Below are 230,686 nucleotides of genomic sequence, written 5' to 3' on the forward strand. Positions count from 1 at the left end.
ACGAAAATAATATCTAATGGAAATGTTCTTGGAACATGTGAAGAATTGGATAGAGTAAAAATTCAAGAACTCTTAGAAATAGGATACCACAATATTGAAGTAGAGCTTGATAAATTTATCGAAAATACTCTTGATTATGCAAAAAAAGAAAAGGGATTAGTTTTAGGGAAAATACCAATCCCTAAAATAAAAACTAAAATGCATAATAGACATGTATTAGTTGTTGTTAGAGGTAAAGACTATAAGAAAGACCTTATAGCTATACAAAACTATATAAGCGAAATGAATCCTATATTAATCGGTGTAGATGGAGGAGGAGATGCACTCCTTGAATTTGGATATGTTCCTGATATAGTAATAGGAGATATGGATAGTGTTAGTGATAAATGTTTAGGACTATCAAAAGAAATAATTGTACATGCATACACTAATGGTAAGGCACCTGGATTAGATAGAGTAAAAGAATTAGGGCTAGAAGCAAAAATATTTCCTTCACCAGGAACAAGCGAAGATATTGCATTACTGTTAGCTTATTCAAACAATGCAGATCTAATAGTAGCAGTTGGTACACACAATAGTATGATAGATTTCTTGGAAAAAGGTAGAAGTGGAATGGCTAGTACATTCCTAGTAAGATTAAAAGTAGGATCAAAATTAATTGATGCCAAAGGTGTAAATAAGCTTTATAGAAGTAGTTTGAAAGCTAGATATGTAATAGGTTTAGGTATAGCTGCTTTAATACCTATTGTTGTAGTAAGTTTAATGTTTCCACCAACGAAAGAGCTTATACAGTTGATTGGAATTAGGTTGAGAATTCTTTTTGGATTCTAGGGAGGTGAAGATGTGGTAACTAATTTAAAATATTACGTGTTAACAGTTGTATCAATATTTCTTGCTCTAGCAATCGGAATTTATATTGGATTTATGTTTGATGCACAAGATATACTTTTATCACAAAAAGAAGATATTGTGGCTCAACTTGAAGAAAGATTTAACTATTTGAAAGAAGAAAATGAGAAAATAAAAAGTGACATTACTGATATTTCTGAGGAAAATAAAAGATTGTATGAGTTTAATAGAACTATATATGGAGAAATTATTAAAGATAGATTAAATGGGGTTAAAATTTCTATCATAGAAACTAACGATGATTATATCTATACAGGTATAAAACAAACCCTTGAAGCTTCAGGTGCAGAAGTTACTTCTATTACTACAATAAAAGACAATCTTTTATCTGATAAAGATGCAATTGAGGCAGTATATAAAAAGATAAACAACGTTGAAGATATAGAAGGAGACGTAGTTAAATTAACTGTTGACCAGATAATGCAAGCAATTATATCAGGAGAGAATAGCGATATAGTACAATCATTAAACGATGATGGAATTATTGATGCTTCAGGTTCATATATTCAACCGAGTGACTATATTATAATTGCTGGTGGAAGTAAAAATAAAGTAGAAGATAAAATTAATCTAATTGATAATAGAATTATTGATCTTAGCAAAAAAACTAATGTACCTATAATAGGAATTGAAAAACAAAATGTTAAATTTAGTTATATTGAAAAATATAAAGATAATAGGATATCAACTGTCGACAATGTAGATACGATAATTGGGAAAGTTGCTTTGATACTAGCTATGGATGGAAGACCTGGTAATTACGGTGTAAAGCCAAGTGCTGAAAGCTTGGTTCCAGATCCTAGTACTGCAATTTTTGATTAACGGGGAGAGTTTTCAATGAAAAAGAAAGGTAAGGTAGTTGCTGTTGTACCAGCATATAATGAAGAAAAATTTATTGAAGCTACAATTAATAATATTTCTAAAATAGATATAATTGATGAAATTGTGGTTGTAGATGATGGATCAACTGATCAAACATCAAAACTAGTTCATAATATGGGCATAAAACTTATTAGTTTAAAAGAAAATCGCGGTAAAGGCTATGCAATCAAAGTGGCAATTTCACAAATTAACTTTGATTATTTGGTATTGATTGATGGAGATTTAGGAAAGACTAGTGATGAAGTATATAAACTAATTTATCCTGTTATAAATGATGAAGCAGATGCCACAATAGCTAAGTTCAAAAAGGCCAAAAGAAAAGGTGGTTTTGGCCTTGTAAAAGGTTTAGCTAAGTACGGCGTTTACTTTTTTACTGGTAAGAAAATAGACACGACTTTATCAGGACAAAGAGTGTATAAGAAGGAAGTAATTGATAAAATATCGTTTATACCAGATAGGTTTGGGATTGAATTAGCTATGACTGTAAATACATTTCGAAATGGATTTAGCATAAAAGAAGTAGATGTAGATATGACCCACAGAGAAACAGGTCGGGATATTAGTGGCTTTATTCACAGAGGAAAGCAATTTTTTGACGTATTAAAAACTTTCATACAACTTTTATTTAGAAGGTGAAATCATGTTTACTAATCTCTTAGTTGCTATTATAAGTGTTTTGATTACTAAAATAACTATACCTTTTGTTTATAATATGTTGTTAACAAACAAATGTACTGCTTTGAATTATAATAAAATAGAGATACCTTTAGGGATGGGTATTGTGTTTATTCTTATTCAGACTATTGTTGTATATTTGTTATCATTATATTTAAAGATTAATGCTGTTCATTCTTTTTCTTACATTGTTTCAATGCTTTTAATTGGTGTAATTGGTCTTATAGACGATTTAATTGGAGAAAAAGATGTAAAAGGATTTAAAGGACATATAAAATCGTTAATAAAAGGTAAACTTACTACAGGGGGACTAAAGGCTGTTATTGGATTTGGAGCAGCTTTTCTTGTATCGATAGTTCTGTCTGATGGATACTTAAATATTGTTCTAAACACATTCATCATTGCTTTTTTTACTAACTTAGTGAATCTTTTTGATTTAAGACCAGGTAGGGCAAATAAAGCATTTTTATTTTTTTCCATAGTATTATTATTTACTGGACATGTAGAATCTTATAATTTTATAATTTTTTCTGCAATAGGAATAATTATAATATATATGCCTTATGATTTAAAATCAAAAGCAATGATGGGTGATGTTGGGTCTAATGCTCTTGGTATAACTCTGGGAGTTTATTGTATATTATCACAGTCTTTTATGTTTAGGTTAGTATATTTTATTTTATTAATAATACTACATATAATTGCTGAGTTTTACTCTTTTTCAAAAATTATAAGTAAAATTAAGTTTTTAAAATATATAGACGAATTTGGAAGAGATACTATGTAATTGGAGGTTTTTAAACTGATTGGTTTTAAAGAAGGTATAATAACAAAAATTTTAGAAATCAACGATGATGTTTCATGGGTAGAAGTAATGATTGAGAGTAATGTTTGCAAGGCAGTAAACTATAATGGCCTTACGGGGTGCCCTAAAACTGGTGATAGTGTTGTATTAAATACTACTGCTGTTGATCTAAGCCTTGGCACTGGAGGATATCATTTCATTATACACAATAATAGGATAAAAAGAAATGAAACCTCAGGTAAAGGGCACATAATGAAATTACGGTATACACCATTACAGATGAAATGCTTAGCTGCAGAAGAAGAAGATAGTCTATATCACGATAGTATTAAATCTTTTAATAACTTAAATAAATCGATTTATATAGTTGGTACATTACACAGTATGCTAGCTCCCATTGCAGCTATTATTAAATGGATGGCCCCCAAGCTAAAAGTTAATTACATAATGACAGATGCTGGTGCATTACCAATACACTTCAGCAAGACTGTAAAGCAACTAAAGGAGAAAAAAATAATTAATAATACTATTACAGTAGGACACGCTTTTGGAGGAGACTTAGAATGTGTAAATATATATACTGGATTAATTGCTTCTGATGTTGTTTTAAATAGTGATGTAACGATAATTACTATGGGGCCGGGTATTGTAGGTACTGGTACTAAATATGGGTTTAGTGGAATTGAACAAGGATATATAATTGATGCTGTAAATGTACTAAATGGAACTAGCTTTGCAGTGCCTCGAGTGAGTTTTGCTGATAAAAGAGATAGACATAAGGGTATAAGTCATCACACTATTACGACAATGAGTGAAATTACATATTCAAGATCAAATTTAGTTTTACCGTATCTTGAGGATAGTAAAATGAAGATTATTACTAGTCAAATTAATGAATATGGTATTGATGAGAAACACAATATAATTTATGAAGAAGGCAAAGACGTAAAGGCTGCTATGGATTATTTTGGCCTAAAAGTTAAAACTATGGGAAGAGACTATTATGGTGATCAAGAATTCTTTATGACTCTAGGAGCAGTGGGAAGAAATACTGTTAACTTTTTAAATAATCGTCGATAATCTGAATTAATGGTGTGTCTAGTTCATATTTATTGCATAGTTCATCAAAAGCCTCAACTATTTCATGGGCTTTACCGATAAAATAAACTTTGTTTTTAGAAGTTATTCTTAACATATGATCATCTCCTGTGAAATAGATTGTATTACATATTGATAATATATGGCAGCCTTACAGAAATTATTCCACTTCTTAAGGAGGTTTATTTATGGGATACGAAGAAAAAACTATGAAAAGTGAAAAAATCTATGAAGGAAAGATACTGAGCGTTAGAATTGATACTGTAGAATTACCGGATAAAAAGTATTCAAAACGAGAAATTGTAGAACATCCAGGAGCTGTGGCTATTATTCCAATTACAGATGATGGTGAAGTCGTTCTTGTAAAGCAATTTAGAAAGGCAGTTGAAAATGAGTTATTGGAAATTCCCGCTGGAAAACTTGAGATGGGAGAAGAACCATTAAGTTGTGCTATCAGAGAACTCAAGGAAGAAACAGGTTATACTGCTAAAGAGTTAAAACATATATTAGAGTTCTTTACGTCACCTGGCTTTTCTAATGAAAAAATGCATTTGTATATTGCAACTGGACTTGAAGACGGTGAAGCTGAGCCTGAGAGCGATGAGTATATTGATGTAATAAAGATAAAATTCAATGAACTTATGCAAATGATAGATGATGGTACAATAATTGACAGTAAAACCATCATTGGAATACTTATGGCAAATAATATCTTTAATAAGTTAACAGACAAATAGAAAAGTAATATTGACCTATGTAATAATATCCCCTTGTCAAGCATATTATTTGTTAAGAGGCTTGTATAAAGGGGGATATTATTTTTGAAAATAAAAGAATTCGTATATAAACACATTAATAATAATTTTTTACTTTATTTTTTACTTGTTCTTTTTCTAATGATAGGGATTTCAGCCGGTGCAATTACAGTGAGTGTAATAGATAACTCTCAAAAGCAAGAAATGATAAGCTTTCTTAATTCATTTTTTAAAATTTTAAATCAAAACAATGTAGATAGTTTTATACTATTAAAGCATTCACTACTAAATAATGTTCAGACATTATTCTTTATTTGGTTACTCGGAATTATTGTTATAGGAGTTCCATTAGTTATGGGAATAGTTATGTTAAGAGGATTTATCATAGGCTTTACAGTTGGATTTTTAGTAAATGAACTTGGATTTAAAGGCTTTGTATTTTCTATTTTAGCGATTTTACCGCAAAATATATTTGTTATCCCAGGGATCATTATTATATCGGCAATTTCTATCAGTTTTTCTTTAAAAACTATAAAGAATAAGATAAATAGAAAAAATAGGTATAATTTTACCGCAGAGCTGATAAGGTACTCATTAATAACTGTATCACTGTCAATACTATTAATTTTGGGAAGTTTAATTGAAGCATATATCACTCCTGTATTTATGAAACTGATATTAGGTTATGTTTCTTAGGAAGGTGGTTATTAATGAAAAATATAATCAGAGCCTTCCTTTTCTTTGCAAAGATATTTCTAATACTATTTATTATTGGAATACTATTTCCTAAATTGATCGATAGAATTCTAGAAATATTTATTTTGAGAGACTATAATGATACACCTATGGGAAATTCCACATTTGTGATGTCCTATAACTTTTTTAAAGAAGGATTTTTATACTATTTCAAACGAGTACTTTTATACTACTTTGCACTTTAACTCGAAAAAATAAAAAAATATGGAGGATTTTATGAATAAATGTTGAATAGTATCTATACTTAGAAATAAAAAGGGGAAATAATATGAATAGCAACATAGCAAAATTTACGAATTATCTTTCGAACGAAAAAGAACTTTCACATAATACGATTGAATCATATGGCAGAGATTTAAGACAATTTAGTGAGTATTTAAGTGAAAACAGCTTAGATGATTTAATAGATGTAAATAAGACCCTAATAATAACATATCTTATGCATCTTCAGAAAAAAGGTAAATCAGTTGCAACAGTATCAAGGAATATAGCGTCTTTGCGATGTTTTTATCAATACTTACTTAACGAGGGTATGATTGGAAAGGACCCTACCATAAATCTTCAATCACCTAAACAAGAGAAGAAACTACCTAGTATTTTAACCCCAAAAGAAGTAGAAATATTGCTTGAACAGCCTAACTTGGAAACTTCAAAAGGTATTAGAGATAAAGCAATGCTTGAACTTCTTTATGCTGCTGGGATAAGGGTTTCTGAGTTGATAGCCTTAAATGTTAGTGATGTTAATTTGGGAATGGGATATATTTCTTGCTCAAGGGATACATCAAATGAAAGAGTAATCCCTATCGGGAAAATAGCAGTTAATATACTGAGTACATATATAAGCGAACATAGGAGTTCACTTATAAAAGATCCTAAGGAAAGTTCACTGTTTGTCAACTATCATGGAAAAAAACTTACAAGACAAGGGTTCTGGAAAATTGTTAAGTCTTATACAAAGAAAGCTAATATAAATAAAAAAATTACTCCACACACGCTGAGACATTCCTTCGCAGCACACTTACTCCAGAATGGAGCTGACTTGAAGTCAGTGCAGGAAATGTTAGGTCATTCTGATATTTCTACGACACAGATATATACACTTGTAACTAAGAACAGGATTAAAGAAGTCTATAAAAAAGCACATCCAAGAGCCTAGAAACCTGCCAGTATTGGTGGGTTTAATTTTTTCTGTAAAAATATGTTTTGATTGGGTATAATATATATATATCAAGAAGGAGGTACAATAAATGATTAATAACGTTACTTTGATTGTTTTAGATAGTGTAGGTATAGGGGAGCTACCAGATGCATATCGCTATGGTGATGAAGGTAGTAACACTCTTAGCAATATTATTAGAGATGCTAAAGATGTAAGGTTACCTAATTTAAATAAATTGGGACTTGGAACGATAAAAGGCGTAACAGGATTACAGAGTGTAAACGGGATAGATGGAAGCTATGGTAGACTAATGGAAAAATCTCCAGGAAAAGATACAACTACTGGACACTGGGAAATAGGAGGAATTATATTAGAACAGCCTTTCCCTACATTTCCTAATGGATTTCCAAATGAACTAATAAGTCAATTTGAACGACTAATTGGCACAAAAATAATAGGAAATAAGGTTGCATCGGGTACTGTCATTATTAATGAACTTGGACAAGAGCATATTAGTACTGGGTATCCAATTGTGTATACTTCGGCAGATAGTGTTTTTCAAATTGCTGCACATGAAGACATAATACCTGTAAATAAGCTCTATGAAATATGCAAGACTGCTAGAGAAATACTTAAAGACAAGTATGCAGTAGGAAGAGTTATTGCAAGACCTTTCACAGGTGAGTCAGGCAATTTTACTAGAACTTCAAATAGAAGAGACTTTTCTTTAAAACCTATACATGATACGATACTTGATAGAATTAAAAATGAAGGCTATGAGGTAATGGCTGTGGGCAAAATAGAAGATATTTTTGGTGGACAAGGCATTACTGAAAGCATTCATACAGAAAACAATATGGATGGCGTCGATAAAACAATTGAATTTATGAAAAAGCATAAAAAAGGACTAGTATTTACAAACCTAGTCGATTTTGATATGAAGTATGGTCATAGAAACGATGTTGAAGGATATGCAAAAGCTTTAATGGACTTTGATATCAGATTACCTGAAATAATAAGTAATTTAAGAGAAGATGAGGTACTTATGATAACAGCCGATCATGGATGTGACCCTACTACTGAAAGTACAGACCATTCAAGAGAATATATTCCCGTTTTGATTTATGGCGATAAAATTAAAAAAGGTGTAGACATAGGTACTAGAGAAAGCTTCACAGATATAGGAAAAACAATTATTGAAATGCTTGGCATTCATGATGAAAAAGCAAACGGTCAAAGCTTTGCAAATATGATCATGAAATAATAGGAGGTTTATTATGGATTTTATGAATAGGATCAATGAAACTACTGAATATATTCAAAATATTATAAGAATACAGCCTGAAATCGGAATAATACTGGGCTCTGGGCTAGGTGCATTAGCAGATGAAATGATAGATGCCACAAGAATTGATTATAATGAGATTCCTAACTTTCCAGTGTCGACTGTAAAGGGACACAAAGGGAGGTTAGTTATAGGTAAACTAGAAGATAAAAATGTTGTTGCGATGCAGGGGAGATTTCATTATTATGAAGGATATAAACTAGAAGACGTTACTTTTCCAGTTAGGGTTATGAAAGCATTAGGAATAAAGTGTCTTTTAGTCACTAATGCTGCTGGCGGCGTAAACAAGCAGTTTATTGCTGGAGATCTAATGATTATAGATGATCATATTAACTTTGCCTTTGATAATCCTTTGATTGGGAGAAACTATGAAGAATTAGGGTTAAGATTTCCTGACATGTCTAATGCATACGATAAAAAATTGATCAAGATAGCTTCTGAAGCAGGAGAAAGACTCGGTGTCAAATTGCAAAAAGGTACATATATGTGGATGGCAGGACCAAACTACGAGACGCCTGCTGAGGTTAGAATGGCAAGTTTTGTCGGTGCAGATGCGGTGGGTATGTCTACAGTTCCTGAAGTTATATCAGCAGTGCATGGTGGATTAAGAGTACTTGGAATATCGTGCATTACAAATATGGCTGCCGGAATATTAGCACAGCCTTTAGATCACTCAGAGGTAATAGAGACATCTGATAGAGTTAAAAATACGTTCATTAGGCTAGTTAAGGAGATAATTAATAGTATTTAGAGGGGGATAAACATGAAAAAATTATTAGAAGAAATTAGAGAAACAAGTGATTATATTAAAGCTAAAATTAACTTTGTGCCAAGAATAGGGTTGATCTTAGGCTCAGGGTTGGGAACATTAGCTGATGAAATAAAAGATGCAGTTATTATAGATTATAAAGATATTCCTAATTTTCCTGTATCTACAGTCGCTGGACATGAAGGCAAATTAGTATTAGGCAATTTGGAAGGAAAGCATGTAATCGCAATGCAAGGGAGATTCCATTACTATGAAGGATATTCAATGCAAGAAGTTACATTTCCAGTAAGGGTCATGAAATCATTGGGAACTGATATGTTATTAGTTACTAATGCATGTGGAGGAATGAACAATGAGCTTTATCCAGGTGCTCTTATGATAATTGAAGATCATATTAACTTTATGGGAGATAATCCTCTAATAGGAATGAACTACGATGAGTTAGGTCCAAGATTTCCTGATATGTCAAATGCATATAGTGAAGAGTTGGTAAAGCTTGCAGAAGGAGTAGCTGAACGATTAAACATTGAAATAAAAAAAGGAATATATGCTGCAATAAGTGGGCCATATTATTTTTCAAAAGCGGAGCTTAGGATGCTTAGAAAAATTGGTGGAGATACAATAGGCATGTCTACAGTTCCAGAGGTTATTGTTGCTAATCATACAGGCATTAAGGTTTTAGGATTATCTTGTGTAACTGACATGGCTATAGCAGATGAGATAGTTTCAATTAGTCATGAGGAAGTAATGAAGGTTGCAAATGAAACCAAGCCTAGATTCATTAGTCTTGTTAAAGGTATTATAAATGAGGTGAATATCTAATGAGGATGGTAGACATCATTCAGAAAAAGAAAATTGGAGAAGCTTTAACAACTGGAGAAATTAACTTTATCATAGAAGGGTATACTAAAGGAGAAATACCTGACTATCAGATGTCAGCTTTTTTAATGTCGGTTTATTTTAAAGGAATGGATAAGAAAGAAACTGCAGATTTGACTATGGCTATGGTTAATTCTGGAGATAAGATTGATTTATCTGCTATTAGTGGAATAAAAGTTGATAAACATTCTACCGGTGGTGTCGGTGATAAAATTAGTTTAATAGTTGTTCCATTAGTGGCCTCAGTAGGTATTCCAGTTGCTAAGATGAGTGGTAGAGGTTTAGGTCATACTGGGGGAACTATTGATAAATTAGAGTCGATAAAGGGCTTTAAAACAGAATTAACTACTAAACAGTTTATAGAAAATGTCAATACTTATAAAATGGCTATAGCTGGTCAGACTGCAAATTTAACTCCTGCAGATAAGAAGTTGTATGCTTTAAGAGATGTTACATCAACTGTAGATAGTATACCTTTGATAGCTAGCTCTGTAATGAGTAAGAAAATTGCTTCTGGTTCTGATGCAGTTGTACTAGATGTAAAAGTTGGCTCAGGTGCCTTTATGAAGTCTTTAGATGAAGCTAGAGAACTTGCAAAAACAATGGTGGATATAGGCAATTCTTTAAACAGAAGGACTATAGCAATTATCTCAAATATGGATCAGCCATTGGGGCATGAAGTTGGGAATGTCAATGAAATATATGAAGCAATAAAAGTATTAAGTGATAGAGGTTCCGAAGATGAAACAACTGTAGCGTTAACAATAGCATCTTATATGACTGTTCTTGGAGGAGCGTTTTCTGATTTTGATACGGCTTACAAAGAATTAAAGAAAATAATAAAGTCTGGTAAGGCAATTGATATGTTAAAAAAATTAATAGAAATACAAGGTGGAGATCCAGAAGTTATAGATAATCCAGATATGCTGCCTAAAGCAAGACATCATATAAAGATAAAGGCCTCTCAAGATGGATACATTGAATCTATTAATGCTGAGGAAATAGGAATAACTGCTATGCTACTCGGAGCTGGAAGAAAAACCAAAGAGGATAATATAGATTTTTCGGCTGGAGTGACAATTGTTAAGAAGGTTGGAGAAAAAGTTAAAATCGATGAAACTGTCTGTATACTTCATACTAATATAGAGTCATATGATGAAGCAAAAGAAGTAGCTAAAAATGCATTTAAGATAGGTGAAGCAAAACCTGAATTAATACAATATGTTTATGATGTTATTCAGTGAAAAAGCTATAAACTAATAAATATAAGGTATATATACTATAATAAGTCTACATAACAATTTTATGTAGACTTTTGATTTGAGACTAGTAAAAGCTAGTCTCCTTTTTTTGTCATTTCTATTTTGCATAAGTTAAATGTTTCATGGTTAAGCTAATTTTAAAAGTTGAAGGAAGAAAGGAGGAAAAAAATGAAAATAGGCAAACAAAGTAGGATCTTAATAAGCATATTTACTTGTTTAACAATATTGTTATCAACAATTGGGTATTCATATGCAGAAGAGCCTTTTAAAATTGAGGCAAAGTCAGCCATACTTATGGATGCTGCTACAGGTGAGATTATCTATGAAAAAAACATACATGAAAAGCTTGCACCAGCAAGTATTACAAAGATAATGGTATTATTGCTATGTATGGAAGCACTTGATAGCAACAAAATAAAGCTTGAAGAAGAAGTTATAGTTAGTGCTAACGCATCAAGCATGGGTGGGAGTCAAGTATATCTTGAAGAAGGTGAAGTTCAGACAGTTGAGGAGCTACTAAAAGCAATTTCATTAAGATCTGCTAATGATGCAGCAGTAGCAATATCAGAACACTTATCAGGAAGTATTGAAATATTCGTTCAAAAAATGAATGAGAGAGCCAAAGAGCTTGGTATGAAGAATACTAATTTTAAGAATGCAACAGGACTTCCAGATAATGATCACTATACTACTGCATATGATATTAGCTTAATGTCAAAAGAATTATTAAAATATCCAAAAGTACATGAATGGTTGACATTATGGATGAGCGAGATAAAGGTTGGTAAAAAGAAAGAAGTAACTCAGAGTTTAAATAATACTAATAAACTAATTCATAATTACCAAGGTGCTAATGGAATAAAAACTGGATTTACTAATGATGCTGGGTATTGTTTGTCTGCATCAGCAAAAAGAGGTAATCTTAATTTAATTAGCGTTGTATTAGGATGCAGCACATCAAGTATTAGGTTTAATGAATCAAAAAAACTACTAGACTATGGCTTTGCAAACTATGACTCTATGCCTATATGTAGGAAAGATGATATTATTAAGATATTGCCAATATCAAAAGGCAAATCAGATGAGATAAAAGTGATTGTAAAAGAAGACTTAGCTGTATTAACAAAAAAAGGAACGTCTAAGAATGTTGAAAAAGAAATAGCACTGCCAGAAGTTATTAACGCACCTGTTAAAAAACATCAGAAATTAGGAGAATTAGTTTTAAAAATTGATGGAAATGAAGTAGGGAGAGTAGATCTTATTTCTGAGAGTGAGATTGAAAAGGCTTCTTTCATCGATATGTTTAAGAAAATGTTTGATAAACTAATAAACAATTAGAATAATTAAAGAGAAGAAAGGCTAGATATACAATAAATATTTCTAGCCTTTTCTATTGCTATTTGTTAGTATTTCAATTATTATTATAAAAGAGCGTACATTGATAAAACACTAATCTTTTGCATATAGTACTATACTAGTATTGACAATAAGTTATTACTATAATGTATAATTAATATTAGTATTAAGAACTTCATTTGAAAAGAGGCGGATGAATTGTTAGGGAATATTAATATAATAGATTTTTTTATTAGTAAGTTAATAGTATTACCAGGACTTCTGATTGCTATTACAATGCATGAGCTCGCGCATGGGTACTCAGCTTACAAGCTAGGGGATCCAACAGCTAAAGATGCTGGAAGGCTAACTTTAAATCCATTAGCTCACATAGATATATTAGGATTTGTACTATTGTTCATTGTTGGCTTTGGATGGGCCAAGCCTGTTCCAATAAATCCATCTTTCTTTAAGAATAGGAAGAAAGATACAATAATAGTTTCTATTGCAGGTCCATTAACAAATTTTGTTTTAGCAATTATAAGTTCAGTTATACTTGCAGTTGCTTATAAACTTAATGCAGGAATGATAGTGTTATTGATGATAAAACTGTTAATAAGATATAATATTGTGTTAGGATTTTTTAACCTGTTACCTTTTCCACCATTAGATGGTTCAAAAATTGTTGCAAGCTTATTACCTATAAAATATGAAATAAAATTTTATGAGTATGAGAGATATTTATATCTAATACTTATATTTCTAATAGTAAGTGATTCCATTGATAAAATTCTTGGAAAATGGATTATTGTAAGCAGTCAAGCACTATCAAAGCTTATATTTATTATAATTAGTTAAGGTGATAAAAATGGATTACAAAATTGTATTAGAATCTTTTGAAGGTCCACTTGATTTGTTGTTTCATTTAATTGAGAAAGAAAAGGTTGATATATATGACATACCTATTGCAAAGATAACAGATCAATATATTTCGTATATTAAAAGTATGCAGGAAATTGATTTAGATATTACTAGTGAATTTCTTGTAATGGCTGCTAATCTTTTGGAGATTAAATCCAAAATGCTATTACCATCAAAAAAAGATATAGAGGGCGAACAACTAGAAATAGAAGATGTGGATCCTAGAGAAGAATTGGTTAGAAGACTTTTAGAGTATAAGAAATTCAAAATGGCTGCAGAAGAATTAAAGAGTAAAGGTGATATTCGAAGTAAAATATATTTCAAACCAAAAGAAGAGCTTGACGATTTTGTTCAACAAGATGATAATTTTGAGCTTGATGGGTTAGAATTAAAAGAGTTAATTAAGGTATATAATAAAGTAATAGTAAGGTGTTTAGAGTATGAAAAAAAGATTAATGTAACAGAAATTCAGAGAGATGAGATAACCATTGAAGAAAGCATGGCTAATATTACAACAATAATTAAAGATAAAAAAACAATAGAGTTCGAAGAATTATTTGAAGGTATTTTTACTCGTTCAAGAATAGTGGTAACTTTTTTATCAATTCTTGAACTTATTAAACTAAAGATTATTAAAGTTGTTCAGGATAAAAATTTTGAAGAAATAACTATCATATTAAATCAGACATAAGAAAGGATTAGGAGTGTCTTGTATGGATAATAGAGAAGTGAAATCAATAATAGAGGCATTGCTCTTTATTTGGGGAGATCCTCTTTCATTACAGGATATATCAGAAGTTTTAGGAAAAAAGAAGGAAGAGATAAAAGAAATAATGCATGAAATGATTGATGATTTTAACTACAATAGAAGAGGTATACAAATTATTCAAATAAATGATTCTTTCCAACTAAGTACACGTTCAGAGCATTTTGAATGGGTTACAAAGCTATGTACACCGAGAAACAATAAAACTTTATCTAGTGCTGCGTTAGAAACCTTATCGATTATTGCTTATAGACAACCAATTACAAAGGTTGAAATAGAAATGATTAGAGGAGTTAAGTGTGATAAAGCATTGGCTACTTTGCTTGATAAAAGTTTAATCAAAGAGGTGGGGAGACTTGAAAAAACTGGCAGGCCAATTTTATATGGTACTACAGAGGAGTTTTTAAAATGCTTTGGATTGTCCAACTTGGACGAATTACCTCAATTAGATATATTTAATGAATCTGACAAAGAAGTATTAGAATAACACAATTTAGATTGTGTTATTTTTTTTGCTGTTTTTGGGAAAAATAGTTATTTAAGAGGCTTAATATATCACTTGAGGTGAACTAAATTGAGAATTATAGCTATATTAGCTATTGTGTTAACATTAATATTGTTTATACCTTTTTATATAACTATAAAACTAAATAGGAAAAATGATAATGATAATGTATGCGTAGGAATAATACTATTTAAAATAATTAAAATAAACTATGAAATACCGTTCATGGATATAATAAGTTCCAAAGGAAAAGTTGAATTAGAGTTAAATGAAAAACTACAAGAAGAAGCAAGTAAAAAAGACATAAAAAGAAGCAAAACCTTTATAAATCTAGATGATGTTATACAAATTTATAAAAAAGTGGAGAGAAATAAATTAGTTTTTCAGACTATAAGTAGTTACATGTTAGATAAAGTAGAAATAAAAAAAATAAATTGGACTACAAAGATAGGAACTGATGATGCTGCAATTACTGCAATGATATTTAGTTTTTTTTGGTTTCTTGAAAGCTTGGTATTGTCTATCTTATTAAGAAATAAAAAGATTGATAATTATCATATAAACGTATTTCCTGAGTTTAGTCAAAGTATTTTTGAGATTGACGTTTTCTGTATATTTAAGTTGAAATTGGTTTATATTATTATTGCGGGATATAAAGGTGTAAAAGTTAAAATTAAAGGTGGTGGATTAGATGTCTGAACATCCAATAGAAGGCTTAATGAAGACTACAATGGATAGTATAAAAGAAATGGTTGATGTAAACACAATAGTTGGAGATCCTGTTGAATCTCCGGATGGCCAAGTCATTATTCCAATATCTAGAGTATCTTTCGGATTTGCTGCAGGAGGAGCTGAATATGGTACAGGAAATAAAGAGAAAAAGGGTGATGAAAATAATAAGACAAATGGAGGAGAAAAAATACCTTTTGGTGGCGGGTCAGGTGCAGGAGTATCTGTTCAGCCAGTAGCTTTTATAGTAGTAGGTAATGGAAACATGAAACTATTACCTGTAGACCATAGTACTAATGTTTTATCAAACCTTTTAGAGTTTATTCCAAAAATAACTAATAGTATTCAGCACAGAACAAAAGATAAAGAAAAAAAGGAAAGAAAGTATGACAAAGAAGATAATTAAAGAGCAGAGGATAACTGCTCTTTAATTATTAATTATGATAACAAAGTATTATATAATGTTCAATTTGTAGAAATAAATAGAATATTTTGGAGTGATTATATTGAGAAAGAAATTTAGATATTTATCATTAATTATAATAGTGTTTTTATCATTTAGTTTTATAGCTAGTCCTGTAACTTCTGATGGAGCTCACGTATCTGCTTCGGGTGCTATCCTAATTGACAATAGTACTGGAAGAGTATTATATTCTCTAAATCCACATAGTAGATTACCAATGGCAAGCACTACTAAGATAATGACAGCGTTAATTGCAATTGAATATGGAAAACTTGATGAGGTTGTAAAAATCAAAAAAAGTTGTGTTGGCATAGAGGGGTCAAGTATTTACTTATATAACGGTGAAGAAATTACTCTCCGAGATATAGTATATGGTCTAATGCTGAGATCGGGAAATGACGCAGCTGTAGCTATAGCTATACATATAAGTGGATCAGTAAGTAACTTCGCAGAATTAATGAATAAAAAAGCCAAGGAAATAGGTGCATTAAATACGAATTTTAAAAATCCTCATGGGCTTCATGAGAAAGACCACTATACAACAGCATACGATTTAGCATTAATTACTAGAGAAGCTATGAAACATAATGAGTTTAGGGAAATATCAAAAACAAAGGTATGGAAGGCTGATAGAGAAACTAATAATTATTTTTACAATAAGAATAAAACTCTTTGGCAGTATGAAGGAGGAGATGGAGTAAAAATTGGCTACACACAAGTAGCAGGGAGGTGTCTGGTATCTAGTGCAACACGAAATGGTATACAATTAATAGCAGTGGTTTTAAACGATAATAATTGGTTTAATGATTGCTATAACTTATTTGACTATGGTTTTGAAAACTATAAGCCCACAGTCATATATAGCAGAAGTCAATATATTAAAATGATTCAAGTGATTAATGGAAATGAAGAAAATATTGAGTTAATAACTAAAAATGATCTTATTCTTCCATTAAAAGAAGAGGATAAAGATAAGTTGAAGATACATATAGATACTCCTCAAAAAATTTCTGCTCCTATTATCAAAGGTCAAGAAGTTGGAAATATCAAAATATATTTGGAAGGACAGTTGGTATCATGTGATAAGCTTATTGCAAGAGACAGCGTAGAGGAAAAAAACATATTAGATAGAGTTAAGGGTTTTATATCAAATATGTTTAGTTAAATATAAATCTTATAAATTTCTATATGAAGCATAATAAAAATAATGCTTCTTTTTTTTGTAACAAAAAAATGAACTTATCAATATTCTAATATTATAGGTATATTTTTAGAAAGGGGACGGTCGTATGCAGCGCAGACTAGAGTGCATTGATGCAGGTAGTGAGTATTGTCCATGTTATCTGGCTGATACAAATGACTGTATAACTTGCTCTCATTTGCAAGGAAAAGATTTCTGTGATTGCAATTGGAGAGGTATATGCATATATCAAGAATATGTAATGAATGGGAATAAGAGCAGAAATCAAAGAGAATCTTTTAAATGTAGTTTAGAAGAAAAGAGGGAGGTTGGAAATAACTGTACAATAATTAAGCTAAAAGTAACTAAGACACTTGCGAGATTACTAAAAGAACCAGGAGCGTATGTTTTTTTACGAAATATTGATCTTCCTCAATACTTTGATGTTCCAATGTCAATAATGGATGCTGATGATTTAAATGGATATATTTATATAGCATATCAGACATTAGGAACTAAGACAAAAAGATTGAACCAAATTGACAAAGAATTATTAGTTAGAGGGCCTTACTGGAATGCAGTATATGGGCTTAAGAACTTAAAAAGAGTTAAAGATGATAATTGTCTTATTGTTGTTAAAGGAATTGCACAGGCTCCTTCTGTGTTAGTAATGAAAAAACTAATTAAAAATAGTAATAAAGTTACACTCGTAATAGACAAGGGTAACACAGAAAGAATTTTCATCAAGGACATAATTAAAGACTTTGATATAAATATAGTTGAGGAAGATGTAATGAGTGAAAATGGGAGATATTTAATAAGGAATATTCTTAAAAATAAAGATATTGGTCTTGTGTATAGTGGAGGATCTGATATTCTTCATAAATTAATGATAGAAATGATTGATGAAATTGGAATTAATCCGTATCTTGTAGTAACAAACAACAACGAGATATGTTGTGGAGAAGGAATCTGTGGAGGCTGTACTATACGACTCCAAGATGGTATTAAAGCTAAATCATGTAAGACTCAGTTAGATGCAAAAAAAGTTATTGAGAGGAGGGTCTTAGTTGACTAATGTAGTGGTTATAGGAGGAGGTTGGGCAGGATGCGCAGCTGCCTTATCTGCAAAAAAAGCTGGTGCAAATGTAACGCTAATTGAAAAAACTGATATGTTGATTGGGTTAGGTAATGTCGGAGGAATAATGAGAAACAATGGAAGATTTACTGCTGCTGAAGAAAATATATATTTAGGTGCGGGGGAACTTTTTCAGATAACTGATGCTGCTGCGAGACATAGTAACATTGAATTTCCTGGACATAAGCATGCTACATTATATGATGTGACTAAAGTTGAACCTATGGTTAGACGATTATTATTTGAAAAGGAAATTAATATCCTATTACAAGCGCGTGCTATTGATGTAGTTAAAGAAAATAATAAAATAAAAGGAGTAGTTTTATCAGACGAAAGCATAATATATGGTGATGTTTTTATTGAAACAACTGGTTCTACTGGACCTATGGGTAATTGTCTAAAATACGGAAATGGATGCTCAATGTGTATATTAAGATGTCCTTCTTTTGGACCTAGAGTAAGTATAAGCCAGCATGCTGGAGTTGAAGATATATTAGGACAAAGGGGAGATGAATCATACGGAGCATTTAGTGGTTCATGTAAATTGAACAAAGACTCTCTTAGCGTAGAGGTAAGAGATACACTTAATAGAGATGGCGTAGTAGTATTACCAGTACCAGAAGAAGATATAAAATTAGAAAAGCTCAATCTGAAGGTATGTCAGCAATATGCATTAAAAGAATTTGCTGAAAACATAATTCTATTAGATACTGGTCATGCTAAACTTATGACACCTTTCTATCCACTAGAAAAATTGAGAAAAATAAAAGGGTTAGAATACGCAAGGTATGAGGATCCATACTCAGGTGGAAAAGGAAATTCAATTAGATATTTATCCATAGCTCCAAGAAATAATGCTATGAAGGTAATTGGTGTTGATAACTTACTATGTGCAGGAGAAAAGTCGGGACTATTCGTTGGACACACAGAAGCAATATCTACTGGAACGTTGGCAGGCCATAATAGTGTTAGATTAAACTTAGGAATGCCATTATTAGAGCTTCCAAGAAATTTAGCTATAGGAGATATTATAGCTTATGCTAATGAACAAATAAAAACAAAGGATGGATTAAAGAAAAGATACACTTTTGCTGGGTCAGAATTTTTTGATAGAATGAAAAAAATGGGACTTTATATAATATCACCAGATGAAGTAAAAAGAAAAATCCAGAGGATGGATTTACTAGACATTTATAATGAAAAGATAATTTAGCAAATATAATTTACATTATTTAAGATAAAGTTATATAATGATATTGCTATAACATAATGAACAAATGAAAGAAGGTATAATATGAGAATTCAAAAGTACATGGCTCAATGTGGTGTTGCCTCAAGAAGGAAATCAGAAGAAATAATTACTCAGGGTAGAGTCAAAGTAAACGATATTATGGTTACTGAGTTAGGGTTTAAGATTAATCCAACTAAGGATGTCGTTAAAGTTGATAATAAAATTATACAAATGGAAAAGAAGAAAATTTATATAGCACTTAATAAACCGGAGGGATATGTAACAACAGTTTCAGACCAATTTGATAGAAACAAAGTCTTAGACTTAGTCAAAGAAATAAATGAACGTGTATATCCAATAGGTAGACTTGATTACGATACTTCAGGGTTATTACTTTTAACTAATGATGGAGATTTAGCATATAAGTTAACTCATCCGAAGCATGAAATAAATAAGAAATATATAGCAGTAGTTAAAGGAAACCCTACTGAAGAAGACCTAGATCTATTTAGAGTTGGTCTAGATATTGAAGGATATGTTACAGCACCTGCATTAATTAGAGTAATGAACTGCTGGGAAAAGAAAACAACTGTTGAGATACAGATTCATGAAGGAAAAAATAGGCAAATTAGAAAAATGTGTGAGAAAATTGGATACCCTGTATTAAGCTTAAAGAGAATAGGGATTGGTGAACTGGAAATAGGGAATCTTAGAAAAGGATGCTGGAGATTTCTTGATGATGAAGAGATAAAGTATTTGAAAAGAATGTAATCATTATGGGTTTCCATAATGATTTTACTTTTTTGACGCAATTATTTAAAATTATTAACAATTTAATAGTAAATGCATTTTACAGGAGGATAATATGATTATTGGTAGAAAGATTAAAATAAGTGGCGAAAAAGAGAGATTAGAAGATATATTAAGCTATTACAATATAAAAGATTATAATGATAAAAATAGTATAATATATGTTTTAGAAGAAGATGATACAATTATTGGTGGATGTAGGATATCTTTATACAATGATATAGGAGTGCTTGAATACCTAGTCATAGAACATAATAAAACTGGTGAAAATTTTGGTGATGGACTTTTACGAGCTGCTCTTAACTACTGCTATTTAAATGGTATTAAAAAAGTTTATCATGACAAAACTGATTCGTATTTATTGAGAAAAGGCTTTGTACGTAATTTAAAACAAGTTAGTGCTAGTGAGTTAAATAGTGATATTCAAAATAGTTGCCACTTGGTATGTATAGTTGATGAATTCTTTAGTAAAGGATGCAGTTGAAAAGGAGTTGAGACAATTGTTTAAATTTTTCACCAATGCAACAACTATTGCAAGGCATATTATGTCATGTAAAATTAGTAAAGGCAATATAGCTATTGATGCTACTGTTGGAAATGGCAATGACACCGTTTTTATAGCTGAGTTAGTTGGTGATAAAGGCAAGGTCTATGGATTTGACGTTCAAAAGACAGCTATGGATAACACTATAAACAGGCTTACAGACATTCAACTTGATAATAGAGTAGTATTAATAAACGATGGACATGAAAAAATTGATACCTACATACATGAAAAAATAGATTTTATTGTTTTTAATTTAGGATATCTACCCAAAGGTGATCATAATATCGTAACTAAATCAGATACAACAATTATAGCTTTATCTAAAAGTCTAGATGTCCTGAAAAAGAATGGTATTATTCTAATTACTGCATATCCTGGGCATAAAGAGGGTAAGAAAGAAAAAAAAGATATTGATTCTTTTATATCAAAGCTAAATCAAAAAGAATTTGCTGTTTTAAAATTTGAATTTATGAACCAAATAAATGATCCACCGATACTTTATGGAATAGAGAAAAAATAGCTTTTTAAATATAAATAGGGGGTACTAAAATGACTAAAGTAAGAATAACCGAAACTATTCTACGTGATGCTCATCAATCATTAATTGCAACAAGAATGAAAACTGAAGAAATGTTACCTATTGCGGAAAAGCTTGATCAAGCAGGTTTTTACTCCTTAGAGGTATGGGGAGGAGCAACGTTTGATGCGTCCTTAAGGTTTTTGAATGAAGATCCTTGGGAAAGATTAAGAAAGCTAAGAAAAGCAATAAAAAATACAAAACTTCAAATGCTTTTACGTGGGCAGAACTTATTAGGATATAAAAATTACCCTGATGATGTAGTTGAAGAATTTGTTAAAAAAGCTATATATAATGGAATAGACATAATTAGAATATTTGATGCACTAAATGATGTTAGAAATCTTAGAAAATCTATTGAAGCGACAAAAAAAGCAGGAGGACATGCTCAGACAGCTATTTCTTATACTACAAGCCCTGTACATAACAATGATTACTATGTAAAATTAGCAAAAGAGATGCAAGAAATGGGAGCTGACTCCATATGCATTAAAGATATGTCAGGTATCTTATTACCGTATGATGCTTATGAACTTATTAATAAGCTTAAGAAAGAGATTAGAGTTCCTTTACAGTTACATTCACATTTTACAAGTGGAATTGCAAATCAGACATATATGAAGGCCATAGAGGCTGGAGTAGATGTAATCGATACAGCGTTATCTCCTTTTGGCATGGGAACTAGCCAGCCCGCTACAGAGTCAATGGTTGCATCGCTTAAAAACTCTTCATATGACTCTGAATTAGATTTAAACACTTTAGCAGAGATAGCTGAATATTTTAAGCCTATTAGAGAGAAATACATTAAAGAAGGATTATTAAATCAAAAGGTACTAGCTGTAGACAGCAAAACTCTTATATACCAAGTCCCTGGTGGAATGCTATCAAATCTTGTATCACAACTTGAAAAACAAGGATCTTTAGACAAATTTGAGAAGGTTCTTGAAGAAGTGCCAAAGGTCCGTAAAGATTTAGGTTATCCACCTTTAGTTACTCCAATGAGCCAAATGGTAGGTACACAGGCGGTATTTAATGTTATACTAGATGAAAGGTATAAGATGGTTCCATCTGAAATTAAGAATTATGTCAAAGGACTATATGGCAGGTCTACTGTTCCAATATCAGATGATATTAAAAAAATTATTATTGGAGATGAAGAGGTTTACACTGGAAGACCAGCTGATTTATTAGAACCTCAACTTGACATTTTAAAAAATGAAATAAAAGAGTATATTGAACAAGATGAAGATGTCTTATCATATGCTTTGTTCCCTCAAGTGGCAATTAAGTATTTTCAATATAGACAGGCTGAAAAATATAAAATTGACAATTCACTTCTAGATATTGAGGCTAAAACGTATCCAGTATAAAGTAGCTCCTTTTAGGAGCTATTTTTTTAGTACTAACAATCTTTGTGAAGATAGATAACAGTTGGTTTATTGCTGAAATATGAAATTGTTTTTACTACTGAATCGCTATCTATTGGATAGCCACATTTCAAACAAAAATAATTTGATTTATGAATCTTTTGTAATGAAATTTCAGTATTAAGGTTACCGTATTTTTGCCAGCTTTTCCAACCAGTTTTACATAGCTTTATACGATTATCATAGTCTGCATACACCCATTTTAAAATTCTATGAAAATGAAAAGGATATTTATTATATTTTATAAATTCTTCAAAAAGACCTAATGAAACGCAATAATCTTCAAATGTCTGTTCTATTTTAGACTGTAGAGGTTCCACTATTTTTGTGTTTTCATAGTAGTAGTCTTCTGCTGAAAGCCATTTTCTAAGTCTATCAAACATGTACCCTCTACAGACTTTTATTTGCTCATTTTTATTAACATTAAGCTTTTTGAATAATCTACTAGTTATATCAATAACGTAATCGAGATAAAGTTTATTATTAAATGAATCACCACAATAATAGCTTATTGGTATGAAATCATAATAATATTCATTAGTTTCTACTCTTATAGCGCCAATACATGTACCTCCAATTAAACTACCACTACCTGCATCGTCTAGTTGTATCAATGAAAACACTCCTATACTAATATCTTTATTTATGAAGAATAATATTATTATATACAGTTTTTAAATTTTATATTAAAGGAGAGGTATTAATGAATATATTAATAACAAATGATGATGGTATTAATGCAATTGGAATAAGAAGATTAGCTGAAAAGCTAAAGATATTAGGAAATATAACTGTTATAGCACCTGACAGAGAGAGAAGCGCTACAGGTCATGCAATCACTATGCATCAGCCCTTAAGAGTAGAAAAAATTGACACATATTCTGATGGTGTATTTGCTTGGAGTATTAGTGGTACGCCAAGTGACTGTATAAAAATAGGAATTGAATCAATTCTTTCTGATAAACCAGATATTATAGTATCAGGAATAAATAATGGACCTAACCTAGGAACTGATGTTATATATTCAGGCACGGTTTCTGCTGCTATCGAGGGAGCGATTCATGGGATACCGTCGATTGCATTATCAGTAGCAGGAAGGAAGGGAGAGATTAATTATGACGCAGCAGTTAAATATTCTAGTGAGCTTGTAAAGCTAACTATCAAACATTGTAAGGATAAGAATCTTATATTAAATATTAATGTTCCATCAATTTCTGAAGAATCTATTAAGGGAATTCGATTAACTGAATTAGGTATAAGAAAATACAGCAATACTTTTATAAAAAGAGAGGATCCACTAGGTAAAAATTATTATTGGCTTGCAGGAAACCTTATTGAAATACAGAATAATGATCAAAGTGATGTTAAGGCAATTGAAAATGGCTTTATATCAATAACACCATTACATTATGATTTAACTGACTATCGAATTCTTGAAGAATTAAATAAAGCTGATTTTAGTATATAACAATAAAAATTGTTACGATGATGAAATGAATCCTGCAAAAATATATGAAATTTTTAAAAAAATGAAATAAAAATTGCAAATTATATTATATTCTGTTATGATTTACTTAAAGAATATTTTAACAATTATTTAAGGGGGACTTTAAAGTGACCACTATAAGTGATAAAAAGCTTACTTTAAATGTTGAATGGTGTAAAGGCTGTGGTATATGTGTTGAATTTTGTCCAAAGAAAGTATTAGAACTAAAAGATGGAAAGGTTAAAATAAGAGATATTGATTCATGTATCAAGTGTGGGCAATGTGAACTTAGATGTCCTGACTATGCAATATATTTAGGGGGTAAAGAAGATGGACAGTAAAAAGTATAAGTTAATGCAAGGTAACGAGGCTTGCGTTGAGGGAGCCTTAGCTGCTGGTATGAAATTTTATGCTGGATATCCAATTACACCTTCAACAGAAATTGCTGAAATATCCGCAGCAAGATTACCTAAAATTGGTGGAAAATTTATTCAGATGGAAGATGAAATTGCTAGTATGGGAGCAATTATTGGAGCTTCTTTAGCAGGATTGAAGTCAATGACAGCAACAAGTGGTCCAGGTTTTTCTTTAAAACAAGAGAATTTAGGATATGCGTCAATAGCAGAAATACCTTGTGTTATTGTAAATGTTCAAAGAGGAGGTCCAAGCACAGGATTACCGACATCTCCTGCTCAAGGAGATATAATGCAGGCGAGATGGGGAACTCATGGGGATCATCCGATTATTGCATTAACACCTTCATCTGTAAGAGAGACTTTTGACTTAACTGTAAAAGCTTTTAATTATGCAGAAAAATATAGAGTTCCAGTTATTTTACTTATGGATGAAGTTATTGGTCATATGAGAGAAAAAATTGAAATACCTGATATTAGTGAAATCGAAATATTTGACAGAATAAAGCCAAATAAAGATGATACTGATTATAAACCTTTTAAAATAGATGATGGTGAGATAGTTCCTAAAATGGCTGCTTATGGAGAGGGATTCAAATTTCATGTAACTGGATTAGTTCATGATGAAACAGGATTCCCTAGTAATAAATCTGATATTGCGGAAGAACTAATTAATAGACTTATTAGCAAGATAGAAGATAATAAAGATGATATATCTTTATATGAAGAATATAAGCTTGATGATGCAGATGTAGCAATCATTGCCTTTGGAGGAACAGCAAGATCGGCAAAATGTGCAGTTAATATTGCAAGAGAAGAAGGTTTAAAGGTCGGGATGTTTAAGCCTATGACTATATGGCCTTTTTTAGATAAACAGATAGTTGAGCTTTCAAAGAAAGTTAAGAAAATTATTGTAGCAGAGATGAATTTAGGTCAGTATGTGCTTGAAGTAGATAGAGTTGCAAATAAATATACTGATATATATAAGTGTTGCAAAGTAAATGGTGAGCTGATTACACCTGATGAAATATTGGCGAAAGTTAAGGAGGTATACTAAAATGCCTAGTCAATTAATTGAAAGCTATTTTAGAACGGATAAACTACCACATATTTGGTGTCCTGGATGTAGCAATGGTATTGTAATGAGAGCTGTAGTTAAAGCTATAGACAATTTAGGATTAGATAAAGATAATGTATGTATTGTATCCGGTATAGGTTGTTCTTCAAGAGCTTCTGGATATATGGATTTCAATACTTTACATACCACTCATGGTAGAGCTTTGTCTTATGCAACAGGAATTAAAATGGCTAATCCCAAAATGGAAGTTATTGTTATAACAGGTGATGGAGATAGCACTGCAATAGGTGGTAACCATCTTATTCACTCTGCAAGAAGAAATATTGATATTACTACTATAGTATTTAATAATAACATTTACGGTATGACAGGAGGACAGTATTCACCTACTACACCTACTGGAGATAAAGGCACAACCGCTCCATATGGGAATATTGATAAAAACTTTAATATTTGCGAATTGGCTAAAGCTGCAGGAGCAACTTATGTTGCAAGATCTACTGCTTATCATGCAAATATGATAATAAGCCAAGTGGAAGAAGGAATAAAGAATAATGGCTTTTCGCTTATTGAGGCAGTAAGTATCTGCCCTACTTATTATGGTAGAAAAAATAAAAAAGGTGATGCGGTTGATATGATGAAACATATTAAGGACAACACGGTTAACTTGAAAGCAGCTGAAAAAATGACGAAAGAACATTTAAGTGGAAAATTGATAATAGGTGAATTTTATAAAGCTGTTGAGCCTGAATATACTGAAGAGTATCAAAAAATAATTGATAGTTTTCAAAAGGAGAGATAATATGTCTAATCAACATGAAATAAGGTTAAGTGGTTCAGGTGGTCAAGGACTTATTTTAGCAGGTATTATCTTAGCCGAGGCTGCTTTAGATGATGGCAAAAATGCTGTTCAATCGCAATCATATGGACCTGAAGCAAGAGGTGGGGCAAGTAAAGCTGAAGTTATTATAAGTAATGAAGAAATAAACTACCCAAAGGTAAGAGATTGTGATATGCTATTAGCTCTTACTCAAGTAGCATGTGATAAATACATTGATACATTGAAGAAAGATGGAATGCTCATAATAGATAGTAGTGTGCAATTACCTAATAGATCTGATATGAAAGTTGTCTCAATACCAATACTTAATACTGCATCAGAAGAGCTTCATAAGCCAATGGTTGCTAATATTGTTGCACTTGGTGCTATAAATAGAATAGCAAACATAGTTTCTGACGAATCTTTGACAGAAGCGGTATTAAGCAGAGTACCTAGAGGAACTGAGGAACTAAATAGAAAAGCATTAGAAAAAGGATTTAAATTAATAGAAAAATATAAGGGTTGATGCTATGGAAGACAAGAAAAAAGATTTAATGAAGTTAATACAAGTCAATTTCAATAAACTTAGCAAGGGACAAAAGCTAATTGCTGAGTTTATTATGTCTCATTACGACAAGGCTGCATTTATGACAGCAGCTAAGCTTGGTGAGGTTGTAAATGTTAGTGAATCTACAGTAGTAAGATTCGCAATTGCTTTAGGTTTTTCTGGATATCCTAGCTTGCAAAAAGCATTGCAGGAGTTGATTAAAAACAAACTTACAACAGTTCAAAGGCTTAGTATGTCTGATGACTATTCAAACAAAGAAATTGGCCTTAAGAAAGTATTAAAAACTGATATGGAAAATATACGGACCACTATGGATGAAATAAATACTGAAACATTTCAAAAAGTTGTTGATTGCATACTTAATGCAAGAAGAGTATACATATTGGGACTGCGAAGTTCTACTGCTTTAGCAGGATATTTGGGATTCTATTTGGGACTATTACTAGATGATGTAAAAGTTGTTACATTTGGTATAAGTGATATATTTGAACAGCTTTTGAGAGTAAGTGAAGATGATATTGTAATAGGAATAAGTTATCCTAGATATTCTAGGAAGACTTTAGATGCGTTAAGATATGTTAAAGAGCAGAACTGTAAAATTGTTGGAATTACTGATAGTTTGATTTCTCCAATAGCAAGTATTGCTGACTTTACTCTGATCGCAACAAGTAACATGGTTTCTTTTGTTGATTCTCTTGTGGCACCAATGAGTCTGCTTAATGCATTGATTATTGCTATTGGTATGAGGGAAAAAAGTGAAGTTACTGAATACTTTGAAGAGCTTGAGAACCTTTGGGAAGAATATAATGTTTATGATGGCAAAGACAAAACAACTTCAAACAATAAATAATAAAGCTGGAAATCCAGCTTTTATTATTTCCGATATATCATAATTAATCTTATCATAATTGATAATTAAAACATTATAAATAATTAGCTAAATAGTGTATAATAATTTTATCAAAGATAAAGAAGTACAAGGAGGAAAATATGAATAAATTATACTTAATAAGACATGGTGAATCAGAGTGGAATATATTAAGTAAGGTTCAAGGTCAAAATAATGTAAACCTAACTAAAAAAGGAATAGAACAAGCAACAAAAGCCGCTGAAAGACTAAGCAAAGAAAAAATAGATGAGATATATTCTAGTGATTTAGATAGAGCTTATGATACTGCTAAAATTATTGCAGATAAATTAAAACTGGATGTAAAGAAGTTACAAGAATTAAGAGAAATAAAGTTTGGAGTATGGGAAGGATTAACTTCCAGTGAAATTAAAGAGAATTATAAAAATGAACATATGATATGGATGACTGAACCTCATAAACTACAATTACCTGAAGCTGAAAGACTAATAGATGTTCAAGAAAGAATGCTAAAAGGCGTAAATAAACTCATGAAAGAGAATAAAGATAAAAATATACTTATTGTTTCCCACGGTTCTGCAATAAAAGCTTTAATTTTGGGTATATTAGATATCGACTTATCAAGCTATAATAAAATATCGATAGGAAATGTTGGGTTGACTATAATTGAGTATAGGGATTATTCTCCTGTAATTGGAGTTTTAAATGACACTAGTCACCTTAAGGAGGTATAAAATTGAATCAACAGATAGCAGTAATTGGAGGAGGACCAGCTGGCATGATAGCCGCAGGTACTGCAGCCTCTAGAGGTAATGACGTTTTTTTATACGAGAAGAATGATAAGCTCGGAAAAAAGCTTTTTATTACAGGAAAAGGACGGTGTAACATAACAAATGCTTGTGACATACAAGATTTAATAGAAAATGTTGTTGTGAACAGCAGTTTTTTATATAGCGCATTTTATACTTATACTAACGAAGATATTATTGCATTGCTTAATAAATATGGAGTAAAAACTAAGATTGAAAGAGGTAATAGGGTTTTTCCCGTAACAGATAAATCAAGTGATGTTATAAAGGCTATAGAAAATTATCTTGTTGACAATAACGTTCACATTGTGTTAAACAAGGAAGTAAAAAGTATATTAAAAACTGAAGATGATAAATTCAAAATATTATTTAATGATAGAGATGAAAAAATTTTTGATAAAGTTATTATTGCCACTGGAGGCAAATCATATCAGCAAACTGGGTCAACTGGTGATGGTTATAAATTTGCAGCTAGTTTCAATCATAAAATCATTGATTTGAAACCTTCCCTTGTCCCTTGCGAAATAAAGGAAGATTGGGTTCCTAATTTACAGGGTTTATCCCTTAAAAACGTGAGTTTATATGCTTATGTAAATAATAAGGTAGTACATGAGGAATTTGGTGAAATGCTTTTCACTCACTATGGTATTTCTGGACCTATAGTCTTGACTATGAGTAATTATATTAACAAGTATTTAGGTAAACATATAAAATTTAAAATTGATTTGAAGCCTGCTTTATCTGAAGAAAAACTAGAAAGTAGAATTTTGAGTGACTTTAATAAAAAACTAAATAAACAGTTTAAAAATTCATTGAATGAGTTATTACCTAAAAAGCTAATACCTATTATTTTAGAGCTTTCAAATATACCAGAAGATAAATTCGTTAATCAAATTACTAGAGAAGAAAGAAAATCGTTAGTAAAGCTTCTAAAAGGTTTTGAATTTTCTTTTAGTAAATTTAGACCACTTAATGAAGCTATTATAACATCGGGTGGAGTTTCTACAATTGAAATAGATCCATCAACTATGGAGTCTAAACTAGTAAATGGTCTTTATTTTGCGGGAGAAGTAATTGATGTGGATGCACTTACAGGAGGGTATAATTTGCAAATAGCATACTCTACAGGATTTCTTGCAGGCTCTAATTGCTAGATACTAAAATAATAAAAAACACTAGTATTAAAAAAATGTACATATGTACATTTTTTTTGTTTGTATGCATAACATATTTAAATAGGAAGCTTTACTTTAATAAAAGTATCTTTAAAAGGGGGATATCATGAAAAAATATAAAGTTTTATTCAACAAACTTGAATCAATAATACTTATGTTTTGTATAGTATGTGTTTTCTGCTTGATAATATCTCAAGGCTTTTTTAGAAAAGATACCGATCCAGTTTTTTTAAACTATAATCAATTAGAACAAGAAATTGGTAGTGAATCTAATATGGGTAAAGAATTTGGATATGTTATACTTAAAATAGACAATGTGGAGTTTGCTGACATAGCTGTATTAATAAATGGAGAAAGTAAATATAAATTCGAAGAAAATACTGAAATTAAGTTAAAAGTACATAATAATGATATTATAGGACTTGATAGCTCTATGTATGGGAAAAGTACAAAAATTAAAATCGTTGGAATCAGTAAAAATGTCATATTCCCAAAACTAAATACCGAAGTAATAACCAATAGTAGTCTAGACGTATTAGGCACTGTAATTTTAAATTAGCTTGAGTAGAAATAAAAATTAATATATAATAGACTGTAGAGTTATTTTTTGTTTTGTGGTTTCCAAACGCTTTTAAGCCACCTTGTTAGAGGTGGTTATGTTTTGTTAGAGGAGGATACATATGAAGAACTATGCCATTGCTATTGATGGACCGGCTGGAGCTGGGAAAAGTACTATTTCTAAGATATTAGCAAAAGAGCTAGGAATAGATTATATTGATACAGGTGCCATGTATAGAGCTTTAACACTAAAAATATTAAACACTGGTATTGACCTGTATGATGAAAAAAAGATAACAGAAGTTCTTAAAAATACTTCAATTGACTTTCGTAACAATCATATTTTTTTAGATGGAATTAATGTTGATGAAGAAATAAGAAATAATGAAGTGAGTACAAAAGTATCTATAATAGCTAAAATGATAGAAGTTAGAAAAATACTTGTTGATGTCCAAAGGAAAATAGCTAATAATAAAAGTGTTGTTATGGATGGTAGAGATATCGGTACATTTGTACTACCAAATGCTGAATTTAAATTTTATATTACCGCTTCAGTAAATGAAAGAGGTATACGAAGATTTAAAGAATTAAAAGAAAAAGGCTATGATGTGGAATTGAATAAAATTATAGAGGAAATTGAAAACAGAGATAGAATAGATAGTACAAGGGATTTTGCTCCTCTAAAAAAGAGTTTAGATGCGATTGAAATAGATACCACAGGTAAGTCGATTAATGAAATAATAATCCAAATACTTGAAATTGTAAAGAAGGGAGGTTACTAATGACATTCTATAACTTTGCTAGAGGTCTAGTATCTATAGTTTTTGGAGCAATGTTTAGAATCAAAATACAAGGAAAAGAACACATTCCTACAAAAGGTAGAATAGTGATATGTTCTAATCATGTAAGTCTTTTAGATCCTATTATTGTAGCCATCGCAGTTCCAAGGCAAGTATTTTTTATGGCCAAAAAGGAATTGTTTAGAAGTAAACTATTAGGAACAGTTATTAGAAAATTAGGAGCTTTTCCTGTAGATAGAGAAGGAGCAGACTTATTAGCAGTAAGAAGCTCATTGAAGATTTTAAAAAATGAACAAGCCCTTGGAATTTTCCCTGAAGGTACACGTATAAAAGAGCATGATATAAGTAATGCTAAACCTGGAATAGCTATGATGAGTATTAAAGGAAAAGCCTCTATTATACCCATTCATATAGACACTCAATATAAGGTCTTTAGAGAAGTAAAAGTAACTATAGGTGAGGCTGTTTGTCTAGAAGAATACTTTGATAAAAAGCTTAGTATTGAAGAATATACAGAAATAAGTAAAAAAGTAATGAATAAAATATATGATCTGAAAAGAACAGAAAAATAGGAGGTTACGTTTTGAGAGTTATAGTTGCTGATAATTCTGGTTTTTGTTTTGGAGTGAAAAATGCAATAGACTCGACACTTAATATTTTTGAAAGTGATAACAAAAATGTATATTCACTTGGTCCTCTGATTCATAATAATCAAGTAATAGAAAAACTTGGAGAAATGGGATTGAAAGTGATTGATGATATCGATAATATAGATAAAGGAAAAGTTATAATCAGATCACATGGAGTGCCATTAGGCATATATGAATTGGCACAAAATAAAGAAATAGAGATAGTTGATTGTACATGTCCATTTGTAAGGAAAATTCAAAAAAAAGTTAGCGAATGTTATGAAAAAGAATATACTATAGTTATTATTGGTGATGCAAAACACCCTGAAGTTATAGGTATTAACGGTTGGTGTAACAATGAAGCGTATATTGTTAATACTAAAGAAGATATTGAAGTTATACCAGATTGTGATAAAATATGTATTGTAGCACAGACCACAATAACTAATGATAAATTTAAAGAATTATCTCAACTGATAGTTCAAGAGCATAAAAATGTAGAAATTTTTAACACAATATGCAATGCAACTCAGCTAAGACAGGAATCGTGCAAAGAAGTAGCAAAAAAAGTTGATGCTATGATTGTAATTGGGGGGTATCATAGTTCAAATACTCAAAAGCTTGTAGAAATAAGCAAAGCATATTGTAAAGATACTTACCACATTGAAACTGTGGACGAGTTATTAATTGATGAAATAAAAAGATATGAAACCATAGGTATAACTGCAGGAGCATCAACACCTAAATGGATAATTAAGGAGGTATTTGAAAAGATGAACAGTATTGACAATATGGATGAAATGATGAAAGCTATTGAGGATTCTATGGTGAGGCTTCATAGAGGCGAAGTTGTAAAAGGAAAAGTAATATCGTTAAATGACGATGAAATAATGGTAAATATCGGGTATAAGTCAGATGGTATCATAAAAAGAGACGAACTATCAAATGACCCTAGTATAAAGCCCAGTGAACTAATTTCAATAGGTGATGAAATAGAAGTGTATATAGTTAGCTTAGATGATGGTGATGGTAATGTAGTACTCTCTAAAAGAAGAGTGGATAATATAAAAGGTTGGGAAGAAGTAGAAGATCTTTATAAAAATAAGAAAGATGTTAAGGTAAAGGTTACCGAAGTTGTAAAAGGAGGAGCAATTGCATTAATTAATGGATTAAGAGGATTCATTCCAGCTTCTCAAATTGCTGACAGATATGTTGAAGACCTTAAAACATTTGTAGGTAAAATGATAGATGTAAGAATTATAGAGTTTGATAAAGAGAAAAAACGTATTATTCTATCAAGAAAACAAGTTGAAAAAGAAGAATTAGAAGCAAAAAGAACTGCTTTATGGAATACTTTAGAAAATAATAAAGAAGTTGAAGGTGAAGTTAAAAGATTAACTGATTTTGGTGCATTTGTTGATCTTGGTGGAATAGATGGATTAATACACATATCTGACTTATCTTGGTCACATGTAAAACATCCTTCAGAAGTAGTGAAGGTAGGAGATACTGTTAAAGTAGTTGTTTTAAATATTGATAGAAATAAGAGTAAAGTATCTTTAGGGCTAAAACAAAGAATGCCGCACCCATGGGAAAATATACTCAGCAAGTATAATCAAGGAGATATCGTAGAAGGAACTGTAACTAAGCTTGTGGACTTTGGTGCTTTTGTTAGAATAGAGTCAGGCATTGAAGGTCTTGTTCATATTTCTCAAATATGTGATGAACACATAGCTAAGGTTTCAGAAAAAATAAGTGTTGGTCAAAAGGTAAAAGTTAAAATACTAGATATTAAAGAAGAGGACCAAAGAATGAGCTTGAGTATCAAAGAAGCAAATGAAAAAATCAACGAAGAATTAGAACAATATAATACAAATGAAGAAATTACAATTGGGGAAATTATTAATAAAACAGAATAATGAATTGTTAAAAAGAGGATAGAATTATCCTCTTTTTTGAGCTTCAAAAGAGTATAAAAATCAAATAATTGCTAAAAATAATAACGACCTCACAAAATACATCAAGACCCCCTTTACATTCTTTTCTGTGGTATATTGCCACAGTCTTTTTTTTTATGTTAATATAAAGTAAGACATAATTTATGATAACATTGAAAAGGGGTAAATATATGGACAAGTATGAAATTTTCAAAAAAAAAATAAACTCTTTAATAGGTATTGACTTATCATGCTATAAAGAGAAACAAATGAAAAGAAGAATACAATCACTTGTTACAAGAAATAACTTTAAAGACTTTGATGATTATTTTGAAGTACTAAAAACTGATAAAAAACTTTTTGAAGAATTCATCAATTATTTAACAATAAATGTATCAGAATTCTATAGAAATCCAACACAATGGGATGTACTTGAAAAAGATATCTTGCCTGATTTGATTAGAAAGAGTAGAGCTATAAATATATGGAGCAGTGCTTGTTCTACCGGTGAAGAACCATATTCGCTAGCAATGCTTTTATCCAGGTTTTATAATCTAAAAGATATAAGAATAATAGCGACTGATATAGATTTGGGAGCAATTGAAAAGGCAAAGATAGGTATTTATAACGAGAAAAGTCTTCAATATTTACCATCGGAATTTAAGACAAAGTATTTTGAAAGGATAGGTTCATCTTTTAAAATAAGTCAGGCAATAAAAGATTGTATTCAATTCAAGCAAATGAATTTACTGAAGGATAAATATCCTGAAAATTGCCATCTAATATTATGCAGAAATGTGCTTATATACTTTACTGAAGAAGCAAAAAATAACATTTATAAAAAATTCTACAACTCATTGAATAGTGATGGAGTTCTATTTGTTGGTAGCACTGAACAAATAATAATGCCAGAAAGATATAATTTTAAACCTGCTAAAACTTTCTTTTATAAAAAGATTGATATATAAAACTATATAAGGTTGATTTTTTATATTAATATTGAAGTATGCTATAATTAAATTAATAATATGAGAGGGGGAGAATAAATGCATATTAGGGAGTTTTTGAAACTTCTATCTGATAATACAGGGGTCTCAGGATATGAGCACTTAATATCAGATAAAGTTGTTAAAGCATTTAGAGATTATGTTGATGACGTATCAGTAGACAAGCTGGGTAATGTTATTTCAGTAAAAAAAGGTGAGCACAATACTAACAATATCAAAATTATGATAGCAGCACATATGGATGAAATTGGACTAATGGTTAAAGATATAGACGAAAATGGATTTATCAGATTTACAACAATTGGTGGCATAGATCCAAGAACATTATTAGCTCAAGAGGTTGTTATTCATGGCAAAGAAGAGATTTTTGGGGTTATAGGCGCTAAACCTCCTCATTTACAAGAAGCAGATGAAAGAGAAAAAGCAGTGGACATAGATGAATTAATGATTGATGCAGGTTTTAGTAAAGGAAAAATAAATGAACTTGTAAAAATAGGAGATATAATAACAATCAAAAGAGAGTTAATCGATTTGCAAAATGAGTATGTTAGTGGTAAAGCTTTAGATGATAGAGCTGGAGTAGTTACAATGCTTGAATGTGCAATGGAACTTAAAAAACTCAAGCATGAACCCGATGTGTATTTTGTTTCAACAGTACAAGAAGAAGTAGGCGTTAGAGGAGCAACTGTTAGTACATATAAAATAAATCCGGACATAGGGATAGCTATAGATGTTGGATTTGGTACAACTCCAGAATTACCTAAGGAGTATACGTTAGATATGGGGAAAGGGCCTGGCATTGGACTAGGTGGTAATATTCATCCTACATTAAGGGAAAAACTTACTGATATTGCAAAGGAGTATAATATACCTTTTCAATATGAAGTAGAGCCTGGTCCAACAGGAACTGATGCTAGAGCAATTCAGATAACAAGATGTGGAATACCAACCTTGTTAATCTCTTTACCTCTAAGATATATGCACACGTCTATAGAGACGATTAATATTAATGATATAAAAATGTCTGCTAAGCTTTTAGCCAGATTTATTTCATATATTTCAAGCGATAACTTGGAGGGATTATTATGTTACTAAGAAAATTGACAGAAGCTTCTGGAGTTTCTGGAAATGAAAAAGAGGTAAGAGAAATAATAATTGAAGAGATTAAAGATTATGTAGATGAACTAACAGTAGATAAAATAGGTAATATTATTGCATATAAAAAAGGAAATATTGATAATCCAAAAGTTATGATTGCAGCTCACATGGATGAAGTTGGACTTATGATTAACAAAATAGACGACAGCGGCCTTTTGAGATTTACGCCAGTTGGAGGACTAGATCAAAGAGTTTTAGTTTCTAAGCAAGTAAAAATTGGAAAAAACAAAATAAATGGAGTAATAGGTGCAAAGCCAATTCATCTTCAAAAGAAAAGCGAATGGAAAAAAGCTCTTGACTACAAAGATTTATATATTGACATCGGAGTAGGTAAGAGAGAAGAAGCAGAAAAACTCATAAAAATTGGAGACTATGTATCTTTTGCAAGTGAATATGTTGAGTTTGGTGATGGATTAATTAAAGCTAAAGCTCTTGATGATAGAGTTGGGTGCAGTATTCTGATCAATCTTCTCAAATCACAGACGCAATTGTCCATATATGGCGTATTCACAGTTATGGAAGAACTTGGACTAGTTGGAGCAGGACCAGCTGCTTATCAAATCAATCCAGATATTGGAGTTGTACTAGAAGGTACTACATGCTCAGATGTTTCAGATGTCGAAAGTCATTTTCAAGCAACAGAGTTAGGAAAGGGACCTGCTATTTCATTAATGGACAGAACAACATTCTACAATATTAATCTAAGAAAAAAACTTATAGAAGTTGCAGAAGAGCATAATATACCATATCAATACAGAAAGACAACATTTGGAGGAAATGATTCCGGGAGAATACATATCACAAAGGAAGGCTGTGTAACTACAACTATTTCAGTTCCTTGTAGATATATACACTCTCCAATTAGTGTGATGAAAAGAAGTGATTACGAAAACGCAAACACACTTTTACAACTCTTCATTAAGAAAATAGAAAAAGGAGGTATTTTATAATGACATTTAATGGGGATTTATTGAAAAGGTTAGTAGAAGTCTATTCTCCTTCAGGAGATGAAGAGAAAATAGCTGATGTCATCAAGAATGAGATAATAAACTATGTTGACGAGATTAATTCGGATAGTTTGGGCAACTTAATTGCAAGAAAAAAAGGAAATGGAAAGAAAATAATGATCGCTGGTCATATGGATCAGATTGGCTTAATGATTACTGATATAGATAAAGAAGGATTTTTAAGATTTACTAATATTGGAGGAATTTCGCCATATATTTCACTCGGTCAAAAAGTGATATTTAAAAATGGTACTATTGGTGTAGTATATATGGAGCGTACTGATGATATGGGTAAGCTTAAGCTTGAAAATATGTATATTGATATTGGAGCGAAAAAGAAAGAAGATGCGGAAAAGAAAATCAGTATTGGAGATTCATGCGTATATTTAAGCGGTTATTATGAAGATAGCAGCAGAATTACTTCAGGATGTTTAGATGATAGAATAGGCTGTTATATAATGATAGAAACCTTAAAAGAATTAAGTCATTCTGAAAATGATTTATATTTTGTTTTTACAGTACAAGAAGAAGTTGGGGTAAGAGGAGCAAAAACTTCTGCCTACTCAATAAATCCGGATATAGGGATTGCAGTTGATATTACTGGAAGTGGAGATACACCAAAAGCAAAAAGATTTGCAATTAGCTTAGATAAAGGAGCAGCAATTAAAGTTAAAGATCAAGGTATTGTAGTTCATCCTAAAATAAAAGAGCTAATGATTAATACTGCTAAAGAAAATAACATAGATTATCAACTAGAGATCTTAGAGTACGGTGGAACAGACTCGGGAGCTATTCATTTAACAAGAGAAGGAGTGCCGTCTGGAGTAATATCTGTGCCGACCAGATATGCACATACGCCATGTGAAACAATTTCTAAAAATGATGTCATTAGCTGTATTAAATTGCTTACTAAGGTTCTTGAAAAAGAGATTAATTTATAATTATTCTTATATTATTTATATGATTATTGTTTAAAAATGAGTGATACATATCACTCATTTTTTGTTATTAAAAAAAGAATGCCGCTGATTTTTATCAAAAAACATCTAAATAAACAAAAAAAATAATGTCTATGTTTAAATATATCAAAAAATAGAATAAAAAAAATTAAAAATAATAAAGGATAAATTAAATAAATAAAGAATAGTGTAAATAGTATTAATAACTTAGGAGGGATTAGATGAACGATTACGACAAAGAATACGCAATATCAGAAATATCAGAAATATGTGGTTATCCTGCTCATGTTTTGAGATATTATGAAAAAGAGTTTGAACTTGATATACCAAGAAATGCAGCAAACCATAGATATTATACTTACAAAGAAATAGAGACATTTAATTACATAAAAACTCTCCAAGAGAAAGGCTTTACAAATAAGCAGATTAAATTAATCATGAACTCTCCAGAGGTATTACTTAGTGGAGAAAATGAAGCTGCTGTAACATCTCTAAGTAAAAATGAAGCGGGTATGGTATCTACTTATGATGATATCTTCAACTTTATAAGGGAACTATTCATAGATGAATTGCAACCGAAACTAATAGATAGAGAGAATAGCAGTTTGACTGCTATAAATGAATTAAAAAATGAAATTATTGAGCTAAGAAATGAGGTAAATAGCAAAGAAAGAGATGTTTTGGTTTGTGAAAATGCAAAATTAAAGATGAAAGTTAAAGAAAAAGCTTATGAAGTAGCTGATCTGAAAGAAAAGCTAAAAAGAGAACAGGAATCAAATAAAAGTATATTTAAGAAAATTTTAGGAATAAAGAAAGCCTAATTTCGGATTTCAAGTAAATCAATATTTAACCTAACAAAATAAGTTAGGTTTTTCTTTTTTTATGGTGAGTTTAATTTGAAAAAACAATTAGTTTTGATACAATATATGTATACGATTATTGTATGGGAACAATTATGTTCGTATATAATATTAAAAAATCAATGTATTTAGTGGAGGTAAATATGAGTAGTTTTGAAGATATACATTTAGACAAAAATGATGAGCAGTATCTATACATGCAGCTTTACGAAAAGATGAAATCAATGATAGAATATCGAGCAATCGAGCCACACACCAAATTACCTACAATAAGGTATTTAGCTAATACGTTGGGAATAAACAACGTAACCGTAGTAACTGCATATAATTTACTTGAAAAAGAAGGATATATATATAAAAAAATTGGTAGTGGATCCTATGTTCAAGATGTTGAATGTAAGAAAATTAATTGTGAGATATTTGATGAAGAAATAAATTTATCTAGTGAAAATAACTATGAAACAGATATAGGTAATGACAAAGAGGAAGTAATTAACTTTGGGAGCATTGCTCCTACATCAGATCTATTTCCTGTAGATGACTTTAAAAACGCACTCAATGAAATATTAGATAGAGATAAAGGCCGAGCATTTGCTTATCAAGAAGGTCAAGGATATTACCCTCTAAGAAGCTCTATTAAAAAATATATAGAAAATTATGAAGTTATAGTAGATGAGGACAGCATTCAAATAATCTCTGGAGCTCAACAAGGGATAGATATATTGTCAAAAGCACTAATTGATTATGGTGATATTGTTTTTACTGAAAGTCCTACATATAATGGGGCTATTGCTGTTTTTAAATCAAGGTCGGCTAAAATTGTTGAAATCCCGATACAACCAGATGGCATTGATATTAAAGAACTTGAAAATAAACTAAGAAGCTTCAAGCCCAAATTTATATATGTAATGCCTAACTACCAAAACCCTACTGGTTACTCGTATTCAGAATATAAGAAAAATAAATTAATTGAATTAGCTAATAAACATGACTTCTATATTATAGAAGATGATTATCTTAGTGATCTAATGTACCCTAACAACAAAAACTGCATTCTTAAGTCATTAGATAGTGAAGACAGAGTTATATACATTAAGAGTTTCTCTAAAATATTTATGCCTGGTCTTAGATTGGCCTTTATGATAATACCGAGATCAATTTATAGTGAAGTTTTATCTGCTAAGCATATCTCTGATATATCTACCTCTGGAATTATACAAAGAGCTTTTGAATTATACCTTACTAAAGGGAGCTGGCAGAGACACATTAACTATGTTAACTCAATCTATATGAGAAGATACAATATAATGATTGATAGCATAAAAAAATACATGCCAAAAGAGATAAGTTATTCAATGCCTAAAGGTGGACTTAATTTTTGGCTAGCTTTGCCAAATGGTTATTCAGCTAATGAACTTTACAACGTGTGTCTAAAAAATAAAATCACTATTGCACCAGGATCTATATTCGACTCTTCACGAAAAGATAATCAGTTTTTTAGATTAAGTATAGCATCAGTAAATGAGGATAATATCAAGCAAGGGATAAGAAAACTATCTCAAGTTATTTCTTGGTTTGTTACGAACTATGAAAATAAACATATATCTATTAACATGTATGATAAATTCTTTTAGTTTATCAATTTAGTTTTTTTCTGGCAATATAAACTAACTCATCACTTTTTTTAATGATGGTATCTTTAAATGGATTAATATTGATTTTGTTATTTCTTAAAAAACCTATTATAGTAACATTTTTTTGGAGAAATTCATTTACGATTTCTCCATATGTTTTACCTATATTTTTTTTATCTATAGATATTTGATATAATTCATTTCCATATGAATTGGTTATTAATTCTTTAAATGCAAGATTAACTCCTTTGTACAAGATACTTCTTACTAACACCTTGCTTTCAATTTGATTGCTAATGATGATGTCACTCACATTAGCTCTTTCAAAATGCACTTTATTTGCAGGGCTCATTACTTCTGCAACTAAAAAAATATGTGGGTTCATTCTATCTATAGCTAAGCAAATAAGTACAGATTTAGCATCAATTAATTCTTGATTCTCTAGATTTTTATCTGCAAGTACTAAAGCAACTTTTGCATCCTTAATATTCGCTCTAGATAAAACTTTATCTTCCCATGCATCTCCTTTTATATAAGAAACATTTTTATTATTATAAGGATTATGTTCAAAATGATCAATTAATGTAATTTGTAAGTTTGTATCTTCATTAAGCAATTCCTCTATAATAGATTTAGCTCGATAATTCCATCCAATAATTACAATATGTTCTTTAAAGTTAACATCCAAAAGTCCCATCCCCTTTTTTAAATTTCTTTCCACAAGTATAGAAGCGACTGATGCGGTAATGAAGCCAAAAATTCCAATTCCAATCAACATCACACTAATTGCAATTAAGCGTCCCACTTTTGTAACTGGATAAATATCTCCATATCCTACTGTTGTGCTAGTCACAAAGCCCCACCACAAGGAATCTCCTATTGAATTAATATTTTGATTGTATTTTGACTCAAAGATATAGAATAAAGTTGAAAAAATGAATATAAATATTATTACTAAAGCTAAAGATTTATATACTTTCGTATCTTTTAAAGAAATATGAACTTTTTTGATAAAAGTGTATAGATTTATAATATTAACACCACCTACATCTCTTCTAAACCAAGTTAGTTGTCTTTTTGCAAATCTTCTAGAATCTCTTTTTAATATATAGACAGCAACATAAAAAATTCATAGCTAGATAATATTATTATGTACACAATTTTAAAAAAACCAATAGAAACTTATTTTTTGTCTAAAATGCTTAATAATTTGGCGAAAATAAGAGCAAAATGATTAAAACTGTAAATATATCGTCTATTTCCCTGGGAATAGGTTAAAATCATAAATTTTCAACAACTTACACAAATAAATACAAATATTTATTATGAATTAATGAAAAAATAAAAGAAAGAAAGGAGAATTAACATGTACTCTAATACAAAAAAAAACATTAGATTACCTGATGAAGTAGAATTCTTCAAAAAAAATAATATAAAAAAAAGTGATCCAATAAAGAGAGAAATCTTTAGTTTTAGTGAATTAGTATACATCATGGATAACATATCTCCATTTTCAGTTGATCCATTTGAATATTTCAACTACTCTGGTAATAATAGCTTAAGTACTAATTTGCTTAATCTATTAGCATTAAGTTATATAGGAAATAAAGTATACATGCAAGAAAAAGATGATAGTAACTTAAACACAAATGTTTATATAAGTTTGCAAGATATATATTATACTCACAGTTTTATTTATCATTTTTTTGATTTTGATAGACCAATATTAGACAACAAACGTGATGATATAATATGGATTTATCCAAAACTTAGAATGAAAAGATTTCTAGCAAATAGTTTGTTTAATAAAAAATATATTAATTATTACTTTGAAAAGTCTACTCTTAATAAATTGATATTAATAATGTCTGGTTTCGTAAAATATGAATATAAAAATTCTGATGATACAATATTGAATCAAATTGAACAGTTGAACTATCCAACACTAATTTTAGCAAATATTAGCTTATATGAAAAAGGGATTCTTAAACTCACTGATGATAAGCACGGTATAGGTATAATGATTGATATGAATGCCGAGAAGAAGGATGAAAAAGTATTTACTGATAACGAATATGAACTAAAAAAAGCAATAATTAGCCTTGTAAATTCAACAGAGAATTCAAACTACACAATAAATGATTTTCTTTAACAATACAATGCAAGTTTACTTGCATTGTATTGCACAGATGATGCTAATAACCTCATGTTTTTAATTCAAAACAATTAAATTGCAATTTGATCGTTTTGAATATGCAAATTTCTGAAATTTAAATTGACTTCCCTTACTTTTTATGGTACAATAAAGTTACAATAAAAGAAAAAAAGGGGTGGTCTTATGATAAAGAATTTTGATACTCATTTTGATAATAACATTAATAAATGTGGTACTATAACTTGCATTCATAATGTAGACGGTTATTGTAATGCAGATAACTGTGACATATACGAAAGAACTTTAAAACAAGAGCATTAGAAATAAAAAAAGAGGAAGTATAACCTTCCTCAACTATTGCTTCTTTTATCTATTTTCTATTAGGATATGATTTTAACCCTTCTTTTAAAATGTTCATAGCTTTTTTAAGAGCGTTTTCATTAAGCACATAAGATATTCTTACCTCATCAGTTCCAAGCCCTGGAGTAGCGTAAAATCCTTCAGCAGGAGCCAGCATGACAGTCTCGTTATCTATATCAAATTCTCTTAGCAACCAAACAACGAATTCTTCGGCACTATTAACTGGTAATTTAGCAATTACATAAAATGCACCATGTGGCTTTTCACAAATAACGCCCTCCATCTCATTAAGAGCGGTATATACAATATCTCTTCTTTTTTTGTATTCTTCAACAGTTTCATTAAAATAGTCACTAGGAACATTGATTAATGCCGCTGCTCCAATTTGTTCTATAGTTGCAACACAGAGTCTGCTTTGACATAGCTTTAATATCTGCTTCATCAATTCTTTGTTTTTTGATGCAATAGAACCGATTCTTGCACCACAAGCACTGTATCTTTTTGATATACTGTCAGTAATTATTATTCTGTCGCTGATTTCACCTAAATGTGCGAAACTCATATATTCAAAACCATCATATATAAACTCTCTATAAACTTCATCTGCAATTATATACAAGTCATGTTCTTTAGCTATTTCACCTAACATTCTTACTTCTTCTTTTGTGTATATAGTACCTGTAGGGTTTCCTGGGTTAGACACTAAAATTGCCTTTGTCTTTGGAGTTATTAGGTTAACAATTGAATCTTTATCAGGTAGATGGAATCCATTCTCTGCTTTTGTTGTTATAGGTCTTATCCTAACCCCTGCAGTATTTCCGAAACCATTGTAATTAGTATAGAATGGTTCAGGAACTAGAACTTCATCATTATAATCGCATACTGCCAATAAAGAGAAAACTAATGCCTCGCTTCCTCCGTTAGTAATTAAAATTTCATCTTCTTCAAAGTTAATATCATATTTCTTATAATACTGTATAAAGCTATTTATTAGTTGGGGGATACCTTGAGAGAAAGAATAGGCTAAAACTTTTTCATCAAAATTTTTAATTGCGTCAAAAAATGAACTCGGTGTCTCAATATCTGGCTGCCCTATGTTTAGATGGTATACTTTTTTGCCTCTTCTTTTAGCTTCCTCAGCGATTGGTACTAGTTTCCTGATAGGTGATTGCTGCATAGACATAATTCTCCCTGAAAACCTCATAAAAAGACCTCCTCTTAATATTATTTTTAGAAAATAATAAATGATGTAATAGATGTTATATAACTAGAATTTAGAGTCTATATTGAATTTTCTCAATATTATAATAACATAGTTGATATAAAAAAGATAGCGCAATAATCAAGGTTTGAGGTTAGGAAATATAAAAAATTGTTAACAATTAACAGCACTGACATTGATCATGTTATTTTTCATGAAGGTATATTCAGCACCTTCTTTTTTTAGTTGTAGTCTGTTATAATAAATGTTAATTGTAGAGATTATAATAGTATGAAATATATGATATATGTATATAATGAGGAGGAAACTTTATGTTAGGGAATAATAAAAAATATATAATAACGACATGGGGCTGTCAAATGAACGAACATGATTCGGAAAAAATGTCTGGTATTCTGGAAACTCTAGGTTATAAGCCTACACAAATAAAAGATGAAGCTGATATAATAATATTCAATACTTGTTTAGTTAGAGAGAATGCAGAGCTTAAAGTATATGGAAATCTTGGTGAATTAAAATCATTAAAAAGAGAAAAACCTGATTTAATAATTGCAATATGTGGATGTATGATGCAAAAACAAGAAGTAAGAGATTTGATTAAGCAGAAATATAGGTTTGTCGATATTATCTTTGGAACACATAACCTGCATAATTTACCTGAATTCATTGCAAATCACAATCAGACATCTAGAATGATTGTTGATGTATGGGAAGATGGTGGAGAAATAATTGAAGGAGTACCTGCACATAGAAAGTTTGGGTACAAGGCTTTTGTTAATATAATGTATGGATGCAATAACTTCTGTACCTATTGTATTGTTCCTTATACAAGAGGAAGAGAAAAGAGTAGAAGACCTGAAGATATTTTAAATGAAATAACCACCCTAGCTAATGAAGGGTGCAAAGAAGTAACTTTATTGGGTCAAAATGTCAATTCATATGGAAAAACTTTAGATGAAAAAGTTTCGTTTGCTCAACTATTGAGGATGATAAATAATATAGATGGTATCGAAAGAATTAGATTTATGACATCACATCCAAAAGATTTGTCTGATGAATTAATATTTGCTATGCGCGATTGTGACAAAGTATGTGAACATCTACATCTGCCTTTTCAATCTGGTAGTAATAAAATATTAAAAATTATGAATAGAAAATATTCAAAAGAACAATATCTTGACTTAGTTGAAAAAATAAAAAAAGAAATACCTAATATATCATTAACTACGGATATTATAGTTGGCTTCCCGGGTGAAACAGAAGGAGATTTTTTAGAGACATTAGAAGTAGTAGAAAAAGTAAAATTTGATTCAGCATTTACTTTTTTATATTCTATTAGAGAAGGAACTCCTGCTGCAAAAATGGAGAATCAAGTGCCAGATGACACTAAACACAGCAGATTTAACCAACTATTAGACACACTTCATCCTATAAGCTATGAAAATAATATCAAACTAAAAGATAGCATACAAGAAGTTTTAGTAGAAGAATTAAGTAAAACCGATGAATCTGTATTAAGTGGTAGAACCAGGTCGAATAAGCTAGTGCATTTTAAAGGAAACAAGGACTTAATTGGAAGTTTAGTTAATGTAAAAATAGACACATGCAAGACTTGGACATTGGAAGGATATATAGTTGATGAAAATGAATAAAGCAAACCCACTAGATAAAGCAAGAGAGTTAGGTCAAGCAATTTTTCAATCAAGTGAATACTTAGCTTTAAGGAAAGCTGAAGCAGAATTTCATGACGATAAGGATGCTGCTAGTTTATTAAATGATCTTAAGATTGCAAAGGAAAGATACAGTAATTTCTTTAATAATGAATTTAGTAATTGCAATGATTATAGTGAACCGCAGCTGAAGAATCAAATTGATACACTTCAAGACAAAATTAATCATAACTTGGCCATACACAATTTGTATAAAGCTCAGGAAAATTATGATATTCTCATTAAAAATATAAATAATATAATTAACTACATTACTGGAAAAGAAAAGAAACAATGTTCAAGCAGCAAATGTATTTCATGCAGTTGTAGTAAGAAAAACAAGTAGCAAAAAAACAATAGGCTAAATAGTTTAGCCTATTTTATTATCAATTTTTCTTATGCTATAATAATTATAGTAACTAATTTGGAGGGAAGATTTTGGGTAATTTAACACCAATGATGCAACAGTATTTCGAAATAAAACATAAACACAAAGATTCTATATTGTTTTTCCGGTTAGGTGATTTCTATGAGATGTTTTTTGATGATGCTATTACTGCCTCTAAAGAATTAGAAATAACTTTGACCGGGAGAGATTGTGGACAAGAGGAAAGAGCACCTATGTGTGGAGTTCCATTCCATTCTGCTGATTCATATATTGCTAAACTCGTTGAAAAAGGATATAAGGTAGCTATTTGCGAGCAGGTTGAAGATCCTTCTAAAGCAGTAGGTATAGTTAAGAGAGATGTAGTTAGGGTAATCACTCCAGGTACCATCACAGATACTAACGCACTTGATGAAAAATCAAATAATTTCTTATGTTGTATTTATATGGATGATGAAGGATATGGACTATCTTATGTTGACATTTCAACTGGTGAATTATGTACTACAGAAGTCTTAGTAAACAGTACAGATCCAATAATTTCTTTAATAAATGAATTGGGCAAGATAATGCCGACTGAAATTATTGCTAATAGTTATTTATATGACAATACAGAAACAATTGGAAAGATAAAAAGAAGAACTAATTGCTTTATTAACGCTTTTACTAACGAAACTTTTGACTTTCATTCTGCTAAAGAGTTAATTAAGACTCATTTTGCTGTAATTAGCTTAGATGGCTTAGGTTTATCAGGAAAAAATCATTCAATTATGTCATTAGGGACTACCATACAATATCTTAATGAAACACAAAAGATTACATTAAATCACCTAAATAATATTCATTCGTATTCTTGTAATAGCTTCATGACTTTAGATATTAGCACTAGAAGAAACCTTGAACTCATAGAAACAATGAGAGGAAAGAGTAAGAAAGGTTCTTTAATATCAATGCTGGATAAGACATCGACAGCAATGGGGGGAAGATTACTAAGAAAATGGATAGAGGAGCCCCTTCTTGATAAAACTGAAATCGAGAGTAGATTTGATGTTATTGAGTATTTTACTAGTAATATTATGATAATGAATGATATCGAAGAGCTGTTAAAAAAAGTCTATGATTTAGAAAGGCTTATGGGTAAAATTGTATACGGTAACTGTAATGCCAGAGATTTAATAGCAATGAAAAACTCTCTTAAAATCTTGCCCGATATTAAATCTATAATAAAATTAAATGGATCAGAATGTACTAAGCTTAATGGAATAGTTGAAAATATGGATTGTCTGGATGACATATATACTATTATACACAACTCAATTGAAGAAGATCCACCTTTAACAATTAAAGATGGAGGAATTATTAAAAGCGATTATAATCAGGAATTAAAGGGCTTAAGAGAAGCAGCATCAAATGGGAAAGAATGGTTATCTCAATTAGAGGAAAAAGAAAGAAATTCTACTGGAATAAAAAATCTTAAGATAGGATTTAATAAAGTCTTTGGATATTTTCTGGAAGTTTCAAAATCAAATATTAAACTAGTACCTGATTACTATATTAGAAAGCAAACCTTATCAAATTCAGAAAGATATATTACTCCAGATTTAAAAGAAATGGAATCAAAAATTTTAGGCGCCGAGGAGAAGATGACTGCTATTGAATATGATATATTTAATAGCATAAGAGATGAAATTAGAGCAAATGTTAAGAGAATACAAGACACAAGTAAAAGAGTTGCTACTATTGATGCTCTGATTTCTTTATCTCAAGTAGCGTATAAAAATAATTATGTAAGACCTGAAATCAATGATAAAGGTACTATAGAGATAAAAAATGGAAGACATCCTGTAGTAGAAAAAATGCTTGAAGGAGAACTATTTGTACCAAATGATACTTATCTTGATACCAAAAATAATAGGATTTCAATAATTACCGGTCCTAATATGGCTGGAAAATCAACATACATGAGGCAAGTAGCACTTATTACTCTGATGGCTCAAGTTGGAAGCTTTGTACCAGCTGAAAAAGTCAGTATTTGTATAGTAGATAGGATATTTACCAGGATTGGTGCGTCAGACGACTTATCTCAAGGGCAGAGTACCTTTATGGTTGAAATGACTGAAGTAGCTAATATTTTAAATAATGCAACTAATAACAGCCTTATTATTTTAGATGAGATAGGTAGAGGTACTAGTACTTATGATGGGTTAAGCATAGCTTGGGCAGTTATTGAATATATTAGTGATACAGATAAGCTTGGAGCCAAAACATTATTTGCTACTCATTATCATGAACTTACAGAGCTAGAATGTAAGTTAGATGGAGTAAAAAATTACAGTATTTTGGTACAAGAAAAAGGTGAAAATATTATTTTTTTAAGAAAAATTGTACAGGGTGGTGCAGATAGAAGCTATGGTATTGAAGTAGCTAAGCTTGCTGGGGTTCGAAATGAGGTAATAGAAAGAGCTTATGAAATACTAAATGATCTAGAGAAAAAAGATTTAAATGTGTCTGATATAGCAATAACTTGCGATACAGTTAAAAACGAGTATCAGCTTGATTTATTTAAAGTTAATGAAAATAGATTAATTGAAGAACTAAGAAATATTAATATGATGAATATTACTCCTATACAAGCTATGAACATACTTTATAGATTATGTGATGAAAGTAAGAAAATATAGGTGATATTAGGTGATAAAATGAGAAGTTCGATTAAATTACTTGACGATAAAACTGTTAATAAAATAGCCGCAGGCGAAGTAATAGAAAAACCAGCATCTGTGGTAAAGGAGCTTGTCGAAAACTCTATAGATGCTTTTTCTACAGATATTACTATTGAAATAGTTGAAGGTGGAAAGAAATATATACGTGTGACAGATAATGGGGTAGGAATTGAGAAAAATCAAGTAGACTTAGCTTTTTTAAGACACTCAACAAGTAAAATAAGCAGAATTGAAGACTTACAAAGCATTACATCGTTAGGTTTTAGGGGTGAAGCCTTGGCTAGTATCGCTGCAGTCTCTCAGCTGGAACTAATAACGAAAGTTAAAGAACAATTGAGCGGATCCAAAGTAATTATTAATGGTGGGAAAGTTCTGACCAAGAATGATGTAGGATGTCCTAATGGAACTACTATCATTATAAGAAACTTATTTTATAATGTTCCAGTAAGACAGAAATTTCTTAAAAGTGATACTGTCGAATCTTCTTATATCAGTGATATTGTATACAAGCTTGCACTTGGTAATCCTAAAATATCATTTAAATTTATAAAAGATAGTAAAATGATTATAAGAACGCCTGGAAAGGGAGATTTATCCTTAAATACTTATAGTTTACTAGGCAAAGAATTTATCAACTCAATGTTTAATGTAAATTATGAAGGCAAGAATATTAAAATAAGCGGCTTAACATGTAAACCCTCATATACTAGAGGAAATAGAAATCATCAATATCTCTTCGTAAATAATAGATATGTTAGAAACGTAGAAATCTCTAGGGCCATTGAGGATGTATATAAAACTCTTATACCTATCAATCGATTCCCAATTTTCATACTATATATTTCAATAGATCCAGACGTAATTGATGTAAACGTACACCCAACAAAAACAGAAATACGATTTGAAGATCAAAATCAAATAAATTTTTTGATACAGGATGTTATTAAGGATGTTTTAAACGCTAATAACTTAATTCCTGAAGTATCAATGAACAATAAAAAAGAAGAAACTAATAGTGAGCAGTCTTCATTTTTAGACACTCCAATTATTGATTATAAAAAAAATGATGTTTGTCCTGAGCAAAAAAATAATTTTTTAAATGAAAAAGATAAAAACTATAAGTGTAAGGAGTTTAATCACTTAGGTATTAGCACAAGTAAAGAAACGCTTAATTCGCTTCATAACAATAGCATAGAAGCTGATAAGAGCATTAGAATTATTGAATATGAAGTCAGGGAATCAGATGAAACTACGAAAGATAATGAACATAAAAATAGTAGACGAGATGATATCAATAATAGGATACCTGAACTAAATATTATTGGTAAGTTATTTGATACTTATATATTAGCTGAAAATAAAACAATGAATGAATTTTATTTAATTGACCAACACGCTGCTCATGAGCGAATAATGTATGAAAAATTAAAACATCAGCTTGAATCTCAAAACGTTTATACTCAACAGTTATTGTCAGCAGAAGTTATAGATTTAACACATGGAGAAATTCAGCTGATACATGAGAATATAGATATTTTTAAGAGAATTGGTTTTGATATCGAAGAATTTGGAAACAATTCGATTGTATTAAGAAGTGTACCGGTTATATTTGGAAAACCAGATTCAAAACAGCTCTTGCTAGATATATTGGATAAGCTTCAGTACGATATAAAAAGTAGCTACCATGTAAGATTAGAAAAAATTATGAAAATGGCATGTACTAGTGCTATCAAAGCTGGATATAATATCAAAGAAATAGAAATAAATAACTTAATAAATGAGCTAAGTTACTCAGAAGAACCTTATACTTGTCCTCATGGACGTCCGATCATTATAAAAATAACAAAATATGAGCTTGAAAAAAAGTTTAAAAGAGTATAGTAAAGGATGAACTAGATGTCTAAAAAACCGCTTTTAATATTAGTTGGGCCAACTGCTGTTGGTAAAACTGCTATATCCATTGACGTAGCTAAAGCAATTAATGCAGAAATTATATCTGCAGATTCAATGCAAATATACAAATTCATGGATATAGGAACAGCAAAAATTTCTAAAGAAGAGATGAAAAATATCAAGCACTATATGATTAATGAAATCTACCCTGATGAAGAATTTTCAGTTTCTGACTTTCAAAAGAAAGCATATGAATATATTGATACGATTTTAAATAAAGGAAAGCTTCCTATGGTAGTTGGTGGAACTGGACTATATATTAATTCACTAGTGTATGATCTAGATTTTACAAGAGCAGTTTCAAATTGGAGCTTAAGAAATGAATTTTTAAAAAAAGCAGAACAGTTCGGTAACGAATATATTCATGATAATTTAAAGCAAGTGGACCCAGAGTCAGCCGAAAGAATACATATTAATGATACCAAAAGAATTATTAGAGCTCTAGAAGTTTATTATGATACAGGAACCCCTATGTCTAAGTATTATAATAGTTTTAGACAATATAACAGTATATTTAATCTAACTATGCTTGGTTTGAATATGGACAGAAAAGAGTTATATGATACAATCAACATAAGAGTAGATGATATGATTAGTAATGGTCTTATAAATGAAGTTAATAACCTTCTCAATATGGGATACAGTGAAAACTATGTTTCTATGCAAGGATTAGGATATAAAGAAATTGTTAAATACCTTAAAGGACAATATTCTTTAGATGAAGCTGTCGATATATTAAAAAGAGATTCTAGAAGATTTGCAAAAAGACAACTAACTTGGTTTAGAAGAGATGAAAGAATACATTGGATAAATATAGATGATTTTGATAATAAGAATTCTATTGTTGAATATATTATTAACTATGTAAAAGAAAGATTTGAAATAAATAATAATTAATTAACCTAAAGGAGGGAAATTTATGAAAAATAATATTAATTTGCAAGATGTATTTTTAAACAGGGTTAGGAAAGAAAATGTGAGCATCACTATTTTTCTATTAAATGGATATCAACTAAAAGGATATGTAAAAGGATTTGATAACTATACTATAGTTTTAGATTGCGAAGGAAAACAAAACTTAATATACAAACATGCTATCTCAACGATAATCCCTTATAGACCAGTAAATTTTGCTAATAAGAATAATAGTTTAACTGAAAATCAATCTGAATAAATTATCTATAGTATGGAGTGTAAAAAGCTTTTTAGAAATATTTCTAAAAAGCTTTTTTATTATACAAATTTAGTTCCAAATTAGTTATAATTTGAATAATATATTTATAGTATCCTTTTTTGAGGTGATAATATGGGAAATGAACTGCTTGCTTTATATCAATTAGGTAAAATCAGTATAAACGAAGCGATGGAACATTTAATTGATGACAAGAAAAAGCAAAGTTACAATAATTTTTTAAAAGAAGAACGAGAAGAAACTCTACAGGAAATTATCGATGAATTAGATATGCTTATTGGACTAAATAATGTAAAGGATTTGGTTTGTGAAATAAAAGCATTTATAGAGATACAAGCTAAAAGAAGAAAGGAAAACCTTCTTGCTGAACCTGTTGTTTTACATATGATTTTCAAGGGTAATCCTGGAACGGGTAAAACAACTGTTGCTCGACTAATAGGAAAGATTTTTAAGAAGATGGGTATGCTTGAAAAAGGCCATCTTGTTGAAATTGAGAGAGCAGATATTGTTGGCGAATATATAGGTCATACTGCTGTAAAAGTTAAGCAACAAGTAAAAAAAGCATTAGGTGGTATACTTTTTATTGATGAAGCATACTCTCTAGCGAGAGGGGGGAATAAGGACTTTGGTAAAGAAGCTATAGATGCATTAGTTAAAGCTATGGAAGACTACAAAGACAATTTGATTTTAATATTGGCTGGATACTACGATGAAATGGAGGAGTTTTTAAGGTCGAATCCAGGATTAAAATCAAGGTTTCCTATACATATCGAGTTTAAAGATTATACCACTGATGAACTTTTAAAAATAGGTGAGCTCATTGCTAGCCAAAAAGAATATAGACTTTCAGAACGAGCTATTATTAAATTAAAAAATATATTGATATTAAAAAATGATAGTTACAATAGTGGTAACGCTAGATTAGTAAGAAACATTATAGAAAAATCGTTTCGGAAACAGGCATTAAGATTGCAAAATAAAAAAAACTTAACAAGAGAAGACTTGATATTAATTAAGGCGGAAGACATAGCGGGAGATGATTTGTATTGAAGGAAGCTTTAATAATCGGTAAGACAAATGTTGGAAAGTCATTATTCCTCGTAAATTTTACCGAGTTTTTGGGTTATAAGAAGATATATTTAAATATTGAAGGACTTGATGGAAAAGTATTAAAAAAAGAGATGTCTATAGATATAGCCATAAAGTATCTCTCTTCTAATCAAAAATTCAAAACAAAATGTTTGCAGTTCACTGAATTAAAAATACCAGTCTCTAAAGGGTATAAAGAAATTAGGATTATTGATTCTAGTGGACTAACTGATGGAATTCATCCAGACTTAAATATAAGATGCAGCATTGTACAAACTTTAGAAAAATTAGAGAATACAGGTATGATAATACATATTGTTGATTTAACAGAGTATATTGATGAGAATATTAATTTAATTAGCGAAATAGATAAGCAGATTATTAGATTCGGCTCCAATAAAAATAATTATATCTTATTAGCTAATAAGATAGACTTAGATAAAGATGGAAAAGGATTAAGGTATCTCCAAAGCTGCTTTAATAACATTAGAATTATACCTATATCTGCATTGTATAGAGATGGATTTAATGAGGTGAAATCATATGTTATTAAGTCACTATAACATAAAAAATATTCTTTGCGTATTGATAACAGGTATTGTTATTAAAACTATGGACGATTATATTGATACTAATAAGTCTGAACTAATCAATAAAATAGTAAAACAACACGTAGGAAGTGGAATTATTTCATACATACTGTTGTTTTTTTCATTGTCGTGTCTATTGAATAAAGAACTCTCTATATCCTTATTTTTAGGAGCATATATGGTAGGTATGTTTACTGATTTAAGAAGACCATTATTTTTTAAACTCAATGGATTTTATGAGTCAGTAATCATCTTTACTATCGGAGCTTACTTTCTAGGAATTCTCATGATGTTACTTTCTATAATAATCATGACGTTTATACAATTCTTTGATGATGTTATTGACAGGGAAGAAGATAGATATAGTGGAAATAAAAATTTCGCTATAAAATATGGCACTGTAGAAATAAGTTTATTAGCTATTTGTTTATTACTATTATCAATTAAATTAAGCCCTAGTATATCTACTATGTCTTTAGTAACTTTTGTTGTTCTGCAAGCTGTTGAAAAAAGAATAAAGCGGGGGAAAAGAAATGCATAATGTGACATATAGTATATTCGTTAGCTTACTTTTATTACTAGGATATGTTATAGGGAGAAGAGTAGGTAGGAGAGAAGGCTTAAAAGAAGGACTTGCATTAGCACCAATAATTCTTAGAAAACAGATGAACATCAAAGGAAAGTGTCCCATCTGTGATAAAGATAATTGCTTGTAATATCCTAATATGATAAAATACAGAAGACAATAACATAACAGAAGGTGAATATAATGAATAAGGATACGATAAATATATTATGTAAACAATTTAATTTGAAAGAAGAAGTAATAAACTATGTAATTCAAAAAGAAAACAAGTTATTAAAGAAATCATATTTTGAGAATATAGAAATAGTGAAGGAATATAATCAATATAAGGTTATAGCTGCAATGCAAAAAGCTAAGTTAAATGCAACTCATTTTAGCTGGGCAACAGGCTATGGATATGATGATATAGGTAGAGAAAAGGTAGAAGAAATCTATTCTTATGTATTTAATACCGAAGATGCACTAGTTAGACCAACTATCGTATCAGGAACACATGCAATTTCATTAACTATTTCAGGAATACTCAGGCCTGGTGATGAAATGATTTCTATAACAGGTAGTCCATATGATACGCTTCAAAAAGTTATTGGTGTTAAAGGGGATGCGAGGGGCTCTTTTATCGAATATGGGATAAAATATAGAGAAATTCCGTTAAATAGTAATGGAGATATTGATATTAATACAGTACTTAATGAAGTTTCTAAAAAAACAAAACTGATCTTAATCCAAAGATCAACAGGATACAGTGATAGAAAGGCTGTAACTGTAGATAAAATAAAAGAAGCTATAGATGCTATCAAAAATTATAGAAGTGATTTGATTTGCATGGTAGACAATTGCTATGGTGAATTCTTAGAAAAAATAGAACCAACTGATGTAGGAGCAGATGTTATAGCTGGTTCATTGATTAAGAATCCTGGTGGAGGGTTAGCACTATCAGGTGGCTATATTGTTGGTAAAAGTGACATTATTGAATTAGTTGCAAATAGAAGTACAGCTCCTGGAATAGGTAAAGAATGTGGTCTTACATTTGGAACTACCAGGAATACTTTACAAGGTCTTTTCCTAGCGCCACATATAGTTGCAGAAGCAGTAAAAGGAGCCTTGTTAACAGCTTCAGTATATAAAGGGTTAGGCTTTAGAGTTATACCAGAGTTAGATGACAAAAGAAGTGATATAATTCAAGGTATAGAATTCAGAAATAAAGATAGGTTAATAAGCTATTGTCAAGGTATCCAAAGTGCCTCTCCTGTTGACTCATATGTATTACCTCAACCTTGGGCAATGCCGGGATATGAAGATGAGGTTATTATGGCAGCAGGAGGATTTGTACAAGGTTCATCAATTGAACTTAGTGCAGATGCCCCTATAAGAGAACCATATTTTGCATACTATCAGGGAGGTTTAACATACGACCACTGTAAACTGGGAGTTATGATGAGCTTAAACAATTTATATAATAATAACCTGATTGAAAAAAATAAGCTGGCTTTATAGCCAGCTTTATTTTATTTTTCTGTATACTCCTGTGACTTTCCCTAAAATAGAGATGTCTTTAGCTATAATAGGTTCCATAAATTGATTTTCAGGTTGCAATCTAATGTAATCTTTTTCTTTATAAAACCTCTTTATAGTTGCTTCTTCTTCTAAAAGAGCGACAACTATTTCACCGTTTATAGCTGTATTTTGTTGTCTAACAAGCACGAAGTCGCCATCTAGTATTCCTGCTCCAATCATGCTTTCTCCCTTTACCTTTAACATAAATACAGAATCATTCTCCACAAAATCAATAGGCAGGGGAAAGGTGTCTTCAATATTTTGAACTGCTAAAATTGGTTCTCCAGCAGTAACCCTACCAACTATTGGTACATCAACTATCTCTTTTCTAGAAAAAGCAAAAATACTATTATCTCTGTCCAGTATCTCTATTGCTCTTGGCTTAGTTGGATCTCTTCTTATGTATCCCTTTTTTTCTAATCTTTCAAGATGTCCGTGTACTGTTGAAGTAGATTTCAAATTAACCGCCTTACATATTTCTCTCACTGCAGGAGGATACCCTTTATTTTGTAATTCAGTTTTTATAAATTCAAGTATTTTTAATTGTTTTGAAGATAAATCCTCATACATAGTGGCACCTCGCAAATTTTTATTTGTAGTTATTATAACATATATGCTTTCTTTTATCAAACATTCGTTCGACATTTTGATAAAACTGTTGACAGAGAACATGTGTTCTATTATAATAAAAATAAGCGAACAAACGTTCTTTAGAAAAAAGGAGAGATATATATGAAAACTAAAAGACTAAGAATAGTAAATAAATTCAGATTCATATCATTTTTAATTCTTTGTTTTCTGCTCATCACCGCGCTCATAAGCAGCATGTTTGAATCAAATACAGCATATAGCGATAGTAATACTGAAAATAATTACATAGAATGCACGGCGACTACAGGAGATACAATATGGGAAATAGCTAAAAATAATAATCCTTATAATTATGACATAAGAAAAGTAGTACATGAGATTATGAAATTAAACAGTATGGATAGTGCAGACATAAGGCCTGGTGATATAATTAAAATACCTTCTCACTAATTACATATCAAAAAAGAGTAGATAAACATTGAATATCTACTCTTTTTTTTTATTTGATAATGGATTACTTTTAACGGCTTTTCTAAGTCTGTCATCATCTATATGGGTGTATATTTGTGTAGTTGAGACATTTTCATGTCCTAATATTTGTTGCAAGGCTCTTATGTCTACGTTCCCATATTTATACATTAATGTCGCTGCAGTATGCCTTAGTTTATGAGTAGAATATTTTTCGCTATCTAAACCAGCATTTTTTATGTATTTCTTTACAAGATATTGAACCGTTTTATTGCTTATTCTGTTTTTTCGTTTGCTTATAAACAGGGCATTAACATCTTTAATATTTTCGGTAGGTCTTACGGATAGGTAATTGTTTATAGCCCTTAGACACGCGTCGTTTAAATATATTGTTCTTTCTTTGTTTCCTTTACCAACAACAGTAAGAGTATCTCCTTTAATTTTATCTATATCTATGCTGACTAGTTCAGAAAGTCTAAGCCCACAGTTTAAAAAAAGAGTAATAATTGCATAATCACGCTCTCGAAAAGGTCCATCGATATTATCTAATAGTTCTTCAGCTTCGTTTAGCGAAAGATGTACTGGGTGCCGAATGTTAGTTTTTGGAGATTCTAAGTCTAGTGCAGGATTTTCGTCAACCAGTTTAACTTTTGTATGCAAAAACTTGAAAAAAGATCTTATGCTTGCGACCTTACGAGCTTTTGCGTAGTTTTTATTATTTCGGTTTTTGTCAACATACGAAATGAATGCATATAGATCTTGTAATGTAACTTTTTGAATTAATGATATATCTATATCAGAAATATCAATATCATCAAAATTGACGTTTTTATCAACTAATTTATAACGTATTTTGAGGAATCTAAAAAGTGTTCTTAAATCAAAATAGTATTCTTTAACTGTATTGGACGATTTACCTTTAATAGTTTCTATGTAATTTAAAAAATCTTCTAATATCAAGGGCATGTTCTCCATTTTTCTCACTCCTTATTATACAAAATATACATTTTGTATAATTAAATTCTACGTTTTTTCTAGAAATCCTTCTTTTTTTAGGATAATTATTTATTTTTATTTTTTACCTAAAATAAAAGATTTATATTATTATAAAACGAGCAAAATATTATAAATACATAAAAACCATTATCAAATTATGCTAAAAAACGCTGTAACTTTTTGCTTTTCAATTACAAATACGATTTTTGCGCATAAAAACGATTTTTAAATAAAATTATCAAAATATAGCGTCTAAAATCGATTCTAAGCAAAAAATGCTGCATTCTAATACAAAACCATTGCCATTAAATTTTAAAGGCCTTACAACTCAAATATAGGCTTAATTATATTTTAAAATCCAAAAAAATAAGGAGTGTCTTTTATATGATAGTAAGACTAGGATATGTTGCAATGGCAGTTGATTTAAAAGACTGCTCACCTTCAAAAACTATTACTTATTCTCAATACTCTAAGATGTTAGATGACGAAGTAAAATTATACAAATTAAAGAAGTTGGCAAAAGAAAATCTGATTAACACTAAAAGAATTTTATTGTATAATGCTGCTCATGATATTAAAGTTTATAGAATTACATCTAAGCTCATTCCATTAATAAACCATCCTAATGTTTCGTACTGGAACTACATAGATGAGTTATCTGAAGTTTTTGACCAGATAAAAGCAATAATAAATAAAAATAATTTTAGAATAAGTGCTCATCCAGATCACTTCACTCTTCTTTCGTCACCTAGACAAGATGTAATTAGTTCTTCAATAAACGATTTAGTATACCATAATAATATTATGAAAGCTTTTGGACTTGACCACCAAAATGGCAAACTAGTAATACATGTAGGCGGAAAATATAACAGCAAAAAACAAGCTATTAATAGATTTAAAACGAACTTCAGTAAACTACCAGAAGAAATTAGAAATAGAATTATCTTAGAAAACGATGATAAAATATATGATTTAATAGATGTTTTGGAAGTTTGTGAAGAATTAAAAATTCCTATGGTCTTGGACATACACCATCAGTGGTGTAATAACAGAAAAGAAAAAATAGAATACTATTTAGAGCGAGTGTTTAACACTTGGAATGATCGAATACTTATACCTAAAATTCATGTATCTAGCCCTAAATCAGAACTTGAATTTAGAGCACATGCTAATAATATTAATCCTGACTTTTTCTTTAATTTTATTTATAAAGCTAAAACATTAAACAAGGATTTTGATGTTATGATTGAGGCTAAAAATAAAAACTTAGCATTAATAAACCTTATGAATCATATTAGGCGTCAACCAGATTTCAAGATTATAGATGCTTCCTCTTTTGAGGTTTAAATAAAACGGCCTTAAGTTTTCATAATATAGTTATGTAAACTTAAGGCCGTGACGTTTAATATATAATGTAATTAGTCCAGTACCTATTTTCTAGTTTATGGTCATTTACCCTCCTGCTAACAAATGAATCACTTGAACGTCATCTTTATCATGTATCAAAGTGCTTGTATAAGCATGTTTAGGTACTAGCTTATTATTTATTTTTACTATTATCTTTGGATAAGTATATCTTTTTATTTTTAACAGTTCATTAACTGTTAAGCCTTCGTTCCACTCATGGTCTCTTCCATTTACCTTTATCACAAAATCAACTCCTACTTTATTAAAGATGCTTCTCTACTACTTCTATTACTTCAGGAAGGTCCATATTAATTTCTTTTAATTTTTCTATAGTAGGTATTCCGTCCATAGTCCATCCTCTTCTTTTGTACACAGCATCAATCAATAATTGGTACTGTTGTTCCCTGTATGATCTCATAACAGCTATTTTTTCTTGAGTAGTTTTATTTTCAGTATTATAATTTAACTTTTCTTTTAGTTGATTATCATATCTTTCTTGTCTTGACTCATATTCTTCAATAGTTACAGGACCTACTGAACGATAAGGAATTTTATCATCCTCTCGCTTTCCATGACCCACTCTTATATTAAAAACTCTTTGAAAATTATAAACTCTTTCTGACTGTCGTATTAATTCATTTTTATCAATTTTTTTACCTGTTACACCATTAAATAAATCGATATAATTCTGTACATGCTCAGGCATTTTAGCTGGTTCTGCCGATGAAGAATTGCTTGCTGGAGTAATGTCGTTCCATGGTAACTTACATAATCCCATTAAGCCAAACCAAGTTCTAAACATCGGGAAATAGTGAAGAGCTTCAGCTTTGTCTTCAAATGTAGGAATTTGATTGTTCACCATATCCATGAATATCAACCATGCTTCATCGTGTTGTGGCCCTTTATTAGTTAAACCATATCCACCTTGTTGAGCTAGAGATTCTTTCGGCAAATATTCAGAATATTCTAGGCCTTTTTGTTCCATTCCTATATCTTCAAGTAGTGATGAATCTGCTTCATATTCATCAACAAAAATCTTCTTCAATTTTCTTATTCCAAGACCAGCTAACTTCCCAAATCCTTCTCCTCTTGACATTTGATGAAGTAATTCAATAGCAGCATCTTTATTACCAAAATTAAGTTCTAATCCTCCAGTTATCTCCTTGTTAATTATTCCATTTTCATAGCATTCCATTAAAAAGGCAGTTATTGTTGCAAATGATATTGTATCTACTCCATAGGTATCACAATAAAAGTTACATTCTAATATATATTCTGGATCAAAAATTCCACAGTTAGCACCTACTCCTGCAGCTGTTTCATATTCAGGTCCATCTACAGTTACTTTATGCCCTTTATATGGTCCTGTTTTTAGTACAAATTCATCTGCTGCTTTAGCACATGATAAAGAACATCCGTACCAGCAACCATCAGATTTTCCTTGTGTTAAATATTTATCTCTAAATATATTTGAAGCTATTTTATGTGTATCTGGGTGATTCCCATATTTATAATTATGCACAGGCAACAAATCGTAGGCATCCATAACTTCTATTATGTTTGCAGTACCTACTTGTCTCATTCTACATTGCTCATCATCAAACCTATTTATCTCTTTATGAAGTCTTACTCCAGCTCTGTTTATTTTGCCCTGATCAGCAGGGTTATTCAAATTTCCTTTAACACCTCTATACTTAACTACTAATGCTTTTATATTTTTATTTCTAAAAACAGTACCTATACCTCCTCTACCTGCTTGCTTAAGTCTTGTAACCTTTCTTCGAACATCGTAAAAAGTAAAGTTTAAAAGACCTATTAGTGTATTATCTGCAGCTGTACCTGCTGTAACTACAGCAATATTCCTCTTGTCATCTTCAGATTCAGCATACATTTCTGTCAATTGCTCTCCCAATACATGCCCATCAATTGCTTCTAAGGGAGCTTCTTCTATTCGTACTATACCTTTATTTCCGTCTATAAATACTATGACATCATTTTGCGCTTTTCCTTGCACTTCAAGTGCATCCCATCCAGAGAATTTTAATAGCGGTCCAAAATACCCTCCTACATTACTATCGATTACTATATCTGTTAATGGAGAAAGCGTTACTACAAGTGATTTACCAGCACCAGGGTATTGTGTGATACCACCAATTGGCCCACTAGAAATTATTATTTCATTTTCAGGGTCATTCCACTTTGTTTCGGTGGTTACAGCATTCCATAAATACCATAAACCAAAGCCTTTACCTCCAATAAACTTATCCTTCATCATTTCTGTGACTAGTTTAGATTCTACTTTATTTTCACTAAGATTAACATATAAAGACCTGTTAGTATATCCTTTTTCAATTTTACCTAAGTCATATTTATATTCCGTAAGTACTTTATGTTTTTCTAAAAATTTATCTATGTTCAAACCATACGCCTCCCTATTTAAAGATTATATTTCCTCTATAGATATAGCACCACTTGGACATTGTTTCGTACATAAACCGCATGCGATACACTTGAATGGTTCAATATAATCATCGTGCATAAACATAGCACATTTATCGCAAAAGCCAACACACATAAAACACCCTACACATATCTCTTTTTTTATTCTCACAACTCCATTTTTGTCTCTATAAATTGCTTCTACAGGACATATATCTATACATTCACCACATTGATCACAGACAATTATATTATTGTAACCATCCACCTTCTCCTCTACTTTTAATGCCGACTTACAAATACTATTATCTTTAAAGAAAGTTTTAGCACATGTCTCTTCACATATATGACATCCTAAGCATAGCTCCTCTTCCATTATCATTTTTTTCAATTTGCTCACCTCCATTAAGTTATGTATTTAAACCACAGATGGCTCAAAAACTAGCTCGTGCTTCTCAAATCTGTCTATACTTAATTTACTAATGTCTATCGTTGGCTTTTCCCCAAGTATTTGCTCAGACAGTAACAGACCTGTCATAGGACCAAACATGAATCCATGACCACTAAACCCTACTGCTAGGTAAAAACCATCTAGGTCACTTACCGCTCCTAAAATAGGTTGTCTGTCTGGAGTTATATTATAAAGACCTGCCCACTGCCTAATTACTCTTAATTTACCTATTGGCGGAAGTAAATCAGTAATTGATTTAGCCATTTCATCCAAGAAGTGCCAGCTTGAAGTTATACGTAGATCTCTAGGTTCATTTTCATCACCTCTACCCATAATAAAGGAACCATGTGGTGACTGTTGGCAATATATATTTAATGAGAAAGACATGACCATTGGACCTTGCATAGGTTCAACGGGTTCTGTTACTAAAATTTGATGTCTTTCAGAAAAAACAGGTATATCGACGTTTACCATCTCACCTATTACTTTGGAATATCCTCCTGCAGCGTTGACTACTATTCTAGTAGCTATCTCACCTTTGTTAGTCATTACCGCAGTAATTTTCCCGTTCTGTGTCTTAATGCCAACGACTTCTGTATAAGTATATATATGTACTCCTAACTTTCTAGCTGCCTTAGCATAAGCATCGGTAGTAAGAAATGGATTTAAGTGACCATCTTTAGGGCAAAATGTAGCACTAGTAAGCTTTTCAGTATTTAAATATGGGACAATTTGAGTTGCATCTTGTGGAGCCATATATTCTACTTCCATACCAAGTTTTTTTTGAAGTTCAACATTTTTTTGAAATTGCTCATCTTCTTTTTTAGTGGACGCTACAATTAAATAACCCCCTTGCTTAAATTCAATGTCACCATCATATTCAAGCTCTTCATTAGCTGTTTCAAAGAACCTGATACTCTCCATAGCAAGTTTACAATTCATTTCTGTTCCCCATTGTTGCCTAACCCCAGCACCACATCGTCCTGTTGATCCGCTTGCTAGGTATTTTTTTTCAAGAACTACAATGCTTTTAACTCCTTTTTTTGCAAGATTGTATGCAATTGAGCAACCAGATATTCCCCCTCCAATAATAACAACATCAGCAGATTTAATCATCTTCCATACCTCCTAAAGCTATTTGATCAAGCTTAATTCCTTTAATAGGTGGTCGACTTGTACAAACCTCTAATTCAGATATACTTTTTCCAGTATATAATGATATTTCTTTAAGTATTAGCTGTCCACAAGTTCTACCTTGACATGGTCCCATTCCAGCTCTAGACACTCTTTTTATCTCATCTAAGGTTGTGTAACCTTTCTTGATCAAATCTCTTATTTCTTTTAATGTAATATCAGAGCATCTGCATATAATAGTATTTTCATCCATATTATCTATCCCCCAATCTAATATTTCTGAATTCATATAGATAGTCTTTGTTTACGGCAACATGTATAACTGGTGTTTTGTCAAATGATTCTATATTAACTACTCTAATAACTTTAACATCTGCTATATATTCGCCAGCTCTGTTTAACCCCTTTACTACATCTCCTTGTTTCGGCAAAGGCAAGAATTCATATGGTATTTTGAATATTGCTTCATCTTCTGAGTAGCTTCCATCCACAACCATTATGGCCAAGCCAGGACATTTACTTATACAAATTCCACAGCCATTACATAAATCAGTATTTAATGATGGTATATCATTTATATCACTCATTATCTTCATTGCTTTCTGATTACAAGCAGTGGAGCAAGGATTACAAGGTATACTTTGATAGCATTCTATTATTGCAACAGGCCCCCTATTTATTCTATCTATGCTTGGGAAAGCTTCATGAACTAATTCGTTTGATGGAATGCCAGTACTTTCAATCATTTATATCACACTCCTTTTAATCTTGTCTATTCCTGATCTAATCTTTTCTCCAACTGGACCTGAACGTAAAGATAACAGTTGTGCAATATAATCTTCTTTAAGACTTTCATAATCTTTATTTTTATATCCTATACTATTAGCAGCACATAGACCTGCTAAATATCCTTCTACCATAGCACTACTAGCCTCTTCAACACCTGAAGCATCCCCGGCTACAAATATGCCTTTTTTTGTAGTTTGATAAGTATCGTCTCTGACTGGCACTATTCCACCAAGCTCAGGGACATATCTCATTTCACAGTCAGTTTGCATAAGTAATTCTACTAATGGTGTCAATCCTACAGAAATACATATAACATCAACATCTGTTTCTTTTTCGCTGCCAGGTATTGGCTGCCATTTATCATTTAATTCACAAATAATAGCTTTTTCTAGCTTTTCTTTACCAATTGCTTCCTTTATAGTATGCTTTGTATATATAGGAACACCCATTCTTCTTACTTTGGATGCATGTACAAGATATCCACCTATTCTAGGAGAAGCATCAATTATAGCGGCAATCTCAACTCCCGCTTGCATTAATTGATAGCTAACTATTAAGCCAATATTTCCTGCACCGACCATCAAAACTCTATTTCCAGGTTTAACTCCGTATACATTCATCAATGTTTGAACTGCGCCAGCACCATATATACCTGGAAGGTCATTATTAGGAAATGCAAGCACTTTCTCACTAGCACCTGTAGCTACAATAATAGATTCAGGTTTGATTTTTATATATTTTTTTTTATTTTCTACAGTTATTACGCCGTCCTCATATAATCCTAAAGCTGTGGCATCATTCATTATTTCTATATTTGTTTTGTATTCACTTACCTTACTTAAAAGAATATTTGCGATATCAAAGCCTCTAGTTGATGCATATTGCTTTTCTGAGCCAAAAAACATGTGTGTCTGTTTTACTAATTGCCCCCCTAACTCTTTATTCCTATCAATTAATAAAACCTTAGCTCCACTTGATGCAGCACTAATTGTAGCACATAAACCTGCAGGCCCTCCACCTATAACCACCAAGTCAACACTTTTCATAGTATACTCCCCTTCCCATGTTGAGTTTCAACTACCATTCCTTCTTCAAGATCAGTTGTACAGGTTCTTACATTAGGTTCACCATTAACCACCATAAGACAAGATGAGCAATTGCCAATAGCACAGAAGAATCCTCTTGGTCTATGCTTAAAAAGACTTTCTCCTAAAACTCTGACACCAGCTGCATGCAATGCAGCTGCAATAGTTTCTCCCTCATAGCCTTCATATTCTGCACCGTTAAAAGTGAACTGTACTTTTTTACCTTTATTATAGGTTAAAATTGGATGTTCTTGAATACGCAAAATGACACTCCCCCTCTAATTAAAATACAAATAGATAGTATCTAGAAAAATACTTTTATAATGATTTTGATTTCATTAATAATATTAAGCAAAACTTGTGCCAATTTTATGATTCGTTTATCATTCAAATTTGCATATTTTGAATAAAGAAAATGAATAAATGTCAAAAAGTTGACATTTATTCATAATTTTCAGACATTTACGTGTCGGAATATTGACATATGTCGGTATGTCGACACCTATATATTAATTTTATATTTATCTAGTTTGAAATATAAAGTACTTCTCGGAATATTTAGGAGATTAGCAGCATATGTCTTGTTACCATGCGATAATTTCATAGCTTTACTAATAGCTTCTATCTCTGCACTTTCTGTAATAGTTTTTAAATCTAATGAATAGCTATAATCTTGTAGATTACTATTACTAGATTGAGCAAAAAAGCTTTCGGGTAACAGACTTGCATCTAATCTTTCTTTCTTATTATTTTTGGCTAAAATAATCATTATCTCTACTATATTTCTTAGTTCTCTCACATTTCCTTCCCAATCATAATTTATTAATTTCATCATTAAATTGGTATCGATTTCTTTAATGTTTGTCCCATATTTGGTACAAAACTCTTCAGAAAATTTTAGTACTAATTCTGGGACATCATCCTTCCTATCTCGCAATGAGGGTAGTTTTATTAGTACAGAATTTAACCTATAATATAGGTCTTTTCTAAAAGTTCCTTCTGATACCATTTTCTTAATATCTTTGTTTGTTGCCGCAATGATTCTAACATCTACTTTGACATGTTTTCCGCTTCCAACTCGTGTAATAATCCCATCTTCTAGTACTCGTAGTATTTTAGGTTGCATACTCAAGGACATATCTCCTATTTCATCAAGAAATAATGTACCATTATTAGCAAGTTCAAATTTCCCTGCTTTCCCTTCTTTAGACGCTCCTGTAAACGCTCCTTTTTCATATCCAAAAAGCTCGCTTTCCATTAACTCTTCTGGTATTGCACTACAATTAATAGGAACAAAATATCCTTTTCTTACACTTTCTATATGAATAGCTCTTGCAAAAACCTCTTTTCCTGTACCGCTCTCGCCTGTTAATAAGATGCTAATATTTGATTTTGCAACACTCTTAGCGAGACTAATTACGCGTTTAAAGTCTTCATTGTCGCCAACAATTTGAGAAAAAGAGCATTCACTTTCATTTAGTTTTGATACTTCTTGTTCAAGAATCTTTAAGTTTAACTGAGTCTTGTTTAACAACTCAGATAATCTCATTAGTTCAGAAATGTCTCTATCATAGCCTATTCCTCCAATAAGTTTTTCTCCTTCATATAGAGGCGTAGCACTAATAATGTTATAACAATTGTTTCTCGGACTATTATATACATTTTTATATGGTTTTCCTTCTTTGATTACCTTTGGCAATAAAGCACTAGGAAAAAAGTTTGTTATAGGTTTGTCTAATATTTCTTTTTTACTTATTTCATACATTTTTTCAGCACTCTTATTCCAAAATCTTGTTATGAGATTGACATCGACTACACTGATAGCAACATTAATATCATCAAGTATCTTTAATAAAATATCACTATTGTTATTAAAAATATTTATCTTTGAATTTAATATTTCATCAATACCTATGATTCCAATGATTTTATCTGCACTTTCAACAGGAAGATATTTAGCATGAGTTTCTATCATTACTCTAAAAGCAGCTCTAACTGTATCATTTTTATTTACAGGAATATGTAGCTTACTATCAGAAGTTTTAAGATAATCTTCTAAACTTATTTTCTCATTATTCATCTTAAGTACATCTGTTGCATCGACTATTGATTTTACTACCTCGATTTCATTTTGCATCTCAAAAACAATCACTTTTTTATTATAATTTTTCAATATAATATCTACTAGGTTCTGGCCAACATCCAAGATATTTATCTTAAATATATCTTTTTTCATAATTTCATGTACTAATATGTCATCTACCTTAAAAATTTCAAATTCCATAAAGATTCCCCCTCTAAACTAATAAATTCCCCTATTCACTATTATATATTATATTTTTATTATCAGGGAAGAATATGGCATAAAAAAAGACTCACTAGTGAGTCTTTAAACATTTAGTTCTATATTAAGTCCTAATATATCTTTATTGTTTTTAAGGATAGGATCTATATATTCTCCAATGAATTCAACAACCTGCTGAGGAGATCTTCCAATATATTTTGATGGTTCCATGATATTTTTTAACTCGTTTTCCTCTAAGTTAAATTTGTTAGAATGTATAATTCTCTGAATTAAATCGTTACCTCGTCCATTTTCTTTTACTTCTTTTGCAGCTTCCATTGACAACACTCGTATAGTTTCATGTAATTCTTGTCTGTCTCCACCTTTTTTGACTGCTTCCATAAGTATATTTTCAGTTGCCATAAATGGTAGCTCATTTTCTATGTGCTGCATAATGACATTTTCATATACCACCATTCCACTAAATATATTAACTGATATTTCTAAAATAGCGTCACATGCTAAGAATGATTGAGGAATAGAGATTCTTTTATTAGCCGAATCATCTAAAGTTCTTTCAAACCATTGTGTAGAGGATGTCATCACAGGATTCATACTATTGGCCATTATAATTCTTGCTAACGAAGCTATTCTTTCACTTCTCATAGGATTCCTTTTATATGCCATAGCAGATGATCCTATTTGATTTTTTTCAAATGGCTCTTCAATCTCTTTTAAATGTTGCAATAATCGAATGTCATTTGTCATTTTATGAAGTGATTGCGCAATGCTGCTTAGTACATACAGTACATCAGAATCAAGTTTTCTTGTATATGTTTGGCCAGTAACAGGATAAGTATTTTCAAATCCCATTTTTTTTGCAACAATCTTATCCAATTTTTTAACTTTTTCATGATCCTCATCAAATAATCTAAGAAAACTTGCTTGAGTACCTGTCGTTCCTTTTACACCACGAAGTTTCATATTTGAAAGTACATGTTGTAAATTATTGTAGTCAATATATAAATCATGTAACCAAAGTGTTGCTCTTTTTCCTACAGTTGTTAGTTGTGCAGGCTGGAAATGTGTAAATCCTAATGTCGGCATATCTTTATACTTCAAAGCAAAACTAGCCACTCTATCCATTAGATTGATCAATTTTTTATTTATTAACGTTAATCCTTTTTTCATCAATATTACATCTGTATTATCTCCAACAAAAGCGCTTGTAGCTCCTAAATGGATTATTGACCTTGCTTTAGGACATAACTCACCATAAGCATGTATATGAGCCATAACATCATGTCTAAATTCTTTTTCTTTTTGAGAAGCAACTTCATAGTCTATATTACTTTTATATAGTTTCATTTCATCAATTTGTTCCTGAGTAATATTAAGTCCAAGTTCTTTTTGTGCTTCAGCTAAAGCAATCCACAATTCCCTCCATGTAATAAATTTTGAATCTGAAGAGAAAATATGAGACATTTCCTTACTTGCGTACCTTGTTATTAATGGGTTTTCATAAACATCTTTCATTCTTTTACTCCCTTCTTTATTATCATAAAAAGATATGAGCTAGCTCATATCTTTTATTTTAGTATATTTTATACTATTTTAAAATATTTTCTATTCTATTTAATCCTTCTATAATGTTTTCCATAGAAGTTGCATACGATAACCTAATAAAATCATCTGATCCAAATGCCAGCCCAGGAATAACTGCAACTTTAGCCTCTTCTAGAAGTAAGTTTGCAAAGTCAAATGAAGTATTGATAGCTCTTCCTTTGATAGTTTTACCTTTAATTTTAGAAATATTCGCCATAACATAAAAAGCTCCTTTAGGCTTTCTACAAGACAATTCTGCTATTGAGTTTATTTTCTCTACCATATAATTTCTTCTTTCAACAAAATGTCTTTTCATTTCTTCAATTATCTCTTGGTTACCATTTAATCCTTCTACACTTGCATATTGGGAAATAGATGATGCATTTGATGTAGTATGACTTTGGACATTAGTCATAACCTTCACAATAGCTTCATCTGCAGCAGCGTATCCTATTCTCCAGCCAGTCATTGCATATGCTTTTGACATACCATTTATTACAATAGTCAAATGTTTTATTTCTTCATTTAAAGAAGCAATGCTTATATGTTCTTCACCATCATATATTAGTTTTTCGTAGATTTCATCTGATATAACAAATATATTATGTTTAACTGCTAATTCAGCAATAGCTAGCAACTCATTTTTACTATATGCAGTACCAGTTGGGTTACTAGGACTATTTAAAATTATTGCTTTTGTTTTATCTGTTATTGCTAATTTTAAATCTTCTATACAGTATTTAAAGTCGTTTTCTTCTTTAGTTTCTACTGGCACTGGTATTCCATCAGCTAGTTTAATAAACTCTGGATAACTTACCCAGTATGGAACAGGCATTATTACTTCATCACCAGGATTTAAAATTGCATACATTGCATTAAAAATTGAATGCTTAGCACCACTCGATACCAGTATATTACTAGGTTTATATAAGAGGTTATTATCTTTTTTAAATTTCTCACAAATTGCTTTTTTTAGCTCTACTATACCTGACGTAGCAGTATATCTTGTATTTCCGTCTTTAATAGCTTTTATACCTGCTTCTTGAATATTCGTCGGCGTATTAAAATCTGGTTCTCCTGCACCAAATCCTATAACGTCTATTCCATTTGCCTTCATCTCTTTTGCTTTAGCTGTAATTTCTAACGTAACTGATGGAGAAATCTTTAATGCCCTTTCCGATAGATTAAATTTCATTATATCATCCTCCGATAATTATTATTTTTAATTATTAATTGTTTACTTGTTCATTCTTCTACATTTAATTCCGTTTTCCTTTAAAAAGATAAATTGTTAACGAAACTTAAATATTATATATATCTGATAGAGTATTTTTTACTATTATTAAAGAATCTTCAAATATTGGTTTGTATAATAACTTTATCTTTTTATAATGCTCATATCCTGTGTCAGTAAGTTTATAGTGCCTAATAGACCTTTTGTCAGGTTCTTGCCACCATCCTTCAATATATAAATTTTCTTCTAGTTCTCTTAATAGAGGATATATCATACCTGGACTTGGTTCCCATTTATTATACAATCTCGCTTTTATTTCATCTATTATCTCGTTACCATAATAACTTTTTTCTTTTAAAAGGTGTAATATGTATAACTTTACAAAAGAGGTTGTACTTATTTTTGACGGAAATTGCCTATTTCTCTCGTTTTTATAGATGCTCATTTTATTCACTCCTTTTATCATAATAAGAAGCTTTATCTCTTAATAATTCAAATTGCTCTATATCTATATAAAAATCACCTAACATTGGCTTATTGTCTATTAAAGTACCGTGACAATCTGATCCCCCTGTTTTAATAAGGCCTAAACAGTCTGCCAAAGACGCTAATTCATTCATTGTATCTCGAGAATGTTTAGAATGTACAACTTCAATTCCATCTATCTCATATTTTATTACTTCGCTAATAATTTTATCGCTTTCAATCAAGCCTGGGTGTGCTAGAACTGCTACTCCTCCGACACTATGTATCAACTCTATACATTCTTTTACAGATAGTTTTAATCTATCTACATATGCTGGTCGATTCCTTCCAATGTATTTAGAAAAAGCTTCTTCAATACTGTCTGCATATCCTTTATTAATTAAAGCTCGGGCAATATGCGGTCTTCCTACAGCGCCTTTTCCTGCTAAGCTCTTTACATCTTGTACCGTAATTTTTAATCCCATATTAATAAGTTTATTAACTATTTTTTCTCCTCTTATTAAGCGTGATTCTTTTAGCCTACTAGTAACTCTGTTTAATATTTCAGATTCATAGTCAATATAATATCCCAATATATGTATTTCTTCACCATTAAAATCACAACTGAATTCAATACCTGGTATAACTATAATATCATATGATTTTGCTCTATTGATAGCTCTTTTTATCCCGTCAGTAGTATCATGATCAGTAATAGCTATAATTTCAATATTTTTCTTATTTGCCCAATCAACAACTTCATATGGATGCAATAAGCCATCTGAAGCAGTAGTATGTATATGTAAGTCTACTTTAACCATTTCTTCTCCTTTCGAAAAATATCTATTAAATACGTTGTAATATTACATACTTCTATTATATCCAAAATCAAATCGTTTTTGTATAAAAAAACCTGCGCATTTAAAATGGCAGGCTTTTCTTTTTACCTAGGTTCAACTATTAGCTTTATAGCTGTTCTTTCTTCTCCATCAATTTCAATGTCTGTAAATGCTGGTATGCATATTAAGTCAACACCACTAGGAGCAACAAATCCTCGAGCAATAGCTACTGCTTTTACTGCTTGATTTAGAGCACCCGCACCTATTGCTTGGATCTCAGCTGCGCCTTTTTCTCTTAGCACTCCAGCTAATGCTCCAGCAACAGAATTCGGATTTGATTTTGCTGACACTTTTAATACATCCATTAAAAAAGCCCCCTTTAATTATCTTATTTTATATTGCAATACGTTATTACAATTCTACAAATAACAAAAAAATCCTCCTTTTCCATCTAAATATTTTGAAAATAGTAGAATGATTTTGATGTTTAACAATTTTGAGAAAATAAAAAAAGAGAAGACAAAGTCCTCTCTTATTTTGCGTATTCAATTGCTCTCGTCTCTCTTATTACATTAACTTTTATTTGTCCAGGATACTCTAATTCATTTTCAATCCTTTTCACGATTTCCCTTGCAGTATGAATAATTTGGTCATCAGTTATAGTTTCCGGCTTTACCATAATACGTATTTCTCTACCTGCTTGTATTGCAAATGATTTTTCAATACCTTCGAAAGAATTAGCTATCTCTTCTAATTTTTCTAATCTCTTAATATAAGCTTCTAAGGTTTCTCTTCTTGCACCAGGTCTTGCTGCAGAAATAGCATCTGCTGCCTGTACTAACACTGCTTCTATAGTTTCTGGCTCTACATCTCCATGATGAGCTTCCATAGCGTGAATAACTTCTTTAGACTCTCTGTATCTTCTAGCTAAGTCAACCCCAATAGTAACGTGAGGACCTTCAATTTCGTGGTCAACTGCTTTACCAAGATCATGTAGTAAACCAGCTCTTTTTGCTATTTTAACATCAGCCCCTAATTCAGCTGCCATAAGTCCAGCTAAGTGAGAGACTTCAATAGAATGATTAAGTACATTCTGTCCATAGCTAGTTCTAAACCTTAACCTACCTAAAAGTTTAATTAATTCCATATGAAGTCCATGTACTCCAGTATCAAAAGTAGCCTGTTCACCAAGTTCTCTAATATGGTTGTCTACTTCCTTTTTAGCTTTTTCTACCATTTCTTCTATCCTTGCTGGGTGTATACGACCATCTACAATAAGTTTTTCTAGTGCTATTCGAGCAACTTCTCTTCTTATAGGATCAAACCCAGATAGAATTACTGCTTCTGGAGTATCGTCAATAATTAAATCAATTCCAGTCAATGTTTCTAACGTTCTTATGTTCCTTCCTTCTCTACCAATTATTCTACCTTTCATTTCATCATTTGGTAAAGAAACTACTGTTACAGTTGTTTCGGCAACATGATCTGCCGCACATTTTTGTATTGCATATGCTATAATTTCTCTAGCTTTCTTTTCTGCATCTTCTTTAGCTCGATTCTCAATGTCTTTTATCATAATAACTGCTTCATGTGTTATTTCTTTTCTAATATCATTCAAAAGTAGCTCTCTCGCATCTTCAGAAGTGAGACCAGATATTCTTTCTAATTCTTCAACTTGTTTAACATACAAATCATCAATTACTGATTGTTTTTGTTCTAAATCTTTTAATTTTTTATTTAGTAAATCATCCTTTTTCTCTAATGATTCACTTTTTCTATCAATAGTCTCTTCTTTATGAACCAATCTTCTTTCCAGCTTTTGAAGTTCTACTCTTCTTTCTCTATTTTCTCTTTCAACTTCATTTCTCATCTTGTGAACTTCTTCCTTAGCTTCAAGTAGTAGTTCCTTTTGCATTGTTTCAGATTGTTTTTTTGCATCATCAATTATTTTTGCAGCTTCTTCCTCTGCATTCTTGATTTTAGCTTCGGCTATCATTTTTCTAAGGTAAATCCCTACTACGATACCGACTGCTAACCCTACTATTGTTGATACAACTGTTCCTAGTGTGATAATAAGCACCTCCTTTACTATTCAGTTTTCAAGTTTCGTTTTTTACAACACATTCTCATTAGAATTACATAAACAGTTAAGATAAAAATATAAACCGAGCAATCTCGGCTTATGAGATTCTACATATTGTTTTGTAGAAAATTTTGAAAAACTATTAGCTGTTCACTGTATCCGATTTAATTTTATTACTTTTTAATTTATATGTCAAGTTTTTTAAAAGTGCAAACTACATATATTTCCACGACAGCAAATATATGTAGTTTTAACGAAAAAAGCTCCTTCAACAAGGAGCTAGTCATCAGTTGCTTTTTGATCATCTTCAGATGATTGTTTTGAACTAGTTTGATTTAATCCGTATTTCTCTCTGATTTTATCTTCAATCTCTTTTGTAACCTCTATATTTTCTCTTAAAAAGTCCTTAGCATTCTCACGTCCTTGTCCAAGCTTATGCGAATCGTAACTATACCATGATCCTGATTTATTTATTATATCTGCCGTAACACCTACATCAAGTATGTTACCTTCCTTAGATATCCCAACTCCATACATAATATCAAATTCGGCTTGTTTAAAAGGAGGTGCTACTTTATTTTTAACTACTTTTACTCTCGTTCTATTACCAACAATTTCATCACCTTGTTTAAGGGATTCTATTCTTCTTACATCAAGTCTAACAGAAGAGTAGAACTTCAATGCACGACCACCAGTAGTTGTCTCAGGATTACCAAACATTATACCAACTTTTTCTCTTAATTGGTTAATAAATATTGCAATAGTATTTGATTTTTTAATGGCTCCAGCTAATTTTCTCAACGCTTGAGACATTAGCCTTGCCTGTAGTCCCACATGACTGTCACCCATGTCGCCCTCTATCTCAGCCTTAGGAACTAAGGCTGCAACCGAGTCAATAACAAGAACATCAACTGCTCCACTTCTTACCAATGCTTCTGCAATCTCTAAAGCTTGTTCTCCTGTATCAGGTTGAGACACTATGAGATTCTCTATATCTACTCCAAGATTTTTCGCATAACTCGGATCTAGAGCATGTTCTGCATCTATAAAAGCTGCAGTTCCACCTGTTTTTTGTGCCTCAGCAATCACATGTAATGCAACTGTTGTTTTACCCGATGATTCTGGACCATATATTTCAACAATTCTACCGCGTGGTAACCCGCCAATTCCTATAGCAATATCTAGTTCAAGTGCCCCTGTTGATATTGCTTCAATATTTAACTTTGAATCCTCACCAAGCTTCATGATTGAACCTTTACCAAATTGCTTTTCAATTTGACTTAATGCCATTTCTAACGCTTTCTTTTTTTCTAACATATCTCCCCAGATTTTCTGGGATTCACCACCTTCCCTATAATTCGAACACATGTTCTATTGCAATTATATAATAGTTTTAAGGTTAAGTCAACATCATAATAGATTTAGAAGATACTTTCTAATTAAGTTATAAACAGTATTAGCTGTTCTGATTTGTATAGTCTCTCTATCTCCTTTAAAAAATTTCTTAAACACTAAACATCTCTTTTTTGATGCTAAACCTATATAAACTAATCCAACAGGCTTTTCTATTGTTCCTCCAGTGGGACCTGCAATACCAGTTACTGATACAGCTAAATCAATGTCTGTTCTTTCAAGTAATCCATTCGCCATTTGAACTGCAGTTTCTTCACTTACTGCTCCGTACATTTCTAAAATATGCGCATCAACATGTACTTCCTCCATTTTTGATGTGTTGCTATATGTAACTATTGATCTATCCAAAACATTAGAGGCTCCTGGTAACTTAGTAAACATACTGGTTATCAGTCCACCTGTACATGATTCACAGAAGCCTATCTTTGTGTTTAATTTATTAGCAAGTTGTAATACTACTTTTTCAAGTTTATCATCATCATATCCATATATATATTGTATTATTTTGTCTTCTATTTTAGTTTGTATATCTAAAAGCATCTTATCAGCTAATATTTCACTATCTGCTTTAGCAGTTATTCTAATATCAACTTGACCATCTTTAGCATATGTAGCTATACTAGGATTTTTATGTCCTAGTATTAAATCTGAAATCATTTCTTCTAAAGATGATTCGCATATATCTATTGTTTTAATAACCTTTGATTTTATTGTAAAACTAGTTAAAGACTTTAATAATGGTTTTACATAATTATCAAACATAGGTATCATTTCATTTGGAGGTCCAGGGAGCATTATTAATATTTTATCTTTACAATTAAGATAAATGCCTGGTGCAGTCCCATAATCATTTTTTAAAATAGTACTATTTTCAGGTACTAAAGCCTGCTTCAGATTGTTATTTGCCATGCATATGTTATTGTCAACAAATCTCTTCTTAATCGCTGATAGAATTCTTTCATCTAATTGCAGATCTAGATTTAAGACTTCGCACACAGCCTCTTTTGTAATATCATCATTTGTTGGACCTAACCCGCCAGTAAAGATTAAAATATCTGCTCTCTCTAAAGCAACGAGAGTTGTCTCGATAATTCTTTGTTTGTTATCCCCTACAGTTGTCTGAAAATAAACATCTATACCTAATAGAGCTAGTTCTTGTGACAAAAATTGTGAGTTTGAATTTAAAATGTTACCTAGTAATAGTTCTGTACCTACACTCATGATTTCAGCTTTCACTCAATCACCTCAATTTATTAGAAAGCATCTTTTTTATTTATTGCTTGATAAAAACACTTCTTTGTTTATATATAAGTAATCAACTCCAGAGATTATAGTAAAGATTACTGCTAAAGCTACTGATATTCTATCAAAAGGGAAATTGATTAAGCTAAATGGGTAATTATTCAATAGTAACGCCACGATAGCAACTATTTGAGTAATCGTTTTAATTTTTCCCCACCAATTAGCTGCAATAGTGATCCCTTCAGATGCAGCTAATACACGTAGTCCAGTAATAGCAAACTCTCTAGCTACAATAACTACCACAACCCAAGCAGACAATTTATCCATCTCTACAAGGGAAATTAGCGCTGCAGAAACAAGGAGTTTATCTGCTAATGGATCCATGAATTTGCCAAATTTAGTAATCTGATTTCTACTTCTTGCAATATAACCATCTAGACTATCTGTTAAAGCTGCTAATATAAATATACCAGCAGCAATATACTCCCCGTATGGTATTTTAACTAATAAAAAAAACATAAAAATTGGAACTAAAAAGATTCTTCCAAGAGTTAATTTATTCGCTAAATTCATTTATAATCTCTCCCATCAAATCATATTCCAAACAGTCAGTAATTTTCACATTATAAAAAGTTCCAATTTTCAAACTCTCTTTGCTGTCTATATATACAGCACCATCAATTTCAGGACTGTCCATGTATGTCCTTCCGATATAGCTATTGTCATTGACTTTTTCCTCAACTAGTATTTTATAATTACTGCCTATTTTTTGTTTATTTTCTGTATATGAAATGATTTTTTGCTTTTCCATTATTATCTTCTGTCTATTTTCTTTAACATGCTCAGTAACTTGATTGTCTAATAATGCAGCAGGAGTATCTTCTTCTTTAGAATAAGTAAATACACCTAGTCTGTTAAATTTCATTTCTTCAATATAACTACAAAGCTCATTAAACTCTTCGTCAGTCTCGCCCGGAAATCCTACAATTATAGTTGTCCTTATTATAATATTAGGTATTTCGTTTCGTAACTTATTAACTAATCCGGTTATCATATTTTTAGTAGTTTTTCTATTCATTCTTTTCAAGATTCGGTCATTTATATGTTGAATTGGTATGTCGACGTATTTAACAACTTTTTCATTATTCTTTATGCTACTAATAAGTTCATCTGTAAAAGTCTCAGGATAGAGATATAGTAGTCTAATCCATTCTAGTCCATCAATCTTGTTAAGCTCATCTAACAGTTTAGGAAGCATATATTTACCATGTATATCTATTCCGTATTTTGACGTATCCTGAGCGATAAGAATAATTTCTTTAGTTCCATTATCTGATAAGAACTTGGCTTCTTCAACTATAGAGTCTAAGTACCTACTCCTATATTTTCCTCTAAGTTTTGGTATAATACAGTAAGTACAATAATTGTCACAGCCTTCTGCAATTTTAATATAAGCTGTATGCTTTGGAGTAGAAATTATTCTTGAAAAATTCTCATTATATTCTATGTCGATACTTCCTGTTCTTATAGTTCTATGACCTTTAAAAGAGTCATTTATAATATCTACTATCTCATATATATTACCAGTACCAACTACTCCATCTACTTCAGGCAACTCATTTAGAAGTTCATTTTTGTATCTCTCTCCTAAACAACCAGCTACTATTAGAACTTTACAGTTTCCAGTTTTTTTAAACTGAGCAACTTCTAAAATTGTATCTATTGATTCTTCTTTTGCTGAATCAATAAATCCACATGTATTTACTATAATAATATCAGCTGTCTCTGCTTTTTCAGTAAGAATGAATTTATTTTTAGATAAAATTCCCATCATTAACTCAGAATCAATAAGATTTTTTGAACATCCTAAAGAGATTATTGATATGTTATAACTCATAAAAAGACTCCTTTCATTTACTACAGCCATCAAGAAAATTGATTAATTGATCTACTGCTTCATTTATTTCATTATACTCAATTATTTTATCATATTGGTCTAATTTATCAATAGAATACTTGTATAGAGGATCATAGTAATTTACCATAAGCTCACGTATTATATATTCATAGTTATTATTATTAAACTCTTTTATAAGTTCTTCAACCTTATTGTTACCTAGTCTCTTTTTTAGTAAATATATAGATTTCCTTATGTTTTCGTCCTTATTTTTTGAATCGATATTTATATAATCATCTAGCGTGTTTTTTATTCTGTTTTCCATATTTGTACTAATAAGAATATGATATCCATTTTCCATATTATTGAATAAAGGATCTGGAATTATTGCCTTACCAATTCTTTTGCTTTCGCTTTCTGTAAAAATTATTTTATCATTAACTTTATCTAGTTCTTTTACTAAAAGTGATTCAAACTTCTTTTGGGAGTTTGACATACCACCATAAGCCACACTTCCAAACACTGACCCACTATTTTTTGCTATTTCTTCTAGATTTAAAATAGAGTAATCCTTTTCTTCAAGTAACTTGAGAATCTTTGTTTTACCTACACCCGTATACCCGTGAAGTACAACATATTTATGTTTAGTATTTAATATGTTTAGTTTGTCTATTACATGTTTCCTATAACTTTTGTATCCACCTTTTATAATAAAAATTTCAATGCCCATAGCATCAAGTACTCTAGCAATAGAATTGCTTCTCATGCCTCCTCGATAACAAAAAAGAGCGATTTTTTTATTACTGTTTTGCATTTCCTTAACTTTTTGATAAAAGTATACCAGCTTCTTAGAAGCATATTCTAACCCTTTTTCTTTGGCTTGCTCAGGATCTACTTGCTTATATAGGTATCCAACATATTCTCGTTCTTCATCATCTAAAATTGGCAAATTAACCGCTCCTGGTATTGTATCATCCTCAAATTCTTTTGGACTTCTTACATCAATATAGTGCAAATCATCCCTATCTAGTGCACTATATATATCAATCTCTTTTATCATTGGTTCACCTTCTCTGATTATTGGAATATAGAAAAATTGAAAAACTACTCACGAGTAAAACTATCTTACGCATCCATATCTTCTTTAGATATCAGTACCTTTCTAGGCTTACTTCCTTCGTAGCCTCCTATAACCCCACGTTCCTCCATTTCATCAATTATCCTTGCAGCTCTAGCATATCCAATTCTTAGCTTACGCTGTAATAGAGATATAGATGCCTGTCCTTCAGTTACTACTATCTCAATTGCTTTTGGTAACAATTCATCATCACTGTTGGAATTTAAGTCTACATCACTATTTATTTCGTTTATTATGTCCTTTTTATACTCTACATCACTTTGATTCTTTAAGAAATCAACTATTTTTTCGACCTCATCTTCACCTATATACGCACCTTGTATTCTCATTGGTTTAGACTCACCAACTGGATAATATAGCATGTCACCTTTACCTAAAAGCTTTTCTGCTCCACCCATATCAAGTATTGTTCTCGAGTCAGCTTGAGAAGAAACCGCGAATGAAATTCTTGAAGGTATATTAGCTTTTATTGTTCCTGTAATTATATCTACAGAAGGTCTTTGTGTTGCAACAATTAAGTGCATTCCAGCAGCTCTGGCCATTTGTGCTAGTCTACAAATATAGTCCTCTACCTCAGAAGCTGAAACCATCATAAGATCTGCAAGTTCATCAATAATAATAACTAACTGTGGAAGCTTTTCCAAATCTGTATTAATAACTTTATTGTTATAACTCACAATATCTCTAACTGCATTTTGCGCAAATAAATTATATCTCCTTGTCATCTCTTGCACAGCCCAATTTAAAGCGCTTGCTGCTTTTTTTGCATCAGTAACTACTGGTATAAGTAAGTGGGGAATGCCATTATATACACTTAGTTCGACAACTTTAGGGTCTATCATCAGCAACTTTACTTCATCTGGCTTAGATTTATAAAGAATACTTGTAATTAAGGTATTTATACACACACTTTTTCCTGAACCTGTGGCCCCTGCAATTAATAAATGTGGCATTTTTTCTATATTTGCAACAATCGGTTTGCCTGCTATATCCTTTCCTAAAGCCAAAGGTATTTTGGTATCTGTACTACTATATTCTTGCGACTGCAATATTTCTTTAAGACTTACACTGACCTTATGCTTATTAGGAACTTCAATCCCTATTGCAGATTTCCCTGGTATAGGGGCTTCCATCCTCAAATCTGAAGAAGCTAAACTTAATGCAATGTCATTTGTTAAACTAACTATTTTACTTACTTTTACTCCTGGTGCAGGCTGCAATTCATATCTTGTTATACTAGGACCAATACTAGCTTGTATTATCTTTGCTTCAATACCAAAATTAGATAATGTTTCAATCAATTTGCTTGCATTTGATAAAACTTCTTTTTTATCACTTATGCTATTATTAGTTTTACCCTCAGCTAATAGTTCTAAGCCTGGAAGAGTAAAATATTCATAGCTCTGGACAGTACTACTATTAAGTTCGTGAATTTCAAGTTGATCATCTGAATTATTTATCTGGCTATGTTCTTCAGTTTTTTTCACACTTTCTTTATCGCTGTTTTTAGTATAGTCCAAGATGCGAATTTTCTGATCAACTTCATTAGTAGAAACAATATCAGCGCTTTCAAATGTACTAGGTGCATTAGACAACTCTGTTTTTGATTGAGTAGTTTCTTTTTTGCTTTTTCTATTAGGTTTTTTATTTGTATCATCAATATAGACAAAATCCCTTATTACAATTAGTGATGACTGAATAATTTTCTTTAGTTTCATGAATATAAAATTTAAAATCTTAAGAATGCTTGCATTTGTAAACACAAGTATTGATACAAGAATTATTGAAAAAATTACTATATAAGACCCTGTAGTTCCAAACAAGTTTAGAAAGAGATACGAAAAGAAAGCTCCAATTACTCCTCCACCATCTCCAGACTCACCAGCAATCACTGCTAGATTCAATTTTTCTGTAAAAGAGATACCATCTATAAAAGGAAATAAGTAAATGTCTAGTATAGTAAGAAAACCTAAATAAGAAATTACTAGTGATACTGATTTTCTAATGTAGTCAATTCTATTTATAATGGAAAAAAAACCAATGACTAAAATAATACAAGGAAATATATACCCTCCAAATCCTGCTAAGGTCATTGATTTACTTCTTATAAGATTTCCAACTACACCAGTAGAATCGCTGTACATGCTTACTAAAGATAATATACCTAAGGAAATAGCTATGATCCCAACTATTTCAATATTTAATTCACCCTTCTTTTTCTTTTTACTTGCAGCAGCACTTCTTGATTTTGCTCTTCCCATAATATCACCTCAAAGAAAGTATTTCTACAGAGGATAATAAAATCCTCTATAAAACACCTATAAAGTAGTATGTATGAAGTTTTTTACAAAAAAATATTTTATTGCAATTGTTTCTCAAATAAATCAGACATAATTTGTAAAAACTTTCATAAAAATCACAAAAATAATACCCATAGAAAATTAAAGTGTTAATGGGCATCATTAACACTTCACTGAAGTAATTATAACATAATTTATTTAAATATACTATTTTATTTATCATCCATTGTTGTTAGCTATTAAATCTTTAAGCTTATTAAGAGCGTTACTGAAACCACCAACTTCGTTAATTAGTCCAAAACTAACTGCTTCTCCTCCAATTAAAATTGTTCCTACGTCATTAGCTATTTCATCCGTATCATACATTAGTTTCAATAACGTTTCTCTATCTATACTAGATGTTCTAAGAATAAAATTAATTATACGTTGCTGCATTTTTTCAAAGTATCTAAAAGTTTGAGGAACTCCTATAACTAGACCTGTCATACGTATTGGATGTATAGTCATTGTTGCTGTTGGAGTTATAAAAGAATAGTCACTCGATGTAGCAAGTGGAACTCCAATACTATGTCCGCCCCCTAGAACTAAAGATACTTTAGGTTTACTTAAGCTATTAATCATTTCAGATAAAGCTAATCCTGCTTCTACATCTCCACCAATTGTATTTAAAATAATAAATATCCCTTTAATTTCTGGATTTTGTTCAGCTGCAACTAATAGAGGCATTATATGCTCATATTTTGTTGCTTTTTTCTGTGGCGGCGATACCATATGTCCTTCTATTTCGCCTATAATTGATATGAATTGAATGTCTTGTGGTAATGTAGGAACATTCTGTGTTCCAAAAGACTTCAAGTTTTCTGTTGGTTTGTTTTCTTCATTTTCATGATCTGAATCTTCGGTATTAGGCTGCTGTTCTTGCTCTTCATTTGTCAATGAAGGAAATATGTAATCTTTGTTAAAATCATTAATATTATTCATAAAAATCCTCCTTGTCAATACAATTTTAAAGAAAAACTAAAACTTTAATCTATCTATATACCTATTTATTGTTTGCTAAACGAAATAATATATGCCTATAACTAAAAAAAAGTAGACTTAACAGTCTACTTTGAACCTAATTTAAATTCATTATGCAAAGCTCTCAAAGCCTTGTCAGAATCTTTTCCATTAACAAGACACCAAATAGTAGTATGTGAGTCTGAGGATTGCAAAATAGCAATTTTTTCTTTCGTAAGTGCTTTTACTATCCTTGCCATTACACCAGGAATCCCTCTCATTCTATGACCTACAACACTTATTTTGCAGCAATCTGGAATAATCTTATATTTATAATTACCTAATATTAGTAGTTCTTCAATAGAGCTTATGTCATTTTGATTTATCGTAAAAATTTCTTTATCCATAAAAAGGTTTATAAGATCAATACTTATATTTTTATTTGATATATCTGCAAATAAGTTTTCTATATTATCTTTTCTTTCATCCATTTCTATTGTCACTTGCGCTCTTTTTTTCATGTAAGTAATGGCGCTTATTATATTATCATTTTTACTTTTGTAGAAATCAAAATGTTTTATAGTAGTACCACAGCATTCGCTTAAAGTGTTCTTAACAACTACTTTAATATTCCCTCTTTCTGCTACTTCAACCGCTTTCGGATGTATTACTTTAGCTCCTTCTTCAGCTAATTGATAAACTTCAGAATAACACATCGTTTCTATTAATTTTGCATCAGGTACTAGTTTCGGATCTGCAGTCATTATACCATCTACATCAGTATATATCTCTACATAATCACATCCAAGAGCTTCACCCAAAATTAATGCGCTTGTATCACTTCCGCCTCTTCCTAATGTGGTAATCTCTCCATTAATAGATGCACCTTGAAAACCTGCTACAATAACTATCTTTTTTTGATTTAAACTACTAATTATTTTTTCTGGTGATACTGCTAATATTTGTGCATTGCCATAGTTCTCATCTGTAATAATACCTGCTTGATGTCCATTATATACAACAGTGTCATATCCCTTATGATTTAGCTGGCTTGATAAAACAACTGATGATATAATTTCTCCACATGATACGAGTAAATCAAGTTCCCGTTGATTTGTGTGATTCATATTGACAAGCTTTAATAACGAATCAGTTGCATATGGATCTCCCTCTCTTCCAATGGCTGACACTACAACAACAATTCTATATCCTTCATTAAGCTTACTGATTATTTTTGATATAACTTTTTCTCTATTCTTTTCGTTAGCAACTGATGTTCCTCCAAATTTTTGTACTATAATTTTCATGTTTTCACCTCGAATGTATAGCAGATAAGAATTAATAAAAGTATTTTATAAATTTACTCCTATAGTTTATTATATGACATTTTTGTCTGTTTGTGATATTAAAGAGTAAATGTTCTTCTACTTTTAGTTTCTTCGTCTAACTCAATAATCATCATATCATTTCCAATTTTTCTTATAGCAGACCATGGAATTTCTATCTCATTCTTATCACTAAAAATTCGAAATTGACCTCTCTTATCTGGGACCAATAGAGCCAAAATCCTTCCACTTTTTTCATCAATAACAAGGTCAGAGTCTGCTATTACACCTAATCTGCCTCCGTCATTTAAATTAACAATTTCTTTTCCACCTAATTCACTTAATTTCAAAATTATCACTCCTTATTTGTTTTGTATTATAATATGTAAGAAAAAATATATTATGTTTTATCATTTATGATAACATTCGTTATGATACTATTTTTTATAGCAAAAAAATAGATTACTAAAACGTAATCTATTCAAAACATATTTTTTTCAATTTTTCTTTTATATTATTATCTTTTATATTACCTACATAAGCTATGTTAAACTTATTATTATCAAATATCCTATTAACTACTTTTCTAACATCTTCAAAAGATACTTGATCTATTTTTTCGATAATCTGGTCTGGAGAATGTATTGACCCTAATAACAGCTCAGATTTACCTATTGATGTCATTCTACTTGAAGTACTCTCCAGTCCTAAAATATAATTACCTTTTAACTGCTCTTTAGATTTAAAAATTTCTTCTTCAGATAAGTATTCATTTTTTATTAAATCTATATCTTTAATAATTAAATCTACTGCCTCTAAGAAATGTTTTGGATTTAAAGCAGCGTATATAGTAAATATTCCTATATCTTTATATGAAGAAGGATATGAGTATATTGAATATACTAGCCCTCTTTCCTCTCTAATAGTTTGAAAAAGTCTAGAACTCATACTTCCTCCTAGTATATTATTTAGTACAAGTAGAGAATAGAGTTCATCTTGGCCTTGAGAAATGCCTTCCGTGCCCAAACAGAAGTGAAGTTGCTCAATATCTTTTTTTCTATTTGACATTCTTTGCAATAAAGAAGGTTTTTCATATGTTAATGAGTTATTTTTAGACTTTGTCCAGCTACCAAAATATTTTTTTATTAACTCAATTATTTCTTCTAATTCAAAATTTCCAGCTATAGATATTACTGTATTATTTGGAATATAATATTTTTTGAAATACTGAATAATATCATCTCTAGTAAGATTACTTAATGAATCTTCTGTACCGAGAATTGGTAGTGATAAAGTATTTCCATTAAAAATAGTTTGAGATAATAAATCATGAACCAAATCTTCTGGTGAATCCTCGTACATCTTAATCTCTTCGAATATTACTGATTTTTCTTTTTTAATTTCAAATTCATCAAATTTGGAATTAAAAATCATATCTGATAAAACTTCAATTGCAATTTGAATATGTGAATCTAAAACCTTAGCATAATAACATGTACATTCTTTACTTGTAAAAGCATTTAATTGACCACCTATATTATCAAAACTTTCAGCTATTTCTTTTGCCGTCCTATTCTTTGTACCTTTGAACAGCATATGCTCTATAAGATGCGAAATGCCATTATTATTATATCCTTCTCTGCGTGAGCCAGCTTCAACCCATATACCTATTGACACTGACTTTACGTGTGGAATATATTCCGATACTATTCTTAATCCATTTTTTAGCTCAATTTTATTAAACATATTTTCCTCCTAAGCATATATCAATCATCAATCGTTGCAATATTAATTATAGTTTAATATTAAATTATTTTCAACTTACACTTATTCATTTAACTATGTCACTTACACATCCTATCTTATATCCCTTTTCAGTCAACGATTGGATTATCGTAGGCAAAGCTTTTATAGTTTCTTCTTTAGGATGCATGAGTACTATGGCAGAGTTATGTGGTTTGGTGATTACTCTATTTATGATTTTATCCTTTGTACTATCCTTTCTCCAGTCAATAGTATCAATACTCCACATAATTACATTATATCCTAATTCTTTTGCTGCTCTGACTGTACTATCATTATACGCACCTGATGGTGGTGCAAAATACTTTGCCTTATATTTTAAAGTCTGGCTAATTACTTGATCGGCTCTAAGTATTTCACTTTTATTTTGTTCATAGGATAACTTATCATAGTCTCTATGAGTATAACCATGATTTCCTATTTCATGACCATTGTCATATATTTGCTTAAGCAGTTCACTATTTTTATCTGCCCATCTACCTGTCACAAAAAATGTAATTTTAATGTCGTTTTTCTTAAATATTTCTAACATTGTAGGAATATATTCATTTCCCCAATCCACATTGCACGTAAAAGCTATTATATTATCATCTACATTTCCTTTATAGAACACATCATCATTGAAAAAGGTTTCCTGTGATCTATTACCCATTTTCAAAAACAATAAACTACTAATTAGCAATATTACAAATACTATTAATACAACTATAAGTAGTGACTTATATCTTATGTAAATTATCTTCATGACCTTACCTCCTAAAATATTTTTAAGGACAATGTTATTACTTTTCCTTACTTATATAAATATTCTAGGAATATAAAATTATAACAAAGGCTTATATTTAAGCATTCAAATCAAGAAAAACTTTATTTAAACATATTTCGAAGACTATATAATAAAACGTATAATAAAAAAGACATAAACCTTTTGGTCCATGTCCCTATTTACTCTCTTCCTCACTTTTTTCTTCTTTTGGAAGTGCATCTTTTCTAGATAGATTTATCCTGCCCTGATTATCTATTTCTGTAACTTTTACCAATACCTCGTCTCCTATAGATAATACATCCTCAACTTTGTTAATCCTCTCTCTTGCAATATTAGATATGTGAACTAATCCTTCTTTTCCATTTAATATTTCTACAAATGCACCAAAAGGCATTATTCTAGTAACCTTTCCAAGATACATTTCACCTACTACTACGTCTCTGACTATTCTTTCTATTAAGTCGATTGCTTTACGCCCCATATCTATATTATCTGCTGCAACTATAACTTTTCCGTCATCTTCTATATCTATCTTTACTCCTGTTTCATCAATTATCTTGTTTATTACCTTTCCGCCAGGACCAATAATATCTCTTATTTTATCAGGGTTAACGTTCATAGTTAATATTCTTGGTGCGTATGGTGACAATTCTTTTCTCGGAGCTGAGATAACTTCATTCATTTTGTCTAATATATATAGTCTCCCTATTCTCGCTCTTTCTAGTGCTTCTTTTAATATCTCTCTGTTTATTCCTGCAATTTTAATATCCATTTGTATGGCAGTGATACCTTTTTCAGTTCCAGCTACTTTAAAGTCCATATCTCCTAAAAAGTCTTCCATACCTTGAATATCTGTTAATATTTGTACTTTATCATCTGACTTTATTAATCCCATCGCAATCCCAGCGACAGGTGCAGAAATTGGAACACCCGCATCTAATAGTGCAAGCGTACTTCCACATACACTTGCTTGAGATGTAGATCCATTAGAACTTACAACCTCAGAAACAACTCTAATTGTATACGGAAATTTTTCTGCTTTAGGTATAACAGGTTCTAAAGCTCTCTCAGCTAAAGCCCCATGACCTATTTCTCTTCTACCAGGCCCTCTTAAGAATCTAGTTTCTCCTACACTATATGGAGGGAAGTTATAGTGATGCATATATCTTTTAGCTTCTTCTTCACCTAGCCCGTCTATTATCTGAACATCACTTGCTGCTCCTAAAGTAGCAACTGTAAGTACTTGAGTCTGTCCTCTGGTAAATAGGCCTGAACCATGAGTTCTAGGTAACAATCCAACTTCACTGGTTATCTTCCTTATTTCATCAACTTTTCTATTATCAGGTCTAATACCCTCTTCTAATATTAATCGTCTAACCTGCTCTTTTATGATGTTATACAATACTTCATTAATATCTTTTTCTTTTTCAGGGTATTTTTCTATGAATACATCTAATGCATCTTGTTTAACTCTATCAATATTGTCTTGTCTTTCTTGCTTGTCAAAGGTTTTAATAGCTTCTATCAATTTTTCTGTAGCATACTCTCTTATTTGCTGGTCTACTTCTGCATCAGGACTAAATCCTTTATAAGTCGCTTTTTCTTTACCAATTTCTTCTCTAATTTGATTAATAAAAGCACATATTTTTTTAATCTCTTCATGACCAGTCATTATAGCTTCAAGCATTACTGATTCATCTATCTCATTTGAACCAGCTTCAACCATCATAACAGCATCTTCAGTACCTGAAACAACTAGATTTAATTCTGTCTTTTCTCTCTCTTCACAGGATGGATTTATAATAAGTTGTTCACCTATTAATCCAATAGAAACTGACCCTGTAGGACCATTAAAAGGTATATCTGAAATAGTTAGTGCTATTGATGCACCTATCATAGCAACTATATCTGGAGTGCAATCTTGGTCTACAGAGAGCACTGTAGCAATAACTTGAACATCATTCCTATAGTCTTTGGGAAATAATGGTCTTATTGGTCTATCTATTAATCTAGATGTTAGTATAGCTTTTTCACTTGGTTTACCTTCTCTCTTTATAAATCCTCCTGGTATTTTACCAACTGAGTACAGCCTCTCTTCGTAATCAACACTTAATGGGAAAAAATCTATGCCTTCTCTTGGTTCCTTTGAAGATGTAGCTGTCACGAGTACTACTGTATCTCCATATCGAACTAAACAAGCACCATTTGCTTGTTCTGCTACTTTGTCAATAGTAACTGACATCTTTCTATTTGCTAAAACATGCTCAAATGTTCTTTCCATATTCTACCTCCTTCAATTGATATTTACATATCATTATTATTGCCTCGAAATCAAAAAAAACAACAGCTATTTTATTAATTATAAATTAATAGAGCGGGTATCCCCGCTCCAATTAACGTCTTAAACCTAATCTCTCTATAAGATTACGATATCTCTGAATATCTTTCTTTTCCAAATAGTTTTGTAATCCTCTTCTTTGTCCAACCATTTTTAAAAGACCTCTTCTAGAGTGATGATCTTTTTTATGCATTTTAAGGTGGTCGTTCAATTTGTTAATTCTATGAGTTAGAATAGCAATTTGAACTTCCGGTGAACCAGTGTCACCTTCGTGAGTTTTGTACTCTTCAATAATCATAGCCTTTTCTTCTTTACTTAAATTCATTATTCATACCTCCTAATTATTTGATTAAACCTTAAGCCAAGTATATTGTCGAGGCTACAATAAACATAGCATAAGGTATTGACAAACCTTATTGTACCATATACATAATAAATTGTAAATAATTATTTCTCAAGCCGAACGCTCTCTATATCTTTAAGAACCTGTCCTATTAATTGAGTTTTATCATTAAATCTAATTTCTTCCCTTAAAAAATCTATAAACCTAATTTCAATCTTCTTACCATAAATATCTTCATTGAAGTCTAAAATATGTGTCTCAGCGCTAAATTCTACGTCATTAAATGTTGGATTTTTACCTATATTTGTTATACTTAAGTAATCTTTGTTATTGAACACAGTAACAGTTTTATATACACCAAATTTAGGTATTAAATAATCTGTATCAAATTTAAGATTTGCTGTAGCAAATCCAAGTTCCTTCCCTCTACCTTTACCTTCAATAACATTTCCGGCAATTACATATGGTCTTCCAAGTAATTCATTTGCCTCTTTAATATTGCCTTCTTTTAATAATTTTCTAATATAGGTACTGCTAACAACATTGTTATTCTTCGTAACTGGGTTTATGACAACCGCTTCGAACCCAAATTTGCTCCCTATATTTTTTAAATATTCGACATCTCCTTTAGCTTGAAAGCCAAATCTAAAGTTAAAACCAACTACAACTAGTTCTGCGTTTAACTTATCGACAATAACTTTCTTTATGAATTCATCAGGACACATATGCATGATTTCATCGTTAAAATCTACCGCATAAAGTGTGTCTACTCCCATTTTTTCTAGCGTCCCAATCTTTTTTTCATTGCTCATAAGAATGTTATAATCTTTACGAGTTTTAAATTTAGTAGATGTACTGTTATTGAAAGTAAAAACAGATGGAGTTAATCCTCTATCATGAGCCAACTTTTTCATCGTAGAGATTAAATATTGATGTCCTATATGCAATCCATCAAAGTTACCTAATGCCACAGCTGTTTTCAAATTTAAGCTTTTTTCTATATCAAATATAATGTTCATTAGCTATCACCTTTATACTAATACTTTATCCATTTTTAGCAGATACTCATTATTCATTATGATAATTCTTCCTAATCCAATAAACAAGTTATCGCAATATACTTTAATAATATCATCGCTTGGAATGTTATGATAAATTGAATAATCGTTCCCAAGTGTAATCTTTCCTCCATTTGTAAGAATAGAAAGATACCTTTCATTTAATTGAATAGACTTATATTTATTTAATGCATAATCTAAAGGAAGTATTATCTTATCAACTTGATTCAGCTTCTTATACTTAGCTATTTCTTCTAGTGTGAATGCATCATTTATGCTAAATACCCCGACCTTAGTTCTCAACAAAAATGTCATACAGCCATAAACTCCAAGGTATCTTCCAATATCATTGCATAGTGTTCTTATATATGTACCTCCTGAACATTCAACATCAAATAAAATCTTGTTATTATCATAGTTTTTAATTAAATTACTATTGTATATAATTACTTTTCTTGGTTTTCTTTCAACTGTTTTACCTTCTCTAGCGAGTTCATAAAGTTTTTTGCCATTATACTTTATAGCAGAATACATTGGTGGGATTTGTTCTATTGTCCCTTCAAAATTATTAAGTGCTCTTTCTATATCACTATTGTTTATATTAAATGTATCGCATCTATTTACAACATTACCATATTTATCTTGCGTATCAGTTTCATAACCAAAAGACAATTCCGCTCTATATTGCTTTTTGAAATCATTAAAAAATTGCACTAATTTAGTAGCTTTACCTATACAAACAGGTAGCACACCAGCTGCATTAGGGTCTAAAGTACCAGTGTGTCCTACTTTTTTAATATTCAGCGTTCTTCTTATAAAACTAACAACATCATGAGATGTCATTCCAGACGGTTTTAGAACATTTATTATACCATTCATATTATCTCCCAAGCTCACTTTTTATCTTGTTTAAAATAAGTGCTTTTGCATTATCCACATTATCATATATAGTACATCCTGCTGCTTTAATGTGGCCTCCACCATAGAAAGCTTTAGCAATCTCAGACACATTAACTTGTCGTTTTGATCTAAGACCAATTTTTATCACATTTTCATCTACTTCCTTTAATATGCATGCAACCTCTACACAATCAATATCACGTATAAATTCGACTATTGAATCAGCATCTTGGATTGTAGCATTATTTCGTTTAATCATTTCTTTTGTTACCGTAACAATACCAATACTGTTATTTTCAAATAATTGTAATGTATTTAAGCTTTCAATGAAAAGTTTAGTTCTTCCTAGACTTCTATTTTGATATAGTTCAATGTTTATATTACCTGTATCAATACCTATTTTAATAAGTTCAGAAACAATCAAATGAGTTTTATAACTAGTATTATCATATTTAAAGCTACCTGTATCAGTAGATAACGCAACATAAAGACAAGTAGCTATATCAGGTGTAATATTTATATCCATATTCTTTATTAATTCATATACTATTTCTCCAGTTGAACTAGCATTTTCAATGACCAAATTCAAGCTACCAAATCTTGTGTTTGAAGTATGATGATCGATATTCATAATTATATCTACATTTTCCTCAAGGAAGCTATCATCTACATCAATTCTATCTTTATCTGCACAATCTAGCGTAATAAGTAAATCAAAATGCTTACTACTATCTATTTTCTGTATAAAATCAATTCCTGGTAGAAAATTAAAACTTGGTGGTATTTCATCTGATAAAGCTATAGTTAAATTTGTATCTTTTACTTGCATAAGAGCAAGTCCAAGAGATAAAAGTGAGCCTAAACTATCTCCATCTGGATGGATATGAGATATAAGACACACTTTTTCATAACTATGAACTCTCAATAACACTTCATTTATTGAATCTAAAGAATTATTCATCATTACTACTTCCTTTAGCTTCATCTTCCTTTTTCATATCAGACAAAAGCTTAGATATATGCATGCCATGTTCTATAGACTTATCTAAATAAAATAGCGGCTCTGGAGTATACCTTAAATCTAAGCTTTTACCTATCTCTTTTCTTATGAATCCACTCCCGCTTTGAAGTCCTTTTAGAGTATTTTCTTTGCTTTCTTCATCTCCTAAAACACTTATATATATCTTTGCAAACCTTAAGTCCCTTGTAACTTGAACTTGAGTTATACTGGTCATGGGAGAAATTCTTGGATCTTTTAAGCCACTCATAATTACACCACTAACAATTCTTTTTATTTCTTCAGATATTCTCCCTATTCTCTTTAGACTCATAGAAGTCACCTTCCTCAATATTTATCTTTTTATTTCTTCAAGGATATAGGCTTCGATTACATCTCCATCTTTTATATCATTATAGCCATCAATACCTAACCCACCTTCATATCCAGTTGCTAATTCTTTAGCATCATCTTTAAATCTCTTGAGTGATGATATGTCTCCTTCATAAATAACTATATTATCTCTTAACAATCTAATTTTGGAGTTTCTAGTAATCTTTCCTTGCTGTACATAAATACCTGCTACTACACCTGCATTAGGTACTTTAAATGTAGCTCTTACCTCAGCTCGGCCAAGTATTATTTCTTGATATTCAGGTGCTAACATACCTTTAATCGCAGCTTCTACATCCTCTATAGCATTATAGATTACTCTATATGTTCTTACATCAACACTTTCACGCTTAGCAATTTCCATAGCAGTATTATTAGGCCTAACATTAAATCCTATAACTATTGCATTGGATGCTGAGGCCAACATTATATCGCTCTCAGTTATAGCACCTACTCCTCCATGAATAGGATTTACTTTCACTTCTTCATTGCTCAGCTTCTCTAATGATTGCTTAACAGCTTCGATAGAGCCTTTTACATCGGCTTTAATAATAATATTTAAGTCCTTGACCTCGCCTTGCTTTATCCTGTCAAATAGATCGTCTAAAGAAATTTTTTGATTAGATTTAATTTGCTCTCTTCTCATCTTATCTTTTCTATTTTCAGCTATCTCTCTAGCTTTCTTATCATCTTCAACAGAATAGAGTATTTCTCCTGCATCAGGTACTTCAGACAATCCTAATATTTCTATTGGAGTAGATGGACCTGCTTTTTTTATTCTTTTACCTTTGTCATCAAGCATTGCTCTAACTCTTCCATGAGAAGTACCAGCAACTACAGCATCTCCAATAGATAAAGTCCCTTTTTGAACTAGCACAGTTGCCACTGTTCCCCTGCCTTTATCAAGCTTAGCTTCAATGATAGTGCCTTTAGCACTTCTATTAGGGTTAGCTTTTAACTCTTGCATTTCTGACACTAGTAAAACCATTTCTAGTAGTTCATCAATACCAATGCCTTTTAGTGCAGATACATTGGTAAATATCGTATCTCCGCCCCAATCTTCAGGTATCAAGCCATATTCTGTCAGTTCTTGCTTAACTCTATCTGGGTTAGCATCAATTTTATCAATTTTATTAACTGCCACAATTATTGGTACTTTAGCGGCTTTAGCATGGTTTACAGCCTCTACTGTTTGAGGCATAACCCCATCATCGGCAGCAACAACTAGTATTGCTATATCAGTTATTTGTGCTCCACGTGCTCTCATTGAAGTAAACGCTTCATGTCCTGGTGTATCAAGAAAAACAATTTTTTTATTATTTACATTGACAGTAGAAGCACCAATATGCTGAGTTATTCCTCCAGCTTCCTTCTCAGTAACATGAGTTTCCCTTATAGCATCTAACAGTGATGTTTTTCCATGATCAACGTGACCCATAACTGTAACTACAGGAGGTCTTTGCTTTAAATCCTCTGGACTATCTTCGGCATCTAAGCTTTCTAATAATTGTTCTTCAATTTTTTCATTATAACCTATAGCTTTAACTACATCACAATTAAATTCTGACGCAATTAAACTTGATGTATCAAAATCAATATCTTGATTTACACTGGCCATAATGCCTAGAGCTATTAATTTTGAAATTATTTGGTTTGCACTAACACCTATCTTTTCAGCTAGATGTTTTACTTGTATTGTCTCTTCTACTTCTATTTGTTTATTCGTTGTGTCCACGCTACCTCTCATTTTGTCTTTATTTTTGTTAATTTTATTACCTTCTTCAATAGCTTCATTCTTTTTTTTCTTTTTCATTTTAGTATTTTCTTTTATTATCTCTTCATCTATGTCATTATCTTCATCAAACTCAACTAGAAGCAATTCCTTAAGTAAATCTGCTTCTTCTTCTTCTATAGTACTCATATGACTTCCAATCTTTAAATCAAGTTCGGTTATTTTCTCCATAAGCTCTTTACTGGGTAAACCTAATTCTTTAGCTAACTCATAAACTCTTTTTTTAGTCAAACTATACACCCCCACATTATTTACAGGTGATACCTTTACTTATTACATCTAACAATGTACTTGAAAACCTATCATCAACTACAACAACTGTAGAAGTAAGACTTTTCCCTATAGCACTTCCTAGATCAGTCTTACTACCTATGGTTATAAGCTTAATATTATTCTTGTTACATAAGCTCATAAACTTATCTTTTGTATTATCAGAAGCATCTGAAGCTAATATCATTAATTTACACTTAGACTTTTTGATCGCCTGTACACATCCTGTTTCACCAGAAACTATAAACCCTGCTTTTTTACCAATGCCTATCATTGAGTAGAACTTATTCATTAGATTTTATCTCCTTAAATAAGTTTCCATAAACTTCTTCAGGAATTTCATATTCTAGTGCCCTATTTAACTTTTTACCCTTCTTAGCTTTTTCTAAGCATTCAGGATTATTGCAAATATATGCCCCTCTTCCATTCGCTTTTCCAGTTAAATCTACAAATATTTCATTATCCTTATTTTTCACTATTCTAATTAGCTCACGTTTTGGCTTGCTTTCAGTACATCCAACACATTTCCTAAGCGGTATCTTCTTTGTTTTCAATAATACCACCCCTTCTATTATTCTGATTTTACTTGACTTTCACTCTTAATATCAATCTTCCACCCTGTCAATTTAGCAGCTAATCTTGCATTTTGACCTTCCTTCCCTATTGCAAGTGATAACTGATAATCAGGAACTACAACTAAGGCAGATTTTTCTTTTTCATCAATATCAACTTTTAACACTTTTGCAGGACTTAAACTGTTTGATATGAACTCAGAGTAATCTTTACTCCAGTTAATAATATCTATTTTTTCACCTTTCAGTTCATCTACTATATTTTTAACCCTTGTTCCTTTAAATCCAACACAAGCGCCTACTGGATCAACATTTTCATCATTAGAGTAAACTGCTATTTTAGTTCTTGATCCAGCTTCTCTTGAAATACTAAAGATATCAACTATACCATCATGTATTTCAGGCACTTCTAGTTCAAATAGTCTTTTTACAAGTCCCGGATGTGTCCTTGACAATAATATTTGAGGTCCTTTAGTGGTCTTTTTAACTTCCAAAATATATGCTTTGATTCTGTCTCCTTGATTATACTCTTCGCCATGCATTTGTTCACTTGGTGCCAGTATTCCTTCAGTCTTACCAAGATTAACCATTACATTGTTTTTACTTACTCGTTGCACTAGTCCTGTAATAATCTCATTTTCTCTATCTATGAATTGATCAAAAATAATTTCTCTTTCTGCTTCTTTTATTTTTTGCATAACCACTTGTTTAGCAGTTTGTGCAGCAATTCTTCCAAAGTTTCTTGGAGTTACTTCTATATTTACTACATCACCAATATCATATCTACTATCAGTTTCCCTTGCATCATCTAAACTAATTTCGAGTAACTCATCCTCTATGTTCTCTACAACATTTTTCTTTGCATAAACCTTTACGTCTCCATTTTCTTTATTAATTTCAACTTCTACATTTTGGGAAGAACCAAAATTTTTCTTATATCCAGAAATCAATGCAGCTTCTAGAGCTTCAAATATAACATCTTTACATATTCCTTTTTCCTTTTCTATTTCTTCAAGCGCCTCAATAAATTCGGCTTTCATCCCCTTTAACCTCCCTACTAAAATTTGATAGCTAAATTAATCTTAGATATAGCACTTCTTTCTATATGCATCTCTTCTGTAGATTCATCTTCTATATAAAGAGTTTCGGTGTTAAATCCAAGTAGTTTACCAACATGTTTTTTCTTCCCATTGACTGGCTTATATAAACTTATCTCAACGTCTTTTCCTATATTCCTCTCTAAGTCTTTATCTTTTTTTAATGGTCTATCCAATCCTGGCGAAGATACCTCTAAAAAGTAGTTATCCTCAATCGGATCTTTTTCATCTAGTATATCGCTCACTTTCTCACTGACTTTCTGACAATCATCTATTGTAATTCCACCAGATTTATCTATATATATTCTCAAATACATATACGGGCCTTCTTTGACATATTCAACATCTACTAACTCGAAATCAAGTGTATCAAGAATTGGCTGGGTTATTTCTGTGACAACATTTTCTATATCACCTTTTTTCATCCATATCACCTCCGATTATATACATACCTATTTTGCCAAAAACAATTTTCAATTATTCTAAATATGTACTAATAAATAAAGTAAAGAGTGGGTACCCCCCACTCCTTAATAATATCACTCATTTGCTTTAAGCTTAACATATTTTTTTCCAAAAATCAAATATTAAATAATGTAAGTTGGTTACTTTCAGGCATATCGCCTAAACATCCATGATTTTTTAATGCTTCTATAACTGTTTTTGTCACTTTACATCTACTTGTTAAGTCCTCAATAGATAAAAACTGTCCATTTTCTCTTTCAATCGCAATGCTCCTAGCAGCATTTTCTCCTACTCCCTGAAGTGACTTTAGAGGTGGAATAATTCCATTGTCACCTAGTAAAAATTTATCACTATCAGATTTATATAAGTCTACCTTCTCAAATTTAAACCCTCTACAGTACATTTCTAAAGCAACCTCTAGTACTGTAAGTAAATTCTTTTCTTTTGCAGTCTTGTTGTTCCCCATGTCTTCGAGCTCTTTAATTTTATTCTCTATTGTTTCCTTTCCTTTAACGATTAATTCAGCATCAAAATCAATAGCTTTAGATGTAAAATAAGTAGCATAGAAGGCTTCAGGATAATGAACTTTAAAATATGCTATTCTAAAAGACATCATTACATATGCAACAGCATGAGCTTTAGGAAACATATATTTTATTTTATTGCATGATTCAATATACCATTCAGGAATTTTATTTTCTCTCATATAAGCTTCGTCTTCTTCAGTTAATCCTTTACCTTTTCTTACCTTCTCCATTATTTTGAAAGATCTTTTTTTATCTAGTCCATTGTATATTAAGTATAGCATGATATCATCTCTAGTTGAAATTACATTATTAAGCTTTGCAATACCACTTCTAACTAGCTCCTGAGCATTATTAACCCATACGTCAGTTCCATGTGATAGACCACTGATCCTAACCAACTCTGCAAAAGTAGTTGGTTTAGTATCTATTAGCATTTGACGCACAAACTTAGTGCCAAACTCTGGTATCCCAAGAGTTCCCACCTCTGAATTTATCTCTTCACTTGACACGCCTAAAGTATCTGTACTTACAAAAATCTTGATAGTTTCACTGTCATCTAATGGTATGCTCTGAGCATTTAACCCTGTTATATCTTCTAGCATTCTTATAATACTCGGAACATCGTGTCCCAGTATATCGAGTTTTAATATTCTTCCACTTATTGAATGGTAATCAAAATGGGTAGTAATGACTCCAGAACCTTTATCGTCTGCAGGATATTGAATAGGTGAAAAATCATAAACATCCTTATACCGTGGAACAACCATAATACCGCCAGGATGTTGACCTGAAGTCCTTTTTATACCAGTACACCCCTTAACAAGTCTATTTATCTCAGCGTTACTTACAGATTTTCCTCTTTCGTCAAAATACTTTTTGACAAATCCATAAGCAGTTTTTTCTGCAACAGTTCCAATTGTCCCTGCTCTAAACACGTATCCTTTACCAAAAAGATCCTCAGTATATTGATGAGCTACAGGTTGGTATTCTCCAGCAAAGTTCAAATCTATATCCGGTTCTTTATCTCCTTCAAACCCTAAGAAAACTTCAAATGGTATATCGTGTCCATCCTTTTTGTATTCCGTACCACACTGAGAACATAGTTTATTTGGCAGATCGGCACCTGATCCAATTGACCCATCTGTTATAAATTCACTATTTTTACAGTTTGGACAAACATAATGAGGTGGTAAAGGATTTACTTCAGTAATATCACTCATTGTTGCCACAAAAGATGATCCCACTGAACCCCTTGAACCTACAAGGTATCCGTCACTTAGTGACTTTGTTACAAGCTTTTGGGCTATAATATACATAACAGCATAACCATTTGAAATAATAGAATTAAGTTCTCGATCTAATCTAGCTTGAACAATTTCAGGTAGAGGATCGCCATATATCTCCTTTGCTTTCTTATAGTTCATTGCCCTTAGTTCTTCTTCAGCCCCATCTATTACTGGTGGGAATGTTCCATCAGGTATAGGAATAATATCTTCAATCATATCTGCTACTAAATTTGTATTCTGAATCACAACTTCTCTTGCTTTTTCTTCTCCTAAGTAGCTAAATTCATTTAACATTTCATCGGTTGTTCTAAAATAGAGCGGTGCTTGATTATCCGCATCTGAAAAACCTTGTCCACCCATCAATATACGCCTGTATACTTCGTCCTTAGGCTCTAGAAAATGAACATCACATGTTGCTACAACTGGTTTGTTAAGCTTTTCACCTAATTCTACAATTTTTTTATTATAACTAATTAATTCTTCTTCATCTTTAACACTTTCATTTTCTATTAAAAATCTATTGTTACATATTGGCTGGATTTCTAGGTAATCATAAAAATCTATTATCTTCTTCAATTCTGTAAAATCTTTATTTCTCAAAATTGCTTTATATAACTCGCCTGCTTCACATGCAGTTCCAATTATTAAATCCTCTTTATATTGCGAAAGAAGAGATTTTGGAATTCTTGGTCTCCTGTGGAAATATTTAAGATGTGATTCAGAAATAATTTTGTATAGATTCTTGAGACCTTTCTGATTCTTCGCAAAAATTACTATATGGAAAGTCTCTTCAGCTTTGATGTTTTTATTGTTTGCAAGTAAAACATTTATATCTTCCAGGCTTTTAACCCCTTTTTGTACTAATAAGTCGATGCACTTCATAAAAATATTTGCAGTAGCTTCTGAATCATCTACCGCTCTATGGTGATTTTCTAGATTAATGTTTAGATGTTTAGCAACAATATTCAATTTATGACTTTTTAGTTGTGGAAAAAGTCCTCTACTCAGCTGCAATGTATCTAATATGGTGTTATTTAATTCTATTCCCATTCTATTGCAGTTTACTTTAATAAATCCTACATCGAAGGAAGCGTTATGTGCTACTAAAACACTTTCACCTATAAACTCTATGAATTCAGGTAGTACTACCTCGATTGCCGGCTTATCCTTTACTAGCTCATCAGTTATTCCTGTTAACTCAACTATCTTATCAGGTATATTTATCATTGGATTAATTAGCTGGCTATATCTATCAATTATCCTTCCTGATTTTATTTTAACTGCACCAATTTCAGTAATTCTATCATTTTTATTTGATAAGCCTGTTGTTTCAATATCAAATACAGTATACTCACAATCAAGTGATTGTTTATTCAAATTAACAACTGTCGGTTTGCTATCATTTACTAGATAGCCTTCAACCCCATAAAGAACTTTTATACCGTATTTCCTCGATGAATCCATGCCCTCTGGAAAACTCTGTACTACTCCATGATCTGTTATAGCTATAGCTTTGTGGCCCCATTCGGATGCTCTCTTTGCAATGTCAGTAAAACTTGTAATCCCATCCATGGAACTCATACGAGTGTGGCAATGCAGTTCAACTCTCTTTACAGGAGACTCATCAGTTTTAATTTTCTTTTGTACCTTAACTAGCGATTTGAGCATCATAACAACTTGCTTTGAAAAAGTATCGAATATAATATCTCCTGATAATCTTGTGTATAGTCCATTTTTCAAGTTTGATTCAAAGGTATCTAGGTTCTTTTTATTGACAAAAGCCTTTACAGTAATAGAACTTGTATAGTCAGTAACATTAAACGTAAATAGCTTTTTATCCCCTTTTATATCTCTAGTTTCTATATCGAAAACTTCTCCTTCTATCATTACCGTTCCAGAATTAATATTTACTTCAGAAATTTTATATGCATCACCTTGCATCTTACTGCCATATATCATGTTAGTGTTAGTGACATTATTCTTAGTTCCTTTACGTTTCTCAGCTTCTTCACTACAGTTTTGATTACTTACCTTAATGCTATCTAGCATCATGGACTCTTCTTGAGCTTTAATTTTATTATGAACTTCTTCGGTATCACAGCCACTATCATCATGCTCAAGTTTTATATTTATATTTAGTCCTAAGTCATTGTTTATTTCGTCCCTAATTAACTTGTCCATATTTTTATTATGTAAAGTAAATACTGCAACATCACTTTTAAATATTAAAACAATAACTTCATTATTTATTTCCCATTCCATGTCATCTAGCCAAGCTGAACTTGAAGGTATTTCCTTCTTTATCAAATAAATTATATTAGGTAGATACATCTCAATTATTTTAGCTAAGTCTTCATTTGAGGTCATATATTTAATATTAAGGTAAATATTTTCAAATTCAGGCAGCTTCTTCTTTAGCTGTGCTATAACATTGTCTAATTTTTCTCTATAAATAATTGAATCGCTATCAATAGATATCCTCATAACCCTGTCTATTGGATTAACAAAAACTTTTCTTATAAATAAGCTGTTAATCTCTTTATAATCTATTTTTATCTCTAGTCTACTTAATATTTCTTCAAATTTTTTTATGTTAACAGAGGTCAACTGTCATTACCCCCTAACTATACTTTTTCTGATACTTCTATGACTCCATCTTCGTTTCCAATACGGTTCATTAAATCATATTTAATTGTAGAATCAGGAATTCTTAAAATCATATTTATTATGACTGTTTCTTCTTCTTCTGAATCTAATTCAATACTAGTAATACTTGCACCTGTTTCACCTATCGTTTTACATATTCTCCCTAATTGGCCGGGTCTATTACTTGATACTATTCTCATACTCATATAATTTCTTTTTGTGCGTATATGCTTCTCGACTTTTCCAAAAGCTATAAGTGTTATCAATACTAAAATAGTCGTTATTATCGCACCTAAATAGAACCCTACTCCAACTGAAATGCCTATACATGCTACGGCCCATAATCCAGCTGCAGTGGTTAGTCCCTTTACTGAACTTCCTTGCCTAATTATTGTACCCGCGCCAAGAAATCCTATTCCGCTAATTATTTGAGCACCAAGTCTGTCAGGCTGTAGAGCTGTTTCATATTTGTATATGTTAAATATATAAAGAGATGTCAGCATAACTAAAGTCGAACCTACACATACTAAAATATGAGTTCTGAACCCAGCAGGCCGTTTAATACTCTCTCTCTCTATACCAATTAGCCCGGATAATACAATAGAAAGGGCTAAGCGCAATACTATTTGATTTGTCGATAACATATTATCACCTATCTCTTGAAACTAATATCTTAACAATGTCCCAATACATCCTTAGTCTAGCAGTAAAGCCTTTTACTACTCCTAGCTTTTCTTCTTTCATAATATGAGTTAAATTATCTAGAATAATATCTTTAGTTCTAATATTATTTTGTGTGACGTACTTTGTTAAGGCTACCTCAACTCCATATCTTGTTATATCAAGATTAGAGGTATCTTCAATTATATATCTCCTGATTGCCCTTTGTCCTGATAAATATGGAGCCACCTTTTGGGCTAGATCAGTAGCAATTCTCCCTTTACTAAATAAGCCAATGGTCATATCTGCTTCACTGTTTATAACCGGCAAAAGCAGGTCTTTGATATGATAAGGTTGTAACCCAACTAAATCAGCATCTAAAAAAAGTATTATTTCTGAATTAGTCTTGTCTACTCCTTTTTTCAATGCGCCTCCTTTTCCTACGTTATTCTCTAGCTCTAATACGTCTACATCATATTGCTTTGCAACATCAACGGTATTATCTACTGACCCATCACTGACTACAACGATTTTATTAATGATATCAACTTTCTTGACAACAGAAATTACATCACCAATAGTTTTTTCTTCATTATATGCAGGAATTACAACCGTAACGGAGCTCATAACTAATCCTCCTTATTCTTAGCTAAAGTTTTTTAATTTCATTCATTAGTTCATCTAACAATTCTTCCTCTTTCACCTTTTTTATAATTTGTCCTTTCTTAAAAATTAGTCCGCATCCGTCTCCACCTGCTATACCGATATCTGCTTCTCTCGCTTCTCCTGGTCCATTGACTGCACAGCCCATTATTGCAACTTTAATAGGTTTTGAAATATGTTTTATTTGTGCTTCAACTTTATTTACTAACTTGATTAAGTCTATTTGTGTTCTCCCACATGTTGGACAAGAAATTATATCTATTTGGTCATTCAATAATCCTAAAGTGCGCAAGATTTGTTTACCAACTCTAACTTCTTCTAAAGGATCCCCTGTTAAAGAGACTCTAATTGTATCACCAATACCCATTAATAATAAAGAACCAATTCCTATAGAAGACTTAATTGTACCATTCCATACTGTACCAGCTTCAGTAATACCAACATGAAGTGGATAATCAACAATATCAGCAATTTTTTTATAAGAGTTTATAGTTAATGCTATATCTGAAGCTTTAAGTGAAATTTTTATATTCCTGTAATCTAAATCCTCTAGTATTCTTACATGCTCTAAAGCACTAAACACCATTGCATCTTCATTTACTCCTCCAAATTTTTCAATTACTTCTTTACTTATAGATCCTGAATTAACTCCAATTCTTATAGGTATTTGTTTCTCTCTGCATGCTTTTACGATTTCTTGAACTCTACTTTTAGAACCAATATTTCCAGGATTAATTCTTAAGCCATCAACGCCATTTTTTATTGCTTCAAGAGCTAGTTTATAATCAAAGTGAATATCAGCAATTAGTGGTATATGGATCTCCTTTTTAATACCTTTTACAGCACGCGCAGCCTCTATATCTGGAACAGCTATTCTTACAATATCACAGCCTTCTAGCTCTAGTGCCCTAATTTGGTTGACTGTTTTTAATACATCTCTTGTATCAGTATTTGTCATAGATTGAACTGTAATTGGAAAGTTACCCCCTATCCCCACCTTATCTAAATGCAGTTCTCTAGTCCTTCTTCTCATAATTTCACCACCTAGAAAATATCAAATTTCACAATATCTTTATATGCCACTACTATCATTAATAATATTAAAAATACAAATCCAACAAAATGTATAAATCCTTCCTTTTCAGGATTTATAGGCTTACCTCTTAATAATTCAATAAACAGAAATAAAAGTCTACTGCCGTCAAGAGCTGGTATTGGCAAGAGATTGAAAAAACCTAAATTTATACTTATAAAACCCGCTATATATAGAACATACAGAAACCCTGACTTTGCAGCTTCTCCAACAATGTAAACTATTCCAACTGGTCCTGAAATATCGGCACTATTTACTTTACCTTGAAATGCTTTAGAAATAAAATCAAACATCATTCCAAGTATAAGTGCTACATTTTCTACACCGTTCTTTACAGCCATGAAAAAAGATTTCTTAATTGTTGGGGCAATTCCAACTATCAGCCTATTTTGTGTTTCATCAAGTATAGGCTGTAGTTCATAGCTAATCTCTTTGTTATTTCTTAATACTGTTATATTAATTTTTTCTCCCTTTGATTGGCTAATTTCTTTTTTGATTTCATTCCATTCATTTACTTCTGTATCATTAATCTTAACAATTCTATCTCCGCTTCTAAGTCCTGCGTTGTATGCAGGCATACCTTCAGTGGCATCATCAATAATAGTCGTAGGTACTCCAACACTATACGCATATATAGTGAATACAATTATGGCTAAAACAAAATTCATTATTGCTCCTGCAGCTAGCACAGCCATTCTTGATCCTATAGGCTTTTTACTAAAGCTTCCTGCATCGTTTGATATCTCATCTTCGCCTTCCATTTTCACATATCCACCTATAGGCAATAATCTTAGACTATAGTCTGTATCACCTTTTTTAAATTGATACAGCTTTGGACCCATACCTATTGCAAATTCGTGGACCGTTATCCCTGAAAGTTTAGCCACAATAAAATGTCCGAATTCATGAAATACTACTACTAAGAAAAAAACAAAAATAGTAGCTAATGCTGTTTGCATTTAAAACACCGCCTATCTATTATATTGAAGAAACATTTCCCTTCGAGCCCATCTATCAGCCTTCAAAACATCTTCTAAACTAGGCTCATTAATAATATTGTGAATACCCATTATTTTTTCAATTGCATCAGCAATTTCTAGAAATTTTATCTTTTCAGATAAAAATAGCTCAACTGCAACCTCATTAGCAGCGTTTAACACTGCTGGCATTGTGCCACCTTTTTTTAATGCATCTATAGCTAATCTTAAGCATTTAAACGTATCTATATCTGGATACTCAAAGGTTAGTTTTCCTGACTTAACTAAATCAAGTCTATCTAAGCTATTTTTTTTCCTTTCTGGATATGTTAAAGCATATTGAATTGGTACTTTCATATCAGGTACTCCCATCTGAGCAATGATGCTACCATCTTGAAACTCTACCATAGAATGAATTATGCTTTGAGGATGTACCACAACCTCAATTTTATCAATATCTATATTAAATAACCACTTAGCTTCTATTACCTCTAATCCTTTATTCATCAGAGTAGCAGAATCTATAGTTATTTTTTTTCCCATTGACCAATTTGGATGATTCAAAGCATCCTTTATTTCAACAGACTCAAGTTGATGCCTTTTCTTACCTCTAAAAGGCCCTCCCGATGCTGTTAATATGATTTTACTAATTTCATCATTGTTTCCACTTTTTAAACATTGAAATATTGCTGAGTGTTCACTATCTACTGGTATAATAGATACATTGTTTTTTATAGCCTCATCTGTCACAATTTTGCCGGCTGTAACCAAAGTCTCTTTATTGGCTAGGGCAATATGTTTTCCAGCTTTTATCGCTTCAAGCGTAGGTATTAATCCAACCATTCCTACTACAGATGTTATCACAACATCTATATTTGATTCCGTAGCAACTTCAATTAATCCATTCATTCCTTCTACTACTTTTATATTATAACCTTTAAGCTTATCCTTTAATATACTTGCCTTTTGTTCATCCATAACACCAACAATTTTGGGCATAAACTCTATTGCTTGCTTTTCTAATAACTCAATATTTGAGTTAGTCGTCAATCCTATAACTTTAAAACCTTCTATGTTTCTCACAACTTCCAATGATTGAGTTCCTATTGAGCCAGTTGAACCTAATATGCTAATATTTTTCAAGATATCACTCCTATGTATTTAAAGTTGCTTAGATTGGTATATATTTCAAAGTTTCTTTTATAAAAATTGAAACTAAAGGCCCCAAAACTAATCCTATAGGACCAAAAATCTTTATTCCAATATATGCTGACACAAGCATTAACATTGGATGTATTTTGAACTGATTACTAAATAGTTTAACTTGTAATAGTTGTCTGATAATAATTAACAATACAAAAATAGTTAACAATCCTATAGCTTTAAGAGTCTGACCAACTATTATTAAATATATTACCCATGGAATGTATATTAAAGAAGGACCTATCATAGGCAAGATATCTAGAAGTCCACATATCAATCCAATTGTAACTGCATATTTAACGCTTAATATCTTCAACCCTATTATAGTAATAATAACTGAAAACAACATAATGATCAATTGTGCCTTTATTATTTTATTAAAGGATTGTATAGTTCTATTTTTCATGCTGCTTACTTTATTAGACAAATAGTTCGTCTGACTTACAAATAATTTTGAATAATTCTGCTTCTCTTTAAGAAAAAAATAAGTTGATACATATACTACAATCCAAAACAGTATTACTTTTGGAAAAGAATATAGCGTTCCTAATATTACACTTCTAATATAATTCACTATTGATAAAGCTCCACTTAAAACCCTGTTCAAGCTTTCTTCTATTATTGTCTTGATATCTACCTGACTTAAAAAGTGAATTTTAATGTTTTTGACATATTCATCAATATAATAAATACTTTTTTCAATAAATTCAGGTAATAATGTTACTATCTTTATACTTTCAATAAATATATTATATAAAAGAATGTAGCATAATGTAATTAAAATAATAGTAATTAGTGTAAGCACTATTATTATACAATACTCTTTTTTTATATTTAGTCTTTTATTTAAGAAAAGTATAATAGGTTCAAGAATTATTGCTAGCAAGATAGCAATCAAGAATGGGAATACAAATGGTAATATAAACCTATATGTTAAGTATGAAACTAAAGTTACTAAAATACTATAACCTAAGTACATTATTACTTTTTTCAAATATATTACACTCCTATATGAAATATGTTATATAATAATATACTATAGGAGCAGTGAAAAGTATGCTATCAAATCTATCTAAAACACCACCATGTCCTGGCATGATGTTTCCGTAATCTTTTATACCTGCGATCCGTTTAATTCTTGAAGCAGTTAAATCACCTATTTGGGCCATTATTGAACAAATTATGCTTAATATACTCAAAATAGCAATATGATTAAGCTTAAATATATAAGCATAAGCTATGGTAACAATTAAAGAACCAACAACACCTGCTATAGAACCCTCTATGGACTTTTTTGGACTTAGCTTTGGACAGAGCTTTCTTTTCCCAAATTTTACTCCAATAAAATATGCAAAAGTATCTGTCGCAAATGCAGTAATAAATACTAACCATATATACTTACTTTCCCTCAATAACGATATGTGAGAGATGAAAAAAGGAACATATAACCCACCTAGAACTGTTACACCTAGGTCATTTAAAGATACTCTCTCATTTATAACAAAAGTAATTAATAAAGCTATTACATAAACAAACAAAATTAACTGAAAATACTCATATTCATGTGTCAACGTTATAAAAAAAATGCCTATTGTCAGAAAATAGTTCGCAATGTTCACTGGTTTTAAATTATTAATCTTTTTCACAGCGTTATTAAATTCATATAGTCCTATAAAAGAAAGAATTAATATAGAAATATTTAGTAGAATACCGCCATTTATAACGACAGTAAAAAGTAATACAAGACCTACTAGCCCAGAAATTACCCTAGTTTTCATCATTAATCACCTAAATTCCCCCAAATCTTCTCTTTCTTCTCTGATATTCAATTATTGCATTATACAAATGTTCTTTATTAAATTCTGGCCAGAGTGTTTCAGTAAATACAAATTCTGTGTATGCTATTTGATATAATAGAAAGTTACTTATTCGTTGTTCACCACTAGCTCTAATTAATAAGTCTGGATCTGGCTGATTATCTGTATACAGGTATTTTTCAAATAATTCTTCATCAATATTTTCAATCTCTATATTATTTAAAGCAACATCATTAGCAATTTTTTTCGTGGCATTGACTATCTCATCTCTTCCACCATAATTAAGAGCAATATTTAGTATAAGTCTGTTATTGTTCTTTGTTTTTTCAATTGCTCTATGGACTTCTTTTCTTGGTAACTGAGGCAACTTGTTTAAATCTCCTAAAACACTTATCTTGACATTATTACGATGCAGTATATCTAGCTCCTTTTTTAAGTATTCAACTAAGAGTTTCATAAGTGTGTCCACTTCATCTCTTGGTCTACTCCAATTTTCTGTAGAAAAAGCATAAAGAGTTAGATGCTTAATCCCCAAATCACCTGATGCTTCAACAATTTCTTTTACCCTTTCTACACCTTCTCTGTGACCAGCAGTTCTCGGCAAAAACCTTCTTTTTGCCCATCTTCCATTACCATCCATAATTATTGCAACATGTTTAGGTAGATTATTTATATCAATAGTTTCTAATAAACTATCTGAGCTCAGTTTTTTTTGATTTTCTAATTCATTCATGCTTTTACCTCCATATATCCAGTCACTAAAAACCCCTTCTTTTTTATAAGAAGGGGGCTAAAAGTAACCAACTACTATAGTAATCATACTATTAGTATTTGAAACCCTTAATATTCTAGGTTCAATTAGCTCATGCTTTTTATCTTCCTTAGTTGAATGTGTTTCTTTAATATCAACCATTATAGCCTTATGAAGCTCATTAATTGCTTCGATTCCCTCTTGTAATGGTAGCCCTAAGATTTTAGATAACTCCAAATTTGACTATACCTCCATTAAATCTTTCTCTTTTACCTTTGTTAGATTTTCTATTTCTTCGATATATTTATCAGTAAGTTTTTGAACCTGCTCTTCTGCCTGCTTGCAATCATCTTCAGTTATCTCTGAAGCTTTTTGCATCTTCTTTAGCTGGTCATTTGCTTCTCTTCGTTCATTCCTAATAGCTACTTTAGCATTTTCAGATGCCTTCTTAACAACTTTCATCAGTTCTTTTCTTCTTTCTTCAGTTAATTGAGGTATAACCAGTCTAATAATTTTTCCATCAACAGATGGATTTAGCCCTAAATCTGACTTAAGTATAGCTTTTTCAATTGCAGGTACAGTACTTGCATCCCAAGGCTGTATCAAAATCATTCTAGGCTCTGGCGCAGAAATATTTGATATTTGCTTTAATGGAGTAGGGGTACCATAATAGTCAACACTAATTCTGTCTAATAAAGTTGGATTTGCCCTTCCAGCTCTTATACCAGTAAGCTCCTCTTTGTATACCTTTAAACTCTTTTTCATTTTTTCTTCTGCTTGCTTATGAATCTCTAAATACATAATCATTCCTCCTTTACTTGTGTTCCGATTTGCTCACCGCTTATTACTCTAACAATATTCTCAGCGTCATCAATTCCAAATACAATCAGTGGTATTCTGTTATCCATACAGAGAGATGTAGCTGTAGAATCCATAACACCTAACCCCATATTTAAGACATCAATATATCTTAATTGGTCAAATTTATTAGCGTTTGAGTTTTTGTGAGGATCAGCATCATATACTCCATCCACGCCTTTTTTTGCTAATAAAATTACCTCTGCTTCTATTTCTGCTGCCCTTAAAGCTGCAGTAGTATCAGTTGAAAAATAAGGATTGCCAGAACCAGCTGCAAATATTACTACTCTACCTTTTTCTAAATGCCTTATTGCCCTTCTTCTTATGTATGGCTCAGCAACTTGACGCATCTCTATGGCTGATTGAACCCTAGTAACTACTCCAAGATTTTCTAACGCATCTTGAAGTCCTAATGCATTAATAGTGGTGCCAAGCATCCCCATGTAATCTGAAGTAGTTCTATCCATACCTTCTGTACTTCTACCCCTCCAGAAATTTCCTCCTCCAACTACAATAGCAACTTGTACATTCATTTCTTGTATTTTCTTGATTTGCTTTGCAATATTTATGACGGTAGCTTCATCTATACCAAATCCTCTATTACCTGATAATGCTTCTCCACTAAGTTTAAGAATCACTCTTTTATATTTAGGCTGTTCCATATAAACACTCCTAACTAATATATTCTCCATTTGTAAAAAAAAACCTTCATTTTCATATTATAATATTTGACATATTTTCAATAAGTTATTCAAATGGAGAACACAAAGTGTTCTCCATTATATTAAGCATTCATTTGCTTTGCTACTTCTTCAGCAAAGTTCTCTTCTCTTTTTTCTAATCCTTCGCCTACTTCATATCTAACAAATCTTCTAATTTTTATATTTTCACCTATTTTAGCTATTTTCTCTGCAAGTAAGTCTTTAATAACTACATCTGGATTCTTGATAAAAGCTTGCTCTAGTAAGCATACTTCTTTATAGAACTTTTCAATTCTACCTTCTACCATTTTATCAACAATTTGCTCTGGTTTTCCTTCATTTAGAGCTTGTTGTCTTAAAACTTCTCTTTCTCTATCTATATCTTCTTGTGGAACTTCCTCTTTAGAAACATATTTTGGATTTGCCGCTGCCACTTGCATAGCCATATCTTTAACAAATACCTTGAATTCTTCATTTTTAGCAACAAAATCAGTTTCAGAGTTTACTTCAATTAAAACTCCAATTCTTCCTCCATGTATGTAAGATTCAACAATACCTTCAGAAGCAATTCTTCCTGATTTTTTAGCCGCTTTTGAAAGACCTTTTTCTCTTAGTAAGTCAATTGCCTTTTCAATATCTCCGTTAGTCTCTTCAAGAGCTTTTTTACAATCCATCATTCCAACACCAGTACGTTCTCTTAATTCTTTAACCATTGCAGCTGATATCGCCATTGTTATTCGCCTCCTGTTTTTAATTAAATAAAAAGGTAAGAGCAGTAGGGGATTAACCTCCCTCATAACCCTTACCATCATACTACTGCTCTATTTGTTCGCCTTGTTTGCCTTCTAATACAGCATTAGCGATTGTTTCAGTAAGTAACTTAACAGCTCTTATAGCATCGTCGTTACCTGGTATTACAAAGTCAACTTCATCTGGGTCACAGTTAGTATCTACAATACCAACAACTGGTATACCAAGTATTTTTGCTTCTTTAACAGCAATTTTTTCTTTTCTTGGGTCTACAACAAACAATGCATCAGGTGTTCTTTGCATATTCTTTATACCGCCTAAGAACTTTTCAAGTCTTTCAGCTTCATGTCTTAGCTTAATAACTTCTTTTTTAGGAAGAACATCAAAAGTACCGTCTTCCTCCATTTTTTGTAGCTGTTGAAGCCTCTCGATTCTTTTTCTTATAGTCTTATAGTTAGTAAGCATACCACCTAGCCATCTTTGACTAACAAAATGCATTCCACATCTTTTTGCTTCATTTTCTATAGACTCTTGAGCCTGCTTCTTTGTACCTACAAATAGTACTTCTCCACCATTTGTCGCTACATCCTTTATGAATGTATACGCTTCTTCAACTTTACCAACAGTTTTTTGTAAGTCAATAATGTAAATTCCATTTCTCTCTGTGAAAATATACTCAGCCATTTTCGGATTCCATCTTCTTGTCTGATGACCAAAATGAACTCCTGCTTCTAATAGGCTTTTCATTGTAATTACTGACATTACTTCACCTCCCTTTGTTTTTAACCTCCACCCTCATCAGTTTTATAAAGGACCATACAGGCACAGCTTTATAAATCAAAGAGTGTGTGTAGTTTTACCTTATGTAGTATAACACACGAATAAATATTTGGCAATATTTTTTTAAACATTGTCAAATCTATTCTATTATATTAGTATATATTTCACAACTAAAAGCATTTTATTCAAATTCTTGATTTTATTAATCATCTACTAGAAGAATTTTTAAGGCTATCCATTTTTAATATAATGTCAATCTCCCTAATGCCTTTTCCTAATTTTTTTGCGACCTCTTGGTTGCTGAGTCCTATTTCTCTAAGCTCATTAATTTTTTTGAGTATGTTATCTGAACTGTTCATGTTATCATGTCTGTGTCCATTTTCTTCATTTTCAGTGCTCTTTATTATCCTTTCATTACTTAAGCACGTTTTTAAATTATCGTCACTAAATAAATTTTCTGACTTAACAGTAGGTTCAATTTTATCATGAAAAACTTTTTCAAAACTATTATGATCAATACGTTCTTCTTCATGAATATTACCTGATTGTTCTATGACAACATCATGATCATTATTGGACAATGATGATCTATTATTAAATATTATAAGGCAAACAGACACTATTATAACCAAAATACTAAAAAACAATATGAAAGAACTCATTATGCACCTCTTATTAAATCTTAATATCTATGTTAAATCCTAATACACCATCTACATTTCCTTTTTCTAAATCTTTTTCTTCGTGTGCGTTAGAATTATTATTATCTTTATCTTTTTGTTTTGTATTATGTTCTCTTTTTTTGTTGTCTTTTGTAATTTTAGCCTTAGACATTTTCTCAGAATTTCTTACTTGTCTTAACTCTTTCTCAGTCTTTTTTGCTTGATCATTATTTTGAAAATAAGCAAAGCTTTTTTGCTTATCATTTTCCATTTGCTGCATTTTTGACAGTTGTTGGGTCTTAGGCATTAATGTCTTCATGTCCACAGGTCGTATGGTCATTTTATCACCCCATATTACATATTACATTTCATATGGTCCAATTTTTACACTACCTTTTTCACTATAAATAGTACAGTATTTAATTTCTTCTCTAACAAACATGACGCTATTTCCAACTATTATTTTTACACCTGGATATATTATGTTTTGAACCTTTATCTTTCCTTTCGAAAGTAATTCTATTTCATAGTCTATTTGTTCAATTTTAGATTTCAAATCTTCAATTTTTTGAGCCAAAATTGTCCTAGTCCGCAATGACTTTATCAATATTTGTTTCTTATCTTCTTCTAATTTGTTGTTTTTTGCTAATCTATTCAAAAGACTTATTGTTTGATCAAGCTTATTTATACTTAATTCTGTATTCTCTATTTCAGTTTTTATATTGTCTTGCTTTGTCCTAATGTTTGGATCAACGCCTACTTCAACAATTGTTGTCGTGGCCATACTTGATCCTATAGTTTTTGCATGTATTTCTTTTGTAGCTTTACATATTCCTCCTACTATTAATCCCTTCTTACCTTCAACTCTTATTATACCTTTACTCATGACTTCACTATGCATTATAGCCTCAGCATTTACAGAACCTTCTGAATAAATACAGCAATTTTCAATAAATCTAGAGCTAATATCACCTTTTGATACTAATCTAGCTTTATTAAATCCTTGTACTCCTCTTTTTAAAACAATACTACCATCACTTTTTACTATAGCACCTTCAACTACACCTTCAACTTCAATGTCTCCTTCACAGACTACCTCAAAACCAGTTAAAACGCTACCTTTTATTCTCACAGCTCCATTAAATTCTATATTCCCAGTTGAATTATCTACATTGCTTAGAACTTCATAAACCTCGTGAACTACTAATTTATCCTTATCAAAGTATACGTGACCATCGGAGTCAGAAATTAAGTACTTTCCATCTTCAGAAACAACAACGTTTTTCCCATATTTTATCTTCTTTTCTTTTCCTTTTTTGTTTGGTAGAACTTGTCCAAATACATTCGTACCTGGATTACCTTCAGTAGGAGGAATTATCTCTGATAGTATATCACCTTTTTTAACATTAGTTATTAATCCAAGATTTCTATAATCAACACTTCCATCCTCTAATATCTGTGGAGCTATGTTTTCCTTTAGCTTGAATTTGAAGTCTATAAACCCATCTTTACCATCAACAGGGTTTTGTCCAGATGCAATTAAAATTTTTCTATTGTACAGTTTTTCTTCTATTACACGCTTAACCTCGTTAATGTCTAATCCGTATCTAATTTTTTCAGCGATTTTACTAAGAGCCTTACTTATATCCATATCCTTTCCACCTTCAGGTGGAATTAGAGTAATAAAAGCATTCATTTTATCTTGAGATATATCAATAATAACATCTGCATCAATAGGTATTTCTTGTTGGAATGGTGCAAATCTTATAGGGTTACCTTCCATATTATTTACTGTATCTTGCAATATTTGCTTATCATAATTCTCAATTTTTTTAAGCTTGACTTTTTTAATAACATCTTCGTAACTGACGCATGTATTTAACCCACCGTATACCGATAGATATACTCCATCCTTAAGATATGTTATTTCAAAAAAACCGTGATTCTCAATCTCATCTTCTATTTTCTTTAGCTCATCTTCTATTTCATCATCACTTAAATTACTCACAGAAATTTTAATTTTATATTTCTTAATAGGAATACCCATTAAAATTTTTCCTTTTTCTAATATCTCAATTTTTACTTCATCTTTGGTTTTATTTAAATCTTTAAGCCCCTGTAATATTAAATCATCTAAATCGTTGCCTTCCAAAATCAAATAATTCTCCACCATCTCATCACACCCCGTATCTTAATAGCCATCAATTCCCAATTTATTCAAACTGTTCCTTATTGACATTATTGCTTTACTATGTATCTGAGATATCCTAGATTCTGACAAATTCAATATTTTCCCAATCTCCTTATACGTGAGTTCGTCGTAGTAATATAGTGATATCACTAATTTTTCCTTCTCATTTAAATCTTCAATAGAATGAGCTAAAATTTGTTTAATTTCTTTATCCTCATAAATTCTCTCTGGATAATCAGATTCACTACTATTTAAGCTAATATCTCCTCTTGTATAGATCATCTCCTCTAGAGAGACCATGTTCAATGTTGATATTTCTGCAAGAGTATTTTCAACTTCACAAATGCTGATATTAAGTTGTTTTGAAATATCACTAATACTTGCACTTCTTCCAAATTTATTTTCTAATTCATCTATAGCTCTTTCAATTTCTTTAGATTTTCTTCTAAGCCCACGAGGTACCCAATCGATTTTCCTTAGATTATCTATGATTGCACCTCTAATTCTAATTTGAGCATAAGTTTCAAATTTAAGATCTCTACTAATATCAAATTTTTCAATAGCATCAATCAACCCAAAAACTCCAAACCCTAGTAAATCATCGTATTCTACATTCCCTCCATAAAAATTATACAGCCTTCCTGAGACAATCTTTACTAATTGAATATAGTGAATAATTAACTGTTGCTTGTAGCTATTATCACCCGAGCTCTTATATGATTTCCATAATTCATCTATAGTCAATCTACCACCTCCTACAAGGTGAAAGTATTATCAATACATACTGGAATACAAAAGATGCTAGTAGCATATTTTTATATGTTTTTCGTACCATGACCTATTGTCTTTACTAATAAACTTCCGTCAAGTGAATTTAGTTCTATTGTTCTCCCATAATTTCCACCTGTATCTTCAGAAATAATCGGTATATTTAGCTCCTGAATTTTCCTCTTAGCAGCTTCTACATTTCTTTCTCCAATCCTAAGAACATCATTTTTAGAATTAAAAGAAAACATTTGGGAGCCTCCAGCAAGTTTTGCTACAATATTTCTTTTGCTTGCACCAATAAAAAGCATTTCATCCAAAAGCAATTCAATAGCTGTATCAGCAAATTTAGCCTTATTACTATTATTTTTAATCTCTACACTTGAAGGGAGCATAATATGTGCTAATCCTGCTATTTTGTTTATCTTATCGTAAAATGCAATTCCCACGCATGATCCTAACCCTAATGTGGTTAATGTTCCTGGTGACTTAACTGTTTTTAAATCTGCCATCCCAACTTTTACAGCTTCCATGATTAAATTACCCCTAAACTATCAAGAATTTTTTCAAATGATTCTAGCTCTGGTATTAGGAATAAATCTCCAGTAACCTTTCTATCATCTTCTTCAAATTGCGTTTCTATAAAAATCACATTATCCCCAATGTGTCCGAATTGAACAGCTGGTACACTTAGTATTGCTCCAGCCATGTCAATACAAATAGACGGTACTGATATCTTCAAATTCAAGCCTGTTAAAGTACTTAGAGAGTTGATATATGATGCTGAAAGAATATTACCAACTTCAGATAATGCTGACATATCCATATCATCAAGCTCTAAATGGTCTTCACATCTTCGAAAGAGCATATTAACTAAGTTCTTAGCTGAACTTAAGCTTAGGATAAACATTATATTACCCTCGATATCTCCTTCCATTTCAAAGTAAATACCAACAACTGGTATTTCGTCATCTCCTAGAATACCTGCAACATCTTTAAATTCAAGTATCTTAACTTGTGGAACTTGCATATCCACCCTCTTATCTAACATCGAAGCTAAAGCTGTCGCTGCATTGCCCGAGCCAATGTTACCAAGCTCTTTTAGAACATCTATCAAAGTTGAATTTAAATTATTCAAATTTAGTTTCATTTCACACCTCTAGTTTATTAACTCTGTTTCTCTATAACCAATAACTTTTTCAATATCAATTAATATTATTAGCTTAGAGTCTTTTTTCCCAACACCCTTTACAAAATCATCTGAAATGTTATCTTTTATTTCAGGAGGATTATCTATACTATCTGAGTTAAGTTGCATTACTTCTGAAGAAGAATCTACAAGCAAGCCAATAAGTGTTTCATTCGTAAGAACAATAATTATTCTTGAATCCGAATCAATTTCTTTACAGTCGATACCAAATCTCTTCCTCAAATCGATTACTGGTACAACCTCTCCTCTTAGATTTATAACTCCTTTTACATACTCAGGTGCATTCGGTATTCTAGTAAAAGCCTGAACTCTTTCTATGGCTTTAACATTATTAATATCAATTCCATAATACTCTTCATCGATTTTGAAAGCTACATATTTTTTTTCTTCAACTATATTTGTAGTATTCATTTTTATCCCCCTTTACTAAAATAATGAATTAACATCTAATATTAAGGATATTCTTCCATTACCAAGTATTGTAGCTCCGGCAAGATGTTGAATACCTGATAAAAACCTACCCAATGACTTGATAACTATTTCTTGCTGTCCAATAAGTTTATCAACAATTAAACCCGCTTCTTTATCACCTTTTTTAACTATGACCATTATTATTTCTTCATTTTCTTCCATATCATCAATGCCTAATATTTTATTTAATCTAATAATCGGAAGAGTTTTATTCCTAAATAGTACTACTTCTTGGTTTTGAACTTTTCTTATGTCTTTACTTAGCACTGGGGTGATTTCCCTAATAGAACTTAATGGAATAGCATATATTTCAGTGCTTAAGTTGATAAGAAGAGCCTGAATAATTGCTAGAGTTAGAGGGAGCCTTATGATGAATTTTGTACCAACTCCTTTTTTTGTTTCAACTTCAACTACACCGTTTATAGATTCAATCTTGGTTTTAACTACGTCTAATCCGACCCCTCTTCCAGATACATCTGAAATAGTATCTGCCGTGCTAAAGCCTGGCCTAAACAATAGTCCTACAGCTTCATCTTCTGAAATCCCTTCGGACTCAGACGAGGTTAATAATCCTCTTTCAACAGCTTTCTTCTTAACTTTGTCTATATTTATGCCAGCACCATCATCGTCTAACTCTATCACCACAGTATTTCCGTCTGGGTATGCTTTTAGCTTAAGAACACCCGTTTCATTTTTCCCAGAATTCTTTCTTATTTCAGGACTTTCTATTCCATGGTCTATAGAGTTTCTAATCAAGTGAATTAACGGATCTCCAATTTCATCAATAATTGTTCGGTCTACCTCTGTCTCTTCTCCTGACATTTGTAAGTCTATTTCTTTTCCAAGCTCCCTAGAAAGATCTCTTACCATTCTAGGAAATCTGTTAAAAACTCTTTCTATAGGTACCATTCTTACTTTCATAACTGCATCATGCAAGCTTGTGGTAATTCTTTCAAGATATTCTATTGCCTCATTCATATTATCTTTGCTTGTTGAATCACTATCTTCAAGTCTAGTTTTTATTATAATAAGTTCACTAACCAAATTCATTAAATTATCAAGCCTATCTATATCAACTCTGACAGTCTTACCAATTTTGCTTGACTGTTTCTTTTTTTCATGGTTGATAAAATTATTGCTTTTTCCCTTCTTTTCATCGGATTCATTGGTGCTATCTTCAGAAAGTTTTACAGAATTTGTTACAGGCTGCTCTGATGCAACAGCTATCTCTTCCATTGTTGTATTTTGATCTAAGTGAATTTCGTTTATTTGAACATCTTCAACTTCAGAAATTGAAATGAGCTGCTGCTTTATCTCTTCTATTTCTTTATTAGAAACAATAGTGAGTGAAAAAAGAGAGTCGAATTTCTCATCTTCTATATCTTCCGCTGGAGGATTTGATTGTATAATTTCTGAATGACTTTCTAAAGTGTTAAAAACAATAAAAGCTCTTGCAGATTTCAACATACACTCTTTACTTAGCTTTACATCAATATTGAAGATATTTAGGCCTTTAGTTTTAGCATTGTATAAAGCTTTCCTTACATATTCATCAAATTGATAACTCTTTTCTGAGCCTAGTTCGCTGTTCAAATTCACATCGGAACCTTGCTTATTATTAATAGTATTATTCAATAATTCAACTAAGTCAGTGCTATCTAAGTTCCCTTCCTTTCCAATTTCACCGATATTAGCTATATATTCATCAAGAGTATCAAAGCATCTAAATAATATATCTATTATATTGGAAGAAACTTTAATTTCATCATTTCTTATAGCTTGAAGTAAGTTTTCCATTTCATGTGTCAAACTCGCTATCTTACTAAAACCCATAGTACCTGACATACCTTTCAATGTGTGAGCTACTCTGAAAATCTCGTTAAGTAAATTCTTATCTTCAGCGTTCTTCTCTAAATTAAGCAAGTTTTCATTCATATACTGTAAGTTTTCCTTAGACTCTTCGATAAACATATCTAAATATTGATTCATATCCATGGTTTACACCTCCATTTTACTCATTATCTCATCAACAATCTGACTTAATGGTAGCACTTTGCTAACAGCTCCTATATTAATAGCAGACTTAGGCATACCATATACAACACAGGTTTCCTCATCTTGAGCTATAGTATATCCACCATTATCGTATATTTTTTTGAGCCCTTTAGAACCATCGGAACCCATTCCTGTCAGCATAATGCCAATAAGTTTTTTACAACTCAATACTGATATTGACTCCATTAGAACATCAACTGAAGGTCTATGCCCCGACACTGGCATGTCCTTGTTTAGCTTAATACATAATTGATTGTTTTTCTCTATTACAGTCATATGATTGTCACCAGGAGCTATATAACAGTATCCTTTCAAAATCTTTTCACCATCTTCAGCTTCTTTAACATTAATATTTGAGATGGAATTAAGTCTTGTTGCTAATGACTTGGTAAAACCCTGTGGCATATGTTGCACTAAAACTATACTTCCATTAAACTCATTTGGTATTTGAGGAATCAGAGATTGTAAAGCTTTTGGTCCTCCTGTCGAGGTTCCTATAGCAATTAAATATTGAGAATCACAATACTTGAGGTTACTTACATTAATCCACTTATTCTTATTATTAGATATTGTTTGCTGAGTTTTTTTAAACTTTTTTATTCCCGCAGCCATTTTGACTTTTTCCACAATCTTATTGTTTTGCAATTCTTTATTTAGTCCAAATATATTATTTGGTTTTGGAATAAAATCAACTGCTCCAATATCTAATGCTTTTAGAGTCGCATCTGCTCCCTCGGTAGTCAAACTACTTAACATTATGACGGGGATATTATATTTCTTAATAATCTCAGTTAAAGTTGAAATACCATCCATTATTGGCATTTCGATGTCAAGTGTTATTACATCAGGCGACATTTTTTCTAACTTTTCTAATGCATCTTTTCCATTTCTGGCTGTGCCTATTACATCAATTTCATTATCAGAATTTAATATATCAGATATTATCTTTCTCATAAAAGCTGAATCATCTACGACCATTACTCTAATAGACATCTATATCAATCCCTTTCTTCTCAGTTTTCTCTGTTGCTCAAAGATAAATCTAATAAGGATGTCTCTATCTACATTACTTAGTTCAATAAATCTCATACCTATTTCATAGTTATAATCAGAACTATCGGATTTTTTTACTCTTACTACTTCTCCGATAGATACAATTTCTGAATCATTTATTTTCAACTCAAAACTTAGTACATCTTTCAATTTATATTTGAAGTCACATAAAAATCTTATGCCGCCTCCACTTATATCTTTTGTTACACAATTTTCTTCAACAACTCTTTCTATATCTCCATCCATAAAGCTATGAGTTATTGTAACATTTTTATTTATCGTCAACCTATAATAATCCCTTTGTTGAAATCTAATTATTTTGTCAATTCTTCTTATTATCAGTCTATAAACGCCTTTTTCTTCTCTGGATAGTACAGTTGCTTTAAATAGAAATCTGCCCCTTTCTTCTTTGAAATACGTTATTTCAATAGTAGAATTTAAACTAATTGGAACAATAGTTCCTTTATGAATTGGGCCACTAATTGAGTAAGTTCTTTCATCAATTATATCTAAGACTTGGCTGCTGTACTTAATATCTTGTTTAGTTCCAATTCGCTTAATCTCTATTTTTTCTCCAATACTTAATTGCGATGTATCTGATGACATATGATTAGCTGCCCTCCTTTATAAAAAAACTCTTGAATTTATGTATAAAGGTAGATATCCCCATTTGATCTCCATCAGAATTTTTATTCCCAACTATTTGCAGTGCAATATTATTAATCTTTTTTGATACTTGGGAATTTGGATACATAACTATAAAAGGACACTGACTTTTGACTGATTCTGTTACTAATTTACTATCTAACACATAACCAAGTTTATCAATTTTTGTTTTTAGAAATCTATTAGCAGCCATATTTAGCTTTTTATAAACTTCATCAGCCTCTTTATTATCTGCAGCCCTGTTAATAACTACTTGTAATCTATCATGCTTTCCTTTGATGTTTAGTGCTTTAACCATAGCATATGCATCCGTTAATGATGTTGGCTCAGGTGTTGTTACAAGGATTACCTCATTAGCTGCATTTACAAAGCTTATAACAGTATCTGATATCCCTGCTCCAGTGTCAATTAAAATATAATCAGCGTGTTTTTCAAGTTTTACTAGCTGATTTATTAATTTTTCACGTTTGCTGTTATCCATCTCAAACAGTTCACTGATTCCAGATCCTCCTGCGATAATCTTAATTCCGTTTGGTCCTTCTGTCATTATCTCCGTTATGTCCCTATTCCCGTTTAGCACTTCACTGATTGTAAACCTAGGAACTACTCCTAGCAGTACATCAATATTTGCAAGACCAATATCTGCATCAAAAACAACAACACTATACCCTAAATTACTTAAAGAGATAGCTAAGTTGATGGTTAAGTTTGTCTTTCCAACTCCACCTTTACCACTTGTAACGGCTAATACTCGAGTAACATTTGTTCTCTTAAATAGCGTATCATCAATTCTAGTATAATCAGATTTAGTAATTAGCTGCCTTAGTCTCTCTGCCTGGTCATTCATCTTTGCTTTCTCCAATCAATGTTCTACTTAATTTATCAATATCCAATATTTCAATATCATCAGGAACATTTTGTCCTGTGGTTATATAAGACAATTGGTTTTTAAAATAATACTTAGTATTTAAAATTATCCCTAGGTTATTAGCTTCATCAGCTTTTGTAAAAATAATTTTAAAATCATTAATAAAACTGTATTCTTTTAAAATAGAGTTAATTGTTTTTATGTCTGTTGTTGCATTAACAACTAAATAAGTTTCTTTATTGTTAACTGATTGGATCAATTCTCGAATTTCATCCATTTGTTCTTTGTTCTTATGACTTCTTCCTGCAGTATCTATCAGTATAATATCTTTATCCTTAAAATTCGACAGAGATTTATAAATATCCTTTATTTGATATATAACTTTTAATGGCACATTTAAAATTTCCGCATATATTTTAAGTTGCTCAACAGCAGCGATTCTGTATGTATCTGCAGTAATTAATCCTACTGTACACTTGTGATGCAAAAATAAATTTGCAGCAATCTTAGCCAAAGTTGTTGTTTTTCCCACTCCAGTTGGCCCTATGAAAAATATAATCTTTTGTTTTCCATTAAATGTGATCGGAGATGACTCTCCTAAGTATTCTTTTAAATTGTATCTAATAATTTCTCTTACCGCTTTCGGCTCTTTATTGTCAAAGTTTATTTGCTCATTAATTCCTATAAGAATCTCTTTTGCAACTTCCCCATCAACACCGTTTTCTTGAAGTATTTTCAGAATATTACTTAGTTCTAAAGGAAATTCTTTAATACTAGATGTGTCTAAACTATCGACTATTCCTTTCATCATTTCTCTTATAGCCTTTATTTCTTTACCTAGGTCATCATTTTGCTTATTTGACTGATTGTTTATACTAGAAGTATGTGAAAGCTTTTTAACATTTTCATTCAGAGTGCTAGTTCTACGTACATCAATATTGTCTACATTATTTTCATCATCTAGTGCTGCTACTACTTCTATTAGACTCTTTTTGAAAATACCTAGAAATCCAGGTTTCTTGATTTTTCTAGTATGAAGAATAATTGCATCTGAACCGAGTTCTTTTTTTAGTTTATACATAGCCTCTTGTGTATTACTACCAATGAACCTCTTAATTTTCATTATAACGTCACCATCCCTACTGATTGAACCTCAATAGAAGATTCAATTTCATTATATGATAGTACAACTAGGTCCTTAGCAATCTGTTCTGTAAGTCTTTTAAAATAAATTCTAACTATAGGTGCTGTTAATATAATTGGTTGTAATCCAATAGAAGTAAATTTTTCAATATTTAAAATTATGTTATTAAGTATTCTCTGAACCTTGTTAGGTTCAATAGATAAATATGAACCTGTTTCAGTTTGGTTGATAGAATCCATAATCAGCTGTTCTAACTCACCGTCCAAAGTAATAACCTTCAAGTTATTGCCTGCAACATATTTATTCGTTATATATCTAGACATTCTTTGTCTAACATACTCTGTTAACATATCTGGATCTCTTGTTACAGCCGCATAATCAGCTAATGTTTCTAATACTGTTACCATGTCTCTAATAGAAATCTGCTCATTCAATAGATTGGCTAATACCTTCTGAACTTCTCCAACAGATAGAAGTTTTGGAACAAGTTCATCTACCAAAGCCGGATGCTCTTCTTTAACATTATCTATTAACACTTTGACATCCTGTCTGCTGAGGAGTTCGCTAGAGTTATTCTTTATGATCTCAGTTAAATGAGTAGCGATTATTGATGGTGGATCTACCACGGTATAGCCGAGAACTTCAGCTTTCTCTCTCTCTTTATCAGTAATCCATTTAGCTGGCAAGCCAAATGCAGGTTCAACTGTATCTATTCCATCTATTTCGCCATTAGACGTACCAGGATCCATTGCCAAGAAATGATCGAATAAAATCTCTCCTTTAGCAATTTCTACTCCTTTTATTTTTATTACATATTCATTTGGATTCAATTGAATATTATCTCTTAGCCTTACCATGGGAACAACTATTCCTAGCTCAAGAGCAACTTGTCGTCTAATCATTACAATTCTATCTAGTAAGTCTCCTCCCTGATTAATATCAGCTAATGGAATAATACCATATCCGAACTCTAATTCTATATCCTCAACCTTTAATAATGACATAACATTTTCAGGTTTCCTTATTTCTTCCACCTCAGTAAACTGAGCAATTTCATTCTCTTCTTCCTCAGTCTTTTTAATACTTGTATTCATGGTGTATCCGACAAAAACAAATATGACAGCCAATAAAACATAAGGCAACGCAGGAAGTGGTGTAGCAACACCTAAAAAAAGCAGAACTCCACCAATAATAAACATAAGCTTCGGATTATTACTAAAAAGTTGCTTTATAATGTCATTACCAAGGTTTGAATCTGAAGCAGCTCTTGTAACAACAAGCCCAGTTGCTGTAGAAATAAGTAAAGCAGGTATTTGACTTACTAAGCCATCCCCAACAGTAAGCAAAGTATACTTGGACAAAGCTTCGGACAGTGGTATTTTCTTAGCTATAATGCCAATCGCAAAGCCAGCAGAAATATTAATAATAGTTATTATGATACCAGCAATAGCATCTCCTTTAACAAACTTACTTGCTCCATCCATAGCACCATAAAAGTCAGCTTGCTGCTGAATTTCTTTTCTCCTGTTTTTAGCATCAAGCTCAGTTATAAGTCCAGAGTTCAAATCTGCATCTATTGCCATTTGCTTACCAGGCATTGCATCTAGAGTAAACCTAGCAGCTACTTCTGCAACTCTTTCAGCCCCTTTTGTGATAACAATAAAGTTAATGATAACAATAATTAGGAAAATAATAAGCCCAACAAATACATTTCCTTGAATAACAAAATTTCCGAATGCTTCAATAACACTTCCGGCATTGCCTTCGCTTAATATATATCTTGTAGTTGATATATTAAGCGAAAGTCTAAATAATGTGGTGAGTAGCAAAAGAGACGGAAAAATTGAAAATTGAAGCGCATCTTTCGTATACATAGATATAAGCAGTATAAGCAATGCTAAGGAAATGTTTAAGCTAAGAAGAATATCAAGCGCACCAAGTGGGACAGGCACAATAATAATTATTATTATCGAAATAACTGCAATTGCGATTAAAATATCTCCAAATTTCATAATTGTCCTCCTTTTATGCCTTCAAACTATATACATATGCTAGAATCTCTGCAACTGCTTGGTATAGCTCTTCAGGAATAATATCACCAATTTCAACACTACTATATAACATCTGTGCTAATGGTTTGTTTTCAACAATTGGCACGTTATTTTCAATAGCTATCTTTTTTATATTCTGTGCTATTAAATCTTTTCCTTTAGCTATTAGATAAGGGGCAGTAAATCTATCTTTATCATACTTTAAAGCGATAGCATAATGAGTTGGGTTAGTAATGATAACATCAGCTTGTGGTACGTCTTGCATCATTCTCCTCATTGCCATCTGTCTCTGTTTCTCTTTAATTTTTGATTTGATTTGTGGATTTCCTTCTGTTTGCTTGTACTCTTCTTTAATTTCTTGTTTACTCATCTTTAGGTTTTTCTCATGATCCCACCATTGATAAGCATAATCAATAATCGCTAATGCAATAAGTACTCCTCCAGCTCTTAATCCAATGGTTACAGTTGTATTACCAATAAATTTGACAATACTTCCTACACTCATATCAATCAAGTTAAAGATGTTATCTAATTGTTTAACAGCATAAGAATAAATTATGTATCCTATTACAAAAATTTTCAAAAATGATTTAAACAATTCTACTATTGCACGTTTCGAAACTATACGTTTAAATCCCTCAATAGGATTTATTCTATTAAGTTTAAATCCTAAAGTTTTACTAGTAAAAAGAAACCCTACTTGAGTATAATTTATTACTAATCCTGATAAAAGAACAATGCCTGTAATAGGTCCAACGATTATAGCTGTAACAGATATTATTTTTAGCATTAGCAAGCTAATTCCTTGAATAGTAAATAAATCTGATTTATCAGTGTATATAGTAAATGCAGATGTTGTAAAGTTAATTAACTTTTCAAACATAAAACCGCCAAACACTTTTAATGCTAAAAAAGCAGCTATCAGTATTACTGCAGAGTTAACCTCTTTACTTTGTAAAATTTGACCTTTCTCTCTAGCTTCTTTTCTTTTCTTAGGAGTAGCCTTTTCAGTTTTTTCCTCTCCTGCGAAAAGCTGCAAGTTTATTTTTAACAAAGATTGCACATACATCATCCTCTTTGAATAACCTTTAAAAAGTTAAAAATCTCCTCATACATATTGTTAAATATATGTTGAAGAGCAATAAAAAACAAAGGTAAAGAAACTACAATTGTTACAATGCCCACTGAAATTTTTAATGGCATGCCCACTATAAAAACATTCATTTGTGGCATTGTTCTAGCTAGTATTCCTAGCAACACATCAGCAAGAAAAATAGTTGCCAATACCGGACTACTTATTTTAAATCCAATTATAAGTGTTTGACCTAATATAACAGCTAACTGTTTAATAATATTTTCAGTAAAGGCAAAATGTCCTATCGGAATATATTTATAAGAGCTAACTAAAGCGTCAATTAGAAAATGATGACCATCTATAGTCAGAAATACTAATATGGCAATTAAATGATAAAACGTTCCCATAATTGGTACTTGTATATTACTTTGAGGATCTAATACATTTACCATACCAAATCCAATTTGCATATCAACTACTTGTCCAGCAAAATAAAGCGACGTGAAAAATAAATAAGATATAAAACCTATAATTAGTCCTATTGCAAGTTCTTTAATTACTATTGTGGTAAAATCTAAGATGTTATTACTGATATAATTAAGCTCAATCGTATTGAATAACACAAAAGAAAGTAAAACTGCGAAACATACTTTTAGTGTGTTAGGTACATTGTTTCTGCTAAAAATTGGAGTAGCTATAAACAAGCCTGTTACCCTAACCAGTACAAGTAAAAATATTTGATAATTATTTAATAACGCATCTAATAAGAAAGCCATAAGTACTCACCATTTCACATAATATAAGTGTTAATACTGATAAATAAATTTTTAGTAAAATCAATCAAAACTCTAAGTATCCATGGTCCAAAAACCAAAAAAGAAATAAGCACTGCAACAATTTTAGGAACAAACGCAAGTGTTGCCTCTTGAATTTGAGTAGTGGCTTGAAAAATACTAACCATGAGTCCAACTAGCAATCCAAATCCAAGCATCGGAGCAGATACCATTAAAATAATTTTCATAGCTTGCTGAGCAATATTTAGTACATCTCCTTGATTCATATAATCTCTCCCTTTTTATCTAAAGCTTGAAACTAGTTGACCTATTATAAGATTCCATCCATCAACCATTATAAAAAGCAAAATCTTAAACGGTAATGAAATCATAACAGGTGGTAGCATCATCATCCCCATGGACATAAGCGTACTTGCAACGACCATATCTATTACCAAGAAAGGTATAAAAATTATGAATCCTATTTGAAACGCAGTTTTCAGCTCACTAATAATAAATGACGGTATTAGTACTCTAGTCGGTATGTCTTCCAATTTCTTTACATTCTCTATTTTAGCAATCTTTAAAAATAGTGCTAAGTCTTTTTCCTTAGTCTGTTTAAACATAAATTCTCTAATTGGCTCAATACCTCTTTCAAATGCTTCTTGCTGAACTATTTCACCCCTAACATAAGGCTGTAATGCTTCTTTATTGATTTGAGAACCTACAGGAGCCATTATGAAAAAAGTCAAAAATAAGGCTAGTCCAATTAAAACTTGATTTGGAGGAGTTTGCTGTGTTCCTAAAGCATTTCTTATAAAAGAAAGCACTATTATTATTCGCGTAAAGCTCGTCATCATAATTAAAATAGATGGAGCTAAAGTTAATACTGTAAATATTAACAATAGCTGAATGCTTGATACATACCCATCTGAGTCATTATTATCCTTTATTTCAATAGCTTTACCAAAAAGTGAAATTTCAGGTTCAGCATAAGCTATACTTGAAAAGCTTATAAATATTAGGAAAATTAGTGTCATAATTAAAACATTTTTTTTCATATTCTCATTCCTTGTCTATCTGACTATCTTTCAAAGATATATCATGCTCTGATTTAGGATTTTCACTGAATTGTATCGTTTTAGATTTTGGAACTTTGTTTTTTAATTTTTTTGTTACTGCAAATAGATCTTCTAAATAATTATTGAAGCTCTTCTGTTCAGAATTTACTTTAAGGTTAGTAATATTAGCATCTTCTTTACTCAATTTATCAATGACTGTTACTTCATTATTATTTATTGATAAAATATAAATATTATCAATAATATTAACAATAGCTATCTTGCTATTAGAGCTTAGTGCAATAAAATCAAGAATTTGAATATTATTGCTTTTTGTCATATAACTAGTCTTCTTTGCAACTAATTTAGTAAAATAAAAAGCTAAAACAATCACCAATAAGAAAACTATAAAATACAATATAATCTTAAATAAGGATAGTGCAATAGAATCATCATTTTGATAATATAATGTTGCTATAATGGCTCCAGTATTAGAGAAACTAAACATTTATATCATCCTAATACTTTTTTTACTGCTTCTATAACTCTATCTGCCTGAAATGGTTTAACAATAAAATCTTTTGCTCCTGCCTGTATAGCTTCAATTACCATTGCTTGTTGTCCCATTGCTGAACACATCACAATTTTTGCTCCACTATTAAGTTTTTTAATTTCTTTAACAGCTTGAATTCCATCTACTTCAGGCATTGTTATATCCATTATTACTAAATCTGGGTTTAGCTCCTTATATTTTTCTATAGCTTTTGCTCCATTTTCAGCTTCTCCAAGTACTTCGAATCCATTTTTTGACAAAATATCTTTAATCATCATTCTCATAAAAGCTGCATCATCAACTATTAAAACTCCATTTGCCATAATTATTCCTCCTTTAAATTTTGCTTATTCTCTTCGCAGGATTTATTATATCAGTAATTCTTACACCAAAGTTGTCATCTATTACAACAACCTCGCCTTTTGCTATAATCTTACCATTAGCATATATCTCTAAAGGTTCTCCTAATAATTTGTCTAATTCGATGATGGTTCCTGGCCCATATTCTAGTATTTCACTGATTCTGCGAGTAGTCCTACCTAACTCTACTGTGATTCCTATAGGTATCTCTTGAACTATTTCAATGCCTTCATTATATACCTTATTATCTATTGTTTCAAACTGCTGAAACTCTAGTTTTTTCACATTTACTTGATTTTGATTTACATTCTTAGACTTTTCTTCTTTTATATTATAGCCCATGTCTAAACTATTTTTAGACTGAATTGTGTCATGAGAATATTGAGGAATTGCTGCATCATGGTCCTGCTTAACATTTTGAATATCATCTACTACAATACTATCATTTGCATCCTCATCTCCTCCAAGCAGCTTATTAACCATGTTTTTTGCAAAACTTAATGGTATTAACTGCATAATCTGACTATCAATCAAATCACCTACCACCATTTTAAATGATATTTTAACTATAGGTTCATCATGATTAATTGAATCGATATTAAATGGACCTTCGTGTAAATTTATCTGAAAAGCTCTAGGTGGCTCAATATCTATCATATTTGAAAACATTTCAGAAAGAGATGTGCATGATGAGCCTACCATTTGATTCATAGCTTCGCTGATGGCGCTCAAATCCATTTCATTTAGCTCCCTGTCTATATTGCGACCATCTCCACCCATCATTAAGTCAGTTATTACTTTTACATCATCAATCTTAAGTACTAGCAGGTTAGCTCCCTCTAGGCCTAGCTTGTACTTAACATCAACTGCTACAAAAGGTATAGGGTATTGATCAGACAATTCTTTGATTGTTGTAATAGTTACTTTTGGTGTTGTTATGACTACTTTCTGTCCTAACAGCGTAAACAGTGTTGTAGCCGCAGTTCCCATGCTAATATTACCAATTTCACCTAAAGCATCTTTTTCTGAGTCAGTTAAATCGTTACTGTCTTCTACGTGATCATAATTTCCTTTTAATAATGCATCAATTTCTTCTTGGGTTAACATATTATCAGGCATCTAAATCATCACCGTCCTTTTGAACTCTAGTTATTTTTACGGCTACTTTATTTTTATTTGAACCAGGCACTCCGTAAAATTTAAGGCTGGAACCAACATTCATTCTAACTTCATCATCAAGCTTATTATTAAGCTTAATTACATCTCCTACTTGTAAATCTACTAATTCTTTAACTGTTATTTCAGTAGAGCTTAAAACAGCACCTAGAACTACATATGCATTCTTGATTCTTTTTTCTATAATTTCCTTATCATTATTAGATACATCTTTTTTTGTAGTTGAAAACCATAGCTTTGTACTTAATTGATTTAAAATTGGTTCAATTACAATATGAGGTATACAAATATTTATCATACCTTCTATATTCCCTATAGAAATGTTTAAAGTAATTAATGCTATGGTTTCACTAGGTGAAACAATTTGTGCAAATTGCGAGTTTGTCTCAATTTTTTCAAGTGATGGTGTTAGGATAATTACATTATCCCATGCTTGTGTCATAAGTCCAATAACTTTTTTCATCATCTTATTCAGTAGTGTTAGCTCTATCTCAGTAAAGCTTCTTATTTCGTTAGCATTCTCTCCATTACCACCAAGTAATCTATCAATAATAATAAAGGCAATGTTTGTTGAAATATCAACAATAACTTGTCCACTTAAAGGTTCAAAATTTACAATTGAGAGAAATGCTGGATTTGAAATAGCATTACTGAACTCACTATAAGCATACTGGTCAACTGTTAAAACTGAAATTTTAACAGGTGCTCTTAAGTACCCTGATAAAAAAGTCTGAAGAAGTCTTCCAAAATTATCATGAATAATTTCTAATGTTCTTAGTTGATCCTTTGCGATTTTTTGAGGGTTCCTGAAGTCATATTTCTTAACTTTTTTTTCTGTGCTTTCTTCTTTTATTTCTTGAACATCAACTTCTCCAGTACTTAATGCTTTGAGTAGGGCATCTATTTCGTTTTGTGACAGAACTTCAGCCAATATATATACCTCCCTACTGTACTATAAATTCATCAAAATAGACATTAGAAATTTCTGTATTACCAAATAGTTCAATAAGTTTCTCTGTTATTTCCTTCTGTAGTGATAACTGTCCTTCGCTTCCTTCAATATCTTGTTCGGTTTTATTTCTTATAATTTTATTTATTTCATCTTTAATTAGAAAGCTTTTTTCTTCCAGACTAACTATCAGTTCTTCATTATTCATTTCTACAGTAGTGTTTATTTTAACTATTCTATTGCTATTCTTGAGATTACAGTACATCTCTCCTATATTATAGTAGTACAATTGCTTTTCAGCAACTTTTTGTTCATTTTGTTTTAGCAGCATTATTCCAAAAACTGTACCAATTATTAAACCAACTACAATAAATGAAAGAATTGCAATCATAAAAATTTTCTTAGTACTCATTTCTCAAACTCCTTTACATCAGTTAGGTTCAAATTTACTATATACCGATTTCATTATAACCAAGTCAACTCTTCTATTCTTAGCTTTATTTTCAGCTGTATCATTAGGTGCCACAGGTCTGTAGTAACTATAGCCAGCTGACGAGATTCTATCACCTTTTATATCTTGCTTTTCCACTAAAAATCTCAATACATTTGTTGCTCTAATTGCTGACAACTCCCAGTTCGTTGGGTAGTTTGCCGTGTTGATTATAGAGTCAGAATCTGTATGACCTTCAATTCTTATCTGCTTATCAATAAATTCTTCCCTTCTTAATATTTCTGATATATATGTTAATATTTCTTTAGCTTTTGGCTTAACTTCTGCTCTACCAGAATCAAAAAAAACATTATCGAGAACTCTAATAGTTAATCCTCTCTCATCTATTTGAGCGACAATTTTATTGTCTAATCCTTTTTCTTTACTATAATCATCTATAAGTATTTTCAGCTTTTTAAAATCTTCTACCTCCTGGATTTCCTTAGTTGTTAGCTCTTCAGGTAAATTAGCCGTATTTATGTAAGGCATATTTTCTACAGTTTTTCCTCCCTCAAAGACTCCAAGTGAGCCTTGGAAGGACTTCATAATAGCCTCAAATTTCTCTGCATCAATCTTGGAAAAAGAAAATAACAATACGAAAAAACATAAAAGAAGCGTAACTAAATCACTATATGTAGTCATCCACTCAGGTGCGCCTTTCTTTTCCTCACTGCTTTTTCTTCTCATTATGATTCCTCACCTTCAAGTTCTTTCTTGAAATTACTTCTTAATTCAGGAGACAAGAAGGTCTTTAACTTTTCTTCGATTATTCTTGGATTTTCTCCTGCTTGAATAGATAATAATCCTTCTACCATCAATTCTTTTATAAGAACCTCTTCTTTACTTCTACCTTTTAGCTTGTTGGCTATTGGAATAAAAATCAGGTTAGCAAAGACTGAACCATAAAATGTAGTTATTAAAGCTACAGACATATTAGGGCCAACACTTGTAGGATCTTCTAGGTCTTTTAACATATTGATTAACCCAATCAATGTTCCAATCATACCAAATGCTGGAGCAAATGCTCCCATGGCCTCAAATATACCTTGTCCATCTTTATGTCTATCTTCAAGGAATGCCAATTCAGTCTCTAAAATATTTCTCACTAGTTCAGGATCTGTTCCATCTACAATCAGCATAATTCCCTTTTTAAGAAATAGATCATCAATTTTTTCCCCAGCTTCTTCAAGAGCCAATAATCCCTCTTTTCTAGCTATATTAGATAGATCTATTATTTGATTTATAACATTACCTGCTGGCAGGCTGCTTGTTGTAAAAGCATTCTTTACTATCTTGAGAGTCTTTATAACTTTCTTAAGAGGATAGCTAATAAAAGTAGCTGCAATTGTTCCCCCTAATACGATTACTAATGATGGTCCATGTATAAATGTTGTTAAACTACCAGAAAGAAATATCCCCCATATTAAGAAGCCTATACCGGTTAAAAAACCAATGACCGTTGCTAAATCCATTAGTCACACCTCTTTCATATTACTTGTTTCTATATATAAATAATTGATTTTTAAATGTGATTACTTTATTAATAATCTCATCAACAGTTTCTTTTACTAATAATTTCTTACCTGTAGTAAGTGTTATTACTGTATCAGGAGTTTCTTCAATTGATTCAATTAATTCACAATTTAATATAAATGCCTTATCATTCAATTTTCTTAATTCTATCATTAATTAATCACTGTCCTTTTATTTGCCAGGATAACTAAGTTATCCTGGCATTATTAACTATCTTTTCATATTAACAAGCTCTTGAAGCATTTCATCGGATGTTGTAATAATCCTTGAATTAGCTTGGAAACCTCTTTGAGTCGTTATCATTTCTGTAAATTCTAATGATAAGTCTACATTAGACATTTCCAATGTCCCAGGATTCATAGCTCCAAAACCACTAGTTCCTGGTTTGCCTACTTGAGCTACTCCTGAGTTAGGTGAACTCTGGAAGAAGTTGTTTCCTATTTTTTGAAGTCCTGATGGATTATCAAACTTAGCTAAAGCAATTTGACCTAAAGTCTTTGTTGTACCATTGGTAAAGCTACCAGTTATAACTCCGGCAGCATCTATTGAGAAACCATCTAACGAGCCTGAGCTTTTACCATCTGCTTTACCAACTAAATCACTATCATTAGCAAATTGAGTTATACCTTCAAGATTTACTGTTATTATGTTTGTGGTTTTATCATTGCCAAAAGAAAATGCCAAATCATCTGGAAAATCTAATTCAAAATTTGCCGGACTTGTATTCAAGTTACCCTCTGTATCAAATTCTAAATCCATTGAACTTTTAGTTGGATCAACTGTGATTTCACTACCTGAGGCAAGGTCTTTAACACTTGTAACACTAACAGTCCATTTATTATCATCTGTCTTTTTAAATTCATAGTTTACTTTGTATGAATTCCCCAAGCTATCCTTTATCGTGGTGTCTGTTTTAAATATACCTTTTTCTGGATCATTAGCAATCAACCTTGAATCTATATTTCCTGTAAAATCTATTTTTGTAGATGCTTTTGGTGGTGCTGTTTCGGTCCTGTTAATTCTTATAGGTGCAAGATCGCCGTTTTCATTTAATCCTAATACTTTAAAACCGTCAGCTGTAACTAGATATCCATCTCTATCTAAGTCAAAATTACCAGCTCTTGTAAAATATTTGTTTTCAAACGCTTCATCATCAGTAACCATAAAATAGCCTTGACCATCAATCATTAAATCTGTAGGGTTCTCGGTTCTTTGTGTTGCTCCTTTAGTATGTATAGTATTTATTGAGCCAATTTTCAAACCTAAACCAACCTGTTGAGGATTTGTACCTCCTTTTCCACCTTGTGGCGCACCAGCACCTCTTACTACTTGACTAAACACTTCCTGGAATGTTACTTGACCTCTTTTATAACCAACTGTATTTACGTTTGCAATGTTATTGCCTATAACATCCATTTTAATCTGATGTGCTCTAAGACCTGATACACCAGAATACATTGATCTCATCATATTATATGACCTCCTTATCTTTAAGAGCCAATGACTATATCCTCTGTCAGTCAGATATAGATAGCTTCCTTATAAAGGTCCAGCTATATTACTATGGCTCCATCTATATTAGTAAAAACATTGTCCTTTAATTGTTCTGCATTGACTGTAGTAATAATTGTTTTAGTCTTAATACTTGCAATAAATGCCTTATTATCCATAAGTATTAGAGCTTCATTCACACCTTTATTATCAGCCTTATCTATTGCTAATTTAATTTTAGTAATATCTTCATTGCTAAGTACTATATTTCTAACGTTCATACGATCTTTCGCATGTTTAGTAAACTTTATTTCAGTAGTTGCTTGTCCTACTTGTTTTAAAACTTCATCAAAATTTTTCTTGCTAGACTTATTAGTTAAGCCTAGATTTGGTCTGTTTAGCGTTTTATTAAGTATTACTTTCGAATTAATATTTTGCATGTCAATCTTATTCATATTATCACTCCGATTACACTGACTCACCAGTATATGCTTCTATAGCCTTTCTAATTAAATCAAGCTGTTCAACTATCTTTTCTTGACTTTCAGTGCTTGTCTTATTAAGAGTATCTAAAGTTTCAGTTAATTTTTTATTCATTTCTTTATTATTTGCATTAGAACTATATATCTCGTATAAAATCGCTGCTTGAGACTGTTTAAGACTAGTATTCATATTTTGAATTTGCTCTAATGTACTAAATTGAGCCATTTGTGAAATAAATTCCTTGTCTTCCATTGGATTTAATGGATCCTGATTTTTCAGCTGAGTAACTAATAGATTCAGAAATGCGTCTTTTCCCAGCATACCATTATCTTCTTCAACCTTCTCTTCAGTATTTTTCTGTTTAAAATTGTACCATAACGTTTTATCATCTACACTATTAACCGACATTTTTTCACCACCTATACAATTAGATCTAACCCACTTGAATAATCATTCATATTGCTTGAATTTTGCTGATTGATTTCTTCGTACATATTACTCAGTCTAACGTCATCAACTTTTATTTTACGTTGTTTATTCCTTTTATTATTGCTCCATGAATCAGCACTGTTTCTTTCAAACCCTGAATCTTTATTAACTGATACATCTAGAGCCTGAAAGGATACTCCTTGTTCTCTAAAGCTGTCTCTTAGCTGTTCAATATTAGAATCTAATAGCTGCTTAATATGGTAGCTTTCAACAAAAGCTTTAGCTGTTACTATGCCTTTCTCAACTACAACTTTTATAGTCATTTCTCCTAAAATCTCTGGTTTAAGCTTTATTTTGATTTCATCACGAATGTCTTTATGATCTACCTTAATTTTGTCAACTATCTGTTCGAATATACTATTTTTGTTAATGAAAATGGGTTCTTTAATAGCTTTTTCTGTACTAACAACTGCTTCAAACAATTCATTAGACTGACCATCAGGCTTTATACTTTGATCAGCTACTAAATTGCTTAAGGATCTTGGGATACCAACATTCTCTCTGTTGACATTACTACTATCGATTGAATATTCAGCCCTTGTTTCACTTTTACTACTATCTTGATTGGCTTTGATATTGTCATTTTTAACGTTTATTTCTTTAGTACTAGTTTTGTTATCTTCAAACTTAACTACTTCTGCGCTATTTTGATTTGTAATATTTAGAGATTTATTAAGATTTTGAGCAGTTTTCATGATCTCATCAATATGTGATTTAAGTTCATTTAAGAATGAAGGTTCCAATTTTTCCAAATTGCCATTGTCAATAATATTGACAATATCTTGGATTTCCTGAATAAGTTTCAACCCTTCATTTTTATCTGACTTATTTAGTAGCTCAAGTATAGGTTCCATGCTTGAAATAATGTCGTTCAGTTTAATAGACATCGCATGAGCTTCTGAACTAGAAATTTCATTATATATAGCTTTATCTTGTTGCATTTCATCATCATAGTTAATTGGCTCTGAATTTAAATATGTGCTTATTATACTAGACAAAATCTCATCGATAGCTATTAAATCTTGTAGTATTTCATCTGAAATAGAACTAGTGTCATTTTCCTCTACATTAACATTATCAATCTGTTCTTCATTTATGTCTGCTGAACTTTTTTTGATATCTGTGTTAATATCTTTATCTTGGTTGTTGTTGCTACTAGTTTTATAGTTTTCATCATTTTTATCCTTGACTACTTTTCGATTATATTGTTGTAAAGCTACTTTATTAGTGTTCTTATAAAACTTTTTTGATTCACTGTTGTTTTCAGGACGATTGGTTTCTTCTCTACTAGCTTCGAATATCTGATCAAATGAACTTTTTAAGCCTTTATTTCGCTGATTAAAGTTTCTTTTATTTGATGTTTGAATACTCGTTATGCATTCAGTACTATTTTCTATCATTTTCTCACCTCCTTTCATTGAGTCAGAAAAATTATTGCATAGCTAGAGTTCTAGTGATCTCAGCTGCTTTCTTAGAGTCCAAGCTGGATAGTATCTGAGATAAATTTTGTTTTCTCATCTTTTTTAAAACATCAGTTATTATAATAGAATCTGATATTTTATATAATGAGTTGTCTTCAATCTCTAATGATGTCACTTCGGTTTTATTCGCTACCATCTTTTCTACTATCTTAGCAGCTTCTGTAGCATTCATTTTCTCATACAATGCTACTAATTCATCAATCCGACTATTGTACTGATTTATATAGTTCATAGTTTCAGCAATACTAGGAGTCATTGAATCATTTATACCTCTAAGTCTTTCCTGTTTCTCTATATTTGTAAATAACTCACTAATAAATTGTTCATCATCATTATTAACTAATATTTCTGAAGCTTTTCTTATACTCATATTCATATATATGATAGCAAGCTCTTCAATTTTATAAATATCTGTGTTACCTATTTCACCAAAAGCTTTTATAGTATCTTTAGCTTCATATAGTTTTGCTAAACTTTTTAGTTCATTTTCTTTATCTTTTTTTTCAAATAATAGTATCTCTAAATCTCGTTTTTTAACATCATTTATGTTAGATAAAATCTTATTGTAATCATCAGTTCCCAAGAAATATAGTATTTCTACAGCAGGTTTTTCTTTCATTTTTTCAAATATACTTGATGTAGTTTTAATATTGTTGTTACTTAGCATTTTTTCGACTTCATTAATGGCAACTTGCAAATCCATTTTCTCAATTTGTTTAACTTCGTTAGCAAGTTTAGAGCTCTGCTCATCTTGTATTTCTTCATATATAGTAAATAATAAATCTTTCCTCAATTCAATATTTCTTACTGACTTTATGATTTCAGATGTTTTACCAGACGAAACAGAGTTCATACGTTTAACAACATTATTAAAAAGTTCCTCATCATTCTTCTTAATTATGTATAGCTTGTCAGATGCACTTTCTTTGTCAAGTGTCAAATAATAATTAGCCAAAAAGAGCTCTTTATCTTCCTTCTCATTTTCAGTAGGATATTTATCAAAGTGCTCTCCTACTACCCCAGGAGCTTTTCTCAAGTGATCATTCATTGCTTTATTAAAATCATTGTTGCTAAAGTACAATATTAACAGTATTAATAGTGGTATACCTATAAACACCAGTCCAAAAACTAATATTGTTTTAAGTATTCGATTGTCTTTCTTTTCTTTATTCATATTATTACCTCTCATTTTATACTGCTTCTATAGCTAACAAACTGATCCGTAATTTTTTCTTCTTCTTTTTTATTTAAATATTGATAATCATTGTAGTCTCTGTTTTTTAATTTTTGAAGCATCTTTTTTTCTTTAGTAGACTGAATTAAAACTTTCCTTGCATTTTCTGTTATTTTTTGAGTCTTCTCTACTACTTTCTGCTGATTTACAATTCTCGAATTCATTGAGTTTAAATATATATTGTATGATTTCAAATCATTAATTGAAATACTATCTACATTAATGTTTCTTTCATTTGTCAATCTTTTTCTTTCACTAATGTAATCTTCGAGAACAACTAATTCTTCATTAAGTTTTTTGTTCGCTTTGCTATATTCAGCTTTATTTAAGTCTTCTACTCGCTCCTTATAATCCAGCACTTTCTCTAACCTGAAAGTAAACTTTTCCACTATATCAACTCCAATCAAATCAGTTTATATCAGAAGCGTCTATTAGTTCGCTAATGAGATTTAGTGTCTCATCATAAGAGAATTTCTCTAAAACATCCTGTGTCAGAAAATCATTTATTTTATCTATTGTTTCTATAGCTTTATCTATCTTCTTATTAGATCCCCTTTTATATGCTCCAATATTAATCAAATCCTCTGATTCCTTATATGTAGCAATAATATCTTTAATTTTATTTGATATAGTAACATGTTCTTTTGTGCATATGCTCTGCATCACTCTACTTATACTCTGAAGAACTTCAATTGCTGGATAGTGATTTTGACCTGCAAGTTTTCTAGATAAGACTATATGCCCATCTAATATACCTCTTACAGTATCAGCTATAGGTTCGTTCATATCGTCTCCATCTACTAAAACAGTATACAGCCCAGTAATACTTCCATTTGAAGATGTTCCAGCTCGTTCTAGCAGTCTAGGCATAACTGCAAAAACTGACGGTGTAAATCCTCGGGTTACAGGAGGCTCTCCAATAGCCAACCCTATTTCTCTTTGAGCCATAGCAAATCTTGTCAAAGAGTCCATAAGCATCATCACATTATTCCCTTTATCCCTGAAGTATTCAGCAATAGCTGTTGTAAGCAATGCACCTTTCATTCTGACTAAAGCAGGTTGATCAGAAGTTGCTACAACAACAACTGATTTTCTTAATCCTTCTTCTCTTAAGTCATTTTCAATAAATTCTCTTACCTCTCTTCCTCTTTCTCCGATTAATCCAATAACATTTACATCTGCTATTGCATTTCTTGCAATCATTCCCATAAGAGTACTTTTACCAACTCCACTTCCAGCAAATATCCCTATTCTTTGTCCCTTGCCACAAGTAAGTAGTCCATCAATAGCTTTTACTCCTAAAGGCAATGGTTCAGAAATTTTCTGTCTTTCAAGTGGGTTTGGAGGCATATTGTAAACAGAATAAAATTTGTCTGATTTTATTGGACCCTTACCATCTATAGGATTCCCTAATCCGTCCAGTATTCTTCCAATCAGCTCATCTCCAACATTTACACGGAGTGCATGTCCACTAGCCACCACTCTGCTTCCTGGACCTATGCCTTCCATTTCACCTAATGGCATTAGTAATATCTTATCTTCCTTAAAACCTACCACTTCAGACAGTATAGGCTCATTTTTATTAAATGGATATATGCAGCACACTTCACCTATACTTGACAAGGGACCTTTAGATTCGATTGTCAAGCCAGTAACTTTTGTTATTTCCCCACAGTATTTTATAAACTCTTTATTAATTAAGTTCTCTGAATATCTTTTTATATTTATTTCAAACATATATATCACTCGCCATTTAATAGATTTATAATAGTTTTTTTCATTTCACTAACTTGAACTTCAATGCTTGCATCTACATTACCATTTGATGCTTCAATAATACAGCCACCTCTGGATAAGGAGCTATCTATTCTAACATCAATATCATCTATTAAATTTGCAGTTGTCAATATCCTCTGCTTTGATAATTCAACTATGTCATAATCTTCTTTAGAAACTCTAATCATGATGCTGTCCTTTATATTAAGACTATTTATCCCTTTAAGAATTATAGGTATTATAGCCTCCTTGTCATCATCAAGCTTTTGATTTAGTATTTTTTCGCATAAAGAAATTATTAGATGTATCACATCACCCTCTATGCTAGACAAAATGGCTTCTCTCTCATGTAAAAAATTCCTCTTTATTTCATTGGCTTCCAAAATCAGTTCATCAGAATCTTTTTTACCATCTTCAAACCCTTGCTGATAGCCTTGTTTGTAACCAGTTTCTTTGGCTTGTTCAATAATATTTTTAGTCTCTCCATAAGTTTCTTCTAAAATCTCATCAGACTTTTTTTTCGCTTCACTCAATATTGAATCAGCCTGTGTTTTTGCTTTGGTAATTATTTCTTCATATAATTTATTAGCTTCCTTGATTTTTTCTTCAACAATATCGTCTATAGTCTGATTAATGCATTCGGTATGTCCTGTAACAACATTTACAACTCGAGAAGATTTAATAACACTAGACAATTAAATCATCCCCTCCTCTTGGAGTAATTATTTCTCCTTGTTCTTCAAGCTTTCTTATTACATTTACAATAGCTTGTTGAGCTTCTTCGATATCTTTCAGTCTTACAGGTCCCATAAATTCCATATCTTCTTTGATCATTTCTACTAATCGTTTAGACATATTTGCAAAGATAACTTCTTTAACTTCTTCACTAGCACCTTTTAATGCAATAGCCCATTGATTATTGTCAATTTCCCTAACAAATCTTTGTATAGATCTGCTATCAAGTGAAGCAATATCATCAAATACAAACATTCTTTTTCGAATCTCTTCTGAAAGCTCTGCGTCTTGTACTTCCAACTCTTCCATAATATACTTTTCTGTTCCTCTGTCTACAGCATTTAATATTGAAACTATTGTCTGTACTCCACCAGCAGTAGTGTAATCCTGAGCAACCATAGTTGAAAATTTGCTTTCAATAACTCTTTCTATTTCTTTAATCACTTCTGGTGAAGTCCTATCCATAGTAGCTATCCTTTTAGTGACTTCTGTTTGCTTATCTGCAGGAAGTTTTGATAAAATCTGAGCTGATTGATTAGGACTTAAGTATGCTAGAATAAGTGCAATAGTCTGCGGATGTTCATTTTGAATATAGTTTAAAAGCTGGTTTGGATCAGCCTTTCTAACAAATTCAAAAGGTCTAACTTGCAATGATGCTGTTAGCTTATTAATAATATCTACAGCTTTCTGAGAACCTAAAGCCCTCTCAAGAACATCTTTAGCATAATTTATTCCACCCTCTGATATATACTCTTGTGCCAAGCAGAGTTGGTAAAAGCTTTCAAGAACATTTTCTTTTTCCTCAGGTGAAACCTTCCTCATATTTGCAATTTCAAGTGTAAGCTCTTCTATTTCTTCTTCATTTAAGTGTTTAAATATTTCAGCAGACTTTTGTGGTCCTAAAGTTATCAGCAGTACTGCGGCTTTTTCTTTACCAGTCATAACTTGTTTCTTAGACATAGCTTCACCTCTATTCTTCATTAAGCCAAGATCTTAATAGCTGAGCGACTGAATCAGGTTTTTTGTCAACAAACTTATCAATTTGTTCTTTTACTTGTGATTTTTCTGTTTCAAAGTCAATTTCCTCTACATCTGATATCTGACCAGCTTTCTGCTCAATTAATTCGTTTATATCATCTATATTGTTCTTTCTCTTATTTCTCAATAAAACGAATGAAGACGCTCCTAACACAGCTAAACCAATTACTAAATATACCCACCATGGTGTTGTAGGATTATCAGTATTAGCCTCCTGCGAATCTTCCGAATTCATGTTATTATTAAACTTAGCCGTACTAACTTGTACCTGCTTAGTATCTAATCCTGTTGCAGCATATATAAGATTAGAAATTTCTTTTCTTTTATCATCAGTCATTTCACCATCAATAAGCGAATCTTCATTCACAAGAATTGCAACAGTAACTGAATCGATTTGTCCAGGTGCTTTTTTTATCTGCTTATTAATTTCATTCAACTCAAAATTAATAGTCTCACTAGCCTTGTCGTACTTAGAATTTTCTCCTTCCAATTGTGTATAATCTGTAACAGCATCTTGAACATTTGTGTCAGTACCCGGAACTCCTCCATTTACACCATTCACCATATGTTCCTCGATTTTCTCCATACTTCTCACTAGTCCCTCTTCTGCTCCATCAATCGGAGGATTAAATTGTACAATACTTGTTGTTTCGCTATCAAAATTCACTTTAACACTAGCTCTAACTACAACATTTCCATATCCAAATACATTCTCAAGAAAGGACTTTATACTTTCGTTAATCCTGATTTGTAAATTCTGTTGTATATTCAGCTGCTCTGTTAAGTCATACCCTTGTTGATCAGTTCCTGTATTGCTTAAAAGCTTTCCGTTATCATCAACAACAGAAACACTTTCAGGATTCATGCCAACTGCACTTGCAACTAAATTTTGAATACCTTGTACTTTACTTGCTGTCAATGGAACGCTTCTTGCTAATGTCACAAACACAGAAGCTGTTGTTTGCTCATTATCTTTGAGAACATAATCATTTGTTTCTGGAATTTTTAGATAAACTTTAGCATTTTCAACACCATCTATTTCAGAAATATTACTAGCTAGTGTGTTTTCCAGAGCATATTTATTTCTCTGCTTTTTTTCATATTCTGTCATAGTCCAACTACTATCATTAAATGCATCTAAAAAACTGTAGCCTTCCTTCGGTAAGCCTTCGATAGCCATATCCATTCTTAATTTATCTCTCATATTACTCGGTACTAATATTGTGCTTCCATTATTGGCATCTTTCCATTTTACATTATTTTCATCAAGCTTCTTTGTTATTAGTCCAGCGTCCTTTAAAGACAAATCACTGTATAAAACCTCATATTGAGTTCGTGTAGTAAAATATATTATTGACGTCAAACTGACTACTATTAGAAAGCTACCTATACCCAGCATTATTTTTTTATTTCTGTTTAATCCTTGCCAAAAACCATTTAGCTGATTTTTCATTTGCTCAATTGTTTCCCCCACCGTATCACCTCATTTTCTACTTCAGCCATTTTAAACTTGCATCCTCATGACTTCTTTATATGCATCTACAATTTTATTTCTGACAGTCAGGGTTATTTGCATCGCTATTTTTGCCTTCTCAGCAGCAATAGGAACGTCATGAATATTTGTAATTTGATCAGTAGCTAACAACTTATCGTAGTTATCTGCTTCAATTTGCATATCATTTACTTTGTCTAATGCATTATATAACATACTGCTAAAAGAACTCTCTTTTATCTTATCGTTACTTTTCAGGTTGTTAGTAATTCCTAGATTTTTATCAATATTAGACAAATTGTTAATTTTCATATTCTACCTCCGTTTAGCGGCCAATTTCAAGAGCTTTCATTGCCATAGATTTTGCTGAATTTATAGCTGTCATGTTTGCTTCATATGCTCTAGTAGCTGTAATCATATCAACCATTTCAGTAACGATATCAACATTCGGCATCATGACATATCCATTATTATCTGCATCAGGATGACCTGGCTCGTATACTTTTTTGAAAGGTGTTTTATCTTCTACAATTGAACTAATCTTTACCCCTTGATTTTTGAAAGTGCCAGATGAATATTTCGATAAATATGTAGAAAAAGGTGTTCCTTCTTTCTCTTCAAATACTACCATTTGTCTTCTGTAGGGACTCCCAGTACTTGTCCTTGTAGTATTAGCATTGGCAATGTTTTTTGATATTATGTCCATCCTAGTCCTCTCAGCAGTTAACCCAGTTGCACTAACATTAATGGAATTAAAAATCCCCATACTACTTTCCTCCTTCATTTATAACGGTTTCAATTGTATTAAATTGTCTGGAAATTTGTTTAATTAATGAGTTATACATAATAGTATTTTTAGCTAAATCAGCTGTTTCCACATCAATGTTGACATTATTTCCATCTCTTCGTGTTTTACCACTCATATCTCTTCTGATAAATGGCTCGCTTCCATTTAAATAACTATTTTTAGATATATGCTTGCCATGAGTTGTTGACAATGAAATCCCCTTATTTTCTATCTCATTCATAAGAACATTTTCAAAATCTACAACCATTTTTTTGTATCCAGGTGTATTAACGTTTGCAATATTGCTCGAAATTGCTTCCATACGATTCCATGAACCATCTAAAGCTCTTTTTAAAAAGTCAGTATTACCAAAAACACTATTCAACATATAATCACCTCATTATTCTTACATCTTAATAATATTAGCTATTTTCCATGTAATTTTTTTGTCTATCTATCTCACTCTATTATAATACTATTTATTTTTTTATAATTCTACTTTTTTTATCAAAATTCCTCCTGCCTACCTCGATTTTAGGCAAATATTATCGAATTTAGTCCAATAGAACTACTCCCTCCTAGTTCTATAGTATACTTATAAGTTAATAAACGACTTCGTCAAAAAAAGAAACTGGTCAAAATATATCCACCAGTTTCTTTCTAAACCTATTCTTTTAAAGCTTTTAACTCATCTATAAGTTTTTCATTCAATATCTTTATATGTGTACCTTTCATACCCAAAGATCTTGATTCAATTACTCCTGCACTTTCAAACTTTCTAAGTGCATTGACTATTACAGATCTTGTTATCCCCACTCTATCGGCTATTTTACTAGCTACTAATAGCCCTTCACTTCCTTCTAACTCATTAAAAATATGCTCTACGGCTTCAAGCTCTGAATAAGATAGAGTACCAATAGCCATTTGTACAACAGCTTTTTTCCTTGCTTCTTCTTCTATTTCTTCATTCTTAGACCTCAAAATTTCCATGCCAACTATAGTCGCACTATATTCTACTAGAACTAAGTCATCTTGAGTAAATTCTCTTCCAAATCTAGCTAATACTAAAGTGCCTAGTCTATTTCCACCACTAACAATTGGTATCACCGTTGTTATTTTGTTAGGATAATCACATTTTGATATTTGATCGAATACACAATCTGATATTTCCTGAATGTTCTCTCTTGTTTCGGTAATTTTTAAAAGCTCATCATTATAATCTTTTGGAAATCTCTTTTCTTCTACAATCTCACTTTGAAGTATTCCGCACTCAAATCCTTCATGTAATGCAAATCCTAGCACTCTACCTTTTCTACTAGAAATATATACATTCGCCTCTAATATTTCACATAATATTTTACTTAATTCAGAAAATGACACTGGTTGCGAGCCTGTATTCTGTAAGATTTTATTAAGTCTTCTTGTTTTTTGTAATAAGCTTTCGCTCATAATAATCCTCCTTTATATAATGTAGTTTGAGCATTTTTTATTAGTGTCTTATTCTTAAGTTGTAATAAATATGCTTTTTGTCTATTTTGATATTTTTGTTACTCATCCATCATAAAGGCAATTTTTGCTATTTCAACAATAGCATCTTCATAAAATTGTATTTTTATTCCTTTATTGATCATTTCAGCTTGCATCATAATTATGTCTATTATTAAAACATAGTTAAACATTATAATAATAGTTGCAACAATTTCAATCATAAAACACTATACTATTCAATACAACAAACAAAAGAATACTATCACAATTTTCAATATAGTTCAACATTTATTTGTTAACATTACCGACACTAATCTTAATGTTTTTCTTGATAACTACAATTTTCGTTAATACATTTGATAGTTACACCCTTTTTTGAACTCTTTTCTACTAGCAAGCTGTCACAATCTGGACATTTTTTTTCTAGCGGCTTATCCCAAGAAACGAAGTCACATTCTGGATAATTGCTGCACCCGTAAAATTTTCTACCCCTTTTTGACTTCCTCTCAACGATGTCTCCATTACATTTAGGGCACTTTACACCTATATCTTGAACTAATGGCTTTGTATTCTTACACTCTGGATATCCTGGGCACGCTAAAAATTTACCATATCTTCCAAATTTTATTATCATATATTTGCCACATTTCTCACACTTAACATCTGAAACTTCCTCTTGAATTTCAATTTTGCTAATTTCATTTTCAGCAACGTCTAAATCTTTCTTAAAATCTTTATAGAAATCTTCAATTACTTTAGTCCAGTATAATTCTCCTTCTTCTATTTTATCAAGTTGCTGTTCCATATCTGCTGTAAATTCCTCGTTTACAATTCGACTAAAATACTGCTTTAATATTTCAGTTACAATTATACCTAATTCTGTTGGCTTAAAAGATTTTTTATCTAAAATAACATATCCTCTACTTAAAATCGTGCTTATTGTTGGTGCATAAGTGCTAGGCCTACCTATTCCAAGCTCTTCTAAAGTTTTGACTAACGAAGCTTCACTATATCTTGCAGGTGGTTGTGTAAAATGCTGCTGAGGATCTATATTCTTTAGCTTAGCCTCCTCACCCACCTCAAGATCAGGTATCATTATTTCTTTATCTTCATCAGCAATATTGTAAACCTTAAGAAATCCATCGAAAACTAGTTTTGATCCAGTAGCTTTAAAAATATAATCTGACACTGATATTTTTACAGATAGTGTTTCATAAAGAGCTGGACTCATTTGGCTAGCTACAAATCGCTCCCATATCAGTTTATATAATTTATACTGGTCTTTTTTTAGAGAATCCTTAATCGAATTTGGTGTTCTAAAAACCGAAGTCGGTCTTATAGCCTCATGAGCATCTTGAATATCCTTTTTTTTACCACCCTTAGGCTTATTGCCTTTTGAAAGATATTTTTCTCCATAGTTATCATTAATAAAACTGGTTGTATTGCCTATAGCCTCATCAGAAATTCTAGTAGAATCAGTTCTAATATAAGATATTAAACCTACACTTCCTTCACCTTTAATATCAACACCCTCGTACAATTGTTGAGCAATTATCATAGTTTTTTTAGTAGAAAATCCTATCCTCTTTACCGCATCTTGTTGTAAACTACTTGTAGTATATGCAGGATAAGGACTTCTTTTTCTATTTCCTTTTTTAACATCGATAATAGTGAACTTTTCTCCTTGAATGTTTTGAATAACTTTATCAACATCTTCTTTAGAGTTCAATTCGACTTTTTGCTCTTTTCCATCAACACTTATACCATAGAAAGTAGCTTTATATTTAAACTTGCTTTTCAGTAAATAAGCGTCTAACGACCAATATTCTTTTGGAATAAACTGCTCTATTTCGTTCTCTCTGTCACATATTAGTTTAGTAGCAATAGACTGAACTCTACCAGCACTTAATCCTTTTCTTACTTTCTTCCATAAAAGTGGGCTAATTTTATATCCTACCAATCTATCCAACACTCTTCTTGCTTGTTGAGCATCTACTAAATCTTTATTAATCTTTCTGGGATTCTTTATTGCATTAGTTATGGCACTTTTGGTAATCTCATTAAATTCTATCCTTATATTTTTTGTTTCATCTATGTTTAAAATATTAGCTAAATGCCATGAAATTGCTTCTCCTTCTCTATCTGGGTCAGTGGCTAAAAAAACACTGTTTGCTTTCTTTGCTTCTGCCCTTAGTTCTTTTAAAACTGGACCTTTGCCCCTAATTGTTATATATTCAGGATTAAATTTATTCTCTATATCAATCCCTAATTTACTTTTAGGTAAATCTCTTACATGTCCTACAGATGCTTTAACTTGGTATTTTTTACCTAAGAATTTTGCAATCGTCTTTGCTTTTGCAGGTGATTCAACTATAACTAAATTTTTTGCCAAATAATCCACCCCCGAATACCATAATGCTTGTTATTATATCAAAAATGATATTTTTAGTCTACATGACTCTCACCGAATCGTAAATACTTTGCCAGGCAATTGTCTTATTAAGTTTTTCATCTCTAATATAGTTAATATGCTATTTGTTTTTGAAATATCTATTCCTGTAAGATAAGATATCATGTCACAATGAACAGGCTTTTCACTTATACATTTAAGTATCATAAATTCATTTTCACTTAATGAACTATAATCAACTTCCTCTTTCTTAAAATCTTTATATTTTTGTTTTATTTCGCCAATTTCCTCAACAATATCTTCTACTGACATCAATAGTTTTGCGCCATCTTTAATTAATAAATTAGTTCCTCTGCTATAAATACTGTTTATATTACCTGGTAGTGCAAACACATCCTTACCTTGTTCAATAGCATGGTTAGCAGTTATCAATGATCCACTCTTATCACTTGCTTCTATTACTATTACTCCTAGAGAAAGTCCACTAATTATTCTGTTCCTTTGAGGAAAATTCTGAGGTAACGGTCTAGTCCCTAATGGAAATTCAGATATTATACATCCATTATTAAGAATTTTGTTGTATAGCTCTCTATTTGAACTAGGGTATACTATATCAACTCCACATCCCAATACTGCAATAGTTTTAGCATTTGCATTAAGTGCACTTGTATGAACTTGTGTATCTATGCCTCTTGCAAGTCCACTTACTATAGTAATCCCCATCCTGCCAAGTTCATCAGCAAATCTTTCAGCCGCCCATTTGCCATATGCAGTTGCTTTTCTAGAGCCAACTATTGCAATTGATATATTATCGATAGATATTAGCTCGCCCATGACATATAACACTTTTGGGCTATCATAAATATTTAACAAAGAGACTGGATAACGTTCGTCCAAAATCGTCACAACCGTAGCGCCTGATTTTTTAATTTTTTCACATAATTCTTCATAATATACATCATCTCTATATTTTAAGATTTCATGTTTAGTTTTTTCATTAATTCCATTAATATTCAAAATATCTTCCTTTGATACATACCAAATTGAACTTATATCTGTAAAATACTCTTCTATCTTATCGATAGATCTATTAGTAATGCCATTAATACTATTTAACCAAATTAAAACATCCCTCTTATCCATAATGTTACCTGCCTTTAATAAGAAATATCATATACTATCGAAATCTTCTGTCCAAAGTTCTATATTGAATAGCCTCTGCTATATGATGCTCTTGTATTATTTCTTCATCATCAATATCAGCTATGGTTCTTGCAATCTTTAAAACTTTATTGTATGCTCGAGCACTAAGTCCTAGCTGTAAAAAAGCATCTTTCAAAAGCTTTTTACTTTTAGTATTGAGCATGCAATATTTATTAATATTTTTAGGTGATAATTCAGAATTAGAAAATATTTTTTCTTTTCTATACCTAGATAATTGAATGTTTCTAGCCTTATTAACTCTTTTTTTGATTTCTTGTGATGACTCGACTTTGTTACGCTTTTCATTTTCAAGGTCTTTATATTCTATAGGAGAAGCTTCTACATGTATATCAATTCTATCTAATAAAGGCCCACTAATTTTTCCTAAATACTTTTCGATACTTCTTTGACTACAAGTGCACTCGTGGAGGGCATCACCATAATAGCCACAAGGGCAAGGATTCATGCTGGCTACTAGCATAAACTTGGCTGGATATGTAAGTGATGCACTAATTCTTGAAACAGAAACTATTCCATCTTCCATTGGCTGTCTTAATACTTCAATAACGCTTTTTTTAAACTCAGGAAGCTCATCTAAAAACAAAACGCCATAGTGTGCTAAAGAAATTTCTCCCGGTCTTGGAACTCTACCTCCCCCTACAAGCGATACATCTGATATAGTTGTATAAAGGGTGTCTATTTTTTCTTTAATAACATTTCTCTATACTTGTGGAATATATCTTGCGGTGTAGTATCAAGGAAATTCCACTCTATTTGCATTTTTACTGTTTTATCTCCATACATTAACTTTAAAAACTCAATTACATCTTTACTTTCAAGAATTTTTTTAATATTCTCATCTTTTATATTCTCTAACATATCTCTATTTCCTGCAAATTCATCTAAAATATTCTCGAATATTTCCTTATTCTCTAAATCCTCTTCAATATTATATACATGGATTTTGTTAATTATTTTTTTCAATATTGCATTAGATAAGTTGTTAATATCAATTTCTTTTAAATATTTAACATATTGATTATATTTGTGTTTAACTTTTTCAATTTCTATATTAATATACTTCAATTTATTTAATTCACTTTCTTTTTCTTTTATTTCTTCTCTTAAAATATCATTTCTATTTTGATATTCTTCTTTATCAATAATTTCTTCAGCTAACAATTCAAAGTTTAGCTTCTGTTGTTTTTTTAACTTCAATAATATAGTCTCTAGTTCTTCTTTTCTAGAATCTAAATTATCAGTACTATAATTAACTTCAATATACTCATCTAAAGTTTTATTAAAGTCAATTTTATTTTCCTTTATTTTTGATATTTCAGTTTTTACAAAACTAATAACTTCGCTTTCTCTAATAGCATTTCTATATTTACATCTGTCTTTTCCGTACATATCATTTAATCTACATACCCATTCATAACCTAAATTATTACTTGTGCTATCTTTTCTCCTATAGGTTCTTATTTTTTTTCTTTTCATAGCATTTTTACAGTTATGACAATATAGAATATTGCTTAATAGATGTTTATTAGAAGGTCTATTATTATTTTTCTTAAACATTTCACTTCTTTTCTTTATTTCCGATTGTGTTTCTTTAAATGTTTCGTCATCAATTATTCTTAGTTCTTCTTTTATATTTATAATTTGCTCATCTTCAGGTATTTTTTTAAAGTCTTTTCTATTAACATCATTCGTTACAACTGTATGTGTAATCTGTTTGCCTATATATAGTTCATTCTCTAGTATCCTTGCAACCTGTGTTTGACTCCATTTAACACCCTTTTTTGTTTTAATATTTCTACTATTTAATTCACGTGCGATTTTTTGACTTCCATAGCCTTCATTTAAATATAATCTATATATTTCTTTTATAACATCTGATTCGTTTCTATTTACCTTTAAATATCCACTTTCTATATCATACCCGAATGGAAGTCCAGCGTTCCATTTTCCTTGCTCTTGTGCTTTTCTAATACCAAACTGTATTGCACTGCTTTTTAGCCTACTCTCCTCTTGTGCAGTTGACATAAGCATATTCAATACCATTTCATTAGCAGGATTTAAACTATTTAGATTTCCATCTTCAAATATTACTCCTACTCCCAAAACTTTTAAATCTTTTAATGCTTTTGTACCATCCTCAACTGAGCGTGTCCATCTTGTAACATTCTTTACAAATATAGTATCGAATCTCTTTGCTCTAGCATCTTCTATCATTTGGTTAAAAGCATCCCTATTCTTTGCACTAGTGCCAGTAATCCCTTCGTCAGCGTATATGCCTTTTAATACTTCTTTTATCTTATCTCTCTTATTTAATAATCCTACATCTGCTATATCATATCCTTTTTCTTTGAACATTTGCATATAGTGCTTTTTTTGTGCTTCTAAGCTATTTTTTTGATCGTTACTGTCCGTACTTACTCTACAATATGCAACTACTTTCATTATCTTTCCTCCCTATACATTATCTATGTTTATGTTATTATCATACCACATTTAAAATATGTAATACAAATTCAAAAAAATAGGTAGAGAAAAAATCCCTACCTATATATATAGCAATCTTTTTACCACGCCACTACTTCAATTGTCTTTTCAACAAACACACTCTCATCATCACTTAATGTAGCTTTCAATGTATATTCACCCAAACTATAATCACCTGCATCAGCCGTTATAGTACAAGTTGTACCTGTTGTACTATCTATTTTCAACCTACTATTACTTACAGACCATATAACTGATTTATCATTAACCAAAACACCATTATTATAGATATTTGTCGTATAAGTTTTAGTTTCTAGAATAGCAATTTCACTATCGCCCACTATCTCAATACTATATCCATCTTGAGTTGGTGGATCAACTGGAACTTCTGGCTCAACATAATCTGCAACTTCATTTTCTTTATCATCATTAGTATTAAATTCACTAAAATCACAATTCAGTATCAATAATCCTGGTCTAGTCTTGTCTATTCCTACAACTTTCCAAGCACTACCCATCTTAATAAATCTTTTTCCTTCTATTATATATGTAGTTTCCGCATCATCTTTCAATGTCACTCTAATTTTCTTATTTGGTAATGTTAAATATTGCCCTGTTTCAATATCAAATATCTTGCTCTCAATAATAGCAGGAAATTCTTTTATTTCTTCATTTATAAAGAACTTAATATTAAAATCGGCTTGTCTTATTCTTGCTCTATAATTTTCTTTATTTCTATCAATTTGACTAATAATAAGATAATTAATTCCCTCGTATTCAACTATATCTCCTGTTTTAATCTCATAAATAGTTACAATATACTTATCTGCATAGTAATTTAATGTATCACTTGTATCTTCTAATATTGCAGATGTTTCAGTATTATTAATTAATACAATCTCACTATCTTTCCAATTCAAATTATTAAGCATAATAACACTCCTTTATATTCTGGATTCGGTAATTTACCGATTCTAATTTGCAAAAACAAAAAATATGGGCTTACCCTTGATGAGTAAACCCTAATATATATGCTCTCCTATGTTAATTTAGGTTTAAAACCTGCAAGCTTTAATACTTCCATCAAATCCTTAGAAACATTCTTAGATATGTTGTTAAGTTTAGGTATAGTGTCTTTGTCTAAATTACCTTTTACATCTACTTGTAGCATTCTATCAATTTTTAACTCGATGGGTTGTTGCTTATTAGGTTGACTACCACTAGTATACGGATTGTATTTAGCTGGAATTATAGCCTCTCCACGATGGACAAAAGCTAACTGGTCACTCGGTACGAAAGGCGTACCGACATCATATGAAGGTATGTTATAACCACCCGTAATTGTTCTAGTTGTACTACTTGTACTATTTGATTTACTCATTTCATCGTTGCTTTTTCTCCAGAACATTAGTTTATCCTTTAACCAATCTACCGTATCGGATACCCAACCTTTTATATCACTCCAAGTAGTTTTCAAGCCATCCCAAAGAAAATTAAACAACGCTGAACCTATATTTGAAAAACTTTTACCTAATCCTCTAAACCAATCAAATAGAGAATTAAAAATATCACTAAACCATGAAGTAACGCTATTCCATACATTTTTAAAAGCATTCCAAATGCCAGTCATTATGTTCGTAGCTATTGTTTTTAATACATCTATTGCTATTGTAAGTACTAGCTTAATTGCTTCTATAGATATGTCAAAAATATTTTTTATCATTTGAAAGAAATTACTTGTTATACCTGCTAGAGCGTTCCCCATACCTTCCCAATCGCCTTTAAAGAGTGCAATAAAAAAATCGAATACGCCCTTTATAATATTTAAGAAGCTTTCAATATTTTCTTTAACAGCTGCCATATACTTTTGAGTAAATGCCGTTATTTCTTCTCCCCAGTTTTGCCAAATCCACTTAGCAAAATCTACAAATGCTTGAATAAATCCCTGTATAGATTCTATGACTGAGCCAATAATGTCTTTAATACCTGAAAATGAACTATCTGTAGATGATTCCATATCACCGAATACAGATATAACACCTTTAATCAACTGAATAAATGGACTAATTATTGTTCCAATAAAGCCTATTGCCCCTTCTACATGACTAACTATAGTTGGTAAGTTACCAGTTACCCATGTAAGAATTTCATTTACAATAGGCATAAATTTCTCACCAATTTCTTGAACAAGTCCTCCAAACATCTTTTTAGCTAAATCTAATTGAACATTGAAATTCCCATCAAATGAGTCACTCACACTAGAAACAGTTCCTTCTGCTTCCTGCATAGTCACAATAAAATCATCTAGATTTTTAGTTCCATCTAATACGTTACTCATCGCAACTCCTGCACGTGATCCGAATAATTCTACCGCCTTTTGTGCTCTTTGAGTTGGGTCTTGAATAGCTTGTATTTCTTCAAGCATCTTCTTAAAAGCTTCTGGACTTTCAACTTCCTTAGCTGCAAAAGTGAATGCTTGTACACTTGAACTTGCATCTAGTCCAGCCTGAGCAAACATATTCATATAACCATTTGTTTCTTCAAATGATAATCCAAGAGCCTTAGCGCTTGGTGCTACTTGATTTAATGCACTTTGAACACCGCCTAAATCAGTTCCAAAATCCTGACTAGACTTTTTCAACATATCTAAAGTGCCAACCATTTCTTCACTAGTTAAATTCCATGCATCACCAATTTTATCAATAGATTTAACAACTTCAACATTATCTTGACTTGTTGTTTTTGCATAATCCATAAATGCCTGTTGGCTATTTTTTATCTCATCTGTTGTTAATCCCATAGCCTGTTTTAATGCTTCACTTGTTGCAACTATATCTTCCATACTATCTGTATTCACTTTATATAAATCTTGACTTAGTTTTCTAATCTCATCGACTTCACTTGCAGTTGCACCAGTTGAACTAGCGAATTTACTCATTTGTTCATCTAAATCAGCTGTAGCACTAATACCTTTTGCTATTGTTCCTGTTATAGCTGCACCTACCGCTACTAATCCACCTGCAATGGAAACTTTCATCCAATTTGACAATCCACCTAATTTATTTTTTAAAGTTCCATCTGCTTGATCTAAACCTTTATCGAAATTACTTAAATCCATTTCAACTGGAAATACATATTTAGTTAAATCTATTACGTTTGCCACATTGTTACACCTCCCAAAATTTGGGTAAAAAAATAAGGATAGCCGATTTTATACGACTACCCTGATATATAATCTTTAGAACTTCTTAATTTATCCCATTCAGGCTCAGTTTGATATAATGTTCCTTCCTTATATAATACTTTTCGCCCTTCTGGTGTTTGTTCTAGTTGCATTATTCTTAAATGTTTTAAAAAAGATAAGAATATTGCGTAAGGCATTTCTATTACTTCTCTATAACCTATACCAATTTCTTTTGAAATAAAAACAACATTCCGCATTATTTCAATTTCTGATTCTCCAACACTTCCCCCAACATTTGAATTACTTACTTGTCCTCCAATTTGGGGGAGTTGAAGTTTGGGTCTTGAGATATCTCTCTAATATGTTCCATCATTTTAGATACAATTAATTTCAAATATCTTAAATCTTTAAGGTTTTTATCTATGTACGTCATATCTATTTCCTTGGACTCATCTAAAGATAATATATCTAATACCATTTGTTTCAATTTATCTAGTGCCTCTATTTCATCTTTTAGTTTCTCCATATCTTGAGAATACTTGAACATCTTTATAGTAAATTCTGTACTTATTTCGCCTGGAATTTCAAAAACATCCTCACATTTAGGCATTTTAAATATTAAAGGCTCTTGTACTAATACACTTAAATCAATTATATTTGCCAATATAAACACGCTCCTTATTATATAAATTCTTTATTTTTTTAACACAGTCGACTAAGTTAAAATACTAAAGGAAGGTCTGTTTGACCCACTTTCTATACAAATGTTTCTTTAATTTCCACTAAGTTACCATCATTATCACTCAACGCAGAAAATTCATAATTTATACTTAATGGATTATCTTTGTCGAATGTAAATTGAAAACCTTTGGTAGATTGTGCTTTATAGATATTTACTATTAATTCACCACTTCCATCTTTCTTCTTATGTATAAATCTAAGATAATTTACAGGTATCATACCTTTGCCACCGATTTTTATTGTTTTAGTTCCTGTCGTTTCATCTGTAGTAACTGTTGCAGGGGCTAAAGTTGCTAAATTGTCAATTACCCATGTCATAATCCCACAATTGAATGTTACCTCTTCATCAGTAACAAAACTCATTATTTTTCCTCTATTAGCTGCTTTAATGTCTTGAATTGTTGGTGTATATGTTAAAGTTGCTCCTGACTCTATTGCACCAATATTTTTTAATGCCACTTCAATTACTTCTTCGGTTGCAGTTTCTACATTGTCAACTTTACCTAGATATAATTCACCACTACCCAATACTATAGGGTCAGCCTCTTGATAATGTAATGTCATTATAAACACACTCCTTAATAAGATTAATAGTTAAATTTTCAATAAAAAAAAGACAACTGCTAACCAATTGTCTTCAGGCGTTCGGACTTTACCGCCACCATTTAATACCGATATATTTCTAATAGATTTTTCTTCATTTTTAATTATTTTTTCATCTCGTGAATCATTCAAATAAGATATCAACTCTTCTTCAATAGCAATAACCTTTTCTAAATCAGGGCTTTCAATATTGAAAGTCAATTGATATGTTTTAATGAATTTATCCTCTAACAACTTATCTTTTATCACAATAAAAGTAGTATCCTCACACTTTAAAGGTTTCTCTATGTGATATATGCTTTCGCTAGTATCTAGCATATCCATTAATTTAGTATTTTGTTTAAGATGTTGCCTTAATAACTTAATCACTAGACAACACCTCCTTAATTTTCCTTCTAATAGACTCTAGATTTTGGTCAACCGCAGGTTCTAGATATGGTTTCTTTAATTCTGCAAAATAAGCATATTCTACATTAGTCCCAACTTCACCGACAATTTTGTCATCCTCTTCTTTAACATCGTGAGTAATTGACCTTCTTAATGTACCCGTATCAACTGGACACATTAACTTTGCATCAGCTTCAATCATTAGCAATCCTTCTTCTAATGCCTTTTTTGCTTTCTCTCTCATATCTTTTTTAGCCTGTTCAATAGTTTTCCCTTTAGTCATCTATCATCACTTCCCAACACGAGTCCCAAGGAATAATATTTACAACACTAAAAACAGTTTTTTTATCTTTAAATGGTTCTTGATAACTAACAGAAGTACCTAATGTTATCAATGGTTCAGGGTCACAGAAAACACGATATTTAACATCTTCATTAAAAGCATAATCCTTGTATGCAAGTTGTTTAGAATAAGACTGAACATCACAATCTATAGTTTTAACAACAATATCTTCACCATCAACCCATCTACCACTATCATTTAATTGTCCTGTATTGCCAATAATTTCAATCTCTTTATCATAAAACATTACTATCACCTACCCTATTACTCGAATAAAAGGTAATGGTAAAGTGGCTTTAATGCTTTCAGGAATACCATCTTTTAACGTTTTACTTCTACTTCCTTGAGATTGTTGTAAGATTCCTTCATCTTTTCGGTTTCTATAGAAGAATACAGCTAAACTAGCTATTTGTTCTTGAAATTTTACCATGTCGGTAGCCCAATTTAATTCAGAATAGTTCAAATGATTTTTAATAGCATTTTCAGCTTTATTAAGATAATGATTTAATACAATATCTTTACTTGTATCAGTAATCTCTAATAATTCTTTCATCAACTCTATCATCTAATCACCTACTTCTTTTTAGTAGATTTCTTTTCTTCTTTAACCTTTTTATCTACTTTTTCTTTTATTTCTTCATAATTATCATCTTTACTTAGTCGTTTAATCATTTCTTTATCTGTAATTTCCCACTTTAAGCCTGTTGTCTTATTCAAAAACCACATAAATATCAACTCCTTATACAATAATAGAATAGAAAAGAGGGGATTAACCCCTCAATCTATTACTACTTCTTATTAATTGTCATAACTGCTAATGCTTCAGGCTTAACAACTTTAGCACCGTAAAGTTGAAGTCCTTTAACTGCATCTGCAAAACCTTTCTCTGGTCTATATGCTTCAACACTATCAATTTGTTGTGCAAATGATATAGCACTCTTATGTCCTGCTACTACTTTATATTTAGCACCCGCAGTATTAGGAACGTTATTAGAAGTATAAACTTTCATACCGTTTACATCTCCTATATAGCCAGTGGCTAATACATTAGCATCTTTTGTAAATCTAGGGTCTTTTTGAAGTAATCCATAGAAGAATTCTGGCACTACAACAAATCTATCAGATTTAGGAACATTATTTTCGCTTAAAATAACACCTAAATCAACTAAATAGTCATAAGCATTATCTTTAGTAGGTACTATTGGAGTAGTATCATCACCAATTGTATTTCCTGCTTTAACTCCTGTATATAGACTTGCTATGTATTGATCCATTACATCAGCTAAACCATAAGCTGCTTCTTTCATTCCACCATCTAACAAATTAACATTAGCCTGAGCCTTATCAATATCTTCAACCTTAAAATTGAAGAATTTAGCTTGATCTACTGTTAAAGATGTTTGAGTAGAATCTAACTCTTCAGGGTCACCAGTCCCAGTTGCTTTATCAAAAGTTCCTATAGTTACTGCACCTATAGTATTAATCTTAACTGTACTACCTTGTCCGCTTATTTCTCCTTCGTAATCTGTATTAACGATATTACCGAAAACTAAAGATTTCTTTAAACTCTCATTAAGTCTTGCACTCCAGATTGTTGGTATAAAATTTGTAACTGCCATATTTAAACACGCTCCTTAAAATTATTAATTAATAGTGCTTTATTTAGTGTCTAAGCCCGAAAAGACAATTATTTATTTTGCTTTAATACTTGTTGTACTGCATCCCAATTCTTATTAATTTCTTCGGGACTCATACTCTTAATTTGCTCTAATGTAAATGTCTTACCATCTCCACCTTTTGGCGGTGTATAGTTGTCCTTCTTTAATCTCTCTTGAACTTTCTTCTCAACTGCTTTATTAACTATTTCCATTAACTTATCAGCTTTTTCTTTAACCTCTTCTTCATTAGTTCCGACTATATAATCAACGAAATCTAAGTCATAGTCTTTTTCTTTGAAATAGTCAATTTTAGATATTTTGAGTTCATACTGTTTAAGAGTATTTTCTCTTTCAGCCAACTCTCTTTCTTTTTCCTTCTGTAATTCTTCAGCCGTCATAGATGCCTTTTTCTTTTCATCTTCCAATTTCTGCTTATATTCTTTGTCTTTTTTCTTAATAGCATCTGTAACACGCTTATCTGCATAAGAATCCATGTATTTCTTAAAATCTGGATTTTCAAGAATTTTCTTTATATCAAACTCTATTTCATCCTTTTCCTGCTTTTGAGTTTCCTCATCTTGAGTCCCCTCATCGCCTTCTTCTGCAAATAATTGAAGATTAAATTTGTAATTATCACCTAATTTTTTAATTTCTTTCATGTTTATACACGCTCCTTAAATTTAATAGTATCTTGCATTTATCCCTTAATAAGTTATAAATGCAAAACCCTAAATATAAAAAAGCTACCCCGATAATCTTTATCAAAGTAGCTTAATTAGCTAATACCTTTACTTTTTGCCCAATCAGAGTAATTCTGATATGGTATATTCTCTTTTGTTATGTTATCCCTTCTAGTTTTAGGACTCCAGTTTGGCATATAAGGTGCATATGTACATCTGCAATTAGGATGACGGGGGATACTTGGTCTATTAGGATCATCAATACCGAATATTTTGCCGTCATCAGCTGCATCTTCAGGGTTTGTAGTCATATCAAGTGTAGCTATATATAAAACCTTACTTACAAGTCCGCTATCTCTATAAATCTGGTCTTGTGCATTTGATTGAACTCTTGCTAATTCAGTATGGATTAATCGTTTGGATTGATATGCACTTGAACCAAAAGTGTCTTTTATGTCTTTTGCTAGTTTATCTATTTTAGTGCCTTCTTTTATGGCTCTTTCAATATTAGAATATAACTTATTAACTAACCAATCTTTATTTTTCCATATCCTAGAACTAAAATTCTGACCTTCAAAATTAGCATTAACAACCACATCTATAAACTCTGGTCTTAATATCTTAAAGTTAGTTGTAATACTAACACCTTTATCTATTGTATATGCAGTACGATAATAACTATCTTTAAATACATTTGTTAATATTCCTTCTGCGATAGCAACTTCCAAGGGATTAATATTTTTTGCCATCTTAACTAAAGAATTTTCAACCTTCCTCAACTCTTGTAGTTTATCATTTGTAGTCATGTTTAAGCCTTCACTATTAGAATATCTCATATAAATATTACCTAATTCGGCTCTTAATTCATCAAGTGCTTTCTTATATGCTTTTAGTAAAGGTTTTATATCTTTATTAGCTGCTCTTTCCATTAGTTTTTTTATTTCTAGTATTTCATTTTCTAAATCTCTATTATTCTTCATTTTCATCACCAAAATTGATATTATCTAGGTCTACCATTTCAGCCTCTTGCTCAGCCCTTCTCTTCTGAATTTCAACTTGAGGATTTTCGATAAAAGGTAATGTCGATAATAAAGTTTCATCACTAGCTGTTCCTTTTAATTTAGTTATAACATCTGCAAGTCCTGTTAAATCTGTAGGTAAATTTCGTGTAAATTTAATAGCTATATCTCTATAATCGTATTTAATACCTTTGGCTATCTCAACATATCTAAACAAATTCTTTAATCTTTGTTTTATTACGTGTTCCATGAAACTCTCACGCATTGCAACTCTATTTTCTAGATTAAGAAGTTTATTCTTTAATGCTAAAGAACTCGTATTACTAGCCCAATTTTCAGAGAAATTCACTTGGTCACTCAAGTCATAGATTTTTCTTTCAAGATTGTTCAATTCATTCTGTACAAATGTATCATTAATATCCTTTATCAACCATGAAACTTTTGCCCCGTTTGGAACTTGAATAATTCCCATTGATTTCATATTTAACAAATCAGGCTCTTCTATCTTAGCACCTTCAATTACTAAATAAGCATTTCTATGATCTGCAATTTCATTGACTAAATCTGAATTTAAGTTATTATAAGCATCAATTAAAGGTATAATATCTTCAAATCCCGACTTTCTCTCCGTATTTGCGGGGCATACAATAACAGGAACCCTACCAAAGATATGTTCCTTAGTATCTAGTAACTCTAACTTGTTGTCCTTCAAAATCTTATAGATATTTATTCTGTCATCTAAATAAACATCTAAATATTCATTATCATCATCAAATCTTTGTTTATACTTATATAATGCTAATACCGCATTTCTTTCAACAGTTCCATCCTCTAAAACATAAGAGTTTAATGGATTTAAAACAGTCGCACAAAATTCTCCATCTTTATTTACATAGTGTAATTCATAGCTTTCACCGTAAATTTCAGACTCTTTTCTAAGATTGATATTTTGCTCTTTTTCCCAATAACTTGTATTTTTATCAATAACATCAATTATTTCTTGATTTCCACTTTTAGATATGTAATTAATTGGTTTACCAAGTAAATAGCCTGTTTCGGTATCCACAAATTTTCTAGGAAAATTGAACGGAATCTTCATATTTGAACGACTATCTTGCATACTATAAGTTTTATATATATCATGTTTTCCTTCATAGTAATCTTTATATTTTTGATATACTATTTGTTTCTTGTTTAGTTCTTTTAGACATTCTATAATTATATTTTCTGTAATCTCCAAAAATTTCACCACCTTAAAATAATAAAGACCTATCATAAAATTTGATAGGTTCAATAGTTTGTATTTCATCAACTAATCTATCAAACTCAGCTAAAATATCAGGAGCATCATCATGCTTTGAAAATCCTTGACCCTGATATGCTAAAACTTGTTCGATAAACTCTGTATCATCTTTATTAAAAATAATAAAGCCACTATCAACTTTACCGGATATGGCTCTAATCTTAGCTTCTTTATTCTTATTTTGTCTTTCATTTAAAATAGTAATGTTTCTAGCTTTTAGAGAAGGTTCTTTTTCAATTCTCTTCTCTATTTCCCTAACATCTGCAGAGTTATATGTATTTTTTTCCACCCATATAGCACTAATATCCTCATATTCCTTTAATAATTCAATAACTTTGTCAATATAATCATCAAATTTAACCTTATTAATAATTCCTTTTCTTACATATCTAAATTGATTATGTGTTTTACCACCTATTATTATTGCAGTATAGTCATTCTTTGCCCCTGTTTCAACTGCAGGGTCAATACACATGATAGTTTTAATATATTCTTGTTGTTCAATCTCTTCTTTAGGTAATGTTTTACTTTGGTGAAATGCTCTCTCTCCGATTTTATCTGCATCATTCATTAATTCAGATTTAAAACTAATCGGATCAGAGTAATACTCTATAGCTAAATCTAAACAATTCCACTTGTCTTCCCATAAAACAGGATACTGCATCTCCTTTTCATGCTCAAAATAAAACTCTTTAGCATACGAAACAGGGTCATCAAGTTTATTATTAAAATATATCTTCTTAAATTCAGCCCACAAGCCATTATTATATAATTCATCTGCATCATCAACTAAAACTGCCTTATGTTTAATATGCTTAAAAGTTTTATCTTTTAATAGTCTAGAAGGAAGGTCATCATTGTGTAGAATAGTATTGATTACTATTATTTTAGTCGCCTTTTTAATCTTTTTCCCATTTCTATAAACTGCTTCGTCACCTGCATACTTAACATCAGACATAAAGGTTTGATATTTTTTATCTCTAGCTTCCTGAGTAAGAATATCATTTCTATTAATGTAGTCATCGCATATAATCAAACTTGGTCTAACTTGTTTACCTTTAACTGAGTATTTTTTTCCCCGCATCGAACTCGAACTAGAAATAGCTTGAACTTTTGTACCGTTTGCTAATTCTAATTCAAGTTTATTTACTGTGAAATTCTTTTTATCTACTAACTCACCAAATGCTTTCTTAATATATTGGTTACTTTCAAATGTATCTCTAACCAATTCAACAAATTGAACTGCATCCAATTCTGTACTTCCTGCCACAAGAGTATATATAGACTCTTTATAACAATGAGCATAACAAGTTAATCCATAGTTTAGTATAGTTGACTTTGCACTTCCTCTAGGCTCTATTAATAATAGTCGGTCAAACTCATCATCAATTATCATGTTTTCACATTCATTCCATATTTGATAATGAAAATCCGCTAATTCTCTTGCATTATTGTTTTCTTTAACTCTGAAAGTATCCTGAAGAAAATACAAACAGAAAAAGGGAATTGACCTTTTGCCTAATGAATAAGCAAGACCATTTTCACCCCAAAGGTTACTCTTGTGTTCTAGCATTAACTCTTTAGCTTTATCCGAACCGTACATTTGACTCAGATATTTATATAAAAGTTGAATATCCTCTTTATTATCGGACATTTACATCACCTTAAAATGCATAAAGAATAACAACACACATAAAACACAAGTAGCCATTATGTAGTGTCCTCTTGTATCAGTAAATTCTTCTTTATTTAGACTCATGCCAAAGAATGTAAATACAAATAGTGAGAATAGTATAGTTAAAAATATTTTCATGTTATCAGCTCCTTTATTTTAACTGTTCAAGTTTAACATTACAGTTTATCAATTATGATAAGATTTATTATGATATTATGGGGCAAAATAAAAGAACCTATATAATAGGCTCTTAAAGCAATTTATTCTTTAATCATCTTTTAATAAGTCAAAACCTAGTTGTTCATTTATATATTGATTTAGCTCTATTCTATTCTTTTCACTTTCCGACATTGGTTTACTCTCTTTTACCACATTATCAATTACACCTCTTATTTTTCTTGATATTAGATTCATAGATTCATAACCAAATTCACTTTCCATAAATCCAGATGCTATCATTTCATGAATATTATTAATAGATCTTTCATCTCTAATATCAAATTTTGCAATTTGAGTATCTATAGTTTTATGTATTTTCAAAATCTCTTCATTTTTGTTTAAACTATATTGATAACCTAGTACATGTCCCCACTCGTGCCAAACTATATCTTTTATATAACCTTCCTTTCTAAAATTAAACGTTATTTCATCTAATCTCTTTTTAATATTTGTATGATTAAATAAAATTCTTCGTTCTTTTGAATTATATTCTGCTAAATAATTTCTCGTATCATACTTATTACCATTAATATCTATTTTGAAATTAGGTTTATAATATTTTATATTTCTCATATATTCTTTTACTTTATTTTCTTCTAATTTTTTAGATTCAATTAATTTTCCCTTTAGAAGTTCATAAACATCTAATTCATACGTGTAACAATCGCCAACAATTTCAACTGTAACCTTAGGATATAATGTCATTAGCTTATTTATTTCTTCTATTATAATATCAATATATTTTTGAGATAAACCTTCTTTATCATTAGCTGTAAATAGAAATTTTATTATATTTTCCATAACCACACTTCTCCTAAATAATATTATTGTATATACTAACATTAGATAAATGAAGACTCAAATCCTTTAAATATTTATCGCAATTATCGACATTATAATCCTTTTAAAACCCCTAAAATTTATATAAAAACTATTTTGATATTTTTAAAACCCTAAAATTGGTAAGAAAAATTATGTAACTGGCTACGGGGCTATCCTCCCATCTCTATTTAGAAACACCCCTACCACATCAGTACATAAAAAAAGAACAGTCCATTATTTCGACTGCTCTTGCATAGCCTTCCTCTTCCTCATTTCTCTTGTTAATGTTGACTTACTAATCTTTGTCATCTTTTCTACTTCTGTATATGAATGTTCTTTAAGTAAATCTAAAGCATGATTAATCTGTTCATCCGTATATCTTTTAGGTCTACCTTCTTTAAATCCTGCCTTAGTCTTTGCAATTGCTTTACCTTCTTGAGTACGTTCAACTATCATATCTCTTTCGTATTCTGCAAACGCAAAGAATATATTTCTCATCAATTTACTAGCTGGAGTATTATCTAATATACCCATATTGAGTATATTTACTTTTACCCCTCGGTCAATTAATTCCTGTACTATTGTAGCACCATGGATTGTACTTCTAGCAAACCTATCTAGTTTTGTTACAACTAGCATATCACCACTTTCTAGTTTGCCAAGTAACTTATCAAATTCTGGTCTATTCGCTTTAGTTCCTGTGTAACCTTCTTTATATATTTCTGTTGCCCCTGCTTGATGTAATAACTCTACTTGATGCTCTAAGCTATTACCATCTTTTAATTGTCCAAATGTTGATACTCTCGCATACCCATAAATCATAACTTTCCCCTCCAATTGTTTTGATTATAAGTTTTGACTACACTCTATATATTGATTATACTACATAGCAAAATCATAGTCAATACTTTTAAGTTATGATTATGGTTTCCTTAAAATCTTTCTTTTAATGGAATCAACTTACATTCTTCTTTTTCTTCTTATATTCTTCTATGTTTGCTAATATGTCATTATCAGTGATGTTCTCTTTATTTTCTCTACTATCATTCATTTCTAACTTACTAGCTGGTTTTCCTAATGCTCTATCAATAAAATATTTTAATACCTCAGCTTTGACTCTACTATTTTGAGTGGATAGCTGCAATTCCCAAAGTTTATCTACTGCATCTTGTAACTTACTATCAATAATTTTTTCACACAAGACTTTTCTGTCCTGTATCCGTCTGTTAAGCTCAGCCTTAAACTCATCATTATCAAGCCAATTATATAACGCTTGTCTACTAACACCAACCTTTTTCGCTATATCAGTTCTACTCAACTCTCCATCAACTAGCAATTGTATCGCTAATATTTTTTGTTGGTCTAACATTGTTATCACCTGCCTTATTTCTGGTATTTACATTTTACATATTATTACACAGTCGTATACTATATGTAGTGTTATATTTTTAAACATAACTATATGTAGACAAAATAAAAAGAGCCCTCATAGGCTCTATAATTCACTATTCTATTACTTTAATCAATATATCCGCAGTATATTTCCATTCATCTTTATTTTGAGTAATATTATCTATACCTCCACCTCTGCGTTTAATTATATTAATCTTCCAATTAATTTTATCTTCTATTTTAAAATCTACAGCCATATTTAATGGTATATTAGATATCTTTGAAAGAATATTGCTTGAAGTTTGAATTCTAATTTCATATTGTCTATCTGTTTCTACTTTTTTTATCCAATCAACCCAAATTTCATTACCATCTAAAAAACCCGTATGGGATCTTTCTAAAAAAATATCTGCTTCAATTAATCCATTAATATATTTATCACAACTTTTATTGGCGATATCTATATCTCTTTCGTCAAGTCTACCTATAAATTTTTTTAAATCTTCCCATATCCTCAGTTCTCCATTTTCATATTCATTCTTAACTATTATTTCTAGTTTATTCATTTGTTCTTTAGTAACAGTAAGATTATCTTTTTCAAAATAATAAATATATCTATCATATACATTATTACTACATCTATATATCTTATTATTAAAAATCATATAATAATCTTCTTCAATTTCAATAACATGTATCTTATTTTTTCTTATTCTTGAATATAAATTATTCCATTTATCCAATATTTCATCCCCTTTCAATATATTCACTTCAATACATAAAAGGGAAATCCTTCTAAATGTCGAACGATTACTCGATATTAATATCTACAAAATTTGGTTCTCTATTTTCTAGTAATGCAACTGCAATCTCCAGTCCATTATACAATCCAACCATATAATCGCCCTGATCTATATTACCTTTGCTACCCTGTATATTTTCGAGATTTTTTAAAGAATTAATCTTTTTTTCAATATCATTTGTCTTAACAATAACACCTAATTTTCTCAATTCCAACTCTTCGTTTAATTCCATATTCTCAATTCCAACTCTTCGTTTAATTCCATATTTACAATTTCTAATCCAGATTTCTTTTCAAATAATTTCTTAAATAATTTCATTCAACAATACCTCCAATTTTTTATTTTTCACTATTTCACAATATCCTTCAACACATCTATCAATTCACTCAAACTACCTTCTATCCTATCAATTCTCTCAACCACTTTTTTCTCAATTCTATTGTCAATATCCTGAATTATCTCGTCATATGTATCACAGTATAAATCTTTCAACTTACTATATAACTCATTATCCAATAAAATCACTCCTTAAATTAAAAAAGAGCCAATATCTCTATTAGCTCTAAATCTTTCTCATCAATTTATTCATTAATCTCCATTTTGTCTTATTCTTTGCACGTCTAGTAAACTTCTGAGTATCACCCGTCATTAATCCTACAACAGCTTCTGCATCTTTAACTTTAGCATTAACCTTGTTTACTTTCCTTGTAAACTTCTTAAACTCCTTTAACATATCATCACGCCCTTATATATAATCTTATTTCTATTATATACCTTTATGGGAATATTTAATACTTAGCACCCTTAATTAAATCGTTAACAACATGATAATTATGTACGAGTTTTCTTATCTCTTCATTTTCTTTATATGCTTTAATAGCTGCAAACAATTCATTATTTTTAGGATAGAAAAAGCCTATTTTGTTTCCAACCTTTTCAACTTTATTATGTTTAAACCCATTACTAATTAAATAACTATTAATAAACTTACTTGTAACCCAATAATCATCTCTTTTTTCTGTATTTTCCATCTACATAACCTCCATTAATTCATTTTGATATAAAGTATTTTTAATACAACTTACATCTTCTTTAATTTCTTTTAAATCACTCTTTATCTCTTCCATAATTATCCTCCTATTTTTCTTCACCTAAAACCGCAAAATACATATCAGTCCACATATCTTCTAGCACATCATATTTCTCTTCAGTTTCAACCAATTTCTCTTTTAGGTTTTCTAACTGATTCTGCATTTGTCTAACTCTATTAATTTTTTCTAATCTAGTATATAAGTCAATCTCAACACGCAACTCTTCTATCTTTTTAGTTGTTTCTACAATTTCATCGTTAGTCTGGTCTAGTAAATCTGATATATGATTGTATTGTACTTGTACTTCAAAATCGCATTGATCTAACAAATCTTCAAAAGGATCATCATAAAAAATAGTTACCTTTCCATTACCGCTAATTATTTCTTTCATAACATTTTACCCCCATCAACTCATTTATTTTTTTATAATCACAACTTGTTTCGCTCAAAATAATACTATTAATGTCTAAATTTGCCCATTCGCTTATAGTATCGTAATAAGGCATAACATACTCGTCTATATCGCCTTTTAATACTTGCATTAGAGTTCGCATCGTCATCTTGTCATCAATCGACATTCTATCCCATTCAAATTGTGTCCTTTCCCATAAATCATCCAAAACATGATTTATAGGCTCTCTATCTCTATCTTTCACTTTACTCACCCCTTAACTCCCTCAATTTATTTTCTAATTCTAATATTTCTTGTTGTTTTTTTATTTCTTCTGTATCGACATTTTTATACTTTAGTATTTCTAATATTTTATTCTGCTTATCTTCTATATACTGTAATTGTCGTTCTATTCTATTTGTTGTGTTAGATACAAGTCTATATGTTTTTTTAATTTCTTCTATAATCTTGTTAGTATCGATGTTTACCTCATTTTTAACACTCTTCAATTCTTCAATTTTCTCTTTAATTTCCATCACTTAACCCCCCCCTAATAAAATTTCTATATGTAAAGTTTATAATTTTAAAAAAGAACGAGGGCAACAGTAAGTCGCCCACATAAGAATAAATATTATTACGGCTGCAAGAGTATATTTTAAAAGCCCTCTTGCAAGTGACTTTCTGAAATAAAATCTTTAATAAATCAAAAAGTACATTCATTGCCACAAAAGTATTTATTCAGCCCTTTTGTGAGTGGCCATTAAGGAAGAATCATAATTATATCTAATAGATATAGTTATGAGAGCAACGCTTATCTTTATAGTCCGAGCAATTGCAGGGCGTCTTTAAATTCGAAGGAGTAGACGATACGGACTTTTAGATTGATATTATGTTTAAGCTACAAAAGTATATTTTATAAGCCCTTTTGTAATCGGCTTATGTTTGATATTATGTTTTAGCCCACAAAGAATACATTTAACGACCGTCCTTTGTGAGTCGGTCGGCTCGTCTGAAAGCACGTGATTACAATAGAAAAGTTGGCTAATCCTTCTCCATCATGCCGAGGGGCTGATAAGCCCCTATATTATATATTCATCATACTAAATACATCATTAACACCCTTAACTGGCTTATATCTATTAGTCACAACCCTCTTCATCTGATAATAACTTTTATATTCCTGTCTATTTAAACTCCGAACATCAACTTTACTCAACAAGCTTCCCCAGTTTTGTAATTCCCTTTTGGAAATATACAAGATCCTATACCTCCTTCTACCCAACATGTTTTTTGTGTATCTCTTCTAGTTACTGCCATACCGATTATGTCATTCTTATCAATTGCATTAAAATTTATATGTCTAGTTATGCTAGTCACTAATTTTATCAAATAAAAAAAGCCCTCCAACTTCTCAGGCTTATAATCAATTTCTAATATTTCACATACTTCTTCTAAGAAAACGGGCTTAACTGTTTTAATTCCTTCATTACAAGCATATATCTTGCTATTTAATCCTAGATTACATTTACCCAACGAAAAATTAAATTTATCTATCTTTTTCTGTACTTCCCAAACTTCTTCTAAGTCTAATACATCACACAAATATCTTTTCTGTGTATAATAATCCTGGTATGCTTTATTCGCAAAATAGGGCTGATATGCACTATCTAACATTAACATTAATGCACTAGCTCTTTCAGATGATGGCTTCAATCCTAAGAGTGAATATGTAAGTATAAAAGAATTCAAGTTATATTTATAAAAATAGTTAAAAGGACTTATACCATCCATGTTAGATAAATTGATATCTTGAGAATTAATTGTATCATCCTTATGTCGCATAGTGACATGATTACTAATACACTTAATACCTTCCTCACACACACTCATATCAACACAAATAATATTATCCTTATTTAATTTACCTTCCATACCCTTTTTAATATAAAATCCCTCTCTATAATCTATAAAACCACCAATCTCCCAATTTGGTCTATATGTAAGTATTAATAATGCCGTTAGTAGACTATCCATATCGTCAGAAATTATAAGATAATATTTCTTCTCTATATCATCCCAAAACCAACCATTACTCTCCTTAATCTTGCCTAAATATTCTTTTTGCATAACTTACGATGCTAATTACTACTCCCAATACCCATTTTTAAACATAAAAAAAAGAGTTCCTAAACAGAAACTCTAAGTCAAACTTATTAAACCTTCTCTCCCTCTCTTAATAACAAACAAAAGGGAGTTTTACGTAATTGCCATCTTTTCACCATCCTTACTTTTATTTTGTTTTCAAGCTAGACATATCTGTCCGTCTTACTTTTTCTTTTTTCTTATCATGCCTTTTTTCCACCTGACAAACTCCTTTAACTTAAAACAATGCTCTTCATTTGTAATCAAATCACGAACATAGAAGTCATGATTTTCTTCATCATAATATAAGAATTGGTACATAAGATTCCTCCTAATAAAAAACCCACCTACAACTAATGCACGTGGGTAATTATTACTATTCAACTATCTCAAAGTCATTATCAACTAAAATATAGTCTGATACATCATCAATCATATGTTTCATCGGGTCAAAACCAAAACTTTCTAATATGTATTTTCCTTTATATTCTCCCAGTAAGTCATCAAATTCGCCTTTAGATTTATCAAAAAATTCATCATCGAGTGATTCGACTTCTATTATAGTTCCTTCTGGTATTGTTGTGGTTATATTCTCATCTTCGTCTAAATAAAACATTGTGTAATCGAAATTTCTATTTAATTTAACTTCAATAATAATTCCTCCCTTAATCTAAATTATAATTTTAATATATATTATCTTACACAAAACACGTTTTTCGTTTTGGGGAAGGAGAGTGACAAAGCGTTATTTTGTTACTCTTAGTATGTAGTGTAAAGACCTAACGCCTTCGCTACGCTCAGTTGTTGTGTCTGCCAAAGAAAAGCATTTTGGCATCCACGAATAGATTTTTAATTTTAATACTAACCAATAATACAATTTAGTGTACTAGTTCCTAATATAACTATTTATTAGAAAGTTGTACACTTTTTTATTTAATATATATCCATTTACCCTTACCAAATTCTCTATTAGCTTTTCTTTGAATATTTCTATTGCTCCATATTTCTTGAAATCTCTTAATTGATTCGTCATTAATATTATTTCTGAACAGCTTTTTCCAATAATAATCTGAAAGTTCGAATTTCTTCTTAAAATCATTTACTAATATTGGAGTTCCATTGTATTTTTTTACCCATTTTATTAGTTTGCTTATTGTAGTTTCTTTATCTCCATAGTTTTCTATATTTGCATCTATAAATTCATTTGGTAAATATGATTTAAAGTCCGCATTTAATTTATCAGCTAATCTCTCAATGTAATTAGAATAATATTGATTGTTGATTATATATACATTACATAACTCTTTATTACTAAAATGTCTACATTTGATTCTCATTATATTCTGCTCAGTATCAACTAGTATTTTACTTCTCATAATCCAATTCATTTCTTTACTTAAAAATATACCTTTTTCCAAAAGTAAAAGCTTTTCAGTTTCCTTTTCAATTTCTAAATTACTCATACTATTCCAGTCGTTATATTTTTTGTTAAGATATATATAAGTAAGCAAATACACGACATCACTTTGTCTATTAAATCCAATTTGTATCATTGTTTTTTTATCTTCCCAATCGTTTTTTCCTTTTATACTCCCAAAATACGCCATTTCATTTGTTTTTAATATCTTGCTAAATTTCTGATATATTCCACTTTTTTGCCCATATGTAAGTACTAAAGCATTATCATCAAAATTATTATTTATCCATTTAGCAATACTTTCTAGACTATAGTTATCTACTTTTAATCTTCTTTGACTAGCACCAAAGGTTATATGATGTATATTAATATCTTTTACATCTTTTTTATCATCAATTTCAATATAATTAAATTTCTCATCATTAATTAAATAATCAACATCATACTTAGCAGTAGCATCAAGAATATAGTACTTACAATTTTCTGTGTCAAATTTATCTTCATTCGATTCTAATAATATGAATTGTCTTTTATTATCTTGCTCTCTATTCTTCTTATTAACAAACAAACAACCATCAGTGTATATCCGCTTAAGTTCTAAAACACTATTATATATATAACTACTTACATTATTAGCTAATATATCAAAAAATTTTTTATCTTCTTCTTCATTTAGAAGTAGAGTTGGCTTAGAATTTTTAAGCCACATGACCTCATATTTTCTACTGTAATTCTTTCTAATATAATCTAAGTCATCATATATCTTTTCAAAAGTATCAAGTAAATAATTTTTTTCATTACCTTCATAGCACTTGTGAATAGCTACTTTAATTTCACTTAAAAATTGTTCATCCACAATTGTTTCACTCATCATAATAGGCTTTTCATCAATAATAGCTATTTCTCTTGTCCCTTTTGCCCATTTATATAAAATATTTCTTTCGCTTTTACTCATTTTAAAATATTTCTGAGTAGTAATTAATATAATTGGATACTTAAACTGTTCTTTTAGCTGCGTTTGAAAATCAATTCTACTCTTACTCTCTAACTCTTCTTTATTATATCGAACAAAATAACATCTATCTTGTAAACCTTCATATTTAATTATTTCTTCTAATCTTTCTAAACTATCAGTAACAACTATTGATCCACATGTTTCTAATATATTATTTCTTGACATCTGACCAATGTAACAATAGTCATTAACTAAGTGTTTTAGAAATGATTTAATAAATATACTCTTTCCTATGCCACATCTGGCAATGATTACATCTACAATACTCTTATCTTTTTTAGTGTATATCATATTAGCTAATGTTTTAGCAAATTCTATTTGTTTTTTATGTAATTCGCTAAACTTATTAATATTATTCATATATTCTGATATGGTCATATCAATTTTTGTTTTTATTTTTTTATCACTAATCTGAAAAATACTCATCCCCTTCAATCCCCTTTCAATCGATTAATCTAATGTGTGATTATTCCACCTTTCCATTAGCTCATTAAATACATTATCAACTTTAAATTTTGCATAAGTTTTACCCCTAGATAACCCTATACTTTCAACAGTTGCTCCCATTTTTATGAATTTATTGGCTTGATATAAATTAAATATAAGTCCGTTCATATTAATACTCATCCTTTCGATCTAGTATCTATTTAATACTTTTTTATATCTTTTTACTTCTTTTCTCAACTCGGGTGAGTCTTCAAATATAAACACTTTATAAAAATTATTACTTCTACTATCTTCAACTTTTAGGATATCGTATCCACTTCTAACTAAATAATTTGCAATTTTAAGACTCTTAACTACATAGTGTTGGATATCTTTTTTATCCATAAAATCATCCTTTCAATCAGATTATAGGAAGGGGATAAACCCCTCCTGCTATAGTTCTATTACCTCAATCTCTTCATTTATTAGATCAATAATATATTTATAGTCATCATCATTTAGTGTAAGTACAAATCGGTCTTCGTCATACTCAAACTTATGAATATATTTAATTCCTAGTGGTTCTTCTAGACCATCAGAATATATCTGTCCATCATGAACAAATATGTCTTTTACGCCTTTTTCTTCAAGCAAATCTACTATAAACCTTTCTACTAGTGATGCTTTATGATAATAACATTTTTCGTTTCCTAGTAGCTTTAGAATTATACCTAGATGTTCTTCAAATCCATATTCTTCATTAAAATTTATATCAATTTTTACATAGTCATATTTGTTGTTGTAAATAAATACTCCATAGCCTCGATTGACTTGATATCCTAAGTTGATATAACTAATTTCAACTTTTAAATTAAGTGATTCTAGGTGTTGCTTTAGTTGCTCACCTATCTCCTTTTGCAATTCATCCATTTCTTTAACACTTATTTTTTCTTTTAACATAAACACACTCCTCCTTTTTTGATTGTACGCACGTTATTATTTTTACTAATTTGTCACCCTTTGGGGGCTTTTAGCCCCCTATATCATGCAATTTGATTAATAATTAATTGCATACTTCTATTAGCTGCTTTATTTACTTTTGCTTTAAAAACTCTACCTACATAATCATTAAGATTTAATCTTATTTTATTATTTTGTATGCTATTTCTAGCAACTGAGAATATAAACTCATCATCAATAAAGAACGATAAATACCCATTTTCATTAATACCTAGTTTAATATCCTTTTCGTTTAATAACTCTTGTAGCTCATCAGGATGCTTTTGTAAATATACAACATTGCAATTATAATTTCTAATTTTATTCATACTATCATCAGCTCCCACAGTTACACTTTCAGTTGTTTCTATATTACATTTCTCTTCTACATCATAAACCGCATAATACTCCCCTTCTTTATACTTAACAACAAACGAACCGTCGTTTATTGGAGCATGAAACATTTTACCTTTCATATATCCGATTCTGTCAATAACTCTACAAATACCTGTTTTAAATGGTAACTTAAAATCTATTTTTACTACTTTAGTTTTATTTATTTCTTCATGTGTTTTTACATTTTCTAATATTCCTTCTGATGCAACTATCCAAGGGAACAAGTAGTTTTTATTTCTATTAATAATATTATCAGGCTTACTATTTTTACTATCTTCATATGCAATTCTAACTGCTACACTTGCTAAAATTGAAGGATTATTACATGTATTTCTCAATTCTTCTATAATTTCATGTATTTCATTAGCTATTTTCTCATCTTTATTTTCCTTATACTGTTTATTTAATTGTTGTAACTTTTCATTTAAAACTTTTTTTCTGATAAATATATCAGTCGGTGCTTTACAAACATGATTACACGCTCTAATTGTTCTAGCTCTAATTTCATCATACAATTCTGCATATAAATCCTTAATTCTTTCCCTTTTTTCTTTTGCATTATCTGAATTATCATACTCGTTTATATCATCTCTTAATTTATCAATCTCACCTTTTCTAGTGCTAAAGTCATTGTGAATTGGTGCTAATCTATCATATAAATCAAAATAAGTGCTTGAGTCATATTTGGACTCATCAATCATCAATTCATGAATTCTATTAATATCCAAATAACTTTTATCTTCAATATCAGTGCCAATTTCATCTAGTCTCATGAATAATTCACCGTTTTCAATTTTTCGTTCAATTCCTTTACACATCATACTTATTGGTGATTTAGCATTCATATATCTTTTTTCAGTACCACCATATATATATCTAAAATAATAAGGTAATCTAGTTGCATTTTGCTTTAATATCTCTGGTATCTCTATAATTTGTTGTGTCTTTGCAGAGTCAATTATTAAAGCCTGAAGCAATTTACACATAGAGTTTGATAGATTATTATGTTTCATATCTCCTAATCCAAATGATTTATCTTGTAATGTAGTATTAATATTAGTTACTTTACCAGTTAAATTTTGAAGATTAACTCTTTCAAAATCTAATATAGCCTGAGTATTTAATTCTACTGCTTTAGCTAATGCTTTATCTTTTGGATTAACTTGAATTAAATCTTCTTCTACTGCATCTTTAAGCACTCTATTATTAGCTATAGGAGTATTAGCTGGAATTACATCTACAATGTCTCCGTCAAGATCACAGCCCGATAATTGGGTCATTGTGAGGTCATAAGTATTAAATTGAATTATATTATGTAAGTGTTTTAAATAGGGATTATCTATTTGAATGAATGGTGCAACTTTTACTTCTGAATGATGAGTTAATGGATAGCGTACTAAGATTTGTTCTGTATTTTCAAGTCCTTTACAATAAAACTCATTATTCTTTAAAAATCCTTTTACTTTGTCAGGGTCACGATATGCAGCCCATTCACAAAATGCAATAATATCGCCTGTGATGTATTGATATCGGCTTGGTATTCTAATTCTACCCTTCATCATCTCATAAAGCATATCTTTAGCTTTATAAAATAAGAATCTTTGAACTTCTTTATCAAATATCATTCTTTCATTTAGTTCTATAGCATTTTTAATATATTCTGCTTTCGTCTTTGTTTCTTCTTTATCGTCATCACTATCTGAATTATCTTCAGATATAATCATATCAAGGAATAATTTTACACTTGCAGTATCAGCTCTTTTAATTACGTCATCTATTAATTTTCTTTCCTCTTGACTTAATACTGCTAAATCATATACACTTAAATTGAGCGAATTGATTAATTGATAAGTCGTTGGAGCGAACTTATCTAAAATATCTTCAGCAAAATTGGCTATTCCGAACTTGGTGTATCCATATTTTTTTATTTGTGAATAGTATTCTTCCATGTTTTCAAATAGCCAATGCTTTTTATCATTCTCATCTATCTCTAATTTTGCTTTGAAACATGATTCTGTAGCTATTATGTCAATATCATCTATGTTATGTGATTTATTCCAAAGGTCAACTATAGTATCTGTTTTTAATACTTCTTTAAAATATTTCTTAATATCGAACTTAACGAATAACCCTTTTATATAAGGTAATCTTCCTTGTATTGCATTTGCGTTACTTACTTGAAGAAATTCCTCAACTTTCTTTGCAAATTCTAATGACATTAAAGCCATACCATCAAAACAATTTATTTCATTTTCATAATCTTTAACCTTTTCTAGTTTATAACCTAGGGTCTTTTCATCTATAGGAAATATCTTTATTTCTTCAGTTTGCTTAGCATGATAAATTGGAAATAATTCTCCCTTTTTGTTTCTAATAACATGTTTAGGCTTATCAAGTTCCTCAACTTTGACTCTCCTACCTTCACTTATCCATCGACCTCTTGTAAAACGGGTATTACTATTTAATTCCGAAAGTTTACTTAAATATTCTTGAGTAAATATTTCATCTACTTCTTCAATCTTTTTATAATATTGTTGTAACCTATTTTCTTCTATCTCCTTTTCTTTAAGCATTTCTGCATACATCTTTTTATCTTCTTTTGTTAATTCATAAGGTACTATCATTTTTACATCTTCGATTACAGTGCGTTCAAAATCAGGTATAATGACTATATTCGGTACATCTGGCATTAGATTAGCACTACTTAATGTTAAGCCTTTAGTGCTTAACCATTTAGCTAGAACAGTCCTTTTGGGTTTCTTACCAAGTGTAATATGCTTTTCTACCTCTTCCTGAATATCTGCTTTAATATATACTGTTTTTTGTGTCCTAGTCATCGAACTAGATTTTTCTGAATAAATATACTTGACTCCATCTACTAATACTCCATTTTCAATAAGTCGGTCATATCTCTTTTTAGCAGACTCACTTCTAATTCCTTTTGATCTCAAAATAAACATCTCTGGAATAGTGTTTTTCACTCTATTATTTTCGTCATCATAGTATCTAATGTCATATTCCTTTTCTAAAACTCTATACATAGTGTCATAAAGTAGATTTTCAGAATTAGGGTATTCAATACGATTATTACTGTTAAAGTATAATTCCCCATCTTTTTCTTCAATGTCTTTAAATCTGTATTGATAAACATAATACTGTTTTCGCTTTCTAGTAGCCATAGTTAAAATTCCTCCTTAATAATTTATATAAATTCGTAATTACCTTCCTTTACTAATTCAATTAACTTTTTACAAAATTGAACTGATACTAAACCATTAATCTCTTTTCCTTTAGTTATTAAATCATTAATAGCTACTTTTTCTAATTTAAAGCTATTAATATCGTTTTCATTGATAGGTATATGAAATGAATAATTTGGAGTTTCAAAGAACATAAAATAGTTCTTAACTTCTTCAACTTCTATTACATCTATAAAATAAACATAATCATCTTCGTCATTATCAAAATAACAGTTTTCATATATCGCTTTACTAAGTAATTCATTGTATTCATCTTCATAGTCATAATAACGTATTCTATTTTGCTTTTTATTAGTTGTTTCGTGTATACAAATAGGCTTCAACAGTTCCTTTAATAGAAAATCTTTTTGCTCATAATATTCTTGTTCCTGCTCCTTATACTTTTCAACAGACTTAAATGAATAATCATTTTTATAGCCTGACATCTTGCCCTTTTGATAATATTCATTTTTCTTATCCCTGCAATTCTTAGCTCTTTTATTTATTGAATATAAAGCTAATTCAAGCATCTCCATAGTAATGATGTCATTTTTTAAATTATCATTAAAAGCCTTTGGTGTTTTCAATTCACTTTCTCCCCCTTAGAGTTTTATTATAGATATTTAGCAATATCTTCTTCGGTTATTTCTCTCTTTTCTTCAAATTTTTTAGAAGCATAATATTCCGCCTCTTCTTCTGAGTGATCATAGTTAATATACATTCTTTTTATTTCCTCATATTCATGTTGAACCTTCTGTTTATTAATATCCATTATAATTTCAATTCTATCTAAGCATTCATCGTGACAAGTCACCATAAAATCATAATATCCTTCGCCTTGATACCCTGTATTTTCGCTTATTTCAAAACCTTCATCATCTGCCCAATTAAATCTCTCCATATATTCTTTTTTCCATTCATCCTTATTTGTTATATATTTAATGTCTAATTCTACTAAATCTTCAGCTGAATCTGGGTAATATATATATGCTTCAGCCAACCCATTCTCTAAGCAGTATCTAATATACTCTTTCTTTAACTCTTCATTTCTCATAATAAATTCCTCCCCCTTTTGGTATACAAATTTTTACTTGTTAATTTTTGCTAGTACTTCGAGTCATCTGCCTGACTTTAATTGATATTTTTTTCCATACACATAATTTTTGTTATATGCACTTGACAATCACCTCCTCGTTCAGTTATAATTGATAGCGTAAAGATATAAATCTACCCTTTCTTAAAAAAGGGTGCAAAAAAGTAAAGTTTTTAAAAAACTCCAAAAAAAGTAATTAAATAAAGTTGTTTTGAAGGGATATCTGGAAAAAGGCATAGAGATACCCCTATTATTATAATATAACACGTTTGGTACAGGCTGTCAAGCGATTTTGTTATGTTTTTTTGTGTTTTTTGAACTTTTTTCAATTAACTCTTTCTATTTTCTAGCAAAACATCTGCTAACTCTTTTACTTCAGCTTTGTTATATTTAGTTGTTCCGACTATTTGTGCAATTAAAAGTACATCTCCAATTATTTCTTCTTTGCGATTAAATTTTTTAAGATATTTGCTATAAGTTTTAATTGTTCTTGTATCTCTAATATAGTTATAGACTTCGAATGCAGTAACATCATATAAAACTAAATTCTCTACAAATTTTTCAATTATATATTTTCTTTCCACTTTTGCCATAATAAAATCCCCCCTTTTTTGTTTTCTTGTTTATTCTCTATAGGTAGCTGTAACACAACACATAAACTTGTCATGTCTATTATTTTTTAATGCTTTCATATGTTTTTTGTAAATATCTTTAAATGATATATTACCATTTTCGGCAAACTTAACGGCATCTTTTATTTCTCTTTGGCTTATGTATTCTAAAAATAATTCTATTAACAAACTTTTTAATTTGTTTATGTCACCTTTTTTGTATGCTTCGTCTATTTCAGTAAAAGATATATTACCTCTGCCTTGCTGCCTAATCTCTTTTCTATATTTCCCTATAGCTACATATACGTGACCTCTTGATTCTCTTAGTAACTTAATAAATTTGATTACTTCGTGTATATTATTTTTTGTTAGAACTTCTATATCGGTTAAATGTCTTTCGCTTACCTCTTGAGTTGCTTCCTGATTTATTAAACTTCTAATCTCTTTTCTACTTGCTTCACACATTTTAAGTTCTCTTAGTTCACTTGAATTAAATTTATTTAAGTAATTTTTTAGAACTTCTAATGCCCGTTCGTGAATCTGTCTATCTTTCTCATTTGTATCCTTTTTTAGCAAATATTCAAATCCTTTAATTTGCTTTTCAATTTCCTCTTTGTTTAGTGGTACAATAACATTAATCATAATTATTCCTCCCTTTTATTTTTTTCAAGACCCATTAAAACTTATATTTTATAAGGTCATTATTTCTAATACCAATTATCTTTATCTAATCTTTTGAGATTGCTTAATGTTTCATTAGCTATTTTCTGAAATTCATCAGTACATACAACTTGCATGTATTCGTTATAATTTAACTCGTCTTTACTAACTAAATGTTTTAATCCTGCTTTTTCCTCTATTTGCTTTAATGTGCTATTGTTTAACATTTTCATCACCTCGCTTCTTATTTTTATTAAGTAATTGACTGTCATTTACTTTATATATAAAATATATCACAATAGTCATTGACCGTCAACTATTTTTTATATATTTTTATTGAATTAAATGACTTTTTATAGTAACATATTAATTAGGAGGTGAAAACGTGGCGATAAGCAAGGATAATACACAAATATCGGTTGTTTTACCTAATGAAGTTGTAGAAAAACTAGATAAAGATGCAACTGAAGAATTAAGAACAAGATCTAAACAAGCTGCTAAAATAATAATAGATTATTACAAAGACAAAAAAGAAAAATAAGGTATCCAATTGCGGATGCCTTATTTCATGCTAAATAACGCTTATATTTTCGTTCTAAGAGCTTTAATTATGTAGGTAATACATTTGCATTATAAAAGATTTCCACCCCTTATTTTGCCCTTATTTTTCGAAGTATGCAAAAAACACAAAAAAAGTGACCTCTATATCCTAGTAATTATAAGGGGTACAGAAATCACTTTTTGACGATTTTTTATTAATTTTTTGAAGTATAGGGTACTTTTTAGTATTAATCAAGTTGAATATTTAAGAGATTAATAGAAACTTCCTATATCTACCTTTGACAAATGTTGGTCAAGGGTAACCCCTCTTGTCATATTTTCTTTAGCAATCTTACTATACTCTTCCTTTAACTTCTAAGTGAATCAGAATAACTTAGAGATTTCTTAGGTAGACGAATTTCGTCGTTCCGAAATCAGATATGCTAGTCAAGCACTTCTAAAGTAGGAAAATTATTCTTTTAATAAGCACAAAAAAAGACCATATAAAATAGTCTTAAACGCAAATGTTTTATAATATTTTATTATTTCAACAATTCATCAACATTCATATCTAAATCTAATAAATTAAAAAGTTCTTTAGATAGTTTTGATATTTGTTCTTTTGCAACATTTAATGTCTGAATATCTTCATTCGAAGTACTACAATAAGTGTCGATATATATGAATAAAGAATTTACTATAATATATATTCTCTGTTCTTTTTCAGTTAATTTTTCATTGGCATAAATTAATGTTTTTTCTAATATCTTTTCGTCATTTTTATTAATATAATTGGAATTATTATCTAAAATCGGTTCTTTTGATTTCAAATGCTTTTCATATACTTTAATTGAATTTACCATATCCTTATAAAATTCTTTGTTTTCAATGCCTTCTGGTAATTTCTCGCTACACCCTACAACTCCCAATATCAAACTAAAACATATAATGAAAATCAATATTTTTCTCATATTCTATTCCCCTTATAAATTATAATGTCTTAATACAGTTAAATAAAATTAAACTCTTTTTAATCCTTTCATTCTCATCTCTTTGTCTAACGATTGCTTGTTGTTGAGCTGATTTTTCTCTCATATCAAACCTATATGGCATGATTATCCCCCTTGTCATTTTTACTATATTATACCACATATGGTTTGTTTAAACTTTAATTTGAAATGAAGGAATATGGAAACATTTGTAGAAAATAGTTATGTGAGTTCTAATAGGAATGTTAGAAGTGAAAATATTATGTACATTTCTATCTAATAGTTAAGTGAAAGGAGGAAGTGTTATGAGCTGGGAAACAGATTGGATAAAACAATATCCTTGTCCATGTGGCAAAAGTGTATACGAAGAAGAATCAAGAAGCGATGATTGGAACAGGCATAAATCAATTTATAGAATGTTGTGTGAAGAATGTAGAGAGAAATACTTTTATAGTCATGAAATATTAGGTGGCCACAAAGGTAATTTTATAGAAAAGGGATGGATATTGAAAGGCGACTAAATATATTAAAGAAGGTTTGATTAATATGATAGATACAATAAAAAAAAATAAATTCACATTAATCTATGAAGTATCGATAGCAATATTAGCATTGATTGCAGTAAGCTTAGCGTTTTTAGACTTAGTAGGAAAAGTTTCAATTGAATCTACTAGAATGTTATTTTATATAGATAACTGTATATTATCTATATTTTTTATTGACTATTTTGTAAGGTTGATTTTATCACAGAATAAAAAGGAATTTTTTATACATAATATTTTAGATTTAATTGCCATTATTCCCTTCAATTCCTTGTTTAGAGCCTTTAGAATAGTAAGATTAATTAGGGTAATTCGATTAGCTAAATTGACTAAATTAACTAGATTGGTAAGATTTATTGTATATATCAAAAAATTTACAAATAAGATAGAAAAATTTATTCATACAAATGGATTTATTTATGTATTATATTTGACTATAGTTACGATAATTTTAGGTTCAATCGGCATTTATTATGCAGAACAAAATCAAACAATTAAGTCGTTTGGAGATGCAGTATGGTGGAGTTTTGTAACTGCAACTACTGTTGGCTATGGAGATATTTCACCCGTTACAACTGTCGGAAGAGTAATTGCAGCTATTCTTATGGTAGTAGGTATAGGATTTATAGGAATGTTAACTGGAACAATCGCTACTTATTTCATAGGTCGAAAAGATAAAGTTAATTCACATCTTAACAAAAATAAGATGATTAATTTATCTGACCTAAATGAAGAAGAGTTTAATGAAGTCCTGAATTTTATTGATTTCATAAAGAGTAAAAATAGTTAATATCTTAAAATTGTGAAATGCTTAATTCGTTACAGGAGGTAAGTAATGTCTTTGCTAAGAAAAATTCTAAAAACACTATCATCAATTATAATTCAACTAATAAAATTACCTTTAAATTTTATTAGATATTTATGGAGTAAAAATAAAATTTTACTATTCTACATAGTTAGTATACTTTTTTTAATGTTTATAAAAGAGAATAATTTTCTTTCACCTTTACATAATTACAAAGCTCATTTATTTTTTTCATTGATTATGCTTTTTCCCTTAATCGTTTCATATAAAGATATCACCTTTTCTTTTATTTTAGATTTCACGTATGGATTGTTTTTTCTTTTTATTGTTTTAACTTCAATTACTACTTATCCAATTGATAAATTTAATATATTATCTTTTGTATTTATTGAATTTTACATAGCGATATCACTTGGTTTGATAATCAAAGCTTATAAACTTAATACTATTTATCTAAAAGACTCTAAAACTAATACAAAATTTGCAATAGTAAATTCTTTTATTGCCATCATTCTATCTATTTCTAACTTCATTTATAAAGTTCGATACATCTTTATAGTTGTTTACTATATAATTTTAGTCAGTTATACCATTATGATATATGGGTTCATTTACGCTGGCTATAACGAGTACGCAATAAACCACGATAAAATGGAAGGATTGTTTTATAGTGAGATAAATGATGATGCGAAAGAAACTTATTCTAAAATCATGTATTACAAAAATGAAATTATTAATGTTTCTAATCTTAAAGGTAGTGAACCTAATAATGTAATTAAACTCGAGATTGCTTTATTAGAAGAAACTATAAATGAATTAAATCTACAGTATAAAAACTATCTAACCGACATCTCTGATTCTAATTATTTTAGTACAATTACGTATTTTACAATTGGATATGGTAATATAGTTCCTAAAGGTGGCTATCTTAAAAAAATTGTTCAGTCAGAAATATACATATCTCATTTATTTACAGTTTTAATAATACCGATACTACTATCTTTTATTCAAAATCAGCTAACTAATAATTCTGAACATAGAAAAGAACAGGAACAGAATAGACAACTTGAAACTTCACAGTAGATGGAGTTGAATATAACTAGACGCCCATATTTAACCCGTAGGGCGTTCTTTTATCAATTACCTGTATGGACAAAGTTAATAAACAAAGGGCTTAAATGCCCTTTTATTCTTGTTTATCTCTTTTAGATATTTCTTCAGAATACTTCTTTTTTAATTTTTCATAATTTGCCTCTAGCTTTTTTAATGTTTCTTCATCTTTAAAAATTATGCCAATATGATATTCAAGTGCATACTTTATAAATACTTCCCTTACATCTTTTGTTGGAACCATACCAAGTAATCCTGCTATTATTTCTATATTTTCTCCATCATATACCTTGTTAAAATCATCGTAAGCCATTTTATAGAATAATTCATATAACTCTTCTATAGGTCTTGGGTTTGGAATTGTAGTAAAAACCACAACCCTCTTATCTTTCTTTGGCATTAATTATAGTCCTCCGATGTAAAGATTTAATATATTTACTATACTACACTTTAATTTATAAATCAATATTATTTATTTTTATGTTTGATTTTATTAATTTTATAATTACTTTGTTTATATTTTATAATTATTTCATTAATATTTTATAATTACTTTATTAAATATATAAAAAAACAACTCTCGATTTTGAGAGTTGTTTGAGTTTTCGTGTTGAATTTTTTACCCTTTTTATAACAGATACATCTGATATTGTATGATGAGGAGCTCTAAATGGCCTTTTATTAATTATGCCTCTATTATTTAATAGTCCTAACACACTATATATTTTCGTTATCTCAAGAGATTCTTCGAAGGTAAGGTCTGGAAGAATTGAAGGTAACCTCCTAGCTATCATAGTTTTTCCTGAACCAGGTGGTCCTACAATTAATATGTTGTGACCACCTGCTGCAGCTACTTCCATAGCTCTTTTTAGTGCTTGCTGGCCTCTTACATCTCTAAAGTCTTCATAATTATCATCATAACTGCTAAGTAGCTTGTCTATATTTGTCTTATATGGAGGTATTTCAATCTCGTCATTTAAATATTGTACTAATTCAATTAAATTTTTAACAGGTATGATGTCTATACCCTCAATAACACTACACTCATCTTGGTTATCGAATGGTATTACCAACCTCTTTATACCCATTTCCATTAATGAAATAGTAATAGGTAAAGCTCCATCTACTTTGTTTATTTTTCCATCTAACGATAATTCACCAATAAAGCATATATCATTTAATTCCTGAGCTTTAATGATTCCAATAGCCATTAATATTCCTACTGCAATAGATAAATCAATTTGAGTACCTTCTTTTTTAAGATTTGCCGGAGCTAAATTGACAGTAATTCTACTTAATGGAAAGTCATAACCAGCATTTTTAATAGCTGTTCTAACTCTTTCTTTCGATTCTTTTATTGCCGCGTCAGGAAGTCCAACGATATTGAAACTCGGCAGTCCTCTTGAAATATCAGTTTCCACATCAACTATATATCCAGCGAGTCCTTGCAACACGCATGTTTTTACCTTTGATAGCATGATTTCACTTCCTAATAAGTTGTTTTTACCAAAGAACTTATCTTTACTTCTATTTATTGTGTAATTTGTAAAGATAGTAACATTAATACCACACTCTAGTTTATCCCATATTTACTAATAATTCAATATAAAACCAAATTATCCTCTTAATTTTCTGAATATTTTGCTTTAGTGGTAATTTTCATCTTTTTACTATATATAATTCGTACATTACAAATAACTATATAATTAAATTTATATAAAATATTTTTTTTGCTAAATATGTTTTTATTTTATGCAAATAATAATATAAAGGAGTGGTCATATGAATAAAAATAAACTTAAGTATAAGAATACAAAGTTGCCAATAGAAAATCATCAGACTGCTGCTTGGGCAAATATCACAGACGTTAAGCAGGTTTCAAGAGTGCCAATTCCTAGCTTATTAGAAGTCATCAATGCGAAAGAATGGGTAGAAGAAAATCAAAAATAAGGTATTAAAATAGTGGGGTACTTTAACCCCACTATTTTAATACTCTAAATCTGCCAATTGTTTGTATTTTAAATACCTCTCTTTTGCATCTTTTTCAGCTCTAGTAAAAAGTTCTTCAGCAATTTGTGGGAAAATATTACTTAATTGTGAGTATCTCACCTCACTTAATATAAATTCTCTAAATGATTCTTTTGGTTCTTTAGAATCTAATACGAATGGATTCTTATTTTGATTTTTTAGCATTGGATTAAATCTATATAGATGCCAATATCCTGATTCTACTGCCTTCTTTTCTTGAACAACGGATGTGCCCATTCCTTCTTTTATTCCGTGATTTATGCATGGTGCATAACAAATAATGAGTGAAGGCCCATTGTATGATTCAGCTTCAGTAACAGCTTTAATAAATTGATTCATATTAGCACCCATAGCAACTTGAGCAACATATACATACCCATACGCAATAGCCATCATTCCAAGGTCTTTCTTCCTAATCTTTTTTCCAGATGCAGCGAATTTAGCTACAGATGAAGTTGGTGTAGCTTTTGATGCCTGACCTCCAGTATTTGAATAAACTTCTGTATCGAAAACAAGAACGTTAACATCATCACCAGATGCCAAAACATGATCAAGCCCTCCATAACCAATATCATAAGCCCATCCGTCTCCACCAATAATCCACTGTGATTTTTTAATCAAAAAATCTTTCATTTCAAGTATCTGCTGCGCTATTTTATCTTCCTTATATTCTTGCTTTGACAGTATTTTGAGTACATTTTCACTAGCTTTCTTTGATAATTCTCCATCATTCATTGAATTTATCCATTCTTCAAAGATAAACTTACTGTCTTCATTGCTCTCTGTATCACTCATTCTTTTTATCAAGTCAAGCAATTTTCCTCTAATTTGCTGTATTGCCAAATACATTCCATATCCATATTCAGCATTATCTTCAAATAAAGAGTTTCCCCATGCCGGTCCTTTTCCTTGATGATTTTTAGTATATGGAATCGATGGAGCACTAGCCCCCCATATTGAAGAACATCCTGTTGCATTAGATATCATCAACCGATCCCCATATAGCTGAGTAATAAGTTTAAGATAAGCTGTTTCTCCACATCCAGCACATGCCCCAGAAAATTCTAAAAGCGGTTTAGCAAATTGACTACCTTTAAGGGTCTTTTTATCAAATAAATCATCCTTTATAGTTACTTCGCTCACCGCATATTCCCAATTATCAATTTGTCTTGGAACTTCCTCCTCCGCATCTACCATTACTAAGGCTTTACCTGGCGCAGGACATATATCTGCGCAATTTCCACAACCAGTGCAATCTAAAGGACTAATTTGAATTCTATATTCAAGACCTTCAAGTCCTCTTCCAATAGCTTTTTTTGTTTCCAAGGTTTCTGGTGATTTATTCTTTTCTTCATCATTAAGTAAGAAAGGTCTGATAACAGCGTGAGGACAAACATATGAGCATTGGTTACATTGTATACATTTATCTGTTTGCCATTGTGGTATCATAACTGCAATTCCTCTCTTTTCATATTGAGTTGTTCCTAAAGGAAACGTACCATCTTCAATTCCCGAAAATGCACTTACTGGTAAATCATCTCCTTCAAATTTTGACATTGGTCTTTGAATACATGAAACAAAATCTGGTTCATCAGTTTTACCGTTTTCTTCTTGTTTAGGAATATTGGCCCACTCTCTAGGAACTTCAGCTTTTATTAGTTTCTCCAGTCCTAAATCAACAGCTTTATAGTTCATATTTACTATTTGCTGGCCTTTTCTTCCGTAAGTTTTATCAATATATTCTTTTAGATATATAACAGCATCTTCTATAGGGATTACGTTGGTAAGTTTAAAAAACACAGTCTGCATAATCATATTAATCCGGTTTCCAAGTCCTATTTCATTGGCTAAGCTGATTGCATCAATTATATAGAAATGGATGTCATTTTCTGCTAAGTATCTTTTAATACCATTAGGTAGTTTTTCTTCTAATTCATCTATGTTCCATGGACAATTCAGTACAAAAATACCATTCTTCTTTAAACCATTTAAAAGCTCATAATGGTAAATAAATGATTTGTTATGGCATGCCATATAGTCACAATCATACACCAGATAGGTTGACTTAATCGCTTTTTCCCCAAATCTTAAGTGCGATACAGTTGTACCTCCAGATTTTTTACTATCATATGAAAAATAACCTTGAGCATACAAATCTGTCTTGTCTCCAATAATTTTAATAGCAATTTTATTGGCTCCAACTGTTCCATCTGAACCTAGTCCCCAAAGCTTACATCTAATAGTTCCTTCTGCTGAAGTATCTATAAATCCATAAGGCTCCAGTGATGTATTTGTAACATCATCAGTTATTCCTATTGTAAAGCCATCTTTGGGCTTATCATGTTTCAAATTATTGTATACTGCTAGAATGTCAGACGGTATTGTATCCTTTGAACCTAACCCATACCTCCCACCAACTATTAGTGGTTTTATATCTTTGTTATAGAATAAAGTCTTAATATCTTCAAATAGTGGCTCAGCAATAGAACCAGGCTCTTTAGTTCTATCTAATACTGCTATTTTTTTTACTGTATGCGGGAAAACATCAAAGAAATATTTTGAAGAAAACGGTCTATAGAGGTGAATCTCAATTATCCCAACTTTTTCTTCTCTAGCAATAAGATAATCAATAGTTTCTTCTATAGTCTGACAGACAGAACCCATAGCTACTATTATATATTCAGCATCTTCGGCTCCATAATATGTAAAAGGATGATATTCTCTTCCTGTAACATTCTTTATTTTCTGCATATAATCTTCAACGATATCTGAAACAGCTTCATAGAAAGAATTTGAAGCTTCTCTGCCTTGGAAATATATATCAGGATTTTGTGCTGTCCCTCTTACTACTGGTCTCTCAGGATTTAATGATCTACCTCTAAATTCTTCTACTGCTCTATAATCTAATAGCTGACTTATTTCCTCATAATCAACTAACTCTATTTTTTGAACTTCATGAGAAGTTCTGAATCCGTCAAAAAAATGTAAAAAAGGAACTCTAGATTTTATTGCAGCTAAATGTGCTATACCACCTAGGTCCATGACCTCTTGTACACTATTGGATGCTAGAAGTGCAAATCCTGTTTGTCTAGTTGCCATAACATCCTGGTGATCTCCAAATATTGAGAGTGCATGTGTAGCAATAGCTCTAGCACTAACGTGAAAAACTCCAGGCAATAATTCTCCAGCAATTTTGTACATATTTGGTATCATAAGCAAAAGCCCTTGAGACGCAGTATAAGTTGTAGTCAATGCACCTCCTTGAAGTGAACCATGAACTGCACCGGCAGCTCCAGCCTCAGATTGCATTTCTGCTACCCTGACTTCCTGTCCAAAAAGATTCTTTTTTCCTTGAGCTGACCATAAATCCACAAGTTCAGCCATTGGAGATGATGGAGTTATAGGGTAAATTGAAGCCACTTCAGTAAAAGGATATGAAATATAAGCTGCAGCTTCATTTCCATCCATTGTTTTAGTTTTTTTAATCATATTTAACCCTCCGTTTACAGTATTTAACGATTGAATTATCACTAATTAGTATCTTGATTTTTAAAAGAATAATACATATTTCAAAAAAAAAGATGATTCCTGTTTATATTACAGAAATCATCTTCTTAAATGATATAGACTTTTTTATTTAGATATTTTCTCAACCTCTTCAAATTCAATTCCAAACGTATCTACATTAACTCTTTTCATTCTTTGTTCATCAAATGGCTTATCACTATGATCTCTATTTGAATTAACAATCTTATCTACCTCTTCCATGCCCTCAATTGCTCTACCAAAAGCAGCATATTCTCCGTCTAGATGAGGAGCATCCGCAACCATAATAAAAAATTGGGAGCCAGCTGAATTAGGGTGCATTGATCTTGCCATTGAAATTACACCTCTTTTGTGTTTTAAATCGTTTTTAAATCCATTACTGCTGAACTCTCCTTTTATGGAATATCCAGGTCCACCCGTTCCTATCCCTTCAGGGCAGCCACCTTGTATCATAAACCCAGGTATAACTCTATGAAATATTAATCCATCATAAAAACCTTTCTGAATCAATGACACAAAATTTTTAACAGTATTAGGTGCTATTTCTGGATATAGCTCAATTTTTATACAGTTTCCATTTTCCATTTCAATTGTAACTATTGGGTTCTTGTTCATTTTATGTACCTCCATTTTAATTATTTAGTTTTAAGTATTATGAGTAATATAAAGTAATTATATAATTATTTTATATTCATGACAAAAAAATTATTTAGAAAAAATAAAGAAATTAATTTAGTAACAGAATTATATTCCCTGGGTAATAGTCAAATAGTGACATATACTGTGTTCTATGTAATATATTATTTGTTTTTGTCAATAAAGAATAAAAATCCTGTAAATACACATAATAGTATTATGTTAACTCATTTTGTTATTTATGGACTGCTTGGAATGCTGATAGAAGTATTTTGGACTGGACTAGGGTCTCTATTAGCAGGCAATTTGTCACTTACTAGTAGAACATACATCTGGATGTTCTTTATATATGGATCAGCAGTTTTTTTAGAACCTATACATGACATTATAAGGAGGGAAAATATAATTTTAAGAGGAATAGCATGGGCAATAATCATTCTTCTTATAGAGTTCGTAAGTGGTTATATTCTTGATTTAACTATAGGAGTCTGCCCCTGGGACTACAGTAAGTCTTCAAAGTACTCTATTTTGGGATATATTAGGTTGGATTATTTCCCGGCTTGGTTTTTTGCAGGATTATTGTTTGAAAGAGTACATGATTTATTAGATAAAAAGCTTGATAGATTGATTCATTAAGTCATATTACATCCAAAAAGCATTTTCAATATGATTTATTCTGTATGATTGGTTTAAGAAAACTTCTATAATATCAAATCTGTAATTGAAGGTAGATAACTTGTGCAATAATATATAATACTGAGCTGTATTAATAATTTTTTGTTGTTTTTTATATCCCACTGCTTCATATGGATAACCGTAAGATAAAGTTGATCTGGATTTCACCTCTATAAACACAATTGTCTCATTTTTCTTAGCTACAATATCTATTTCACCACTCTTAGCTCTAAAATTAGTATCAATAACAGTATAACCTTTTTTAATTAGAAAATTCTTTGCTAAACTTTCTCCCTTTTTCCCTTTTAATTGATTGTTAAGCATGTTCATCATCCTTCATGCTATCCAGATTATAAATAAAAGAAAGAATTTCAGCTACAGCCCTATAAAGATGTTCAGGTATCTCTTGGTCAATATTTAATGTCGAAAGCTCTTGAGCTAGTTGTTTGTTTTCAACTAGCTTAACTCCTTCAGTTTTCCCTTTTTCAATTATATTGTCAGCAACAATACCCTTACCTTTTGCAAGTATTTTAGGGGCATGATTTTTTTCTTCATCGTATTTTAATGCAACAGCTATCTTTTTATCATAATTATCTTTCATTGATATCACACCTTAACATTCAACTTATAATTAAGAAATTCATTATTTGACAGCAAATCTAAAATGTCTGTACAGTTTTTTTCATTGATACGTATTACTACATTACTATATCCAACAGATTTTAAGATATCATTTAGTTCTGATTTTCTTTCTTCAAATAAATAAGTGAAATTCTTGTCTACTTTAAAACTTAAATTGATTCTGTTGTTTATGGCAATACACATAATCTCTATTTCATCAAGATTTTTTGTTTCCAATCTCATAAAAATACTTATTTTATCTGACGTTTTCGTACGCTTTTTCTTACTTAACATATAAAAGCTGTTTTTTAAGTTAATGTTTTTATATGTAAACGGTAAGTAAAAGAAAGTTGTATGCTCATTTAATTTATTAATCAAATTAACACTATCATTTACTTCTTTAATTTTACTACGTAGCTCATCAGAAATATCTTTTTTTTCAACAATTTGTTTGCTGAGTAATTCCACGACTGAACGCATTTCTTTGTGATATGTATCTATTTTTTCTTTGTCTTTATGACTAAAAGTAACTATAGTATTATTCATACGGCTTCTTAAATTTTCTACTAAGTTTTTATTAATAAAATTACTGCTTTTTAGCTCATCAAATATCTTTGAAATTTTATCTTCAAATAAATTACCCTTTTCAATTAAGTCTGTTAATTGTTTGATATTATTGATACTAACGTCTATTTCACATTTGATTAAAAACACAACTTTTTTAATCAAATCTGGTGTTATTTTGTTTTGTGAAGAAAAGCTTTTAGATTGTGCTAATATCTGATCAGCAATATTTTTATTGTTCACTTCAAGCTTTCTAGAAATATCTTGTTGTTCTATATTTTGGCTTTCTTCATTTTTAATAATTTTCAAAATATCACTATCTAATGGGTCATGATTTGGCTCAAGTAAATATAACTCTTCATTTTCATTGGTAGAAACTATAGATTCCAATTTATTAATATATTTAATTACATTCGTAACTGTCTCTTTATTTAATGGCATTTCAAACTTCATCATACTTTTTATAGTTTCTATGCTAGTATTGTTTTCTTCAAGTTTGTATAAGCTTAGAATCTCTTTAATATATGCGGTTTTATTTTCTTCAGTCAATATGTCTCTGTTATTTTGAGTATTCACGTTTGCTAACAGTTTTTGCTCAATTCTACTACTGGGAAGATTCATAGCCAAGAATTTAGATTCATATTCATTGTTAAAAGTAGTATCTAGTAAGGGCTTTAACTCAATTTTATTATTATCAAGACTTTTCACTAAAAAATTAATTATATTATTTTTCAGTCCCTGCAAATCTAATTCAGTCTTGCCAGCTAAAATATTCCCATTGCCCAAGTCAAGTAATACATCGTTATTACCTGCTTCTATTAGTTTTGCTTCTATAATCGAGTTTTTTGAAAGCTTTATACCATCTTGCTTACTGCTTATAGAAATAAAATCTACATTTTGAATTTTCATTTTCATCACCCATATAATTTAGTTAATATTATTCTCCAAGAATTTTTTTAAGAAAGCTTCTTCTATGTATTTCGCACGGACCTAAAGCATGCAAAGCCTCTCTATGCTGCTTTGTTCCATAGCCTTTATGTTTTTCAAAGCCATATCCAGGATATCTTTTTTCCAGATCCAAACACTTTCTATCTCTATATACCTTGGCTATAATAGAAGCTGCTGCTATGCCGTGGCATTTTTCATCGCCTTTTATTATGCTCTGTTGCGGTATGCTTGTATTTATTTTTTCTGCATCTATTAATATATACTCGGGTATTATATTATTTCCATTCTTGTCCTTTAAGTTATCTATAGCCTTTTGCATTGCCAATAAAGTACTTTGCTTTATATTTATCTCGTCAATAGTTTTGGAATCTACACTGCCTATTCCTACAGCTATTGCATTTTCTAATATAATGTCATAATATTTGTCTCTTTTTTTAGGAGTAAGTTTTTTAGAATCATTTATCCCTTCTATAAATATATCTTTAGGCATTATTATAGCGCATGCAACCACATCTCCGGCAAGGCAACCCCTACCAACCTCATCTATACACGCAATATAGTTATACCCTTGTTCCCATAATTTTTGTTCAATTTCAAGCATCCTGTATCCCTCTTTCATTTATTAATTATTCTATATAAACAGTCAATATCCTTTTTAATATAATAAAAACCTTCCAACATATAGATAGGAAGGTAAAAACACTATTCTTTTGTTATATCTTCTGGATAATCTAATGTAACTTTTCCGATATATCCTCTTCTAAACTCATCAAGTATTAAATGAGCAACTCTAGTATAGTCTATTTCTCCACCCTTTAATATGCATCCTCTCTTATTTGCAATCATTTCAACAACTTCAAGTGGCGAATTGCCTAAAATTTCAATATTATATCTAGTCTCTAGAAGACTGTTATCAATAGAAATTAATCTTTCCACTAATTTTAGTCCAAGAGTTTCAATATCCATTATTTCATCTCTAATTGCACCTGTAAAAGCTAAGTTCAGTGCAACATTTTGATCATCAAATTTGGGCCAAAGTATTCCAGGCGTATCAAGAAGTTCTACATTTCCTCTTAGCTTAATCCATTGTTTACCTTTTGTTATCCCAGGCTTATTTCCAGTTTTAGCACCTTTTCTGCCGGCTAGTGCATTTATCAATGTTGATTTTCCAACATTTGGTATTCCTACAATCATTGCTCTAATGGTGGTATTCTTTATACCTTTTTCTGCTTTTGCTCTTATTTTTTCCCTCATAGCCCTATTAATAGCATTCATTATTTTATCTGTACCTGTACTACTCATTGCATTGACTAGTACAACAGGTACATTTAAGCTTTTATAATAATTGATCCATACCTTGTTGGCATCTTCACTACTTAAGTCGCTTTTATTCATAATAATAATTCTTGGTTTATCTTTAATAATCTTCTCTATCTCTGGATTTTTGCTGCTTAAAGGAATTCTAGAATCTAGAAGCTCTATAACTATATCTACTAGTTTTAAGTTGTTTTGCAACAAATCCTTTGTTTTTTTCATATGGCCAGGATACCAGTTTATATTCATTTTTTCACCAACCTTAAATAATATATATTATGTATAGAATACTTTACATAATATTATTATTTCCATTTAAAATATAATAATTAGGATATACCTCAACAAATAAACATTGGGACTGTAAACAGTCCCAATATATTAATAGTTTGTCTTTTCTTTTACTTTAGCAGCTTTACCTAATCTTTCTCTTAGGTAGTTAAGCTTAGCTCTTCTAACTTTACCTCTTCTTGTTACTACAAGTTTCTCAATCTTTGGTGAATGTAATGCAAAAGTTCTCTCAACACCAACTCCATAAGAGATTCTTCTTACAGTGAAAGTAGCACCTGCACCTCCACCTTGTCTCTTAAGTACTGTACCTTCAAAAACTTGGATTCTCTCTCTATTTCCTTCTTTAATTCTGTAGTGTACCTGAACAGTATCACCTACATTAAAACTAGTAATCTCGTTTTTGATTTGTTCTTGCTCAATTAATTTGATTACGTCCATCATATTTACCTCCCTTCTTCATAGACGTTCTTACACTCTTGTAGAGGAACGCCCGTATTACCACAAGTCATTATAGCATATATATCTTCTAATTACAATACATTTTTATTATAATGTATTACGCTTAATAGCATCTAAAATTCTGTTTTCTTTATCAGTAAGTTTCCTTTTTTTTATCATATCAGGCCTATTAACTAATGTACTTCTTAGAGCTTCAATCTGCCTCCACTCTTCTATTTTTTTATGGTCTCCTGACAGAAGAACTTCAGGCACATGGTAACCATTGAAATCTCTCGGTCTTGTATATTGTGGATATTCTAATAATCCATTATAATGAGATTCTTCAATGAATGATTCTTCCCTACCAAGAACTCCTGGAATTAGTCTTACAACAGAATCTACTATAACCATAGCTGCGATTTCTCCTCCTGTTAAGACATAATCACCAATTGATATTTCATCAGTAATATAGTTCTCAGTGATTCTATTATCTATCCCTTCGTAATGACCACATAAAAAAACAAGATGCTGTTCTTTTGATAGCTCATTAGCAATTTCCTGATTATAAAGTTTCCCTTTAGGGCTAAGATATATAATTCTACTATTTTCTTTCTTGACACTTTTAATTGATTCATAAATTGGTTCAGGCTTCATTACCATTCCTGGACCGCCGCCAAATGAATAGTCATCAACCCTTTTATGTTTATCATTTGAAAAATCACGTATATCAATATAATTTATTTTCACTATGTCATTTTCAATCGCTCTACCAATAATACTCGTCCCCAAAGTATTTTTAAACATATCAGGAAATAAAGTTAAAATATCTATTATCATTCTATCAGTCCTTCAATAGGGTCGATAACCATTCTATTATTATCTAAATCAATTTCTTTAACAAACTCTTTAACTGCAGGAATCAAAAATTCCTTATTATTACCTCTTATTACATATACATCATTTGCCCCAGGTTGTAGTACTTCTACAACCTCACCTAATTCATTTCCATCTGAAAGAAATACTGTAAGTCCAATAATCTGGGATATGAAAAATGAATCTTTTGGAAGTTTCAATGCATCTTTCTCATCAATTAATATATAACAGTTCTTAAATTTAATTACTTCGTTAATATCATTATAACCATTAAGTCTTATCATTACAAAACCTTTACTATACCAGACCTTTTCTATTTCAACTTTGCTATTTTCATCATCTATAAAAACAGTCTTTAGTTTTTCAAATCTAGAAGGTTCATCAGTTAATGGTAAAACCTTCAAATCACCTTTTATTCCGTGTGTATTTAATATTTTCCCCACACGTATATAATTATCCATATATATGCACCTGCCAATATATTGTATATCAAATATTTATTCTCTAATTAAAAGTTAATAAATATTGTCAATAAGAGTTTAACCAATAATATTGTCTAAAATTCTAATTATCGAAAATCTAGAAAAAAGGGACTAGATAAACTAATCCCTTACTGAATAATTTCTACAACAACTCTTTTATTCTCTTTAATTGCTGCAGCCTTTACTAAGGTTCTAATGGCTTTTGCAATTCTTCCCTGTTTACCTATAACTTTTCCCATATCCTCTGGGGCTACCCTTAATTCGATAATAATTGACTGTGTTCCTTCAACTTCATTTACATGAACTTGTTCAGGATTATCAACAAGTGATTTCGCAAGTATTTCAACTAATTCGCCCATTTATTTCACCCCCTGAAAGCATTTATTCAGCTTTCTTTGACGCTTCTATTTTTTCATAAATACCATTCTTTTTAAATAAATCGTTCACAGTTTCAGTTGGTTTTGCACCATTGCTTAACCAATTAAGAGCTTTCTCATCATCAATTTTAATTTCTTTTGGTTCTACTACTGGATTGTAATATCCTATTTCTTCGATGATTTTACCATCTCTTGGTGAACGAGAATCTGCTACTACAATTCTATAAAATGGTTTTTTCTTAGCACCCATTCTTGTTAATCTAATCTTTACAGCCATGTTTTCACCTCCTTTTAAAAGTCTAATCTATTTGAAAAACGGAAGATTGAATTTCCCTTTTTTCTTCATAGTCTTTTCCATGTCTCCAAACTTCTTCATCATTTTTCTGGTTTCTTGGAACTGTTTAAGAAGTTTGTTAACCTCTTGAATGCTAGTTCCACTTCCTTTTGCTATCCTTTTTCTTCTACTTCCATCTATAATAGTTGGGTTTGTTCTTTCATTCTTAGTCATTGATTGAATTATGGCTTCTATATGAACCAATTCCTTTTCATCAACATTCAAGTTTTTAAGCTGTTTAGAGTTAATTCCTGGTATCATCTCTAATATTTGGTTCATAGGCCCTAAGCTTTTCATCTGCTGGAGCTGATCAAGAAAATCATCAAAAGTAAATTGCTGAGTTCTAAGCTTTTTCTCAAACTCCATGGCCTTTTTTGCATCAATGTTAGCCTGTGCCTTCTCAATTAGGCTCAACACATCTCCCATACCTAATATTCTAGAAGCCATTCTATCAGGGTAAAAAGGTTCAAGCTGATCCAACTTTTCACCCATACCAACAAACTTAATCGGCTTATCAGTAACTGCTCTTATTGATAACGCCGCTCCTCCACGTGCATCACCGTCAAGTTTTGTTAGTACGACGCCTTTAATATCTAGTCTTTCATTAAACGTTTCTGCAACTGTAACTGCATCTTGCCCTGTCATTGCATCCACAACCAGTAGTATCTCGTTAGGTGTCACATGTTGCTTTATATTCTCTAGCTCTTGCATTAAATCGTCATCTACGTGAAGTCTTCCTGCGGTATCTATAATAATAACATCATTACCATTCTTCTTACCATGTTCAATAGATGCTTTTGCTATGTTAACTGGGTTCTGTTTATCTCCCATACTAAAAACAGAAACCCCAACTTTTTCTCCTACTACTTCAAGTTGCTTAATAGCCGCAGGTCTATAAACATCGCATGCTACAAGTAAAGGGATTTTTCCCTTCTTTTTTAATAATGCACCTAGCTTCCCAGCTGTAGTAGTCTTCCCAGCTCCTTGTAATCCACACATCATTATAATGGTAGGTGGAGTGGGTGCAAATTCAATCTTACTTTCGTTCTCTCCCATGAGCTTTGTTAATTCTTCGTTAACAATTTTTATAACCTGTTGACCTGGAGTCAAGCTTTCCATAACTTCATATCCAATAGCCCTCTCTTTAACAGTGCTAACAAATTTTTTTACTACTCGGAAGTTAACATCTGCTTCTAAAAGAGCTAATTTAACTTCTCTCATGGCATTATCAACATCTTTTTCAGAAAGCTTTCCTTTTCCCTTTAGTTTACCTAAAGCATTTTGAAGCTTTTCAGCCAAACTTTCAAAAACCATTATTTCACCTCCTGGCCACTTTCTATTATATCTAATGTAATTTCTTTAATCATTTTCGCATTCAATAAAATCTCTTCTGAGTTTATATTCATAGCTTCTTGAATAATATTTTCAACATAATTCAGTATATATTTTTGCTTTTCTTTATTATCGATAAATTTTTTAACTAATCCCAGCTTTTCTTCATATTTATAAAGACTATTTTCGGCCCTTTTCAATATATCATGTACACCTTGTCTACTAATTTCTAGATGCTCTCCAACTTCACTCAAGGATAAGTCGTGTATATAGTATAATTCTATTGCAATGTACTGCCTATCATTTAGTAGTCTACCATAAAAATCGAATAAAAGTCCTATTTCAATTATCTTTTCAAACATGAAATCACCAACCGAAATTTAAGTGTAAAGTAATATCCTTGACAGTAGTATTGTATATTATAGCATGTTTTTTGTCAACACTATTCTTCAAATATTGCATCAATAAAATTATTTGGATCGAAATCTTGTAAATCGTTTATACCTTCTCCAACTCCAACTAGCTTAACAGGTACGCTTAATTCTGATTGAACAGCTAATACAACTCCACCTTTTGCGGTACCATCAAGTTTTGTCAATACAAGTCCTGTTATGTCACATGCCTCTTTAAAAATTTTGGCTTGTAATACTGCATTTTGACCAGTTGTTGCATCAACTACAAGTAAAACTTCTTTTTCAGCTTCTGGATATTCTCTTTCTACAACTCTAAATATTTTATTCAATTCATTCATCAAATTCTTTTTATTATGAAGTCTTCCTGCTGTATCACATATTAAAACATCAGTTTTTCGTGCCTTTGCAGCTTGAATACTATCATATATAACTGCAGCAGGATCAGAGCCTTCTTGGTGTGATATTATTTCCACCCCTGATCTGTTACTCCACTCAGTTAGCTGCTCTATAGCCGCAGCTCTAAAAGTATCTCCAGCTGCTATCAACACTTTTTTTCCATCAGCTTTTAGTCTAGATGATAACTTCCCAATTGTAGTTGTCTTTCCCACTCCATTAACTCCAACTACAAGAATTATTGCGGGTGAATGTTTAATATTAAGACTATTATCAGTATCTTGTAGTAAAATTTCTTTTAATTCTTCCTTAAGCAAATTTCTTATCTCACTTACTTCGCTTATTTTCCTATCTTTAACTTTCTGTTTTACATCATCGATTATTTGCATAGTAGTACTTACGCCTACATCTGCTGTAATCAAAACTTCTTCAAGGTCTTCAAAAAGTTCTTCATCGATTTTCTTATATGAGCTTAATATATTATCAACCTTTTCAGTTATTCCTTTTCGAGTTTTAGATAAGCCACTTTTTAATCTACTAAAAAAACCTTGCTTTTCATCTTTTATTTCTTCCTCTTGATTTGATACTATGTTTTCTATTTCATTGCTACTAGCAGAAGGTTCAATAATCTCCGTTTTATCTTCTGCACTTATATCTTCATTATAGTCAATACATGTTTCTTCATTTTCCATACTACGATTATCAAGTAAATTTTCTTCAACATCTTCACTAGCATCGATATCTTCTACTGATTTCTCAAAGCTGGAATCTATTTTTTCAGTACTTTCATGTGATTTTTCTTCTTTTTTTCCCCACTTGAAAATCTTTTTGAACATCTTATTACCTCCTTAACTTGCTTTCTCTTCTAGTTTTTCAGATAACTTAACAGAAACTAACTTACTGATCCCTTCTTCTTCCATAGTAATACCATAGAGTGAATCAACTGATTCCATAGTTCCCTTTCTATGCGTTATAACAATAAACTGAGTTTGAGAAGAAAATTCTTTTAGATATTCCGCATACCTATACACATTTGCATCATCTAATGCTGCCTCAATTTCATCTAGTATGCAGAAAGGAGTAGGTTTAGTCTTTAATATTGCAAATAATAGAGCTATTGCAGTTAATGCCCTCTCTCCACCTGATAAAAGTGAAAGACTCTGAAGTTTTTTTCCTGGTGGTTGTGCGATGATCTCTATACCACTTGTTAGTATATTCTCTTCATCTTGAAGAAATACATCTGCCTTTCCACCACCAAACAATTTAATGAAAACTTCACTAAAATATTTCTTTATTATTGTAAAACTCTCCATAAACTGTTCTTTCATTTTAACATCCATATCTTTTATTACACCATTAAGTGAATCCTTAGCTTCTATTAAATCATCTTTCTGCATTTTCATAAAATTATATCTTTCATCAACTTTTTCATATTCATCAATAGCATCTATGTTTATATTACCTAAGCTCTTTATTGAGTTTTTCAAGCTCTTAATCTCATTTTGCGTTTTAGTAATATTCTCAATGTCTTGCTTAAACCTAACTGCCATCTGATATGTCATTTCATAATCTTCCCACATACGTGTATTTATATTTTCTAATTGAATATTGTATTTTTCATGCTTAACTTCTAGTGCATTTATACTTTTTTGAAGTTCATTCATTTTTCTATTCATATCATTCAACTTCTCTTGTTCCGTATAAAAAGCTTGCATAAAATTGTTTTTGTCAGTTTTAAGTTCATTCAGCTTAATATCATATTCCAGTAATTCTTCATTATAATTTCTTTTATTTTCATTTAAAACCAAAACATTCTCTTTAATACTATTAATTTCTATTAAGCTTTTATCTTTATCAATTTGTTTAGCACTAATATCCTTTAAGATTTTTGATTTTTCATCATCTAACCTATTTATTGTACTTGCTAATGATTTTAGTTCTTGTTGAAAAGATGCAATTTTTACTCTTACTTCGACATTGGCATTTTGCAATGTATCTTTCTGAATCTTTTGTTGCTCAAAATATTTAACTTGCTCATCAATAGTATCTTGTGTCAAATCGTTTTGAGTTCTAAGCTTATTTAGATCTTCTTCTAGTGCCTTTATATTAGTTTTTGAGTCATTACTTTCACTAGTTAGCTGAACTTTTTCTTGCATATATCTATTAATAAGATTTATATTTTTCTTACCATTTTCTTTATACTGTCCCAAAGTATTTTCTAACTTTGCTAATTTCACATTGAAAGCGTTAATATTATCTTCAATTTCAGATAAACTAACATCTAGTTTGTGTAATTGCTGTCTAATATCATTTATTTTTCTCAATTTAATAGCTTGTTCAGAATTAAGACTTTCTATACAGTCCTCTAAGTCTTTTATTTGTCTCTCTCTTCCTAATAGATTAGTAGTATTATTATAGCTTCCACCAGTCATCGACCCACCTGGGTTTAAAATATCTCCATCTAAAGAAACAATTTTAAAAGAATGCTTCGAGATTTTTGATATTTTTATACCATCATCTATGCTATTTACTACTACTACTCTGCCTAATAAATATTCAAAAATGCCTTTGTACTCAATATCAAAAGTAACTAATTCAGATGCAACCCCTAAAGCACCATTTTCTTCTATGAGCTTTCTTTCATTTGTACTCAGCCCTCTACTATTGACTGAAGAAATAGGTAGAAAAGTTACTCTTCCTAAGTTATTTTTCTTTAAGTAATTAATAATATTTTTTGCATTTTCTTGAGTCTCTGTAACAATATTCTGGACCGAAGAGCCCAAAGCCACTTCAATAGCTCTTTCATAATCCTTATCTACATTTAATAACTCTGCAACAACACCTTTTACTCCATTTCCTAAAACTCTATTATTTTTACATGCTAATAATACATTCTTAACACTTTTATAGTACCCTTCATACTCTTCTTTCATTTCCTTTAATAGCTTATAGTTTGATGCTTTTCCCTGCAATTTTGCTTTAATACTGTCTAAATTTGACTGAGTTGAATCTAATTGATTTGCTAAGGATTCGCGAGACTTGATTTTTTCAGCTTTATCTATATTAGATTTGCTTAGAGCTTGCTTTAAAGAAACTATTTCTCGGTCAATATTAGAAATATTATCTTTATTACATTTTTCTTGTTCATTTAGCTCATCAATTTCATCCTGTATTTGAGAAATTCTTTTTTCAATACTTTGATTAAATGACATCAAACTATTAATTTTACTTTTTTTGTCAGACATCATGTTTAAGAATTGAATTAAATCTCCCTTCTTTTCTTCAATATGCTTTTCTTTACTTTCAATATCTTTTGTTAATTTATCTAAATCTGCTGTCTTTAATGCCAATTCTTGATCTAATTTATCTATTTTAGCCTCTAAATCCTGTTTGTAATCTTTAGTTTTATCCTTTTGAATAGAAATTGCTTTTATTTGTTCATGAAATCTGTCTATTTCAGCTTCGTTTCTTTCTGCTTCTCTTTCTAGAAAAACAATTTTCTCGCTGCTGAGATTTAACTCACTTTCATTTTTTTCAATTTTACTTTGTATAGAATACTTTGAGTTCTGTATATTTTCAATTGTCTCTTCCATCTTATCAATTTCGAATTTAACTTTATTGTATTTATTCTCTAGCTCATTTCTCTTTTCTTCATTAAATTTCAATTGTTCAATAACAAGAGTTTTTTGGGCTTCTATATGAGTTATCTCTTCTCTTAATCTGTCAATATCCCTAATAAAAAGATTAACTTCTAAATTTTTTAGTATGTCAGATAACTTAAGATATTCTCTTGCCTTCTCTGACTGCTGTTTCAAAGGTTCTAATTGTTTTTCTAACTCACTAATTATATCATTAATTCGTATCAAGTTTTCTTTCGTTTTTTCTAGCTTTTTTTCAGCCTCTTCTTTTCTAGATTTATACTTTACTATACCTGCAGCTTCTTCAAAAATATTCCTTCTATCTTCAGACTTTGTGCTTAAAATATCGTCTATCCTTCCTTGTCCAATGATTGAATATCCTTCTTTACCTACTCCTGTATCCATAAAGAGCTCTCTAATATCTTTTAATCTACAAGAGTTTTTATTAATATAATATTCACTTTCACCAGACCTAAAAACTCTTCTTGTGACACATACTTCTGAATAATCAATAGGAAGACTTCCATCTTTGTTATCTAATACAAGTGTAACTTCTGCAAATCCTAAGGGTTTTCTTTTAGCAGTTCCTGAAAAAATAACATCTTCCATCTTACTTCCACGAAGAGTTTTAACGCTTTGCTCTCCTAAAACCCACCTGAGTGAATCTGATATATTACTTTTGCCACTCCCATTAGGTCCCACTACTCCAGTTATTCCTCCTTGAAACTCTATTTCAGTCTTTTCAGCAAATGATTTAAATCCTTGAATTTCTAATCGTTTTAGGAACAAGTTAACACACCTCTTCAATCAATTTGTTCATTTTTACTTATGAAATTAAAGGTTCCCAGAATCAATGGAAACCTTTCAAAAGTTCTCTATCTTTTAAATACTTTGATACATACGCTTTTTTTTCAATCTTAAATCTATTGTCATCAAAAGAAATATAAAAACAGTCACTAGAGATATCCTGCCCTATCACTTTTATCTTAGGTATCCCATAAACTCTTTTAATATATTCCAAGTTTTCAGATTTTTGACCAACAAAATTAGATATCTCTTTTCTATTTAAGATTATACTAATTTCATTTGAGCTAATGCTTTTTTCCATAAAAAAAATATTAAGAATTATTTTATAGACATTAGATTCAACCAGCTGTCGAAATGATGAATGAAAGGGCCCTGCAAGAATATCTTTATTCATAGCAATATTATCTGTAGGTTGCAGTCCAATTCTAATTACATTTATTGAATAATAATTAAATAATAATAGTAATTCAGTGCAAATACTCACTGCATTTTCTAAGGAAAGTGCTTTATACGCCCCACTCAAATATTGCTTTGCTAAGAAAGTCTCTTTAATAACTAAAGTAGGATAAATCCTGACAAAATCAGGCTGTAGCTGTATAATTTTATTTGCTGTATATAGATCTTTATATTTATCATCGCCTGGAAGTCCTATCATCATTTGTAATCCCAATTCAAATCCAAAATTCTTTATTAGCTTTGCAGCATCTACTACATCTTTAGGTGAATGACCCCGAAAGCTTTGTTCAAGTACATAAGCATCCATAGACTGAACGCCTAATTCTATAGTGTCTACACTATACATTTTGAGATTTGATAATATATCTTTATTAATATAATCTGGGCGCGTTGAAAGCCTAATCTTATCAATATATCCTTGTTTTTTAAAAGAATAAGCAACATCTAAAAGATTTGCTTGTGTTTCTATATCAATACCTGTAAAGCTTCCCCCATAAAATGCCACCTCTAAACTTTCATTCGTCTTAGGAATAGTCCTAATATAATCATTTATTATTCTATAGACTTCTTTATCTGTTATATTTGTGCTTGACCCAGTAATCTTCTTTTGATTACAAAAAACGCAGTCATGTGGGCATCCTGTATGAGGCACAAATATAGGAATAATGTGACGTTTAATGCTCATTTTTTTCATCCATCCTATTTAATGCTCTTTTTGCAGCATTTTGTTCCGCTTCCTTTTTGCTTTTTCCGACTCCAACTCCAAGAACCTTATTTTTTACGGACACTTCAGTATGAAATATCTTGTTATGATCAGGTCCTTCCTCTAAAACTACTTTATATTCAATTTTTGATTTTGTTTTTTTCTGTAATTTCTCTTGTAACTGAGTTTTATAATCAGTAAATAATTCGCCACCATTGACTGCTTTTTCAATTACAACTGATAGATATTTCAAAACAAATTTTCTTGCATTTCCTAATTTACCATCTAAATATATTGCCCCTATTACAGCTTCGAATGCGTCAGCTAAAATAGAAACTCTTTCTCTTCCTCCTGTTACTTCTTCACCTTTGCCAAGCAATAGATATTTTCCTAAATTAATTTTTCTTGCAACAAATGATAATGAAGGCTCACATACTACTGTTGCCCTTAGCTTTGTAAGGTCTCCTTCTGGATAATTAGGATATTTAGTAAAGATATAGTCACTAACAACAAGTCCTAATACAGAATCTCCTAGAAACTCTAGTCTTTCATTATAAGTAATATTGAACCTTTTATGTTCATTCGCATAAGAACTATGTGTCAATGCCCAGTTCAATAAATTTATATTTTTAAATTTATATCCTATCTTCTGTTGAATCTCCTTTAAAAGAACAATTCTTTCTTTACTATTTGTTTCCATATACTACCCCCGTGTTCGACTTTTTCAAATGGTAGCATTGTAGATATTTTAAACTGTCTTTAAAATATCTACAATATTACCCATACTATAGTTTACTATATAATGTCCACTACTTGCAAATATATTTAATCATAGATGCTTCGATTATATTAATTTCTATAAATAGCTAAGACTAGATGCAGTTTATTGTTGCATCTAGCCTTTATAATTACTGATATTTTTTAATAACTATTGTTGCATTATGTCCACCAAAGCCAAGTGAATTTGACAAAGCATAGGTCACATTTTGAAAGATTCCCTTGTTCGGAACATAGTCTAAGTCACATTCTTCATCTTTAGTTGAATAATTTATAGTTGGTGGTATAAAATCTCTACTTACAGATAATGCACATACACATCCTTCTATACCACCTGCTGCACCAAGCAAATGTCCTGTCATAGATTTAGTCGAGCTAACTTTCAATTTATAAGCATGATCTTTAAATACTGCCTTAATTGCAGCTGTCTCAAATTTATCATTATATTCTGTTGATGTACCATGAGCATTAATATAATCAACATCATGATAATTAATATTAGCGTCTTTTAACGCCATTGCTATAGCCCTTGCAGCTCCCTCTCCATTATCCGCAGGAGCTGTAATATGATATGCATCAGATGTCAATCCATATCCCACTACTTCTCCATAAATACTAGCACCTCGAGCTAATGCATGTTCAAGTTCTTCTAAAATTAATATACCAGCACCTTCGCCCATAACAAAACCGTCTCTATTTTTATCAAAAGGTCTACTAGCTCCCGTAGGGTTTGAGTTATTAGTAGAGAGTGCCTTCATGGCAGAAAACCCTGCTAAAGCCATAGGTGTTATTGACGCTTCAGCTCCACCAGTTATCATTATATCAGCGTCACCTCTTTGTATCATCTTAAATGCATCACCAATTGCATTTGTTGATGAAGCACAAGCCGTAACCACTGTTTCATTAGCACCTTTTGCACCAAGCATAATTGAAACTTGACCTGCGGCCATATTTCCTATCATCATTGGAATAAAAAATGGGCTAACTCTTTTAGGTCCTTTTTCCAGCAATTTTTTATGCTGCTCTTCGAAAGTTTCTAGTCCACCTATTCCAGAGCCTAATATAACTCCAAATCTTTCTTTATCAATATTATCTAAATTAATAGATGCATCTTCTACTGCGATTTTACTTGCTGCTACCGCATATTGGGTAAATCTATCCATCCTCTTTGCTTCTTTTTTGTCTATATAATCCTCAACATTAAAATCTTTTAATTCAGCAGCAATAGTTGTACTAAAATCATCTGTGTTAAATCTTGTTATCTGGTTGACACCGCTTTTCCCTTCTAATAGTGAATTCCAGAATGATTCCTTGCCTATCCCAATAGGGCTTAAAATACCTAACCCTGTAATCACAACTCTTTTTTTCATAGTAATCCCCTACCAATTCTAGTTAAATTTAGGAAAAATAAACATTGAATCTATTTTTAAGGTCCCGATATTATCGGGACCTTTCAATCTGTCTTTAAGACTATTTTGAATGATTTTGAATATAATCAACTGCATCTTTAACAGTTGAAATTTTTTCTGCTTCTTCATCTGGAATTTCTAAATCAAACTCATCTTCAATAGCCATAATAAGTTCAACAACATCTAATGAATCAGCATCTAAATCATCTTGAAAAGAAGCCTCCATTGTTATTTCATCTTCTTCAACATCTAATTGCTCTGCAATTAATTTCTTTATTTTTTCAAATATCATGCGAACACCTCCCTTCAGTTAAATCATATATATTATATTAAATTAATAACCCACCATCAACTACTAAAACTTGACCTGTAATATATTCTGACATATCACTTGCTAGAAAAGCTACTGAATCAGCTACATTTTCTGGCTTTCCTAACTTATTTAATGGAATATTCTTAAGATATTCTTCTACAACTTTTTCTGGGAGCTTATCGGTCATATCAGTATGTATAAACCCAGGAGCTACTGCATTTACTCTGATATTTTTCTTAGCTACTTCTTTTGCTAAAGACTTTGTAAATCCAATTATTCCAGCCTTTGATGCGGAATAATTGCATTGCCCTGCATTTCCTGATACTCCCACAACCGAAGCTATATTTATTATGCTACAATTCTTTTGCTTTATCATACTTCTAATAAGAGATTTCGTAACATTAAATGTTCCCTTAAGATTCACATTCATTACATCGTCCCATTCGTCTTCAGTCATCCTCATCAATAGATTATCCTTTGTAATACCTGCATTATTTACTAATATATCAATCTTTGAGAAATATTTTAATCCCTCATCAACTAAATATTCAGCTTCTTTCATCTTAGAAATATCCGCCTTTACAACTAGAGCATCTACTCCAAAGCTTACTAACTCATGTTTTAGTTCTAATGCTTTTTTCTCACTACTTGAATAGTTTAATATAATGTTAGCTCCCAATGAAGCAAGCTTTAAAGCGATAGCTCTTCCAAGTCCTCTTGATCCTCCTGTAACCAATGCAACTTTACCTTTTAAGTCCATGAGTTCACCTCCTATTTTAGACTTTCAACAAGCTTGTTTAAAGACTCTAATTTATCCACATTGAAAATTTCAACTTCTTTACAAAGCTTTTTAGCAATTTTTTTTGTAAAAGAGCTTAGAGCCTTACCAGGACCTATTTCAATAAACGTATCTATTCCCTCATTCATCATGAACTCAATTGTATCTTCCCAAAGCACTGACTTTGAAACCTGCTTTACAAGCAATTCTTTTATTTCATTTGAATTTCTGACATAGCTTGCTGTTACATTCGAAATAACATTTATTTTAGGATTATGAAATTTTATGTTCTCCAATTCCTTACCTAGTTTAATACCTGCAGATTCTAAAAGGCTACAATGAAATGGAGCACTTACTGGCAACACAACAGCCTTCTTTGCACCCTTTGCTTTAGCAATTTTGCAAGCTTCTTCAATAGCTTTCACTTCACCGGATAAAACAATCTGCCCTGGACAATTATAATTTGCGCCTTCTATTACACCAAGTGCACTTACTTCATCTATGATACCATTAACTTCATTTCTTTCAAGTCCCATAATTGCAGCCATAGTACCTTTTCCTTCTGGTACTGCTTCTTGCATAAATTTCCCTCTTTTTTTAACTAGCTTCAATGCATCTGAAAACTCTAAAGCACCACTATAAACTAATGAAGAATACTCTCCCAAGCTCAAACCAGCAGTAATTTGAGCCTCAAATCCTAGCTCTCGTATTACATTTAAAATAGCAATAGATGTAGTTAAAATTGCTGGCTGTGTATTTTCTGTCTTGACTAACTCACCCTCAGGTCCTTCAAAACAAAGTTTCTTTATATCAAAATTTAAGCATTCATTTGCATACTCAAATACACTACTTGCTTTTGAATAAGCATCGGCTATCTCTTTACCCATGCCTACATATTGTGCCCCTTGCCCTGGAAATAGAAAGGCAATTTTTCTCATTATATCACCTCTATAGTGTTGTTAAATATTTTTTGACTTGACTACCTTCATTAATAATATCCAATATTACTTCTTTGCATGTCTTAACATCCTTTATAAGTCCGCTTATTTGTCCAGCCATTATTGACCCTGTATCAACATCTCCATCTATAACAGCCCTTTTAAGTGCACCTACTCCAAACCTTTCTATTTCTTCTACACTAGGGCTTTGCTTTTCAAGCTCTAAAAACCTCTTTGTAAATTTATTTTTAATAGATCTTACGGGGTGACCAGTACTTCTTCCTGTAACAATAGCGTCTCTATCACTTGATTCCATAATAGCCCTTTTATAGTTCTCATGAACTATACATTCTTCAGTACATACAAATCGTGTTCCAATCTGCACTCCTTTTGCTCCAAGAGCTAATGCTGCAACCAAACCCCTTCCATCCGCAATTCCACCAGCTGCAATAACTGGTATGTTTACTTCATCCACAATTTGAGGTACTAAAGCCATAGTTGTTAATTCACCAATATGTCCTCCCGCTTCTGTACCCTCAACAATTATTGCATCAGCTCCATATTTCTCCATCCTTTTTGCCAATGCTATGGAAGGAACTACAGGGATAATTTTTGTTCCTATCTCCTTGAATTTTGGAATATACTTTCCTGGATTACCTGCACCAGTAGTTATTACAGGAACTTTTTCTTCATATAGCAATTCAATAATTTCGTCTACGAAAGGTGATAACAACATCACATTAGCTCCATATGGCTTCGTTGTTAATCTTTTAATTTTCTTTATTTCTTCTCTAATAACTTCAGCAGGAGCGTTCCCACATCCTATCAGCCCTAAGCCTCCTGCATTAGATACGGCAGCAGCTAACTCAGCTGTAGCTACCCATGCCATGCCACCCTGTATTATAGGGTATTCTATGTCTAATAGATTACATATCTCTGTCCTAAACATATTCAGTCCCCCTATCTTTTATGCCATTTTATTATTGACGCACCCCAAGTAAGTCCTCCACCGAATCCTACAAGTAAAACCGTATCATCATCTTTTATTTTGCCTTCTTTAATAGCTTCATCCAATGCAACTGGTATTGAAGCAGATGACATATTACCATATCTATCTAAATTTATATAAACTTTATCTTCGCTTAGTTTAAGTTTTTTTCTAGCAGATTCAATTATTCTCATATTTGCTTGGTGGGGAATTAAAAAGTCTACGTCATCTACACTTATTTTGCTTTTTTCAATTACTTTCAGAGATGCATCTTCCATCTTTCTTACTGCAAACTTAAATACTTCATTTCCTTCCATATTAATGTAATGAAGTTTATTTTTAATAGTTTCTTCGTTAGCTGGGGACTTGGAACCACCTGCTGGCTGCATAAGAAAATGTCCTCCACTTCCATCAGCACCGAGTTCAATTCCTAGTATACCTTTATTTGCTGGAACTTCACTTATTACAACGGCACCAGCTCCATCACCAAACAATACACATGTGTTTCTATCTGTCCAGTCAGTGATTCTTGACAAAACCTCTGCACCTATCAACAAAATATTTTTATATACTCCAGCTCTAATAAAACTATAAGCTATTGATAATCCATATAAAAAGCCTGAACAAGCCGCTTCTAAATCAAAGGCTGCTGCATTAATACAGTTAAGGTTGCTCTGAACTATACAAGCTGTTGATGGAAACATCATATCAGGTGTCACTGTAGATACCATAATAAGGTCAATATCTTCTGCTCTTATATTAGCATGGGACATAGCTTTTTTAGCAGCTTCAGTAGCCATAAATGATGTAGCTTTGTCATCATCTAATATTCTTCTTTCTTTTATACCTGTTCTTGTTCTAATCCACTCATCTGAAGTATCTACTAGCTTCTCCAGATCATAATTACTCAAAACCTTTTCTGGTATGTAGCTTCCTGAGCCTATTATACCTATTCCGTTACATACTTTCTCCTGTGTCATGGTTACCTCCTAATGAGCTTATATCTGCCTCTATTTTTTCAATAACTTTATTTTCGACAAAGAGTTTTGCTTGTCTAATTGCATTTTTGATAGCTTTAGCATCTGAACTACCATGAGCCTTAATTACCGCACCTTTAACTCCGAGTAATGGAGCACCTCCGTACTCAGAGTAATCTAGCTTTTTCTTAAAGCTTCTAAGTCCAGGTCTAAGTAACATAGCTCCTAATTTTGTAGAAATCGTCTTCATAAATTCATCTTTTAATGTGCTGAAAATTGAAGAAGCTAATCCTTCCGTAAGTTTCAATATTACATTGCCTACAAAGCCATCGCATACTAGTACATCAGCATAGCCTTCTGGTATATCTCTAGCTTCTAAATTACCGTAGAAATTAATATCTGTATTTTTCAATATTCCAAATGTCTCTTTTGTTAAATCATTTCCCTTACCTTCTTCTGTACCAATATTCACTAATCCAACCTTTGGAGAATTAAGCTGGAGGATTTTCTCAGCATATACGGAACCCATAACTGCAAATTGCTGCAAGTATTTAGGCTTACACTCTGCATTTGCACCAACATCCAACAACAAAGAAACACCCTTTTTTGTTGGATATACTGTAGCTAGGGCTGCTCTTTCTATTCCTTTAATCCTTTTTACAATAAGTAATCCTCCACTTAATAAAGCACCCGTACTTCCTGCCGATATAAAAGCTTCTGCTATACCATCTTTAACAAGGTTTAATCCAACTACCATTGATGAATCTTTTTTTCTTCTTATAGCCTTTGCAGGCTCATCATCGTTGGTTATTATATCATCAGCATTTATGATTTCAATATTATGCCCATTATATTCATATTTATTTAGTTCATTCTTAATAAGTTCGCTCTTCCCAACTAAAATTACATTTATACCATACTCATTAACCGCATCAATACTTCCTTTTACGGTTACCAATAGACCTTGGTCTCCCCCCATAGCGTCAACTGCAATCTTCATATGACCCCTCCTAAATCAATCTATTCAATAGAAACAAGTATGAATTTACCTCTAAAAACCTGCTCTTGGCCAGTATAGGTAAATACATGAACAAAATATTTGTTTCCCCTTTTCCTAACTACCTCTGCCTTTGCTATTAACTTTTCTCCAGCCTTAACAGGTGTTTTGTACTTTATATTAGCAACTCCAGTCAATGCTACATCAGCATCTATAACAGCTATTGCTAAAGATTCTGCTTGTGCAAATATATGATGGCCTCGAACTAAATTTGTTTTCTTAAAAGCCATATTTTCGTCGGTTTCTAATATTGTTATTCCGTTTTTACCCAGATTTATATCAACAAGTTCCCCTACTATTTCTGTTCCTCCGATTGACCTTACTTTAGAATAACTTTGTTCTGCAACGCTTTTTATTCGTTCTCTAAGTTCAGGTATCCTTAATTCTAGTCTATCTAATCTAATCGTTTGAATGCTTACATTGAATAACTGCATTAACTCTTCATCAGTTAAAAAAGGATCACCCTTTAATCTTTCAATAAGTTCCTTTTGTCTTTCTCTTTTACTTAGTTTTTTGCTCAATATATTCACCTCGAGTTAATACTTGTATTTAGTACCTGCTACTAATATTAAGTATATATTACCAACTTAAAAAAATCAAGATTTTTTCGCTTAATTAATATAAAACATAAATATTAATTGCAAATAAGGATTAAGCTTTATATTATAAATAAAACAAAAAGATAGTGACATATGTCACTATCTTTTTTGCTTTATTCAGCAATCATTACTTCTTTATTTTTGTAATAACCACATGACTTACACACTCTGTGTGGCATTTTTGGTTCATGACATTGTGGACATTCTACCACAGTAGCCTTAGTTAGAACTTGAGCAGAAGCTCTTCTTTTATCTCTTCTTGCCTTTGATGTCTTACGCTTTGGTACTGCCATTAAAAACACCTCCTTAAATCAATCAAATAAATCTTTAAGCTTTGCTAGACGAGGATCAATATCTTCAATTAAACAATCACATTGTCCTTCATTAAGGTCTTTCCCACAACTTGTACATAAGCCTTTACAAGCTTCGTCACAAATTGATTTCATAGGTAAAGATAACAATATTGCGGCAATAACTTGTTCTTTCAACTCTACCTCGTCACCATCGTAGTAGACTATGAGTTCTTCATCATTCTGTTGATCAAATGATTTAGACTTTTCCATAAGCCTTCCTGATAGAACAGTTTGTACTCTATTTGTGAATTCCTTTAAGCATCTTGCGCAGTTTTCAGAATACTCGTATATGATGTCAGCACTTAAATAAGTTCCATCATCAGTCTTATACACATCGCCTTTAATTCTAACAGGACTCACCAATTCTAGCTGACGCTGATTGACTATAACCTCGCCTAATTCCATTGTTTGATCAAAATCAATCTTATAAACGGTTCTATCAAGAAGCCTTGATAGATTTATCTTCATCTTGTTCACCTCTTGAATATTGCCAAATTTTATTATATAAAGGTATTGCAAGTTTGTCAAGAATTATTGTTACGATGTCATATTGTAGCAAGTAAAGGCAGGTTACCCTGCCCTTTTATTATACTAATGCTTTAGTATCTCTTGCAATCATTAGTTCCTCATTTGTTGGAACTACAAGAACTTTAACCTTTGAATTGTCAGTACTAATTACAGTTTCTTTTCCTCTCACATTGTTCTTCTCTGCATCAATTTGAATTCCCAAGAAATTAAATCCTTCACATATAGCTTTTCTAGTGTCAGCAGAATTTTCTCCTAAACCAGCAGTAAACACTATAGCATCTACTCCACCCATTAAAGCTGTATATGCTCCAATATATTTTACAACTCTATTGTTGAAAATATCTAGTGCAAGTTGAGCTCTTTCATTTCCGCTCGCTGCTGCTTCTTCAATATCCCTAAAATCACTACTAACTCCTGATATACCAAGTACACCAGATTTCTTATTTAATAGATTGTTAATTGCATTAATATCCATATTTTCTTTGTCCATTACAAAGGAAATGATAGCTGGGTCAATATCTCCACTTCTAGTTCCCATCGCTAAACCTTCTAATGGAGTAAATCCCATACTAGTATCCATAGATTCTCCACCTTTGATTGCAGCAAGACTAGCACCATTACCAAGATGACAAGTTATAATGTTAATATCTTTAATATCTTTTCCTAGTATCTCTGCAGCCCTTTGTGACACATATCTATGCGATGTTCCATGAAAACCATATCTTCTCACTGCATATTTTTCATATAGTTCATATGGCAACGGGTAAACATATGAGCTCTTAGGCATTGTTTGATGAAACGCAGTATCAAACACAGCTACCATTGGAGTATTTGGCATTAATTCTTTACATGCTTGTATACCCATTATATTTGGCGGATTATGTAGTGGAGCTAAATCAATACATTCATTTATAGCTTTCATCACTTCATCATCTATTAGAACAGATTCAGCAAAGTTTTCTCCACCATGCACAACTCTGTGGCCAACAGCGCTAATTTCATCCATTGACTTTATACTTCCATGATTAGGATCAATTAATGCATTAAGTACTATTTCTAATACAACCTTATGATTTTCCATAGGTTTTTCAATAACAACATCTTCTTTACCAGCAGGCTTATGCTTAATTCTCGATCCTTCAATGCCTATCCTTTCTGCTAGCCCTTTTGCTAACACAGCCTCATTTGTCATATCTATTAACTGATATTTTAATGATGAACTGCCACAATTAATTACTAATATGTTCACACATATCCCTCCTGACAAGTATCTATTATTAACACTAATCATATTATTACAAATATCAAAAAAAATCAACATAATATATATCACTTTAATATTATTGCCGTTTTTTGTATTTTTATTATTTATATATGTAATGATATAATTTGAATAACGAAATCCCTTAACAATGTTATTTATTATACTGTAATAAAAATATTAAAATCTTGGAGGATGACATGAAAATAGTTGGATTAGTAACTGAATACAATCCTTTTCACAATGGACATTTGTATCATTTAGAAAAATCAAAAAGTTTAACTAACTCAGATTATTCAATATCTGTAATGAGTGGTAATTTTGTTCAAAGAGGAGAACCCGCTTTAGTTGATAAATGGACTAGAGCTAAAATGGCAGTAGATAACGGAGTGGATTTAGTTATTGAATTACCAGTAATCTATGCCTGTCAAAGTGCTGAGCTGTTTGCATATGGAGCTATAAAACTCTTAGATAATTTAGGTATAGTAAACTTTCTTTGTTTTGGTAGTGAAGCAAATGACATAGAAAGCTTAGATTCAATAGCAACAATTCTAGTCAATGAACCTGAACAGTATCAAAAATATCTTAAGGAATCACTAAATAAAGGTAACTCATTTCCAAGTGCCAGGGAATATGCCTTAATTAGTTATATGAAAGACTTGGGATTTAAAAATTATCAGGATTTAAAAAACATAATGTCTAGTCCTAATAATATTCTTGGAATAGAGTATCTTAAAGCCTTATATAAAATTAATAGCAGTATTGTTCCATACACTATTAAAAGAAAAGGAGCTAGCTACAACAATATAAGTCTTACAGGTAATATATCAAGCGCTACAGCAGTACGAGAAGAAATATTAAAGAGTACTTGTATTCAAGCAATAAAAGATGCAGTTCCACTCAGTACATACTATCAACTTCAATATTTTTTTAATGATAATAAAAAGTTTAATAATTTAGATAACTTTTCTAAAATTATTATTTTTCTAGCTAGAGAAATAGGTTCTGAAAAGCTAAAGGACATTATGGATGTTGAAGATGGTTTAGATAACCGTATAATAAACTGTGCAAACAATAATACTACAATAAACGATATGCTCAGTTGTATTAGTACAAAGAGATATACTATGACAAGACTTAAAAGAATACTGATTCACCTGCTAATAGACCTAGATGGCCCTACTTTTAAACTTCTTCATACGCATGGTCCACAGTATACGAGACTACTTGCATCAAATAAAAGAGGACTAGAGTTACTAAAAAAAGCTAAAGAAAATAGTAATATGCAGATTATTACGAAATTTGCAGATTATCAAAAAATAAATAATCCCATATTAAAACAAATGATAGAGTTCGATAAAAAATCAACAGATATTTATTTTCTCGGATTGAATAACAAAAACAGTATCTCTAATTTAGATTACTTAACTTCTCCGTATATAAAGTAAAAAATAATTCAGGTGAGTTTTAATTCCGCCTGAATTATTTTTGGGCCAATGATATAACTTTTTTTATATCGTTAATTTTTGTTATAGCTGAATTATAGCCTATCTCAATACATTCTTCTGCTAATTCAAATTTTGATGGTCCAACATGAGATAGTTGCGGCTCTATTATTATATCTGCATCAATTATGCTATTAGTTAGAATTTGTTTTGCCATGACATCTATCGACTGTAGTATTACATCAAAAATATGATTAACTCTTCCTTGCTGTGTACTAAACCCAACATCAACAGCTATTACTATATCCGCTCCCATTTTTTTCACTTCAGAAGCCGGTACCCTATCAATAACTCCCCCATCCACTAATACCATATCGTCCAATCTCACAGGAACAAACACCCCTGGTATAGATAAGCTAGCTCTAACAGCTTTATATATCAAACCATTAGTAAATACCTGTTTCCTTGAATGCTTAATATCCGTAGCTATTATCGAAAGTCTCTTTTTAGTATCTTCTATTCTTCTATTTTTAGTCAGTAATTTTATTAGTTCTTCTATTCTATCTCCTTTGATAAACCCTCTTCTAGGAACGGTCAAATCCACCCACATCTTCCGTTCTATTTGTATTGCAAGCTCACTCATTATATATGGCGAAATACCACAACAATACAAACTACCAACTAAAGCTCCAGCGCTACTTCCTGATACAATATCGACTCTTATATCATTATCTTCCAGAGCCATTAATACTCCAATATGAGCTAATCCCCTAGCTGCTCCTGACCCAAGAGCAACTCCAATAATCGGATTTGAAGTCATTAAATCACCTCGCTAAGAAGTTAAATATCATATTACCTGATTAACATCAATATAATATTATCAAGTAGACAACAGGAGGTTTGTTATGACAATTTTAATTATTTTTCTATTTACTATATCTATTCTAATTTTATATAATTATGTAACTAAAATTAAAAGCAAAAATTTTTGTAAAAATTTTAAAACATATCTAGTTGCCTTTTTAGTTTTATTAATGGTAATAACATTAATAGTATATCCTCAAAATGCAGTTAATGCGGCTTTTAACGGATTATTAACATGGTCAACTATAGTACTTCCTTCTTTGATTCCTTTTTTCATTGGCTCAGAAATTCTTATAGGACTAGGTGTAGTTAAATTTATAGGAGTTCTTTTACAACCTATTATGAGACCATTATTTGGTGTTTCTGGTGAGGGAGCTTTTCCTTTTGCGATGAGTATGACCTCTGGTTACCCTGTAGGAATAACATTAGTATCAAAGCTGAGATCTCAAAAGTCAATAAGTAAAATAGAAGCTCAAAGACTTGCTTCCTTCTGCAGCACATCTGGTCCATTATTTATAATCGGAGCAGTATCGGTAGGTATGTTAAAAAATGCTTCTTTAGGCCCAATATTAGCAATGTCACACTACTTAGGAGCTATTACTATTGGTTTAGTTTTTAAGACCTATGGGAGAAAAAATTGCTGTACAATTGAGTCAGTTCAAAAAAATTATGTAAAATCTGCATTTAATGAACTTATAATTGCCAGAAAAAAAGATGGCCGTTCTTTTAGTATAATTATGAGTGATGCTATAAAGACATCTTTCAATTCTATGATTATGATTGGTGGCTTTATAGTACTTTATTCAGTAATAATAGAAATACTAAACATCACACAGATAATGCATATCATTTCAGATTTTATAATAAGCATAGCTCCATTTGATCTTAATCCTATGATTGTAAATGGTCTTTTGAGTGGTATGATTGAAATGACAAACGGATGTAAAATTATTGCTTCTGTTCAATCAACAAGTGCCTTAGTTAAAATCTGTTCTATAAGCTTTTTAATAGCATGGAGTGGTTTTTCAATACATAGTCAATCAATAAGTATGTTAAACAATACAGACATTAGTACTAAAATATATATATTATCAAAATTTCTACATGGTATTTTTTCATGTTTATATAGCTACTTACTGTATATCTTTATGTTCAAAGAAGATATAGTACCATCCTTCTCTATTAGCACTAACAGCTATCAGATAGATTTGCTAGGTAATTGGATTAAAAATTTCAATTTTTCCCTAAAACTTGAAATAGCCATAATTGCAGTTTTATTATTGACAGGCTTATGTATAGGTTTATTTAGCTCTATAAAGACAAAACAAAATTAATCAAAAAAACCCTCTATTTATTCGAGGGTTTCTAATTTATTTTATTCCATTAAGTTCTTGCCTGTTTTTTGCAATAGTTTCAATTACACCTTTCAAATTATTTTCAACTTCTTTTAATAATTCATCTGCATACTCTCTTGCGCCAATACGAATTTCTTTTGCATTGCTCTGAGCTCTTGAAGTAATTTCCTCGGCTCTTTCATATGCTTTTTTGGTAATTTCGTCTTGTTCAATCATCTCTTCGATATGTATTTTTACTTCCTCAACCATAGTGTCTGCTTCATTTTGAGCTTCAGCTAAAATCCTTTGTCTTTCTTCTTTTATCCACTCTGCTTGTTTTATTTCATCAGGTAGCTTTAGCCTTATTTCTCTAAGAATTTCTAATAGTTCTCCTTTATCTACTAATACTTTTCCTGCAAAAGGTATGGTTGAACTGCCTTCAATAATATCTTCTATTTCATCTAACAATTTTAAAACATCCATGATACCTAGACCCCCTTAATTTTTTGTCTAATAGCTTCTTCAACAGCCTTAGGCACTAAAGCAGATATATCCCCGTTAAATCCTGCTACTTCTTTAACTATGCTTGAACTTAAAAAAGAATATTGATTGCTAGATATTAAAAAAAATGTTTCCAGCTCATTATATAGACTTTTATTAATCAATGCCATCTGCATTTCATATTCAAAATCAGATACAGCTCTTAATCCTCTGACAATTACTGAAACATTTTTTTCTTTTACATAATCAACTAATAACTCTGAAAACGAATCTATTTCTACATTTCCGATATCTTTTGTGACTTCTCTTAAGAGTTGTTTTCTCTCATCTACAGAAAACATATTTTTCTTTGAACGGTTGTCTAAGACAGATACAATAACTTTACTAAATTTTTTAGAACATCTTTTTATGATATCTAGATGACCGTTCGTAACAGGATCAAAACTTCCTGGATATATAGCTATCATATTATACCTCCTTATGTTTATAAAAAGAAACAGTCGTTCCTCCATATTTCCTGGCATCATATCTAATAAGACCTAAATATTCTTCTTCTAACGAAGCTTTTGTTTCATGCTCAATAATAACAATACCTTCCTCATCTAATAATCTATTGATATAAAGAGCTTCAATAGTAGGAGCTACAAGATCCTTCTCATATGGAGGATCCATGAATATAAAATCAAAGCATATATTTTTAGAACCAAGTATAGTTAGTGCTCTATCAACATAATTCTTATATATCTGAGCTTGATTACTTAGGTTAGTAGCCTCTAAATTTTCTTTGATTATCGATGTACTAACATGACTATTATCAATAAAATAGCATCGACTTGCACCTCTGCTTAAAAACTCAATCCCTATGTTTCCTGATCCAGCAAATAAGTCTAATACTGTGCTATTTTCTGGTATGTAACCTATAATATTAAATATAGATTCCTTAACTCTGTCCGCTGTTGGTCTAGTACTCATACCTTTCGGTGCCTTAAGCTTATGTCCTTTCAACTTTCCTGTAATAACGCGCAACATAACTCCTCCTTGCAATCATTACTTTTATTTTAGCACAAAAATAATCTGTGCAAAACTATATGTTATAAAAAAAAGATGTATTAATACACCTTTTTTATTATTTGCTAATTAAAGCTAATTAAATCAAGACCACTATTAAACATTTTTTTGAGTCTTTCTCTAATTTTTCTGTTTTCAACTAATTTTAGTTTTGGATCTTGTTCTAGTAGTTCTGAAGCTAATATCTGAACTTCCTTTAGTGTACTAATATCTGTAAATAGATTTGCAATTTTTAAATCCGGCATACCATGTTGTTTTGTCCCAAAAAATTGCCCAGGACCTCTTATTTCTAAATCCTTTTCAGATATTATGAATCCATCTGATGTACGTTCCATTACCGCCATTCTTTCCTTTGAAACTTTGCTATTGCTCTCATTAATAAGTATACAATAAGATTGATAATTGCCTCTTCCTACTCTACCTCTAAGCTGATGTAGTTGTGCCAATCCAAATCTTTCAGCATTTTCAACTATCATTATATTAGCATTGGGTACATTAACACCAACCTCAATAACCGTAGTCGAAATAAGAACGTTGATATCACCTGTTTTGAATTTATTCATTATATCTTCTTTTTCTTTAGCCTTCATTTTGCCGTGTAGCAGTCCAAGATTTATATCTTTAAAATACTCTTTTTTTAGTATTTCATATAATTCTGATGCAGATTGAAGCTTAACAGAATCAGATTCTTCAACAAGCGGACAAACAATATATGCCTGTCTGCCTTCAAAAACATGTTTTTTAACAAAATTATATATTCTTTTTTTCATTTCATTAGTAACGGCATATGTTTTTATACTTTTTCTACCTGGCGGTAATTCGTTTATAATAGATATGTCTAAATCTCCATAAAGCATCAACGCTAATGTCCTAGGAATTGGAGTAGCAGTCATAACTAATATGTCAGGGTTTTCTCCTTTACTAGACAACAGCGCCCTTTGTCTTACTCCAAATCTGTGTTGTTCGTCAGTAATAGTTAATCCTAGATTCTTAAACTCTACAGTTTCCTGTATTAATGCATGTGTTCCAACAACTATATCAATTTTCCCATCTTTAATATCTTCAATAAGCTCCCTTTTCTTTTTGGCTGATATGCTACTAATTAATATTTCACATGAAATTCCAAATTTATTAAGCATATTAGTTATGCTTTCATAATGCTGTGTCGCTAGAATCTCAGTAGGGGCCATCATCACTGACTGATATCCTGATTCATATGCTTTAATCATAGCTAGAATAGCTATGATAGTCTTACCCGAACCAACATCTCCCTGAATAAGTCTAGTCATTTGATTTTCTGACTCCATATCTGCTTCAATTTCATTAAAAACCTTTAGCTGAGAATTTGTAAGCTTAAACGGCAGGTTATCAATGAAATCATTAATCATAGTAGATTTTTTAAAACATATTCCTTTTTGCTTCTTACTATATTTGTTTTTAAGAATAAACAAACCAAGTTGAAGCATAAGTAATTCTTCAAATACTAGCCTTTTTTTTGCATTCAAATACTGCTTTCTTCCTACTGGAAAATGAATATTAGAAACTGCATCTTTAAATGAAACTAATTCATACTTATCTATTAGATGTGATGGTAGTATATCATCTTCATTATTTAAATATTCTTCAATTGCATTACCTATAAAACTTATCATATCGTTATTTGATAGCTTATCTGTTAAAGGATAAATGGGCACTATTTTTCCTATTTTATTGCTGTTATCGTTCTCCTTTACATAAATAGGATTATGAACTTCAATTCTTCCCCCTGTCTTCTTCACCCTGCCATTGATTTTAAGCACTTCGTCAATTGATAAATTGTTTACCACGTAATTTTGATTAAACCACGTTAAAAATGCAATTCCAGTATCATCTTTAACTGGGATTTTAGTTATAGACAAACCCCTTCTAGGTTTATACGTACTATATGGGCCACAAACTACAACTCTTAAATTTACCTTTTCTCCATTTTCTACATCAATTAACTTTTTTATTTCTCTCCTATCTTCATATGCTTTCGGAAAATAATAAAATAGATCCTCAATCGTTTCTATATTTAACTTTCTTAAAAGATTTGCTTTTTTAGGCCCAATACCTTTTACATATCTAACAGAGTTGTTTAGGTTAGTCAATTTCTTCACCTCAAAACCTATTCTTGTATAAATAAATAAACAAGAATCAAGAGGTCAAGCTCTAAATCCTTGTCTATGCTTTAACATCAGTTTCAACCTTATGAAAAATTTATAAAAAAATTCTCTATTCTATTGATACTAGATAATAATAAAGGGGCTGTCCTCCATATATCATATCAACATCAAAATCTTCGAATTCATTTTCAATTTTATTTTTTAGTTCTTCAGCTTGATTTTCTTGAATATCTTTACCATAGAAAATAGTAATCAACTCGTTATCATCATCAGCAGTATTTCTTATTAAGTCTAAAACAACTTCCTGTACATTTTGTCCTACCGTTTTAATTTCGCCATCACAAATTCCAATTATATCATCTTTCTTAATTTCTTTATTATCAATTACAGTATCTCTAACAGAAAAAGTAACCTGACCTGTTTTTACAGATTTAATTGCATTGCTCATATTGTCTATATTATCTTCTACTTCAAGCTCCTCATCAAAAGCAAGTAATGCAGATATTCCTTGAGGAATAGTTTTTGTAGGCAACACCTCAACATTTTTTTGACTTAGTTCTTTTGCCTGAGTTGCAGCTAACACAATATTACTATTATTAGGAAGAATAATAATAGTATCCCCTGTTACGCTGTCAATTGCCTTAAGAATATCCTCTGTACTAGGATTCATAGTTTGTCCACCAGTGATTACATAATCTACTTTCAAGTCTTTAAATACGCTTTCAAGACCCTCGCCCATTGCTACAGTAATAAAACTGTATTTCTTAGTTTCTTGGCCATGTTCGTTCTTATTTTGAGTTTTTATTTCTTCAGACTTTTCTGTATTATTCCTGTGTTGGTACTTCATATTATCTATTTTGATGTCTATTAGTTCACCAAGGTTAAGCGCCTTCTGCAATACATCACCAGGGTTATTGGTATGAACATGAACTTTTATTATATTTTCTCCACCTACTACTAGCAGCGAATCACCGAATTTAGATAATTCATCTCTAAAGCTTTCACTATCTTTATTAGTATTATTAATGATAAACTCAGTACAATAAGCAAATTGTATGTCATCATTATTTCCAGTATCAACAAATACATTGTCGTTAATAGGAGCAGCATCATCTAAAACAAATTCTTCCTTACCTGCTAAAGCCTCTAAAGCACCAGAAAGTATTACTATCAACCCCTTACCTCCAGCATCCACAACCCCAGCTTGTTTAAGTACAGCCAGCATTTCAGGTGTCTTTTGTAAAGTTTCTTCTCCATGCTTTATAACTTTTTTCAAGAATTCAACTATGTCCATTTCATTCTTGGCAATTTCGAAAGATGCTTCTGCACACTCTCTCGCCACTGTTAGTATAGTACCTTCTATAGGCTTCATTACTGCTTTATATGCAGTGTCAGAACCCGATTTGAAAGCAGCAGCAATAACCTTCGTATCTATTTTTTTTACATCCTTTAAGCCTCTTGAAAATCCTCTGAATAGTTGAGAAAGAATAACACCTGAGTTACCTCTAGCCCCCATGAGAGATCCGTTCGCAGCTGCTGATGCAACTTTTTCTATGCTATTTGTTTCAAGATTTTTTATTTGTTTTATTGCCGACTGCATCGTTAGAGACATATTTGTTCCTGTGTCTCCATCTGGTACTGGAAAAACATTTAATGCATTAACAGCTTCCTTATTTTTTTCTAGTGAATTTGCAGCGCCAATAAATAATTTCTTTAATATAATCCCATCTATATATTCAATTTTCAAAATTAGTACCTCCTTAACCTACTTTTGTACCCTTACTCCTTGTACGTTTATATTAACTCTTTCAACTTTTAAACCAGTAAGGTTTTCAATATTATATTTTACTTTCTCAATTATATTATTGGCAACAACAGATATTCTTGTTCCAAACTGAACTACAATATATAAATCAATTACTATTTTGTCACCTTCAGTATGTACTTTTACACCTTTTGTTAAGTGCTCTTTTCTTAATAATTCAACTAGTCCATCTGTTGCGTTTCGACTTGACATTCCAACTAGCCCATAACATTCCATAGCCGATAATCCCGCAATGATCTCTAGAACGTTATCGTCAATATTTATAGCGCCATATTTATTGTTCAATTTACCTGGCATTAGCAGTCCTCCTTTTTAGAATAATAAATTAGTGTAAGGATTATAATTATATTCTACATTATAATCCTATTATCTTCAACTTTATAATATCTATAATGATTTTTAGTATATTATTATCTTTATATTGCAAAATTAAACTTAGATGTGTTACAATAGAGTGTGTTGACTTAATGATTATAAATATTGGAAATTATGCAATTTAAGAAGTTGAGGAGGTGTTCGATGTGGCAAAATTCTGTGAAGTATGTGGAAAGGGTAAAGTTTCTGGACATTTAGTAACTTTCTCTAACCGTAAAAGTAATAGAACTTGGTCTCCAAATGTACGTAGAATAAAAGCTATTGTTAATGGAGCTCCTAAGAGAATATATGTTTGTACAAGATGTATAAGATCTGGTAATGTAGAAAGAGCGTTATAAAAGTAGGCTTCCTATGAATTGGAAGCCTGTTTTCTTTTTTTTCGCAATAATATCCTGCTAATTGCTCTAGGGAGCTTTATAACTAGTATTTTCACTTCATTCCCTCCCCTATTTTAAAAAATCATTTATAAGCTATAGCATTTTAAATAGTAACCAACCTAAGCAAACAAGTAAAATCCCTAATAAAAATATCCATAATGAAACAGGGACAACTTGTATTATGATTATTACTCCAACAACAGCTAAAATAATTCCTAATGTCTTTTTGAAATTATATCTAGATGGACATCTCCTAAATTTAAATTTCCTCATATACAACACCTCTCTAAAGGCTACTATAATACATATTATTCTCTAGCCAATAAAATGTTACAAAAAAATCGGCTTTTCAGCCGATTTCTAGAATCAATCCTTTGACTTTATAATAATAAACAAACCATCTTCTATATATACATCACCTTTATCTTTAACCAAGCTATTGCTAATACCATAGCTTGAACCTAATTTAAAGTGCTCTTCATAGGTCTCATATTCAAACCCTTTTAATGTCACTTTATTTTCATTCACTGTAAGAGGTATTAAAGATACATATGGATATATCCCTTTTTCAATTTGTCCACTTTTATCTATTATAGATATTTCATTATGGGAATCAATTATTTTTGCTTTTATATTATTTTTTAATAATTTATAAAGAAGCATTATATTAGCTAAAGTATGATCTAATCTTGTTCCTGTAACTCCTAGTAAGATGATCTCAGTCGATCCATGCTCTATGGCATAATCAACCGCTAATTCAGTGTCAGTTTTATCCTTTTTTACAGGATGTTTATATAGTTTTATATTCATATTTTCATAAGTCTTTAATACATCTTTAGGAATCGAATCCATATCTCCTACAATAACATCTGGAATAATACCAGTATTTATTATATGCTTTGCTCCTCCGTCAGCACATATTATCATATCAGAATTATTGGCTATTATATTATTAATATCAATACTTTCAAAGTTTCCATTAGAAATTATAACAGATCTCATATAATCACTCTCTTTATGCTATTTCTTTTCTTAAGGTTTTCCATAATAATAATATTATTATTATGGAAACAATTAATTCTATACTTAAATAGCCACCATTGTATAAAATTGAATATATCCAAGGGTTTTGATCTCCAGCAAATTCTTTGAAAAATACAACTCCTGATAAAACATGTGCAATCATTCTTCCTAATACTGCAACAAAAACCCCAAGTACTACTGATACATATTCAAGTTTACCGCTACCTGCTTTTTTTATAACAAAGTATCTAAATAACCCAGCAACACCTAATACACTAAAAGCTACTGGATAGTCTAAAAAAAACTGTACAGGGTGAACAATATAAGGATCTATTATTGCTTGAATAATCCCGTATACTAATCCAGCAAATAAACCACGTAAAGTTCCCCAACGTAATGCAATTATAATTATTGGTATCATACTTCCAGCTGTAACCGAACCTCCGAAAGGTGCTTCATATACTTTGATCATACTCAAAATTGAAGCAAGAGCTATCATTACTCCGCTCTCAGTCAAAAATCTCACATTATTCTTATTATTCATATAAATACCCCTCCACGTGTTTTTTTGAATATCCCCTAGAGAGGTTCTACTAGCAATTTCAAAAGAAATATTTAGTAAAATTAAAACATTATCAAATAGGGTAATGTTTTAGTAGTTTACATAAATAACCACTTCCCTACGCTAGTACTAACTAGATCAGGTTATAGGGTCGAAACAAATTAGTCTCCTCTCAGCCATGTAGCTCCCCTAGTGAAATACTCATATTTATCTTTCATATTAATTATAACATCATTTTAGTCGTTGTAAAGTTATATGTTCTTAAATTTATTAGTTGCTTCAATTATATTATCAGCACCAAATATAGCTGATCCTGCAACAGCAATTGTTGCACCATATCCAATAACCTCTTTAATGTTGTCTAGCTTAATTCCACCATCTACTTCAATATCAATATTTAACCCTAGTCTATCAATTAACTTCCTTAGCTCAAGTATCTTGTCTCCCATTTGTTTAATAAATGACTGTCCTCCAAACCCTGGATTTACAGTCATGATTAATACCATGTCTATATCATTTAATATATATTTAATGGTATCCAAGGAGGTTGAAGGATTAAGTGCAACTCCTGCTTTTACACCACAAGCTTTTATCTGTTGAATCGTTCTGTGCAAATGAACAGATGCTTCTTGGTGTACTGTTATAATATCTGCACCAGCTTTGGCAAATTCTTCTATATATCGTTCTGGTTTTTCAATCATTAAGTGTATATCAAAAGGTAATTTTGTTATATTTCTTAATTTTTTAATAACAGGTGGTCCAAATGTAATATTAGGTACAAAATGTCCATCCATAACATCAAGATGTACTATGTCAGCTCCACCTTTTTCTATTTGCTCAATTTGTTCTGCTAACCTACTAAAATCAGCTGATAGTATTGAGGGCGCAATTTTTATCATATTAATACCTCCTGTTATCTCTTATTTCATGTAAAAAGTTTAAATAATTATTGTATCTAGACTCACTAATGTCTCCATTTGAAACAGCAGATTTTACTGCACAATTTGGTTCCTTATAGTGCTTGCACCCAGTAAATTTACATAGGTGTTTAAGTTCATTAATCTCATCGAAATAACCTTCAAGATCTTCTTCATTTAAAAAATCCAAATCTAGTGAACTAAACCCTGGAGTGTCAACTACCCATCCTCCGATTTCTAATTCAATTAATTCAACATGTCTTGTAGTATGTTTACCTCTATTAGTTTTATGACTTATTTCACCAGTTTGCAGTTTTAAATCAGCTTGAATGTTATTGAGTAAAGTAGATTTACCTACTCCTGAAGGACCAGCAAAGACAGTTATTTTATCTTTTAGCAACTCCCTTAATTCTGGTATCCCCGTTTTATTTTTGCAGCTAGTTACTATAATATCGATCCCTGCTTTTTTATAAATATTAGCAAAATTTTCTAGCTCATCTTCTGATGAAAGATCACTTTTGTTTATACAGACTGTTACATCAAGTTTTTGATAAGATGCTAGAAGCAAAAATCTATCTAATAACCAAAGGTTAGGTTCTGGTGCTTTAGAAGCAAATACTATTATTGCCTGATTTACATTTGCAACGGGTGGCCTTATCAACTCAGTAGACCTATCATAAATCTTTTCTATATATCCAGTATCATCTTCGCTACTTATTCTAATTTGAACTTTGTCGCCTACTAAAGGAGTAGTCTTATCTTTACGAAATATTCCTCTAGCTCTACATTCATAGATTGTATTGCCATCATTTACATAGTAAAATCCGCCAATTCCCTTTATGATTATTCCTTCTAGCATTAATATTTAAGCCTCCTAAAAAGTATATTCATTTCCCATATGGAACACACCATCAAAGTAAATTTCTAGCTTAACTTTACCCTGACCACTTATTGGTACTCTAATAGTATCCTCACTTGTCTTATGCTTATTGTTATATATCAAATCCTTCACGTCATCTTGGATTTTATACACTTTTACCTCAACTTCTTCTTTATCTTTAGGTAATTTAATATATAACGCCTGCGTATTTTCTTGCCCTTCATTACTTTCTGTATCTTCTGTTTCTTCTGCACCCAAACTCACTAATAAATCTATAGGTGTATTTTCTTCTACTTCTGTTCCAGCAGTATAACTTTGCCATATTACAACATCTTTTTCTATATTCTCATTTTCTTCAGATTTTATTTCGCCGATTGATAATCCACTAGATGCTATTTCTTTCTTTGCGTCTTCAATATTCTTACCTACAAGTTTAGGCATCACTTTATATTCTATTTTGGGACCCTGACTCACAATAATATTTATTTTTGTTCCTTCTGCTACTTCAGTATCCGCTTTAGGATCTTGACTTATTACATAGTCTTTTGGTATATCACTAAAATCAAAACTTACATTACTTTCAAGACCAGCATCTTCAAGAAGGATTTCAGCTTGATCAATATGCTCATTAACTAACTTTGGTACCAATGCAGGTTTTTCACCTTTACTCACTACTACTTCTATAGGAAAATCCTTTTTAACAGTCTTACCTGCATCTACGCTTTGATCTACAATATGTCCAGCATTGAACTCAGAGCTGTATACTTCTCCCTTTATTTCAAATCTTAACCCTTTTTCTACTATTGTTTCTCTTGCTTTATCTTTCTGTAGTCCAATAACGCTAGGTACAATAACCTCTCCTGATTTCAAAAGATTTTTTATCCACAAAAATCCTCCTGCCAAACTTAAAGTCAATATAAAAGCTAGCAGTATGGCTGATATTGTTGTTACTTTATTCGATCTTTTACCTGTTTCCTCAATATCATTATTCTTTTTCTTTCTTTTTTTGTTATTTGAAATCTCATCAATATTATTTATCATGTCATCGTCAACCTTAGGTATAATCCTCGTTGGAGAATCATTGTAGTTGGTTTGATTAATAACAAAATCACTATCAAGATCAGAGTTTTTAGCTTTTCTTAGATCATCCAAAAGCAATTCAGTATTTCCATATCTTAAAGTTTGGTCTTTCTTTACGCACTTCATTATTATGTTTTCTACACTCTTTGGTACGGAGCTATCAATAGCCGTTGGTAATTCAATATCCTCCTGTATATGCTTTAAAGCAACAGTAATGGGGCTATCTCCTTCGAATGGCAATCTGCCAGTAACCATCTCATACATAACAACGCCAAGAGAATATATATCAGATTTTTCATCAGTATATCCACCTCTAGCCTGTTCAGGTGAAAAATAGTGAACTGAACCGATTACATTACTGGTGTTTGTGACTGTAGATGTAGTAGCAGCTCTAGCAATGCCAAAATCGGTAACCTTAACTCTTCCGTCTTCGGTAACTAGTATGTTGTGAGGTTTTATATCTCTATGCACAATATGGTTTTCATGTGCATGGCGTAAAGCATCAGCAATTTTTATCGCTATATCTAAAGCTTCATCAATATCTAATTTACCTTTTTCTCTAATCAGCTGTTTAAGTGTTTTCCCTTTTATATATTCCATAACTATATAATAAATGTTATCTTCAACCCCAACATCATATATGTTAACAATATTAGGATGCGATAAACTCGCAGCGGCTTGAGATTCTCTTCTGAACTTGTTTATAAATTCTTCATCGTTAATAAACTCAGACCTTAGTATTTTAATAGCCACGTATCTATTTAACAATCTACATTTAGCCTTATATACTAATGCCATTCCTCCTCCGCCTATTTTCTCAACAATCTCGTATCTATTTCCTAAGATTTTTCCAATCATTCTCTCACCTCTCTTTCTAACTTGCCTTAATTATTACTACTGTTGAATTATCGAATCCACCTAGAGCATTTGCTGTATCGATGAGCGTATTACAGCCATCTTCTAAGCTTTCACAATTCAAAAGTATTTCTCTAATTCTATTTTCACTCACCATATTTGTGAGCCCATCAGTACACAATATAATAGTATCTTTATCCTCTAACTCTCTGCTCACAATATCAATATTTACATTACTATCGGTACCTAGCGCTCTGGTTATAATGTTTTTTTGTGGATGATTTCGTGCCTCTTCTTGACTAATACTACCATTTCTAACTAGTTCTGCAACTAAAGAATGATCTTGAGTTAATTGCAGAAGCTCTTCATTTCTTAATAGATAAGCTCGACTATCTCCAATATGTCCAATAAATATTTCTCTCTCATAAATAAATCCCATTGTTATAGTCGTCCCCATACCTTGATAACACTCTTGTTTTTTAGATTCATTAAAAACTCTTTTGTTAGCTTCTTTTAAGGCTTCATTAATAAATCTAGGAAGCTCAAGTGTTTTTAGGATTATCTTTTCTTTATCTCGATTATAAGCCTCCTTAATAATTTGAATTGCTAGATTGCTAGCAATTTCACCAGCATTATGCCCCCCCATGCCATCGGCAACAACAAAAATAGGCAATTG

257 protein-coding genes and 1 riboswitch (2 of these 258 cut by a window edge) are annotated in these 230,686 nt (G+C 30.9%); of the genes, 68 read left to right on the plus strand and 189 right to left on the minus strand.

Annotated elements, in window-relative coordinates; translation table 11 throughout:
* The 5 genes in view from steA to HNR33_RS03365 are tightly spaced (at most 15 nt apart) and all read left to right on the plus strand, a layout consistent with a single transcriptional unit that may run on beyond the window.
* Positions 1 to 831: the 3' portion of a putative cytokinetic ring protein SteA gene (steA, locus tag HNR33_RS03345; RefSeq protein ID WP_429079993.1), read on the plus strand. Its footprint begins 291 nt before the window's first position; 831 of the gene's 1,122 nt are visible here — the last part of the coding sequence; its start codon lies off the left edge, out of view; it ends in the stop codon at positions 829 to 831.
* 12 nt (positions 832 to 843) lie between these two features.
* Positions 844 to 1,731, plus strand: coding sequence for a copper transporter (locus tag HNR33_RS03350; RefSeq protein WP_429079996.1), 888 nt, complete (start codon positions 844 to 846; stop codon positions 1,729 to 1,731).
* A gap of 15 nt (positions 1,732 to 1,746) precedes the next feature.
* Positions 1,747 to 2,427 (plus strand): glycosyltransferase family 2 protein, encoded by a 681-nt coding sequence (locus HNR33_RS03355; protein WP_429079997.1) that lies wholly within the window; start codon positions 1,747 to 1,749, stop codon positions 2,425 to 2,427.
* Between the two features lie 4 nt (positions 2,428 to 2,431).
* On the plus strand, positions 2,432 to 3,253 hold the full coding sequence (locus tag HNR33_RS03360) for a phospho-N-acetylmuramoyl-pentapeptide-transferase (RefSeq protein ID WP_429079999.1): 822 nt from the start codon (positions 2,432 to 2,434) through the stop codon (positions 3,251 to 3,253).
* On the plus strand, positions 3,254 to 4,351 hold the full coding sequence (locus tag HNR33_RS03365) for a DUF3866 family protein (protein WP_429080000.1): 1,098 nt from the start codon (positions 3,254 to 3,256) through the stop codon (positions 4,349 to 4,351).
* On the opposite strand, the gene HNR33_RS03370 is transcribed toward HNR33_RS03365, so the two are convergent.
* On the minus strand, positions 4,326 to 4,466 hold the full coding sequence (locus HNR33_RS03370; protein WP_429080003.1) for a hypothetical protein: 141 nt from the start codon (positions 4,464 to 4,466) through the stop codon (positions 4,326 to 4,328). The genes HNR33_RS03365 and HNR33_RS03370 overlap by 26 nt on opposite strands.
* A gap of 91 nt (positions 4,467 to 4,557) precedes the next feature.
* Between HNR33_RS03370 and HNR33_RS03375 the strand changes: the two genes are divergently transcribed.
* The 21 genes from HNR33_RS03375 to HNR33_RS03475 all read left to right on the plus strand — a co-directional run bounded on the left by HNR33_RS03375 (position 4,558) and on the right by HNR33_RS03475 (position 22,866).
* Complete coding sequence (locus HNR33_RS03375) at positions 4,558 to 5,106, plus strand: NUDIX domain-containing protein (protein WP_429080005.1); 549 nt, start codon at positions 4,558 to 4,560, stop codon at positions 5,104 to 5,106.
* Positions 5,107 to 5,190: 84 nt separating this feature from the next.
* The gene (spoIIM, locus tag HNR33_RS03380) at positions 5,191 to 5,820 is read left to right on the plus strand and encodes a stage II sporulation protein M (RefSeq protein ID WP_429080008.1); all 630 of its coding nucleotides are present in this window, start codon (positions 5,191 to 5,193) and stop codon (positions 5,818 to 5,820) included.
* A 14-nt stretch (positions 5,821 to 5,834) separates the two neighbouring features.
* A complete protein-coding gene (locus HNR33_RS03385) occupies positions 5,835 to 6,065 on the plus strand; it encodes a hypothetical protein (RefSeq protein WP_429080011.1) in 231 nt (76 codons plus the stop codon).
* Between the two features lie 83 nt (positions 6,066 to 6,148).
* A complete protein-coding gene (gene xerD, locus HNR33_RS03390; protein ID WP_429080013.1) occupies positions 6,149 to 7,036 on the plus strand; it encodes a site-specific tyrosine recombinase XerD in 888 nt (295 codons plus the stop codon).
* Between the two features lie 91 nt (positions 7,037 to 7,127).
* Positions 7,128 to 8,303, plus strand: a complete 1,176-nt coding sequence (locus tag HNR33_RS03395) for a phosphopentomutase (protein ID WP_429080015.1) — start codon at positions 7,128 to 7,130, stop codon at positions 8,301 to 8,303.
* 13 nt (positions 8,304 to 8,316) lie between these two features.
* Positions 8,317 to 9,135, plus strand: coding sequence for a purine-nucleoside phosphorylase (locus tag HNR33_RS03400; RefSeq protein WP_429080018.1), 819 nt, complete (start codon positions 8,317 to 8,319; stop codon positions 9,133 to 9,135).
* Positions 9,136 to 9,147: 12 nt separating this feature from the next.
* Positions 9,148 to 9,975: a purine-nucleoside phosphorylase gene (locus HNR33_RS03405; RefSeq protein WP_429080021.1), complete on the plus strand. Its 828-nt coding sequence runs from the start codon at positions 9,148 to 9,150 to the stop codon at positions 9,973 to 9,975.
* Positions 9,975 to 11,276 (plus strand): pyrimidine-nucleoside phosphorylase, encoded by a 1,302-nt coding sequence (locus tag HNR33_RS03410; RefSeq protein WP_429080023.1) that lies wholly within the window; start codon positions 9,975 to 9,977, stop codon positions 11,274 to 11,276. The genes HNR33_RS03405 and HNR33_RS03410 overlap by 1 nt, the downstream gene beginning before the upstream one ends.
* A 186-nt stretch (positions 11,277 to 11,462) precedes the next feature.
* Complete coding sequence (locus HNR33_RS03415) at positions 11,463 to 12,632, plus strand: D-alanyl-D-alanine carboxypeptidase family protein (protein WP_429080025.1); 1,170 nt, start codon at positions 11,463 to 11,465, stop codon at positions 12,630 to 12,632.
* A 216-nt stretch (positions 12,633 to 12,848) separates the two neighbouring features.
* Positions 12,849 to 13,487, plus strand: a complete 639-nt coding sequence (locus tag HNR33_RS03420) for a site-2 protease family protein (protein WP_429080027.1) — start codon at positions 12,849 to 12,851, stop codon at positions 13,485 to 13,487.
* Positions 13,488 to 13,497: 10 nt separating this feature from the next.
* On the plus strand, positions 13,498 to 14,241 hold the full coding sequence (locus HNR33_RS03425) for a segregation and condensation protein A (RefSeq protein WP_429080029.1): 744 nt from the start codon (positions 13,498 to 13,500) through the stop codon (positions 14,239 to 14,241).
* Positions 14,242 to 14,263: 22 nt separating this feature from the next.
* Positions 14,264 to 14,803: an SMC-Scp complex subunit ScpB gene (scpB, locus tag HNR33_RS03430; protein WP_429080032.1), complete on the plus strand. Its 540-nt coding sequence runs from the start codon at positions 14,264 to 14,266 to the stop codon at positions 14,801 to 14,803.
* Positions 14,804 to 14,890: 87 nt separating this feature from the next.
* Positions 14,891 to 15,520 carry a DUF2953 domain-containing protein gene (locus tag HNR33_RS03435; protein ID WP_429080033.1) on the plus strand — a complete coding sequence of 210 codons (630 nt, stop codon included), beginning with the start codon at positions 14,891 to 14,893 and terminating at the stop codon, positions 15,518 to 15,520.
* Positions 15,513 to 15,956, plus strand: coding sequence for a GerW family sporulation protein (gene ytfJ, locus HNR33_RS03440; protein WP_429080036.1), 444 nt, complete (start codon positions 15,513 to 15,515; stop codon positions 15,954 to 15,956). The genes HNR33_RS03435 and ytfJ overlap by 8 nt, the downstream gene beginning before the upstream one ends.
* A 91-nt stretch (positions 15,957 to 16,047) precedes the next feature.
* Entirely contained in the window at positions 16,048 to 17,178 is a 1,131-nt protein-coding gene (locus HNR33_RS03445) for a D-alanyl-D-alanine carboxypeptidase family protein (RefSeq protein WP_429080038.1), read from the plus strand.
* 124 nt (positions 17,179 to 17,302) lie between these two features.
* Positions 17,303 to 18,271: a sulfide/dihydroorotate dehydrogenase-like FAD/NAD-binding protein gene (locus HNR33_RS03450; RefSeq protein ID WP_429080041.1), complete on the plus strand. Its 969-nt coding sequence runs from the start codon at positions 17,303 to 17,305 to the stop codon at positions 18,269 to 18,271.
* Positions 18,264 to 19,544 (plus strand): FAD-dependent oxidoreductase, encoded by a 1,281-nt coding sequence (locus tag HNR33_RS03455; RefSeq protein ID WP_429080043.1) that lies wholly within the window; start codon positions 18,264 to 18,266, stop codon positions 19,542 to 19,544. Before HNR33_RS03450 ends, HNR33_RS03455 begins: the two co-directional genes overlap by 8 nt.
* A gap of 81 nt (positions 19,545 to 19,625) precedes the next feature.
* Complete coding sequence (locus HNR33_RS03460) at positions 19,626 to 20,333, plus strand: pseudouridine synthase (protein ID WP_429080044.1); 708 nt, start codon at positions 19,626 to 19,628, stop codon at positions 20,331 to 20,333.
* A gap of 94 nt (positions 20,334 to 20,427) precedes the next feature.
* A complete protein-coding gene (locus HNR33_RS03465; protein ID WP_429080047.1) occupies positions 20,428 to 20,856 on the plus strand; it encodes a GNAT family N-acetyltransferase in 429 nt (142 codons plus the stop codon).
* Positions 20,828 to 21,439 carry a tRNA 5-(aminomethyl)-2-thiouridylate-methyltransferase MnmM gene (gene mnmM / locus HNR33_RS03470; RefSeq protein WP_429080049.1) on the plus strand — a complete coding sequence of 204 codons (612 nt, stop codon included), beginning with the start codon at positions 20,828 to 20,830 and terminating at the stop codon, positions 21,437 to 21,439. Before HNR33_RS03465 ends, mnmM begins: the two co-directional genes overlap by 29 nt.
* Before the next feature lie 29 nt (positions 21,440 to 21,468).
* The gene (locus HNR33_RS03475; RefSeq protein WP_429080051.1) at positions 21,469 to 22,866 is read left to right on the plus strand and encodes an oxaloacetate decarboxylase subunit alpha; all 1,398 of its coding nucleotides are present in this window, start codon (positions 21,469 to 21,471) and stop codon (positions 22,864 to 22,866) included.
* 32 nt (positions 22,867 to 22,898) lie between these two features.
* Here the strand turns inward: HNR33_RS03475 and HNR33_RS03480 are convergent, their stop codons facing one another.
* Positions 22,899 to 23,546: a hypothetical protein gene (locus HNR33_RS03480; protein WP_429080054.1), complete on the minus strand. Its 648-nt coding sequence runs from the start codon at positions 23,544 to 23,546 to the stop codon at positions 22,899 to 22,901.
* Positions 23,547 to 23,626: 80 nt separating this feature from the next.
* Here HNR33_RS03480 and surE point away from each other — a divergent pair, with 80 nt between their 5' ends.
* The 18 genes from surE (at position 23,627) to pdxR (ending at position 40,689) form a co-directional block, all read left to right on the plus strand.
* Positions 23,627 to 24,391 (plus strand): 5'/3'-nucleotidase SurE, encoded by a 765-nt coding sequence (gene surE, locus HNR33_RS03485; protein ID WP_429080056.1) that lies wholly within the window; start codon positions 23,627 to 23,629, stop codon positions 24,389 to 24,391.
* 146 nt (positions 24,392 to 24,537) lie between these two features.
* Positions 24,538 to 24,750 carry a 4Fe-4S binding protein gene (locus HNR33_RS03490; protein WP_429080058.1) on the plus strand — a complete coding sequence of 71 codons (213 nt, stop codon included), beginning with the start codon at positions 24,538 to 24,540 and terminating at the stop codon, positions 24,748 to 24,750.
* The gene (locus HNR33_RS03495) at positions 24,740 to 25,879 is read left to right on the plus strand and encodes a 2-oxoacid:acceptor oxidoreductase subunit alpha (RefSeq protein WP_429080060.1); all 1,140 of its coding nucleotides are present in this window, start codon (positions 24,740 to 24,742) and stop codon (positions 25,877 to 25,879) included. The genes HNR33_RS03490 and HNR33_RS03495 overlap by 11 nt, the downstream gene beginning before the upstream one ends.
* A 1-nt stretch (position 25,880) precedes the next feature.
* Positions 25,881 to 26,702, plus strand: coding sequence for a 2-oxoacid:ferredoxin oxidoreductase subunit beta (locus tag HNR33_RS03500; protein WP_429080063.1), 822 nt, complete (start codon positions 25,881 to 25,883; stop codon positions 26,700 to 26,702).
* A gap of 1 nt (position 26,703) precedes the next feature.
* Complete coding sequence (locus HNR33_RS03505; protein WP_429080065.1) at positions 26,704 to 27,246, plus strand: 2-oxoacid:acceptor oxidoreductase family protein; 543 nt, start codon at positions 26,704 to 26,706, stop codon at positions 27,244 to 27,246.
* Positions 27,247 to 27,250: 4 nt separating this feature from the next.
* Positions 27,251 to 28,138, plus strand: coding sequence for a MurR/RpiR family transcriptional regulator (locus tag HNR33_RS03510; RefSeq protein ID WP_429080067.1), 888 nt, complete (start codon positions 27,251 to 27,253; stop codon positions 28,136 to 28,138).
* Between the two features lie 140 nt (positions 28,139 to 28,278).
* Complete coding sequence (locus HNR33_RS03515; protein ID WP_429080070.1) at positions 28,279 to 28,890, plus strand: histidine phosphatase family protein; 612 nt, start codon at positions 28,279 to 28,281, stop codon at positions 28,888 to 28,890.
* Positions 28,891 to 28,892: 2 nt separating this feature from the next.
* Complete coding sequence (locus HNR33_RS03520) at positions 28,893 to 30,119, plus strand: BaiN/RdsA family NAD(P)/FAD-dependent oxidoreductase (protein WP_429080072.1); 1,227 nt, start codon at positions 28,893 to 28,895, stop codon at positions 30,117 to 30,119.
* Between the two features lie 127 nt (positions 30,120 to 30,246).
* A complete protein-coding gene (locus HNR33_RS03525) occupies positions 30,247 to 30,699 on the plus strand; it encodes a hypothetical protein (RefSeq protein WP_429080074.1) in 453 nt (150 codons plus the stop codon).
* A gap of 121 nt (positions 30,700 to 30,820) precedes the next feature.
* A complete protein-coding gene (gene cmk / locus HNR33_RS03530) occupies positions 30,821 to 31,480 on the plus strand; it encodes a (d)CMP kinase (protein ID WP_429080076.1) in 660 nt (219 codons plus the stop codon).
* Entirely contained in the window at positions 31,480 to 32,070 is a 591-nt protein-coding gene (locus tag HNR33_RS03535) for a lysophospholipid acyltransferase family protein (protein ID WP_429080079.1), read from the plus strand. Before cmk ends, HNR33_RS03535 begins: the two co-directional genes overlap by 1 nt.
* 11 nt (positions 32,071 to 32,081) lie before the next feature.
* A complete protein-coding gene (locus HNR33_RS03540; protein WP_429080081.1) occupies positions 32,082 to 34,046 on the plus strand; it encodes a bifunctional 4-hydroxy-3-methylbut-2-enyl diphosphate reductase/30S ribosomal protein S1 in 1,965 nt (654 codons plus the stop codon).
* Between the two features lie 209 nt (positions 34,047 to 34,255).
* Entirely contained in the window at positions 34,256 to 35,032 is a 777-nt protein-coding gene (locus HNR33_RS03545) for a CheR family methyltransferase (RefSeq protein ID WP_429080083.1), read from the plus strand.
* Positions 35,033 to 35,110: 78 nt separating this feature from the next.
* Complete coding sequence (locus tag HNR33_RS03550) at positions 35,111 to 36,166, plus strand: M42 family metallopeptidase (protein ID WP_429080086.1); 1,056 nt, start codon at positions 35,111 to 35,113, stop codon at positions 36,164 to 36,166.
* The gene (locus HNR33_RS03555; RefSeq protein ID WP_429080089.1) at positions 36,157 to 37,179 is read left to right on the plus strand and encodes a M42 family metallopeptidase; all 1,023 of its coding nucleotides are present in this window, start codon (positions 36,157 to 36,159) and stop codon (positions 37,177 to 37,179) included. Before HNR33_RS03550 ends, HNR33_RS03555 begins: the two co-directional genes overlap by 10 nt.
* Positions 37,179 to 38,177 carry a M42 family metallopeptidase gene (locus HNR33_RS03560; RefSeq protein ID WP_429080091.1) on the plus strand — a complete coding sequence of 333 codons (999 nt, stop codon included), beginning with the start codon at positions 37,179 to 37,181 and terminating at the stop codon, positions 38,175 to 38,177. The genes HNR33_RS03555 and HNR33_RS03560 overlap by 1 nt, the downstream gene beginning before the upstream one ends.
* Positions 38,178 to 38,416: 239 nt before the next feature.
* Complete coding sequence (locus HNR33_RS03565; protein ID WP_429080094.1) at positions 38,417 to 39,016, plus strand: MerR family transcriptional regulator; 600 nt, start codon at positions 38,417 to 38,419, stop codon at positions 39,014 to 39,016.
* A 182-nt stretch (positions 39,017 to 39,198) separates the two neighbouring features.
* Positions 39,199 to 40,689, plus strand: coding sequence for a MocR-like pyridoxine biosynthesis transcription factor PdxR (pdxR, locus tag HNR33_RS03570; RefSeq protein WP_429080096.1), 1,491 nt, complete (start codon positions 39,199 to 39,201; stop codon positions 40,687 to 40,689).
* 4 nt (positions 40,690 to 40,693) lie between these two features.
* Here pdxR and HNR33_RS03575 read toward each other — a convergent pair whose 3' ends face one another.
* The gene (locus HNR33_RS03575; protein WP_429080709.1) at positions 40,694 to 41,818 is read right to left on the minus strand and encodes a potassium channel family protein; all 1,125 of its coding nucleotides are present in this window, start codon (positions 41,816 to 41,818) and stop codon (positions 40,694 to 40,696) included.
* 237 nt (positions 41,819 to 42,055) lie between these two features.
* Between HNR33_RS03575 and HNR33_RS03580 the strand changes: the two genes are divergently transcribed.
* Together HNR33_RS03580 and HNR33_RS03585 are read left to right on the plus strand one after the other, a co-directional pair.
* A complete protein-coding gene (locus HNR33_RS03580) occupies positions 42,056 to 42,841 on the plus strand; it encodes a hypothetical protein (RefSeq protein ID WP_429080097.1) in 786 nt (261 codons plus the stop codon).
* A gap of 186 nt (positions 42,842 to 43,027) precedes the next feature.
* Positions 43,028 to 43,165 (plus strand): hypothetical protein, encoded by a 138-nt coding sequence (locus HNR33_RS03585; protein WP_429080100.1) that lies wholly within the window; start codon positions 43,028 to 43,030, stop codon positions 43,163 to 43,165.
* 49 nt (positions 43,166 to 43,214) lie between these two features.
* Here the strand turns inward: HNR33_RS03585 and HNR33_RS03590 are convergent, their stop codons facing one another.
* Complete coding sequence (locus HNR33_RS03590; RefSeq protein ID WP_429080102.1) at positions 43,215 to 44,408, minus strand: pyridoxal phosphate-dependent aminotransferase; 1,194 nt, start codon at positions 44,406 to 44,408, stop codon at positions 43,215 to 43,217.
* Between the two features lie 329 nt (positions 44,409 to 44,737).
* Here HNR33_RS03590 and miaB point away from each other — a divergent pair, with 329 nt between their 5' ends.
* The 11 genes from miaB (at position 44,738) to HNR33_RS03645 (ending at position 56,150) form a co-directional block, all read left to right on the plus strand.
* Positions 44,738 to 46,078: a tRNA (N6-isopentenyl adenosine(37)-C2)-methylthiotransferase MiaB gene (gene miaB, locus HNR33_RS03595; protein WP_429080105.1), complete on the plus strand. Its 1,341-nt coding sequence runs from the start codon at positions 44,738 to 44,740 to the stop codon at positions 46,076 to 46,078.
* Positions 46,071 to 46,481 (plus strand): YlbF/YmcA family competence regulator, encoded by a 411-nt coding sequence (locus tag HNR33_RS03600; RefSeq protein ID WP_429080108.1) that lies wholly within the window; start codon positions 46,071 to 46,073, stop codon positions 46,479 to 46,481. Before miaB ends, HNR33_RS03600 begins: the two co-directional genes overlap by 8 nt.
* A 92-nt stretch (positions 46,482 to 46,573) precedes the next feature.
* Entirely contained in the window at positions 46,574 to 49,201 is a 2,628-nt protein-coding gene (gene mutS, locus HNR33_RS03605) for a DNA mismatch repair protein MutS (RefSeq protein WP_429080110.1), read from the plus strand.
* An 18-nt stretch (positions 49,202 to 49,219) separates the two neighbouring features.
* A complete protein-coding gene (gene mutL, locus HNR33_RS03610; RefSeq protein WP_429080113.1) occupies positions 49,220 to 51,124 on the plus strand; it encodes a DNA mismatch repair endonuclease MutL in 1,905 nt (634 codons plus the stop codon).
* Between the two features lie 15 nt (positions 51,125 to 51,139).
* On the plus strand, positions 51,140 to 52,093 hold the full coding sequence (miaA, locus tag HNR33_RS03615; RefSeq protein WP_429080116.1) for a tRNA (adenosine(37)-N6)-dimethylallyltransferase MiaA: 954 nt from the start codon (positions 51,140 to 51,142) through the stop codon (positions 52,091 to 52,093).
* A gap of 22 nt (positions 52,094 to 52,115) precedes the next feature.
* Positions 52,116 to 52,370 (plus strand): RNA chaperone Hfq, encoded by a 255-nt coding sequence (gene hfq, locus HNR33_RS03620; RefSeq protein ID WP_429080118.1) that lies wholly within the window; start codon positions 52,116 to 52,118, stop codon positions 52,368 to 52,370.
* Between the two features lie 132 nt (positions 52,371 to 52,502).
* Positions 52,503 to 53,438, plus strand: coding sequence for an AAA family ATPase (locus tag HNR33_RS03625; protein WP_429080120.1), 936 nt, complete (start codon positions 52,503 to 52,505; stop codon positions 53,436 to 53,438).
* Entirely contained in the window at positions 53,435 to 54,040 is a 606-nt protein-coding gene (locus tag HNR33_RS03630) for a GTPase domain-containing protein (RefSeq protein ID WP_429080122.1), read from the plus strand. Before HNR33_RS03625 ends, HNR33_RS03630 begins: the two co-directional genes overlap by 4 nt.
* On the plus strand, positions 54,021 to 54,608 hold the full coding sequence (locus tag HNR33_RS03635; RefSeq protein WP_429080125.1) for a hypothetical protein: 588 nt from the start codon (positions 54,021 to 54,023) through the stop codon (positions 54,606 to 54,608). Before HNR33_RS03630 ends, HNR33_RS03635 begins: the two co-directional genes overlap by 20 nt.
* Positions 54,601 to 54,783, plus strand: a complete 183-nt coding sequence (locus HNR33_RS03640; protein WP_429080127.1) for a hypothetical protein — start codon at positions 54,601 to 54,603, stop codon at positions 54,781 to 54,783. Before HNR33_RS03635 ends, HNR33_RS03640 begins: the two co-directional genes overlap by 8 nt.
* A 53-nt stretch (positions 54,784 to 54,836) precedes the next feature.
* A complete protein-coding gene (locus tag HNR33_RS03645) occupies positions 54,837 to 56,150 on the plus strand; it encodes a methionine gamma-lyase family protein (RefSeq protein ID WP_429080129.1) in 1,314 nt (437 codons plus the stop codon).
* Between the two features lie 6 nt (positions 56,151 to 56,156).
* Here HNR33_RS03645 and lexA read toward each other — a convergent pair whose 3' ends face one another.
* Positions 56,157 to 56,780 carry a transcriptional repressor LexA gene (lexA, locus tag HNR33_RS03650; RefSeq protein ID WP_429080131.1) on the minus strand — a complete coding sequence of 208 codons (624 nt, stop codon included), beginning with the start codon at positions 56,778 to 56,780 and terminating at the stop codon, positions 56,157 to 56,159.
* Between the two features lie 162 nt (positions 56,781 to 56,942).
* On the opposite strand from lexA, the gene HNR33_RS03655 reads away from it, so the two are divergent.
* Positions 56,943 to 57,251, plus strand: a complete 309-nt coding sequence (locus HNR33_RS03655) for a LysM peptidoglycan-binding domain-containing protein (protein ID WP_429080133.1) — start codon at positions 56,943 to 56,945, stop codon at positions 57,249 to 57,251.
* A 36-nt stretch (positions 57,252 to 57,287) separates the two neighbouring features.
* On the opposite strand, the gene HNR33_RS03660 is transcribed toward HNR33_RS03655, so the two are convergent.
* On the minus strand, positions 57,288 to 58,244 hold the full coding sequence (locus HNR33_RS03660) for a tyrosine recombinase XerC (protein ID WP_429080135.1): 957 nt from the start codon (positions 58,242 to 58,244) through the stop codon (positions 57,288 to 57,290).
* A gap of 405 nt (positions 58,245 to 58,649) precedes the next feature.
* Between HNR33_RS03660 and uvsE the strand changes: the two genes are divergently transcribed.
* Positions 58,650 to 59,612: a UV DNA damage repair endonuclease UvsE gene (uvsE, locus tag HNR33_RS03665; RefSeq protein WP_429080137.1), complete on the plus strand. Its 963-nt coding sequence runs from the start codon at positions 58,650 to 58,652 to the stop codon at positions 59,610 to 59,612.
* Between the two features lie 105 nt (positions 59,613 to 59,717).
* On the opposite strand, the gene thiS is transcribed toward uvsE, so the two are convergent.
* The 136 genes from thiS to HNR33_RS04345 all read right to left on the minus strand — a co-directional run bounded on the left by thiS (position 59,718) and on the right by HNR33_RS04345 (position 180,154).
* Positions 59,718 to 59,915 (minus strand): sulfur carrier protein ThiS, encoded by a 198-nt coding sequence (gene thiS / locus HNR33_RS03670; RefSeq protein ID WP_429080139.1) that lies wholly within the window; start codon positions 59,913 to 59,915, stop codon positions 59,718 to 59,720.
* Between the two features lie 19 nt (positions 59,916 to 59,934).
* Positions 59,935 to 62,091, minus strand: coding sequence for an aldehyde ferredoxin oxidoreductase family protein (locus tag HNR33_RS03675; RefSeq protein ID WP_429080141.1), 2,157 nt, complete (start codon positions 62,089 to 62,091; stop codon positions 59,935 to 59,937).
* Between the two features lie 24 nt (positions 62,092 to 62,115).
* Positions 62,116 to 62,493, minus strand: coding sequence for a 4Fe-4S binding protein (locus HNR33_RS03680; protein ID WP_429080711.1), 378 nt, complete (start codon positions 62,491 to 62,493; stop codon positions 62,116 to 62,118).
* Positions 62,494 to 62,529: 36 nt separating this feature from the next.
* A complete protein-coding gene (locus HNR33_RS03685; protein WP_429080143.1) occupies positions 62,530 to 63,678 on the minus strand; it encodes an NAD(P)/FAD-dependent oxidoreductase in 1,149 nt (382 codons plus the stop codon).
* Positions 63,671 to 63,949 (minus strand): (2Fe-2S)-binding protein, encoded by a 279-nt coding sequence (locus HNR33_RS03690; protein ID WP_429080145.1) that lies wholly within the window; start codon positions 63,947 to 63,949, stop codon positions 63,671 to 63,673. Before HNR33_RS03690 ends, HNR33_RS03685 begins: the two co-directional genes overlap by 8 nt.
* A 1-nt stretch (position 63,950) precedes the next feature.
* The gene (locus HNR33_RS03695) at positions 63,951 to 64,442 is read right to left on the minus strand and encodes a 4Fe-4S binding protein (RefSeq protein WP_429080146.1); all 492 of its coding nucleotides are present in this window, start codon (positions 64,440 to 64,442) and stop codon (positions 63,951 to 63,953) included.
* A complete protein-coding gene (locus tag HNR33_RS03700; protein WP_429080147.1) occupies positions 64,443 to 65,531 on the minus strand; it encodes an NAD(P)/FAD-dependent oxidoreductase in 1,089 nt (362 codons plus the stop codon).
* The gene (locus HNR33_RS03705) at positions 65,528 to 65,833 is read right to left on the minus strand and encodes a (2Fe-2S)-binding protein (protein WP_429080148.1); all 306 of its coding nucleotides are present in this window, start codon (positions 65,831 to 65,833) and stop codon (positions 65,528 to 65,530) included. The genes HNR33_RS03700 and HNR33_RS03705 overlap by 4 nt, the downstream gene beginning before the upstream one ends.
* Before the next feature lie 239 nt (positions 65,834 to 66,072).
* Positions 66,073 to 67,854, minus strand: coding sequence for a sigma 54-interacting transcriptional regulator (locus HNR33_RS03710; RefSeq protein ID WP_429080150.1), 1,782 nt, complete (start codon positions 67,852 to 67,854; stop codon positions 66,073 to 66,075).
* Between the two features lie 105 nt (positions 67,855 to 67,959).
* Positions 67,960 to 69,390 (minus strand): adenylosuccinate lyase, encoded by a 1,431-nt coding sequence (purB, locus tag HNR33_RS03715; RefSeq protein ID WP_429080152.1) that lies wholly within the window; start codon positions 69,388 to 69,390, stop codon positions 67,960 to 67,962.
* A gap of 73 nt (positions 69,391 to 69,463) precedes the next feature.
* A complete protein-coding gene (locus HNR33_RS03720) occupies positions 69,464 to 70,654 on the minus strand; it encodes a pyridoxal phosphate-dependent aminotransferase (protein ID WP_429080154.1) in 1,191 nt (396 codons plus the stop codon).
* Between the two features lie 106 nt (positions 70,655 to 70,760).
* Entirely contained in the window at positions 70,761 to 71,138 is a 378-nt protein-coding gene (locus HNR33_RS03725; RefSeq protein WP_429080156.1) for a PadR family transcriptional regulator, read from the minus strand.
* 1 nt (position 71,139) lies between these two features.
* On the minus strand, positions 71,140 to 71,979 hold the full coding sequence (locus HNR33_RS03730) for a PHP domain-containing protein (RefSeq protein ID WP_429080158.1): 840 nt from the start codon (positions 71,977 to 71,979) through the stop codon (positions 71,140 to 71,142).
* 122 nt (positions 71,980 to 72,101) lie between these two features.
* The gene (spoVS, locus tag HNR33_RS03735) at positions 72,102 to 72,362 is read right to left on the minus strand and encodes a stage V sporulation protein SpoVS (RefSeq protein WP_050354976.1); all 261 of its coding nucleotides are present in this window, start codon (positions 72,360 to 72,362) and stop codon (positions 72,102 to 72,104) included.
* A 167-nt stretch (positions 72,363 to 72,529) separates the two neighbouring features.
* The gene (gene rny, locus HNR33_RS03740) at positions 72,530 to 74,068 is read right to left on the minus strand and encodes a ribonuclease Y (protein WP_429080714.1); all 1,539 of its coding nucleotides are present in this window, start codon (positions 74,066 to 74,068) and stop codon (positions 72,530 to 72,532) included.
* 291 nt (positions 74,069 to 74,359) lie between these two features.
* Positions 74,360 to 75,397, minus strand: coding sequence for a recombinase RecA (gene recA, locus HNR33_RS03745; protein WP_429080162.1), 1,038 nt, complete (start codon positions 75,395 to 75,397; stop codon positions 74,360 to 74,362).
* Positions 75,398 to 75,490: 93 nt separating this feature from the next.
* Complete coding sequence (locus tag HNR33_RS03750; RefSeq protein ID WP_429080165.1) at positions 75,491 to 76,729, minus strand: competence/damage-inducible protein A; 1,239 nt, start codon at positions 76,727 to 76,729, stop codon at positions 75,491 to 75,493.
* A 33-nt stretch (positions 76,730 to 76,762) separates the two neighbouring features.
* Positions 76,763 to 77,308: a CDP-diacylglycerol--glycerol-3-phosphate 3-phosphatidyltransferase gene (pgsA, locus tag HNR33_RS03755; protein WP_429080167.1), complete on the minus strand. Its 546-nt coding sequence runs from the start codon at positions 77,306 to 77,308 to the stop codon at positions 76,763 to 76,765.
* Positions 77,292 to 78,632 (minus strand): 30S ribosomal protein S12 methylthiotransferase RimO, encoded by a 1,341-nt coding sequence (gene rimO / locus HNR33_RS03760; RefSeq protein WP_429080169.1) that lies wholly within the window; start codon positions 78,630 to 78,632, stop codon positions 77,292 to 77,294. Before rimO ends, pgsA begins: the two co-directional genes overlap by 17 nt.
* A gap of 13 nt (positions 78,633 to 78,645) precedes the next feature.
* Positions 78,646 to 79,692, minus strand: coding sequence for a tRNA 2-selenouridine(34) synthase MnmH (gene mnmH / locus HNR33_RS03765; protein ID WP_429080172.1), 1,047 nt, complete (start codon positions 79,690 to 79,692; stop codon positions 78,646 to 78,648).
* Positions 79,693 to 79,757: 65 nt separating this feature from the next.
* Positions 79,758 to 82,031, minus strand: coding sequence for an FtsK/SpoIIIE family DNA translocase (locus tag HNR33_RS03770; RefSeq protein ID WP_429080175.1), 2,274 nt, complete (start codon positions 82,029 to 82,031; stop codon positions 79,758 to 79,760).
* Between the two features lie 258 nt (positions 82,032 to 82,289).
* Positions 82,290 to 83,051: a ClpP family protease gene (locus tag HNR33_RS03775; protein WP_429080176.1), complete on the minus strand. Its 762-nt coding sequence runs from the start codon at positions 83,049 to 83,051 to the stop codon at positions 82,290 to 82,292.
* 125 nt (positions 83,052 to 83,176) lie between these two features.
* Positions 83,177 to 84,376, minus strand: a complete 1,200-nt coding sequence (gene dapG / locus HNR33_RS03780; protein WP_429080178.1) for an aspartate kinase — start codon at positions 84,374 to 84,376, stop codon at positions 83,177 to 83,179.
* Between the two features lie 98 nt (positions 84,377 to 84,474).
* Entirely contained in the window at positions 84,475 to 84,744 is a 270-nt protein-coding gene (locus HNR33_RS03785; protein ID WP_429080179.1) for a YlmC/YmxH family sporulation protein, read from the minus strand.
* A gap of 127 nt (positions 84,745 to 84,871) precedes the next feature.
* Positions 84,872 to 86,140 carry a M16 family metallopeptidase gene (locus HNR33_RS03790; RefSeq protein WP_429080181.1) on the minus strand — a complete coding sequence of 423 codons (1,269 nt, stop codon included), beginning with the start codon at positions 86,138 to 86,140 and terminating at the stop codon, positions 84,872 to 84,874.
* An 85-nt stretch (positions 86,141 to 86,225) separates the two neighbouring features.
* A complete protein-coding gene (locus HNR33_RS03795) occupies positions 86,226 to 86,942 on the minus strand; it encodes a polysaccharide deacetylase family protein (RefSeq protein ID WP_429080182.1) in 717 nt (238 codons plus the stop codon).
* A gap of 196 nt (positions 86,943 to 87,138) precedes the next feature.
* Entirely contained in the window at positions 87,139 to 89,244 is a 2,106-nt protein-coding gene (locus HNR33_RS03800; RefSeq protein WP_429080184.1) for a polyribonucleotide nucleotidyltransferase, read from the minus strand.
* A gap of 112 nt (positions 89,245 to 89,356) precedes the next feature.
* Positions 89,357 to 89,626, minus strand: coding sequence for a 30S ribosomal protein S15 (rpsO, locus tag HNR33_RS03805; protein ID WP_429080187.1), 270 nt, complete (start codon positions 89,624 to 89,626; stop codon positions 89,357 to 89,359).
* A gap of 122 nt (positions 89,627 to 89,748) precedes the next feature.
* Positions 89,749 to 90,663 (minus strand): bifunctional riboflavin kinase/FAD synthetase, encoded by a 915-nt coding sequence (locus tag HNR33_RS03810; protein WP_429080189.1) that lies wholly within the window; start codon positions 90,661 to 90,663, stop codon positions 89,749 to 89,751.
* A gap of 12 nt (positions 90,664 to 90,675) precedes the next feature.
* Positions 90,676 to 91,581 carry a tRNA pseudouridine(55) synthase TruB gene (truB, locus tag HNR33_RS03815; RefSeq protein ID WP_429080190.1) on the minus strand — a complete coding sequence of 302 codons (906 nt, stop codon included), beginning with the start codon at positions 91,579 to 91,581 and terminating at the stop codon, positions 90,676 to 90,678.
* 1 nt (position 91,582) lies between these two features.
* On the minus strand, positions 91,583 to 92,563 hold the full coding sequence (locus HNR33_RS03820; RefSeq protein WP_429080191.1) for a DHH family phosphoesterase: 981 nt from the start codon (positions 92,561 to 92,563) through the stop codon (positions 91,583 to 91,585).
* On the minus strand, positions 92,556 to 92,933 hold the full coding sequence (gene rbfA / locus HNR33_RS03825; protein ID WP_429080193.1) for a 30S ribosome-binding factor RbfA: 378 nt from the start codon (positions 92,931 to 92,933) through the stop codon (positions 92,556 to 92,558). Before rbfA ends, HNR33_RS03820 begins: the two co-directional genes overlap by 8 nt.
* 21 nt (positions 92,934 to 92,954) lie before the next feature.
* Entirely contained in the window at positions 92,955 to 95,015 is a 2,061-nt protein-coding gene (gene infB / locus HNR33_RS03830) for a translation initiation factor IF-2 (protein WP_429080195.1), read from the minus strand.
* A 16-nt stretch (positions 95,016 to 95,031) separates the two neighbouring features.
* Positions 95,032 to 95,346 (minus strand): L7Ae/L30e/S12e/Gadd45 family ribosomal protein, encoded by a 315-nt coding sequence (locus HNR33_RS03835; protein ID WP_429080198.1) that lies wholly within the window; start codon positions 95,344 to 95,346, stop codon positions 95,032 to 95,034.
* Positions 95,339 to 95,608: an RNase P modulator RnpM gene (rnpM, locus tag HNR33_RS03840; protein ID WP_429080201.1), complete on the minus strand. Its 270-nt coding sequence runs from the start codon at positions 95,606 to 95,608 to the stop codon at positions 95,339 to 95,341. The genes HNR33_RS03835 and rnpM overlap by 8 nt, the downstream gene beginning before the upstream one ends.
* 17 nt (positions 95,609 to 95,625) lie before the next feature.
* Positions 95,626 to 96,666, minus strand: a complete 1,041-nt coding sequence (nusA, locus tag HNR33_RS03845) for a transcription termination factor NusA (protein WP_429080204.1) — start codon at positions 96,664 to 96,666, stop codon at positions 95,626 to 95,628.
* Positions 96,667 to 96,683: 17 nt separating this feature from the next.
* Complete coding sequence (gene rimP / locus HNR33_RS03850) at positions 96,684 to 97,148, minus strand: ribosome maturation factor RimP (protein WP_429080206.1); 465 nt, start codon at positions 97,146 to 97,148, stop codon at positions 96,684 to 96,686.
* A 155-nt stretch (positions 97,149 to 97,303) separates the two neighbouring features.
* Positions 97,304 to 101,608 (minus strand): PolC-type DNA polymerase III, encoded by a 4,305-nt coding sequence (locus HNR33_RS03855; RefSeq protein ID WP_429080208.1) that lies wholly within the window; start codon positions 101,606 to 101,608, stop codon positions 97,304 to 97,306.
* 17 nt (positions 101,609 to 101,625) lie between these two features.
* Positions 101,626 to 102,267: an MgtC/SapB family protein gene (locus HNR33_RS03860; RefSeq protein ID WP_429080211.1), complete on the minus strand. Its 642-nt coding sequence runs from the start codon at positions 102,265 to 102,267 to the stop codon at positions 101,626 to 101,628.
* Positions 102,268 to 102,295: 28 nt separating this feature from the next.
* On the minus strand, positions 102,296 to 102,934 hold the full coding sequence (locus HNR33_RS03865) for a glycosyltransferase family 2 protein (RefSeq protein WP_429080214.1): 639 nt from the start codon (positions 102,932 to 102,934) through the stop codon (positions 102,296 to 102,298).
* 22 nt (positions 102,935 to 102,956) lie between these two features.
* Positions 102,957 to 104,003 carry a flavodoxin-dependent (E)-4-hydroxy-3-methylbut-2-enyl-diphosphate synthase gene (gene ispG, locus HNR33_RS03870; protein WP_429080217.1) on the minus strand — a complete coding sequence of 349 codons (1,047 nt, stop codon included), beginning with the start codon at positions 104,001 to 104,003 and terminating at the stop codon, positions 102,957 to 102,959.
* An 11-nt stretch (positions 104,004 to 104,014) separates the two neighbouring features.
* Positions 104,015 to 105,022, minus strand: coding sequence for an RIP metalloprotease RseP (gene rseP / locus HNR33_RS03875; RefSeq protein WP_429080220.1), 1,008 nt, complete (start codon positions 105,020 to 105,022; stop codon positions 104,015 to 104,017).
* Positions 105,023 to 105,034: 12 nt separating this feature from the next.
* Positions 105,035 to 106,183 carry a 1-deoxy-D-xylulose-5-phosphate reductoisomerase gene (locus tag HNR33_RS03880; protein WP_429080222.1) on the minus strand — a complete coding sequence of 383 codons (1,149 nt, stop codon included), beginning with the start codon at positions 106,181 to 106,183 and terminating at the stop codon, positions 105,035 to 105,037.
* Between the two features lie 28 nt (positions 106,184 to 106,211).
* Positions 106,212 to 107,237 (minus strand): sporulation integral membrane protein YtvI, encoded by a 1,026-nt coding sequence (gene ytvI, locus HNR33_RS03885; RefSeq protein ID WP_429080225.1) that lies wholly within the window; start codon positions 107,235 to 107,237, stop codon positions 106,212 to 106,214.
* Between the two features lie 13 nt (positions 107,238 to 107,250).
* On the minus strand, positions 107,251 to 108,021 hold the full coding sequence (locus tag HNR33_RS03890; protein WP_429080228.1) for a phosphatidate cytidylyltransferase: 771 nt from the start codon (positions 108,019 to 108,021) through the stop codon (positions 107,251 to 107,253).
* Positions 108,022 to 108,031: 10 nt separating this feature from the next.
* The gene (gene uppS / locus HNR33_RS03895) at positions 108,032 to 108,793 is read right to left on the minus strand and encodes an undecaprenyl pyrophosphate synthase (protein ID WP_429080231.1); all 762 of its coding nucleotides are present in this window, start codon (positions 108,791 to 108,793) and stop codon (positions 108,032 to 108,034) included.
* 57 nt (positions 108,794 to 108,850) lie between these two features.
* Positions 108,851 to 109,048: a hypothetical protein gene (locus tag HNR33_RS03900; RefSeq protein WP_429080234.1), complete on the minus strand. Its 198-nt coding sequence runs from the start codon at positions 109,046 to 109,048 to the stop codon at positions 108,851 to 108,853.
* A gap of 6 nt (positions 109,049 to 109,054) precedes the next feature.
* Complete coding sequence (gene frr, locus HNR33_RS03905; protein WP_429080237.1) at positions 109,055 to 109,612, minus strand: ribosome recycling factor; 558 nt, start codon at positions 109,610 to 109,612, stop codon at positions 109,055 to 109,057.
* A 2-nt stretch (positions 109,613 to 109,614) separates the two neighbouring features.
* Positions 109,615 to 110,331, minus strand: a complete 717-nt coding sequence (gene pyrH / locus HNR33_RS03910) for a UMP kinase (RefSeq protein ID WP_429080239.1) — start codon at positions 110,329 to 110,331, stop codon at positions 109,615 to 109,617.
* Positions 110,332 to 110,453: 122 nt separating this feature from the next.
* Positions 110,454 to 111,101: a translation elongation factor Ts gene (gene tsf, locus HNR33_RS03915; RefSeq protein WP_429080240.1), complete on the minus strand. Its 648-nt coding sequence runs from the start codon at positions 111,099 to 111,101 to the stop codon at positions 110,454 to 110,456.
* 82 nt (positions 111,102 to 111,183) lie between these two features.
* Entirely contained in the window at positions 111,184 to 111,882 is a 699-nt protein-coding gene (gene rpsB, locus HNR33_RS03920; RefSeq protein ID WP_429080243.1) for a 30S ribosomal protein S2, read from the minus strand.
* 224 nt (positions 111,883 to 112,106) lie between these two features.
* Positions 112,107 to 112,562 (minus strand): hypothetical protein, encoded by a 456-nt coding sequence (locus tag HNR33_RS03925; RefSeq protein ID WP_429080246.1) that lies wholly within the window; start codon positions 112,560 to 112,562, stop codon positions 112,107 to 112,109.
* Between the two features lie 13 nt (positions 112,563 to 112,575).
* Positions 112,576 to 112,902, minus strand: coding sequence for a hypothetical protein (locus HNR33_RS03930; RefSeq protein WP_429080248.1), 327 nt, complete (start codon positions 112,900 to 112,902; stop codon positions 112,576 to 112,578).
* Positions 112,903 to 112,923: 21 nt separating this feature from the next.
* Positions 112,924 to 114,735, minus strand: a complete 1,812-nt coding sequence (locus tag HNR33_RS03935; RefSeq protein WP_429080250.1) for a FapA family protein — start codon at positions 114,733 to 114,735, stop codon at positions 112,924 to 112,926.
* 18 nt (positions 114,736 to 114,753) lie between these two features.
* Positions 114,754 to 115,497 (minus strand): FliA/WhiG family RNA polymerase sigma factor, encoded by a 744-nt coding sequence (locus HNR33_RS03940; protein WP_429080253.1) that lies wholly within the window; start codon positions 115,495 to 115,497, stop codon positions 114,754 to 114,756.
* Between the two features lie 71 nt (positions 115,498 to 115,568).
* Complete coding sequence (locus HNR33_RS03945; RefSeq protein ID WP_429080255.1) at positions 115,569 to 116,051, minus strand: chemotaxis protein CheD; 483 nt, start codon at positions 116,049 to 116,051, stop codon at positions 115,569 to 115,571.
* 2 nt (positions 116,052 to 116,053) lie between these two features.
* Positions 116,054 to 116,668: a chemotaxis protein CheC gene (locus HNR33_RS03950; protein ID WP_429080258.1), complete on the minus strand. Its 615-nt coding sequence runs from the start codon at positions 116,666 to 116,668 to the stop codon at positions 116,054 to 116,056.
* Between the two features lie 9 nt (positions 116,669 to 116,677).
* On the minus strand, positions 116,678 to 117,139 hold the full coding sequence (locus tag HNR33_RS03955; protein ID WP_429080260.1) for a chemotaxis protein CheW: 462 nt from the start codon (positions 117,137 to 117,139) through the stop codon (positions 116,678 to 116,680).
* Positions 117,140 to 117,154: 15 nt separating this feature from the next.
* Positions 117,155 to 119,194, minus strand: a complete 2,040-nt coding sequence (locus tag HNR33_RS03960; RefSeq protein WP_429080262.1) for a chemotaxis protein CheW — start codon at positions 119,192 to 119,194, stop codon at positions 117,155 to 117,157.
* 3 nt (positions 119,195 to 119,197) lie between these two features.
* Positions 119,198 to 120,247: a protein-glutamate methylesterase/protein-glutamine glutaminase gene (locus tag HNR33_RS03965; RefSeq protein ID WP_429080264.1), complete on the minus strand. Its 1,050-nt coding sequence runs from the start codon at positions 120,245 to 120,247 to the stop codon at positions 119,198 to 119,200.
* On the minus strand, positions 120,248 to 120,913 hold the full coding sequence (locus HNR33_RS03970; RefSeq protein ID WP_429080267.1) for a flagellar brake protein: 666 nt from the start codon (positions 120,911 to 120,913) through the stop codon (positions 120,248 to 120,250).
* A gap of 4 nt (positions 120,914 to 120,917) precedes the next feature.
* Entirely contained in the window at positions 120,918 to 121,820 is a 903-nt protein-coding gene (locus tag HNR33_RS03975) for a MinD/ParA family protein (RefSeq protein ID WP_429080269.1), read from the minus strand.
* Positions 121,813 to 122,964, minus strand: a complete 1,152-nt coding sequence (gene flhF / locus HNR33_RS03980; protein ID WP_429080271.1) for a flagellar biosynthesis GTPase FlhF — start codon at positions 122,962 to 122,964, stop codon at positions 121,813 to 121,815. The genes HNR33_RS03975 and flhF overlap by 8 nt, the downstream gene beginning before the upstream one ends.
* Positions 122,964 to 124,997 (minus strand): flagellar biosynthesis protein FlhA, encoded by a 2,034-nt coding sequence (gene flhA, locus HNR33_RS03985; protein WP_429080272.1) that lies wholly within the window; start codon positions 124,995 to 124,997, stop codon positions 122,964 to 122,966. The genes flhF and flhA overlap by 1 nt, the downstream gene beginning before the upstream one ends.
* 13 nt (positions 124,998 to 125,010) lie before the next feature.
* The gene (gene flhB, locus HNR33_RS03990) at positions 125,011 to 126,090 is read right to left on the minus strand and encodes a flagellar biosynthesis protein FlhB (RefSeq protein ID WP_429080274.1); all 1,080 of its coding nucleotides are present in this window, start codon (positions 126,088 to 126,090) and stop codon (positions 125,011 to 125,013) included.
* Between the two features lie 14 nt (positions 126,091 to 126,104).
* Positions 126,105 to 126,887 (minus strand): flagellar biosynthetic protein FliR, encoded by a 783-nt coding sequence (gene fliR, locus HNR33_RS03995; RefSeq protein WP_429080276.1) that lies wholly within the window; start codon positions 126,885 to 126,887, stop codon positions 126,105 to 126,107.
* A gap of 14 nt (positions 126,888 to 126,901) precedes the next feature.
* Entirely contained in the window at positions 126,902 to 127,171 is a 270-nt protein-coding gene (fliQ, locus tag HNR33_RS04000; RefSeq protein WP_429080278.1) for a flagellar biosynthesis protein FliQ, read from the minus strand.
* Positions 127,172 to 127,186: 15 nt separating this feature from the next.
* Complete coding sequence (gene fliP, locus HNR33_RS04005) at positions 127,187 to 127,945, minus strand: flagellar type III secretion system pore protein FliP (protein WP_429080280.1); 759 nt, start codon at positions 127,943 to 127,945, stop codon at positions 127,187 to 127,189.
* A 4-nt stretch (positions 127,946 to 127,949) separates the two neighbouring features.
* Positions 127,950 to 128,453, minus strand: a complete 504-nt coding sequence (locus HNR33_RS04010) for a flagellar biosynthetic protein FliO (protein WP_429080282.1) — start codon at positions 128,451 to 128,453, stop codon at positions 127,950 to 127,952.
* Positions 128,454 to 128,458: 5 nt separating this feature from the next.
* Complete coding sequence (locus tag HNR33_RS04015; protein WP_429080284.1) at positions 128,459 to 128,821, minus strand: response regulator; 363 nt, start codon at positions 128,819 to 128,821, stop codon at positions 128,459 to 128,461.
* 13 nt (positions 128,822 to 128,834) lie between these two features.
* Positions 128,835 to 129,977, minus strand: coding sequence for a flagellar motor switch phosphatase FliY (gene fliY / locus HNR33_RS04020; RefSeq protein ID WP_429080287.1), 1,143 nt, complete (start codon positions 129,975 to 129,977; stop codon positions 128,835 to 128,837).
* Positions 129,970 to 130,965: a flagellar motor switch protein FliM gene (fliM, locus tag HNR33_RS04025; protein WP_429080289.1), complete on the minus strand. Its 996-nt coding sequence runs from the start codon at positions 130,963 to 130,965 to the stop codon at positions 129,970 to 129,972. Before fliM ends, fliY begins: the two co-directional genes overlap by 8 nt.
* A 13-nt stretch (positions 130,966 to 130,978) precedes the next feature.
* Positions 130,979 to 131,395 (minus strand): flagellar basal body-associated FliL family protein, encoded by a 417-nt coding sequence (locus tag HNR33_RS04030; protein WP_429080290.1) that lies wholly within the window; start codon positions 131,393 to 131,395, stop codon positions 130,979 to 130,981.
* A gap of 18 nt (positions 131,396 to 131,413) precedes the next feature.
* Complete coding sequence (locus tag HNR33_RS04035; protein ID WP_429080291.1) at positions 131,414 to 132,160, minus strand: flagellar motor protein MotB; 747 nt, start codon at positions 132,158 to 132,160, stop codon at positions 131,414 to 131,416.
* Positions 132,160 to 132,945 carry a flagellar motor protein gene (locus HNR33_RS04040; RefSeq protein WP_429080294.1) on the minus strand — a complete coding sequence of 262 codons (786 nt, stop codon included), beginning with the start codon at positions 132,943 to 132,945 and terminating at the stop codon, positions 132,160 to 132,162. Before HNR33_RS04040 ends, HNR33_RS04035 begins: the two co-directional genes overlap by 1 nt.
* A gap of 19 nt (positions 132,946 to 132,964) precedes the next feature.
* Complete coding sequence (locus HNR33_RS04045) at positions 132,965 to 133,159, minus strand: flagellar FlbD family protein (protein ID WP_429080296.1); 195 nt, start codon at positions 133,157 to 133,159, stop codon at positions 132,965 to 132,967.
* Positions 133,160 to 133,216: 57 nt separating this feature from the next.
* Positions 133,217 to 134,476, minus strand: a complete 1,260-nt coding sequence (locus HNR33_RS04050; protein WP_429080299.1) for a flagellar hook protein FlgE — start codon at positions 134,474 to 134,476, stop codon at positions 133,217 to 133,219.
* An 83-nt stretch (positions 134,477 to 134,559) separates the two neighbouring features.
* Positions 134,560 to 134,952: a TIGR02530 family flagellar biosynthesis protein gene (locus HNR33_RS04055; protein ID WP_429080302.1), complete on the minus strand. Its 393-nt coding sequence runs from the start codon at positions 134,950 to 134,952 to the stop codon at positions 134,560 to 134,562.
* 13 nt (positions 134,953 to 134,965) lie between these two features.
* Entirely contained in the window at positions 134,966 to 135,388 is a 423-nt protein-coding gene (locus HNR33_RS04060; RefSeq protein WP_429080305.1) for a flagellar hook assembly protein FlgD, read from the minus strand.
* Positions 135,389 to 135,399: 11 nt separating this feature from the next.
* A complete protein-coding gene (locus HNR33_RS04065) occupies positions 135,400 to 136,869 on the minus strand; it encodes a flagellar hook-length control protein FliK (RefSeq protein WP_429080308.1) in 1,470 nt (489 codons plus the stop codon).
* 31 nt (positions 136,870 to 136,900) lie between these two features.
* Positions 136,901 to 138,124 carry a MotE family protein gene (locus HNR33_RS04070; RefSeq protein ID WP_429080310.1) on the minus strand — a complete coding sequence of 408 codons (1,224 nt, stop codon included), beginning with the start codon at positions 138,122 to 138,124 and terminating at the stop codon, positions 136,901 to 136,903.
* 11 nt (positions 138,125 to 138,135) lie between these two features.
* Positions 138,136 to 138,573: a flagellar export protein FliJ gene (fliJ, locus tag HNR33_RS04075; RefSeq protein WP_429080311.1), complete on the minus strand. Its 438-nt coding sequence runs from the start codon at positions 138,571 to 138,573 to the stop codon at positions 138,136 to 138,138.
* 19 nt (positions 138,574 to 138,592) lie between these two features.
* Positions 138,593 to 139,921, minus strand: a complete 1,329-nt coding sequence (gene fliI / locus HNR33_RS04080) for a flagellar protein export ATPase FliI (protein WP_429080314.1) — start codon at positions 139,919 to 139,921, stop codon at positions 138,593 to 138,595.
* 5 nt (positions 139,922 to 139,926) lie between these two features.
* On the minus strand, positions 139,927 to 140,655 hold the full coding sequence (locus HNR33_RS04085) for a FliH/SctL family protein (protein ID WP_429080316.1): 729 nt from the start codon (positions 140,653 to 140,655) through the stop codon (positions 139,927 to 139,929).
* A complete protein-coding gene (gene fliG / locus HNR33_RS04090) occupies positions 140,648 to 141,655 on the minus strand; it encodes a flagellar motor switch protein FliG (protein ID WP_429080318.1) in 1,008 nt (335 codons plus the stop codon). Before fliG ends, HNR33_RS04085 begins: the two co-directional genes overlap by 8 nt.
* Before the next feature lie 10 nt (positions 141,656 to 141,665).
* Positions 141,666 to 143,207 carry a flagellar basal-body MS-ring/collar protein FliF gene (gene fliF / locus HNR33_RS04095; protein WP_429080321.1) on the minus strand — a complete coding sequence of 514 codons (1,542 nt, stop codon included), beginning with the start codon at positions 143,205 to 143,207 and terminating at the stop codon, positions 141,666 to 141,668.
* A gap of 30 nt (positions 143,208 to 143,237) precedes the next feature.
* Complete coding sequence (gene fliE, locus HNR33_RS04100) at positions 143,238 to 143,537, minus strand: flagellar hook-basal body complex protein FliE (RefSeq protein WP_429080323.1); 300 nt, start codon at positions 143,535 to 143,537, stop codon at positions 143,238 to 143,240.
* A gap of 13 nt (positions 143,538 to 143,550) precedes the next feature.
* A complete protein-coding gene (gene flgC, locus HNR33_RS04105; RefSeq protein WP_429080325.1) occupies positions 143,551 to 143,991 on the minus strand; it encodes a flagellar basal body rod protein FlgC in 441 nt (146 codons plus the stop codon).
* A 1-nt stretch (position 143,992) separates the two neighbouring features.
* Positions 143,993 to 144,400 (minus strand): flagellar basal body rod protein FlgB, encoded by a 408-nt coding sequence (flgB, locus tag HNR33_RS04110; protein WP_429080327.1) that lies wholly within the window; start codon positions 144,398 to 144,400, stop codon positions 143,993 to 143,995.
* Positions 144,401 to 144,678: 278 nt separating this feature from the next.
* The gene (gene codY / locus HNR33_RS04115) at positions 144,679 to 145,461 is read right to left on the minus strand and encodes a GTP-sensing pleiotropic transcriptional regulator CodY (RefSeq protein ID WP_429080329.1); all 783 of its coding nucleotides are present in this window, start codon (positions 145,459 to 145,461) and stop codon (positions 144,679 to 144,681) included.
* 98 nt (positions 145,462 to 145,559) lie between these two features.
* On the minus strand, positions 145,560 to 145,691 hold the full coding sequence (locus HNR33_RS04120; protein WP_429080332.1) for a hypothetical protein: 132 nt from the start codon (positions 145,689 to 145,691) through the stop codon (positions 145,560 to 145,562).
* Between the two features lie 125 nt (positions 145,692 to 145,816).
* The gene (gene topA / locus HNR33_RS04125; protein WP_429080333.1) at positions 145,817 to 147,892 is read right to left on the minus strand and encodes a type I DNA topoisomerase; all 2,076 of its coding nucleotides are present in this window, start codon (positions 147,890 to 147,892) and stop codon (positions 145,817 to 145,819) included.
* 69 nt (positions 147,893 to 147,961) lie between these two features.
* A complete protein-coding gene (dprA, locus tag HNR33_RS04130; protein ID WP_429080335.1) occupies positions 147,962 to 149,053 on the minus strand; it encodes a DNA-processing protein DprA in 1,092 nt (363 codons plus the stop codon).
* Between the two features lie 34 nt (positions 149,054 to 149,087).
* Positions 149,088 to 149,825: a YifB family Mg chelatase-like AAA ATPase gene (locus tag HNR33_RS04135; protein ID WP_429080717.1), complete on the minus strand. Its 738-nt coding sequence runs from the start codon at positions 149,823 to 149,825 to the stop codon at positions 149,088 to 149,090.
* A complete protein-coding gene (locus HNR33_RS04140; protein WP_429080339.1) occupies positions 149,810 to 151,576 on the minus strand; it encodes a recombinase family protein in 1,767 nt (588 codons plus the stop codon). The genes HNR33_RS04135 and HNR33_RS04140 overlap by 16 nt, the downstream gene beginning before the upstream one ends.
* Positions 151,577 to 151,698: 122 nt before the next feature.
* Positions 151,699 to 152,550, minus strand: a complete 852-nt coding sequence (locus tag HNR33_RS04145; RefSeq protein ID WP_429080343.1) for a hypothetical protein — start codon at positions 152,548 to 152,550, stop codon at positions 151,699 to 151,701.
* A 107-nt stretch (positions 152,551 to 152,657) separates the two neighbouring features.
* Positions 152,658 to 154,781, minus strand: a complete 2,124-nt coding sequence (locus HNR33_RS04150; protein WP_429080346.1) for a phage tail tape measure protein — start codon at positions 154,779 to 154,781, stop codon at positions 152,658 to 152,660.
* 56 nt (positions 154,782 to 154,837) lie between these two features.
* Entirely contained in the window at positions 154,838 to 155,059 is a 222-nt protein-coding gene (locus tag HNR33_RS04155; protein WP_429080348.1) for a hypothetical protein, read from the minus strand.
* A gap of 47 nt (positions 155,060 to 155,106) precedes the next feature.
* A complete protein-coding gene (locus tag HNR33_RS04160; protein ID WP_429080350.1) occupies positions 155,107 to 155,466 on the minus strand; it encodes a hypothetical protein in 360 nt (119 codons plus the stop codon).
* Between the two features lie 92 nt (positions 155,467 to 155,558).
* Positions 155,559 to 156,107 carry a hypothetical protein gene (locus tag HNR33_RS04165; protein ID WP_429080352.1) on the minus strand — a complete coding sequence of 183 codons (549 nt, stop codon included), beginning with the start codon at positions 156,105 to 156,107 and terminating at the stop codon, positions 155,559 to 155,561.
* 30 nt (positions 156,108 to 156,137) lie between these two features.
* The gene (locus HNR33_RS04170) at positions 156,138 to 156,515 is read right to left on the minus strand and encodes a hypothetical protein (RefSeq protein WP_429080355.1); all 378 of its coding nucleotides are present in this window, start codon (positions 156,513 to 156,515) and stop codon (positions 156,138 to 156,140) included.
* Positions 156,508 to 156,816, minus strand: a complete 309-nt coding sequence (locus HNR33_RS04175; protein WP_429080357.1) for an HK97 gp10 family phage protein — start codon at positions 156,814 to 156,816, stop codon at positions 156,508 to 156,510. The genes HNR33_RS04170 and HNR33_RS04175 overlap by 8 nt, the downstream gene beginning before the upstream one ends.
* A complete protein-coding gene (locus tag HNR33_RS04180) occupies positions 156,809 to 157,123 on the minus strand; it encodes a hypothetical protein (protein WP_429080360.1) in 315 nt (104 codons plus the stop codon). Before HNR33_RS04180 ends, HNR33_RS04175 begins: the two co-directional genes overlap by 8 nt.
* Positions 157,124 to 157,132: 9 nt before the next feature.
* Positions 157,133 to 157,441, minus strand: a complete 309-nt coding sequence (locus HNR33_RS04185) for a phage head-tail connector protein (protein ID WP_429080362.1) — start codon at positions 157,439 to 157,441, stop codon at positions 157,133 to 157,135.
* 8 nt (positions 157,442 to 157,449) lie between these two features.
* Positions 157,450 to 157,602, minus strand: a complete 153-nt coding sequence (locus HNR33_RS04190) for a hypothetical protein (protein ID WP_429080364.1) — start codon at positions 157,600 to 157,602, stop codon at positions 157,450 to 157,452.
* 62 nt (positions 157,603 to 157,664) lie between these two features.
* Entirely contained in the window at positions 157,665 to 158,495 is an 831-nt protein-coding gene (locus HNR33_RS04195; RefSeq protein ID WP_429080367.1) for a phage major capsid protein, read from the minus strand.
* A gap of 68 nt (positions 158,496 to 158,563) precedes the next feature.
* Positions 158,564 to 159,193 (minus strand): capsid assembly scaffolding protein Gp46 family protein, encoded by a 630-nt coding sequence (locus tag HNR33_RS04200; protein WP_429080368.1) that lies wholly within the window; start codon positions 159,191 to 159,193, stop codon positions 158,564 to 158,566.
* Between the two features lie 116 nt (positions 159,194 to 159,309).
* Positions 159,310 to 160,200, minus strand: a complete 891-nt coding sequence (locus tag HNR33_RS04205; protein WP_429080369.1) for a minor capsid protein — start codon at positions 160,198 to 160,200, stop codon at positions 159,310 to 159,312.
* Complete coding sequence (locus tag HNR33_RS04210) at positions 160,184 to 161,473, minus strand: phage portal protein (protein WP_429080371.1); 1,290 nt, start codon at positions 161,471 to 161,473, stop codon at positions 160,184 to 160,186. The genes HNR33_RS04205 and HNR33_RS04210 overlap by 17 nt, the downstream gene beginning before the upstream one ends.
* Before the next feature lie 13 nt (positions 161,474 to 161,486).
* Entirely contained in the window at positions 161,487 to 163,190 is a 1,704-nt protein-coding gene (gene terL / locus HNR33_RS04215; protein ID WP_429080373.1) for a phage terminase large subunit, read from the minus strand.
* The gene (locus HNR33_RS04220; RefSeq protein WP_429080376.1) at positions 163,191 to 163,349 is read right to left on the minus strand and encodes a hypothetical protein; all 159 of its coding nucleotides are present in this window, start codon (positions 163,347 to 163,349) and stop codon (positions 163,191 to 163,193) included.
* Between the two features lie 129 nt (positions 163,350 to 163,478).
* Positions 163,479 to 164,231 (minus strand): hypothetical protein, encoded by a 753-nt coding sequence (locus HNR33_RS04225; RefSeq protein WP_429080379.1) that lies wholly within the window; start codon positions 164,229 to 164,231, stop codon positions 163,479 to 163,481.
* A 255-nt stretch (positions 164,232 to 164,486) separates the two neighbouring features.
* Positions 164,487 to 165,074: a recombinase family protein gene (locus tag HNR33_RS04230; protein ID WP_429080382.1), complete on the minus strand. Its 588-nt coding sequence runs from the start codon at positions 165,072 to 165,074 to the stop codon at positions 164,487 to 164,489.
* A gap of 133 nt (positions 165,075 to 165,207) precedes the next feature.
* Positions 165,208 to 165,621 (minus strand): phBC6A51 family helix-turn-helix protein, encoded by a 414-nt coding sequence (locus tag HNR33_RS04235; protein WP_429080385.1) that lies wholly within the window; start codon positions 165,619 to 165,621, stop codon positions 165,208 to 165,210.
* A gap of 136 nt (positions 165,622 to 165,757) precedes the next feature.
* Entirely contained in the window at positions 165,758 to 166,387 is a 630-nt protein-coding gene (locus HNR33_RS04240) for a hypothetical protein (RefSeq protein ID WP_429080388.1), read from the minus strand.
* A 67-nt stretch (positions 166,388 to 166,454) separates the two neighbouring features.
* On the minus strand, positions 166,455 to 166,679 hold the full coding sequence (locus tag HNR33_RS04245) for a hypothetical protein (protein WP_429080390.1): 225 nt from the start codon (positions 166,677 to 166,679) through the stop codon (positions 166,455 to 166,457).
* A gap of 116 nt (positions 166,680 to 166,795) precedes the next feature.
* Positions 166,796 to 166,963 (minus strand): hypothetical protein, encoded by a 168-nt coding sequence (locus HNR33_RS04250; RefSeq protein ID WP_429080392.1) that lies wholly within the window; start codon positions 166,961 to 166,963, stop codon positions 166,796 to 166,798.
* A 46-nt stretch (positions 166,964 to 167,009) separates the two neighbouring features.
* Entirely contained in the window at positions 167,010 to 167,180 is a 171-nt protein-coding gene (locus tag HNR33_RS04255) for a hypothetical protein (protein WP_429080394.1), read from the minus strand.
* Between the two features lie 55 nt (positions 167,181 to 167,235).
* A complete protein-coding gene (locus HNR33_RS04260; RefSeq protein WP_429080395.1) occupies positions 167,236 to 167,478 on the minus strand; it encodes a DUF5659 domain-containing protein in 243 nt (80 codons plus the stop codon).
* A 106-nt stretch (positions 167,479 to 167,584) separates the two neighbouring features.
* Positions 167,585 to 167,929, minus strand: a complete 345-nt coding sequence (locus HNR33_RS04265) for a hypothetical protein (protein ID WP_429080397.1) — start codon at positions 167,927 to 167,929, stop codon at positions 167,585 to 167,587.
* Positions 167,913 to 168,203, minus strand: coding sequence for a hypothetical protein (locus HNR33_RS04270; protein ID WP_429080398.1), 291 nt, complete (start codon positions 168,201 to 168,203; stop codon positions 167,913 to 167,915). The genes HNR33_RS04265 and HNR33_RS04270 overlap by 17 nt, the downstream gene beginning before the upstream one ends.
* Entirely contained in the window at positions 168,196 to 168,468 is a 273-nt protein-coding gene (locus tag HNR33_RS04275; RefSeq protein WP_429080399.1) for a hypothetical protein, read from the minus strand. Before HNR33_RS04275 ends, HNR33_RS04270 begins: the two co-directional genes overlap by 8 nt.
* A 545-nt stretch (positions 168,469 to 169,013) precedes the next feature.
* Entirely contained in the window at positions 169,014 to 169,145 is a 132-nt protein-coding gene (locus tag HNR33_RS04280) for a hypothetical protein (protein WP_429080401.1), read from the minus strand.
* On the minus strand, positions 169,142 to 170,056 hold the full coding sequence (locus tag HNR33_RS04285) for a hypothetical protein (RefSeq protein WP_429080403.1): 915 nt from the start codon (positions 170,054 to 170,056) through the stop codon (positions 169,142 to 169,144). Before HNR33_RS04285 ends, HNR33_RS04280 begins: the two co-directional genes overlap by 4 nt.
* 198 nt (positions 170,057 to 170,254) lie before the next feature.
* Positions 170,255 to 170,392 (minus strand): hypothetical protein, encoded by a 138-nt coding sequence (locus HNR33_RS04290; RefSeq protein ID WP_429080405.1) that lies wholly within the window; start codon positions 170,390 to 170,392, stop codon positions 170,255 to 170,257.
* Positions 170,393 to 170,447: 55 nt separating this feature from the next.
* Positions 170,448 to 170,687 (minus strand): hypothetical protein, encoded by a 240-nt coding sequence (locus tag HNR33_RS04295; protein WP_429080407.1) that lies wholly within the window; start codon positions 170,685 to 170,687, stop codon positions 170,448 to 170,450.
* Between the two features lie 313 nt (positions 170,688 to 171,000).
* Positions 171,001 to 172,929, minus strand: coding sequence for a hypothetical protein (locus HNR33_RS04300; protein WP_429080409.1), 1,929 nt, complete (start codon positions 172,927 to 172,929; stop codon positions 171,001 to 171,003).
* Positions 172,930 to 172,953: 24 nt separating this feature from the next.
* Positions 172,954 to 173,118 (minus strand): hypothetical protein, encoded by a 165-nt coding sequence (locus HNR33_RS04305; RefSeq protein ID WP_429080411.1) that lies wholly within the window; start codon positions 173,116 to 173,118, stop codon positions 172,954 to 172,956.
* Positions 173,119 to 173,139: 21 nt separating this feature from the next.
* Complete coding sequence (locus HNR33_RS04310; protein WP_429080413.1) at positions 173,140 to 173,334, minus strand: DUF5659 domain-containing protein; 195 nt, start codon at positions 173,332 to 173,334, stop codon at positions 173,140 to 173,142.
* Between the two features lie 48 nt (positions 173,335 to 173,382).
* Entirely contained in the window at positions 173,383 to 173,889 is a 507-nt protein-coding gene (locus HNR33_RS04315) for a hypothetical protein (RefSeq protein ID WP_429080415.1), read from the minus strand.
* Positions 173,890 to 173,972: 83 nt separating this feature from the next.
* Complete coding sequence (locus HNR33_RS04320; protein WP_429080417.1) at positions 173,973 to 177,503, minus strand: RNA dependent RNA polymerase; 3,531 nt, start codon at positions 177,501 to 177,503, stop codon at positions 173,973 to 173,975.
* A gap of 23 nt (positions 177,504 to 177,526) precedes the next feature.
* Complete coding sequence (locus tag HNR33_RS04325) at positions 177,527 to 178,150, minus strand: hypothetical protein (protein ID WP_429080419.1); 624 nt, start codon at positions 178,148 to 178,150, stop codon at positions 177,527 to 177,529.
* Between the two features lie 26 nt (positions 178,151 to 178,176).
* Positions 178,177 to 178,617 carry a hypothetical protein gene (locus HNR33_RS04330; protein ID WP_429080421.1) on the minus strand — a complete coding sequence of 147 codons (441 nt, stop codon included), beginning with the start codon at positions 178,615 to 178,617 and terminating at the stop codon, positions 178,177 to 178,179.
* A gap of 368 nt (positions 178,618 to 178,985) precedes the next feature.
* The gene (locus tag HNR33_RS04335) at positions 178,986 to 179,249 is read right to left on the minus strand and encodes a hypothetical protein (RefSeq protein ID WP_429080422.1); all 264 of its coding nucleotides are present in this window, start codon (positions 179,247 to 179,249) and stop codon (positions 178,986 to 178,988) included.
* A 30-nt stretch (positions 179,250 to 179,279) separates the two neighbouring features.
* Entirely contained in the window at positions 179,280 to 179,909 is a 630-nt protein-coding gene (locus tag HNR33_RS04340; RefSeq protein WP_429080425.1) for a hypothetical protein, read from the minus strand.
* A 65-nt stretch (positions 179,910 to 179,974) separates the two neighbouring features.
* Positions 179,975 to 180,154, minus strand: coding sequence for a hypothetical protein (locus tag HNR33_RS04345; protein ID WP_429080427.1), 180 nt, complete (start codon positions 180,152 to 180,154; stop codon positions 179,975 to 179,977).
* Positions 180,155 to 180,312: 158 nt separating this feature from the next.
* Here HNR33_RS04345 and HNR33_RS04350 point away from each other — a divergent pair, with 158 nt between their 5' ends.
* Positions 180,313 to 180,468, plus strand: a complete 156-nt coding sequence (locus HNR33_RS04350) for a ribbon-helix-helix domain-containing protein (protein WP_429080429.1) — start codon at positions 180,313 to 180,315, stop codon at positions 180,466 to 180,468.
* A 541-nt stretch (positions 180,469 to 181,009) separates the two neighbouring features.
* Here the strand turns inward: HNR33_RS04350 and HNR33_RS04355 are convergent.
* On the minus strand, positions 181,010 to 181,438 hold the full coding sequence (locus HNR33_RS04355) for a hypothetical protein (protein WP_429080430.1): 429 nt from the start codon (positions 181,436 to 181,438) through the stop codon (positions 181,010 to 181,012).
* A gap of 19 nt (positions 181,439 to 181,457) precedes the next feature.
* The gene (locus HNR33_RS04360) at positions 181,458 to 181,580 is read right to left on the minus strand and encodes a hypothetical protein (RefSeq protein ID WP_429080433.1); all 123 of its coding nucleotides are present in this window, start codon (positions 181,578 to 181,580) and stop codon (positions 181,458 to 181,460) included.
* A gap of 181 nt (positions 181,581 to 181,761) precedes the next feature.
* On the opposite strand from HNR33_RS04360, the gene HNR33_RS04365 reads away from it, so the two are divergent.
* The 3 genes from HNR33_RS04365 to HNR33_RS04375 all read left to right on the plus strand — a co-directional run bounded on the left by HNR33_RS04365 (position 181,762) and on the right by HNR33_RS04375 (position 183,886).
* Complete coding sequence (locus HNR33_RS04365) at positions 181,762 to 181,977, plus strand: hypothetical protein (protein WP_429080435.1); 216 nt, start codon at positions 181,762 to 181,764, stop codon at positions 181,975 to 181,977.
* A 25-nt stretch (positions 181,978 to 182,002) separates the two neighbouring features.
* A complete protein-coding gene (locus HNR33_RS04370; RefSeq protein ID WP_429080437.1) occupies positions 182,003 to 182,788 on the plus strand; it encodes a potassium channel family protein in 786 nt (261 codons plus the stop codon).
* Between the two features lie 609 nt (positions 182,789 to 183,397).
* Positions 183,398 to 183,886, plus strand: coding sequence for a potassium channel family protein (locus HNR33_RS04375; RefSeq protein ID WP_429080439.1), 489 nt, complete (start codon positions 183,398 to 183,400; stop codon positions 183,884 to 183,886).
* A 103-nt stretch (positions 183,887 to 183,989) separates the two neighbouring features.
* On the opposite strand, the gene HNR33_RS04380 is transcribed toward HNR33_RS04375, so the two are convergent.
* Both HNR33_RS04380 and HNR33_RS04385 read right to left on the minus strand, forming a co-directional pair.
* Positions 183,990 to 184,313: a hypothetical protein gene (locus tag HNR33_RS04380; protein ID WP_429080441.1), complete on the minus strand. Its 324-nt coding sequence runs from the start codon at positions 184,311 to 184,313 to the stop codon at positions 183,990 to 183,992.
* Positions 184,314 to 184,470: 157 nt separating this feature from the next.
* The gene (locus HNR33_RS04385; RefSeq protein ID WP_429080443.1) at positions 184,471 to 185,391 is read right to left on the minus strand and encodes a YifB family Mg chelatase-like AAA ATPase; all 921 of its coding nucleotides are present in this window, start codon (positions 185,389 to 185,391) and stop codon (positions 184,471 to 184,473) included.
* 304 nt (positions 185,392 to 185,695) lie between these two features.
* Here HNR33_RS04385 and HNR33_RS04390 point away from each other — a divergent pair, with 304 nt between their 5' ends.
* A complete protein-coding gene (locus HNR33_RS04390; protein ID WP_429080446.1) occupies positions 185,696 to 185,863 on the plus strand; it encodes a CDIF630_02480 family spore surface protein in 168 nt (55 codons plus the stop codon).
* A 36-nt stretch (positions 185,864 to 185,899) separates the two neighbouring features.
* Here HNR33_RS04390 and nifJ read toward each other — a convergent pair whose 3' ends face one another.
* Together nifJ and HNR33_RS04400 are read right to left on the minus strand one after the other, a co-directional pair.
* Positions 185,900 to 189,430: a pyruvate:ferredoxin (flavodoxin) oxidoreductase gene (gene nifJ / locus HNR33_RS04395; protein ID WP_429080449.1), complete on the minus strand. Its 3,531-nt coding sequence runs from the start codon at positions 189,428 to 189,430 to the stop codon at positions 185,900 to 185,902.
* Positions 189,431 to 189,574: 144 nt separating this feature from the next.
* Positions 189,575 to 190,102, minus strand: coding sequence for a peptidylprolyl isomerase (locus tag HNR33_RS04400; RefSeq protein WP_429080452.1), 528 nt, complete (start codon positions 190,100 to 190,102; stop codon positions 189,575 to 189,577).
* A 240-nt stretch (positions 190,103 to 190,342) separates the two neighbouring features.
* Between HNR33_RS04400 and HNR33_RS04405 the strand changes: the two genes are divergently transcribed.
* Complete coding sequence (locus HNR33_RS04405) at positions 190,343 to 190,759, plus strand: putative ABC transporter permease (RefSeq protein WP_429080455.1); 417 nt, start codon at positions 190,343 to 190,345, stop codon at positions 190,757 to 190,759.
* A gap of 6 nt (positions 190,760 to 190,765) precedes the next feature.
* Here HNR33_RS04405 and HNR33_RS04410 read toward each other — a convergent pair whose 3' ends face one another.
* The 27 genes from HNR33_RS04410 to HNR33_RS04540 all read right to left on the minus strand — a co-directional run bounded on the left by HNR33_RS04410 (position 190,766) and on the right by HNR33_RS04540 (position 214,748).
* On the minus strand, positions 190,766 to 191,122 hold the full coding sequence (locus HNR33_RS04410; RefSeq protein WP_429080458.1) for a YraN family protein: 357 nt from the start codon (positions 191,120 to 191,122) through the stop codon (positions 190,766 to 190,768).
* A complete protein-coding gene (locus HNR33_RS04415) occupies positions 191,115 to 191,399 on the minus strand; it encodes an EscU/YscU/HrcU family type III secretion system export apparatus switch protein (protein ID WP_429080460.1) in 285 nt (94 codons plus the stop codon). Before HNR33_RS04415 ends, HNR33_RS04410 begins: the two co-directional genes overlap by 8 nt.
* Before the next feature lie 5 nt (positions 191,400 to 191,404).
* Positions 191,405 to 192,892: a hypothetical protein gene (locus HNR33_RS04420; protein ID WP_429080461.1), complete on the minus strand. Its 1,488-nt coding sequence runs from the start codon at positions 192,890 to 192,892 to the stop codon at positions 191,405 to 191,407.
* Between the two features lie 28 nt (positions 192,893 to 192,920).
* Complete coding sequence (gene rnhB / locus HNR33_RS04425) at positions 192,921 to 193,532, minus strand: ribonuclease HII (protein WP_429080464.1); 612 nt, start codon at positions 193,530 to 193,532, stop codon at positions 192,921 to 192,923.
* 101 nt (positions 193,533 to 193,633) lie between these two features.
* Positions 193,634 to 194,494, minus strand: a complete 861-nt coding sequence (gene ylqF / locus HNR33_RS04430) for a ribosome biogenesis GTPase YlqF (RefSeq protein ID WP_429080467.1) — start codon at positions 194,492 to 194,494, stop codon at positions 193,634 to 193,636.
* 132 nt (positions 194,495 to 194,626) lie between these two features.
* Positions 194,627 to 194,974 carry a 50S ribosomal protein L19 gene (gene rplS / locus HNR33_RS04435; RefSeq protein ID WP_429080470.1) on the minus strand — a complete coding sequence of 116 codons (348 nt, stop codon included), beginning with the start codon at positions 194,972 to 194,974 and terminating at the stop codon, positions 194,627 to 194,629.
* A gap of 108 nt (positions 194,975 to 195,082) precedes the next feature.
* Positions 195,083 to 195,811, minus strand: coding sequence for a tRNA (guanosine(37)-N1)-methyltransferase TrmD (gene trmD / locus HNR33_RS04440; RefSeq protein WP_429080471.1), 729 nt, complete (start codon positions 195,809 to 195,811; stop codon positions 195,083 to 195,085).
* Positions 195,808 to 196,308 (minus strand): ribosome maturation factor RimM, encoded by a 501-nt coding sequence (gene rimM / locus HNR33_RS04445; protein WP_429080473.1) that lies wholly within the window; start codon positions 196,306 to 196,308, stop codon positions 195,808 to 195,810. Before rimM ends, trmD begins: the two co-directional genes overlap by 4 nt.
* Positions 196,309 to 196,457: 149 nt before the next feature.
* Positions 196,458 to 196,688, minus strand: coding sequence for a KH domain-containing protein (locus HNR33_RS04450; protein ID WP_429080475.1), 231 nt, complete (start codon positions 196,686 to 196,688; stop codon positions 196,458 to 196,460).
* A 22-nt stretch (positions 196,689 to 196,710) separates the two neighbouring features.
* Positions 196,711 to 196,983 (minus strand): 30S ribosomal protein S16, encoded by a 273-nt coding sequence (gene rpsP, locus HNR33_RS04455; RefSeq protein ID WP_429080477.1) that lies wholly within the window; start codon positions 196,981 to 196,983, stop codon positions 196,711 to 196,713.
* A gap of 27 nt (positions 196,984 to 197,010) precedes the next feature.
* Positions 197,011 to 198,354, minus strand: coding sequence for a signal recognition particle protein (ffh, locus tag HNR33_RS04460; RefSeq protein WP_429080479.1), 1,344 nt, complete (start codon positions 198,352 to 198,354; stop codon positions 197,011 to 197,013).
* Positions 198,354 to 198,734 carry a YlxM family DNA-binding protein gene (ylxM, locus tag HNR33_RS04465; RefSeq protein WP_429080480.1) on the minus strand — a complete coding sequence of 127 codons (381 nt, stop codon included), beginning with the start codon at positions 198,732 to 198,734 and terminating at the stop codon, positions 198,354 to 198,356. Before ylxM ends, ffh begins: the two co-directional genes overlap by 1 nt.
* Positions 198,735 to 198,814: 80 nt before the next feature.
* Positions 198,815 to 200,014 carry a signal recognition particle-docking protein FtsY gene (ftsY, locus tag HNR33_RS04470; protein WP_429080482.1) on the minus strand — a complete coding sequence of 400 codons (1,200 nt, stop codon included), beginning with the start codon at positions 200,012 to 200,014 and terminating at the stop codon, positions 198,815 to 198,817.
* Between the two features lie 12 nt (positions 200,015 to 200,026).
* Complete coding sequence (smc, locus tag HNR33_RS04475; protein WP_429080485.1) at positions 200,027 to 203,605, minus strand: chromosome segregation protein SMC; 3,579 nt, start codon at positions 203,603 to 203,605, stop codon at positions 200,027 to 200,029.
* A gap of 61 nt (positions 203,606 to 203,666) precedes the next feature.
* Positions 203,667 to 204,773 (minus strand): elongator complex protein 3, encoded by a 1,107-nt coding sequence (locus HNR33_RS04480; RefSeq protein WP_429080487.1) that lies wholly within the window; start codon positions 204,771 to 204,773, stop codon positions 203,667 to 203,669.
* Complete coding sequence (rnc, locus tag HNR33_RS04485) at positions 204,754 to 205,482, minus strand: ribonuclease III (protein ID WP_429080490.1); 729 nt, start codon at positions 205,480 to 205,482, stop codon at positions 204,754 to 204,756. The genes HNR33_RS04480 and rnc overlap by 20 nt, the downstream gene beginning before the upstream one ends.
* A gap of 208 nt (positions 205,483 to 205,690) precedes the next feature.
* Complete coding sequence (fabF, locus tag HNR33_RS04490) at positions 205,691 to 206,929, minus strand: beta-ketoacyl-ACP synthase II (RefSeq protein WP_429080493.1); 1,239 nt, start codon at positions 206,927 to 206,929, stop codon at positions 205,691 to 205,693.
* Positions 206,930 to 207,029: 100 nt separating this feature from the next.
* Positions 207,030 to 207,260, minus strand: a complete 231-nt coding sequence (gene acpP, locus HNR33_RS04495) for an acyl carrier protein (RefSeq protein WP_429080495.1) — start codon at positions 207,258 to 207,260, stop codon at positions 207,030 to 207,032.
* A gap of 37 nt (positions 207,261 to 207,297) precedes the next feature.
* The gene (fabG, locus tag HNR33_RS04500) at positions 207,298 to 208,041 is read right to left on the minus strand and encodes a 3-oxoacyl-[acyl-carrier-protein] reductase (protein ID WP_429080497.1); all 744 of its coding nucleotides are present in this window, start codon (positions 208,039 to 208,041) and stop codon (positions 207,298 to 207,300) included.
* A gap of 11 nt (positions 208,042 to 208,052) precedes the next feature.
* Positions 208,053 to 208,997 (minus strand): ACP S-malonyltransferase, encoded by a 945-nt coding sequence (gene fabD / locus HNR33_RS04505; protein WP_429080499.1) that lies wholly within the window; start codon positions 208,995 to 208,997, stop codon positions 208,053 to 208,055.
* 10 nt (positions 208,998 to 209,007) lie between these two features.
* Complete coding sequence (gene fabK / locus HNR33_RS04510; protein WP_429080502.1) at positions 209,008 to 209,946, minus strand: enoyl-[acyl-carrier-protein] reductase FabK; 939 nt, start codon at positions 209,944 to 209,946, stop codon at positions 209,008 to 209,010.
* An 11-nt stretch (positions 209,947 to 209,957) separates the two neighbouring features.
* The gene (locus HNR33_RS04515) at positions 209,958 to 210,965 is read right to left on the minus strand and encodes a beta-ketoacyl-ACP synthase III (protein WP_429080505.1); all 1,008 of its coding nucleotides are present in this window, start codon (positions 210,963 to 210,965) and stop codon (positions 209,958 to 209,960) included.
* A complete protein-coding gene (gene plsX, locus HNR33_RS04520; RefSeq protein WP_429080508.1) occupies positions 210,943 to 211,962 on the minus strand; it encodes a phosphate acyltransferase PlsX in 1,020 nt (339 codons plus the stop codon). The genes HNR33_RS04515 and plsX overlap by 23 nt, the downstream gene beginning before the upstream one ends.
* A 20-nt stretch (positions 211,963 to 211,982) precedes the next feature.
* Positions 211,983 to 212,540, minus strand: coding sequence for a transcription factor FapR (gene fapR, locus HNR33_RS04525; protein ID WP_429080511.1), 558 nt, complete (start codon positions 212,538 to 212,540; stop codon positions 211,983 to 211,985).
* Positions 212,541 to 212,731: 191 nt separating this feature from the next.
* Positions 212,732 to 212,911 carry a 50S ribosomal protein L32 gene (gene rpmF / locus HNR33_RS04530; RefSeq protein ID WP_429080514.1) on the minus strand — a complete coding sequence of 60 codons (180 nt, stop codon included), beginning with the start codon at positions 212,909 to 212,911 and terminating at the stop codon, positions 212,732 to 212,734.
* Positions 212,912 to 212,929: 18 nt separating this feature from the next.
* Positions 212,930 to 213,439 carry a YceD family protein gene (locus tag HNR33_RS04535; protein WP_429080517.1) on the minus strand — a complete coding sequence of 170 codons (510 nt, stop codon included), beginning with the start codon at positions 213,437 to 213,439 and terminating at the stop codon, positions 212,930 to 212,932.
* A 118-nt stretch (positions 213,440 to 213,557) separates the two neighbouring features.
* Positions 213,558 to 214,748 carry an acetate/propionate family kinase gene (locus HNR33_RS04540; RefSeq protein ID WP_429080518.1) on the minus strand — a complete coding sequence of 397 codons (1,191 nt, stop codon included), beginning with the start codon at positions 214,746 to 214,748 and terminating at the stop codon, positions 213,558 to 213,560.
* Between the two features lie 212 nt (positions 214,749 to 214,960).
* Between HNR33_RS04540 and HNR33_RS04545 the strand changes: the two genes are divergently transcribed.
* Positions 214,961 to 216,208 (plus strand): nucleotidyltransferase, encoded by a 1,248-nt coding sequence (locus HNR33_RS04545; RefSeq protein ID WP_429080520.1) that lies wholly within the window; start codon positions 214,961 to 214,963, stop codon positions 216,206 to 216,208.
* A 34-nt stretch (positions 216,209 to 216,242) separates the two neighbouring features.
* Here the strand turns inward: HNR33_RS04545 and HNR33_RS04550 are convergent, their stop codons facing one another.
* Positions 216,243 to 217,025, minus strand: coding sequence for a patatin-like phospholipase family protein (locus tag HNR33_RS04550; RefSeq protein ID WP_429080523.1), 783 nt, complete (start codon positions 217,023 to 217,025; stop codon positions 216,243 to 216,245).
* 85 nt (positions 217,026 to 217,110) lie between these two features.
* On the opposite strand from HNR33_RS04550, the gene ylbJ reads away from it, so the two are divergent.
* Positions 217,111 to 218,403, plus strand: a complete 1,293-nt coding sequence (gene ylbJ, locus HNR33_RS04555) for a sporulation integral membrane protein YlbJ (RefSeq protein WP_429080525.1) — start codon at positions 217,111 to 217,113, stop codon at positions 218,401 to 218,403.
* A gap of 36 nt (positions 218,404 to 218,439) precedes the next feature.
* On the opposite strand, the gene HNR33_RS04560 is transcribed toward ylbJ, so the two are convergent.
* The 6 genes from HNR33_RS04560 to HNR33_RS04585 form a co-directional block, all read right to left on the minus strand.
* Entirely contained in the window at positions 218,440 to 218,886 is a 447-nt protein-coding gene (locus HNR33_RS04560) for an ATPase (protein ID WP_429080527.1), read from the minus strand.
* A 5-nt stretch (positions 218,887 to 218,891) separates the two neighbouring features.
* The gene (gene coaD, locus HNR33_RS04565) at positions 218,892 to 219,371 is read right to left on the minus strand and encodes a pantetheine-phosphate adenylyltransferase (RefSeq protein WP_429080530.1); all 480 of its coding nucleotides are present in this window, start codon (positions 219,369 to 219,371) and stop codon (positions 218,892 to 218,894) included.
* Position 219,372: 1 nt separating this feature from the next.
* Positions 219,373 to 219,933 carry a 16S rRNA (guanine(966)-N(2))-methyltransferase RsmD gene (gene rsmD, locus HNR33_RS04570; protein ID WP_429080533.1) on the minus strand — a complete coding sequence of 187 codons (561 nt, stop codon included), beginning with the start codon at positions 219,931 to 219,933 and terminating at the stop codon, positions 219,373 to 219,375.
* Positions 219,934 to 220,037: 104 nt separating this feature from the next.
* Positions 220,038 to 222,101 carry an ATP-dependent DNA helicase RecG gene (gene recG / locus HNR33_RS04575; protein ID WP_429080535.1) on the minus strand — a complete coding sequence of 688 codons (2,064 nt, stop codon included), beginning with the start codon at positions 222,099 to 222,101 and terminating at the stop codon, positions 220,038 to 220,040.
* A gap of 124 nt (positions 222,102 to 222,225) precedes the next feature.
* Positions 222,226 to 223,863, minus strand: coding sequence for a DAK2 domain-containing protein (locus HNR33_RS04580; protein WP_429080536.1), 1,638 nt, complete (start codon positions 223,861 to 223,863; stop codon positions 222,226 to 222,228).
* A gap of 18 nt (positions 223,864 to 223,881) precedes the next feature.
* The gene (locus tag HNR33_RS04585) at positions 223,882 to 224,238 is read right to left on the minus strand and encodes an Asp23/Gls24 family envelope stress response protein (RefSeq protein ID WP_429080538.1); all 357 of its coding nucleotides are present in this window, start codon (positions 224,236 to 224,238) and stop codon (positions 223,882 to 223,884) included.
* Between the two features lie 224 nt (positions 224,239 to 224,462).
* On the opposite strand from HNR33_RS04585, the gene rpmB reads away from it, so the two are divergent.
* Complete coding sequence (gene rpmB, locus HNR33_RS04590) at positions 224,463 to 224,654, plus strand: 50S ribosomal protein L28 (protein WP_429080540.1); 192 nt, start codon at positions 224,463 to 224,465, stop codon at positions 224,652 to 224,654.
* Between the two features lie 132 nt (positions 224,655 to 224,786).
* Here rpmB and HNR33_RS04595 read toward each other — a convergent pair whose 3' ends face one another.
* From HNR33_RS04595 to HNR33_RS04625, 7 genes are all read right to left on the minus strand, one after another.
* Positions 224,787 to 224,966 carry a hypothetical protein gene (locus HNR33_RS04595; protein WP_429080542.1) on the minus strand — a complete coding sequence of 60 codons (180 nt, stop codon included), beginning with the start codon at positions 224,964 to 224,966 and terminating at the stop codon, positions 224,787 to 224,789.
* 93 nt (positions 224,967 to 225,059) lie between these two features.
* Entirely contained in the window at positions 225,060 to 225,695 is a 636-nt protein-coding gene (locus tag HNR33_RS04600) for a thiamine diphosphokinase (protein ID WP_429080545.1), read from the minus strand.
* Between the two features lie 13 nt (positions 225,696 to 225,708).
* Positions 225,709 to 226,260, minus strand: a complete 552-nt coding sequence (thiT, locus tag HNR33_RS04605; RefSeq protein ID WP_429080548.1) for an energy-coupled thiamine transporter ThiT — start codon at positions 226,258 to 226,260, stop codon at positions 225,709 to 225,711.
* 116 nt (positions 226,261 to 226,376) lie between these two features.
* Positions 226,377 to 226,479, minus strand: a riboswitch (TPP riboswitch).
* 50 nt (positions 226,480 to 226,529) lie between these two features.
* Positions 226,530 to 227,177, minus strand: a complete 648-nt coding sequence (rpe, locus tag HNR33_RS04610; protein ID WP_429080551.1) for a ribulose-phosphate 3-epimerase — start codon at positions 227,175 to 227,177, stop codon at positions 226,530 to 226,532.
* A gap of 1 nt (position 227,178) precedes the next feature.
* Positions 227,179 to 228,054, minus strand: coding sequence for a ribosome small subunit-dependent GTPase A (gene rsgA / locus HNR33_RS04615; RefSeq protein WP_429080554.1), 876 nt, complete (start codon positions 228,052 to 228,054; stop codon positions 227,179 to 227,181).
* Positions 228,055 to 228,069: 15 nt separating this feature from the next.
* Positions 228,070 to 230,013, minus strand: a complete 1,944-nt coding sequence (pknB, locus tag HNR33_RS04620) for a Stk1 family PASTA domain-containing Ser/Thr kinase (RefSeq protein ID WP_429080555.1) — start codon at positions 230,011 to 230,013, stop codon at positions 228,070 to 228,072.
* Between the two features lie 16 nt (positions 230,014 to 230,029).
* Positions 230,030 to 230,686, minus strand: partial view of a Stp1/IreP family PP2C-type Ser/Thr phosphatase gene (locus tag HNR33_RS04625; RefSeq protein ID WP_429080556.1) — the 3' portion only. It continues 78 nt past the right edge of the window; 657 of the gene's 735 nt are visible here — the last part of the coding sequence; its start codon lies beyond the right edge, outside the window; it ends in the stop codon at positions 230,030 to 230,032.

Origin of the sequence: Brassicibacter mesophilus, from assembly GCF_050433385.1 — a bacterium.
In the GTDB taxonomy this organism is placed as follows: Bacteria; Bacillota; Clostridia; order Tissierellales; family Proteiniboraceae; genus Brassicibacter; species Brassicibacter mesophilus.

Coding starts and splice junctions, on each gene's coding strand:
- HNR33_RS03355 (WP_429079997.1), top strand. CDS start 1,747: ATGAAAAAGAAAGGTAAGGTAGTTGCTGTTGTACCAGCATATAATGAA.
- HNR33_RS03360 (WP_429079999.1), top strand. CDS start 2,432: ATGTTTACTAATCTCTTAGTTGCTATTATAAGTGTTTTGATTACTAAA.
- HNR33_RS03370 (WP_429080003.1), bottom strand. CDS start 4,466: ATGTTAAGAATAACTTCTAAAAACAAAGTTTATTTTATCGGTAAAGCC.
- HNR33_RS03375 (WP_429080005.1), top strand. CDS start 4,558: ATGGGATACGAAGAAAAAACTATGAAAAGTGAAAAAATCTATGAAGGA.
- HNR33_RS03385 (WP_429080011.1), top strand. CDS start 5,835: ATGAAAAATATAATCAGAGCCTTCCTTTTCTTTGCAAAGATATTTCTA.
- xerD (WP_429080013.1), top strand. CDS start 6,149: ATGAATAGCAACATAGCAAAATTTACGAATTATCTTTCGAACGAAAAA.
- HNR33_RS03395 (WP_429080015.1), top strand. CDS start 7,128: ATGATTAATAACGTTACTTTGATTGTTTTAGATAGTGTAGGTATAGGG.
- HNR33_RS03400 (WP_429080018.1), top strand. CDS start 8,317: ATGGATTTTATGAATAGGATCAATGAAACTACTGAATATATTCAAAAT.
- HNR33_RS03405 (WP_429080021.1), top strand. CDS start 9,148: ATGAAAAAATTATTAGAAGAAATTAGAGAAACAAGTGATTATATTAAA.
- HNR33_RS03410 (WP_429080023.1), top strand. CDS start 9,975: ATGAGGATGGTAGACATCATTCAGAAAAAGAAAATTGGAGAAGCTTTA.
- HNR33_RS03415 (WP_429080025.1), top strand. CDS start 11,463: ATGAAAATAGGCAAACAAAGTAGGATCTTAATAAGCATATTTACTTGT.
- HNR33_RS03425 (WP_429080029.1), top strand. CDS start 13,498: ATGGATTACAAAATTGTATTAGAATCTTTTGAAGGTCCACTTGATTTG.
- scpB (WP_429080032.1), top strand. CDS start 14,264: ATGGATAATAGAGAAGTGAAATCAATAATAGAGGCATTGCTCTTTATT.
- ytfJ (WP_429080036.1), top strand. CDS start 15,513: ATGTCTGAACATCCAATAGAAGGCTTAATGAAGACTACAATGGATAGT.
- HNR33_RS03450 (WP_429080041.1), top strand. CDS start 17,303: ATGCAGCGCAGACTAGAGTGCATTGATGCAGGTAGTGAGTATTGTCCA.
- HNR33_RS03460 (WP_429080044.1), top strand. CDS start 19,626: ATGAGAATTCAAAAGTACATGGCTCAATGTGGTGTTGCCTCAAGAAGG.
- HNR33_RS03465 (WP_429080047.1), top strand. CDS start 20,428: ATGATTATTGGTAGAAAGATTAAAATAAGTGGCGAAAAAGAGAGATTA.
- mnmM (WP_429080049.1), top strand. CDS start 20,828: ATGAATTCTTTAGTAAAGGATGCAGTTGAAAAGGAGTTGAGACAATTG.
- HNR33_RS03475 (WP_429080051.1), top strand. CDS start 21,469: ATGACTAAAGTAAGAATAACCGAAACTATTCTACGTGATGCTCATCAA.
- surE (WP_429080056.1), top strand. CDS start 23,627: ATGAATATATTAATAACAAATGATGATGGTATTAATGCAATTGGAATA.
- HNR33_RS03495 (WP_429080060.1), top strand. CDS start 24,740: ATGGACAGTAAAAAGTATAAGTTAATGCAAGGTAACGAGGCTTGCGTT.
- HNR33_RS03500 (WP_429080063.1), top strand. CDS start 25,881: ATGCCTAGTCAATTAATTGAAAGCTATTTTAGAACGGATAAACTACCA.
- HNR33_RS03505 (WP_429080065.1), top strand. CDS start 26,704: ATGTCTAATCAACATGAAATAAGGTTAAGTGGTTCAGGTGGTCAAGGA.
- HNR33_RS03510 (WP_429080067.1), top strand. CDS start 27,251: ATGGAAGACAAGAAAAAAGATTTAATGAAGTTAATACAAGTCAATTTC.
- HNR33_RS03515 (WP_429080070.1), top strand. CDS start 28,279: ATGAATAAATTATACTTAATAAGACATGGTGAATCAGAGTGGAATATA.
- HNR33_RS03525 (WP_429080074.1), top strand. CDS start 30,247: ATGAAAAAATATAAAGTTTTATTCAACAAACTTGAATCAATAATACTT.
- cmk (WP_429080076.1), top strand. CDS start 30,821: ATGAAGAACTATGCCATTGCTATTGATGGACCGGCTGGAGCTGGGAAA.
- HNR33_RS03535 (WP_429080079.1), top strand. CDS start 31,480: ATGACATTCTATAACTTTGCTAGAGGTCTAGTATCTATAGTTTTTGGA.
- HNR33_RS03545 (WP_429080083.1), top strand. CDS start 34,256: ATGGACAAGTATGAAATTTTCAAAAAAAAAATAAACTCTTTAATAGGT.
- HNR33_RS03550 (WP_429080086.1), top strand. CDS start 35,111: ATGCATATTAGGGAGTTTTTGAAACTTCTATCTGATAATACAGGGGTC.
- HNR33_RS03555 (WP_429080089.1), top strand. CDS start 36,157: ATGTTACTAAGAAAATTGACAGAAGCTTCTGGAGTTTCTGGAAATGAA.
- HNR33_RS03560 (WP_429080091.1), top strand. CDS start 37,179: ATGACATTTAATGGGGATTTATTGAAAAGGTTAGTAGAAGTCTATTCT.
- HNR33_RS03565 (WP_429080094.1), top strand. CDS start 38,417: ATGAACGATTACGACAAAGAATACGCAATATCAGAAATATCAGAAATA.
- pdxR (WP_429080096.1), top strand. CDS start 39,199: ATGAGTAGTTTTGAAGATATACATTTAGACAAAAATGATGAGCAGTAT.
- HNR33_RS03580 (WP_429080097.1), top strand. CDS start 42,056: ATGTACTCTAATACAAAAAAAAACATTAGATTACCTGATGAAGTAGAA.
- HNR33_RS03585 (WP_429080100.1), top strand. CDS start 43,028: ATGATAAAGAATTTTGATACTCATTTTGATAATAACATTAATAAATGT.
- HNR33_RS03590 (WP_429080102.1), bottom strand. CDS start 44,408: ATGAGGTTTTCAGGGAGAATTATGTCTATGCAGCAATCACCTATCAGG.
- miaB (WP_429080105.1), top strand. CDS start 44,738: ATGTTAGGGAATAATAAAAAATATATAATAACGACATGGGGCTGTCAA.
- HNR33_RS03600 (WP_429080108.1), top strand. CDS start 46,071: ATGAATAAAGCAAACCCACTAGATAAAGCAAGAGAGTTAGGTCAAGCA.
- mutL (WP_429080113.1), top strand. CDS start 49,220: ATGAGAAGTTCGATTAAATTACTTGACGATAAAACTGTTAATAAAATA.
- miaA (WP_429080116.1), top strand. CDS start 51,140: ATGTCTAAAAAACCGCTTTTAATATTAGTTGGGCCAACTGCTGTTGGT.
- hfq (WP_429080118.1), top strand. CDS start 52,116: ATGAAAAATAATATTAATTTGCAAGATGTATTTTTAAACAGGGTTAGG.
- HNR33_RS03625 (WP_429080120.1), top strand. CDS start 52,503: ATGGGAAATGAACTGCTTGCTTTATATCAATTAGGTAAAATCAGTATA.
- HNR33_RS03635 (WP_429080125.1), top strand. CDS start 54,021: ATGTTATTAAGTCACTATAACATAAAAAATATTCTTTGCGTATTGATA.
- HNR33_RS03640 (WP_429080127.1), top strand. CDS start 54,601: ATGCATAATGTGACATATAGTATATTCGTTAGCTTACTTTTATTACTA.
- HNR33_RS03645 (WP_429080129.1), top strand. CDS start 54,837: ATGAATAAGGATACGATAAATATATTATGTAAACAATTTAATTTGAAA.
- lexA (WP_429080131.1), bottom strand. CDS start 56,780: ATGTATGAGGATTTATCTTCAAAACAATTAAAAATACTTGAATTTATA.
- HNR33_RS03655 (WP_429080133.1), top strand. CDS start 56,943: ATGAAAACTAAAAGACTAAGAATAGTAAATAAATTCAGATTCATATCA.
- HNR33_RS03660 (WP_429080135.1), bottom strand. CDS start 58,244: ATGGAGAACATGCCCTTGATATTAGAAGATTTTTTAAATTACATAGAA.
- uvsE (WP_429080137.1), top strand. CDS start 58,650: ATGATAGTAAGACTAGGATATGTTGCAATGGCAGTTGATTTAAAAGAC.
- HNR33_RS03680 (WP_429080711.1), bottom strand. CDS start 62,493: ATGATAATGGAAGAGGAGCTATGCTTAGGATGTCATATATGTGAAGAG.
- HNR33_RS03685 (WP_429080143.1), bottom strand. CDS start 63,678: ATGATTAAATCTGCTGATGTTGTTATTATTGGAGGGGGAATATCTGGT.
- HNR33_RS03690 (WP_429080145.1), bottom strand. CDS start 63,949: ATGGATGAAAATACTATTATATGCAGATGCTCTGATATTACATTAAAA.
- HNR33_RS03695 (WP_429080146.1), bottom strand. CDS start 64,442: ATGATTGAAAGTACTGGCATTCCATCAAACGAATTAGTTCATGAAGCT.
- HNR33_RS03700 (WP_429080147.1), bottom strand. CDS start 65,531: ATGAAAAGTGTTGACTTGGTGGTTATAGGTGGAGGGCCTGCAGGTTTA.
- HNR33_RS03710 (WP_429080150.1), bottom strand. CDS start 67,854: ATGGAATTTGAAATTTTTAAGGTAGATGACATATTAGTACATGAAATT.
- purB (WP_429080152.1), bottom strand. CDS start 69,390: ATGAAAGATGTTTATGAAAACCCATTAATAACAAGGTACGCAAGTAAG.
- HNR33_RS03720 (WP_429080154.1), bottom strand. CDS start 70,654: ATGAAATTTAATCTATCGGAAAGGGCATTAAAGATTTCTCCATCAGTT.
- HNR33_RS03725 (WP_429080156.1), bottom strand. CDS start 71,138: ATGAGCATCTATAAAAACGAGAGAAATAGGCAATTTCCGTCAAAAATA.
- HNR33_RS03730 (WP_429080158.1), bottom strand. CDS start 71,979: ATGGTTAAAGTAGACTTACATATACATACTACTGCTTCAGATGGCTTA.
- spoVS (WP_050354976.1), bottom strand. CDS start 72,362: ATGGATGTATTAAAAGTGTCAGCAAAATCAAATCCGAATTCTGTTGCT.
- recA (WP_429080162.1), bottom strand. CDS start 75,397: ATGTTAGAAAAAAAGAAAGCGTTAGAAATGGCATTAAGTCAAATTGAA.
- pgsA (WP_429080167.1), bottom strand. CDS start 77,308: ATGAATTTAGCGAATAAATTAACTCTTGGAAGAATCTTTTTAGTTCCA.
- rimO (WP_429080169.1), bottom strand. CDS start 78,632: ATGAGTTATAACATATCAATAATCTCTTTAGGATGTTCAAAAAATCTT.
- mnmH (WP_429080172.1), bottom strand. CDS start 79,692: ATGATAAAAGAGATTGATATATATAGTGCACTAGATAGGGATGATTTG.
- HNR33_RS03770 (WP_429080175.1), bottom strand. CDS start 82,031: ATGGGAAGAGCAAAATCAAGAAGTGCTGCTGCAAGTAAAAAGAAAAAG.
- HNR33_RS03775 (WP_429080176.1), bottom strand. CDS start 83,051: ATGAATAATATTAATGATTTTAACAAAGATTACATATTTCCTTCATTG.
- dapG (WP_429080178.1), bottom strand. CDS start 84,376: ATGAAAATTATAGTACAAAAATTTGGAGGAACATCAGTTGCTAACGAA.
- HNR33_RS03790 (WP_429080181.1), bottom strand. CDS start 86,140: ATGTTTAATAAAATTGAGCTAAAAAATGGATTAAGAATAGTATCGGAA.
- HNR33_RS03795 (WP_429080182.1), bottom strand. CDS start 86,942: ATGAAGATAATTTACATAAGATATAAGTCACTACTTATAGTTGTATTA.
- HNR33_RS03800 (WP_429080184.1), bottom strand. CDS start 89,244: ATGGAAAGAACATTTGAGCATGTTTTAGCAAATAGAAAGATGTCAGTT.
- rpsO (WP_429080187.1), bottom strand. CDS start 89,626: ATGAATTTAAGTAAAGAAGAAAAGGCTATGATTATTGAAGAGTACAAA.
- HNR33_RS03810 (WP_429080189.1), bottom strand. CDS start 90,663: ATGAACATTATATTTGATATAGAAAAAAGCTTAAATTTGAAAACAGCT.
- truB (WP_429080190.1), bottom strand. CDS start 91,581: ATGAATGGTATAATAAATGTTCTAAAACCGTCTGGAATGACATCTCAT.
- HNR33_RS03820 (WP_429080191.1), bottom strand. CDS start 92,563: ATGAATAATTCTTTAGATTCAATAAATGAAGTGTTATTGAGAGTTCAT.
- rbfA (WP_429080193.1), bottom strand. CDS start 92,933: ATGAGTCTAAAGAGAATAGGGAGAATATCTGAAGAAATAAAAAGAATT.
- HNR33_RS03835 (WP_429080198.1), bottom strand. CDS start 95,346: ATGAATAAGTTCTACTCAATGATAGGCATTGGTAAAAAAGCAGGGTTT.
- nusA (WP_429080204.1), bottom strand. CDS start 96,666: ATGAAAGCCGAATTTATTGAGGCGCTTGAAGAAATAGAAAAGGAAAAA.
- rimP (WP_429080206.1), bottom strand. CDS start 97,148: ATGAAAAAAGGTGATATAGAAAATGTTGTCACAGAAATAACCCAGCCA.
- HNR33_RS03865 (WP_429080214.1), bottom strand. CDS start 102,934: ATGAGCTCCGTTACGGTTGTAATTCCTGCATATAATGAAGAAAAAACT.
- ispG (WP_429080217.1), bottom strand. CDS start 104,003: ATGAGAAGAAGGACTAGAGAACTGCATTTAGATAAGGTGGGGATAGGG.
- rseP (WP_429080220.1), bottom strand. CDS start 105,022: ATGCAAACAGCATTAGCTACTATTTTTGTTTTTTTCTTAGTAGTAGTA.
- HNR33_RS03890 (WP_429080228.1), bottom strand. CDS start 108,021: ATGAAAACTAGGGTAATTTCTGGGCTAGTAGGTCTTGTATTACTTTTT.
- uppS (WP_429080231.1), bottom strand. CDS start 108,793: ATGAATGAATTAGAAAATCAAAAAAAACTGAGCTCAGATAGTTTATTA.
- frr (WP_429080237.1), bottom strand. CDS start 109,612: ATGTATTTAGAGATTCATAAGCAAGCAGAAGAAAAAATGAAAAAGAGT.
- pyrH (WP_429080239.1), bottom strand. CDS start 110,331: ATGGAACAGCCTAAATATAAAAGAGTGATTCTTAAACTTAGTGGAGAA.
- tsf (WP_429080240.1), bottom strand. CDS start 111,101: ATGGCGATATCAGCTGCAATGGTTAAAGAATTAAGAGAACGTACTGGT.
- rpsB (WP_429080243.1), bottom strand. CDS start 111,882: ATGTCAGTAATTACAATGAAAAGCCTATTAGAAGCAGGAGTTCATTTT.
- HNR33_RS03925 (WP_429080246.1), bottom strand. CDS start 112,562: ATGAGTTCTTTCATATTGTTTTTTAGTATTTTGGTTATAATAGTGTCT.
- HNR33_RS03930 (WP_429080248.1), bottom strand. CDS start 112,902: ATGACCATACGACCTGTGGACATGAAGACATTAATGCCTAAGACCCAA.
- HNR33_RS03935 (WP_429080250.1), bottom strand. CDS start 114,735: ATGGTGGAGAATTATTTGATTTTGGAAGGCAACGATTTAGATGATTTA.
- HNR33_RS03945 (WP_429080255.1), bottom strand. CDS start 116,051: ATGGAAGCTGTAAAAGTTGGGATGGCAGATTTAAAAACAGTTAAGTCA.
- HNR33_RS03950 (WP_429080258.1), bottom strand. CDS start 116,668: ATGAAACTAAATTTGAATAATTTAAATTCAACTTTGATAGATGTTCTA.
- HNR33_RS03955 (WP_429080260.1), bottom strand. CDS start 117,139: ATGAATACTACAAATATAGTTGAAGAAAAAAAATATGTAGCTTTCAAA.
- HNR33_RS03960 (WP_429080262.1), bottom strand. CDS start 119,194: ATGGATATGAATCAATATTTAGATATGTTTATCGAAGAGTCTAAGGAA.
- HNR33_RS03965 (WP_429080264.1), bottom strand. CDS start 120,247: ATGTCTATTAGAGTAATGGTCGTAGATGATTCAGCTTTTATGAGAAAG.
- HNR33_RS03970 (WP_429080267.1), bottom strand. CDS start 120,913: ATGTCATCAGATACATCGCAATTAAGTATTGGAGAAAAAATAGAGATT.
- HNR33_RS03975 (WP_429080269.1), bottom strand. CDS start 121,820: ATGAATGACCAGGCAGAGAGACTAAGGCAGCTAATTACTAAATCTGAT.
- flhF (WP_429080271.1), bottom strand. CDS start 122,964: ATGAAAATTAAGAGGTTCATTGGTAGTAATACACAAGAGGCTATGTAT.
- flhA (WP_429080272.1), bottom strand. CDS start 124,997: ATGAAATTTGGAGATATTTTAATCGCAATTGCAGTTATTTCGATAATA.
- fliR (WP_429080276.1), bottom strand. CDS start 126,887: ATGGCTTTCTTATTAGATGCGTTATTAAATAATTATCAAATATTTTTA.
- fliQ (WP_429080278.1), bottom strand. CDS start 127,171: ATGAATCAAGGAGATGTACTAAATATTGCTCAGCAAGCTATGAAAATT.
- fliP (WP_429080280.1), bottom strand. CDS start 127,945: ATGAAAAAAAATGTTTTAATTATGACACTAATTTTCCTAATATTTATA.
- HNR33_RS04010 (WP_429080282.1), bottom strand. CDS start 128,453: ATGTTTAGTTTCTCTAATACTGGAGCCATTATAGCAACATTATATTAT.
- HNR33_RS04015 (WP_429080284.1), bottom strand. CDS start 128,821: ATGGCAAATGGAGTTTTAATAGTTGATGATGCAGCTTTTATGAGAATG.
- fliY (WP_429080287.1), bottom strand. CDS start 129,977: ATGCCTGATAATATGTTAACCCAAGAAGAAATTGATGCATTATTAAAA.
- HNR33_RS04030 (WP_429080290.1), bottom strand. CDS start 131,395: ATGAGTACTAAGAAAATTTTTATGATTGCAATTCTTTCATTTATTGTA.
- HNR33_RS04035 (WP_429080291.1), bottom strand. CDS start 132,160: ATGAGAAGAAAAAGCAGTGAGGAAAAGAAAGGCGCACCTGAGTGGATG.
- HNR33_RS04040 (WP_429080294.1), bottom strand. CDS start 132,945: ATGGATTTAGCAACGGTCATTGGTTTTTTAACCGGTATAGGCTTCTTA.
- HNR33_RS04045 (WP_429080296.1), bottom strand. CDS start 133,159: ATGATAGAATTAAGAAAATTGAATGATAAGGCATTTATATTAAATTGT.
- HNR33_RS04050 (WP_429080299.1), bottom strand. CDS start 134,476: ATGATGAGATCAATGTATTCTGGTGTATCAGGTCTTAGAGCACATCAG.
- HNR33_RS04055 (WP_429080302.1), bottom strand. CDS start 134,952: ATGAATAAGATTGACATGCAAAATATTAATTCGAAAGTAATACTTAAT.
- HNR33_RS04060 (WP_429080305.1), bottom strand. CDS start 135,388: ATGTCGGTTAATAGTGTAGATGATAAAACGTTATGGTACAATTTTAAA.
- HNR33_RS04065 (WP_429080308.1), bottom strand. CDS start 136,869: ATGATAGAAAATAGTACTGAATGCATAACGAGTATTCAAACATCAAAT.
- HNR33_RS04070 (WP_429080310.1), bottom strand. CDS start 138,124: ATGAATAAAGAAAAGAAAGACAATCGAATACTTAAAACAATATTAGTT.
- fliI (WP_429080314.1), bottom strand. CDS start 139,921: ATGTTTGAAATAAATATAAAAAGATATTCAGAGAACTTAATTAATAAA.
- fliG (WP_429080318.1), bottom strand. CDS start 141,655: ATGTCTAAGAAACAAGTTATGACTGGTAAAGAAAAAGCCGCAGTACTG.
- fliE (WP_429080323.1), bottom strand. CDS start 143,537: ATGAAAATTAACAATTTGTCTAATATTGATAAAAATCTAGGAATTACT.
- flgC (WP_429080325.1), bottom strand. CDS start 143,991: ATGGGGATTTTTAATTCCATTAATGTTAGTGCAACTGGGTTAACTGCT.
- flgB (WP_429080327.1), bottom strand. CDS start 144,400: ATGTTGAATAGTGTTTTTGGTAATACTGACTTTTTAAAAAGAGCTTTA.
- codY (WP_429080329.1), bottom strand. CDS start 145,461: ATGAGCGAAAGCTTATTACAAAAAACAAGAAGACTTAATAAAATCTTA.
- HNR33_RS04120 (WP_429080332.1), bottom strand. CDS start 145,691: ATGTTTAACTATGTTTTAATAATAGACATAATTATGATGCAAGCTGAA.
- dprA (WP_429080335.1), bottom strand. CDS start 149,053: ATGGATAAGAGGGATGTTTTAATTTGGTTAAATAGTATTAATGGCATT.
- HNR33_RS04140 (WP_429080339.1), bottom strand. CDS start 151,576: ATGAAAGTAGTTGCATATTGTAGAGTAAGTACGGACAGTAACGATCAA.
- HNR33_RS04145 (WP_429080343.1), bottom strand. CDS start 152,550: ATGCTTAATAATTTGAATTGGAAAGATAGTGAGATTGTATTAATTAAT.
- HNR33_RS04155 (WP_429080348.1), bottom strand. CDS start 155,059: ATGCGGAATGTTGTTTTTATTTCAAAAGAAATTGGTATAGGTTATAGA.
- HNR33_RS04165 (WP_429080352.1), bottom strand. CDS start 156,107: ATGACATTACATTATCAAGAGGCTGACCCTATAGTATTGGGTAGTGGT.
- HNR33_RS04175 (WP_429080357.1), bottom strand. CDS start 156,816: ATGACTAAAGGGAAAACTATTGAACAGGCTAAAAAAGATATGAGAGAG.
- HNR33_RS04180 (WP_429080360.1), bottom strand. CDS start 157,123: ATGTTTTATGATAAAGAGATTGAAATTATTGGCAATACAGGACAATTA.
- HNR33_RS04185 (WP_429080362.1), bottom strand. CDS start 157,441: ATGATAGAGTTGATGAAAGAATTATTAGAGATTACTGATACAAGTAAA.
- HNR33_RS04190 (WP_429080364.1), bottom strand. CDS start 157,602: ATGTGGTTTTTGAATAAGACAACAGGCTTAAAGTGGGAAATTACAGAT.
- HNR33_RS04195 (WP_429080367.1), bottom strand. CDS start 158,495: ATGGCAGTTACAAATTTTATACCAACAATCTGGAGTGCAAGACTTAAT.
- HNR33_RS04200 (WP_429080368.1), bottom strand. CDS start 159,193: ATGAAAGAAATTAAAAAATTAGGTGATAATTACAAATTTAATCTTCAA.
- HNR33_RS04205 (WP_429080369.1), bottom strand. CDS start 160,200: ATGAAAATGAAGAATAATAGAGATTTAGAAAATGAAATACTAGAAATA.
- terL (WP_429080373.1), bottom strand. CDS start 163,190: ATGTCCGATAATAAAGAGGATATTCAACTTTTATATAAATATCTGAGT.
- HNR33_RS04220 (WP_429080376.1), bottom strand. CDS start 163,349: ATGAAAATATTTTTAACTATACTATTCTCACTATTTGTATTTACATTC.
- HNR33_RS04225 (WP_429080379.1), bottom strand. CDS start 164,231: ATGGAAAATATAATAAAATTTCTATTTACAGCTAATGATAAAGAAGGT.
- HNR33_RS04230 (WP_429080382.1), bottom strand. CDS start 165,074: ATGATTTATGGGTATGCGAGAGTATCAACATTTGGACAATTAAAAGAT.
- HNR33_RS04235 (WP_429080385.1), bottom strand. CDS start 165,621: ATGTTAGACCAACAAAAAATATTAGCGATACAATTGCTAGTTGATGGA.
- HNR33_RS04245 (WP_429080390.1), bottom strand. CDS start 166,679: ATGGAATTAAACGAAGAGTTGGAATTGAGAAAATTAGGTGTTATTGTT.
- HNR33_RS04255 (WP_429080394.1), bottom strand. CDS start 167,180: ATGTTAAAGGAGTTTAAGAAGTTTACAAGGAAAGTAAACAAGGTTAAT.
- HNR33_RS04260 (WP_429080395.1), bottom strand. CDS start 167,478: ATGGAAAATACAGAAAAAAGAGATGATTATTGGGTTACAAGTAAGTTT.
- HNR33_RS04265 (WP_429080397.1), bottom strand. CDS start 167,929: ATGAAAGAAATAATTAGCGGTAATGGAAAGGTAACTATTTTTTATGAT.
- HNR33_RS04285 (WP_429080403.1), bottom strand. CDS start 170,056: ATGCAAAAAGAATATTTAGGCAAGATTAAGGAGAGTAATGGTTGGTTT.
- HNR33_RS04290 (WP_429080405.1), bottom strand. CDS start 170,392: ATGTACCAATTCTTATATTATGATGAAGAAAATCATGACTTCTATGTT.
- HNR33_RS04295 (WP_429080407.1), bottom strand. CDS start 170,687: ATGTTTTATTTAGACGAAGATGAGAATATAACCACAACAATACCAGAA.
- HNR33_RS04300 (WP_429080409.1), bottom strand. CDS start 172,929: ATGAGTATTTTTCAGATTAGTGATAAAAAAATAAAAACAAAAATTGAT.
- HNR33_RS04305 (WP_429080411.1), bottom strand. CDS start 173,118: ATGAACGGACTTATATTTAATTTATATCAAGCCAATAAATTCATAAAA.
- HNR33_RS04310 (WP_429080413.1), bottom strand. CDS start 173,334: ATGGATAAAAAAGATATCCAACACTATGTAGTTAAGAGTCTTAAAATT.
- HNR33_RS04315 (WP_429080415.1), bottom strand. CDS start 173,889: ATGTTAAAAGAAAAAATAAGTGTTAAAGAAATGGATGAATTGCAAAAG.
- HNR33_RS04320 (WP_429080417.1), bottom strand. CDS start 177,503: ATGGCTACTAGAAAGCGAAAACAGTATTATGTTTATCAATACAGATTT.
- HNR33_RS04330 (WP_429080421.1), bottom strand. CDS start 178,617: ATGAGAAATGAAGAGTTAAAGAAAGAGTATATTAGATACTGCTTAGAG.
- HNR33_RS04335 (WP_429080422.1), bottom strand. CDS start 179,249: ATGGCAAAAGTGGAAAGAAAATATATAATTGAAAAATTTGTAGAGAAT.
- HNR33_RS04340 (WP_429080425.1), bottom strand. CDS start 179,909: ATGATTAATGTTATTGTACCACTAAACAAAGAGGAAATTGAAAAGCAA.
- HNR33_RS04345 (WP_429080427.1), bottom strand. CDS start 180,154: ATGTTAAACAATAGCACATTAAAGCAAATAGAGGAAAAAGCAGGATTA.
- HNR33_RS04355 (WP_429080430.1), bottom strand. CDS start 181,438: ATGAGAAAAATATTGATTTTCATTATATGTTTTAGTTTGATATTGGGA.
- HNR33_RS04360 (WP_429080433.1), bottom strand. CDS start 181,580: ATGCCATATAGGTTTGATATGAGAGAAAAATCAGCTCAACAACAAGCA.
- HNR33_RS04365 (WP_429080435.1), top strand. CDS start 181,762: ATGAGCTGGGAAACAGATTGGATAAAACAATATCCTTGTCCATGTGGC.
- HNR33_RS04370 (WP_429080437.1), top strand. CDS start 182,003: ATGATAGATACAATAAAAAAAAATAAATTCACATTAATCTATGAAGTA.
- HNR33_RS04375 (WP_429080439.1), top strand. CDS start 183,398: ATGATATATGGGTTCATTTACGCTGGCTATAACGAGTACGCAATAAAC.
- HNR33_RS04380 (WP_429080441.1), bottom strand. CDS start 184,313: ATGCCAAAGAAAGATAAGAGGGTTGTGGTTTTTACTACAATTCCAAAC.
- HNR33_RS04385 (WP_429080443.1), bottom strand. CDS start 185,391: ATGCTATCAAAGGTAAAAACATGCGTGTTGCAAGGACTCGCTGGATAT.
- HNR33_RS04390 (WP_429080446.1), top strand. CDS start 185,696: ATGAATAAAAATAAACTTAAGTATAAGAATACAAAGTTGCCAATAGAA.
- nifJ (WP_429080449.1), bottom strand. CDS start 189,430: ATGATTAAAAAAACTAAAACAATGGATGGAAATGAAGCTGCAGCTTAT.
- HNR33_RS04400 (WP_429080452.1), bottom strand. CDS start 190,102: ATGAACAAGAACCCAATAGTTACAATTGAAATGGAAAATGGAAACTGT.
- HNR33_RS04405 (WP_429080455.1), top strand. CDS start 190,343: ATGTTAACTCATTTTGTTATTTATGGACTGCTTGGAATGCTGATAGAA.
- HNR33_RS04410 (WP_429080458.1), bottom strand. CDS start 191,122: ATGCTTAACAATCAATTAAAAGGGAAAAAGGGAGAAAGTTTAGCAAAG.
- HNR33_RS04415 (WP_429080460.1), bottom strand. CDS start 191,399: ATGAAAGATAATTATGATAAAAAGATAGCTGTTGCATTAAAATACGAT.
- HNR33_RS04420 (WP_429080461.1), bottom strand. CDS start 192,892: ATGAAAATTCAAAATGTAGATTTTATTTCTATAAGCAGTAAGCAAGAT.
- rnhB (WP_429080464.1), bottom strand. CDS start 193,532: ATGCTTGAAATTGAACAAAAATTATGGGAACAAGGGTATAACTATATT.
- ylqF (WP_429080467.1), bottom strand. CDS start 194,494: ATGAATATAAACTGGTATCCTGGCCATATGAAAAAAACAAAGGATTTG.
- rplS (WP_429080470.1), bottom strand. CDS start 194,974: ATGGACGTAATCAAATTAATTGAGCAAGAACAAATCAAAAACGAGATT.
- trmD (WP_429080471.1), bottom strand. CDS start 195,811: ATGATAATAGATATTTTAACTTTATTTCCTGATATGTTTAAAAATACT.
- rimM (WP_429080473.1), bottom strand. CDS start 196,308: ATGGATAATTATATACGTGTGGGGAAAATATTAAATACACACGGAATA.
- HNR33_RS04450 (WP_429080475.1), bottom strand. CDS start 196,688: ATGGGCGAATTAGTTGAAATACTTGCGAAATCACTTGTTGATAATCCT.
- rpsP (WP_429080477.1), bottom strand. CDS start 196,983: ATGGCTGTAAAGATTAGATTAACAAGAATGGGTGCTAAGAAAAAACCA.
- ffh (WP_429080479.1), bottom strand. CDS start 198,354: ATGGTTTTTGAAAGTTTGGCTGAAAAGCTTCAAAATGCTTTAGGTAAA.
- ylxM (WP_429080480.1), bottom strand. CDS start 198,734: ATGTTTGAAAAGATAATTGAAATAGGACTTTTATTCGATTTTTATGGT.
- ftsY (WP_429080482.1), bottom strand. CDS start 200,014: ATGTTCAAAAAGATTTTCAAGTGGGGAAAAAAAGAAGAAAAATCACAT.
- HNR33_RS04480 (WP_429080487.1), bottom strand. CDS start 204,773: ATGAAAAAAATGAGCATTAAACGTCACATTATTCCTATATTTGTGCCT.
- rnc (WP_429080490.1), bottom strand. CDS start 205,482: ATGGAAACAAATAGTAAAGAAAGAATTGTTCTTTTAAAGGAGATTCAA.
- fabF (WP_429080493.1), bottom strand. CDS start 206,929: ATGAAAAAAAGAGTTGTGATTACAGGGTTAGGTATTTTAAGCCCTATT.
- acpP (WP_429080495.1), bottom strand. CDS start 207,260: ATGATATTTGAAAAAATAAAGAAATTAATTGCAGAGCAATTAGATGTT.
- fabG (WP_429080497.1), bottom strand. CDS start 208,041: ATGGACTTAAAAGGTAAAGTTGCATTGGTTACAGGAGGATCAAGAGGA.
- fabD (WP_429080499.1), bottom strand. CDS start 208,997: ATGAGAAAAATTGCCTTTCTATTTCCAGGGCAAGGGGCACAATATGTA.
- fabK (WP_429080502.1), bottom strand. CDS start 209,946: ATGTTTAGGACAGAGATATGTAATCTATTAGACATAGAATACCCTATA.
- HNR33_RS04515 (WP_429080505.1), bottom strand. CDS start 210,965: ATGACACAGGAGAAAGTATGTAACGGAATAGGTATAATAGGCTCAGGA.
- plsX (WP_429080508.1), bottom strand. CDS start 211,962: ATGAAGATTGCAGTTGACGCTATGGGGGGAGACCAAGGTCTATTGGTA.
- rpmF (WP_429080514.1), bottom strand. CDS start 212,911: ATGGCAGTACCAAAGCGTAAGACATCAAAGGCAAGAAGAGATAAAAGA.
- HNR33_RS04535 (WP_429080517.1), bottom strand. CDS start 213,439: ATGAAGATAAATCTATCAAGGCTTCTTGATAGAACCGTTTATAAGATT.
- HNR33_RS04545 (WP_429080520.1), top strand. CDS start 214,961: ATGAAAATAGTTGGATTAGTAACTGAATACAATCCTTTTCACAATGGA.
- HNR33_RS04550 (WP_429080523.1), bottom strand. CDS start 217,025: ATGACTTCAAATCCGATTATTGGAGTTGCTCTTGGGTCAGGAGCAGCT.
- ylbJ (WP_429080525.1), top strand. CDS start 217,111: ATGACAATTTTAATTATTTTTCTATTTACTATATCTATTCTAATTTTA.
- HNR33_RS04560 (WP_429080527.1), bottom strand. CDS start 218,886: ATGGATGTTTTAAAATTGTTAGATGAAATAGAAGATATTATTGAAGGC.
- coaD (WP_429080530.1), bottom strand. CDS start 219,371: ATGATAGCTATATATCCAGGAAGTTTTGATCCTGTTACGAACGGTCAT.
- rsmD (WP_429080533.1), bottom strand. CDS start 219,933: ATGTTGCGCGTTATTACAGGAAAGTTGAAAGGACATAAGCTTAAGGCA.
- HNR33_RS04585 (WP_429080538.1), bottom strand. CDS start 224,238: ATGCCAGGTAAATTGAACAATAAATATGGCGCTATAAATATTGACGAT.
- HNR33_RS04595 (WP_429080542.1), bottom strand. CDS start 224,966: ATGAGGAAATTTAAATTTAGGAGATGTCCATCTAGATATAATTTCAAA.
- HNR33_RS04600 (WP_429080545.1), bottom strand. CDS start 225,695: ATGAGATCTGTTATAATTTCTAATGGAAACTTTGAAAGTATTGATATT.
- thiT (WP_429080548.1), bottom strand. CDS start 226,260: ATGAATAATAAGAATAATGTGAGATTTTTGACTGAGAGCGGAGTAATG.
- rpe (WP_429080551.1), bottom strand. CDS start 227,177: ATGATAAAAATTGCGCCCTCAATACTATCAGCTGATTTTAGTAGGTTA.
- rsgA (WP_429080554.1), bottom strand. CDS start 228,054: ATGCTAGAAGGAATAATCATAAAGGGAATTGGCGGATTTTACTATGTA.
- pknB (WP_429080555.1), bottom strand. CDS start 230,013: ATGATTGGAAAAATCTTAGGAAATAGATACGAGATTGTTGAGAAAATA.